Source organism: Actinoplanes subtropicus (assembly GCF_000721705.1).
Classification (GTDB): Bacteria; Actinomycetota; Actinomycetes; order Mycobacteriales; family Micromonosporaceae; genus Actinoplanes; species Actinoplanes subtropicus.
On sequence record NZ_JOJL01000004.1, the window covers coordinates 55,731 to 281,660 of the forward strand.

211 protein-coding genes, 5 pseudogenes and 1 riboswitch (2 of these 217 running past the window's edge) are annotated in these 225,930 nt (G+C 71.9%); of the genes and pseudogenes, 125 read left to right on the forward strand and 91 right to left on the reverse strand.

Annotated features, from left to right (window positions below; genetic code table 11):
- The 3 genes from IH26_RS0106005 to IH26_RS0106015 form a co-directional block, all read right to left on the reverse strand.
- Window positions 1-1,998 carry the 5' portion of a CHAT domain-containing protein gene (locus tag IH26_RS0106005; RefSeq protein WP_030435096.1) on the reverse strand. It extends 1,641 nt beyond the left edge of the window, so 1,998 of the gene's 3,639 nt are visible here — the first part of the coding sequence; the start codon lies at window positions 1,996-1,998; the stop codon falls past the left edge of the window.
- A gap of 499 nt (window positions 1,999-2,497) precedes the next feature.
- Window positions 2,498-3,196, reverse strand: a complete 699-nt coding sequence (locus tag IH26_RS0106010; protein ID WP_030435097.1) for a LuxR C-terminal-related transcriptional regulator — start codon at window positions 3,194-3,196, stop codon at window positions 2,498-2,500.
- A gap of 110 nt (window positions 3,197-3,306) precedes the next feature.
- On the reverse strand, window positions 3,307-4,452 hold the full coding sequence (locus IH26_RS0106015) for a PD-(D/E)XK nuclease family protein (protein WP_030435098.1): 1,146 nt from the start codon (window positions 4,450-4,452) through the stop codon (window positions 3,307-3,309).
- A gap of 75 nt (window positions 4,453-4,527) precedes the next feature.
- Here IH26_RS0106015 and IH26_RS0106020 point away from each other — a divergent pair, with 75 nt between their 5' ends.
- The 9 genes from IH26_RS0106020 (at window position 4,528) to prcA (ending at window position 14,825) form a co-directional block, all read left to right on the forward strand.
- Window positions 4,528-5,679, forward strand: coding sequence for a site-2 protease family protein (locus IH26_RS0106020; RefSeq protein ID WP_425394365.1), 1,152 nt, complete (start codon window positions 4,528-4,530; stop codon window positions 5,677-5,679).
- 22 nt (window positions 5,680-5,701) lie between these two features.
- The gene (locus IH26_RS0106025; RefSeq protein WP_034213902.1) at window positions 5,702-6,601 is read left to right on the forward strand and encodes a tRNA (adenine-N1)-methyltransferase; all 900 of its coding nucleotides are present in this window, start codon (window positions 5,702-5,704) and stop codon (window positions 6,599-6,601) included.
- A gap of 92 nt (window positions 6,602-6,693) precedes the next feature.
- Complete coding sequence (locus IH26_RS0106030; RefSeq protein WP_030435101.1) at window positions 6,694-7,284, forward strand: hypothetical protein; 591 nt, start codon at window positions 6,694-6,696, stop codon at window positions 7,282-7,284.
- Between the two features lie 525 nt (window positions 7,285-7,809).
- The gene (arc, locus tag IH26_RS0106035; RefSeq protein ID WP_030435102.1) at window positions 7,810-9,591 is read left to right on the forward strand and encodes a proteasome ATPase; all 1,782 of its coding nucleotides are present in this window, start codon (window positions 7,810-7,812) and stop codon (window positions 9,589-9,591) included.
- Window positions 9,592-9,651: 60 nt separating this feature from the next.
- Window positions 9,652-10,947, forward strand: a complete 1,296-nt coding sequence (locus IH26_RS0106040; protein WP_051807609.1) for an acyltransferase family protein — start codon at window positions 9,652-9,654, stop codon at window positions 10,945-10,947.
- A gap of 44 nt (window positions 10,948-10,991) precedes the next feature.
- Window positions 10,992-12,509 (forward strand): depupylase/deamidase Dop, encoded by a 1,518-nt coding sequence (gene dop / locus IH26_RS0106045; protein ID WP_034213906.1) that lies wholly within the window; start codon window positions 10,992-10,994, stop codon window positions 12,507-12,509.
- A gap of 109 nt (window positions 12,510-12,618) precedes the next feature.
- Window positions 12,619-12,828, forward strand: coding sequence for a ubiquitin-like protein Pup (locus tag IH26_RS0106050; protein ID WP_030435105.1), 210 nt, complete (start codon window positions 12,619-12,621; stop codon window positions 12,826-12,828).
- 277 nt (window positions 12,829-13,105) lie between these two features.
- Entirely contained in the window at window positions 13,106-13,945 is an 840-nt protein-coding gene (prcB, locus tag IH26_RS0106060; RefSeq protein WP_030435106.1) for a proteasome subunit beta, read from the forward strand.
- Between the two features lie 49 nt (window positions 13,946-13,994).
- On the forward strand, window positions 13,995-14,825 hold the full coding sequence (gene prcA, locus IH26_RS0106065; RefSeq protein ID WP_030435107.1) for a proteasome subunit alpha: 831 nt from the start codon (window positions 13,995-13,997) through the stop codon (window positions 14,823-14,825).
- Window positions 14,826-14,954: 129 nt separating this feature from the next.
- Here the strand turns inward: prcA and IH26_RS0106070 are convergent, their stop codons facing one another.
- A complete protein-coding gene (locus IH26_RS0106070; RefSeq protein ID WP_030435108.1) occupies window positions 14,955-15,794 on the reverse strand; it encodes a patatin-like phospholipase family protein in 840 nt (279 codons plus the stop codon).
- 33 nt (window positions 15,795-15,827) lie between these two features.
- Between IH26_RS0106070 and IH26_RS0106075 the strand changes: the two genes are divergently transcribed.
- From IH26_RS0106075 to IH26_RS0106085, 3 genes are read left to right on the forward strand one after another with little or no spacing between them, the layout of a single operon-like run.
- Window positions 15,828-16,628 carry an MOSC domain-containing protein gene (locus IH26_RS0106075; RefSeq protein WP_030435109.1) on the forward strand — a complete coding sequence of 267 codons (801 nt, stop codon included), beginning with the start codon at window positions 15,828-15,830 and terminating at the stop codon, window positions 16,626-16,628.
- Between the two features lie 34 nt (window positions 16,629-16,662).
- Window positions 16,663-16,938, forward strand: a complete 276-nt coding sequence (locus tag IH26_RS0106080) for a type II toxin-antitoxin system Phd/YefM family antitoxin (RefSeq protein WP_034213910.1) — start codon at window positions 16,663-16,665, stop codon at window positions 16,936-16,938.
- Window positions 16,935-17,192, forward strand: coding sequence for a Txe/YoeB family addiction module toxin (locus tag IH26_RS0106085; protein ID WP_030435111.1), 258 nt, complete (start codon window positions 16,935-16,937; stop codon window positions 17,190-17,192). Before IH26_RS0106080 ends, IH26_RS0106085 begins: the two co-directional genes overlap by 4 nt.
- Before the next feature lie 6 nt (window positions 17,193-17,198).
- On the opposite strand, the gene IH26_RS0106090 is transcribed toward IH26_RS0106085, so the two are convergent.
- Window positions 17,199-18,146, reverse strand: a complete 948-nt coding sequence (locus tag IH26_RS0106090) for a hypothetical protein (RefSeq protein ID WP_030435112.1) — start codon at window positions 18,144-18,146, stop codon at window positions 17,199-17,201.
- Between the two features lie 39 nt (window positions 18,147-18,185).
- Window positions 18,186-19,124 (reverse strand): dTDP-glucose 4,6-dehydratase, encoded by a 939-nt coding sequence (locus IH26_RS0106095; RefSeq protein WP_030435113.1) that lies wholly within the window; start codon window positions 19,122-19,124, stop codon window positions 18,186-18,188.
- 128 nt (window positions 19,125-19,252) lie between these two features.
- Here IH26_RS0106095 and pafA point away from each other — a divergent pair, with 128 nt between their 5' ends.
- Genes pafA through IH26_RS0106110 form a run of 3 tightly spaced genes read left to right on the forward strand, consistent with a single transcriptional unit; the run spans window position 19,253 to window position 22,275 of the window.
- Complete coding sequence (gene pafA, locus IH26_RS0106100; RefSeq protein WP_030435114.1) at window positions 19,253-20,611, forward strand: Pup--protein ligase; 1,359 nt, start codon at window positions 19,253-19,255, stop codon at window positions 20,609-20,611.
- Window positions 20,612-20,616: 5 nt separating this feature from the next.
- Window positions 20,617-20,799 carry a hypothetical protein gene (locus IH26_RS0106105; RefSeq protein WP_030435115.1) on the forward strand — a complete coding sequence of 61 codons (183 nt, stop codon included), beginning with the start codon at window positions 20,617-20,619 and terminating at the stop codon, window positions 20,797-20,799.
- 54 nt (window positions 20,800-20,853) lie between these two features.
- Window positions 20,854-22,275 (forward strand): GGDEF domain-containing protein, encoded by a 1,422-nt coding sequence (locus IH26_RS0106110; protein ID WP_245664948.1) that lies wholly within the window; start codon window positions 20,854-20,856, stop codon window positions 22,273-22,275.
- On the opposite strand, the gene IH26_RS0106115 is transcribed toward IH26_RS0106110, so the two are convergent.
- Window positions 22,272-23,351: a DUF3866 family protein gene (locus tag IH26_RS0106115; protein WP_030435117.1), complete on the reverse strand. Its 1,080-nt coding sequence runs from the start codon at window positions 23,349-23,351 to the stop codon at window positions 22,272-22,274. The two genes, IH26_RS0106110 and IH26_RS0106115, sit on opposite strands and share 4 nt — an antisense overlap.
- Window positions 23,352-23,362: 11 nt before the next feature.
- The gene (locus tag IH26_RS0106120; RefSeq protein WP_030435118.1) at window positions 23,363-24,331 is read right to left on the reverse strand and encodes a cation diffusion facilitator family transporter; all 969 of its coding nucleotides are present in this window, start codon (window positions 24,329-24,331) and stop codon (window positions 23,363-23,365) included.
- Between the two features lie 60 nt (window positions 24,332-24,391).
- On the opposite strand from IH26_RS0106120, the gene IH26_RS0106125 reads away from it, so the two are divergent.
- From IH26_RS0106125 to IH26_RS0106155, 7 genes are all read left to right on the forward strand, one after another.
- Window positions 24,392-25,378 carry a helix-turn-helix transcriptional regulator gene (locus tag IH26_RS0106125; protein WP_030435119.1) on the forward strand — a complete coding sequence of 329 codons (987 nt, stop codon included), beginning with the start codon at window positions 24,392-24,394 and terminating at the stop codon, window positions 25,376-25,378.
- The gene (locus tag IH26_RS0106130) at window positions 25,375-26,400 is read left to right on the forward strand and encodes a helix-turn-helix transcriptional regulator (RefSeq protein ID WP_030435120.1); all 1,026 of its coding nucleotides are present in this window, start codon (window positions 25,375-25,377) and stop codon (window positions 26,398-26,400) included. Before IH26_RS0106125 ends, IH26_RS0106130 begins: the two co-directional genes overlap by 4 nt.
- A gap of 9 nt (window positions 26,401-26,409) precedes the next feature.
- On the forward strand, window positions 26,410-26,646 hold the full coding sequence (locus IH26_RS0106135; RefSeq protein ID WP_030435121.1) for a hypothetical protein: 237 nt from the start codon (window positions 26,410-26,412) through the stop codon (window positions 26,644-26,646).
- Window positions 26,647-26,783: 137 nt separating this feature from the next.
- The gene (gene tatA, locus IH26_RS0106140; RefSeq protein WP_030435122.1) at window positions 26,784-27,134 is read left to right on the forward strand and encodes a Sec-independent protein translocase subunit TatA; all 351 of its coding nucleotides are present in this window, start codon (window positions 26,784-26,786) and stop codon (window positions 27,132-27,134) included.
- Between the two features lie 9 nt (window positions 27,135-27,143).
- Window positions 27,144-28,109: a twin-arginine translocase subunit TatC gene (tatC, locus tag IH26_RS0106145; RefSeq protein ID WP_030435123.1), complete on the forward strand. Its 966-nt coding sequence runs from the start codon at window positions 27,144-27,146 to the stop codon at window positions 28,107-28,109.
- A gap of 12 nt (window positions 28,110-28,121) precedes the next feature.
- The gene (locus IH26_RS0106150; RefSeq protein WP_030435124.1) at window positions 28,122-29,021 is read left to right on the forward strand and encodes a diacylglycerol kinase family protein; all 900 of its coding nucleotides are present in this window, start codon (window positions 28,122-28,124) and stop codon (window positions 29,019-29,021) included.
- Window positions 29,022-29,082: 61 nt separating this feature from the next.
- On the forward strand, window positions 29,083-29,409 hold the full coding sequence (locus tag IH26_RS0106155) for a hypothetical protein (RefSeq protein ID WP_030435125.1): 327 nt from the start codon (window positions 29,083-29,085) through the stop codon (window positions 29,407-29,409).
- 5 nt (window positions 29,410-29,414) lie between these two features.
- Here the strand turns inward: IH26_RS0106155 and IH26_RS0106160 are convergent, their stop codons facing one another.
- Complete coding sequence (locus tag IH26_RS0106160) at window positions 29,415-30,167, reverse strand: HAD family hydrolase (RefSeq protein ID WP_425394370.1); 753 nt, start codon at window positions 30,165-30,167, stop codon at window positions 29,415-29,417.
- Window positions 30,168-30,246: 79 nt separating this feature from the next.
- Between IH26_RS0106160 and IH26_RS0106165 the strand changes: the two genes are divergently transcribed.
- Together IH26_RS0106165 and IH26_RS0106170 are read left to right on the forward strand one after the other, a co-directional pair.
- Window positions 30,247-33,003 (forward strand): DEAD/DEAH box helicase, encoded by a 2,757-nt coding sequence (locus IH26_RS0106165; RefSeq protein WP_030435127.1) that lies wholly within the window; start codon window positions 30,247-30,249, stop codon window positions 33,001-33,003.
- Between the two features lie 53 nt (window positions 33,004-33,056).
- Complete coding sequence (locus IH26_RS0106170; RefSeq protein ID WP_051807610.1) at window positions 33,057-33,767, forward strand: Pr6Pr family membrane protein; 711 nt, start codon at window positions 33,057-33,059, stop codon at window positions 33,765-33,767.
- 80 nt (window positions 33,768-33,847) lie between these two features.
- Here IH26_RS0106170 and IH26_RS53195 read toward each other — a convergent pair whose 3' ends face one another.
- Window positions 33,848-34,393 carry a C40 family peptidase gene (locus IH26_RS53195; RefSeq protein ID WP_211268592.1) on the reverse strand — a complete coding sequence of 182 codons (546 nt, stop codon included), beginning with the start codon at window positions 34,391-34,393 and terminating at the stop codon, window positions 33,848-33,850.
- Between the two features lie 6 nt (window positions 34,394-34,399).
- Window positions 34,400-34,549, reverse strand: a riboswitch (cyclic di-AMP (ydaO/yuaA leader).
- A gap of 188 nt (window positions 34,550-34,737) precedes the next feature.
- On the reverse strand, window positions 34,738-35,808 hold the full coding sequence (locus tag IH26_RS0106180) for an XdhC family protein (protein WP_030435130.1): 1,071 nt from the start codon (window positions 35,806-35,808) through the stop codon (window positions 34,738-34,740).
- A 118-nt stretch (window positions 35,809-35,926) separates the two neighbouring features.
- On the opposite strand from IH26_RS0106180, the gene IH26_RS0106185 reads away from it, so the two are divergent.
- The 8 genes from IH26_RS0106185 (at window position 35,927) to IH26_RS0106225 (ending at window position 44,301) form a co-directional block, all read left to right on the forward strand.
- On the forward strand, window positions 35,927-36,799 hold the full coding sequence (locus tag IH26_RS0106185; protein WP_030435131.1) for an FAD binding domain-containing protein: 873 nt from the start codon (window positions 35,927-35,929) through the stop codon (window positions 36,797-36,799).
- 4 nt (window positions 36,800-36,803) lie between these two features.
- Window positions 36,804-37,292 (forward strand): (2Fe-2S)-binding protein, encoded by a 489-nt coding sequence (locus tag IH26_RS0106190; protein ID WP_030435132.1) that lies wholly within the window; start codon window positions 36,804-36,806, stop codon window positions 37,290-37,292.
- Between the two features lie 85 nt (window positions 37,293-37,377).
- Entirely contained in the window at window positions 37,378-39,771 is a 2,394-nt protein-coding gene (locus tag IH26_RS0106200) for an aerobic carbon-monoxide dehydrogenase large subunit (protein ID WP_030435133.1), read from the forward strand.
- 35 nt (window positions 39,772-39,806) lie between these two features.
- A complete protein-coding gene (locus IH26_RS0106205; protein ID WP_030435134.1) occupies window positions 39,807-40,688 on the forward strand; it encodes an XdhC family protein in 882 nt (293 codons plus the stop codon).
- Window positions 40,661-41,260 (forward strand): nucleotidyltransferase family protein, encoded by a 600-nt coding sequence (locus tag IH26_RS0106210; RefSeq protein WP_245664952.1) that lies wholly within the window; start codon window positions 40,661-40,663, stop codon window positions 41,258-41,260. The genes IH26_RS0106205 and IH26_RS0106210 overlap by 28 nt, the downstream gene beginning before the upstream one ends.
- Window positions 41,257-42,117 carry an AAA family ATPase gene (locus IH26_RS0106215; RefSeq protein ID WP_030435136.1) on the forward strand — a complete coding sequence of 287 codons (861 nt, stop codon included), beginning with the start codon at window positions 41,257-41,259 and terminating at the stop codon, window positions 42,115-42,117. Before IH26_RS0106210 ends, IH26_RS0106215 begins: the two co-directional genes overlap by 4 nt.
- Complete coding sequence (locus tag IH26_RS0106220) at window positions 42,114-43,106, forward strand: SRPBCC family protein (RefSeq protein WP_030435137.1); 993 nt, start codon at window positions 42,114-42,116, stop codon at window positions 43,104-43,106. The genes IH26_RS0106215 and IH26_RS0106220 overlap by 4 nt, the downstream gene beginning before the upstream one ends.
- The gene (locus IH26_RS0106225) at window positions 43,093-44,301 is read left to right on the forward strand and encodes a vWA domain-containing protein (RefSeq protein ID WP_030435138.1); all 1,209 of its coding nucleotides are present in this window, start codon (window positions 43,093-43,095) and stop codon (window positions 44,299-44,301) included. Before IH26_RS0106220 ends, IH26_RS0106225 begins: the two co-directional genes overlap by 14 nt.
- Window positions 44,302-44,342: 41 nt before the next feature.
- Here IH26_RS0106225 and IH26_RS0106230 read toward each other — a convergent pair whose 3' ends face one another.
- On the reverse strand, window positions 44,343-44,756 hold the full coding sequence (locus tag IH26_RS0106230; protein WP_030435139.1) for a DUF2000 domain-containing protein: 414 nt from the start codon (window positions 44,754-44,756) through the stop codon (window positions 44,343-44,345).
- Between IH26_RS0106230 and IH26_RS0106235 the strand changes: the two are divergent.
- Window positions 44,755-45,573: pseudogene (locus IH26_RS0106235) on the forward strand (helix-turn-helix transcriptional regulator); the annotation flags it as partial. The gene IH26_RS0106230 and the pseudogene IH26_RS0106235 sit on opposite strands and share 2 nt — an antisense overlap.
- 193 nt (window positions 45,574-45,766) lie before the next feature.
- On the opposite strand, the gene IH26_RS0106240 reads toward IH26_RS0106235, so the two are convergent.
- Complete coding sequence (locus IH26_RS0106240; RefSeq protein ID WP_030435141.1) at window positions 45,767-46,714, reverse strand: LysR family transcriptional regulator; 948 nt, start codon at window positions 46,712-46,714, stop codon at window positions 45,767-45,769.
- 22 nt (window positions 46,715-46,736) lie between these two features.
- Window positions 46,737-47,306, reverse strand: a complete 570-nt coding sequence (locus IH26_RS0106245; protein WP_030435142.1) for an SAM-dependent methyltransferase — start codon at window positions 47,304-47,306, stop codon at window positions 46,737-46,739.
- A 112-nt stretch (window positions 47,307-47,418) separates the two neighbouring features.
- On the opposite strand from IH26_RS0106245, the gene IH26_RS0106250 reads away from it, so the two are divergent.
- From IH26_RS0106250 to IH26_RS0106260, 3 genes are all read left to right on the forward strand, one after another.
- Window positions 47,419-47,853, forward strand: coding sequence for an SRPBCC domain-containing protein (locus IH26_RS0106250; RefSeq protein ID WP_030435143.1), 435 nt, complete (start codon window positions 47,419-47,421; stop codon window positions 47,851-47,853).
- Window positions 47,840-48,175, forward strand: coding sequence for an ArsR/SmtB family transcription factor (locus IH26_RS0106255; RefSeq protein WP_030435144.1), 336 nt, complete (start codon window positions 47,840-47,842; stop codon window positions 48,173-48,175). Before IH26_RS0106250 ends, IH26_RS0106255 begins: the two co-directional genes overlap by 14 nt.
- A gap of 86 nt (window positions 48,176-48,261) precedes the next feature.
- Entirely contained in the window at window positions 48,262-49,080 is an 819-nt protein-coding gene (locus IH26_RS0106260) for an intradiol ring-cleavage dioxygenase (RefSeq protein WP_034213921.1), read from the forward strand.
- 31 nt (window positions 49,081-49,111) lie between these two features.
- Here IH26_RS0106260 and IH26_RS0106265 read toward each other — a convergent pair whose 3' ends face one another.
- Window positions 49,112-49,657 (reverse strand): TetR/AcrR family transcriptional regulator, encoded by a 546-nt coding sequence (locus tag IH26_RS0106265; protein ID WP_245664956.1) that lies wholly within the window; start codon window positions 49,655-49,657, stop codon window positions 49,112-49,114.
- 138 nt (window positions 49,658-49,795) lie between these two features.
- Between IH26_RS0106265 and IH26_RS0106270 the strand changes: the two genes are divergently transcribed.
- From IH26_RS0106270 to IH26_RS59555, 3 genes and pseudogenes are all read left to right on the forward strand, one after another.
- A complete protein-coding gene (locus IH26_RS0106270; RefSeq protein ID WP_030435147.1) occupies window positions 49,796-51,247 on the forward strand; it encodes an MFS transporter in 1,452 nt (483 codons plus the stop codon).
- Window positions 51,248-51,419: 172 nt separating this feature from the next.
- Window positions 51,420-51,488 (forward strand): annotated as a pseudogene (locus IH26_RS64435) (hypothetical protein); the annotation flags it as partial.
- Window positions 51,489-51,502: 14 nt separating this feature from the next.
- Window positions 51,503-51,724: pseudogene (locus IH26_RS59555) on the forward strand (hypothetical protein); the annotation flags it as partial.
- A 32-nt stretch (window positions 51,725-51,756) separates the two neighbouring features.
- On the opposite strand, the gene IH26_RS0106280 reads toward IH26_RS59555, so the two are convergent.
- Both IH26_RS0106280 and IH26_RS0106285 read right to left on the reverse strand, forming a co-directional pair.
- Window positions 51,757-52,407 carry a response regulator gene (locus IH26_RS0106280; protein WP_030435148.1) on the reverse strand — a complete coding sequence of 217 codons (651 nt, stop codon included), beginning with the start codon at window positions 52,405-52,407 and terminating at the stop codon, window positions 51,757-51,759.
- On the reverse strand, window positions 52,404-53,543 hold the full coding sequence (locus IH26_RS0106285; protein WP_030435149.1) for a sensor histidine kinase: 1,140 nt from the start codon (window positions 53,541-53,543) through the stop codon (window positions 52,404-52,406). The genes IH26_RS0106280 and IH26_RS0106285 overlap by 4 nt, the downstream gene beginning before the upstream one ends.
- Before the next feature lie 100 nt (window positions 53,544-53,643).
- Between IH26_RS0106285 and IH26_RS0106290 the strand changes: the two genes are divergently transcribed.
- A complete protein-coding gene (locus tag IH26_RS0106290; protein WP_030435150.1) occupies window positions 53,644-54,369 on the forward strand; it encodes an ABC transporter ATP-binding protein in 726 nt (241 codons plus the stop codon).
- Complete coding sequence (locus IH26_RS53200; protein WP_051807615.1) at window positions 54,366-55,133, forward strand: ABC transporter permease; 768 nt, start codon at window positions 54,366-54,368, stop codon at window positions 55,131-55,133. Before IH26_RS0106290 ends, IH26_RS53200 begins: the two co-directional genes overlap by 4 nt.
- Before the next feature lie 24 nt (window positions 55,134-55,157).
- Here IH26_RS53200 and IH26_RS0106300 read toward each other — a convergent pair whose 3' ends face one another.
- Window positions 55,158-55,616: a MarR family winged helix-turn-helix transcriptional regulator gene (locus IH26_RS0106300; protein ID WP_030435152.1), complete on the reverse strand. Its 459-nt coding sequence runs from the start codon at window positions 55,614-55,616 to the stop codon at window positions 55,158-55,160.
- 46 nt (window positions 55,617-55,662) lie between these two features.
- On the opposite strand from IH26_RS0106300, the gene IH26_RS0106305 reads away from it, so the two are divergent.
- Window positions 55,663-56,448, forward strand: a complete 786-nt coding sequence (locus IH26_RS0106305) for a siderophore-interacting protein (protein ID WP_063763656.1) — start codon at window positions 55,663-55,665, stop codon at window positions 56,446-56,448.
- Window positions 56,400-57,695 carry an MFS transporter gene (locus IH26_RS0106310; protein WP_245664958.1) on the forward strand — a complete coding sequence of 432 codons (1,296 nt, stop codon included), beginning with the start codon at window positions 56,400-56,402 and terminating at the stop codon, window positions 57,693-57,695. Before IH26_RS0106305 ends, IH26_RS0106310 begins: the two co-directional genes overlap by 49 nt.
- 165 nt (window positions 57,696-57,860) lie before the next feature.
- On the opposite strand, the gene IH26_RS57660 is transcribed toward IH26_RS0106310, so the two are convergent.
- From IH26_RS57660 to IH26_RS0106335, 5 genes are all read right to left on the reverse strand, one after another.
- On the reverse strand, window positions 57,861-58,724 hold the full coding sequence (locus IH26_RS57660; RefSeq protein WP_169789724.1) for a signal peptidase I: 864 nt from the start codon (window positions 58,722-58,724) through the stop codon (window positions 57,861-57,863).
- The gene (locus IH26_RS61190; protein WP_030435156.1) at window positions 58,706-59,341 is read right to left on the reverse strand and encodes a hypothetical protein; all 636 of its coding nucleotides are present in this window, start codon (window positions 59,339-59,341) and stop codon (window positions 58,706-58,708) included. Before IH26_RS61190 ends, IH26_RS57660 begins: the two co-directional genes overlap by 19 nt.
- 156 nt (window positions 59,342-59,497) lie before the next feature.
- On the reverse strand, window positions 59,498-61,726 hold the full coding sequence (locus IH26_RS0106325) for a LamG domain-containing protein (protein ID WP_030435157.1): 2,229 nt from the start codon (window positions 61,724-61,726) through the stop codon (window positions 59,498-59,500).
- A 40-nt stretch (window positions 61,727-61,766) separates the two neighbouring features.
- Window positions 61,767-62,303 carry a hypothetical protein gene (locus IH26_RS61195; protein WP_169789725.1) on the reverse strand — a complete coding sequence of 179 codons (537 nt, stop codon included), beginning with the start codon at window positions 62,301-62,303 and terminating at the stop codon, window positions 61,767-61,769.
- Window positions 62,304-62,405: 102 nt separating this feature from the next.
- The gene (locus IH26_RS0106335; RefSeq protein ID WP_030435159.1) at window positions 62,406-63,497 is read right to left on the reverse strand and encodes an isocitrate lyase/PEP mutase family protein; all 1,092 of its coding nucleotides are present in this window, start codon (window positions 63,495-63,497) and stop codon (window positions 62,406-62,408) included.
- Between the two features lie 352 nt (window positions 63,498-63,849).
- Here IH26_RS0106335 and IH26_RS0106340 point away from each other — a divergent pair, with 352 nt between their 5' ends.
- Window positions 63,850-64,776: an alcohol dehydrogenase catalytic domain-containing protein gene (locus IH26_RS0106340; RefSeq protein WP_084598666.1), complete on the forward strand. Its 927-nt coding sequence runs from the start codon at window positions 63,850-63,852 to the stop codon at window positions 64,774-64,776.
- A gap of 125 nt (window positions 64,777-64,901) precedes the next feature.
- On the forward strand, window positions 64,902-68,081 hold the full coding sequence (locus IH26_RS0106345; protein WP_030435161.1) for a penicillin acylase family protein: 3,180 nt from the start codon (window positions 64,902-64,904) through the stop codon (window positions 68,079-68,081).
- Window positions 68,082-68,226: 145 nt separating this feature from the next.
- Here the strand turns inward: IH26_RS0106345 and IH26_RS0106350 are convergent, their stop codons facing one another.
- Complete coding sequence (locus IH26_RS0106350) at window positions 68,227-68,907, reverse strand: ThuA domain-containing protein (protein ID WP_030435162.1); 681 nt, start codon at window positions 68,905-68,907, stop codon at window positions 68,227-68,229.
- A gap of 191 nt (window positions 68,908-69,098) precedes the next feature.
- A complete protein-coding gene (locus tag IH26_RS0106355) occupies window positions 69,099-70,361 on the reverse strand; it encodes a DUF1479 domain-containing protein (protein ID WP_030435163.1) in 1,263 nt (420 codons plus the stop codon).
- A gap of 90 nt (window positions 70,362-70,451) precedes the next feature.
- Between IH26_RS0106355 and IH26_RS0106360 the strand changes: the two genes are divergently transcribed.
- From IH26_RS0106360 to IH26_RS0106370, 3 genes are all read left to right on the forward strand, one after another.
- Entirely contained in the window at window positions 70,452-71,660 is a 1,209-nt protein-coding gene (locus tag IH26_RS0106360) for an ROK family transcriptional regulator (RefSeq protein ID WP_030435164.1), read from the forward strand.
- 68 nt (window positions 71,661-71,728) lie between these two features.
- Window positions 71,729-73,039, forward strand: a complete 1,311-nt coding sequence (locus tag IH26_RS0106365; protein ID WP_425394366.1) for a GH1 family beta-glucosidase — start codon at window positions 71,729-71,731, stop codon at window positions 73,037-73,039.
- A complete protein-coding gene (locus IH26_RS0106370) occupies window positions 73,036-74,226 on the forward strand; it encodes an MFS transporter (RefSeq protein ID WP_245664960.1) in 1,191 nt (396 codons plus the stop codon). Before IH26_RS0106365 ends, IH26_RS0106370 begins: the two co-directional genes overlap by 4 nt.
- 2 nt (window positions 74,227-74,228) lie before the next feature.
- Here the strand turns inward: IH26_RS0106370 and IH26_RS0106375 are convergent, their stop codons facing one another.
- Window positions 74,229-74,702 carry a MarR family winged helix-turn-helix transcriptional regulator gene (locus IH26_RS0106375; RefSeq protein WP_030435167.1) on the reverse strand — a complete coding sequence of 158 codons (474 nt, stop codon included), beginning with the start codon at window positions 74,700-74,702 and terminating at the stop codon, window positions 74,229-74,231.
- A 106-nt stretch (window positions 74,703-74,808) separates the two neighbouring features.
- Here IH26_RS0106375 and IH26_RS0106380 point away from each other — a divergent pair, with 106 nt between their 5' ends.
- Window positions 74,809-75,966 (forward strand): ABC transporter substrate-binding protein, encoded by a 1,158-nt coding sequence (locus IH26_RS0106380; RefSeq protein ID WP_030435168.1) that lies wholly within the window; start codon window positions 74,809-74,811, stop codon window positions 75,964-75,966.
- A gap of 199 nt (window positions 75,967-76,165) precedes the next feature.
- On the opposite strand, the gene IH26_RS0106385 is transcribed toward IH26_RS0106380, so the two are convergent.
- Window positions 76,166-77,008, reverse strand: coding sequence for a COG4315 family predicted lipoprotein (locus IH26_RS0106385; protein ID WP_245664962.1), 843 nt, complete (start codon window positions 77,006-77,008; stop codon window positions 76,166-76,168).
- Window positions 77,009-77,174: 166 nt separating this feature from the next.
- Between IH26_RS0106385 and IH26_RS0106390 the strand changes: the two genes are divergently transcribed.
- The 3 genes from IH26_RS0106390 (at window position 77,175) to lon (ending at window position 80,810) form a co-directional block, all read left to right on the forward strand.
- Window positions 77,175-77,708, forward strand: coding sequence for a sigma-70 family RNA polymerase sigma factor (locus IH26_RS0106390; RefSeq protein ID WP_030435170.1), 534 nt, complete (start codon window positions 77,175-77,177; stop codon window positions 77,706-77,708).
- Entirely contained in the window at window positions 77,705-78,424 is a 720-nt protein-coding gene (locus IH26_RS0106395; protein ID WP_030435171.1) for an anti-sigma factor family protein, read from the forward strand. The genes IH26_RS0106390 and IH26_RS0106395 overlap by 4 nt, the downstream gene beginning before the upstream one ends.
- Before the next feature lie 82 nt (window positions 78,425-78,506).
- Entirely contained in the window at window positions 78,507-80,810 is a 2,304-nt protein-coding gene (gene lon, locus IH26_RS0106400) for an endopeptidase La (RefSeq protein ID WP_030435172.1), read from the forward strand.
- Between the two features lie 70 nt (window positions 80,811-80,880).
- Here lon and IH26_RS0106405 read toward each other — a convergent pair whose 3' ends face one another.
- The 4 genes from IH26_RS0106405 to IH26_RS0106420 form a co-directional block, all read right to left on the reverse strand.
- Window positions 80,881-81,495 carry an NADPH-dependent F420 reductase gene (locus tag IH26_RS0106405; protein WP_030435173.1) on the reverse strand — a complete coding sequence of 205 codons (615 nt, stop codon included), beginning with the start codon at window positions 81,493-81,495 and terminating at the stop codon, window positions 80,881-80,883.
- 122 nt (window positions 81,496-81,617) lie between these two features.
- Window positions 81,618-82,958 (reverse strand): pectate lyase family protein, encoded by a 1,341-nt coding sequence (locus tag IH26_RS0106410; RefSeq protein WP_030435174.1) that lies wholly within the window; start codon window positions 82,956-82,958, stop codon window positions 81,618-81,620.
- Window positions 82,959-83,346: 388 nt separating this feature from the next.
- Entirely contained in the window at window positions 83,347-84,408 is a 1,062-nt protein-coding gene (locus IH26_RS0106415) for a pectinesterase family protein (RefSeq protein ID WP_030435175.1), read from the reverse strand.
- 74 nt (window positions 84,409-84,482) lie between these two features.
- Entirely contained in the window at window positions 84,483-85,481 is a 999-nt protein-coding gene (locus tag IH26_RS0106420) for a LacI family DNA-binding transcriptional regulator (protein ID WP_030435176.1), read from the reverse strand.
- A 102-nt stretch (window positions 85,482-85,583) separates the two neighbouring features.
- Between IH26_RS0106420 and IH26_RS0106425 the strand changes: the two genes are divergently transcribed.
- The 5 genes from IH26_RS0106425 to IH26_RS0106445 all read left to right on the forward strand — a co-directional run bounded on the left by IH26_RS0106425 (window position 85,584) and on the right by IH26_RS0106445 (window position 91,243).
- Complete coding sequence (locus IH26_RS0106425; protein WP_030435177.1) at window positions 85,584-86,735, forward strand: Gfo/Idh/MocA family protein; 1,152 nt, start codon at window positions 85,584-85,586, stop codon at window positions 86,733-86,735.
- Window positions 86,732-87,871: a DUF993 family protein gene (locus IH26_RS0106430; protein WP_051807623.1), complete on the forward strand. Its 1,140-nt coding sequence runs from the start codon at window positions 86,732-86,734 to the stop codon at window positions 87,869-87,871. The genes IH26_RS0106425 and IH26_RS0106430 overlap by 4 nt, the downstream gene beginning before the upstream one ends.
- Entirely contained in the window at window positions 87,871-88,674 is an 804-nt protein-coding gene (locus IH26_RS0106435) for a sugar phosphate isomerase/epimerase family protein (RefSeq protein WP_030435179.1), read from the forward strand. The genes IH26_RS0106430 and IH26_RS0106435 overlap by 1 nt, the downstream gene beginning before the upstream one ends.
- Window positions 88,671-89,462 (forward strand): DUF6807 domain-containing protein, encoded by a 792-nt coding sequence (locus IH26_RS0106440; RefSeq protein ID WP_030435180.1) that lies wholly within the window; start codon window positions 88,671-88,673, stop codon window positions 89,460-89,462. The genes IH26_RS0106435 and IH26_RS0106440 overlap by 4 nt, the downstream gene beginning before the upstream one ends.
- 1,172 nt (window positions 89,463-90,634) lie before the next feature.
- A complete protein-coding gene (locus tag IH26_RS0106445) occupies window positions 90,635-91,243 on the forward strand; it encodes a response regulator transcription factor (RefSeq protein WP_030435181.1) in 609 nt (202 codons plus the stop codon).
- A 251-nt stretch (window positions 91,244-91,494) separates the two neighbouring features.
- Here IH26_RS0106445 and IH26_RS59560 read toward each other — a convergent pair whose 3' ends face one another.
- The 7 genes from IH26_RS59560 to IH26_RS0106480 all read right to left on the reverse strand — a co-directional run bounded on the left by IH26_RS59560 (window position 91,495) and on the right by IH26_RS0106480 (window position 99,973).
- Window positions 91,495-92,040, reverse strand: a complete 546-nt coding sequence (locus IH26_RS59560) for a hypothetical protein (RefSeq protein ID WP_030435182.1) — start codon at window positions 92,038-92,040, stop codon at window positions 91,495-91,497.
- A gap of 213 nt (window positions 92,041-92,253) precedes the next feature.
- On the reverse strand, window positions 92,254-92,565 hold the full coding sequence (locus IH26_RS0106455; protein WP_030435183.1) for a hypothetical protein: 312 nt from the start codon (window positions 92,563-92,565) through the stop codon (window positions 92,254-92,256).
- 42 nt (window positions 92,566-92,607) lie between these two features.
- Window positions 92,608-93,744 carry a Gfo/Idh/MocA family protein gene (locus tag IH26_RS0106460; protein ID WP_030435184.1) on the reverse strand — a complete coding sequence of 379 codons (1,137 nt, stop codon included), beginning with the start codon at window positions 93,742-93,744 and terminating at the stop codon, window positions 92,608-92,610.
- Between the two features lie 317 nt (window positions 93,745-94,061).
- Window positions 94,062-95,525, reverse strand: coding sequence for a mannitol dehydrogenase family protein (locus IH26_RS0106465; RefSeq protein WP_030435185.1), 1,464 nt, complete (start codon window positions 95,523-95,525; stop codon window positions 94,062-94,064).
- Window positions 95,522-96,805 carry an enolase C-terminal domain-like protein gene (locus IH26_RS0106470; RefSeq protein ID WP_030435186.1) on the reverse strand — a complete coding sequence of 428 codons (1,284 nt, stop codon included), beginning with the start codon at window positions 96,803-96,805 and terminating at the stop codon, window positions 95,522-95,524. The genes IH26_RS0106465 and IH26_RS0106470 overlap by 4 nt, the downstream gene beginning before the upstream one ends.
- Window positions 96,802-98,226 carry a glucuronate isomerase gene (uxaC, locus tag IH26_RS0106475; RefSeq protein ID WP_030435187.1) on the reverse strand — a complete coding sequence of 475 codons (1,425 nt, stop codon included), beginning with the start codon at window positions 98,224-98,226 and terminating at the stop codon, window positions 96,802-96,804. The genes IH26_RS0106470 and uxaC overlap by 4 nt, the downstream gene beginning before the upstream one ends.
- A gap of 421 nt (window positions 98,227-98,647) precedes the next feature.
- Entirely contained in the window at window positions 98,648-99,973 is a 1,326-nt protein-coding gene (locus IH26_RS0106480; RefSeq protein WP_030435188.1) for a Gfo/Idh/MocA family protein, read from the reverse strand.
- A gap of 242 nt (window positions 99,974-100,215) precedes the next feature.
- Between IH26_RS0106480 and IH26_RS0106485 the strand changes: the two genes are divergently transcribed.
- Genes IH26_RS0106485 through IH26_RS0106505 form a run of 5 tightly spaced genes read left to right on the forward strand, consistent with a single transcriptional unit; the run spans window position 100,216 to window position 105,030 of the window.
- On the forward strand, window positions 100,216-101,250 hold the full coding sequence (locus tag IH26_RS0106485) for a LacI family DNA-binding transcriptional regulator (protein WP_030435189.1): 1,035 nt from the start codon (window positions 100,216-100,218) through the stop codon (window positions 101,248-101,250).
- 16 nt (window positions 101,251-101,266) lie between these two features.
- The gene (locus tag IH26_RS0106490; protein WP_030435190.1) at window positions 101,267-102,604 is read left to right on the forward strand and encodes an ABC transporter substrate-binding protein; all 1,338 of its coding nucleotides are present in this window, start codon (window positions 101,267-101,269) and stop codon (window positions 102,602-102,604) included.
- Window positions 102,605-102,631: 27 nt separating this feature from the next.
- Window positions 102,632-103,600 (forward strand): carbohydrate ABC transporter permease, encoded by a 969-nt coding sequence (locus IH26_RS0106495; RefSeq protein ID WP_030435191.1) that lies wholly within the window; start codon window positions 102,632-102,634, stop codon window positions 103,598-103,600.
- Window positions 103,600-104,433, forward strand: a complete 834-nt coding sequence (locus IH26_RS0106500; RefSeq protein ID WP_030435192.1) for a carbohydrate ABC transporter permease — start codon at window positions 103,600-103,602, stop codon at window positions 104,431-104,433. The genes IH26_RS0106495 and IH26_RS0106500 overlap by 1 nt, the downstream gene beginning before the upstream one ends.
- Before the next feature lie 9 nt (window positions 104,434-104,442).
- Window positions 104,443-105,030, forward strand: coding sequence for a DUF624 domain-containing protein (locus tag IH26_RS0106505; protein ID WP_030435193.1), 588 nt, complete (start codon window positions 104,443-104,445; stop codon window positions 105,028-105,030).
- A 46-nt stretch (window positions 105,031-105,076) separates the two neighbouring features.
- On the opposite strand, the gene IH26_RS0106510 is transcribed toward IH26_RS0106505, so the two are convergent.
- Window positions 105,077-105,718 (reverse strand): maleylpyruvate isomerase N-terminal domain-containing protein, encoded by a 642-nt coding sequence (locus tag IH26_RS0106510; protein ID WP_211268593.1) that lies wholly within the window; start codon window positions 105,716-105,718, stop codon window positions 105,077-105,079.
- A gap of 73 nt (window positions 105,719-105,791) precedes the next feature.
- On the opposite strand from IH26_RS0106510, the gene IH26_RS0106515 reads away from it, so the two are divergent.
- Window positions 105,792-106,643: an SMP-30/gluconolactonase/LRE family protein gene (locus IH26_RS0106515; protein WP_030435195.1), complete on the forward strand. Its 852-nt coding sequence runs from the start codon at window positions 105,792-105,794 to the stop codon at window positions 106,641-106,643.
- On the opposite strand, the gene IH26_RS0106520 is transcribed toward IH26_RS0106515, so the two are convergent.
- Window positions 106,633-107,061, reverse strand: a complete 429-nt coding sequence (locus tag IH26_RS0106520; protein WP_030435196.1) for a MarR family winged helix-turn-helix transcriptional regulator — start codon at window positions 107,059-107,061, stop codon at window positions 106,633-106,635. The two genes, IH26_RS0106515 and IH26_RS0106520, sit on opposite strands and share 11 nt — an antisense overlap.
- 77 nt (window positions 107,062-107,138) lie before the next feature.
- Between IH26_RS0106520 and IH26_RS0106525 the strand changes: the two genes are divergently transcribed.
- Window positions 107,139-107,675, forward strand: coding sequence for a hypothetical protein (locus IH26_RS0106525; RefSeq protein ID WP_157437075.1), 537 nt, complete (start codon window positions 107,139-107,141; stop codon window positions 107,673-107,675).
- On the opposite strand, the gene IH26_RS0106530 is transcribed toward IH26_RS0106525, so the two are convergent.
- Both IH26_RS0106530 and IH26_RS0106535 read right to left on the reverse strand, forming a co-directional pair.
- Window positions 107,622-108,623 carry a sugar phosphate isomerase/epimerase family protein gene (locus IH26_RS0106530; protein WP_030435198.1) on the reverse strand — a complete coding sequence of 334 codons (1,002 nt, stop codon included), beginning with the start codon at window positions 108,621-108,623 and terminating at the stop codon, window positions 107,622-107,624. The two genes, IH26_RS0106525 and IH26_RS0106530, sit on opposite strands and share 54 nt — an antisense overlap.
- Window positions 108,624-108,633: 10 nt before the next feature.
- Entirely contained in the window at window positions 108,634-109,806 is a 1,173-nt protein-coding gene (locus IH26_RS0106535) for a Gfo/Idh/MocA family protein (protein ID WP_030435199.1), read from the reverse strand.
- Window positions 109,807-109,904: 98 nt separating this feature from the next.
- Here IH26_RS0106535 and IH26_RS0106540 point away from each other — a divergent pair, with 98 nt between their 5' ends.
- The gene (locus IH26_RS0106540; protein WP_034213930.1) at window positions 109,905-110,900 is read left to right on the forward strand and encodes a LacI family DNA-binding transcriptional regulator; all 996 of its coding nucleotides are present in this window, start codon (window positions 109,905-109,907) and stop codon (window positions 110,898-110,900) included.
- A 13-nt stretch (window positions 110,901-110,913) separates the two neighbouring features.
- Here the strand turns inward: IH26_RS0106540 and IH26_RS0106545 are convergent, their stop codons facing one another.
- From IH26_RS0106545 to paaI, 4 genes are all read right to left on the reverse strand, one after another.
- The gene (locus IH26_RS0106545) at window positions 110,914-112,092 is read right to left on the reverse strand and encodes a glycoside hydrolase family 3 N-terminal domain-containing protein (RefSeq protein ID WP_030435201.1); all 1,179 of its coding nucleotides are present in this window, start codon (window positions 112,090-112,092) and stop codon (window positions 110,914-110,916) included.
- A gap of 79 nt (window positions 112,093-112,171) precedes the next feature.
- Window positions 112,172-113,473 (reverse strand): phenylacetate--CoA ligase PaaK, encoded by a 1,302-nt coding sequence (paaK, locus tag IH26_RS0106550; protein WP_030435202.1) that lies wholly within the window; start codon window positions 113,471-113,473, stop codon window positions 112,172-112,174.
- Window positions 113,474-113,482: 9 nt separating this feature from the next.
- Window positions 113,483-114,073, reverse strand: a complete 591-nt coding sequence (locus IH26_RS0106555) for a TetR/AcrR family transcriptional regulator (protein WP_030435203.1) — start codon at window positions 114,071-114,073, stop codon at window positions 113,483-113,485.
- Window positions 114,070-114,441 (reverse strand): hydroxyphenylacetyl-CoA thioesterase PaaI, encoded by a 372-nt coding sequence (gene paaI / locus IH26_RS0106560; RefSeq protein WP_030435204.1) that lies wholly within the window; start codon window positions 114,439-114,441, stop codon window positions 114,070-114,072. Before paaI ends, IH26_RS0106555 begins: the two co-directional genes overlap by 4 nt.
- Window positions 114,442-114,539: 98 nt before the next feature.
- On the opposite strand from paaI, the gene paaN reads away from it, so the two are divergent.
- The 8 genes from paaN to paaE are packed head-to-tail and all read left to right on the forward strand — an operon-like array spanning window position 114,540 to window position 121,515.
- Complete coding sequence (gene paaN, locus IH26_RS0106565) at window positions 114,540-116,228, forward strand: phenylacetic acid degradation protein PaaN (RefSeq protein ID WP_030435205.1); 1,689 nt, start codon at window positions 114,540-114,542, stop codon at window positions 116,226-116,228.
- Window positions 116,225-116,962: an enoyl-CoA hydratase/isomerase family protein gene (locus IH26_RS0106570; protein ID WP_030435206.1), complete on the forward strand. Its 738-nt coding sequence runs from the start codon at window positions 116,225-116,227 to the stop codon at window positions 116,960-116,962. The genes paaN and IH26_RS0106570 overlap by 4 nt, the downstream gene beginning before the upstream one ends.
- Window positions 116,959-117,834, forward strand: a complete 876-nt coding sequence (locus IH26_RS0106575; RefSeq protein ID WP_030435207.1) for a 3-hydroxyacyl-CoA dehydrogenase family protein — start codon at window positions 116,959-116,961, stop codon at window positions 117,832-117,834. Before IH26_RS0106570 ends, IH26_RS0106575 begins: the two co-directional genes overlap by 4 nt.
- A complete protein-coding gene (gene paaA / locus IH26_RS0106580; protein ID WP_030435208.1) occupies window positions 117,831-118,793 on the forward strand; it encodes a 1,2-phenylacetyl-CoA epoxidase subunit PaaA in 963 nt (320 codons plus the stop codon). Before IH26_RS0106575 ends, paaA begins: the two co-directional genes overlap by 4 nt.
- Window positions 118,790-119,086, forward strand: a complete 297-nt coding sequence (gene paaB, locus IH26_RS0106585; protein ID WP_245664966.1) for a 1,2-phenylacetyl-CoA epoxidase subunit PaaB — start codon at window positions 118,790-118,792, stop codon at window positions 119,084-119,086. The genes paaA and paaB overlap by 4 nt, the downstream gene beginning before the upstream one ends.
- Before the next feature lie 8 nt (window positions 119,087-119,094).
- The gene (gene paaC, locus IH26_RS0106590) at window positions 119,095-119,970 is read left to right on the forward strand and encodes a 1,2-phenylacetyl-CoA epoxidase subunit PaaC (RefSeq protein WP_030435210.1); all 876 of its coding nucleotides are present in this window, start codon (window positions 119,095-119,097) and stop codon (window positions 119,968-119,970) included.
- On the forward strand, window positions 119,964-120,455 hold the full coding sequence (gene paaD, locus IH26_RS0106595; RefSeq protein WP_030435211.1) for a 1,2-phenylacetyl-CoA epoxidase subunit PaaD: 492 nt from the start codon (window positions 119,964-119,966) through the stop codon (window positions 120,453-120,455). Before paaC ends, paaD begins: the two co-directional genes overlap by 7 nt.
- Window position 120,456: 1 nt before the next feature.
- A complete protein-coding gene (paaE, locus tag IH26_RS0106600) occupies window positions 120,457-121,515 on the forward strand; it encodes a 1,2-phenylacetyl-CoA epoxidase subunit PaaE (RefSeq protein ID WP_030435212.1) in 1,059 nt (352 codons plus the stop codon).
- Between the two features lie 115 nt (window positions 121,516-121,630).
- Here paaE and IH26_RS0106605 read toward each other — a convergent pair whose 3' ends face one another.
- The 3 genes from IH26_RS0106605 to IH26_RS0106615 all read right to left on the reverse strand — a co-directional run bounded on the left by IH26_RS0106605 (window position 121,631) and on the right by IH26_RS0106615 (window position 123,285).
- Window positions 121,631-122,308: a TIGR03089 family protein gene (locus IH26_RS0106605; RefSeq protein WP_051807625.1), complete on the reverse strand. Its 678-nt coding sequence runs from the start codon at window positions 122,306-122,308 to the stop codon at window positions 121,631-121,633.
- A gap of 76 nt (window positions 122,309-122,384) precedes the next feature.
- Window positions 122,385-122,657 carry a peptidoglycan-binding protein gene (locus tag IH26_RS0106610; protein ID WP_034213933.1) on the reverse strand — a complete coding sequence of 91 codons (273 nt, stop codon included), beginning with the start codon at window positions 122,655-122,657 and terminating at the stop codon, window positions 122,385-122,387.
- A gap of 73 nt (window positions 122,658-122,730) precedes the next feature.
- Window positions 122,731-123,285, reverse strand: a complete 555-nt coding sequence (locus tag IH26_RS0106615) for a DUF732 domain-containing protein (protein WP_030435215.1) — start codon at window positions 123,283-123,285, stop codon at window positions 122,731-122,733.
- An 87-nt stretch (window positions 123,286-123,372) separates the two neighbouring features.
- Between IH26_RS0106615 and IH26_RS62010 the strand changes: the two genes are divergently transcribed.
- Both IH26_RS62010 and IH26_RS0106630 read left to right on the forward strand, forming a co-directional pair.
- Window positions 123,373-123,744: a hypothetical protein gene (locus IH26_RS62010; RefSeq protein ID WP_157437076.1), complete on the forward strand. Its 372-nt coding sequence runs from the start codon at window positions 123,373-123,375 to the stop codon at window positions 123,742-123,744.
- 162 nt (window positions 123,745-123,906) lie between these two features.
- Window positions 123,907-124,803 (forward strand): S1C family serine protease, encoded by an 897-nt coding sequence (locus tag IH26_RS0106630; RefSeq protein ID WP_030435217.1) that lies wholly within the window; start codon window positions 123,907-123,909, stop codon window positions 124,801-124,803.
- Between the two features lie 54 nt (window positions 124,804-124,857).
- Here IH26_RS0106630 and IH26_RS0106635 read toward each other — a convergent pair whose 3' ends face one another.
- Entirely contained in the window at window positions 124,858-126,288 is a 1,431-nt protein-coding gene (locus IH26_RS0106635) for an FAD-dependent monooxygenase (RefSeq protein ID WP_030435218.1), read from the reverse strand.
- Window positions 126,289-126,365: 77 nt separating this feature from the next.
- Window positions 126,366-126,974 (reverse strand): TetR/AcrR family transcriptional regulator, encoded by a 609-nt coding sequence (locus tag IH26_RS0106640; protein WP_030435219.1) that lies wholly within the window; start codon window positions 126,972-126,974, stop codon window positions 126,366-126,368.
- Window positions 126,975-127,287: 313 nt separating this feature from the next.
- Between IH26_RS0106640 and IH26_RS0106645 the strand changes: the two genes are divergently transcribed.
- Window positions 127,288-127,593 carry a hypothetical protein gene (locus tag IH26_RS0106645; protein WP_030435220.1) on the forward strand — a complete coding sequence of 102 codons (306 nt, stop codon included), beginning with the start codon at window positions 127,288-127,290 and terminating at the stop codon, window positions 127,591-127,593.
- Window positions 127,594-128,187: 594 nt separating this feature from the next.
- Here IH26_RS0106645 and IH26_RS62670 read toward each other — a convergent pair.
- Together IH26_RS62670 and IH26_RS64440 are read right to left on the reverse strand one after the other, a co-directional pair.
- Window positions 128,188-128,932: pseudogene (locus tag IH26_RS62670) on the reverse strand (nucleotidyltransferase domain-containing protein).
- Window positions 128,933-129,788: 856 nt separating this feature from the next.
- Window positions 129,789-130,544, reverse strand: a pseudogene (locus IH26_RS64440) (LacI family DNA-binding transcriptional regulator); the annotation flags it as partial.
- Window positions 130,545-130,592: 48 nt separating this feature from the next.
- On the opposite strand from IH26_RS64440, the gene IH26_RS0106660 reads away from it, so the two are divergent.
- Window positions 130,593-131,606 (forward strand): zinc-dependent alcohol dehydrogenase, encoded by a 1,014-nt coding sequence (locus IH26_RS0106660; protein ID WP_030435222.1) that lies wholly within the window; start codon window positions 130,593-130,595, stop codon window positions 131,604-131,606.
- A 12-nt stretch (window positions 131,607-131,618) separates the two neighbouring features.
- Here IH26_RS0106660 and IH26_RS0106665 read toward each other — a convergent pair whose 3' ends face one another.
- On the reverse strand, window positions 131,619-135,098 hold the full coding sequence (locus IH26_RS0106665; protein WP_030435223.1) for an ATP-binding cassette domain-containing protein: 3,480 nt from the start codon (window positions 135,096-135,098) through the stop codon (window positions 131,619-131,621).
- Between the two features lie 116 nt (window positions 135,099-135,214).
- Between IH26_RS0106665 and IH26_RS0106670 the strand changes: the two genes are divergently transcribed.
- From IH26_RS0106670 to IH26_RS0106690, 5 genes are all read left to right on the forward strand, one after another.
- Window positions 135,215-136,117, forward strand: a complete 903-nt coding sequence (locus IH26_RS0106670; protein ID WP_030435224.1) for an aminoglycoside phosphotransferase family protein — start codon at window positions 135,215-135,217, stop codon at window positions 136,115-136,117.
- 9 nt (window positions 136,118-136,126) lie between these two features.
- Window positions 136,127-137,317, forward strand: coding sequence for an MFS transporter (locus tag IH26_RS0106675; RefSeq protein ID WP_051807627.1), 1,191 nt, complete (start codon window positions 136,127-136,129; stop codon window positions 137,315-137,317).
- On the forward strand, window positions 137,298-137,540 hold the full coding sequence (locus IH26_RS0106680) for a hypothetical protein (RefSeq protein WP_245664968.1): 243 nt from the start codon (window positions 137,298-137,300) through the stop codon (window positions 137,538-137,540). Before IH26_RS0106675 ends, IH26_RS0106680 begins: the two co-directional genes overlap by 20 nt.
- Window positions 137,541-137,681: 141 nt before the next feature.
- Window positions 137,682-139,910: an Hsp70 family protein gene (locus IH26_RS55575; protein WP_211268594.1), complete on the forward strand. Its 2,229-nt coding sequence runs from the start codon at window positions 137,682-137,684 to the stop codon at window positions 139,908-139,910.
- Between the two features lie 13 nt (window positions 139,911-139,923).
- The gene (locus IH26_RS0106690) at window positions 139,924-140,967 is read left to right on the forward strand and encodes a DNA polymerase IV (protein ID WP_030435227.1); all 1,044 of its coding nucleotides are present in this window, start codon (window positions 139,924-139,926) and stop codon (window positions 140,965-140,967) included.
- Window positions 140,968-141,020: 53 nt separating this feature from the next.
- Here the strand turns inward: IH26_RS0106690 and IH26_RS0106695 are convergent, their stop codons facing one another.
- Window positions 141,021-141,233, reverse strand: coding sequence for a hypothetical protein (locus tag IH26_RS0106695; RefSeq protein WP_157437078.1), 213 nt, complete (start codon window positions 141,231-141,233; stop codon window positions 141,021-141,023).
- 313 nt (window positions 141,234-141,546) lie between these two features.
- Window positions 141,547-142,170, reverse strand: a complete 624-nt coding sequence (locus tag IH26_RS53210) for an HIT family protein (RefSeq protein WP_034213937.1) — start codon at window positions 142,168-142,170, stop codon at window positions 141,547-141,549.
- Window positions 142,171-142,227: 57 nt separating this feature from the next.
- Here IH26_RS53210 and IH26_RS0106705 point away from each other — a divergent pair, with 57 nt between their 5' ends.
- Window positions 142,228-143,073, forward strand: coding sequence for a TIGR03621 family F420-dependent LLM class oxidoreductase (locus IH26_RS0106705; RefSeq protein ID WP_030435230.1), 846 nt, complete (start codon window positions 142,228-142,230; stop codon window positions 143,071-143,073).
- Between the two features lie 68 nt (window positions 143,074-143,141).
- A complete protein-coding gene (locus IH26_RS0106710; protein WP_030435231.1) occupies window positions 143,142-143,873 on the forward strand; it encodes a DUF7873 family protein in 732 nt (243 codons plus the stop codon).
- A gap of 397 nt (window positions 143,874-144,270) precedes the next feature.
- On the opposite strand, the gene IH26_RS0106715 is transcribed toward IH26_RS0106710, so the two are convergent.
- The 6 genes from IH26_RS0106715 to IH26_RS62680 form a co-directional block, all read right to left on the reverse strand.
- Complete coding sequence (locus IH26_RS0106715; RefSeq protein WP_030435232.1) at window positions 144,271-145,452, reverse strand: metallophosphoesterase; 1,182 nt, start codon at window positions 145,450-145,452, stop codon at window positions 144,271-144,273.
- Window positions 145,453-145,468: 16 nt separating this feature from the next.
- Window positions 145,469-146,119, reverse strand: coding sequence for a nucleoside/nucleotide kinase family protein (locus tag IH26_RS0106720; RefSeq protein WP_030435233.1), 651 nt, complete (start codon window positions 146,117-146,119; stop codon window positions 145,469-145,471).
- Entirely contained in the window at window positions 146,116-146,778 is a 663-nt protein-coding gene (locus IH26_RS0106725; protein ID WP_030435234.1) for a hypothetical protein, read from the reverse strand. Before IH26_RS0106725 ends, IH26_RS0106720 begins: the two co-directional genes overlap by 4 nt.
- Before the next feature lie 68 nt (window positions 146,779-146,846).
- Window positions 146,847-147,086, reverse strand: a complete 240-nt coding sequence (locus tag IH26_RS0106730) for a hypothetical protein (RefSeq protein WP_030435235.1) — start codon at window positions 147,084-147,086, stop codon at window positions 146,847-146,849.
- Window positions 147,087-147,476: 390 nt separating this feature from the next.
- A complete protein-coding gene (locus IH26_RS55580) occupies window positions 147,477-148,259 on the reverse strand; it encodes a glycosyltransferase family A protein (RefSeq protein ID WP_051807631.1) in 783 nt (260 codons plus the stop codon).
- A gap of 11 nt (window positions 148,260-148,270) precedes the next feature.
- Window positions 148,271-149,542 carry a glycosyltransferase family 2 protein gene (locus tag IH26_RS62680; RefSeq protein WP_084598677.1) on the reverse strand — a complete coding sequence of 424 codons (1,272 nt, stop codon included), beginning with the start codon at window positions 149,540-149,542 and terminating at the stop codon, window positions 148,271-148,273.
- Window positions 149,543-149,980: 438 nt separating this feature from the next.
- Between IH26_RS62680 and IH26_RS59575 the strand changes: the two genes are divergently transcribed.
- The 4 genes from IH26_RS59575 (at window position 149,981) to IH26_RS0106755 (ending at window position 152,835) form a co-directional block, all read left to right on the forward strand.
- Window positions 149,981-150,133: a hypothetical protein gene (locus tag IH26_RS59575; protein WP_157437079.1), complete on the forward strand. Its 153-nt coding sequence runs from the start codon at window positions 149,981-149,983 to the stop codon at window positions 150,131-150,133.
- A gap of 94 nt (window positions 150,134-150,227) precedes the next feature.
- Complete coding sequence (locus IH26_RS0106745; protein WP_030435238.1) at window positions 150,228-151,163, forward strand: sulfotransferase family protein; 936 nt, start codon at window positions 150,228-150,230, stop codon at window positions 151,161-151,163.
- 27 nt (window positions 151,164-151,190) lie between these two features.
- A complete protein-coding gene (locus IH26_RS0106750) occupies window positions 151,191-152,099 on the forward strand; it encodes a glycoside hydrolase family protein (RefSeq protein WP_030435239.1) in 909 nt (302 codons plus the stop codon).
- A gap of 289 nt (window positions 152,100-152,388) precedes the next feature.
- A complete protein-coding gene (locus IH26_RS0106755) occupies window positions 152,389-152,835 on the forward strand; it encodes a response regulator transcription factor (RefSeq protein ID WP_245664970.1) in 447 nt (148 codons plus the stop codon).
- Between the two features lie 100 nt (window positions 152,836-152,935).
- Here IH26_RS0106755 and IH26_RS62685 read toward each other — a convergent pair whose 3' ends face one another.
- A complete protein-coding gene (locus IH26_RS62685) occupies window positions 152,936-153,094 on the reverse strand; it encodes a diguanylate cyclase domain-containing protein (RefSeq protein ID WP_245664972.1) in 159 nt (52 codons plus the stop codon).
- Between the two features lie 12 nt (window positions 153,095-153,106).
- On the opposite strand from IH26_RS62685, the gene IH26_RS62690 reads away from it, so the two are divergent.
- Window positions 153,107-153,328 carry a hypothetical protein gene (locus IH26_RS62690; RefSeq protein ID WP_245664974.1) on the forward strand — a complete coding sequence of 74 codons (222 nt, stop codon included), beginning with the start codon at window positions 153,107-153,109 and terminating at the stop codon, window positions 153,326-153,328.
- A gap of 14 nt (window positions 153,329-153,342) precedes the next feature.
- Here the strand turns inward: IH26_RS62690 and IH26_RS57705 are convergent, their stop codons facing one another.
- The gene (locus IH26_RS57705; protein ID WP_245664976.1) at window positions 153,343-153,504 is read right to left on the reverse strand and encodes a helix-turn-helix domain-containing protein; all 162 of its coding nucleotides are present in this window, start codon (window positions 153,502-153,504) and stop codon (window positions 153,343-153,345) included.
- An 85-nt stretch (window positions 153,505-153,589) separates the two neighbouring features.
- On the opposite strand from IH26_RS57705, the gene IH26_RS59580 reads away from it, so the two are divergent.
- Window positions 153,590-153,967 carry an STAS domain-containing protein gene (locus tag IH26_RS59580; protein WP_030435242.1) on the forward strand — a complete coding sequence of 126 codons (378 nt, stop codon included), beginning with the start codon at window positions 153,590-153,592 and terminating at the stop codon, window positions 153,965-153,967.
- On the opposite strand, the gene IH26_RS0106785 is transcribed toward IH26_RS59580, so the two are convergent.
- Window positions 153,912-156,665: a glycosyl hydrolase 2 galactose-binding domain-containing protein gene (locus IH26_RS0106785; RefSeq protein ID WP_084598679.1), complete on the reverse strand. Its 2,754-nt coding sequence runs from the start codon at window positions 156,663-156,665 to the stop codon at window positions 153,912-153,914. The two genes, IH26_RS59580 and IH26_RS0106785, sit on opposite strands and share 56 nt — an antisense overlap.
- 138 nt (window positions 156,666-156,803) lie before the next feature.
- Between IH26_RS0106785 and IH26_RS0106790 the strand changes: the two genes are divergently transcribed.
- Together IH26_RS0106790 and IH26_RS0106795 are read left to right on the forward strand one after the other, a co-directional pair.
- Window positions 156,804-158,480 carry a hypothetical protein gene (locus IH26_RS0106790; RefSeq protein ID WP_084598728.1) on the forward strand — a complete coding sequence of 559 codons (1,677 nt, stop codon included), beginning with the start codon at window positions 156,804-156,806 and terminating at the stop codon, window positions 158,478-158,480.
- 23 nt (window positions 158,481-158,503) lie between these two features.
- The gene (locus IH26_RS0106795; RefSeq protein WP_281179708.1) at window positions 158,504-158,794 is read left to right on the forward strand and encodes an SDR family oxidoreductase; all 291 of its coding nucleotides are present in this window, start codon (window positions 158,504-158,506) and stop codon (window positions 158,792-158,794) included.
- A 306-nt stretch (window positions 158,795-159,100) separates the two neighbouring features.
- Here the strand turns inward: IH26_RS0106795 and IH26_RS0106800 are convergent, their stop codons facing one another.
- From IH26_RS0106800 to IH26_RS0106810, 3 genes are all read right to left on the reverse strand, one after another.
- Window positions 159,101-161,773 carry a hypothetical protein gene (locus IH26_RS0106800; protein ID WP_051807633.1) on the reverse strand — a complete coding sequence of 891 codons (2,673 nt, stop codon included), beginning with the start codon at window positions 161,771-161,773 and terminating at the stop codon, window positions 159,101-159,103.
- 139 nt (window positions 161,774-161,912) lie between these two features.
- Window positions 161,913-163,148 (reverse strand): WD40 repeat domain-containing protein, encoded by a 1,236-nt coding sequence (locus tag IH26_RS0106805; protein WP_157437080.1) that lies wholly within the window; start codon window positions 163,146-163,148, stop codon window positions 161,913-161,915.
- Window positions 163,149-163,158: 10 nt separating this feature from the next.
- Window positions 163,159-163,491, reverse strand: a complete 333-nt coding sequence (locus tag IH26_RS0106810) for a PadR family transcriptional regulator (protein ID WP_030435248.1) — start codon at window positions 163,489-163,491, stop codon at window positions 163,159-163,161.
- A gap of 366 nt (window positions 163,492-163,857) precedes the next feature.
- On the opposite strand from IH26_RS0106810, the gene IH26_RS0106815 reads away from it, so the two are divergent.
- Both IH26_RS0106815 and IH26_RS0106820 read left to right on the forward strand, forming a co-directional pair.
- Window positions 163,858-165,627 carry a DUF1996 domain-containing protein gene (locus tag IH26_RS0106815; protein ID WP_051807635.1) on the forward strand — a complete coding sequence of 590 codons (1,770 nt, stop codon included), beginning with the start codon at window positions 163,858-163,860 and terminating at the stop codon, window positions 165,625-165,627.
- A 308-nt stretch (window positions 165,628-165,935) separates the two neighbouring features.
- Window positions 165,936-166,916 (forward strand): pectinesterase family protein, encoded by a 981-nt coding sequence (locus IH26_RS0106820; RefSeq protein WP_245664978.1) that lies wholly within the window; start codon window positions 165,936-165,938, stop codon window positions 166,914-166,916.
- Between the two features lie 6 nt (window positions 166,917-166,922).
- Here IH26_RS0106820 and IH26_RS0106825 read toward each other — a convergent pair whose 3' ends face one another.
- From IH26_RS0106825 to IH26_RS0106835, 3 genes are all read right to left on the reverse strand, one after another.
- Entirely contained in the window at window positions 166,923-168,038 is a 1,116-nt protein-coding gene (locus IH26_RS0106825) for a M20 family metallopeptidase (RefSeq protein ID WP_051807639.1), read from the reverse strand.
- A 171-nt stretch (window positions 168,039-168,209) separates the two neighbouring features.
- Entirely contained in the window at window positions 168,210-168,872 is a 663-nt protein-coding gene (locus IH26_RS0106830; protein WP_030435252.1) for a response regulator, read from the reverse strand.
- A 73-nt stretch (window positions 168,873-168,945) separates the two neighbouring features.
- Window positions 168,946-170,073: a sensor histidine kinase gene (locus IH26_RS0106835; protein WP_030435253.1), complete on the reverse strand. Its 1,128-nt coding sequence runs from the start codon at window positions 170,071-170,073 to the stop codon at window positions 168,946-168,948.
- A 142-nt stretch (window positions 170,074-170,215) separates the two neighbouring features.
- On the opposite strand from IH26_RS0106835, the gene IH26_RS0106840 reads away from it, so the two are divergent.
- From IH26_RS0106840 to IH26_RS0106870, 7 genes are all read left to right on the forward strand, one after another.
- A complete protein-coding gene (locus tag IH26_RS0106840) occupies window positions 170,216-171,301 on the forward strand; it encodes a carboxymuconolactone decarboxylase family protein (protein ID WP_084598681.1) in 1,086 nt (361 codons plus the stop codon).
- Complete coding sequence (locus IH26_RS0106845; RefSeq protein WP_034213945.1) at window positions 171,294-171,725, forward strand: DUF6220 domain-containing protein; 432 nt, start codon at window positions 171,294-171,296, stop codon at window positions 171,723-171,725. The genes IH26_RS0106840 and IH26_RS0106845 overlap by 8 nt, the downstream gene beginning before the upstream one ends.
- On the forward strand, window positions 171,722-173,392 hold the full coding sequence (locus IH26_RS0106850; protein ID WP_030435256.1) for a multicopper oxidase family protein: 1,671 nt from the start codon (window positions 171,722-171,724) through the stop codon (window positions 173,390-173,392). The genes IH26_RS0106845 and IH26_RS0106850 overlap by 4 nt, the downstream gene beginning before the upstream one ends.
- An 11-nt stretch (window positions 173,393-173,403) precedes the next feature.
- On the forward strand, window positions 173,404-173,952 hold the full coding sequence (locus IH26_RS0106855) for a hypothetical protein (RefSeq protein ID WP_084598682.1): 549 nt from the start codon (window positions 173,404-173,406) through the stop codon (window positions 173,950-173,952).
- Between the two features lie 88 nt (window positions 173,953-174,040).
- Complete coding sequence (locus IH26_RS0106860; protein WP_157437081.1) at window positions 174,041-174,319, forward strand: hypothetical protein; 279 nt, start codon at window positions 174,041-174,043, stop codon at window positions 174,317-174,319.
- A gap of 10 nt (window positions 174,320-174,329) precedes the next feature.
- On the forward strand, window positions 174,330-174,890 hold the full coding sequence (locus tag IH26_RS0106865) for a hypothetical protein (RefSeq protein WP_157437082.1): 561 nt from the start codon (window positions 174,330-174,332) through the stop codon (window positions 174,888-174,890).
- Window positions 174,891-175,266: 376 nt separating this feature from the next.
- A complete protein-coding gene (locus IH26_RS0106870; RefSeq protein WP_030435260.1) occupies window positions 175,267-175,890 on the forward strand; it encodes a TetR/AcrR family transcriptional regulator in 624 nt (207 codons plus the stop codon).
- Window positions 175,891-175,932: 42 nt separating this feature from the next.
- On the opposite strand, the gene speB is transcribed toward IH26_RS0106870, so the two are convergent.
- The gene (speB, locus tag IH26_RS0106875) at window positions 175,933-176,985 is read right to left on the reverse strand and encodes an agmatinase (RefSeq protein ID WP_030435261.1); all 1,053 of its coding nucleotides are present in this window, start codon (window positions 176,983-176,985) and stop codon (window positions 175,933-175,935) included.
- A gap of 74 nt (window positions 176,986-177,059) precedes the next feature.
- Here speB and IH26_RS64445 point away from each other — a divergent pair, with 74 nt between their 5' ends.
- Window positions 177,060-177,308, forward strand: a complete 249-nt coding sequence (locus IH26_RS64445; RefSeq protein ID WP_425394367.1) for a hypothetical protein — start codon at window positions 177,060-177,062, stop codon at window positions 177,306-177,308.
- Window positions 177,266-177,964: a serine/threonine-protein kinase gene (locus tag IH26_RS53215; RefSeq protein WP_425394368.1), complete on the forward strand. Its 699-nt coding sequence runs from the start codon at window positions 177,266-177,268 to the stop codon at window positions 177,962-177,964. The genes IH26_RS64445 and IH26_RS53215 overlap by 43 nt, the downstream gene beginning before the upstream one ends.
- A gap of 34 nt (window positions 177,965-177,998) precedes the next feature.
- Here IH26_RS53215 and IH26_RS0106885 read toward each other — a convergent pair whose 3' ends face one another.
- Window positions 177,999-178,781 (reverse strand): universal stress protein, encoded by a 783-nt coding sequence (locus IH26_RS0106885; RefSeq protein WP_030435262.1) that lies wholly within the window; start codon window positions 178,779-178,781, stop codon window positions 177,999-178,001.
- Complete coding sequence (locus IH26_RS0106890) at window positions 178,778-180,340, reverse strand: amino acid permease (protein WP_157437083.1); 1,563 nt, start codon at window positions 180,338-180,340, stop codon at window positions 178,778-178,780. The genes IH26_RS0106885 and IH26_RS0106890 overlap by 4 nt, the downstream gene beginning before the upstream one ends.
- Window positions 180,341-180,474: 134 nt before the next feature.
- Here IH26_RS0106890 and IH26_RS0106895 point away from each other — a divergent pair, with 134 nt between their 5' ends.
- The 7 genes from IH26_RS0106895 (at window position 180,475) to IH26_RS62015 (ending at window position 188,157) form a co-directional block, all read left to right on the forward strand.
- Complete coding sequence (locus tag IH26_RS0106895; protein ID WP_030435264.1) at window positions 180,475-180,840, forward strand: STAS domain-containing protein; 366 nt, start codon at window positions 180,475-180,477, stop codon at window positions 180,838-180,840.
- A 39-nt stretch (window positions 180,841-180,879) separates the two neighbouring features.
- Window positions 180,880-181,890, forward strand: a complete 1,011-nt coding sequence (locus tag IH26_RS0106900; RefSeq protein WP_245664980.1) for an alpha/beta hydrolase — start codon at window positions 180,880-180,882, stop codon at window positions 181,888-181,890.
- Between the two features lie 26 nt (window positions 181,891-181,916).
- Window positions 181,917-183,152, forward strand: coding sequence for an ATP-grasp domain-containing protein (locus IH26_RS0106905; protein WP_030435266.1), 1,236 nt, complete (start codon window positions 181,917-181,919; stop codon window positions 183,150-183,152).
- 43 nt (window positions 183,153-183,195) lie between these two features.
- Window positions 183,196-183,612: a DUF5990 family protein gene (locus tag IH26_RS0106910; protein WP_051807764.1), complete on the forward strand. Its 417-nt coding sequence runs from the start codon at window positions 183,196-183,198 to the stop codon at window positions 183,610-183,612.
- On the forward strand, window positions 183,609-186,563 hold the full coding sequence (locus tag IH26_RS0106915; protein ID WP_030435268.1) for a DEAD/DEAH box helicase: 2,955 nt from the start codon (window positions 183,609-183,611) through the stop codon (window positions 186,561-186,563). Before IH26_RS0106910 ends, IH26_RS0106915 begins: the two co-directional genes overlap by 4 nt.
- Window positions 186,556-187,320, forward strand: coding sequence for an SWIM zinc finger family protein (locus IH26_RS0106920; RefSeq protein ID WP_051807641.1), 765 nt, complete (start codon window positions 186,556-186,558; stop codon window positions 187,318-187,320). Before IH26_RS0106915 ends, IH26_RS0106920 begins: the two co-directional genes overlap by 8 nt.
- 111 nt (window positions 187,321-187,431) lie before the next feature.
- Entirely contained in the window at window positions 187,432-188,157 is a 726-nt protein-coding gene (locus IH26_RS62015; RefSeq protein ID WP_211268596.1) for a hypothetical protein, read from the forward strand.
- Between the two features lie 58 nt (window positions 188,158-188,215).
- Here IH26_RS62015 and IH26_RS0106930 read toward each other — a convergent pair whose 3' ends face one another.
- Both IH26_RS0106930 and IH26_RS0106935 read right to left on the reverse strand, forming a co-directional pair.
- Entirely contained in the window at window positions 188,216-189,613 is a 1,398-nt protein-coding gene (locus IH26_RS0106930) for an SDR family NAD(P)-dependent oxidoreductase (protein WP_030435271.1), read from the reverse strand.
- Window positions 189,614-189,692: 79 nt separating this feature from the next.
- Entirely contained in the window at window positions 189,693-190,004 is a 312-nt protein-coding gene (locus IH26_RS0106935) for a hypothetical protein (RefSeq protein WP_157437084.1), read from the reverse strand.
- Window positions 190,005-190,274: 270 nt separating this feature from the next.
- On the opposite strand from IH26_RS0106935, the gene IH26_RS0106940 reads away from it, so the two are divergent.
- Together IH26_RS0106940 and IH26_RS0106945 are read left to right on the forward strand one after the other, a co-directional pair.
- Window positions 190,275-191,456, forward strand: coding sequence for a cellulose-binding domain-containing protein (locus IH26_RS0106940; protein WP_030435273.1), 1,182 nt, complete (start codon window positions 190,275-190,277; stop codon window positions 191,454-191,456).
- 42 nt (window positions 191,457-191,498) lie between these two features.
- Window positions 191,499-192,794 (forward strand): mannitol dehydrogenase family protein, encoded by a 1,296-nt coding sequence (locus IH26_RS0106945; RefSeq protein WP_030435274.1) that lies wholly within the window; start codon window positions 191,499-191,501, stop codon window positions 192,792-192,794.
- Here the strand turns inward: IH26_RS0106945 and IH26_RS0106950 are convergent.
- On the reverse strand, window positions 192,778-193,950 hold the full coding sequence (locus IH26_RS0106950) for a cytochrome P450 (protein WP_030435275.1): 1,173 nt from the start codon (window positions 193,948-193,950) through the stop codon (window positions 192,778-192,780). The genes IH26_RS0106945 and IH26_RS0106950 overlap by 17 nt on opposite strands.
- Before the next feature lie 31 nt (window positions 193,951-193,981).
- Window positions 193,982-194,857 (reverse strand): TIGR03560 family F420-dependent LLM class oxidoreductase, encoded by an 876-nt coding sequence (locus IH26_RS0106955; protein WP_030435276.1) that lies wholly within the window; start codon window positions 194,855-194,857, stop codon window positions 193,982-193,984.
- Between the two features lie 313 nt (window positions 194,858-195,170).
- Between IH26_RS0106955 and IH26_RS0106960 the strand changes: the two genes are divergently transcribed.
- Window positions 195,171-196,640, forward strand: a complete 1,470-nt coding sequence (locus IH26_RS0106960) for an ATP-binding protein (protein WP_030435277.1) — start codon at window positions 195,171-195,173, stop codon at window positions 196,638-196,640.
- On the opposite strand, the gene IH26_RS0106965 is transcribed toward IH26_RS0106960, so the two are convergent.
- From IH26_RS0106965 to IH26_RS0106980, 4 genes are all read right to left on the reverse strand, one after another.
- Window positions 196,609-197,556: an HTTM domain-containing protein gene (locus IH26_RS0106965; RefSeq protein ID WP_051807643.1), complete on the reverse strand. Its 948-nt coding sequence runs from the start codon at window positions 197,554-197,556 to the stop codon at window positions 196,609-196,611. The two genes, IH26_RS0106960 and IH26_RS0106965, sit on opposite strands and share 32 nt — an antisense overlap.
- Window positions 197,546-198,208 carry a DUF5819 family protein gene (locus IH26_RS0106970; RefSeq protein ID WP_084598684.1) on the reverse strand — a complete coding sequence of 221 codons (663 nt, stop codon included), beginning with the start codon at window positions 198,206-198,208 and terminating at the stop codon, window positions 197,546-197,548. The genes IH26_RS0106965 and IH26_RS0106970 overlap by 11 nt, the downstream gene beginning before the upstream one ends.
- 104 nt (window positions 198,209-198,312) lie before the next feature.
- On the reverse strand, window positions 198,313-199,902 hold the full coding sequence (locus IH26_RS0106975; RefSeq protein WP_030435280.1) for an acyl-CoA dehydrogenase family protein: 1,590 nt from the start codon (window positions 199,900-199,902) through the stop codon (window positions 198,313-198,315).
- A 245-nt stretch (window positions 199,903-200,147) separates the two neighbouring features.
- The gene (locus IH26_RS0106980; protein ID WP_211268597.1) at window positions 200,148-201,089 is read right to left on the reverse strand and encodes a TIGR03619 family F420-dependent LLM class oxidoreductase; all 942 of its coding nucleotides are present in this window, start codon (window positions 201,087-201,089) and stop codon (window positions 200,148-200,150) included.
- Between the two features lie 476 nt (window positions 201,090-201,565).
- Between IH26_RS0106980 and IH26_RS0106985 the strand changes: the two genes are divergently transcribed.
- Together IH26_RS0106985 and IH26_RS0106990 are read left to right on the forward strand one after the other, a co-directional pair.
- Complete coding sequence (locus IH26_RS0106985) at window positions 201,566-203,350, forward strand: dynamin family protein (protein WP_169789728.1); 1,785 nt, start codon at window positions 201,566-201,568, stop codon at window positions 203,348-203,350.
- Window positions 203,347-204,780: a dynamin family protein gene (locus IH26_RS0106990; protein WP_030435283.1), complete on the forward strand. Its 1,434-nt coding sequence runs from the start codon at window positions 203,347-203,349 to the stop codon at window positions 204,778-204,780. Before IH26_RS0106985 ends, IH26_RS0106990 begins: the two co-directional genes overlap by 4 nt.
- Here the strand turns inward: IH26_RS0106990 and IH26_RS55585 are convergent.
- From IH26_RS55585 to IH26_RS0107005, 3 genes are read right to left on the reverse strand one after another with little or no spacing between them, the layout of a single operon-like run.
- Complete coding sequence (locus IH26_RS55585; RefSeq protein ID WP_084598686.1) at window positions 204,762-207,278, reverse strand: Hsp70 family protein; 2,517 nt, start codon at window positions 207,276-207,278, stop codon at window positions 204,762-204,764. The genes IH26_RS0106990 and IH26_RS55585 overlap by 19 nt on opposite strands.
- Before the next feature lie 9 nt (window positions 207,279-207,287).
- Window positions 207,288-208,349 (reverse strand): COG1470 family protein, encoded by a 1,062-nt coding sequence (locus IH26_RS0107000; RefSeq protein WP_157437085.1) that lies wholly within the window; start codon window positions 208,347-208,349, stop codon window positions 207,288-207,290.
- A 25-nt stretch (window positions 208,350-208,374) separates the two neighbouring features.
- Window positions 208,375-210,099 (reverse strand): NlpC/P60 family protein, encoded by a 1,725-nt coding sequence (locus IH26_RS0107005; RefSeq protein WP_051807649.1) that lies wholly within the window; start codon window positions 210,097-210,099, stop codon window positions 208,375-208,377.
- Between the two features lie 186 nt (window positions 210,100-210,285).
- Here IH26_RS0107005 and IH26_RS0107010 point away from each other — a divergent pair, with 186 nt between their 5' ends.
- The 3 genes from IH26_RS0107010 to IH26_RS0107020 are packed head-to-tail and all read left to right on the forward strand — an operon-like array spanning window position 210,286 to window position 213,380.
- The gene (locus IH26_RS0107010) at window positions 210,286-210,906 is read left to right on the forward strand and encodes a response regulator transcription factor (RefSeq protein ID WP_063763657.1); all 621 of its coding nucleotides are present in this window, start codon (window positions 210,286-210,288) and stop codon (window positions 210,904-210,906) included.
- Between the two features lie 4 nt (window positions 210,907-210,910).
- On the forward strand, window positions 210,911-212,833 hold the full coding sequence (locus IH26_RS0107015; protein WP_030435288.1) for an ATP-binding protein: 1,923 nt from the start codon (window positions 210,911-210,913) through the stop codon (window positions 212,831-212,833).
- Entirely contained in the window at window positions 212,814-213,380 is a 567-nt protein-coding gene (locus tag IH26_RS0107020) for a Pvc16 family protein (RefSeq protein ID WP_030435289.1), read from the forward strand. The genes IH26_RS0107015 and IH26_RS0107020 overlap by 20 nt, the downstream gene beginning before the upstream one ends.
- 18 nt (window positions 213,381-213,398) lie before the next feature.
- Here IH26_RS0107020 and IH26_RS0107025 read toward each other — a convergent pair whose 3' ends face one another.
- A complete protein-coding gene (locus IH26_RS0107025; protein ID WP_030435290.1) occupies window positions 213,399-214,034 on the reverse strand; it encodes a hypothetical protein in 636 nt (211 codons plus the stop codon).
- Window positions 214,031-214,669, reverse strand: a complete 639-nt coding sequence (locus IH26_RS55590; RefSeq protein ID WP_157437086.1) for a hypothetical protein — start codon at window positions 214,667-214,669, stop codon at window positions 214,031-214,033. Before IH26_RS55590 ends, IH26_RS0107025 begins: the two co-directional genes overlap by 4 nt.
- 115 nt (window positions 214,670-214,784) lie before the next feature.
- Between IH26_RS55590 and IH26_RS55595 the strand changes: the two genes are divergently transcribed.
- On the forward strand, window positions 214,785-217,052 hold the full coding sequence (locus tag IH26_RS55595) for a histidine kinase (RefSeq protein ID WP_157437087.1): 2,268 nt from the start codon (window positions 214,785-214,787) through the stop codon (window positions 217,050-217,052).
- Complete coding sequence (locus IH26_RS0107040) at window positions 217,049-217,696, forward strand: response regulator (protein WP_245664982.1); 648 nt, start codon at window positions 217,049-217,051, stop codon at window positions 217,694-217,696. Before IH26_RS55595 ends, IH26_RS0107040 begins: the two co-directional genes overlap by 4 nt.
- Here the strand turns inward: IH26_RS0107040 and IH26_RS0107045 are convergent.
- Window positions 217,691-218,080: a cupin domain-containing protein gene (locus IH26_RS0107045; RefSeq protein WP_030435294.1), complete on the reverse strand. Its 390-nt coding sequence runs from the start codon at window positions 218,078-218,080 to the stop codon at window positions 217,691-217,693. The two genes, IH26_RS0107040 and IH26_RS0107045, sit on opposite strands and share 6 nt — an antisense overlap.
- A gap of 52 nt (window positions 218,081-218,132) precedes the next feature.
- On the opposite strand from IH26_RS0107045, the gene IH26_RS0107050 reads away from it, so the two are divergent.
- The 5 genes from IH26_RS0107050 to IH26_RS0107070 all read left to right on the forward strand — a co-directional run bounded on the left by IH26_RS0107050 (window position 218,133) and on the right by IH26_RS0107070 (window position 221,139).
- Window positions 218,133-218,669 carry a helix-turn-helix domain-containing protein gene (locus tag IH26_RS0107050; protein WP_245664984.1) on the forward strand — a complete coding sequence of 179 codons (537 nt, stop codon included), beginning with the start codon at window positions 218,133-218,135 and terminating at the stop codon, window positions 218,667-218,669.
- Window positions 218,670-218,679: 10 nt separating this feature from the next.
- The gene (locus tag IH26_RS0107055; protein ID WP_030435296.1) at window positions 218,680-219,117 is read left to right on the forward strand and encodes an OsmC family protein; all 438 of its coding nucleotides are present in this window, start codon (window positions 218,680-218,682) and stop codon (window positions 219,115-219,117) included.
- A gap of 81 nt (window positions 219,118-219,198) precedes the next feature.
- Entirely contained in the window at window positions 219,199-220,407 is a 1,209-nt protein-coding gene (locus IH26_RS53230) for a hypothetical protein (RefSeq protein ID WP_030435297.1), read from the forward strand.
- An 11-nt stretch (window positions 220,408-220,418) separates the two neighbouring features.
- Entirely contained in the window at window positions 220,419-220,808 is a 390-nt protein-coding gene (locus IH26_RS0107065; protein WP_030435298.1) for a hypothetical protein, read from the forward strand.
- Window positions 220,809-220,908: 100 nt separating this feature from the next.
- Window positions 220,909-221,139, forward strand: coding sequence for a PDDEXK family nuclease (locus IH26_RS0107070; protein ID WP_211268598.1), 231 nt, complete (start codon window positions 220,909-220,911; stop codon window positions 221,137-221,139).
- Window positions 221,140-221,220: 81 nt separating this feature from the next.
- Here IH26_RS0107070 and IH26_RS0107075 read toward each other — a convergent pair whose 3' ends face one another.
- The 3 genes from IH26_RS0107075 to IH26_RS0107085 all read right to left on the reverse strand — a co-directional run.
- Complete coding sequence (locus tag IH26_RS0107075; RefSeq protein ID WP_030435300.1) at window positions 221,221-221,475, reverse strand: hypothetical protein; 255 nt, start codon at window positions 221,473-221,475, stop codon at window positions 221,221-221,223.
- Between the two features lies 1 nt (window position 221,476).
- On the reverse strand, window positions 221,477-223,339 hold the full coding sequence (gene asnB, locus IH26_RS0107080; protein ID WP_030435301.1) for an asparagine synthase (glutamine-hydrolyzing): 1,863 nt from the start codon (window positions 223,337-223,339) through the stop codon (window positions 221,477-221,479).
- Window positions 223,340-223,484: 145 nt separating this feature from the next.
- Window positions 223,485-225,930, reverse strand: the 3' portion of a protein-coding gene (locus IH26_RS0107085; protein ID WP_051807653.1) for an eCIS core domain-containing protein. The gene runs 1,217 nt beyond the window's last position; 2,446 of the gene's 3,663 nt are visible here — the last part of the coding sequence; its start codon lies beyond the right edge, outside the window — the gene reads right to left on this strand; the stop codon is at window positions 223,485-223,487.

A 225,930-nucleotide genomic window follows, 5' to 3' on the forward strand; every position in this document is an offset into this window, starting at 1 on the left:
GAGCTCGTCGAACGATCGCATGGCCCGCTCCAGGGCCTCGGCCGCGCCGGCCCAGTCGTCCTGCAGCGAGAGCAGCTCGCCGAGGCCGGCCGCGGCGATCGCCGTCCGCTCGGCCGAGACCCCGTCCCGGCCGAGGATCGCGGTGTAGCACCGGGTGGCCGCCGTGGCGTCGGCCGGCTCGGCACTCTCCCCGAAGCGCAACCGGTGCGCGTCGCCCAGGGTGAGCTGCTGCCAGACCAGCTCGGCCGGCGGCAGGTGCGGCGCCTGCTCCGCCGCCGAGGCGGCGGCGACCGCTGCCGCCAGGTCGTCGGACGAGTGGCCGGTCGCCTGATGCCGCTGCATCAGCGTTCCGGCGAGTTCGAGCTGCGCCGCGACCCAGCTCAGCGAACGTGGCTGGGGAACGTCGAGGGCGGCCCGCAAGGCGTCGACCGCGGCGGTCAGGTCTCCGGTGTCGTTGGTGATGCGGTGCCGGAGACTGAGAGTGGCGGCCAGGTCGCCGTGCCACCGCACCCACTTGGCGGTGCCCGCACCGACGGTGGCGAGCGCCTGGCGCCGCAGCGCGAGGGACTCCTCCACCGCGGTCAGATCGAAACTGTCGGCGTACCGCAGGTCGAGGGCCCCGCTGAGGGTCGCGGCCAGGTCGCCGGCACCGGCCGAACCGTCCGCCACGACCGCGAGTGCATCCCGTAGCGACTCGATTGCGGCATCGAGGTCGGCGTAGTCACCGGTGATGTGATAGCGGGTGATCAGTGTCTCGCCGAGTGCACCGATGGCCGTCGCCCGATGCTGTGCGTCGGCGGTCCGCACCGCCTCGCGCAGGCAGTCCAGCGCCAGCTCGATGTCGGCCGGCGCGGCGGTGCCCGCGTAGCGGGTCCGCTGGACCAGGCCGACCTGGATGAGCGCCGGCACCCGCTGCCGGGAGCCCGTCGGCAGCTCGGCCAGCAGCTGCTGGCCGAGCTCGGCGGCGGCATCCAGGTCGGTCGGGTCGGCGGCGGCCTGGAACCGGTTCTTGAGGAGCCCGACCAACCCGTTCGTGGCCACCAGCCAGGCCGTCGACCCCCGCGGTGCCCGCGCGGCCGCCGCCCGGTAAGCGGTGATCCCGGCCTCCAGGTCGGCCGTGTCGCCGAACCGGTCGGCCAGCAGCCCGAGCGCGCTCCCGAGATTGACCTGGGCGTTCGTCCACGCCGGCGACCCGGGCGGCAATGCCCGCAGAGCCTGCCGCTGGGCGCTGACCGCGTCCAGCAGGTCCTGCCGGTCGCCTCGGAGCTGGAACCGGTTGTTCAGAGCGTTGCCGAGGTTGGACATCCACCGTGCCCACGACTCACTGCCGGGGGTGCCGGTCGCGACGGCAGCCCGCTGCGCGGCGACCGAGTTGTCGAGATCGGCCGGGTCGTGGCCGAACTCGAAGCGCGCCCGCAGCGCGATGCCCAGGTTGGCGGCGGCGTCGGCCCGGCTCTGCGGGCTACCCGCCGAGCGGGCCTGCCGGCCCAGACACTCGACCGCCTCGTCGAGCGCGGCCGGATCGCCGGCCGCCTGATGACGCTTGTAGAGCGCGAGTCCGTAGTTGTTCCGGATGATGTCGCTGGTTTCCCGGTCCAGCTGACCGCCCTCGGCCGCCTGCTGGTACGCCGCGATGGCGAGATCCAGATCGGAAAGCCGGCCGGTCTCTTCGAACAGGTGCAGGGCCGCCAGGGCCAGATCGGCGGAGACCGAGTCGCGGATCGGCCCGCATTCCGGCATCTCGAGCGCGGCGACCAGGCAGGTGACGGCGGCGGTCAGATCGTCGATGCCGCCACCGGCCACGTAGCGGGCGTCGAACGCGTTTCCGAGCTGCACCCGGGTGTCCATCAGGGTCAGCGGGTGGGCCTGCACGCCAGGCGTCTGAAATACCTGGATCCACTTCTCGACCGCGACCGACCAGGCCGCCAGGGAGCCGGTCTGCTGGGCATTCGCACTGGCCGCGACGGCGACGTCGTAGGCCCGCAAGGGAAGCGTCATGCCACACCCCGTTCGAGCATGGAACCTTCGAGCACGTGTTCTTTCAGCACGGACCGATGGATCGAGCGTGGCACCCCCGCTCGCGGCGGACATCGCCTGAACCGGTAGTGCCGAGGTCCGATGGCCGACACGTCAGGCAACGGGAACGGACCGGCCGCCGCGGTTCCTGGGCCGGCCGCCGCACCCCGAAGCCCGACGGCCGGAACGCCCCTTGCGGTGCGGGCGGCTCATCCGCGCCGCCCGGACCGCTGGCCGGCTGCTGGCCAAACCCGGCGACCCCGAGCCCTCGGCATCGGCGATGAGAACCTGGAGCGCGCGTGGGCCATGCCGCGCGTGGGCGTGGGCGTGGCGCGCGCGGGGCGTGGGCGTGGCGCGCGGGGGCGTGGCGCGCGGGGGGCGTGGCGCGCGGGGGCGTGGCGCGCGGGGGCGTGGCGTGGCACTGGGGTTCGGGGTGCCGGCCCGGCCTGTGGCCGCCGTCGCCTGCGGCTGCCCGGGCTGGTCAGGCGCCGGGTTTGACGAGGCCGGTCTCGTAGGCGAGGACGACCGCCTGGGTGCGGTCGCGCAGGCGCAGCTTGGTCAGCACGTGGCCGACGTGGGTCTTGACCGTGGTGTCGCTGACCTGCAACGCCGCGGCGATCTCGGCGTTGGAGTGACCGCGGGCCACGTGGACGAGGACCTCGCGTTCCCGGTCGGTCAGCGTGTCGAGCTTGGCGGTCACGGTCGTCTCCGGGGCGGGCAGCGCCTCGGCCACCCGGGTGAGGATGCGGGCCAGCACACCCGGGCTGATCACCGCGCCGCCCGCCGCCACCGCCCGCACGGCCGAGACGACCTCCGCGGGTGGTGCGTCCTTGCACACGAACCCGGCGGCCCCCGCGGCGATCGCCCCCAGCACCTGCTCGTCGGCGTCGTGCGCGGTCAGGATCAGCACCCGCACCGGCAGCCTCGCCGACGTGACCGCCCGCGCGACCGCGAGCCCGTCCAGCCGGGACAGCGGTATTTCGGCGATCAGCACGTCGGGCAGCAGCCGCCGGGCCAATTCGACCGCCTCGGCGCCGTCCCCCGTCTCGCCCATGACGACGATCTCCGGTCCGCCGCCGTCCGCGTGCGTCGCCAGAACCATACGCAGGCCGGAGCGGTGCATCGGCGCCGGGTCGGCCAGCAGCACCCGCAACGGCCGCTCGCCCCTCGTCCCGCTCACCGCGCGCCTCGCCCCCTCAGCCTCGCCCTCTCGGTCCCGCCTCTCGGTCCCGCCTCTCGGTCCCGCCTCTCGGCTCCGCGTGTCGGCCCCGCCTCCGGTCCCGCCTGGCGTCACCCTAGGCGATCGTCGTCGGCGGGGGTGAGGTCGACGCTGACCGGCTCGTCGGCCGGGAACGGCGGTGGCGTGCCGCCGAACTCGGGGCACAGAGCCCGGTGGCTGCACCAACCGCAGAGCCGGCTGGGTTTGGGGCGGAAGTCCTGCTCGCGTTTGGCCCGCTCGATCGCCTCGGACAGGGCGACCAGGGTGCGCTCGAAGCGCTCCAGCTCGTCGGCGTCGGGGCTGTAGTCGCAGACCTCGGCATCCTTCAGGTAGAGCAGGCGCAGCACCCGCGGGACGACGCCCCGGGTGCGCCACAGGACCAGGGCGTAGAACTTCAGCTGGAACAACGCCCGGCCCTCGAACGCCTCGCGCGGGGCGCCGCCGGTCTTGTAGTCGACCACCCGCAGGTCGCCGGCGGGGGAGACGTCGAGCCGGTCGATGTAGCCGCGGATCAGCAGCGTGTCGTCGACCATCGTGGAGATCAGCGCCTCGCGCTCGGCCGGTTCGAGGCGCCGCGGGTCCTCCACCGCGAAGTAGCCGTCGAGCAGGGCGGTGGCGCTGCCCAGGAACGCCGCCAGCCGGGCCGCCTCGTCGACGGCCGGCACGTCGATCAGCGCCGGCTGCCCGGTGGCATCCGCCTCGGCGAGCAGGGCGGCGGGGTCAAGGCGGGGCTGAAGGGCGTCACCGGCGGCCGCAAGGCGCGGCTGGGGGGCAGCCGCGCCCAGACTGAGGGCGGCGGAGGGCGCGCCGAGTGCGGGGGCGGTGGCGTCGACGGGCGCGTCGGGCGCTGGGCCGGCGGCGTCGAGGGGCGCGCCGGGGGCGCGGGTCGGGCGTCGCGGGGCGGTGGCGGCGGCGAAGATGGCGGCCAGCTCGGGTTCGGCCTCGAGGAGCGCGGCCCAGGAGGGCTCGACCAGGGCGGCGGCCGCGGTCGGCGTGCGCTCGGCGGCGGGCAGGTCGAAGAGGCGTTCCAGGACGGCGTGGACCAGGGTGCCTCGTACCTGATCGGCCGTCGGCTGCTCTTGAAGTTTGTCTATGGTGCGGAAACGGAACAGCAGCGGGCAGGTCTTGAAGTCGGCCGCGCGGGACGGCGACAGCGAGGGGCCGGCGAAGGGGAGGGCGGAGCTTGCCGGAGAGCCGGGGGCCGTCTGTGCCGTCATGCCAAGAAGGCTAGGGCAGGGGTACGACGAAACGGCATGGCGACCCGGCGGCGGCGGGTCCGTAGCATCGTCGGCGTGGAGCAGAGCATGTCGCGGCCCCAGCGGCCCGGCCGGCGTGGGCGGCCGGTCGGTCACGTGCTGGGCATCCCGATCTTTGTGAACGGGTCGATGCTGTTGCTCGCGGCGCTGGTCACGGCCGTCTACGGCAACTATGTGCGGGCCGAGCTGAGCCTGCCCGAGCCGTGGGGCTACCTGCTCGGGCTGTGCTTCGTGGCCTGCCTGCTGGGCTCGGTGCTGCTGCACGAGCTCGGCCACGCGCTGACCGCCCGCAAATTCGGCATCGGCGTGCGCGGCATCACCCTGGAGCTGCTCGGCGGCTGGACGGAGATGGACCGGGACGCCCCCAGCCCGCGGGTGGACGCCCTGGTCAGCCTGGCCGGGCCGGCCGTGTCGCTGGTGCTCGGCGGGATCGCCACGGCGGCCGCCGTGGCGCTGCCCGACCGGACCGCGGCCGGGCAGATCGCGTTCCAGCTGGCCGCCAGCAACGTGCTGGTCGCGGTCTTCAACGTGCTGCCGGGGCTGCCGCTGGACGGCGGCCGGGCGCTGCGGGCCGGGCTCTGGGCGCTGCTCAAGGACCGGAACACGGCGACCGAGGCGGCCGCCTGGTCCGGCCGGATCCTCGCGTTCGCCTGCATGGTCGCCGCCCTGTGGCTGTACCGGCTGCAGACGCTCACCCTGTTCGGGCTGTTGTTCGTGCTGCTGGTGGTGTTCACCCTGTGGCAGGGGGCCGGGCAGTCGATCCGGCTGGCCCGGATGACCCGCCGGTTCCCGCAGGTCGACCTGGCCCGGCTGGCCCGCCCGCTGCTGACCGTGCCGGCCGGCACCCCGCTCGGCGAGGCCCAGCGCCGGCGCTCGGAGGACCCGCGGCCGAACGTGGTGCTGGCCGTCTCCGACTCGGCCGGTAATCTCACCGCACTGGTCGACCCGGTGGCCGCCGAGCGCGTCCCGGTCGACCGTCGCCCGTGGGTGGCCGTGGACTCCGTGTCCCGGTCGCGCGAGGCGGTGCCCGCGCTGCCGCTCGGGCTGACCGGGGAGCAGGTGGTGCGCGCGCTGCAGGCCCACCCGGCCGGGCAGTACGTGGTCACCTCGGGCGAGGATGTGGTGGGCGTGCTCCGCGTCGGCGACGTCGCCGAGGTGCTGGAGCCGCGCCGCCCGCGCCGGCCGTGAGACGAGATCAGAGAGAAGCAGAGTGACCAACTTCCACCCGGGCGACCGGGTCCAGCTCACCGACCCCAAGGGGCGGATGCACACGATCGTGCTGGAACCCGGCAAGTCGTACCATACCCATCGGGGCGCCCTGGAGCACGACGAGCTGATCGGCCTGCCCGAGGGCAGCGTGGTGACCTCGGCCGGCGGCACGCCGTACCTGGCGCTGCGGCCGCTGCTGAGCGACTACGTGCTGTCCATGCCGCGCGGCGCCCAGGTGATCTACCCGAAGGACGCGGCGCAGATCGTCGCGATGGGCGACATCTTCCCGGGGGCGAAGGTTCTCGAGGCCGGGGTCGGCTCGGGCGCGCTGACCTGTTCGCTGCTGCGGGCGGTGGGTGATCACGGCGAGCTGCACTCGTACGAGCTGCGGGAGGATTTCGCGGCGATCGCCCGGAAGAACGTCGAGGCGTTCCTCGGCGGCCCGCAGAAGGCCTGGACCCTGCACGTCGGCGACGTGGCGGACAACCCGGAGACCGGTTTCGACCGGATCGTGCTGGACATGCTGACCCCGTGGGAGGCGCTCGACATGGTCGAGCGGTCGATCGTCCCGGGCGGCGTCTTCGTCGGCTACGTGGCCACCACCCCGCAGCTGTCCGAGCTGGTCGAGGCGCTGCGCGAGCGGGGCGGCTGGACCGAGCCGCGGGCCTGGGAGTCGCTGGTCCGCGACTGGCACGCCGAGGGCCTGGCGGTGCGCCCCGACCACCGGATGATCGCGCACACCGCGTTCCTGGTCTCGGCCCGCAAGCTGGCGCCGGGGGTGAACGCGCCACCGCGCCGGCGGAAACCGAGCAAGGGCGCCGAGGCGTACGCGCTGCGCAAGGCCACCCAGGCCGCGCTCGCCGCCGCGAAGGCCCCGGAAACGGGCGAAACGGATCGATGACGTTACCCGGCCGAGCGATGTGACTACGCCCGGTCCGGTCGGGTAGCTTCCTTGGGGGCAGCTCGGCAGGGCAGGAGGATCGGGTGGGCACGATGAGTTCTCCACCGTTCGGTGGCAGCAACGAGATGCCGGCGGTGTTCCCCGACTGGTCGCCGTACCAGGACCTGGACTCCGCCGCCCGGGCCTACCTGCGCGACCCCGAGGTCGCGCTGGACGCGCTGTTCGGCGTGCTCCGCGGTGCCTCGGTGCTGTGCTTCACCCTGGAGCGCTTCGTCAACGAGGTGAACGGCGTCTGGCAGGAGGTCGTCATCTGCGACGGCAGCCGCCTGGTGCTCTGGCACGGGGAGGACGTGGCGCCCGGCGACGGCCCGGTCGGCTCGATGACCTCGTCGCTGCGGGTGGTGCCGCTCTCCACGGTCACCGAGGTGGGCTGCCGGCGCCGGCTCACCCGCACCTCCAACGGCCAGGCCCGGGTCGACAGCATCGACGTCTACCTGCTGCTCAGCTCGATCGACGACGCGGTGCCGCCGCCCGGGCTGGACGAGGGCGAGGGCCGGCCGACGGTCCGGCACGACGCGCTGCGCTTCGGCAAGACGCTCGACGACGGCGGTCCGGGGCAGATTGCCCGGCTTGAGGAGTTTTCCAGGGTTGTGGCGTCTTTGGTGGGCCGGCCGACTTTGTAAAGCCCCGCGTCGCCGTTGTGACATTTACCGCCAACTCGGGCCGGGCCGCATTGCTTGGCGCGGGGAAAACGCGTACGGCAGAAGGGGTTTGTCAGTCGGCGTCCGGACCGGCGATCTCGACCTCGTCCGGCGCCCGCAGAACGTGGAAGCTCTCCCCGGGGCTGTCTCCGCGGCGTCGACCAGCTCGAGCCGGAGACGGGCCGGTACCACCATGCGCTCTCCGGGGATCGCAGCAGCTCACCGCCCGGATCCCCGGCGCGCTCCAAGATCTCCGGCGGGGAGCCCGCCGCCGGCGCGGAGATCCCGGCCCGGTCCGGCCCGCGACCGGCCGGCGACGGCCCGCGGCCCCACCACGAACCTCCCGGAAACGGTGCCGGACGACCGTACGGGATGCCACCGACAACCAACTTGCGCGTACTGACCGAATGGATCAAGACTCGGTGACGAGGGTGTTGCACCGGTCGAAATCCGGCCCGCAGCAGCTAGTGTTATCGCAAGACGTTCGAGCCCCCGGGGAGGTGGGACGTGGCACGTAGCGACGAGGCGGATTCACGCGCCGCACGTTGGGAGAAAGAGGCCAACGATCTCTCCAGCCAGGTCGCGTTCCTGCAGGAGGAACTGGCCCTGGTTAGGCGGAAGTTGACCGAGAGCCCACGACACGTCCGGCAGCTCGAGGAACGGCTCGCGGCAACGCAGGCGCAGCTGGCCCGAGTGACCGAGAACAACGACCGGCTCGTGGCGACCCTCAAGGAAGCCCGGGCCCAGATCGTCACTCTCAAGGAAGAGATTGACCGCCTTGCCCAGCCGCCCAGCGGCTACGGCGTATTCCTGACCGCCCACGAGGACGGCACGGTGGACGTGTTCACCGGCGGCCGCAAGCTTCGGGTGGCGGTCTCGCCGTCGCTCGAGGTGGAGGAGTTGCAGCGCGGGCAGGAGGTGCTGCTCAACGACGCGCTCAACGTCGTCGACGCGTTCGGCTTCGAGCGCAGCGGCGAGGTCGTGCTCCTCAAGGAGGTGCTGTCCGGCCCGCACGGCGAGATCGGCGACCGCGCCCTGGTCGTCTCGCACGCCGACGAGGAGCGGATCGTCTTCCTGGCCGACTCGCTGGACATCGCGAAACTCCGCGCCGGCGACTCGCTGATGATCGAGCCGCGCTCGGCGTACGCGTACGAGCGCATCCCGAAGAGCGAGGTCGAGGAGCTCGTGCTGGAGGAGGTCCCCGACGTCGGCTACGAGGACATCGGCGGCCTGCACGCCCAGATCGAGCAGATCCGCGACGCGGTGGAGCTGCCGTTCCTGCACGCCGACCTGTTCCGGGAGCACCAGCTGCGCCCGCCGAAGGGCATCCTGCTCTACGGCCCGCCCGGCTGCGGCAAGACCCTGATCGCCAAGGCGGTGGCCAACTCGCTGGCCAAGAAGATCGCCGAGCGCCGCGGCGAGGAGAAGCACACCAGCTACTTCCTCAACATCAAGGGCCCGGAACTGCTCAACAAGTACGTGGGTGAGACCGAGCGGCACATCCGCCTGGTCTTCCAGCGGGCCCGGGAGAAGGCCGGCGAGGGCACCCCGGTGATCGTGTTCTTCGACGAGATGGACTCGATCTTCCGGACCCGTGGCTCCGGCGTCTCCAGCGACGTGGAGAACACGATCGTTCCCCAGCTGCTCAGCGAGATCGACGGCGTCGAGGGCCTGGAGAACGTGATCGTGATCGGCGCCTCCAACCGGGAAGACATGATCGACCCGGCGATCCTGCGCCCCGGCCGGCTCGACGTGAAGATCAAGATCGAGCGGCCGGACGCGGAGGCGGCCAAGGACATCTTCGCCAAGTACATCCTGGCCGGCCTGCCGCTGTCCGAGGACGACCTGGTCGAGCACGGCCGAGACCGGGACGCCACGGTCGCCGCGATGATCGAGGCGGTCGTGCTGCGGATGTACACCGAGTCCGAGGAGAACCGCTTCCTGGAGGTCACCTACGCCAACGGTGACAAGGAGGTCCTGTACTTCAAGGACTTCAACTCCGGCGCGATGATCCAGAACATCGTGGACCGCGGCAAGAAGATGGCGATCAAGGAGTTCCTCACCTCCGGCAAGAAGGGGCTGCGCCTGCAGCACCTGCTGGACTCGTGCGTCGACGAGTTCCGGGAGAACGAGGACCTGCCGAACACGACCAACCCCGACGACTGGGCGCGCATCTCCGGCAAGAAGGGCGAGCGGATCGTCTACATCCGTACGCTCGTCTCCGGCGGCAAGGGCGCGGAGGCCGGCCGTTCCATCGAGACGGCGACCAACACCGGTCAGTACCTGTAAACAGATCGATCAGGACGCGGGCGGGGGTGACCCTCCGCCCGCGCTCTCGTTGCACCAGGCGTGACCGGTCCCACTCCCGTACGCCTGGCCTGGCTCGATGCGTTGCGCGGCTACGCCGCCCTGGTCGTCGTGGTGTTCCACCTGAGCCCGACGGTGCTCGGCAACGACCGGCACCTGGCCGTCTACCGGCACTTCGACCTGGGCAAGTACGGGGTGCTGCTGTTCTTCCTGGTGAGCGGCTACGTCATCCCGATGTCGCTGGAACGGCACGGCAGCCTGCGCCGGTTCTGGATCGGCCGGCTCTGCCGGATCTACCCCGCCTACCTGGCCGCGATCGCGCTCGTGCTGCTGCTGAGCGTGGCCGGCTGGCTGTCCTGGACGTCGAGCCTGCGCCACCAGACCGCCGCCGTCGTGCTGGCGCACGTGACGATGATGTCCGACCTGATCGGCGTCCGGGGAGCCGTCCGGGTGTTCTGGACCCTCTCCTACGAGATGACGTTCTATCTGGTCGTCTCCGGGCTGTTCGTGTGGCGGCTGCACCGGCACAGCGCCTGGTGGGCGGCCGGGCTCGCGCTGACCGCGCTGGTCGCCGGGGCGCGGCTGCCGGACGACCTGCTGGGCGCCACCTTCGACGCGCGCAAGGCCACGGCCGCGCTGCTCGTGGTGCTGGTCGGGCTCAGCATCCTGGCGTACCTCAAGGATCGGCTCGTGCCGGCCGCCGGCGCCGCCGGCATCGCCCTGGTCCTGCTGCCCGCGGTGAACGGCCACGCGACCCGGGAGAGCACCGTCATCGCCTCCTGGCAGGGCCTGTTGCTGCTGGCCGTCATGTTCGCCGGGACGGTCGTCTACCGCCGGCAGCACGGGCAGATCGGGCGCGGCGCGGCGACCGTGGCGCTGACCGTGGTCGCGCTGAGCGCGATCGGTGCGCATTGGACAAACCTGGGCAACCGCGCCGCGCTGCAGCTGTGGTCGGCCAACGTCGGCGCGGTCGCGGTCACGTTCCTCTTGGCGTACGCCATGCGAAACCGAACTGTGCCCTCCGTGTTCACGTGGCTCGGCCGGATCAGTTACTCGCTGTACCTGCTGCACGTGATCGTGCTGGTCGCGCTGCCGCACGTCGTCCCGGATGCCGGGACGCACGGCGTGTTGTTCCGCGCTGCCGTCGGGGTGGGATACCTCGCCGTGGCGCTGGGGACGGCGTGGCTCGCGTACCGGATGGTGGAACTGCCGGGCCAGCGACTGGCCCGGCGGCTGACCGCGCGGCTCGAGCCGCGCCCGGTCCCGGCAAGATCGTTGACCACCCAGCGTGCCGTGCCGCGCACGGGGCAGGGCGAGAACGAGCGGCAGAGCGTCTAGGCTCGATACATGAGCAGCAGCGTGGCGGGCGGGATGGTGGTCGCATGAGCGTACGACGGATCATGGGTACCGAGGTCGAGTACGGCATTTCGGTGCCCGGGCAGCCCGGCGCCAACCCGATGGTCACCTCCTCGCAGGTGGTGAACGCCTACGGCGCCCGTCCCGAGCTCAACCGCGGCGGCCGGGCCCGCTGGGACTACGAGGAGGAGTCGCCGCTGCGCGACGCTCGGGGGTTCACCTACTCCGGTGCCGCGTACGACCCGGCCGACGCCCTGGCGGACGAAGACCTCGGCCTGGCGAACGTGATACTGACCAACGGCGCCCGCCTCTACGTGGACCACGCGCACCCGGAGTACAGCACTCCCGAGTGCACCAACCCGCTCGACGTGGTCAAGTGGGACAAGGCCGGCGAGCTGGTCATGGCCGAGGCCTCGCGCCGCGCCGCGACCATCCCCGGCGCGCACCGCATCCAGCTCTACAAGAACAACACCGACAACAAGGGCGCGTCGTACGGGTCGCACGAGAACTACCTGATGCGCCGGCAGACCCCGTTCGCCGACATCGTCGCCCACCTGACCCCGTTCTTCGTCACCCGCCAGGTGTTCACCGGCGTGGGCCGGGTCGGCATCGGGCAGGACGGCTCGGGCGCGGGCTTCCAGCTCTCCTCCCGCGCCGACTTCTTCGAGGTCGAGGTCGGCCTGGAGACCACGCTCAAGCGCCCGATCATCAACACCCGGGACGAGCCGCACGCGGACGCCGACAAGTACCGCCGGCTCCACGTGATCATCGGCGACGCGAACCTGTCGGAGATCGCGTCCTACCTCAAGATGGGCACCACCTCGCTGGTCCTCGCCATGATCGAGGAGAAGGTGTTCACCGGCGAGCTGGGCATCGCCGACCCGGTCAGCGAGCTCAAGTCGGTCAGTCACGACCCGGCGCTGAAGCACCTGATCCGGCTGCGCGACGGCCGCAAGCTGACCGCGCTGGACCTGCAGTGGGCGTACTACGAGCGGGCCCGCGCGTTCGTCGAGGACCGGTACGGCGACGACGCCGACGAGCAGACGCTGGACGTGCTGGACCGCTGGGAGGACGTGCTCGACAAGCTCGGCCGCGACCCGATGCTCTGCTCCGACAGCCTCGACTGGGTGGCCAAGCTGCGGCTGCTCGAGGGCTACCGGGAGCGGGAGAACCTGGGCTGGTCGTCGCCCAAGCTCCAGTTGGTCGACCTGCAGTACGCGGACGTACGGCCGGAGAAGGGCCTCTACCACCGCCTGGTGGCCCGCGGCTCGATGCAGACCCTGCTCGACCCGGAGGAGACGCTGCGGGCCATGTACGAGCCGCCGGTCGACACCCGGGCGTACTTCCGCGGCCGGTGCCTGGCGCAGTACGCGTCCGAAGTGGTCGCGGCCAGCTGGGACTCGGTCATCTTCGACGTGGGGCGGGAGTCGCTCGTCCGGGTGCCGATGATGGAGCCGGAGCGCGGGACGAAGAAGCACGTCGGGGCGCTGTTCGACAAGTGCGAGAGCGCGAAGGACCTGCTGGAGGTCATCACCGGGCGCTGAGGGCTCGCTGAGAAAACGCCCCGCCCGGCGGGGCGTTTTGTCACAGGGTCGAGGTAGGTTTCAGGTACCCGATGTTGTGCGACTTCGGGTGGCTAGAAGGGGGACATCCATGGCAACCCGAGACACCGGCGGCCAGTCGCAGAAGAGCCGCAGCTCCGAAGAGGTCGAGGACGTCACCGTCGAGGCCAACCCCGAGGTGGCCGAGCGCCACGCCGAGATCACCGAGGACGTCGACGACCTGCTCGACGAGATCGACTCCGTCCTGGAGGAGAACGCGGAGGAGTTCGTCCGCGGCTACGTCCAGAAAGGCGGTGAGTGAGGCGTTTGTCCGATCGTCGGTGATCGGATAATCACGTTTCGCTCTTAGCCGAATTCGAGCAGCGACCCGAGAGTCCGGAGGCGGACAATTCGGGCATAGCCCAGGAAGTACGGGCCGTCGTGCGCCGGATCGGGCAGGCTGGTCCTGACCCGTGCCCGGCGTGGGCGGCCCGTGCTTCGTCCGGGCCCGGACACGTCGATCACGATCATCGCACCGCCCGCGTGCCCGGGATATTGTGCTTCAACCGCGGTGCGATCACGTATCTGAAAGGAACCACGTGGCCAAGGACTTTGATCCATCCGGGCGCCTGCCGGATTTCTTCATGAACGCGGGGACGTCCTCCTTCACGCAGTTCCTGACCCAGGCGTCCCCCGAGTTGCTGCCGGGTCGCCGGCCGCTGCCGCCGGGGATGGCGGCCGACCTGGCGCCGCACGGCACCACGATCGTGGCGATCGCGACGGCCGAGGGCGTGGTCATGGCGGGCGACCGCCGGGCCACCATGGGCAACCTCATCGCCAGCCGGGACATCGAGAAGGTGCATCCCGCCGATTCGTACTCGCTGATCGGCATCGCCGGCACGGCGGGCATCGGCATCGAGCTGATGCGGCTGTTCCAGGTCGAACTCGAGCACTACGAGAAGATCGAGGGCATCATGCTGTCCCTCGACGGTAAGGCGAACCGGCTGGCCGGCATGGTGCGCGGCAACCTCGGCGCGGCGATGCAGGGCCTCGCGGTGGTGCCGCTGTTCGCCGGCTTCGACCTGTCGCCGGGCGACCCGTCACGGGCCGGGCGGATCTTCAGTTTCGACGTGGCCGGCGGCCTCTACGAGGAGACCGGGTACGACTCGATCGGCTCCGGCTCGCTGTTCGCGAAATCGGCGCTGAAGAAGAAGTACCGGCCCGGCCTGAGCACCGACGACGCGGTCCGGATGGCGGTCGAGGCGCTGTACGACGCGGCCGACGACGACACCGCGACCGGCGGCCCGGACGTGAGCCGCAAGATCTACCCGGTGGTGATGTCGGCGACCGCCCAGGGCACCCACCGGCTGACCGAGGAGCAGATCACGGCGGTGGCCGAGTCGGTCGTCGCCGGGCGCATGGAGAACCCGGGCGGCTGAGCCCCCTTTCAACGACGCTGAATCACCGGACGTGAGGGAGTAGCCACCCGTGGCCATGCAGTTCTACGCATCACCCGAGCAGGTCCAGCGCGACCGCTCGGAGTACGCCCGCAAGGGCATCGCCCGCGGCCGCTCCGCCGTGGTGCTCACCTACGAGGGCGGCATCCTGCTGGTCGCCGAGAACATCACCACCCTCCGGAAGATCAGCGAGATCTACGACAAGATCGGGTTCGCGGCGGTCGGCCGGTACAACGAGTTCGAGGCGCTGCGCCGGATGGGCGTCCGGATGGCCGACCTGAACGGGTACAGCTTCGACCGGCGGGACGTGACCGGGCGCGGCATGGCGAACGCGTACACCCAGACGCTCGGCGCGATCTTCTCCGAGACGCAGAAGCCGTACGAGGTGGAGATCTGCATCGCGCAGGTCGGCAGCAGCCCGGAGACCGACGAGCTGTACCGGATCACGTACGACGGCTCGGTGATGGACGAGCCCGGCTTCATGGCGATGGGCGGCCAGGCCGAGGCGATCTCCAACGTGCTGCGCGAGCGGCACGACACCGCGGCCGGCCTGCAGGCGGCGCTGGCGCTGGCCGCCGAGGCGCTGGGCAGCGTCGGCGGGGAGAACGGCCAGACCCGCCGGCTGGACGCCAAGCAGCTCGAGGTCGCGGTGCTCGACCGGCGGCGCAAGGGCCGCGCGTTCCGGCGGATCGCCGGGACGGCGCTCACCGACCTGCTGTCCGGCACCACCGAGGTGGCCGAGGCCGACCTCGGCGAGGTGGATGCGGCCCCGCCGAACCCGGCCGAGGACAAGCCGACCGTCTCGGCGGCGCCGGTGGTCGACGAGACGCCGGACGAGGAAGTCAACGGCGACGGTTCCTGACGCGAGGCGCGGCCCCCGGGCCGCGCCTCAGCTGTTCCAGGCGGCCGCGACGCCCAGGCCCGCGCCTAGGGCCGCGCCTCAGCTGTTCCAGACGGCCGCGACGCCCAGGCCCGCGCCTAGGGCCGCGCCTCAGCTGTTCCAGACGGCCGCGACCTCGGCCGCGACGCCCGGGCTCGCGCCCTGGGCGATGCCGGCCTCGATCGCGGCCTCCCAGCGGCCGGCGTCGAAGACGTTCGGGCCCAACGCCGCGAGGGTGGCCTCGTCCGGGGCGACCAGCGCCACCTTCGCCCCCTGTCGCAGCGCCTCGATCTCGGCCGCCGGGGCGCCGTGCATCCGGACCGGCGCGAGCGGCGCCAGCACCACGATCCGCCGGCACCCGGCGGCCAGGTCGGCGTTGGTGCCCGAGCGCACCCCGCCGTCCATGTAGCGGCGACCGCCGACGGTCACCGGCGGGAAGACGGCCGGCACCGCGCAGCTGGCCGCCACCGCCCGGTCGAGCGGCACCCCCGAGTCGCGGTCCCAGGCGACCGGCTCACCCGACCCGGCGTCCACGGCCGCGATGACGAACGGCCGCTCCGGCCAGTCGCGCCGGGGCAGGCGGCGGGTCAGCGAGGCCACGTACGGCTCCTCGGCCACCACCTTCGCCTCGAGTGCGAGCCGGCCGACGGTGCGCCGGATCTCGGCCGGCTCCAGCGAGTCGTCGGTGAGCGTGGCGAACGCCGCCGACCCGCGCTCCCAGTCCGGCTCGATCGGCGGGTCGCCGTCGCCGAACCGGGCTTCCAAACGCCTGGCCTCGTCGAGGTCGAGGCCGGCGGTGATCAGCGCGCCGGTGACCGACCCGGCAGACGTGCCCACCACCAGGCCGGCGCCGGTCAGATCCACGCCCGCGGCCCGCAGGCCGGTGAGTACCCCGAGATGCCAGGCGATGCCGGTGATCCCGCCGGCGCCGAGGACGAGAGCGTTCTCCATGGATCAATGGGTAGCACGCGGCAGAATGTCCCGATGCCTCGCATCGTGGCGCTGCGGCGCTATCCCCTGAAGAGCGCCCGCGGCGAATCCCTGACCGTCGCCCGGGTCGAGCCCGGCGGGCTGGCCGGCGACCGGGCCTGGGCCTGCGTCGACCCGGCGGACGGCACGGTCGGCAGCGCCAAGCACCCCCGCCGCTGGGGCGGCCTGCTCGCGGTCGGCGCCCGCGTGGCCGGCGCCGACCTGCGGGTGAGCGTGGGCGGATCGGAGTACGCGGCCGCCGACGCCGAGCCCGCCCTCGCCCGCCACCTGGGCCGCGCGGTGCGGCTGACCCGCGAGGTCCCGGCCGGCGCCCGCCTGCACCGCACGCTGCCCGGCGTCGACGGCATGGTCCCGGATTGGCTGTCCGGCCTGCGCCCGGGCGAGGACGCGATCACCGCGGCCGGCGGCGGGGGAGCGGGCGGCTTCGCCGACTTCGCCCCGGTCCACGTGGTGACGACGGGCGCGCTGGCCCGGCTGGGCGCGGCGGCTTCACGGTTCCGCCCGAACATCTTGCTGGACGCCGACGACGACCCGCCGGACGGCGCCGAACTGCGGCTGGGCGATGTCGTGCTGCGCATCATGTCGCCGACGCCGCGCTGCGTGATCCCGAGCCTGGCCCACGGCCCGGACGTCCCGCCGGACACGGAACTACTGCGCACCCTGGCCCGGCACTACCGGGTGCCGGTCGCGGGGCTGGGCAAGGCGGCCTGCTTCGGCTCGTACGCCGAGGTGCTGCGCCCCGGCGAGCTCGTCGTGGGCGGGGGCGGCCGCAGTGGTCCGGCGAGGCGCCCGTGAAGTACAGTTTTCTGTACGTCTTTCGGGAGTGGATATGCGAACGGTGAACTTCACTCAGCTGCGGCAGAACCTCGCCGCCGAGCTGGACAATGTCGTCGACGACGCCGAGGAATTGGTGGTGACCCGCTCGGGACACGATCCGGTCGTCATCGTGCCGCTGGCCGAGTATCAGTCGCTGAAGGAAACGGACTACCTCCTGCGTAACCCGCACAACGCCGAGGCGTTGCGGCGATCGATCGCCGAACTGGATCGCGGCGAAGGCGCCGAGCGGACGCCGTTCGACCCGGGGCCGGCTCAGGACGTTGCGTGAGGCTCATCTTCTCGGAGACGGCCTGGTCGCAGTACCTGAGCCATACCGATCGGAAGCTGGTCAAGAGAATCAACGACCTGATCGCGGACGTCATGCGCAACGGCTACCGCGGCATTGGCAAGCCGGAGCCGTTGCGCGGCGAGTTGTCGGGCCTCTGGTCCCGGCGTATCGATCAGGAGCATCGTCTGGTCTACCGGCTCAAGGACGGCGATGTCGAGATCGTCGCCTGCCGGTACCACTACGGCGACCGATGATCGCCGCTACGCCTCTCGTGAGCCGGGCAGGACGACGCCCAGTAGCCCGATCAGCAGTAGGCCGCCCGCGATGCCCGGCCACCAGTGCAACTCGTCGGCCGGCTCGGTAGCGAGGGCGACGGCGAAATCGCAGGCCGTCGCGGGCCGGTATGCCCCGGCGCAGGGTCGCGCCTCGCTCGACTCGGGGCGTATTCCCTGGGTCAGGACCAGCTGGACCGAACCCGACTTCGACCCGGCCGGGGCGGAAGCCTGCCACTCCAGTTCGCGGGTGCGTTCCGCGCGCTGGTCGACGAGCGCGAGGGTGACCACGGCCAGTGTGATCGCCACGGGGATCAGGCCGGCGGCGGCCAGTGGGGCCGGCCGGCCGTACAGGAGCGCCGCGTTCACGGCCAGGACGAGGAGCGCCAGCGCGACCAGCGTCAGGCCGATGACCAGCCCCGGCCCGGTCGGGCCCCAGCCGGGGAACAGCATGGCCACGGCCGCTGACAACAGGACCAGCGCGATGATGGCAGCGGGCAGATTACCGGGGCGGACCAGCCGGGGAGCGCGGCCCAGGACCGAGGCGGCCAGCAGTGCCCCGGCGAGGGCGAGCAAGCCGCCCTCGGTCAGGAGCGCCGGATCCACGCCGTCGTAGCCCCACCACCACGCGGTGGCCTGCACCGGCCAGCCGTCGCCGCCATGCAGGGCGTCCACGAGCGCGGCGCAGGCGGTCAGCGTGGCCAGGCCCGCCACGCCGGCCCAGCGGGTCCACCGCGGCGGCCCGGCGGGGACGAGCGGGTCGGTGGGCTCGAGCGGGCGGGCCGGTCCGGTGGTGCGCGTGAGCACGGCGATGACCAGCACGGACGCGGTGGCGAGGGTGCCGCCGAACGGGAGCGGCCGGTCGGCGACCAGGCCCGTCACGTACAGCAGGCCGATCACCGCGAAGGCCGTGATTGCCCATCTTTGCGCGCGCATCCGGGCATTCTGCGCTGATCGGGCCCGCCGGGGGACCGGTCAGATGGTCAGCAGGGGGCGCCACCAGGACCGGTTGGTGCGGTACCAGTGGATCGTCGCGGACAGGCCGGACGTGAACTCGACCCGCGGGCGCCAGCCCAGCTCACGCCTGATCTTGTCGTCGTCGAGGGCGTGGCGGTGGTCCTGGTCCTTGCCGTCGCCGGTCAGGCCGATCGCGTCCCAGCCGGCGCCCAGTTCGGCCAGGATCATGCCGGCCAGGTCGCGGTCGGCCAGTTCGACGGTGCCGCCGATGTGGTAGATCTCGCCGGGGCGGCCGTCGAGCAGGGCCAGGGCGATGCCGTGGCAGTGGTCGTCGACGTGCAGCCAGTCGCGGACCCGGGTCCCGTCCCCGCGCAGCCGGGCCGTCCGGCCGTCCAGCAGGGCCGTCACCAGCCCGGGGACGGTCTGCCCAGGGTCCTGGTAGGGCCCGTAGTTGGTGCTCGCCCGGGTCACCACGACCGGCAGGCCGTGGCTGCGGTGGTAGGCCAGGGCCATCAGGTCGGCGCCCGCCTTGGCCGCCGCGGCCGGCGTGGTGGGGGCGACCGCCGAGCGCTCGGTCCACGCCCCGGTGTCGATCGAGCCGTACACCTCGTCGGTGGAGACCTGGACGAAGCGCGGTACCTCACGATCGAGGGCGGCGTCGAGCAGGACCTGGACGCCGTGAACGTCGGCGCCGGACCGGGAACCGGCGAAGTGGACCACCGCGTCGTGGCCGCGCATGGCGTACCCGGCGACCGAGTCGTCGGCCACGTCGGCGGGGACGAAGTCGAGGCGTTTGTGCTCGGCGACCGGCGACAGGTTGGCGAAGCTCCCGGCGTACGCAAGCTTGTCGAGAACCGTGACCGCGGCACCCTGCAGGCCCGGCAGGCGGTCGGCCAGCAGCGCTCGCACGAAGTGCGAGCCGATGAACCCGGCGCCACCGGTGACCAAGAGCCTCATCGCCGTGCGAGTCTAACCGCGGCCCCGGGGGCGGCCACCCGAATCGGTGACCCGGCCGCGACGCGCAGTACCGGGCAATGCGCGAGTGGTGACTGCCAATGGATGCCCGATGAGGCTAGTGTTTCGTCATGGAACGGCGAATTTTCGGCCTCGAGACCGAGTACGGAGTCACGTGTACTTATCGGGGGCAGCGGCGGCTGTCGCCGGACGAGGTGGCCCGGTACCTGTTCCGCCGAGTGGTGTCCTGGGGGCGCAGCAGCAACGTTTTCCTACGCAACGGCGCCCGTCTCTACCTCGATGTCGGTTCCCATCCTGAGTATGCGACTCCCGAGTGCGACTCCGTCACCGACCTGGTCGCGCACGACCGGGCCGGCGAGCGGATCCTGGAGGGTCTCCTGGTCGACGCCGAGAAACGGCTGCACGACGAGGGGATCGCGGGGGAGATCTACCTGTTCAAGAACAACACCGACTCGGCCGGCAACTCGTACGGCTGCCATGAGAATTACCTGGTCTCCCGGCACGGCGAGTTCGGCCGGCTGGCCGACGTGCTCATCCCGTTCCTGGTCACCCGCCAGCTGATCTGCGGCGCCGGCAAGGTGCTGCAGACGCCGCGGGGCGCGGTCTTCTGCCTCTCGCAGCGCGCCGAGCACATCTGGGAGGGCGTGTCCAGCGCCACCACCCGGTCCCGCCCGATCATCAACACCCGGGACGAGCCGCATGCGGATGCCGAGCGCTACCGCCGGCTGCACGTGATCGTCGGCGACTCGAACATGAACGAGGTCACCACCCTGCTCAAGGTGGGCAGCGCCGACATCGTGCTCCGCATGATCGAGGCCGGCGTGGTGATGCGCGACCTGTCGCTGGAGAACCCGATCCGGGCGATCCGCGAGGTCAGCCACGACGTCACCGGCCGCCGCAAGATCCGGCTGGCCAACAACAAGGAGGTCTCGGCCCTCGAGATCCAGCAGGAGTACCTGGCGAAGGCGACCGAGTTCGTCGAGCGGCGCGGCGGCGACCAGACCGCCAAGCGGGTCGTCGAGCTGTGGGGCCGGGTGCTGAGCGCGATCGAGAGCGGCGACCTCGACCCGGTGTCCCGCGAGATCGACTGGGTCTCGAAGTACCGGCTGATCGAGCGCTACCAGGCCAAGCACGAGATCCCGATGTCCCATCCGCGGATCGCCCAGCTGGACCTGGCGTACCACGACGTCCGCCGCGGCCGCGGCCTGTACGCGCTGATGGAGAAGCGCAAGCAGGTCGACCGGATAGCGAACGACCTGGAGATCTTCGAGGCCAAGGAGACGCCGCCGCAGACCACCCGGGCACGGCTGCGCGGCGAGTTCATCAAGCACGCGCAGGAGAAACGGCGCGACTTCACGGTCGACTGGGTGCATCTGAAGCTCAACGACCAGGCCCAGCGCACCGTCCTGTGCAAGGACCCCTTCCGCGCGTACGACGAAAGGGTCGAACGCCTGATCGCTAGCATGTAGCACTGATGACCAAGCGGGAACGCTCCTTCGAGGATGTCTTGTGGGGCCGGGTGCAGCGCAAACGCGCCCGCATCCGGTCCGAGATCCACCGCAACCGCACCCGGAGCCACAAGATCCCTACGTGGGTGCTGGCCGCGGTCCTGGGCGCCGTGCTGCTCGGCTGGCTCTGGCTGGTCGTCGCCGGGTAAACCGCAACCCGGCGGCACCCGCGCCCGCAACCGGGGCCTCGTCTCATAAGACGCGTGAAGCGTTACGCCGTGCTCGCCGCCCTCGCGATCGCCGCGTACCAGCTCATTCCCGCCGGTGGCTGGTGGACCAGCGGCTGGCAGTTCGCCATCGGCTGTCTCGGGGTCGCCGGCATCCTGGCCGGCGCGCACCGGCTGTCCCGCCGCGAGCGGCTGCCCTGGTGGTGCTTCGCGTTCGGGGTCGGCGCCAACGTCACCGGCATCCCGGTCTCGATCTACTGCGTCGACGTGCTCGGCTGGCAGGGCCTGCCGACCCCGGCCGATCCGCTGTTCCTGCTGCTCTATCCGTCCTGCGCGGCCGGCCTGGCGCTGCTGATCCGGCGCCGGGAGCCGCGCCGGAACCGGACCGCGATGGTGGACGCCGCGACGATCACCACCGGGCTCGGGCTGCTGGCCTGGGTCTACGTGATCAAACCGGCGGCGATCGGGCAGAACATCGACATGCTCGGGCGGGCGGTCCAGGCCGCGTACCCGATCGGTGATCTGCTGCTGCTCGCCCTGATGACCCGGCTGCTGCGCGGCGACGGCCGCCGGGGCGCCCCGTTCTGGTGGATCACCGGCTCGCTCGCCGCGTTCCTGGCCGGCGACACCGCCTGGGTGCTGGTCGGCAGCATCCCGCAGGTCAGCGACGCGATCGAGAAGGTACAGTGGGCCAGCCGCTCGATCGACATGATATTCCTGACCGCGTACGTGCTGTTCGGCCTGGGCGCCCTGCACACCGACGCCCGCGAGGTCGGCGCCGCCTCGTCCCCGCACCCGGCCCGGCTCGGCCGGGTGCACCTGACCCTGCTCGCCGTGGCCTCGCTGATCGCGCCCGGCCTGCTCGCCGTCCAGCTCGCCCACGGGCGGGTCACCGACGGCTGGGCCATCGTGAGCTGCTGCACGGTGCTGTTCCTGCTGGTGGTGACCCGGATGGCGCAGCTGCTGCGGCAGGTCGAGCGGCAGGCCGCCCAGGTGCGTGACCTGGCCCGCCGGGACGAGCTGACCGGCCTGCCGAACCGCCGGGTCTGGAACGAGGACCTGCCCCGGGCGCTGGATTTCGCCCGCCGCGACGGCCGCCCGATGACGGTGGCGCTGCTCGACCTCGATCACTTCAAGGCCTTCAACGACACGTACGGGCATCCGGCCGGTGACCGGCTGCTCAAGGAGGCCTCGGCGGCCTGGCACGGCGCGCTGCGCTCGGTGGACCTGCTGGCCCGCTACGGCGGCGAGGAGTTCGTGGTGCTGCTGCCGGACGCCGGCGAGGACGAGGCGCGGCAGATCGTCGAGCGCGCCCTCGCCGTGACCCCGCAGGGCCAGACGTTCTCGGCCGGCGTCGCCGTCTGGGACGGCAGCGAGACCCCGGACCAGCTGGTCGCCCGGGCCGACGCCGCCCTCTACGAGGCGAAGGCGGCCGGCCGCAACCGGGTCATGGCCTAGATCAGCGAGGCGGCGTGGCGTCCCGCGGCCGCCGCAGTCAGGAAGTAGGCGTGGTCCTGGTCGAGGCCGCGGCCCATCGTGCTCAGCGGGACCGGGCTGGCCCGCAGCGCCGCGTCCAGGCCGTCGGTCTCGACCCGGACCAGGCGGTGCCTCGCCGCCAGCGGCGCGAGCGCCGCGTCGATCTCCGCGGCCAGGCGGGGCTCCAGGCCGTCCGGCACCGGCAGGTCCGCGGGGAGCAGAGCGACCTTGCCGTACGCGGTGAGCGAGTGGTGCGACACCCCCCGGTGGCGGGGGCGGCCGTCGCCGTCGGACACGCGCAGCGAGCCGACCGGCCGTCCGCCGAGCGTCGCGATCGCGTTCACCGCCTCGCCCAGCGCCACTCCGGAGAACCCCCACGGCGTGCCGGTGCCCAGGTTCCCGGGGCCCTGCGCGACGACGGCGACGTCCGCGCCCAGCACGTGCCGGGCGGCGAGCAGTCCGGTGTGCACGGTGCTCGCCTCGAGGTCGCCGCCGAAGGCCTGGCCGGTCGTGATCGTGCCGGCCAGGTGGTCACGCAGCCCGTCGAGGGTGCGCGAGAACCACGCGGGAAGCGCGCCACCGTCCGTCATGACGTACGCAATGATGGTTTGTGGTTTGTCCGCCTTTATGCCGGCGACAATGGCCGGCAGGGCCGAATGCAGGTCGGCCGTCACCACCGGCATGCCGTCGAGCGACTCGGCCGCTGCCATGATCGCGCGGTGCGGGGAGGCCTCCTCGTCGACGCCGAGCCGGATCGCCTGCAGCGGCGTGTACCGGGCCTTGACGAGGTGGCCGCGGTCGCGATTCGTCCCGTCCTGGGGCGGGTCTTCCGGAAGCCGGTCGGGTATCGCCACCACGAGCGCGTAACCGCCGGTGCCCAGTCCCATGACCAGCGCTCCCACGTTGAGCAGGACGCGGTCTTCTATTTTCGGAGAACCGACCAGGCCGGGGTACGCGAGCGCACGCAGCACACCGTCGTCCGTCCGGACAGCCAACTCGATCGCGCCGTGCCATTCGCGGCCGACAGCCTCCACCGTCCCCGATCGCCAGCGCACCATGACCGGCGAATCTACTCGACGCCGCCGTCCAGGTGATGGCGACCGGCCGTGCCCCGGGTCGGGTCGAGGAACACGTAGCTGATCTGCGGGAACCGGTCGCGCAGCCGCCGCTCGGCCTCGTCGGACGCCTCCTCGATCTCCCCGCCGGACACCTCGTCCTCGAAGTCGACCTTGGCGGCGACCAGGATGTCGCCCGGGCCCAGCTGCATGGTCAGCAGCGTCGGCACGGCCACCACGATCGGGATGCCGGCGATGTCCTCGGCGATCTGCTGGTGGATCCGGCGCGGCACCGAGCGGCCCACCAGCAGCGACACGTTGCTGCGGGCCAGGATCGCGGCCACCAGGAACAGCAGTACGCCGATCGCGATCGAGCCCGCCCCGTCCCAGACCTCGTCGCCGGTGAGCTCGGTGAGCAGCAGGCCCACGGCGGCCAGCACCAGGCCGATCAGCGCGGCCGAGTCCTCGAAGTAGACCGCCTTCACCGTGGTGTCCGGGGTCAGCCGCAGGAACCGCGACCGGGTCACGCCCCAGCGCCGGGACTCCCCGGCGACCTGGCGCTGGGCCCGCAGGAACGAACTGCCCTCGGCCGCGAAGGAGATCGCCAGCACCACGTACGACCAGACGAAGTCGCCGCTCTTCTCGTCCGCGACGATCGAGGTGATGCCGTGGTAGATCGAGAACCCGGCGCCGCCGACGAAGGTGAACAGGGCCGCGATGAAGGCCCAGACGAAGCTCTCCTTGCCGTGCCCGAACGGGTGCCGGTCGTCGGCCGGCTGCCGCCCGCGGATGAGCGCCACGTACAGGAAGATCTCGGTGATCGTGTCGGCGAACGAGTGGGCCGCCTCGGACAGCATCGCGGAGGACCCGGAGACCAGGCCCGCGACCAGCTTGGCCACCGCGATCGCGAGGTTGGCCGAACCGGCCAGGACGACGGTGCCGATGCTCTCGTTGCCGGTCTGCTCAGAGGTCACCCTGATCATCCTGCCCTGCACAGGTTACGAAGTAACGTCCCGGCCGGATGGCTGCTAGCGTTGCCTGCTGTGTCGCGGACCCGCACCGAGCGCCTGGTCAATCTCGTGATCTGCCTGCTGTCCACGCGACGGTTCCTCACCGCCGCGCAGATCGCCGCGACCGTCCCCGGGTACGAGCACGACCCGTCGGACTGGCGCGACCACGAGGCGTTCCAGCGCAAGTTCGAGCGGGACAAGGCCGAGCTGCGCGAGCTGGGCGTGCCGCTGGAGACCGGCACCGCGAGCATCTTCGACCAGGAGCCGGGCTACCGCATCGCGCACCGCGAGTACGCCCTGCCGGACATCATCCTCGAGCCCGACGAGGCCGCCGCGGTCGGCATCGCGGCCCGCCTCTGGCAGCACGCCGGCCTGGCCGCGGCCGCCTCCTCCGGGCTGGCCAAGCTGCGCGCCGCCGGCGTCGAGGTCGACCCGCAGGCCACCCTCGGGGTCGAGCCGGTGGTCACCGTCGACCCCGCGTTCGGGCCGCTGACCAGCGCGGCCCGCGACCGGCGCGCGGTGACCTTCAGCTACCGGGTGCCCGAGGTCGACGAGCCGGCCACCCGCCGCCTCGAGCCGTGGGGCGTGGTCTGCTGGCGCGGTCGCTGGTATGTGGTCGGCCACGACCGGGACCGGGACGCCACCCGCTGCTTCCGGTTGTCCCGGATAGTCGGGAGCGTGCGGCCGGTGGGCCGGTCGGGCGCGTTCGTGCCGCCCGCGCAGGTCGACCTGATCAGCCACGTGGCCGGCTTCGACGGGCCGATCCAGCGCACCGGGCGGGCCACCGTGGTCGCCCGGCACGGGCGCGCGGCCGGGTTGCGGCGCTGGGCGGTCTCGACCCAGCCCGGGCCGGAGGGCGACAAACTGACCTTGCCGTACGGGGATGCCGAGCGCCTGGGCGCGACCCTGGCCGGGTACGGTCCCGACGTGTATGTCGAGGGGCCGCCCGAGGTGCGGGACGCGGTGATCCAGCACCTCAAGGAGGTCATGGCCCGCCACGAGGGCGTGGTGGCCGCGTGACCGGTCCGAGGAACTCGGTCGACCGGCTGGGCCGGCTGCTCAACCTGGTGCCGTACCTGCTGGCCCGGCCCGGCATCCTGATCTCCGAGGCGGCCGCCGACCTGGACGTCAGCGAGCGGCAGCTCCGCGAGGACCTGGAGCTGCTCTGGGTGTGCGGGCTGCCCGGGTACGGACCGGGCGACCTGATCGACATGGCGCTCGACGGTGACCGGGTGACGATCAGCCACGACGCCGGCATCGACCGCCCGCTGCGGCTCACCCAGGACGAGGCGCTCGCCCTGGTGGTGGCCCTGCGGATGCTGGCCGAGACGCCGGGCACCGGCAGCCGCGACGTGATCGAGCGGGCGCTTGCCAAGATCGAGAACGCGGCCGGTGACCTCGCCGACGCCCCGGTCGCGGTCAAGCTGCCGGCCAACGCCGAGAAGCTCGACCAGGTCCGGGCGGCGGTCGAGGGCGGCCACGCGCTGCGGATGACGTACTACACCGCGGCCCGGGACGAGACCACCGAGCGGGTGGTCGACCCGATGCGGGTGCTGATGGTGGGCGGCCGGGCGTACCTGGAGGCCTGGTGCCGGCGGGCCGAGGCGACCCGGATGTTCCGGGTCGACCGGATCGACGCCTTCACCGAGCTGGACGAGCCCGCCGCACCGCCGCCGGAGGCCGCGCCGCAGGACGTCAGCGACGGCGTCTTCAAGCCGACCGCCGACCTGCCGCTGATGACGCTGCGGATCGGCCGGCGCAGCCGGTGGATCACCGAGTACTACCCGGTCGAGGAGATCCGGCCGTCCTCCTCCGGTTCATCCGGCTCGTCCGGCTCGTCCGGCTCCTCAGTTTCGTCCGGCTCGTCCGGTTCGTCCGGCGAGTGGATCGTGACCATGCGGATCACCGACCTCGGCTGGGCGCAGCGGCTGCTGATGGGCCTCGGCCCGGACGTCACCGTGATCGGGCCGCCCGAGCTGCTGGAGCGGATCCGGGAGCAGGCCACGGCGGCGCTCGACCAGTACAGCTCGCCCGCCCGGTAGGGTGGTCGGGTGCTGCTCTGGATCTGGATCGCCGTCGTGGTGGCCGCCCTGGTCATCCTGATCGCCGCGGCCGTGCGGCTGCTGGGCCGGCTGAGCGGGCTGCGGCGCGCCGCGGCCAAGCTGCGGCGCCGCCAGGCGGACGCGATGAAACTCCAGGAAAAGGCGCTGGCCCTCCAGGAAACCGTCCTTGAGGTGCAGCGACGAGCCGAGATGACACAGTCGCGGCTGGCCGCCGTGCGGCGGTAGCGTGCGGCGTTCCTTCCCTGTTGTCCAAGACTTAGGGGGAGGGGGCACAATCCTAAGGAGTCCGGTGGGCTACTTCACCGGATTTGACACGTACGATGGACCCCGCACACCTGATCCGACCGACTGGAGTTCACACCATGGGTGCCCTCAAGCCATGGCACATCGCCATCTTCGTGGTCGTCCTCGTGCTGTTGTTCGGCGCGAAGCGACTTCCGGACGCCGCCCGGTCGCTCGGCCGGTCGCTGCGCATCATCAAGGCGGAGACGAAGGGCCTCATCGACGAGAACAGCGACGTCGCGGAGAAGGCCGAGCCGCAGTACGGCCGCCAGCCCCTGCAGGGCGACGTCCAGGGCCAGGGCTACCAGCAGCAGGGGTACCAGCAGCCCCAGGGCTACCAGCCGCCGCCCGCCCAGCCGCAGCAGCAGCAGTACCAGCAGCCGCCGGCGCAGCCCTACGTCGACCCGGTGCAGCGCACCAACGACCGCTGACGCTCGGTCATGGCTCTCGTCCCGCGCCGCCGCCAGGGGCCCAGCAAGTTCCAGCAGGCCGCCGACGGCTCGATGACGCTGATCGACCACATCCGGGAGCTTCGTAACCGCCTGTTCGTGGCCTCGCTGGGCCTGCTGGTCGGCCTCATCGTCGGCTTCATCCTCTCCAAGTGGGTCTTCCACCTGCTGGAGGAGCCGTACTGCAGGCTGCCTTCATCGATTTCCGTGCGCGCCGATGGCAAGAAGTACTGCGACTTCGTGGTCCTCGGCGTCGGCGACGGTCTGATCATCCGGCTCAAGATCGCGCTGTGGGTCGGCGTGATCGTCGGCGCACCGGTCTGGCTCTACCAGCTGTGGGCGTTCATCGCGCCCGGCCTGCACCGGCACGAGCGCAAGTGGGCGTACATCTTCGTCACGATCGCCGCGCCGCTGTTCGCCACCGGCGCCGTGCTGGCGTACGAGGTGGTCGGCCACAGCCTGTCGTTCATCATGTCGGCGGGTGTGCTGGGCGAGCCGACGAAGCTCGAAGTCGGCAGTTATCTGAACTTCGTGTCCAGCATGCTGCTGCTTTTCGGTGGGGCGTTCGAGTTCCCGCTGGTCCTGCTGATGCTGAACTTCACCGGCGTGGTCACCGCCCGGCGGCTGCTCAGCTGGTGGCGGATCGTGATCTTCCTGTGCTTCGCGTTCGCCGCGATCGCCACCCCCGACCCCGGCCCGTTCGGCATGACCCTGCTGGCCAGCTGCATGATCCTGCTGTACCTGATCGCGGTCGGCATCGGCTTCATCAACGACAAGCGCAAGGGCCGCGGCCGGGAGATCTACGCCGACATCGACGACGACGAGATCTCGCCCCTCGAGGACGACCGGGTGCCGGTCGGCGCCGCCGACCCGATCGCGGCGCCCAGCCCGCTCGACGCGCCGACGCCGGTGCACAAGCCGTTGCCGCTGGAAGGCCGCTTCGACGACATGACGTAGTACGGTCCCGCCATGACGAGCGGTGACATCGCGGTGCTGGCCAACCCCCACGCGGGGCGTGGCCGGCACCGCGATCTGCTTTCTGGGGTGCTGGAGCGGCTGGGCTCGGCCGGGCACCCCGTGCGGCTGCTGGCGGCGGCCGGCGCCGAGGAGGCGGAGAAGGCCTGCCAACGCGCCGTCACCGAGGGCTGCGCAGCGCTGGTGGCGGCGGGCGGCGACGGCACGGTGCATCTGGCGCTGCAGGCCGCCGCCGAGCGGCCGGTGGCGTTCGGGGTGGTGCCGATGGGCACCGGCAACGACTTCGCGGCCGGCGTCGGGGTGCCGCTCGACCCGCTCGCCGCCGCCACCGGGATTGCCGCCGCGCTCGCTTCGTCGCACCTGGTGCCGATCGACCTCGCCCGGGCTCGCGGCACCGACGACGAGATCCGCTGGTTCGGGGCGGTGCTGGCGGCCGGCTTCGACGCGATCGTCAACGAGCGCGCCAACCGGATGCGCTGGCCGCGCGGGCCGCGCCGCTACGACCTGGCCATCTTCCTGGAGATGGTACGGGTGCGGCCGCGTCTCTACGCGCTGGAACTCGACGGCGTGGACCACGGCTTCGAGGGCACCCTGGTGGCGGTGGGGAACTGCCCGAGCTACGGCGGCGGCCTCCGCATCGTGCCGGCCGCCGACCCGGCCGACGGGCTGCTCGACGTGCTGACGGCGCTGCCGCTGAGCCGGCGCGCGATGACCCGCCTCAAGCCGAGGTTGCGCCGGGGCACCCATGTGACCGACCCGCGAGTCCGGACATTCCGGGCGAAACAGGTGCGCCTACATTCCAACGGCATCATCGCGTACGCCGACGGCGAGCGGGTCGGGCCGCTCCCGCTCGAGATCACCTGTGTACCCGGGGCGCTGCGTCTCCTGCGGTAGCGGTCCGGTTGCGCGGGCGGCCACGCGGTCAGAAATCCCGGAGGCGGCCGAACCTGAGGGCATGTCGCTCAGTTCACTCCGCTCGTTCGGTGGCGCCGCCTCGTTCGCCACCACCGCCTTCGACACCGCCCGCACGACGTTCAAGGCGATGGCCGACGCCGCGGTGCCGCCGGCCGGCGCGGACTCCTCCGTCCCGAACGGCTCGAAGGGCTCGGAGGCCTCCAGCGGGACCGGCTCCCACGCGGCCGGCGAGCGGACCCAGGGCGCCGCGGCCTCCTCGGCGTCGGCCACGGGCAGCGGCGAGGTGCGGCGCGAGGCCGAGCGCAGCCCGGCGGAGAAGCGCAAGGCGGGCATCCGCAAGGGCGTGGCCCTCGACGCCTACGCCTGAGCGGGTCAGACCCCGCACCCGGCGAGCGCCAGCGCCGCCGTCAGCCCGTTCGGCAGCCCCGGCTCGGAGGCCGGCAGCACCAACGCGGCCAGCCCAGCCGTCACCGCGCCGGCGTCGGCGGGAGAATCACCGACCATCAGCGTCCGTTCCGGCTCGGCGCCCAGCATGCCGCACGCACGCAGGAAGATCGCCGGGTCGGGCTTGGTGCGGCCCACCTCGTAGCTCAGCGCGTACGCGTCGATCATCGAGTCGAAGCCCCAGGCCGCGAAGTGCGGGCGGATGTCGAAGCCGATGTTGCTGACCACCGCCACCTTGATGCCCGCCTCGTGCAGCGTACGCAGGGTGGGCTCGGTGTCCGCGTACGGCAGCCAGCCCGCCGGCCCCAGCAGCCGGTCGTACAGCGCGTCGGCCAGCCCCTGCACGCCGGTCGGGACGGTCGCGGCCAGCCCCGTGTACGCGGCGCGGTGGCTGTGCGCGTACAGGTCACGATCGGCCCAATGCTCCGCCAGATGCGGCGGCACCCGGGCCGGCAGCGGGCCCCCGGCCCGCCCGGCCATCACCAGCCGGTCGGCCAGGGCGGTCGCCTTCGCCCGGTCGAACTCTTGCCCGCAGGCCACCGCGGCCGCCTGCACCCACTGCACCGGATCCTCCACCTGGGCCAGCGTGCCGTGGAAGTCGAACAGCACGGCATCGAGCTGACGGGACGGCCGATGGGGAGGATGATCGCTCGATTCCACGGCTTCCGGCACGTGGTGCACCTTACCCACCCGGTCCGGCAGGCTGGGACGCAACCGGCCGCGCTGCAAGTTGTCACACGCTCGCATTAGCCTTGTGGTCATGACGAGTCCCGCCGAACGGTATGCGGAATCGAAGCGGCGGGCGGCCCGGCAGGCCGAGTTCCCGGCGCTCGACGACTTCATGCTCGATGTCGGCTTCGACCTTGACGATTTCCAGCGCGCGGCCTGCGAGTCCCTCGAACGGGGCAGCGGCGTGCTGGTGTGCGCGCCGACCGGCGCCGGCAAGACGGTGGTCGGCGAGTTCGCCGTGCACCTCGCGCTGCGCGCCGGGGAGCGCAAGTGCTTCTACACCACCCCGATCAAGGCGCTGTCCAACCAGAAGTATCACGACCTCGTCGAGCGCTACGGCCCCGACAAGGTCGGCCTGCTCACCGGCGACAACGTGATCAATGGGGACGCCCCGGTGGTGGTGATGACCACCGAGGTGCTGCGCAACATGCTGTATTCGGGCTCGGCCGCGCTCAAGGGGCTGGCCTATGTGGTGATGGACGAGGTGCACTACCTCGCCGACCGGTTCCGCGGCGCGGTCTGGGAGGAGGTGATCATCCACCTCCCGGCGTCGGTGACCCTGGTCTCGCTGTCCGCGACGGTCAGCAATTACGAGGAGTTCGCCGACTGGCTGGTCACCGTCCGCGGCGAGACCGAGGTGGTGGTCAGCGAGCACCGGCCGGTCCCGCTCTGGCAGCACATGCTGGTCGGCCGCCGCATGTTCGACCTGTTCCACGACGCCGACGCGGCCAGGAAGCACGACGTACACCCCGAGCTTCTGCGCTACACCCGCGAGATGGAGCGCCGCCTGGAGCTCACCGACCGGTCGTACGGTCCGGGCAACCGCGGTCGTTCCCGCCGCTGGCAGCCGCCGCCGCGCCCCGAGGTGGTCGACCGGCTGGAGCGGGCCGGGCTGCTACCGGCGATCCTGTTCATCTTCAGCCGGGCCGGCTGCGACGCGGCCGTCCAGCAGTGCCTCTCGGCCGGCCTGCGGCTGACCGACGCCGACGAGCGCGCCGAGATCCGCCGGATAGCCGACACGCGGATGGCCGCCATCCCGCGCGAGGATCTCTCCGTTCTCGGCTACTGGGAGTGGCTCGACGGCCTCGAGCGGGGCATCGCCGCGCACCACGCCGGCATGCTGCCCGCCTTCAAGGAGGCGGTCGAGGAGTGCTTCGTCCGCGGCCTGGTCAAGGCGGTCTTCGCCACCGAGACCCTGGCCCTGGGCATCAACATGCCGGCCCGCTGCGTGGTGCTCGAGCGGCTGGTCAAGTTCAACGGCGAGGCCCACGTCGACCTGACCCCCGGGGAGTACACGCAGCTCACCGGCCGGGCCGGGCGCCGCGGCATCGACGTCGAGGGCCACGCCGTGGTGCTGTGGAGCCCCGAGGTCGACCCGCGGCACGTCGCCGGGCTCGCGTCGACGCGTACGTACCCGCTGCGGTCGTCGTTCCGCCCGTCGTACAACATGGCGGTGAATCTGGTCGGCACCGTCGGCGCGGAGCAGGCGCGCGACCTGCTCGAGTCGTCGTTCGCCCAGTTCCAGGCCGACCGCTCGGTCGTCGGCCTGGCTCGTCAGGTGCAGCGAAACATCGACACCATGCAGACGTACGGCGAGGACGCGGCCTGTCATCACGGCGACTTCGACGAGTACTTCGCGATCCGGGTCGCCATCGCCGACCGGGAGAAGGCGCTGGCCCGGCAGGGCGCCGCGTCGCGCCGGGCCGCCGCGGTGTCCTCTCTGGAGCGGCTGCGGGTCGGCGACGTGATCCGCGTGCCGCAGGGCCGTCGCGCCGGGCTCGCGGTCGTGCTGGAGGCGCCGGCCGGCGGCTTCGGCGAGCCGCGGCCGCTCGTGCTGACCCAGGACAGATGGGCCGGCCGGGTCAGCCCCGCGGACTTCCCGGGCGAGGTGGAGGTGCTGGAGCGGCTGCGCGTACCCAAGCACTTCAATCACCGCAACCCCTCGGCCAGGAGGGACCTTGCCGCCCAGGTCTCCGCCACCGGTCTTGATCGGCATGGCGGCGGCCGTCGCGGCCGGCGCGCCGGCGGGCCCGCCGGGGAGGATGCGGAGATCGCGCTGCTCAAGGTGCAGATGCGGCAGCATCCCTGCCACGCCTGCCCCGAGCGCGAGGAGCACGCCCGCTGGGCCGAGCGGCGGCACCGGCTGGAGCGCGACACCGACGCCCTGCGGGACAAGGTCGCCGGCCGCACGGGATCGCTCGCGCGCACGTTCGACCAGGTGTGCGCGGTGCTCGGCGAGCGCGGCTACCTGTCGCCCGAGGGCGAGGTGACCGACGCGGGGCGGATGCTCGGGCGGATCTGGTCCGAGGCCGACCTGCTGGTCGCCGAGTGCCTGCGGCAGGGCGTGTGGGAGGGACTGGCCCCCGACGAGCTGGCCGCCGCGGTGTCGATGGTGCTGTACGAGTCGCGCCGCGAGGGCGACGACCGCGCCTCGGTGCCGAAGGGCCCGATCACCGCCGCGGTCGACGCCTGCACGAAGCTGTGGGCCGAGATCGCGGCGGACGAGGCCGACCACGGGCTGACCCTGACCCGCGAGCCCGACCCGGGGTTCGTCTGGCCGATGTACCGGTGGGCGCGGGGCGAGCCGCTCGCCCGGGTGCTGGCGAGCGGCCACAACTACGACGCCGACATGCCGGCAGGCGATTTCGTACGCTGGGCGCGGCAGGTGCTCGACCTGCTCGGCCAGGTCAAGGACGCGGGCGCCGCCTCGGAGGGGATCCGGGCGACGGCGCGCAAGGCGATCACCGCGGTGAACCGGGGGGTGCTGGCGTACCAGGGCGAACTGTGACGGCAGCGCTCTCCGATGGGCCGGCGCCCGGCCCTGAGGCATACTCCTTACCCATGAGTAGGCGGGTCTGGGGTACGCCGCAGTTCGTGCTGCGTGCGGCCATCGTGGCGTGCGGGGTTGCCGGGCTGCTGATCGGGGACAATCGGGTCGTCTACTTCACGGCGCAGAGCAACCTGATCGTGCTCGCGTACTTCGTCGGGGCGCTCTACTGGATGGCGAAGCAGTCGACCGTCGAGCCACCGGCGCCCCGATGGCGCGGGGCGGTCACGCTGTGGATCCTGATCACCTGCTTGATCTCGCACTTCCTGCTCAACCACGGGAAGAATCCGCTGCCCGGTCTCGCCGCCGCCGGGGCCGGGGTGGCGCTGGCGAACTGGTCGCTGTTCCTGGTGCATTACGTCGTGCCGGTGCTCGTACTGGTGGATTGGGCGGCTTTCGGACCGCATCGGATCGTCCGCTGGCGGGATGTGCCGCTTTGGATCGGCTACCCGCTCGGCTACGGGCTGATGATCGAGGTGCGGGGGGCGCTGTTCCCGGCCGTGCCGATCAAGTACCCGTATTTCTTCCTGGACCCCGGGGAGCACGGGTACGGCTGGGTGGGCCTGCAGTTCGTCCAGCTCGCGATCATTTTTGGCGTGTTGGGAGCGGTTGTGGTCGGCCTCGACCGCCTGGGAGCGGCCGCCGGCGGCGGCCGTCGTCGAACGGACGTGGCCGCCGGCTCGTCCGTCCCTCGGACGGAGAGCGAGCCGGCGACGCTGAACTGACGTGGCCGCCGGCTCGTCCGTCCCTCGGCGGGAAAGCGAGCCGGCGACCCCGGACCGACGTAGCTGCTGGCTCGCCCGGGTCAGGCGCCGATGCGGCCGAACCTGACCTCTCCCGGGCTCCAGATGGTCGCCAGGCGTACTCGGTCGCCGGGCTTGGGCGCGTGCCAGACCCGGCCGGCGCCGGCGTAGACCGCCACGTGGTAGGCGCGCTGGCCGGACACCCAGAAGACCAGGTCGCCGGGGCGGGCCGCGGCGCGGCTGATCGGGTGGGCGGCGTGGTACTGCTCGTTCGCCGTGCGGGGCAGGCGGACGTGGACGGCGCGGTAGGCGTACCCGGACAGGCCGGAGCAGTCGAACGCTCCCGGGCCTTGGGCGCCTCGGCGATAGGGCTTGCCCCGCTGGGCACTTGCCGCCGCGACGATGCGGGCGCCGCGCAGACCAAGGAGGGCGGCGGGGGAGAGCGATGGCTCGGGAGCGCTTCCGGTGGGCACGCTGTGCGCGACCGGGGCCGTCGGCGCGGCCTGGGCCGCGCCGGGGGCGATCAGCAGGCCGAGGGCGGACATCAGGGCCATAAGTGCCCAGGTGAGAGCGTTCTTGGGCAGGGCGGAGCGAAGATGAGCGGACACGACGATTCCTGGTCCTTCAACCGCCTGCGAGGTCAGCTGTCGGGTTGGGCCTGAAGGCGGCCCGTCGCGGATGGCGACTTCACCCCTAGCCGGCGCGTGGCCGGACCGGATGGGTTCCCCGCTCCCGCCCATTGAGGTTCCTGTCGGTGACATGGGCCGCGCGCGGTGGGCGGGACTCGGCGTCCGCGGGCGGTGTGGCGGCCTACCCGCGACGACTGGCCGGGTGGCGGCGCCAGACCCGATCGGGACCGATCGCGGGATCCGGCGGGAAACGCGGTGCTTGCTCCCGGACGGCTACCGGCGAATCGGGGACCGCGGACAACCCCGGGGCAGACCGGACGGTGTCAGCCGTGGATCGGGGCGTCGAGACCGGTCAGGGGCAGGCCGGACCCGCCCCACGTACGCGCGATGATTTCACCCGCGATCGCGACGGCCGTTTCCTCCGGTGTGCGGGCGCCCAGGTCCAGCCCGATCGGGGCGGACAAACGCGACAGCGCGGCCTCGGACACCCCGGCCTCGCGCAGGCGGCGCATCCGGTCGGCATGGGTGCGGCGGCTGCCCATCACGCCGATGTAGCGGGCCGGCGTGCGCAACGCGACCTCGAGGAGCGGCACGTCGAACTTCGGGTCATGGGTGAGCACACAGAGCACCGTGCGCTCGTCGACCGCCGTGGACTCCAGGTAGAGATGCGGCCATTGGACGACCAACTCGTCGGCCGACGGAAAGCGCTTGCGCGTGGCGAAGACCGGACGGGCGTCGCAGACGGTCACGTGGTAGCCGAGGAAGCCGCCGATCCGGGCGACCGCGCCGGCGAAATCGATCGCGCCGAACACGATCATGCGGGGTGGTGGGAGGTACGTCTGGACGAACACCTCGACGTCGGCCATCCGCTGTTCGCCGTGTTCGCCCAGGCGGACCGTGCCGGTGGCGCCGGAGGACAGCATGCCGGCGGCGACCTGCTCGGCCGCCCGGTCCAGGCCGGCGTCGCCGAGCGAGCCGGCCACCCGGGACGGCCAGATGACGAGCTGGTGGTCGCCGAGCGAGACGGTCGCGACCGGGCGGCCGTCCTGGATCGCGGCGAGAACGTCGTCGAGGTCGGTCAGGGCGACCCACGGCTGCACCATCACCTCGATCGTGCCGCCGCAGGTGAGGCCGACTTCGAAGGCGTCCCCGTCGCTCACCCCGTACGTGTGCTGCTGGGCCTTTTCGGTTTGGATGACCTCCTCGGCGGCGGCGTAGACGGCGCCCTCGACGCAGCCGCCGGAGACGCTGCCGAGGACCTCGCCGCGTTCGCTGACGGCCATCGAGGAGCCGGGCTGCCGGGGCGCCGAGCTCCAGGTGCGCACGACCGTGGCGACCGCGAAGGCGACGCCCTCGGCGCGCCAGGCGATCAGTCCGTCAACAATGTCCCGCACGGCCACACCCTCCGCGATCAATTGTTGCTCGTCAACGGCGAGTTAAGAGATCCCTTAGGTACCTGTTGACATTGATCAGGTGGAGCGCGAGGGTCACCACGATTCCGGGAGGTGGATCGTGCAGGTGCCGGCTCCGTTCGAATACGAACGCGCCACCAGTGTGGACCAGGCCATCGGGCTGCTGGAACGTCTGGGCAGCTCAGCGCGGCTCGTGGCGGGTGGGCACAGCCTCCTGCCGATGATGAAGCTGCGGCTGGCGAACTTCGAATATCTCATCGACATCAACCCGCTGCACGATCAACTCGGCTACATCCGGGTGGGCGGCGACGAGGTCCGGATCGGGGCGCTGACCCGGCATCGGGAGTTGCTCGAGTCGGACGAGCTGGCAAGCGCTTTCCCGATTTTCCGGGACGCCGAGCGGGTGATCGCCGATCCGGTCGTCCGCAACCGCGGGACGCTGGGCGGGTCGCTCTGCCAGGCCGATCCGTCGGAGGACCTGTCGGCGGTGTGCACGACGCTGGACGCGCATTGCGTGATCCGCGGGCCGCGCGGCGAGCGGGTCGTCTCGATGGAGGAGTTCCACGTCGGGCCGTACGAGACGGCGGTCGGCGACGACGAGATCCTGATCGAGATTCGCGTTCCCCGCCGGCCCGGGTCGGGAAGCGCTTACCAGAAGGTCGAGCGGCGCGCGGGCGACTGGGCCGTGGTGAGCGCGGGCGCGGCCGTCTGGCTCGCCGGGGACGGAACCATCTCGGACGCGCGGGTCGGCCTGGCGGCGGTCGGGCCGAACACCACCGGAATTCCCGAGATCTCGGCAACGCTGCGCGGCCAGGTCCCGGATGAGCGCGTTTACCAGCGGGCGGGGGAGATCGCGGCCCGCAGCTGCGACCCCGTCACCGACCAGCGGGGCAGCGAGGAGTACAAGCGGCACCTCGCGGACGAGCTGACCCGGAGGACTTTGCGTACGGCCGTCGAGCGGGCGAGGAGCTGAACCGATGCAGGTCACGATGACCGTCAACGACGTCGAGGTCACCCGGGAGATCGAGGGGCGGCTGCTGCTCGTGCACTTCCTGCGGGACGTGCTCGGCCTGACCGGCACCCACTGGGGCTGCGACACGAGCAACTGCGGCACCTGCGTGGTCTGGCTGGACGGTGAGCCGGTGAAGTCGTGCACCGTGCTCGCCGCGATGGCCGGCGGCCACGAGGTGCGTACGGTGGAGGGCCTGGCCGGCAACGGCGAGCTGGACCCGATCCAAGAGGGCTTCATGCAGTGCCACGGCCTGCAGTGCGGGTTCTGCACGCCGGGGATGATGATGACCTGCCGGGCGCTGCTCGACCGCAATCCGGACCCGACCGACGCGGAGATCCGGGAGGCCATTTCCGGTCAGATCTGCCGCTGTACGGGCTACTCGACGATCGTTCGCTCCGTGCGATGGGCTTCCGTGCACGAAGCGGCTGCCGCTCAGCAGGAGGCGAACGCATGACCTCCTGCACCGAGCGGCACTTCAGTGAGTTGCTCACCCAGGCCGAAGGCGAGGGCCAGAAGGGCATGCCTAAGGAGGGCACAGCATGACCGCGGTGCAGGAACCGAAGTTCAGCGAGTTCCACGACAACGATCAGAAACCGGTCGGGTTCGGCCGGATGTTGCGCAAGGAGGACCCGCGCTTCATCCGGGGCCGTGGCCGCTACACCGACGACATCCAACTGCCCGGCATGCTGCATCTGGCCATCCTGCGATCGCCTTTCGCGCACGCCCGCATTCTGAGCGTCGACACCAGCGCGGCCGAGGCGTCGCCCGGGGTCAAGCTGGTCGTGACCGGGGCGATGCTGGCTGAGAAAGGCCTTGCCTGGATGCCGACGCTCTCCAACGACGTGCAGGCCGTGCTCGCCACCGACAAGGTGCGTTTCCAGGGCCAGGAGGTCGCCTTCGTGGTGGCCGACGACCGGTACCACGCCCGCGACGCGCTCGAACTGATCGATGTCGAGTACGAGGTGCTCGAACCGGTCATCGACGCCCGGCGTGCCCTCGAGCCGGACGCCCCGCTGATCCGGGACGACCTGCAGGACAAGCGGAACAACCACGTCTTCGACTGGGAGACCGGGGACGAGGCGGCCACCGAGGCCGTGTTCGCGTCGGCCGACGTCGTGGTGCGGGAGGACATCGTCTATCCGCGGGTGCATCCCGCGCCGATGGAGACCTGCGGGGCGGTCGCCGACTTCGACGCGGTCGAGGGCAAGCTGAAGCTCTGGTCGACCACCCAGGCGCCGCACGCGCACCGCACGCTCTATGCGATCGTCGCCGGCATCCCCGAGCACAAGATCCAGGTCATCTCGCCGGACATCGGTGGCGGCTTCGGCAACAAGGTGCCGATCTATCCCGGCTACGTGTGCGCGATCGTCGGATCGATCCTGACCGGCAAACCGGTCAAGTGGATGGAGGATCGATCGGAGAACCTCATCTCGACCGGATTCGCTCGCGACTACATCATGCGCGGCGAGATCGCGGCCACCCGGGACGGCAGGATCCTGGCGATCCGCACCAACGTGCTCGCCGACCACGGCGCGTTCAACGGCACCGCCGCGCCGGTGAAGTACCCGGCCGGCTTCTTCGGCGTGTTCACCGGCAGCTACGACCTGCAGGCCGCGTACTGCAAGATGACCGCGGTCTACACCAACAAGGCGCCGGGCGGCGTCGCCTACGCGTGCTCGTTCCGCATCACCGAGGCGGTCTACCTGGTCGAGCGCATCGTCGATTGCCTCGCCGACGAGCTGAACATGGACCCGGCCGCGCTCCGGATCAAAAACTTCATCCAACCCGACCAGTTTCCGTACGAGACGAAGACCGGCTGGGTGTACGACTCGGGCAACTACGAGCCCACCATGCGGCTGGCCATGGACATCGCCGGATACGCCGAGCTGCGCAAGGAGCAGGAGGAGAAGCGGGCCCGCGGCGAGCTGATGGGCATCGGCATCTCGTTCTTCACCGAGGCGGTCGGCGCCGGCCCGCGCAAGCACATGGACATCCTCGGCCTCGGCATGGCCGACGGCTGCGAGCTACGGGTGCACCCGACCGGCAAGGCCGTGGTGCGGTTGTCGGTGCAGACCCAGGGTCAGGGCCACGAGACGACGTTCGCGCAGATCGTCGCCGAGGAAATCGGTATCCCGCCGGCCGACATCGAGGTGGTGCACGGCGATACCGATCAGACGCCGTTCGGTCTCGGCACCTACGGCAGCCGATCGACTCCGGTCTCCGGGGCGGCGGCCGCGCTGGTCGCCCGGAAGGTGCGCGACAAGGCGCAACTGATCGCGTCGGGCATGCTCGAGGTGTCGGTGGCCGACCTGGAGTGGGTGAAGGGAGCGTTCCAGGTCAAGGGCGATCCCGGCAAGTCGGTGACCATCCAGGACATCGCTTTCCGGGCGCACGGGGCCGGCGATCTGCCCGAGGGCGTCGAGGGCGGGCTCGAGGCGCAGATCTGCTACAACCCGTCCAACCTCACGTACCCGCACGGGGCGTACATCTGCGTGGTGGACATCGATCCGGGCACCGCGCAGGTGAAGGTGCGTCGCTTCATCGCGGTCGACGACTGCGGCACCCGGATCAACCCGATGATCATCGAGGGTCAGGTGCACGGCGGCCTCACCGACGGCGTCGGCATGGCGCTGATGGAAATGATCGCGTTCGACGAGGACGGCAACTGCCTCGGCGCGTCGCTGATGGACTACCTGATCCCGACCTCGCTCGAGGTGCCCGACTGGGAGACCGGCTACACGGTCACGCCGTCGCCGCACCACCCGATCGGCGCCAAGGGCGTGGGGGAGTCGGCGACCGTCGGCTCGCCGCCGGCCATCGTGAACGCGGTGGTCGACGCGCTCAAGCCGTTCGGCATCCGGCACGCCGACATGCCGCTCACCCCGTCCCGGGTCTGGGACGCGATGCGCGGCCGGGCGACGCCGCCGATCTGATCCGGTCCTTTTCGCTCCGATCTGGGAGTTTGGCGATGAGCATTTCCGCACGCGTGCACGAACTGACCGGTCAGCGCCGGCCGTTCGTGCACGCGACCGTGGTGCGCGCGCAGGCGCCCACCTCCGCGGTGCCGGGCGACGACGCGGTGATCCTCGCCGACGGGTCCATCGAGGGCTTCGTCGGCGGGGTCTGCGCCGAGACGTCGGTGCGCGCGGCCGCCCTGGACACGCTGCGCGACGGCAACACGATGCTGCTGCGCGTCCTGCCGAGCGAATCCGAGCAGTTCCCGTCGGTTCCGGGCGCGCAGGTCGTGGTCAACCCGTGCCTCTCCGGCGGAGCGATCGAGATCTTCCTCCGCCCGGTGCTCCCGCGTCCGCTGATCGGGGTGGCGGGCGATGCGACGCCGATCGGCGCGGCGGTGGTTTCGCTCGCCGAATTCCTCGATTTCGAGGTCACCCCGCCCATGGCGTACGCCGGAGCGGGCGCCGTCGTGGTGGCCGGTCTGGGGCGCGACGACGAGGCGGCCATCCGCGCGGCACTGGACGCGGGGGTGCCCCTGATAGCGCTGATCGCCAGCCGGACGCGGGGGAAAGCGGTAGTCGATTCGCTCGGGCTGAGGCCGGACGAGCTCGCCCGGGTCCGCCCCCACGCCGGCATCGACATCGGGGCCCGCACCCACAAGGAGATAGCTCTCTCGGTGCTCGCCGAGATCGTTCGTGAGCTGCGGCGGCCGGGGCTCGAGGCGGTGGAACGCCGATCGCTTCCGCTGACCGACGTCTCCTCGCCGAAGACCGCGATCGATCCGGTGTGCGGGATGACCGTGGTGATCGGGGACGCGACGCCGCACGCGGTGGTCGATGGGGTGGAGCACTGGTTCTGCTGCGCCGGGTGCCGGGATCGGTTCGCGGCGGCGTGATGACGGTCTGTGGGCTGGTGCTCGCGGCCGGCGGGTCGCTGCGGCTCGGCGAGGCGAAGCAGCTGCTGCCGTTCCGCGGGCGTACCCTCCTCGAGGCTACGCTGGACATGGCCCGTGCCTGCGCGTTCGATCAGAACCTGGTCATGCTCGGCGGCTCGGCCGCCGAGGTCCGTTCGCGAGCGGATCTGACCGGCTTCACCGTCGTCGACAACCCGGATTTCTCCAGTGGCTGTGGCTCGTCCGTGCGGTCGGCGATCGCGCACGTCCGGGCCGACGCGCTGGTGCTGCTGCTCGGCGATCAGCCGGGGATCGACCCGGCCGACGTGCGCCGGCTGATCGACGCGCCGACTCCGATCGCGGTGTGCCGCTACGACGACGGGCTCGGGCATCCGTTCCTGTTCCGGCGTGAGTGTTTCGGATCGCTTTCCGGACTGCACGGCGACAAGGCGGTGTGGAAACTGCTGCACTCGGGTGCCTTCCCGGTGACCGAAGTTCCCACGGCCGGACCGGTCCCGATCGATGTCGACACCCGGGAGGACTACCGGCGGTTGCTGGCGGGGGAGGGCCGGTGAACGGGCCGGAGGAGGTGCGATCGCGACTGGACGCGGTCGACTACCTCGTCGACGACGGCCTGGCGATGGCGGTCTTTCTCGCACTGCGCCTGGGGAAGCCGCTGCTCCTCGAGGGCGAGCCCGGCGTCGGGAAGACCGCGGCGGCCAAGGCCCTCGCGCAAGCGCTCGACACCCCGCTCATCCGGCTGCAGTGCTACGAGGGGCTGACCGCCGGCGAGGCGCTCTACGAGTGGAACTACCAGCGGCAGCTGCTCGCGATCCGGCTCGCCGAGGCGCGCCATGAGCGGCTGGCCGACGACGACCTGTTCACGGCCGAATTTCTCCAGGAAAGGCCTATCCTGCGGGCCGTACGGCATCAAGGGCCGACGCCGCCCGTGCTGCTGATCGACGAGATCGACCGGGCCGACGACGAGTTCGAGGCGCTGCTGTTCGAGTTCCTCGGCGAGGCGTCGGTGACCGTGCCCGAACTCGGCACGTTCACCGCCGATCGGCCGCCGGTCGTGGTGCTCACCTCCAACCGCAGCCGCGAACTGCACGACGCGCTGCGCCGCCGGTGCCTCTACCACTGGATCGAGTTCCCGGCGCCGGCCCGGGCCGCGGAGATCGTGCGACGGGCGGTGCCGGGCGCGACGCACCCGCTGATCGCCGACGCGACCGAGTTCATCGGCCGGGTTCGCCGGTTGGAGCTGGACAAGGCGCCCGGCCTCGCCGAGACAATCGACTGGGTGTCCGCGCTGTCCGCGCTCGGCGCCACCGAACTCGCCCCCGACGACATGCTGGCCACCATCGGCACGATCGCCAAGACCCCCGACGACCGGCTCGTCGTCGCCGGTGCCGTCCACCAGGAGACGCCATGAAGATCACGAACGAGTTCACCGTACATACCCCGATCGAGCGCGCCTGGCAGGTGCTCACCGACCTCGAGGGCATCGCGCCGTGCATGCCGGGCGCCCAGCTCACCGGCGTGGAGGGGGACACGTACCAGGGCAAGGTCAAGGTCAAGGTGGGCCCGGTGATCTCCGAGTTCGCCGGGACGGCGCGCTTCACCGAGCGGGACGAGACCGGCCACCGCGCGGTGATCGACGCCAAGGGCCGGGACGCCCGGGCGGGCGGCAACGCGTCGGCCCTGGTGACCGCGGTGCTGACGCCGGCCGGGGAGAGCACCCAGGTGAGCGTCGACACCGACCTGAAGATCAGCGGGAGACTGGCCCAGTTCGGCAGCGGCATGATCAAGGAGGTGTCGGGCAAGCTGCTGGCCCAGTTCGTCAACAACCTGGAGGCCAAGCTCGCCGCCGACGAGACCGAGCCCGATCAAGCCGAACCGGATCAGGCCTCGCCGTCCGAGGCGGCCGCCGACCAGGCAGCGCGACCTGCGCCGGCCGCCGATCAGGGAGCACCACCTGCGCCGGCCACCGATCAGGCCGCGTTGTCTGCGCCGACGTCCGATCAGGCCGCGTCGTCTGCGCCGGCGACCGATCAGGCTGCGTCGTCTGCGCCGACGTCCGATCAGGTCGGGCCATCTGCGGCCACCACCGATCAGGTTGCGCCAACTTCGGACAGTTTCCGCCGATCCGCTCCCGACGGAGATGGCGCGGGAGAAGCCGTATCCGATCGGCCGGCGTCGGACCCGGTCGCATCCGATCAGAAGGCGCCCGAACCGGTCGCCCCGGTCAGCGAAGTGGCTCCGGCGGCGGCGAAGGTCACCAGGCCGGTCACGACCGAGGAACCCGAACCACTCGATCTGCTCAGCGTCGCCGGCAGCTCGATCTACAAGCGGGCCGTCCCGCTGGTGGTCGGCGTGATCGTGGTCGGCGCGGTCATCGCCTGGGCCGTTGCCCGGCGATGAACCGGCACCCGTGCTGTTGCGCGGGGCTGATCGGGCGGCGTTCGCGGTGGCCTTGGCCGGGCGGTTACGGACCGCCGGCGTGGGCGCGGGGCTGACCGAGGTCGACGACTTCGTGCGGGCGCTGCGGGTCAGCCCGCCGGCGTCGCGGACGGCGCTCTACTGGACGGCGCGGATCGCCCTGCTGCGGCGGCAGGAGGATCTGGCCGCGTTCGATCGCGTGTTCTCGGCCGTCTTCGATGACGCGCCACCGCTGCCGCTGACCCGGGCGGCCCAGCGGGAGGCGCGGCGTGACGAGGTGAATCTGCCGGTCCGGGGCGGGGGCGATCAATCGATCGGCGGCGGCGGGCTGCCCTGGGCCACGTTGCCGGCCGTCCTCTCGGTGGACGAAACCGAGGCCGAGGACGATCGGATCCGACTGCCCGAGCTGCGGCCCAGCGCGCTGGCCGCCCTGGCCGAGCGGCCGTTCGAGGAGCTCGACGCCGGGCAGACCGCGCTGCTCGGCGAGGCGTTGAGGGAAGCGCTTGCCCGGTGGCCCACCCGGCGGTCGCGGCGCCATGCGGCCGATCCGTCCGGGCGCCGGGTCGCGCTGCGGCCCACCATCGCCCGTGCGCGCCGGACCGGGTGGGAGGCGATGACCGTCGTGCGGGAGCGACCCGTTCGCCGGCCGCGGCGCGTGGTGATGCTCTGCGATGTGAGCGAGTCGATGCGGGCGCAGGCGGCGGCCTATCTGCATCTGATGCGAGCGTTCACGACCGTTTGTGAGGCGGAGGTGTTCGCCTTCGCCACCACGCTCACCCGGCTCACCCCGGCGCTCCGGCAGAGCTCGGCCCGCGCGGCGATCGAGCAGGCGACCGTGGCGGTCGGCGATCGGTTCGGCGGGACCCGGATCGCCTCGAACCTCACCGCCCTGCTCGATTCGCATCACGGGAACGCGCTGCGGGGAGCGATCGCGATCGTCGCCTCGGACGGATGGGACAGCGAGCCGCCGGAGAAGATGACGGCCGCGATGCGCCGGCTGCGCCGCCGGGCGTACACGATCCTGTGGTTGAATCCCCGCGCCGGCGCGCCCGGCTTCCGTCCCGACGTGTTGGCGATGGCCGCCGCCGCGCCGTTCTGCGACGCGCTGCTCCCGGCCGCGACTTTCGCCGACCTGACCGACGTGGTCCGCCGACTGACCGCCGTGTCCACCCGCTGACCATCCCCGCCGTAAACGGGCGGGTCCGCTCGAGCGTCCCGCTAGGGATGCATCGATGCGCCCTTGACGACCTTGTCGACGGCGTTGCGGGGCCCATAGACGGCCAGACCGACCAGGTCGAGACCGGCCGTCGTGACCGCCCGGACCGCTGCGCGGTTGTCGCCATCGTTCCCGGTCGCGAACAGATCGGAGGTGAAGACGGCCAGCGGAAGCGATCGGCCGACCGCCCGCTCGTGCGCGGCCCGCAGCAGCTCCTTGCCGGCCTCGAAAACGAGCACCGGCTGGCGGAACATCGGAAGGTACTGGACGTCGTCGGCGTCCCGGTACGGCTCGCCGACCACCTCCGGAACGGTGCTGCCGAGGCCGCTGACCAGAAAAGCGGTCACGTTCAGTCGCTGCCACGTGAGCAGGTCGTCCCGCAGCAGGACAGCGATCTTGGTGTCGAAGCGTTCCATGGACCGATCGTGCGCGGAGCGGACCCGATCGTTCTTGTACGATTTTGACGTGTCGGGTGCCCGGTTCGCAGCGTGGCGGCCACCCCTGGACGGCGTGGTCGAGGTGCTCAATGCCCACTTCACGGGCCACGCCTACCCGATGCACGCACACGACACGTGGACACTTCTGATCGTCGACTCCGGCGCTGTCCGCTACGACCTTGATCGGCACGAGCGTGGATCGTTCGGCGATGTCGTCACGCTGTTGCCGCCGCACGTCCCGCACAACGGCTCGTCGCCGCACCCGTTCCGCAAGCGGGTCCTCTACCTATCCCAAGCCCAGCTACCACCCCGACTTATCGGTGCATCGGTCGATAAATCCGACTTCCCGGATGCGGTACTCCAGCGGATGATCTCCCGCCTGCACGAGGTGATCGGGCAGCCGGGAGAGGAGTTGGCGGCCGAGAGCCACCTCGCCGAGATCACCGAGCGGCTCCGGGACCGCCTGGGACATCCCGAAATTACGGGGCGGATCGACCGTACGCCCGCAAGAAAGCTGCGCGATCTCCTCGAGCAACACGTCGTCCCGGGCATCTCGTTGCGGCAGGCCGCGGGTCTTCTGCATTTCAATCCGGCCTACCTGGTGCGATCGTTCCGGGCCGAGTTCGGCATGTCCCCGCACCAGTACCTGATCTCCCGCCGCGTCGACGTGGCCCGCCACCTGATCCTGGCCGGCCGCCCGCTCGCCGCGGTCGCCACCGAGAGCGGCTTCTACGACCAGCCGCACCTGATCCGCCACTTCCGCCGCATCCTCGGCGTGAGCCCGACGGGCTTCAGCTCGCGAGAGCGCGTCAGCCCGACGGGCGTCAGCTCGCGAGAGCGCGTCAGCCCGACCGGCGTCAGCTCGCGAGAGCGCGTCAGCCCGACCGGCGTCAGCTCGCGAGAGCGCGTGAGCCCGACCGGCGTCAGCTCGCGAGAGCGCGTCAGCCCGACCGGCGTCAGCTCCCGAGAGCGCGTGAGCCCGACGGGCTTCAGCTCCAGAGAGTGACGTGCACCGATGGCCGGAAATGACCGACGTTGACTCCGGCGCCGCGCATCATCGCCTGAATCGCTCTCGGCGTCGCCGCGAACCGCGCCAACTCGGCCGCGGCGGTCGGCGGATCGGACAGCGTCATCGAGTGCCACATCGTCTCGAGGCTCGCGTACGGCCCCGGCAATTGCACCAAGTGACCACTTCTGACCTCCGGCGCCACCGTGAACGACAGCGCCGGCGCCACGCCCTTGCCCCGTTTCGCCTCCTCGAGCGCCGCCGCGTGACTCTGGAAGATCTGCTGGTTCCCCTCGGGGACGGCCAGGCGCCGCAGCATCGCCGGGATCGAGCCCAGATCGGCCGCCGCCGACGGCCCGAGCAACCAGGTCTGATCGCGCAACTGGGCGGCCGACGCGCGTACGCCCGCCAGCGTATGTTCCGGACCGGCCACCACGACCACCCGATAGTTCATCACCGGACGGCACACCAGGCTCGAATCGGCGGCCGGTCGCGGACCGATCGCGATGTCCACACTTCTGGTCATCAGCAGCGACTCGAACGCCGACGGGCTGCGCACGCTCAACTCCACGTCGAGGTCGTCGGCGCGCCCCGCGAACAACTCGATCAGACCCGGCGCCGCATGCTCGGCGAAGAGCGCGGACGCGCCCACCCGCAACAGCCGGCGACCCTTGCCGGCCGAGCTGACCTCCAGAACCGTGATGTCCTGCAGGCCGAGCATCTCGGCAGCCCGGCTGGCCAGCCGCAGGCCGCCCGGGGTGAAGGCGAGCCCGACCGCGGCCCGGGTGAACAGCTGGTCGCCGAGCTCCTTGCGCAGCTGTCCGATGTGCAGGGAGATGGCCGACTCGGAGACGCCCAGCTCGGCCGCGGCGAGCTTCACCGACCCCAGCCGGACGACGGCTGAGTACGCGCGGAGCTGCGTGGGGGTCATGTGTCGAGTCTGCCGCGTGGACCTATGGTTTGCGGCCGACCGCGGCGAGCATGCTGATCCGGCTCGCGTCGACGCCGTCGGTGCTCGCCGGGCCGGCCGGTCGCCACTCGGTGGCAAGCGCTATCCCGGGCGGCACCAGCTCCAGGCTCTCGAACAGCGCCTCGAACTCCGCCCGCTCCCGTGGCCAGATGTCGCTGCGCCCGGCCGCGAGCAGGCCGGCGTACCGTTCGCGCTCCTCGGGCGGCAGGTAGTCCGTGGTGAAATGTGTCGCGGCGAGGTAACTGCCGGAAGGAAGGGCAGCAAGCAATTCCCGTACGAGCGGAAGCGCGGCGCCCGCACCCGGCACGAAGTGCAGGATCGCCACCAGCATCAGCGCGATCGGCCGGCCGGGGTCGAGCGTCTCGCGCAGCCCGGCGGCGGCCAGGATCGCGGCCGGCTCGCGCAGGTCGGCCTCGAGGTAGGTGGTGCGGCCCTCGGGCGCTCTGGTCAGCGGCGCCTCGGCGTGCGAGTTGTCCGTGCCGCCCAGCCAGTAGTTGAAGCGGCGCGCGGGATGCGCCACCGACGTGGCGATCCCGGACGCCCCGACGGTCATGATCGAGATTCTATTGTGGATCCCCTTCCGATGGGCGCCCGTCCTTGACGCAACCGTCCGGTTGCTATAACTTGAGTAGCAACCAAGTGGTTGCGACTCAAGGAGACACGTCATGGCATTCCCCGACCGGATCGAGCGCACGATGGAGCTGTCCCACTCGCCCGAGCGCGTGTGGCAAGCGCTTACCACTGCCGAGGGCCTCGGGTCCTGGTTCGGCAACGACGCGACGATCGACCTGCGCGTCGGCGGCCAGGCCACGATGACCTGGACCAGTGGCGACAAGGCCACCTTCACGGTCGAGCGGCTCGAGCCGCCACACGTGTTCGGCTACACCTGGAACATCAACGGCCTGCCGGCCGAGGACCCGCGCCGGACGTACGTGGAGTTCACGCTCGAGCCGGCCGGCGCGGGCACTACGCTCACCGTCGTGGAGAGCGGATTCGCCCAACTGCCCGACGACGCGCACGTCAAGGCGTTCGGCGGCAACAGCGACGGCTGGAAGCACGAGCTGGGCGAGCTGGCCGCGTACCTCGATGGCCTTTCCTGACCTCGAGGCGACGGCCCAGGAGGTCTTCGCCGCCCTGGCCGACCCGACCCGCCGGCAGATCCTGGCCGCGCTCGCGTCGGGCGGCCCGGCGACCGCGACCGACCTGGCCGCCCGCCTGCCGATCACCCGGCAGGCCATCGCCAAGCACCTCGGCCTGCTGGCCGACGCGGGCCTGGTGGTGGCCGAGCCGGGGGAGCGGCGGCGGGTGCGTTACCGGCTCGACTCCGGCCCGATGAAGGTCGCCCAGCAGTTCCTGGCCGCCCTGGCCCGGGACTGGGACGGGCCGCTCGCCGCGCTCCGCGACCACCTCGGCACACATTGATAACTCTCAATTAGATCAACCACAGCATATTCATAGACTTCAATGTTCTCCTGCCTTCTTCCCACCGACGGCAGGAGAGGAAGATCATGAACACCGAGGACTACGTACGCGAGGTGCACGACAAGGGATTCCTGTTCGACCGGCGTCGTCTGCTCGGGATGCTCGGCGGCGCGGGCGCCCTGGCGGTGGCCGGCGGCGGACTGCTCGGCGGTGGGGCCGCGGCCGCGGCCGCCGCGTGCGCCACCGAGGTCGAGTCGGAGACCGCGGGTCCGTTCCCGGCCGACGGCTCCAACGGTCCGGACGTGCGGGTGCTCAGCGGCATCGTGCGCAGCGACATCCGCTCGTCCTTCGGCACCTCGACCACCGTCGCCGCCGGCGTTCCGCTGCAGTTCAAGCTGATCGTCTCGAACCTGAGCTGCGCGCCGTTGGCCGGCGCCGCCGTCTACGCCTGGCACTGCGACCGGGCCGGCCGGTACTCGCTCTACTCGTCCGGCGTGACCAACGAGAACTACCTGCGCGGCATCCAGGTCACCGACTCCACCGGCACGGTGACGTTCACCAGCATCTATCCGGCCTGCTACTCCGGCCGGTGGCCGCACATCCACTTCGAGGTGTACTCGTCCCAGGCCAACGCCACCAGCGGGGCCGGGCCGATCCGCAAGACCTCGCAGATCGCGTTGCCCGAAACCATTTCCAAGACGGTGTACGCGTCGGCCACCGGCTACTCGCAGAGCGTGACCAACATGAGCCGGATAACGCTTTCCTCGGACATGGTGTTCGGCGACGACCTGGCCGCCCGCGAGATGGCCACGGTCACCGGCAGCGTCTCGGCGGGGTACGTCGCGACGCTCGCGATCACCGTCGACCCGACGAAGACCGAGTCCGGCGGGCGCCTGTCCGCGTGATCCGTCCGCGCCTCTGGCCGTCCCGCCCGGATCACCCGTCCCCGTCCGGGCGGGACACCGCGGTCATCATCCGATCGAGTCTGATCAGCGGATCGTCGGTCATCCCGCGCAGGTAGTCGTCGTGCCAGATCCGGAAGGCGGCCACCGCGCAGGCCACCAGGAGGCGCAATCGCCAGTCCGCCTCGGCGTCGCCGCGGCGCGCCGCCAGCAGGCGGGTCAGCTCGCGCTCGCGCTCGGGCGGCACCCCCTGATGGGTGGCGCTCAGGTGCGGCGACCGCTGGATGACCGTACGCAGGGCGCCGAGCCATTCCCGGTGCTCGATGACGAAGACGCCGAGCTCGTGGAACGCGGTCCGCAGCACTGCCGAGTGGGACATCTCGGCCGGGGCGGCGGCGATCTGCTCGGCGACCAGGCTGGTCATGTACCGCACCGGCTCGGCGACCACGTCGTCCTTGCCGGTGAAGTAGCGGTGGAAGGTCCGCGGCGCGATCTCGGCGGCCGCGCAGATGTCGGCGACGGTCACGTTGTCGTACCCCCGCTCGATGAACAACCGCCACGCGGTCTCCGCGGTCAGCACGCGACTGCGCTCCCGCTTGCGGTCCCTCAGCGTCGCCTGTGACCCCGGTCTCAAGGTCCCCTCCGATTCCCAATGCGCAACTTTTTCGTGGCACTCTCTGCCTCGTGGCACATTCTGCCACTAACGAGAGGGAGCCCGATGTCGCAAGCCGTTGATCTGGCCGAGCCCGCCGAGGGCGCGGTGGCGGAGAAGAAAACCTGGACCGGCCGCCAGATCGTGATCCTGCTGGTCATCGGCGTCGGCGCGCTGATGGTCTCGCTGACCCAGTCGCTGCTGGTCCCCGTGCTCGGCGAGCTCGCCGTCGACCTGCACACCGGCAGCGACGGCGTCGCCTGGCTGCTCACCTCGACCCTGCTGGTCGGCGCGGTCGCGGTCCCCGCCTTCGGCCGGCTCGGCGACCTCTACGGCACCCGCAAGATGGTGCTGGTCGCGCTGGCGGCACTGGTCGTCGGCTCGCTGATCTGTGCCCTCTCCGACGACCTCACCTGGATGATCGTGGGCCGCGCCGTGGTCGGCCTCTCGGTCGCCACCGTCCCGCTGAGCATCAGCCTGGTCGGCGTCACCCTCCCCAAGGAGCACGCCGGCGCCGGCATCGCCCTGATCAGCGCCATGCTCGGCGTCGGCGGCGCGCTCGGCCTGCCGCTGGCCGGCGTGATCGCCCAGTACGCCGACTACCACACGCTGTTCTGGGTGTGCGTGGCCGGCGGCGTGCTCGCCATCCCCGGCATCGTGCTTCTCGTGCCCGAACCGATCCGTACCGCGAAAGGCCGGATGGACCTGATCGGTACCGCCCTGCTCGGCGGCGCCATGCTGTCGCTGCTGCTTCCGCTGGCCCAGGGCGAGTCGTGGGGCTGGACCGACCCGAAAACGCTCGGCCTGCTCGCTCTCGCGGTCGTTCTGCTGGTCGTTTTCGTCCTGGTCGAGCTGCGCATCAAGTCGCCGCTGGTCGACGTGCGCACCACCGCCCGCCCGTCGTTGCTGCTCACCAACCTGGCGTCGCTGTGCGTCGGCTTTGCCCTGTTCGCGACGCTGATCGGCACGGCCAGCTACGTGCAGGCCCCGGCGGTGACCGGTTACGGCTTCGGCAAGTCCATCCTGGTCGGCGGCCTGTGCATGCTGCCCGGCGGCATCGCGATGCTGCTGCTGAGCCCGCTGTCGGCCAAGCTCAAGCCGCGCACCGCGCTGATCGTCGGCTCGCTCGTCATCGCGGCCGGCTTCGCCAGCCGCATCTGGCTCACCGGCAGTCTCTTCGAGGTCATTCTGGGCGCGACGATCGCGGGAGCGGGAACGGGCATTGCGTACGCGGCAATGCCCGGTCTGATCATCCACGCCGCGCCGCGCTCCGAGCTGGCCGCGGCGAACGGCCTGAACGCCCTGTTCCGCAGCGTCGGCAGCAGCCTGGCCAGCGCGATCGGCGGGGCGATCCTGGCCGCCAAGACGATCGACCTGGCCGGGCACGCGTTGCCGTCGCTCGGCGCGTACCAGCTGCTGTTCGTGATCTGCGCGGGCTCGGCGGTGCTGGCGGCCCTGCTCGCGACGGTCATTCCGACCCACGTGCGTGAGGCCGACGCCGCGATGCCGGAGGACTGACCCGCTCCGTACCCCGGAAAGGGTTTTCCTCGTCGGTGACGCTACCGCGTCGGGTAAACGGCATTCCGCCTTTGTCTGGTTGTCGCGCTCGGGCCAGGTGACGGGCACAGCGTCGGGAGGCATCGTTCCGCCTTCCCGGGGGTGAAGAGTCAGGTCCGAGCTTTCCCGTAGAGAGTTTCTCGGCACGGCTGCCGCCGCGGCCGTCACCGCGTCGCTGTCCGGAGCCGTCGCCGGTCCCGGCGCCGCGGAGGCCGCGGCGCGCAAGCCCGAGTGTCACGGCGACCTGCGCGTCGAGCACGTCGTGGTCGGCCGCAGGCCCTGCGAGTCCCGCCGCGCAGCGTCCGCACCTGGAGCGCCGACCCGGTCAAGCAGAGCCACGGCTGGTACGACGTGACCGTCACCGCCGATCGCGATCCGAAGTGGTCGCAACGGCTCGTCGGTCACCTGGAGACCGGAAAACCCAGCATCTCCGGCTGACCCGGTCGCGCGCGGGCCGAATGGCGTGTCCGTCACAGCCTGGGCGTGAGCCCTGCCCGGTGCGCGATGATGACCAGCTGAACCCGATCGCGGGCGCTCAGCTTGTACAGCAGGCGGGCGACGTGCACCTTGGCCGTGCCCGGCGCGATGAACAGGCGCTCGCCGATCTCGGCGTTGGTGAGCCCCTCGGCGACCAGCCCCAGCACCTGCCGTTCCCGGTCGGTGAGCACGTCCAGTTCCGGGGCGGGCGCAGCGGTGGTGTCGCCGCTGAACGAGGCGATGAGCCGGCGGGTGACTTTCGGCGCGAGCAGGGCGTCACCCGCCGCGACCACCCGGATGGCGGCATGCAGGTCGGCCGGTGGCGTGTCCTTGAACAGGAATCCGCTTGCCCCGGCCCGCAGTGCCCCGAAGACGTACTCGTCGAGATCGAAGGTCGTGAGCACCAGCACCCTGGTCGCGGATCCGGCCGCCGTGAGTCGTTGGGTTGCGGCGATGCCGTCGAGCTCCGGCATTCGGATGTCCATCAGCGCGACGTCGGGCGTAAGGCGGAGGACCTCGTCGACCGCCCGCAGGCCGGTCGCTGCCTCCCCGACGACGGTGAGGTCGCCGGCGGTCTCCACGATGCCGCGCAGGCCGGTGCGGATGAGCACCTGATCGTCGGCGATCAGGACCCGGATCGTCACGGCGTCGTGTCCGCGGGGCGGCCCAGCGTGGCGCTGACCTTGAATCCGCCCTCGGGCAGGGGTCCGGCCAGCAGGGTTCCGCCGTAGAGCGCGGCCCGCTCCCGCATTCCGGTGAGCCCGTGCCCCTCGGCACGGATCTCGCCACCCCGTCCACGGTCGACGATCTCCAGGACGAGGGCGCCGGGCCGGTGCTCGACCGTCACCCGGGCGGCGTCGGTGCCGGCGTGCTTGACGACGTTGGTAAGCGCTTCCTGCACTATCCGGTACGCCGACAGCTCCAGCCCCGGCCCGAGCGTTCCGGCCTCGCCGCTGATCGACACGTCGACCAGGACCCCGGCGCGTGCCGTGTGCTCGGCCAGCCGCGCGAGGTCGGCCAGGCCCGGCGCCGGCTCCTCCCGGGCGGGACCGGGCTCGCCGGTGCGCAGCACGCCCAGCAGCCGGCGCAACTCGGCGAGCGACTGGCGGCCGGTCGTCTCGATCGCATCGAGGGCGCCGGCCGCCTCGGCCGGCTCGCTCCGTACGACCAGCCGTCCGTACGCGGCCTGCACGGTGATGACGCTCATCCCGTGCGCCACGACGTCGTGCAACTCGCGCGCGATGCGGGCCCGCTCCCGCGCGGTCCGCTCCTCGGCCCGTTGCGCCTCATGCCGCACCTGCGCCTCACCGTGGAGCCGGTGCTGGCGCACGGCGACCCCGACGGTCCAGGCGACGGCCAGCATGAGCCCGAACGGCAGCACGCCGAACGAATGCCGGAACGACGGCAGCGCGCTCGCCACCGGCCCGGTGAGGCCCCCGGCGAGCGCGGCGCCGGCGACCGCGGGCCGGTGCCGCTCCGCCGCGCGGTAGAGCGCGTAGGCCAGCGGCAGCAGCGCGATCCAAGCGTACCGGGGCGAGATCGGCGCCAGCCAGAAGACCGCGAGCGCCCCGGCGGTCGCGGCCAACGGCCGGCGCCGCGCGACCGGCACCGTCGCGGTGGCGAGCGCGGTCGCCGCGACGGCGAGTGTCCGATTGCCTTCCCGGGCGCCGAGGATGCCGTACGCGAGGAGGCCGAACGCCGCGGCGGCGAGCCCGTCCACCAGGAGCCAGGCCGCCGGGGACAGCCGATGCCACAGCAGGGTCGGCGATTCGGGTCGCATGCCGGGAGCCTACGGCGGCCGCGGCGGCGCGTCGTCTGCCTGCGGGCATATGCCGCCGGCCGGACGACTGATGCGCCCCGGCGGCCGCACAGTCGGGGACATGATCGAAGTACAGCAGCTCACCAAACGGTACGGCCCGCGCACGGCGGTCGAGGACCTGACCTTCTCGGTACGCCCGGGCAGCGTCACCGGCTTCCTCGGCCCGAACGGCGCCGGCAAGTCCACCACCATCCGCATGTTGCTCGCCCTGACCACGCCGACGTCGGGGCGGGCACTGGTCAACGGCCGGCCGTACCAGAACCTGCGGCAGCCGCTGCGCGAGGTGGGCGCGCTCGTCGACACGGCCGGCCCGCACGGCGGCCGCACCGCGTACCGCCACCTGCACTGGCTCGCCGCCAGCAACGGCCTGGACCGTCGCCGCGTCGACGAAGCCCTCGACCGGACCGGGCTGACCGGCGTCGCGGGCCGGCGGGTCCGCGGCTTCTCCCTCGGCATGCGCCAGCGGCTCGGCATCGCCGCCGCGCTGCTCGGTGACCCGCCGACGCTGGTGCTCGACGAGCCGGTCAACGGCCTCGACCCGGAGGGCGTGCACTGGATCCGCGCGCTGATGCGGGGCCTGGCCGGGGAGGGACGCACGATCCTGGTCTCCAGCCACCTGATCAGCGAGCTGGCGCTGGCCGCCGACCGGCTGCTGGTCATCGGCGGCGGACGGCTGCTCGCCGACGACACGGTGGAGGCGTTCAGCCGTGGCCACGCCACCCTCGAGGACGCCTATTTCGCCTGTACGGCCGGCGCGGTCGCCTACCGCAGCGGCGGTGTGCGATGACCGCCCTGCGCGCCGAATGGATCAAATTGTGGTCGGTCCGCTCGACCCGGCTCGCGCTCGGCGCCGCGGTCGCGTTCGCCGTCGGGCTGGGCGTGGCCGACACGGTCGCCGCCGTGCGCGGCTGGGACACGATGCCGGCCGCCGACCGGGCCGCCTTCGACCCGCTCGCCAGCGCGTTCGCCGGACTGACCTTCGCACAGCTGGCGCTCGGCGTCCTGGGCGTGCTCGCCGTGACGTCGGAGTACAGCTCCGGCACGATCATCGCGACCCTGATCGCACAGCCTCGCCGGAGCGTGGCGTTCGCGGCGAAGGCGGGCACTCTCCTCGGCGTGGCGCTGGTCGCCGGAGAGACGCTGGCGTTCGGCAGCTATCTGCTCGGCCAGGCGATACTGCACGGCAAGCACCTCGACATCGGGCTCGGCGCGCCCGGCGTGCTGCGCTCGGTGGTCAGCGCCGGGCTGTACCTGTGCGTCGTCACGATGGTCGGCTTCGGGCTGGGCGCGCTGCTGCGGCACCCGGCCGGCGCCACCGCGGCGCTGATCGCGGTGGTGTTCCTCGCGTACGGCGCGGCCAAAGCCCTGGAGGTCTGGTCCTATCTGCCGTCGCGCCTGCTGCTGTCCAACGCCGGCGACGTGGTGGCGCAGGTCCACGCGGTGGCCGCGAAGCCGCGGCTCCCGTCGCTGGGGCTGGCATACCTGGACCTCGCGCTGTACCTCCTGGCGGCGCTCGGGCTGGGCGCCTGGCGCTCGGCCAGGGACGCGTGACAGTCCACAGTGCCGTCAGCGCCGTCAGGGCGTTTTCGGCGCTCGTCGCTCATGGGTTCGCACCGTGTCGAGCAACTTGGTGAGCGCCGGCATCGCAGCCTCGAGGTAAGCGATTTCCTCGGCGGAGAGCGTGGCCAGCGCGCCCGCCATCACCTCCGAGCGGCCCCGCCGGAACGCCCTGAGCTGCGCCTCCGCCCGCGCGGTCGGCACGAGCACCACCGAACGGCCGTCGGCGGGGGCCGGGCGGCGCTCGACCAGCCCGTCGGCGGTCAGGTCGCGTACGACATTGGAGATGGTCGGACGTGCCAGATGGAGGTCGTCGGCGAGCTGGGCGGGCGTGCGCCCGCCCGTGTGGGAGAGCCGCCGCAGCACCGCGATCTGCGACTCGGGCAGGGCGGGCAGGGCCACGGCCGCGCGGGTGGCCTGCACCAGGGCCCGGCCGAGCCCCTGCACGAGGCCGACGAGCTGGTCACCGAGCTCCATCTGGGTCTCCTTGCGGTCGTCTGCTCGTACATGACAACATAGTTTTGTGACAAAACTACCTGACGGATCTTCCACCGGCGGGGAACCTCTCGTCCGCCGGGAGCGCCGCACCCCGCGCCGGCGCATCCTGCGGGTGACCCGGGTCGAGGAGCTGAGCCCGACGATGCGGCGCATCTGGCTGGGCGGCGACGACCTGGAACCCGACTTCCCGCTCGGCGAGCTCGGCGCGAGCGACCACGTCAAGCTGGTGCCGCCCGATCCCGGAACCGGCCGGGTCGAGCTGCCGCCGCCGGACGGGCCGCGCCCGGCGATGCGCGACTACACGATCCGGCGCTTCGACCCGGTGGCCAAGGAGCTCGCGCTCGACTTCGTGCTGCACTCGCACGGGCCGGCCGGCCGCTGGGCGCTCGGCGCGGTGCCCGGCGCCGAGGTCGGCGTGCTCGGCCCGCGCGGCAGCCAGATCTTCCCCGGTTCCGTGTCCGACTACCTGATCGTGGTGGACGAGACCGGGCTGCCGGCCGCCGAGCGCTTCCTCGAGGAGTTGCCGGCGTCGGTGGCCGTCCGCGTCCTCGTCATCGGCGGCTCGCCGCGGCCGCTGGGTGACGAACGTCCCGTGAAGGTCACCTGGCTGCCCTCCGCGGAGGGATTGCTGGATACGGTGGGGGACGTGCCGAGCGATGTCTTCGTCTGGGCCGCCGGCGAGGCGGATGTCATGCGTGAGGTGCGCGCTTACCTGCGCGACGACCAGCGGGTCGACCGCGAGCGCCTCTCGATCCACGGCTATTGGCGGGTCGGGGTGGCCGGCGCGCTGCCCCGCGAGGAGGAGGCCTGACCGGCGCCGGGGCGCCCGCCGCGCCCCGGCGGTTCGCCGCCCTGCGCAATCGGGATTCCCGCCCGTATCTGTTCGGCGCGGCGCTGGCGATGATGGCCGACAACATCGAGCACGTCATCACCTATTGGCAGCTGTGGCAGAAGTTCCATTCGCCGGCCCTCGCGGGCTTCGAGGTGATCAGCCATTGGGTGCCGTTCCTGCTGTTCTCGGTGTATTTCGGCGGGCTGGCCGACCGGTTCGACTGCCGGCGGGTCATCCAGGCGGCGCAGGCGCTTTTCATGCTCGTCTCGGTGCTGTGGGGCGTGCTGTTCCTGACCGGCGCGCTGCGGATGTGGGAGGCGTGCGTCCTGCTCGTTCTGCATGGCCTCGCGGGGTCGTTGTGGGGGCCGGGCGAGCAGCTGATGCTGCACGACTTCGTGGGCGATGAAGAGCTTCCGAGCGCCGTACGCCTGAATGCCACGTTCCGCAGCCTCGGCGTGCTGTTCGGGCCGGTCGTCGGGTCGGCGCTGCTGCTCGGGCTGGGGCCGACCGCCGGCATCTTCACGAACGTGCTGTTCTACCTGCCGCTGACGCTGTTCCTTTTCCGCACCCGGTTCACCGGCCACACCCGGGACGGCGGCATCGTGCGGCACGAACGGGTCGGCGTGCTCGACTCGCTGCGCGTGCTGCGTGCGGTGCGCACCAATCGCACGCTGGTCAGCATGATCGTGCTCGGCGGCCTCGGATCGTTCTTCGTGGGCACGTCGATCCAGGCATCGATGCCCATTTTCGCGCAGGACCTGGGCACGGGCGGCGCCGGAACGGCGTACGGAATCCTGCTTTTCGCCAATGGCGCCGGGGGAGTGCTCGGCGGCCTCGTGCTGGAGGCCACCGGATGGATTCCGGCCACCGTCGGGGCGGCGGTCCTGAGCACCTTGGCATACGGGGTGTGCACCCTTCTGTTCGCGATGGCGGGCTCCTATCCGGCGGCCGTGGTCCTGCTGGTGATCGGCGGTGTGGCCAACCTGGCGTCGATGTCGGTCGGTCAGACCGTCGTGCAACTGCTGGCGCCGCCGGGGGACCGGGGCAAGGTGATCGGCGTGTACGGGGTGTCGGCCAACGGTCTGCGCTTCGGCAGCGGCGTGACGGTCGGCCTGTTCGGCGCGCTCGTCGGCGTGCACTGGTCACTGGCGATCAGCGCGGCGGCATTGTGCGTCGGCACGCTGATCGCCGCGGTTCCCGCGCTGCGCCCGCGCGCGGTCCGGTGAGCGGTTGCGATCGGTTTGACGCGAGTGTCTCGCGCGGCCCGCTGAGCGAATGCGATCGGTTTGGGCGCAACGGCCGCTGAGCGGTCGCGATCGGTTATGGGCGCAACGGCCGCTGAGCGGTCGCGATCGGTTTGGCGCGCGTGTTCGGGCGGCGCCGGCCGGTGATCAGTCGCGGTCGCGGCTCGCGTCGGTCACCGCGTTCGTCAGGCGACGGACGATCTCGGCGGTGCGGGCCACTTCCTCGTCGCCGACGTCCGCCGCCGCCTCGTGCCTCCGGCGGCCCAGCGGCACGAAGAACGCCGACGCCACCGTCATCGCCGTCTCGCTCGTCCGCACCGTCACCCGGCGGCGGTCCTGCGGATCCCGCGTGCGCCGCACGTGCCCCACCGCCGGGAGCCGATCGACCAGCGCCGTCGCGGCCGCCCGACGCGCCGCCGTCCGCCCGTGCCGCGGGCCGGCCCGGAGGTGCTTCGGAGGTTGGTACCGCGGCGACGCGATGAGGACCAAGCTGACCAGCAGCGCGACGCCGCCGATCGCCGGCGCCCAGTCCTTCGTCTGCCACCAGTGGAGAGGCAGGCCGACCATCGGCAGACGCAGGCGGACCAGCCCGCGTACGGTGTCCGGCCGCACCGGCGTCGAATCGGCGGCGGCATTGGCGTCGCCCTTGGTCAGCACGCGCCCGTCCGGCTGGAGGCCCTGGATGCGGTGCACGAGGAGCCGCCCGGGCTGCCCCGGCGCCTGGAACACCACGATCCGCCCGGGTGCGATGTCACCGGGACGAACCGGCGCCGCGATCGCCACGTCGCCGACCGCGAGGCTCGGGACCATCGATCCCGAGCACACCACGTACGAGTGCCAGCCGAACAGCGCCGGAACCACCCCGGCCACGGTCATGCAGGCGACGATCGCCAGCACCAACTGGGCGAGAAACCGGACCGTGTCCGCGGCGTACCGGGACGGCGGTGCCGCCGGCCGGTACCGTCCCGCCGAGGTCGGCGGGACGGCCCGGGTCAGCTGTGGACTTCCCATGTGAAGCCGGTCGTCGCGGTCATCGACATGAGATCGGTGTCGATCGAGTTGCTCCCGCCGCCGGGGAACGTGGCGCTCCCCGGAAAGCTCACCACGAACTGGTAACTCTTCGAGGTGCTGCCGGTGGACGGCGTCCACCCGGTGACCACGCCACTCGTGTAGTCGACCTTGTTGGTCGTGAAGTCCATCAGCGAGCCGGCTATGACCGTGGCGCTGGTGACCGGGCCGGACTGGGTGCTGGAGTCGAAGAGCGTGCTGCCCGGCACGAAGTTGGTGCAGTTGGTGTCGGTGGACCCGGTGCCCTCCTTGATGACGAGCTTCAGATAGCTGCTCAAGGAGTGGCCGTTGTACGCCGCGGTGTTGGTGACGGCGGTCGCGTAGAGGCGGACCGCCGTGCCCGCGGTGATGGTGCCGCCGTAGGTCACGGTGACGCATTTGGTGAGCGTGTCGGTCGGCCGCCACCCGGTGGCGCCGAAGACGGCGGTGCCGGTGATGTTCGTGTTGTTGCCGTCGGTGGCGGTCAGCGCGAGGGCGCCCGAGGACCACGAGTTCGACGGGTTCACCGTCGTCACCGAGAATGCGGCGTACGACGCTCGCCAGATCGCGCCGGCGGTCACGATGAGAGCGATCGCGAGCAGTATTGCGCCGCGGGGACGTTTCCGGCCTTGCCTGCGATGCATGGGTGACCCCCCTCGCTGGGCGTTGCGGGCCCTGATCGGCGCGCGGGGAGGGTCTTGAAGAGCTCTTGACGAATCGATGCTGTGATCAATGACTCAATGGTTGGCGTGGTAGTGCCAGGACACCTGCTGGGCGGAGAGCGCCGCCGGATAGATGGCCGCCTCGTCCAGCTCGCCGTACCGCAGGTAGTCCGCCGGCCACGCGCCGCCCCAGGTGTCGCCGCCCCACCGCCAGTACCCGGTGAGGTTGGCCGGCGCGGTGTAGGCGGCGGTGGCCACCGGCCGACCGTCCACATAGAGCGTGAGCCCGGTGCCCGGGCTCACGGTGACCGCCGCGTAGTGCCAGCCGCCGTCGAAGTACGTGCCCGGCGACTGTGCGGTACCGGCCGTGCCGGACGCCGTCCCGGCGACCAGGTGCCCGGCGGTGTCCAGAAAGAGCCGGCGGTCGTACGAACCGGAAGAGTTCCCGGCGCCGCTGCTGCCGAAGGAGACCAGGCTCACGCCGTGCGTGCCGCCGTTGAGGCCGGCGCTGCGGAACCAGCACTCGGTGCTGTAGGTGGTCGGACCGGTGAAGGTGTCCGCGGTGTAGAGCGCCCGGCCGTCCGCGCCGAAGGCCATCGCCGTGCTGGCCTGCTGCCCCTGTTGCGCGCCCTGGAGAGCACCCGGCACGCCCAGCGTGGTCTGTGTGCCGCCGCCGTTGTAGAGCGCGCTGACCTCCGGCGCGTCCAGTGCCCGGCGGAACATCTGAACATCGTCGATCCGGCCGGACCACGGTCCCCAGGCCTCGGTGGGATGCGCACCGGTCATCCAGCCACCGAACTCCTTGACCCGGCCGACCTGCAGCGGGCCGGTGGCGGCGAAGACCGACGTGTGCGCGGCCGGGGCCATGGCGACGCCGTCGACATAGAGGGTCACGGTCTGCGCCACGCGGTCGTAGACGCCGATCAGGTGGGTCCAGTTGTTGAGGGCCGCCGAGCCGATCGCCGAGACGGACGAGTCGAACACCGGGTTGTTGTCGTCGGCCGCCCCCTGGGTCACGGCGAACTCCCAGCGGGTGCCGGAGTAGTCGTACCGCAAAAGGAAACCGCTCTTGTTCGTTCCGCTCTGGCTGAGCGCCACCCGGGACATGGCGCCCAGCGTGGTTCCCGACAGGAACACCCAGGCCGAGACGGTGAAGCTCGCGCTGGTGTCGACGCCGGGGGCGGCGCCGGCGACGTAGCTGTTGGTCGAGCCGGTCAGCGAGACCGACTTGGCGCCGGACTGGCCGGCGCCCCACCCGGCCGCCGGGCCGAGCGTCCCGGTGTTCAGATTTCCGGAGTTGTCGACGGTGCTCGTCGCGGCGCCCCCCTCGTCGAACTGCCAGTCGGTCGACGCACCGCCGGTCGGGCCGAGCGTCCACTCCTGTGCGTCCGCCGTGGTGGCGTAGGCGTCCCAGATCCGTACGCTGTCGACGCGGCCGGCCCAGAAGTCCGTACGGGACGTGCTCAGCCCATCGCCCACCTCGAAGGCACCCCCGGAGGCCCAGACGTGGGCGCCGCCGTGGCCGGCCCCGCCGCCCTGCTTGGCCCCGTCGACCCAGAGGTCGATGTGGTTGCCGCTGAACGAGCCGACCAGAAGCGTCCACCTGTTCAGGACCGGAGCGCCGGTCGACTTGGCCACGTCGACCGGCGCCGCAGCGTTGTCGCTGTGCGGCAGCTCGAACGCCCAGCGGCCGAGGGCCTTGTCGTAGCCGAGCTCGAAGGCGCTGGCGTTGACGCCCTGCTGGCTGACCGCGGTGCGGGAGACCGAGTTGTCGGTGAGATAGACCCAGGCGGCGACCGTGAAGGGCGCGTTCGTGGTCACCGCGTTGGTGGCCGTCGCCGCGTAGTCGCTCGTGCCGTTGAAGGAAAGCGCGTTCCCGGATCGGCCGGACGCCGTCCAGCCCGCCCCCGAGATCGTCAGATCGTGCGGCGTGGCGTACGCCGAGAGGTCCCTCGCCGTGCCGCCCGACCCCTCGTCGAACGGCCAGAATCCGGTCCACGAGTCGGGATCGGTGGTGTCGAAGACGCCGGTCCGGCCGTTGCCCGACGAGTCGAGCGCCGTCGTCGAGCCCGGGCTGTCGTTCAGGCGGTAGTAGACCGACGGGTGGTCGGCGGTCACCCGGGTCGGATAGTCCGGGAAGGCCGGCCCGGCGGTGACGGAGTTGCCGGAGCTGGTGCCGGTCGCCGAGAAGGCCGCGAAGGACCGGGGAAGATCGGCGTACCTGGCCAGCACCGCCAGCACGCAGGCCACGGCCAGCGCGCCGGCCGCGACGTGCCACCGTCCGGCGCCGATCTTCTTCAGCATCCTCCCGCCTTTCGACTGGCACGCGCGATAGTTGAGGCGATCAGCTCTGCGCCTCCCAGGTGAAGGTGAGCGACGCGGTGCGACTCTCGGCGGCGTTGTCGTCCTGCAGTTGCCAGTTGAATTCGTACGTCCGGGTGTCCGAGGTGGCGGCCGTCCAGCTGTCCACCCCGGTGGCATAGCCGGGACTGGCCGCGCCGAAAGCGGTCACCGTCTTGGTGGTGTCGATCAGCCCGGCGGGGTTGTAGACGGTCGCGGCGGGGACGAAGTCCGAGCAGTCCACGTTGCCGCCGCTACCCTGCTTGACCTGCAGGGTCAGATAGGACGCGAGGCCGGTGCCGGCGATTCCGGCCGGGGTCAGGTAGAGCCGCACGTGCCCGGTCAGCGAGCCGGTGTAGGTGATCCGCAGGCAGCTGGAGCCGAAGCTGCCCGGGATGGCGCCGGTCACCGAGACGATCGCGTTCGCCGGGCTGCCCAGCGCGACCATCCCGGTCCGCACCTGCGCTCCCGGCATGCCGGCGGTCGCGGCGAACGATGCGTACAGCGGGCGCCAGATCGCCCAGCAGGAGAGCGTCACCACCACTGCGGCGATAGATGCTGCGGCACGGCGCCGCGTAGCCCGGGGCACGCCGGGCCCGTTCGGCACCCGGCCCGGCGAGTTGAGAGTTTCGCCTCGTCCGGGTCAGGTCTGCAGCCGGCCGAAGGTGTAGCGGTCACCGCCGCTATGCCGGGGCGGCGAGAAACCGGGGTACGTGCCGGGCGGGGTCTCGGCGTGGAAATGACCGGCCGGCGCCTGGCCGCCGCTCGGACCGGGCGGCGTGTGGCCGTGGAAGTTGCCGCCGGAGACGTAGCCGCCGGGCTGGCTCGGGAGGTAACCGATTTCCTCGCTGGGGCCGGTGTAGTCGGCCTGCCCGCCGGGTGGGCGGCGGCCGACCGGCGCGAGCGCCTCCGGGCCGCCGGCCAGCGCGGTGAACGCGGCCCACGGCATCCGGTCGACCGGCTCGGCGCTGCCGGTCTCGGCGATCTGGCGGTAGACCTGCGACACCGCGCGCAGGGCGGCGAGCAGCGCGGCGACCGGATGCAGCACCATCCGTACGCCGGCCGCGGCCAGTTCCGCGTCGGTGGCGGCGGGACGGTTTCCGGTCGTCTCCGATCGGTGGAGCACGATCGGCACGTCCGGGATCGCCGCGTGCAGTTCGGCGAGCTCGTTCGGATCGCCGACGCCCGCGGGGAAGACGGCGTCGGCGCCGGCCTCCGCAAAGGCACGGCACCTCGCGATCGCCCCGGTCAGGCCGCTCGCGGCGTACGCATCGGTCCGGGCGATCAGCACGAGCTCCGGCACCTCGGTGGCCAACGCCTTGATCTTGGCGGCCGCCGAGTCGGCGTCGGACATCTCCCGGCCGGCCGGGCGCCCAGCGCCCCGGGGCGAGACCTGATCCTCCAGGTGCAGGCCGGAGATGCCGGCGCGGACGTACGCGTGGCCGGTCCAGACCGCTTCGAGGGGGTTGCCGTAGCCGGTGTCCGCGTCGGCGATCAGCGGCACCCCGTTCAGCGCCGGCGCCAGCGTGCTCGCCCGGTCGGCGATCTGCGTGGCGGCCACGTAGCCCAGGTCGGGACGGCCCAGCATGAGTGCCGAGACCGCGGCACCGGAGAGGTACGCCACCCGGTGGCCCGCCTGCACCGCGAGCGCCGCGGTGGCCGGGTCGTAGATGCCCGGGACGTGGGTGACGTGGTTCGCTCGGAGCAGTGCCCGTAGCTCGTCCGCGCCGGTCATGACGAGGCCTCCCTCTGCCGTGGTCGTGCAGGCATTGTCCGCCCGATCATGGCCGGACGCGCGCCGCGAAACCCGGCCGGGGCCGAAACGCGCCGCGAAACCCGGCCGGGGCCGAAACGTGCCGCGAAACCCGGGTGGGGCGAATCGCGCCGTAGGCGGAGCGGATCAGAGTGTTCGCGCTCCGTCCAGGGTGGACGGGTCGGAACAGCCCATCCCGAACAGCGCGCCGTGCCCTCCTGGTAGAACCACGAACCCGGGCCGCCGTACGGAATGGTGGCGTGGGCCGAGCTTCGCGACCTGCGATGTTATCGTTCACATCATGCTTGCGGCTCGACTTCACGGCGCTGGGGATGTGCGGCTCACGACCGAGGGCGACCCGGTCCCGGCGGCGGGGGAGTCGCTGGTCGAGGTGACCAGCATCGGGCTGTGCGGGTCCGATCTGCACTGGTTCACCGAGGGCGGGATCGGCGACGCCGTCGTGTCGCGGCCGCTCGTGCTGGGTCACGAGATGGCCGGCGTCATCCGCGGCGGCGAGCGGGACGGCGTACGGGTCGCGATCGATCCGGCGATCCCCTGCATGCACTGCGAGCCGTGCCTGGCCGGCGACCCGAACCTCTGCCTGAACATCGTCTTCGCCGGGCACGGCGGCTGCGACGGCGGCCTGCGGCAGCTCATGGCGTGGCCGAGCCATCGACTGCACCCGATCCCCGACACCGTCTCGGACGACGAGGGCGCGCTGCTCGAGCCGCTCGGGGTGGCACTGCACGCGTACGACCGCGCCCATCCGCGCCTCGGCACGACGGTCGCGGTGATCGGTTGTGGTCCGATCGGGCTGATGCTGGTCCAGCTTGCCGGGCTCGCCGGCGCCACCCGGGTGTTCGCGACCGATCCGTTGCCGCACCGGATGGCGGCGGCGATCGGGCACGGCGCGGAACCGCTCGACGGCGGCGAGGCGGACCTGGTCTTCGAGGTCTCCGGCTCGGACGGGGCGGTCGCGACCGCGCTGCGCGCCGCCAAGCCGGGGGCCCGGGTGATCCTGGTCGGCATCCCGGACGGCGACCGTACGACCTTCCCGGCCTCGATCGCTCGCCGCAAGGGACTGACCCTGGTGCTGTCCCGCCGGATGGGCGAGGTCTATCCGCGCGCGATCGAGCTGGCCGCGCGGAAGCGGGTCGATCTGACCTCGCTGGTGTCGGCGGCGTTCCCGCTCGATCGGATCGAGGCGGCGATGACCACGGCGGCCGCGCGCGAGGGTCTCAAGGTCGTCGTCCACCCCTGAGCCGGGGCTTTCGCCCGATTCACGCGCAAAAATACCTGCTACGCGCCAGTAGCTAAGTGAGGCATCGACGTCCTAACATCTATGAAATTGTTTCGCGTTCGTGTCCTCCCTAAGGGGATCCGCCCATGCGCCGAAGCCTCGCCGCTCTCGCGGCCTCCGTCCTCGTCACCGCCCTGGCGGTAGCGCCCACCACCGAAGCCCAGGCGGCGTACGCCACCAACGACTACTGCCTGGGTCAGTGCTCCGACATCCTGCCGCCCGGGCAGAACGGCAACGCCACGCTCGTGGACGTCCTGGCGTCGCAAGCGTTCGGCACGAAGCCGGCCCACTCCGACGACCAGCTCGCGCCCTATGCGAACCTGGCGTACAACTACACCGGCCTCACCGGCGATCAGATCAACACGTTCTTCAACGACAGCTCGTACGGGGTGGCCTCGGCCGACGTCGAGAGCACCACGTCGCCGCGCAGCGACGTCACCATCGTCCGGGACAAGAAGTACGGCATCCCGCACATCACCGGCACGACCCGCTCCGGCCTGATGTACGGCGCCGGCTACGCGGGCGCCCAGGACCGGCTGTTCCTGATGGACCTGATGCGGCACGTCGCGCGCGGGAACTTGACCAGTTTCGCCGGCGGCGCCGTCGGCAACCGGGAGCTCGAGCAGAGCGTCTGGCGCACGTCGCCGTACACCGAGGCGGACCTGCAGTCGCAGATCGACACGCTGAAGGCGTCCGGGACGCGCGGCGCCCAGCTCTATGCCGACGTGCAGGACTACCTCGCCGGGATCAACAAGTACATCGCCGACTGCATGGCGAACCGGAACTGCCCGGGTGAGTACGTGCTGACCGGTCACCTCGACTCGGTCACCAACGCCGGCGGACCGGTCAACTTCACCATGACCGATCTGGTGGCGATCGCCGGCGTGATCGGTGGCCTGTTCGGCGGGGGCGGCGGCACCGAGATGCAGTCCGCGCTGGTCCGGATCGCGGCGCGGGCCAAGTACGGCACCACCATCGGCGATCAGGTCTGGCAGCAGTTCCGCGAGCAGAACGATCCCGAAGCGGTCCTCACCCTGCACAACGGCCAGAGCTTCCCGTACGGGTCGGGCGACCCGAACGCGGCGGGCGTGGCGATGCCGGACGCCGGAACCGCCACGCCCGAACCGATCGTGTTCGATCAGACCGGTTCGGCGGCGACCGCGGCCACCGGGACCAGCGCGATCGCCAACTCGCTGAGCACGCTCACCATCAACAGCTCGCAACGCGGCATGTCCAACGCCGCGGTGGTGTCGGCGGCGAACTCGGCCACCGGTCACCCGGTCGCCGTCTTCGGACCGCAGACCGGCTACTTCGCGCCGCAACTGCTCATGGTGCAGGAGCTGGAGGGCCCGGGGATCAGCAGCCGGGGCATCGCCTTCTCCGGCCTCAACCTGTACACGCTGATCGGGCGCGGCCCGGACTACGCGTGGAGCGCCACCTCCGCCATCCAGGACATCACCGACACGTTCGCGGTGAAGCTCTGCAACGCCGACGGCAGCGCGGCCACCCTGGCCTCGACCAGCTACCTCTACCACGGCACCTGCACCGCGATGGAGGCGCTGACCCAGACCAACTCGTGGAAGCCGACGACCGCGGACTCCACCGCGGCCGGTTCCTACCGGCTGACCATGCAGCGCACCAAGTACGGCCTGGTCACCTGGCGCGGCCTGGTCGGTGGGGCGCCGACCGCGTTCACCAGCCTCCGCTCGACGTACCGGCACGAGGCGGACTCGGCGATCGGTTTCCAGATGTTCAACGAACCCGATCAGATGGGCACCGCGGCGGCCTTCATGAACTCCGCCTCGAACGTCACGTTCGCGTTCAACTGGTTCTACGTCAACTCGACCGACTCGGCGGTGTACACCTCGGGTGCCGAACCGATCCGGGCGAGCGGCGCCGATCCGAACCTGCCCACCAAGGGCGAGCAGGCGTACGAGTGGCAGGGCTGGAACCCGGCCACCAACTCCGCCACGTATGTCGCGGCGTCGGGGCACCCGCAGGGGTCGAACCAGGACTACTTCGTCAGCTGGAACAACAAGCAGGCGAGCGACTTCGGCGCCGCCGACGGCAACTTCAGCTTCGGCTCGGTGCACCGCGCCGACCTGCTCGACAAGCCGCTCAAGGCGGGCATCGCGGCCGGCACCAAGTACGACCGGGCGTCGCTGGCGAAGGTGGTCGAATCGGCGGCCACCACCGACCTGCGCGGCACGGAGGTGCTGCCGGTGCTGCTGCGGGTGATCGACACGGCGACGGTGACCGACTCGGCGCAGGCGGCCGCGATCGCGAAGCTGCGCACCTGGCTCGCCGCCGGGGCGCATCGGCAGGAGACGTCGGCCGGCAGCAAGGCGTACGCGAACGCCGACGCCATCCGCATCTTCGACGCCTGGTGGCCGAAGCTCGTGCAGGCCGCCTTCCAGTCCGGGCTCGGCGACGACCTGTTCCAGTCGCTGGTGAACGCCATCCAGATCAACGAGTCGCCGTCCGGCGGGCAGACCGGCCCGGTGTCGAATCTGCCGACCAGCGCGAACGAGGCCCAGGCGCACAAGGGCTCGTCGTTCCAGTACGGCTGGTGGGGCTACGTCGACGAGGACCTGCGGGCCACCCTCGGCGACACCGTGCCCGGCTGGTCGACCAAGTACTGCGGCGGCGGCGTGGTCAGCACGTGCCGCAGCGCGCTGCTGACCAGTCTGACCGCGGCGCTCGCCGAGCCGGCGAACACCACGTACCCGGGCGACACGCACTGCTCGGCCGGCGATCAGTGGTGCGCCGACGCGATCCTGCAGTCCCCGCTGGGCGGCGTGAACCACGATCTGATCGCCTGGCAGAACCGGCCGACCTACCAGCAGGTGGTGTCGTTCCCGGCCAAGCGCGGCGACGACATCTCGAACCTGACCGCGGCCAAGACGGCGACCGCGTCCAGCACGCAGAGCGGGTACCCCGCCTCGAACGCGGTGGACGGGAGCCCGACCAGCCGCTGGGCCAGTTCGTGGGCCGACAACCAGTGGATCCAGGTCGACCTCGGCGCCACCAAGCCGGTCGCCCGGGTGATCGTGCGCTGGGAGGACGCCTACGCCACCGCGTACAAGATCGAAACCTCCACCGACGGTACGACGTGGACCCAGGCCGCCACGGTGACCGGGGCGAACGGCGGGCTGGACACGGTCACCTTCCCGGCCGTGAACGCCCGATATCTGCGCCTGACCGGTCAGACCCGGGCGACGTCGTACGGGTTCTCCATCTACGAGCTGGAGGCCTACTCACACTGATCAGCCGGACGACCGCTCCGGTCGGTCGCCCCCCGGGACGGCTGACCGGACGGCCGGGCCGCCGGGCCGGACAGATCCTCCGGACCGTCCGGCCCGGCGGCGGTCCAGGTCTCGTAGTCAGGATCGGCGGCGACCCGCAGCCGCCTCAGGTCGCGGGAGTCGACGTATCGTCTCCGGGCAGGGAACGGCCGGCCGCCCAGAGCAGGCCGCGCTCGGTCAGCGTCCGGGTCTGCGGGACGCCGAGGTCGGCCGGCGCGTGCCCGAGGGTGCAGACGAAGACCCGGCCGGCGCCGAACGGGCGGACCCAGGCCACCGGCATGACCGCTCCGGCCGTCTCCGGCGCATCCGGGGTGCCCGCGAACGTGGTGGTGGCCAGCACCTCGAGCGTGGGATCGACGTGGCAGTAGTACTGCTCGGTGTGCACCGCGAAGCCGGCGACGCCGTTCGTGATCGGGTGATCGGAAGTGATCTCGACCCGGTAGTTGACGAAGCCTCCGGGGTGGAAGAGGAACCGGCCGCCGACCATGTACTGGTAACCGCTTGCCTCGTAGCCGACGGCGAGGACTCCGCCGTGCCAGCCGGCGAAGCCCGCTCCGGCGCGGACCCGCGCGACCAGCCCCTGCTCCTGCTCGGTGGTGAATCGGCCGCGCGTCCAGCACTGGACGATCAGGTCGGCCTCGGCGAGGGCGTCCGCATCGGTGTACACGTCGAGGGTGTCGGCCGTCCATACGGCGATTCCCTGGTTTTCGAGGAAGTCGCGGAACAGCTCCGTGCAGGCGACCGGCTCGTGCCCGGCCCAGCCGCCGCGAACGATCAGTGCTCTCACGTCGCAGGGATCTCCTTGACCGGATAGCGGCGGGCATCGTGCGCCTCGGGCGCGGGGTTCCATCTGCGCCGATCGAAGCGACCCCGTTCACGATATGACCGCCGAGTCGTGCACGTCGTCCGACCGGCTCGATTTCTTCGGGGCCGGCGAGGCCATGTCGATCGGTCACGATCGTTTCTGGGCTGATCCGGTCACACGAGGCCGAGGCCGCGGCGACCGATCTCGTTCAGTTGGGCGGCCGGGAAGCGATTCGGCCAGTCTCGCTCGTAGTGCTCGGCGGGGAAGTCGCTCGGGCTGTCGCCGGTCCGGAAGGCCTCGCGCACCGATGCGGCGTAGGCCTCGTTGCGGGGACACCACGGCGCGGCCGGGATGTACATGACGTTGCCCCAGCCCTTCTGTGCCTCGACGGGTGCGACGCTGTGGATCATGTCGCAGTGCCACCAGACCGAGTCGCCGGCCCGCACGTCGGGGATGCCGGAGAGGGCCTCCATGAGCGGGGCGTGCCATTTGTGGCCGGCCGGGAAGACGTGGTCGACCGTCACGCCGCACATGTCGTCGTCGGGGACGTCGGGCAGCAGCGGGCGCAGCATCAGGTAGGCCATCGCCTCCGGGATCGGGACGGTGTGCAGGACGCCCTGGTCGTGGTCCATGTCGGACAGTGCGGTCCAGCCCTGGAAGGTGCGGAAGGCGGAGCACATGGTGGAGCCCGGATACTGCGGCCCGGCGGTGCGGTGGGCGGCGTCCCACGGGTCGTACCGCTCGACGCTGCCGTCGAAGAGGTGGCGGAACGCCTGCTGGTAGGCGCGGGTCATCCACAGGTCGAGGGTGCCCGGGTCGAGGTGGGTGCCGAGGCCGGCCGAGTCGGCGCCCTCGGGCCGGCGGCGGATGCGATCGGGGTAGAGCGAGTCGCGATCGGGGTCGAACCATCGCACGCCATCCGACTCGTGCCGCCACAGATGGTTGAGGAACGACTGGACGGCGGCCATCCGCGGGCTCTGCCGGGCCTGCATCTGCGCCGGCGACCAGTAGATCGGGTAGATCTCGGGCTTCGAACCGACGCTGCCGAAGAAGTCGTCGCCGGGGCCGCGGTAGTTCTCGAAGAAGTGGTTGCCCTCGACGTAGTCGACGATGTCGCGATCCCAACCGAGCGCTTGCTCGCGGTCGAAGTGGCCGCGCACGACCAGGCAACCGCGGCGGCGCAGCAACTCGAGCTGGCTCGCCGGGACGGTGCCGGCCTCGATGTCGGCGAACTCGATGACCGGCCAGATCGGTTCCGCTCGGCGGCGGGCCGCGGCGATCTCGTCGATCGCTGACTGGACGCGTCGCTCGACGACCGCGAAGACCTCCTCGACCGTACGGCCGGAAGTGGCGATTCTGGCCCGGAGGGCGGTTTTGATCTCGCGGGTGGCGGCTCGGAGGTCGGTCGGCGTCTGTTCCCAATGCGGCAGAGTCACGGTGTATCCCTTCTGGGAAGCTCTCCTTACTTGAAAGGACCGTAGGTGCCGGTGCGGATACAAGGCAAGAGGGTTGACTAGTATTGGCACATGGAGCCGACCAGGCCGTCGCAGGATCTCGTGCGGGCGCTGACCGACGAGCACGTGCTCCGGGCGCTGATGCGGCACCGGCGGCTGACCCGGGCCGAACTGGCCGCGGAGATCGGGATCTCGAAGCCGACGGCGGGGGAGAGCGTCCGGCGGCTGACCGAGCGGGGGCTGGTCGCCGACACCGGGGAGCGCACCCAGGGTGGGCGGGGGCGCGGCCGGGTCGGTTCGTATTACGCGATCGCGCCGACGGTCGGGGTGGCGCTCGCGATCACCATCACGCCGGCCGGCGTCGTGACCGAGTGCATCGACGTGTACGGGGACACGGTGGCGCGAGCGGTCCGGCAGGTCGACCGCACGACCTGGCCGCGCCAGGTGGCGGCCGCGTTGCGGGAGTCGGTCGCCGAGGCATGCGTGGCCGCGGACCTGGACAGCGCCACGGTCGTGAACGGCGCCGCGGCCGTGAACAGCGCCACGGCCGTTGGTGGTGCGGCGGCGATGGGTGGTGCGGCGGTTGCGGGCGGTGCTGAGGGAGGTGGCGCGGCGCAGCGGCGACCGATCCGGCTTGCGGTGATCGGGGCGGCGGACCCGGTGGATCGGTCGAGTGGCCGCCTCGTGCATCTGCCGGACGCGCCGTTCCTGGTTGGTGAGCTCGACCCGGTCGCCCTCCTCGACCCGATCGAGGTGGTGGTCGACAACGATGTGAACTGGGCGGCGCTGGCCGAACCGGATCGTGCGCGCGACTTCGCCTACCTCTTCCTCGGTGACGGCCTCGGCTGCGCGATCGTGAGCGACGGCGCGATCCGGCGCGGCCACAGCGGCCTGGCCGGCGAGGTCGCCCACGTGTTGACCACCGGGCCGGGCGGCCGATCGGTTCCGTTCATCGACGTCTTCCGGGAGTTGGGCCTGCGCCGTCCCGGCTCGACCGCGATCGATGGCGATCGGCTGCTCAAAACCGATCCCGCCGATCGCGAGGCGATCGGGTCGGCCGTTTCTGGGGTGATCGCGGCGATTGTGGCGTTTGTCGATCCCCGAGAGGTCGTGATCGGGGGCACCTGGGGGCCGGCGCTGATCGAGGAGATCGGCGAGGCGACGGGACGCTCGCCGCGGCCGGTTCCGCTCCGGGTGGCGGCCGCCGGTATCGGGGATCCCGTGCTGGCCGGCGTGCGCGCGGAGGCCCTGGATCGATTACGAGCATCTCTGATCGCTTGACGCTCTTCCGCCATGTGGCCATGGTCACTAACCTGAGCAGCATTCACCTTTGGCGGAGGAGCGGGAGGGTGAGCGTGGGCTCGCTGTCAGGGTTTCCGGACGGGTTCGTGGTGGGCGTCTCGACCGCCTCGTACCAAATCGAGGGCGCGGTGCGCGAGGACGGCCGCGGCCCGTCCATCTGGGACACGTTCGCGCACACGCCCGGCCGCGTGCTGAACGGCGACACCGGCGACGACGCCTGCGATCACTACCACCGGTACGCCGACGACCTCGGGCTGATGGCGGAGCTCGGCGTCGACGCGTACCGCTTCTCGATCGCCTGGCCCCGCGTCCAGCCGGAGGGGTCCGGGGAGCCCAACCCGGGCGGCCTTGATTTCTACGACCGCCTGGTCGACGGCCTGATCGAGCGCGGCATCACCCCGCTGCCGACCCTCTTCCACTGGGACCTGCCGCAGGCGCTCGAGGACCAGGGCGGCTGGCTGAACCGGGAAACCGCTTTCCGCTTCGGCGAGTACGCGGCGCTGGTCGCCGACCGCCTCGGCGACCGCGTCCGGCGGTGGATCACGCTGAACGAGCCGATCGTGCACATGGCGCAGGGCTACGCGTTCGGGACCCACGCCCCCGGCCGCCAGCTGATGCTCGACGCGCTGCCGGTCGCCCACCACCAACTGCTCGGGCACGGTTTGGCGGCCCGGGCGATCAAGGACCGTGGCGCCGGCGAGGTGATGATCACCAACAACTGCACGCCGGTCGAGGCCGCCTCGTCGTCCGAGGAGGACCAGATCGCGGCGGTGGTCTACGACGCGTTCCACAATCGGCTCTTCAACGATCCCGTCCTGAAGGGAACGTATCCGGAATTTCTGGCGGCGGGCCTGGAGGGCATCGTCCAGGCCGACGATATGACGATAATTCGGGCAAACAATGACGCGCTGGGCATCAACTACTACAACCCGACCCGGGTGCGCGCGGCCGAGGGCGACCTTCCGTTCGAGACCGTGCCGATCGAGGGCGTGCCGACCACCGCGTTCGGCTGGCCGGTCGTGCCGGACGGCCTGCATGCCCTGCTCACCGGCCTGAAAGCGACCTACGGCGACGACCTCCCGCCGATCTACATCACCGAGAACGGCTGCTCCACCGCCGAGGGCCTCGACGACCAGTTCCGCATCGACTACCTCGACGGCCACCTCGCCGCCGTCCGCCGTGCGATCACCGACGGTGTCGACGTCCGCGGCTACTTCGTGTGGTCGCTGATGGACAACTTCGAGTGGGCCGAGGGCTACAGCCAGCGCTTCGGCCTGGTGCACATCGACTTCAAAACCTTTGCGCGGACGCCGAGGGACAGCTATCGCTGGTTGCAGTCCGCCCTGCGAGACCGATGATGACCACGGCCGTCACCGAGCGGGTCGGTGCCCGCTGGATCGCATTGCTGTCGCTGGCCAACCTGGGCCTGTGGATGGGCTACTTCGGCCCGCTGCAGGTCCTGCTGCCCAACCAGATCGAGGACATCGCCCCCGCGCACAAGGAGACCGCGCTCGGCGTCATCACCGCCATCGGCGCCCTGGTCGCGGTGGTCGTCGGCCCGCTCGCGGGGGCGCTCTCCGACGTCACCACCGCCCGTACCGGACGACGACACACCTGGATCGTGGCCGGCGCCCTCTTCGGCGGCGCCGCGCTCGTCTTCCTCAACGGCCAGCACACCCTGGTCTGGGTCGGCATCGGCTGGTGCCTGGCCCAGGCCGGCCTCAACACCCTGCAGGCCGGGCTCACCGCGGTCGTCCCCGATCAGACCCCGGTCAACCAGCGGGGCCTGGTCTCCGGCTGGGTCGGCCTCACCCAGTCCGTGGGCGTGGTGGCCGGCGTCCTGCTGGTCACCGCGGTCGACGGCGGCTACCTGGCGATCGCCCTGGTCGTGGTGCTGACCGCGGTGCCGTTCGTGCTGGCCACCCGTGATCCGGCCATCGCCGAGCCGCCCCGCTTCTCCGCGTTCAAGTTCGACGCCTTCCGCGACCGCGACTTCGCCTGGGCGTTCGGCACCCGCTTCCTGGTGCAGCTGGGCAACGCGATGGCCACCCTCTACCTGCTCTATTTCCTGCGCGACAAGGTGCACTACGCCAACGCCGACGACGGCCTGGCGCTGCTGATCGTCATCTACACGGTCGCCACCGTCCTGACCGTGGTGGTCGGCGGCGTGATCTCCGACCGCACCGGCCGCCGCAAGCCGTCGGTGATCGTCTCCGGCTACGTGATGGCCGTGGCCGCCCTGATCCTGGCCTTCTGGCCGACGTGGACCGGCGCCATCGTCGCCGCCGTGATCCTGGGGCTCGGCTTCGGCGTCTACCTCTCCGTCGACCAGGCCCTGATCACCCAGGTGCTCCCCGCCGCCGACGACCGGGCCCGCGACCTGGGCGTCATCAACATCGCCAACTCGGCGCCCCAGGTTTTGGGCCCGGCAATCGCTTTCCCGCTGGTGTCCTACCTGGGCGGCTACCCGACGCTGTTTCTGGGCGCGGCCGCGGTGACCATCCTGGGTTCCGTGCTGGTGACCCGCATCCGGGGAATCGAATAGCTCTACGACGAGCCTGAGCGTCTGGCCTCGAGCGCGTCGAGCAGCGTGGCGGAGATGCCCGCCAGCTGGTCGAGCTGCTCGGGACTCAGCGCGTCGACGACGGCCTCGCGTACCGCCGCCACGTGGCCGGGCGCGATGGCGACCACCTGGGCGTAGCCCGCGTCGGTGAGGACGGCCAGGCTGCCGCGCCCGTCCTCCCGGGTGGGCTCCCGGCGGACCCACCCGCGCCGCTCCAGCTTCGCCACCACCTGGGACATCCGCGGCCGGGAGCCGTTCACCATCCGGGCGAGCTCGTTCATCCGCATCGCCCGTCCCGGCGCCTCGGACAGCGCGGACAGCACCCCGTAGTCGACCTGGGTCAGGCCGGCGTCGCGTTTCAGCTGCGCCTCCACCTCGCCGGGCACCAGCATCAGCACGGCCACGAACAGCCGCCAGGCCTGCTCCTCCCGCGTGGTCAGCCACCGCGCCGGCTCCACCGCACCGCACCTCCTGTGATGATCGTCTCATAAGTTGTAGCTACAACTATATGCGCCTAGCGTGAGGCAGGTAGTTAAAGCTGCAACAACCTGGGAGGTCAATCCGATGGCCACATTCAGCAGGCGGCGCGCACTCGGCGCCGGCGGCGTCATCCTCGGCGCCGCCGCGCTCGGTACCTCGATCGCCGGCAGCGCTTCGGCGGACGGCGGCGGCTCCACGCAGGCGGCGTTCGGGGCCGGAAAGCCCTTGCCCGAGGAGCGCAAATCGCTCGACCAGCTGTACGCCGAGGCCAAGCGGGAGGGCGGCGAGCTCGTCGTCTACGCCGGCGGCGACACCCCGGACCAGCAGGACGCCACCAAGCAGGCGTTCCGGTCCCAGTTCCCGGACATCAACCTGAAGATCATCGTGGACTACAGCAAATACCACGACGTACGGGTGGACAACCAGCTGGCTACGAACTCGCTGGTGCCGGACGTGGTGCAGTTGCAGACGCTGCAGGACTTCCCCCGGTGGAAGGACCAGGGCGTGCTCCTGCCGTACAAGCCGGCCGGGTTTTCCGCTCTTTACCCGCGCTTCCGCGACCCGGACGGCGCCTGGGTGGGCATCGCGGTCTACGCCTTCAGCTACATGTACGACGCCGGCCTCGGCGACGGCGGCCCGGCCACTCCCCGCGACCTGGCCGACCCCCGCTGGCGCGGCGCCATCGCCTCGTCGTATCCGAACGACGACGACGCCGTGCTGTACCTGTACAAGCTCTATGCCGAGACCTACGGCTGGGACTGGGTTCGCCGCCTTGCCGCCCAGGACATTGTCTTCGGCCGCGGCACTCCCACGCCGATCGTGGCGGTGGCGAGCAAGCAGAAGCCGGTCGGCATCGGCGGAGCCGGCTCGCTGACCGGGCCCATCGCGCCCGGGGTGAAGTGGGTCGCGGCCGACGGGCATCCGTTCATGGCCTGGGCGCAGCGGGCGGCGATCCTGGCTCGCGCCAAGCACCCGGCGGCGGCAAGGCTTTACCTCAACTGGCAGCTCTCCGCTCCGGTCCAGCAGGCGTCCTTCGACGGCTGGTCGGTGCGGACCGATGTGAAGCCGGCCGGTGGGCTCGAGCCGATCTGGAAGTACCCGAACGCGCATCTCGACGGCTTCCCGCGGTTCATGGCCGACCGCGCCGAGGTCGAGCGCTGGAAGCAGACGTTCACCCTCTACTTCGGAGAGGTCGAGGGCGCGCCCACGCCCGGCGTGCTCGGCCTGCACCCCGGCGCCTGAGCGATCGGGCTCTCGGGCGAGGCGGGCGGAGCCCGCGAGCCCGGGACGCCCCGTGGGAAGCCCGGCGGCCGGGCGCGGAGCGTTCGGATCGCTCAGCGGCCCGGCACGCCGGGGACTTTTCTCACGCGTACGTGGGAATGGTTGGGAAAATGACCCGCCGGCAGCGACCTGCGCTGCCGGCGGACCCCCGATGGTTTTTTCAGTTCGACTTGAGCGGGAAGCCGGGAATCGCCTTGGTCTTGCCGCCGGTGGGGGCGATCGCGAACCATTTGCCGTTGATGCCCTGGCCGTTGAGGTCGCCCGGGTTCGCGTCGGCGATGAAGTAGTAGACCGGCCAGCCGTTGATGGTGACCTGGCAGGTGTGGTCGGCGCGCTCGACGTAGCCGATGAGTTGCGGATCGATGCCCTTGGGGAAGATCTTGCCGGGGGATTTGATGAGCAGCGGCGGCCAGGCGGTGGCGCAGGAACCGTTGCAGTTCGACTTCGGCGGCTTGTTGGTGTCGTTGTCGAAACGGTACAGCGTGCGGCCGGCGCCGTCGGTCACATAGGTGCCGATCTGGGCATTATCGGTCGCGTTCAGCTCGACGGTGTGGCTGCCCTTGGTCTTGTCGGCGTTCGGTTTGATGTCGGTCGCCGAGGGGCCGTTGAAGATTTTCACCCATTTCTGGGTCTTCACGACCACCGGGGTCCCCACGCCGCCGCCGGAACCCTGACCGGTCGCGGATGCGCTGGGGGAATCCGAGGCAGTGGGGGACGGAGCAGCCTCGGACGCGTCCGCGCCGGTCAGGTCGCCGGGACCATCGGTGTTCGGGGGAGCGTCGGGCGACCGGGTCAACGCGATCGGGAGCTGGATCGCGTCGGTCGACGGCGCCTTCTGGCTGCCGCAGCCCGCGAGGCCGGTCAATCCGGCCAGCGTGACCACGATGACCGTCGTCAATTGCCTGCGTGTCATCATGGCTGCCTCTCCTTCCACCGCCCGGCTGGATCCGGGCCTGCCATCCACACGCCGCCGTGGCAAGGGCGGTTCACCCGGCTGTGCCAAAGTCCCAAGATCTTTGATCCGGGTGAGCGACCTGGTCGTATCTCAGGTAGCCGCGGCGCAGTACGTTCTTCGATGTCGCCTTCGGCGAGTCCGTCGCACCCTTTCCGGGGCAGGCGGACCCGTACCGAAAAGGCACCGAAGAGGTGCCGCGGAAGAAAGAGACGCGATGCCGTCACCGAGGACCAGACCGCGCCGGGAGGTGGCCGATGAAGCACTGGTCAGATCGTTGTGGAACGAACACGGCCGGGCCATGCTCGCATATGCCACGCAGCTGACCAGGGACCGGTCGGCCGCCGAGGACGTGGTCCAGGAAGCGCTCGTGCGCGCCTGGCGCCACCCCGACAGCCTGGACAGTGGAAAGGGCTCGGTGCGCGGCTGGCTCTTGACAGTCGTCCGCAACATCGTGCTGGACCAGATCCGCGCCCGGAACCGGCGACCGCCGGAGGTGCGGGAGAGCCCGCCCGACGCCGCGGTCGAGGGCGACCACGCCGACCAGGTGGTCAATTCGATGGTCGTGGTGGACGCGCTGAGCACCCTCTCCGCCGAACATCGGGCGGTGCTCGAACAGGTCTACCTGAAGGGCAACACGGTCACCGAGGCAGCCGAGGCGCTCGGCATTCCGCCGGGAACGGTGAAGTCCCGGTCCTACTATGCGTTGCGGGCCCTACGCGAGGCCGGCAGAGAACGGTTGGCATCATGAGTACGCCGGAGAGCACGAACCCGACCAACGACCACGTCGACATGGCCGGCTACCTGATGGAGATGCTGACGCCCGAGCAGAAGCAGCGGGCGGACTCGCATCTCGCGGGTTGTGCTGCCTGCCGGGAGGAGATCGAATCGCTGCAGGAGTGGTCCTCGGCGCTGCGCGACATCCCGGACGAGATGCTGCTCGACGGCCCGCCGGAGGACGCCGACCTGGTGCTGCAGCGCACCCTGCGGCAGGTCCGGCAGGAGGCGTCCGGCGGGCGGGCGCGCCGGTTCGCGGTGCTGGCCACCGCCGCCGCGGCGATCCTCGCGGTCGCGATGGGCGGCGGGATCATTTTGGGTCGCGGTACGGCGCCGGGGACCCCGCAGGCGCAGGCTTCGACGTCGGCCTCGGCGGTGCCGCCCGGCACCCAGGTCGTGGCGGCGGCCGATCCGCGCACGGGCGCGCACATCAACGCGACGATCACCCCGGCGATGGGCTGGGTCCGGCTGAGCGCCACCGTCGGGGGGATCCCGGCGGGGGAGAAATGCCGCCTCGAGGTCGTCGGCAAGGACGGTTCGGCCGTGCTGGCCGGGTCGTGGCTGGTGTCGCCGGCCGGCGAGGCCAACGGGACCACGCTGAACGGCAGCGCGCTGATCGATCCCGCGCAGGTCGCCTCGGTGCGGGTGGTGAGCACGGCGGGCGAGCAGTACGTGAGCGTGAACGTCTGAGGATTTCGCTGGTAGTGAACGCCGGAAGACCTATGGCGAATTGGAGGTTGCGTCGCATGAACTCAACTTCCGGAGGTGCCCGGTGTCCACGAAACGACTTCCCGTGCTGTTCCTTGACGACATCGTGCTGCTGCCCGGCATGGTCGTCCCGATCGAGTTGGACGAGCCGGCCCAGCAGGCCGTGGACGCAGCCCGTACGTCGGCCGGTTCCGAGCTGCTGATCGCGCCGCGGCTCGAGGACCGCTATGCGTCGTACGGCGTGGTGGCCAGCGTCGAGCGGGTCGGCAAGGTCCGCGGCGGTTCGCCGGCGGCGGTGCTCCGGACCGGCGTGCGCGCCCGCATCGGCAGCGGCGTGACCGGGCCGGGCGCGGCGCTCTGGGTCGAGGCGTCGCCGGTTCCCCCTGCCGAATCCGGCGCCCAGGTCAAGGACCTCGCGGCCGAGTACAAGCAACTGGTCGTCTCGGTGCTGCAGCGCCGCGAGGCGTGGCAGGTCATCGACTCGGTCAGCGCCATCGACGACCCCGGCGATCTGGCCGACACGGCCGGCTGGGCGTCGTACCTGTCCAACGATCGCAAGCGGGAGCTGCTGGAGACGCCCGACGTCGAGGCCCGGCTGCGGCTGCTGATCGAGTGGACGAAGGACTATCTGGCCGAGTCCGAGGTCAGCGACTCGATCGAGAAGGACGTCCGCGAGTCGGTCGAGAAGCGCAACCGCGAGTACCTGCTGCGCGAGCAGCTCAAGGCGATCCGCAAGGAGCTCGGTGAGGACGGCTCCGACGGCAAGGACGACTACCGTTCCCGGGTCGAGGCGGCCGACCTGCCGTCGGCGGTCCAGGAGGCGGCGCTGCGCGAGGTCGAGAAGCTCGAGCGGGCCGGCGACCAGAACCCGGAGGCGGGCTGGATCCGGACCTGGCTCGACACGGTGCTCGACCTGCCGTGGAAAGCGCGTACCACCGACAGCACCGACCTCGACGCGGCCCGGGCCGTGCTCGACGCCGACCACCACGGGCTGGACGAGGTCAAGGAGCGGATCGTCGAGTACCTCGGCGTGCGGGCCCGTCGCGAGTCCCGCGGGCTGTCGGTCGTCGGCGGCCGCGGCTCCGGCGCGGTGATCCTGCTGGCCGGACCGCCCGGGGTCGGCAAGACCTCGCTGGGCGAGTCGGTCGCGCGCACGCTGGGCCGCAAGTTCGTCCGGGTGGCGCTGGGCGGCGTGCGGGACGAGGCGGAGATCCGCGGGCACCGCCGCACGTACGTCGGGGCGCTGCCCGGGCGGATCGTGCGGGCCATCCGCGAGGCCGGCTCGATGAACCCGGTGGTGTTGCTGGACGAGGTCGACAAGGTCGGTAGCGACTACCGCGGCGACCCGGCGGCGGCGCTGCTGGAGGTGCTCGACCCGGCGCAGAACCACACCTTCCGCGACCACTACCTCGACCTGGACCTGGACCTCTCCGACGTGCTGTTCATCGCCACCGCGAACGTGCTCGACACGATCCCGCAGGCGCTGTTCGACCGGATGGAGCTCATCTCGATCGAGGGCTACACCGAGAACGACAAGGTGGCGATCGCGCGGGACTTCCTGGTGCCGCGGCAGCTGTCCCGGGCCGCGCTGTCGGAGGGCGAGGTGACGGTCACCGAGGACGCGCTGCGCGAGATGGCCGCCAACTACACCCGGGAGGCCGGGGTGCGCTCATTGGAGCGGCTGCTGGCAAAGGCTTTCCGCAAGGCGGCGCTGGGGTCGTTGCCGGCGACCATCGACGCCGGTGACCTGAAGGGCCTGATCGGGCGGCCGCGGTTCCTGCCGGAGTCGGCCGAGCGTACGGCGGTGCCGGGGGTGGCGACCGGGCTGGCCGTGACCGGGATGGGCGGGGACGTGCTGTACATCGAGGCGTCGCTGCTGCCCGGGGACAAGGGCGGGCTTTCGGTCACCGGGCAGCTCGGGGACGTGATGAAGGAGTCGGCGCAGATAGCGCTTTCCTACGTGCGGGCGCACGCGGGGGAGCTGGGCATCTCGCCGGAGCAGCTCGACCACCCGATCCACCTGCACGTGCCGGCCGGGGCGGTGCCCAAGGACGGGCCGTCGGCCGGGGTGACGATGACGACAGCGCTGGTGTCGCTGCTGCTCGGGCGGAACGTGCGGGCCTCGGTCGGGATGACCGGCGAGGTGTCGCTGACCGGGCGGGTGCTGCCGATCGGCGGCGTGAAGCAGAAGCTCCTGGCGGCGCAGCGGGCGGGCCTGACCGAGGTGTACCTGCCGAAGCGGAACGAGCCGGATCTGGACGAGGTGCCGGCGGACGTGCGGCAAGCGCTTACCGTGCACATCGTCTCGGACGTGCGGGACATCCTGCGGACGGCGCTGGACCAGGTCGCGGTGGGCCTGGCCGCTTGAAATCCCCGTTGCCGTACGAGCGTCAGACGAGTCCCCGGCTCGTCTGACGCTCGTACGGTCGAAGCGGCATTCAGATGTAGTCGCCGAGGACGCCGGCCAGGACGTCGGTGGCGTCCTGGACGTTGACCTCGGTCATCTGCAGGGGGCCGCCGGGCTCGACATATTTGGCCGTGTCGGCGCGGCCGGCGAAGACGGGGGCGAAGCCGAGGTCGCGGATCAGTTTCGAGGCGGTCAGGCGGGCGTCGACCAGGTCAGTGCAGACGAACTCGGCCAGCAGCGGGTCGTGGCCGCGGCGGCGGGTCAGCACGCTGGTCGGGAGGGTGTTGAACGCCTTCACCCAGTGGGCCTCGGGGGCCCAGTCCATCAGGGTCTCCAGGCCGCTGCGACCGCCCGGGACGGCCGACGGCGGATTGGTCGCGTCGATCACGACCTTGCCGTTGAGGGCGGGGCCGGCCAGGTCGATCGCCTCGCGGGCGGCGGACCAGGCGGGGGCGAACAGGACCGCGTCGGCGAAGGCCGCCGCCTCGCCGATCGGCACCGCCCGGCCGTGCTCGCCGAGGCGCTCGACCAGGCCGCCCAGCTGCTCCGGGTGCCGCGACGTGATCGCCACGTCGTGGCCGCTCTCCACGCACCACTCGGCCAGGGTCGCGCCGAGCTGTCCTGCTCCGATGACGCCGATGTGCATATCTCCAGCGTGCCCGTTCGCCCACCGGTGGGGTGGGCGAACGGGGAAACTGGCTCAGCAGCCGGGCGCTGTCAGCAGCCGGGCGCTGTCAGCAGCCGGGCGCTGTCAGCAGCCGGGCGCTGTCAGCAGCCCAGGTGCCGGATGCCCACGCTGCCGGCGACGACCTGCGGCACCGCCCAGGCCGGGTCCATCCGGTCCCGCAGCGTCGGGGTCCAGCCGGCGTCGGGGGTGAGGTCCGGGTCGTACGCGGCGTTGTAGGCGGCCACCAGATCGACCGGCTGGACCTTGTTGCCGACCTGGACGAGCGACCCGATCGCGGTGATCTTCGTGCCCTTCCAGTAGTGGATGACGTCGGCGGCGGGGACGTCCGCGCCGAGCTTGAAGTAGTTGTTCTCGGCGTAGATGCTCGACTCGAAGCCGACGCCGAGCGAGTACTGGTACCGGGAGTCCGTGCCCAAGTACAGGTTGTCGTAGACGTCGACCTGGCCGAAGCGGACCCGCGGCGCCCGCTGCAGCACGTTGCCGAAGCGGTTGTGGTGCACGGTCACCCGCAGCTTGCCGACGTCCACGCCCGGGGTGTCGGTCGAGCCGATCAGCATCGTCTTGTCGTGGTCGTAGTAGTCGTTGTACGACACGGTGACGTAGTCGGAGCCCTTGATGATGTCCGAGGCCCCGTCGTGCACCTGGTACGGCCGGCCGAAGTACAGCGGCTGGTCCTCGTCGTGGTTGTTGCCGTCGCTGAGCGTGTTGTGGTCGATCCACACGTTCGTCGCGGCGGACAGCGAGATCAGGTCGTACAGCGAGTTCCAGTTGCCGGTCGAGCCGTCGGTCGGGTCCCAGGCCGGGAAGCAGTCGGCCGCGTCGGTCGCCTCGACGTTCCGGATGATCACGTTGCTGACGCCGGTGAGGGCGAGGCTGCCGTGGGTCAGCCGGCCGCCGTTGATGCCGACGATGGTGGTGTTGCTGCCGACGTTGATCTTCACGGTGGCGCCCTGGTTCTTGGCCGAGCGGGCGCGGGCGTCCTCGAGCGGGCCGCTGGGCTTGGTCGTCATGCCCCAGACCGCGGGGTCGTACGCGGCCAGGAACGCGCTCAGGCTGTAGGCCGGGTCGGCGAAGGCGTCGCAGCCGACCGGCTTGTTGTCCGCGTCCACCCGCAGGTCGATCTTCCCGCTCACGTACACGATCTTGGGGGTGGCGTTCGTGGTGTTGGTGGCGTTGTCGCCGCCCAGCGCCGCGACCAGTTCGGCGCGGTTGTGCACGACGGTGACGTGCGCGTCGTCGGCCGCGGAGCCGCCGGTGGTGCCGGGGCCGGCGGCGGCCCAGCCGTCGTTGACCGGCAGCGTTTCCCGGCCGATCCGGAGCGCGGCCGTGGTGATTCCCTTGCTTGCCGCGGTCACCCCGGCGGGCGCCGAGGCACCCGCCGGGGGAGCGGCGCCGGCGTTGGCGGCCGGCGAATCTGCCATCCCCAGCGCGGCGACAGCGACGAGGACGGCGATGGAGGTAATGGAGGGCATGGCATCTCCCTAGAGCGGCCGGTGGCGACCGTGAGGAATGCAGGAAAGCGCTTGCCTGGCAACAGTCACACGGAGGTCGAGCGCAGTCAATGCCTCGGACAACGCAGAAAATTTGCAGTGGGACCCGGGGAGGCCAGGGAAAACAAGGGCCGGCGCGGCCGCGGCGGCGGCCGGGTTGCCGGGCTCACTTGCAGTCCCTGCCGGGGCGGCTCACCTGCTGTCCCCTCCGCGGCGGCTCACTTGCAGTCCCTTCGGGGGCTCACTTGCCGTCCCTTCCGCGGCGGCTCACTTGCAGTCCTTTCGAGGGGCTCACTTGCCGTCCCTTCCCGGGGCCGGCTCACCTGCAGGACTGCGGGCGCCAGCCGTCGGTGCCGCGCAGGAAGGCGGCCATCGTGTTCGCCGCGGCCTGCTCGTCGGTCAGTTGCGGCCGGTCCGGCGACGCGATCGCCCCCGGTCCCCGGTTGTGGTACTCGGCCAGCCGCGCGTCCCGCCACGGCCACATCGTCCCGAAGTCGCTCCACGCGGTCGCGCCGATGTGCGCCCCGATCCACGAGTCGCGGATCAGCGTCTGGCCGATCGCGTTCGGGTCGTTGCTGGGGTGCCACGGGCGGCCCAGGAACACCGTGCCGGCGGGCGCGTCCGAGGTGAGCATGCAGCCCTGGAACAGCAGCCCGTGCGGATTGGCGATGTCGGTGCTCGGCGCGGTCACGAACCCGTTGGGCGTGGAGTTCCGGTTGAGCGAGTGGATCCGGCACCGGTCGAAGACCGCGGTCGCCCGCCCGAAGACGAAGTCGACGTCGCCCTCGACGTAGCAGGAGCGGAAGTAGGCCCGGGCGATCACCCCGGCCGCGGTGCTGTTCACGTAGAGGGTGTCCTGGTTGCCGATGAAACGGACCCGGTCGAACTCGATCCGGTCGGCGCGGGTCAGCACCGCCACCGCCTGCTTCGAGGTGATCTCGGGGTGGGCGGCCTCGTCGAACAGGTTCGCGAAGGTCAGGTTGCGGGCCCGGAAGCCGGCTCCGTCGACGGTGACCGACGCGCTGCCGGAGGTGCCCCACGGCGTGCCGTCCGGCTTCAGCGTGCCGTTGGCCCGGTCGTCGGCGATCACCACGGCCTCCGGCCCGGGCCCGCACCCGGCGAACGTGATGAACGGCTTGTCCAACGGGATCTTGACCTGACCGAGATAGGTGCCGGGCCGGACGGCGACGGTGACCGGGTCGGTGTTCCCGGACGGCACGGCGTCGACGGCGGCCTGGACGGTCGCGAAGTCCCCGGTGCCGTCGGCGGCGACCACCGCGAACGGCCGGGGTGCGGCCCGGGCGGGCGAGGTGACCGCCGCGGTGAGCGCGGTGCCGGCCAGCCCACCCCCGGCCAGTTCGAGGAACCTGCGTCTGCGCATCTTGTGGAACCTCCTAAGGAAAGGCCTTTCCTGCGGAAGTTAGAACCATCGATGCGTGGCGTCAATACCGATTTCTAGCGGTCCCAGGTGCTCTCGCGCCGCACCAGTTCGGCGGCGACGTGTTCCACCCGTGGCTCGGCGCCGGCCTCGCCCAGCGCGAGCCGCATGGCCCGCTCGCCCAGCTCGGTCAGCGGCAACCGCACCGAGGTCAGCGACGGCGTGACGTCCCGGGCGATCGGCATGTCGTCGAAACCGATCACCGCCACCCGGCGCCGGCCGTCGCGCAGCGAGGCCAGGGCGCCGACCGCCATCGAGTCGTTCAGCGCGGCGATCGCGGTGACCTCGGGGAACTTGACCTGGATCAGGTCGGTCACGGCGTAGCCGCCGTCCCGGGTGAAGTCCGCATGGAAAATCCGGCCCTTGGGGAGGCTGCGGCGATAAACCTTGGCGGCCCGGCGCACGCCGGCGAGCCGGTCGGCTGTCGTGGTCAGTGCGGCCGGCCCGGCGATCACCGCGATGTCCTCGTGTCCCAGGTCGAACAGGTGCGCGGCGGCGATGAAGCCGCCCTCCTCGTTGTCCGGCATCACGGCGTCGCCGGTGTGCTCGTGCCGGCCGATCACCGCGATCCGCCCGCCGGTCGCCTCGAAGGCCTGGAGCCGGTCGTCGAGCCGGGCCGCCGTGGCGGCGTCGAGATACCCCGACCCGGCGATCACGATGGCCGCCACCTGATGGGCGTGCAGCAGGTCGATGTACTCCAGCTCGCGGTCCGGCTGCCGGTAGCTGTTGCAGATGATCGCCAGCCGGCCATCCGCCTCGGCGACCCGCTGCAGCCCGCGGGTGATCTCCGCGAAGTAGGGGTCGGACACGTCGTGCACGATCACCCCGACCGCGCTGCGATGCGACCGGGCCAGCATCTGCGCGTGCGCGTTCGGCACGTACTTGAGCTCGGCGACGGCCGCGAGGACCCGCGCGCGTAGCGCGTCCGCGACCGGTTTCGAGCTGCCGTTGATGATCCGGGAAGCGGTCGCGGTGGACACTCCCGCGTGTCGTGCGACGTCTGCCAAGGTGGCCATGACCGGGGAGGATACCGGTGCCGGTCTTGCCCGCGGGGCGGCACGCCCACTACGGTCTAGGAAAGCGCTTACCTCAATGGGTTTCGTGGGAGGACCTGGACGATGGGTCGAAAGACGATCGGAATCGTGCTCAACGGTGTCACCGGGCGGATGGGGCTGCGGCAACATCTGCTCCGTTCGGTGCTCGCCATCCGCCAGGACGGTGGCCTGCCGCTCCGCGACGGGACCGTGCTCTGGCCCGAGCCGGTGCTGGTCGGCCGCAGCGAGTCCAAGCTGCGGGACATCGCGGACCGCCATGGCCTCACCGACTGGACCACCGACCTGCCGGCCGCGCTCGCCCGCGACGACGTGCAGGTCTACTTCGACGCCCAGGTCACCTCGGCCCGGGTCAAGGCACTGCAGATGGCGATCGACGCCGGCAAGCACATCTACACCGAGAAGCCGGTCGCCGAAACGCTCGAGCAGGCGATCGAGCTGGCCCGGCTGGCCGACGCGGCGGGCGTGAAGCACGGCGTGGTGCAGGACAAGCTCTACCTGCCGGGCCTGCGGAAACTCGCCCGGCTGATCGAGGGCGGCTTTTTCGGGCGGGTCCTGTCCGTACGCGGGGAATTCGGTTATTGGGTTTTCGAGGGCGACTGGCAGAAGGCGCAGCGCCCGTCCTGGAACTACCGGGCGGCCGACGGCGGCGGCATCGTGCTGGACATGTTCCCGCACTGGCACTACGTGCTCGAACAGCTGTTCGGACCGGTCCGGGCGGTCACCGCGCGGGCGGTCACGCACATCGGCACCCGCTGGGACGAGGACAACGCCCCCTACGACGCGACCGCGGACGACGCCGCCTACGGCATCTTCGAGCTGGACAACGGCGTGATCGCGCAGATCAACTCGTCCTGGGCGGTCCGGGTCAACCGCGACGAGCTGGTCGAGTTCCAGGTCGACGGCACGCACGGCAGCGCGGTCGCCGGCCTGCACCACTGCCGCGTCCAGCCGCGGGCCGCCACGCCCAAGCCGGTCTGGGACCCGGACGTGCCGACCAGCCAGCGCTTCCGCGAGCAGTGGCAGGAGGTTCCGGACAACGACGTGTTCCCCAACGGCTTCCGCGCGCAGTGGGAGCAGTTCCTGCGCTACGTCGCCGAGGACGCGCCCTACGCCGGTGACCTGTGGGCGGGCGCGCGCGGCGTGCAGGTGGCCGAGCTGGGCCTGCAGTCCTCCCGGGACGGCCGCCGCCTGGAGATTCCGGAGCTGGATCGATGACCGTCACGTTCAGCGGCAAGGGCTTTCCGGCCGAGAAGATCAAATTCAAGAGCCGGATCGCGTACGCCGCGGCGCCGGTCACCGCCGATCAGCACGCGGAGAACATCCCCGGTGCCCCGGCCGCCCTGGACTGGGAGGCGACCCTGCGCTTCCGGCGTCATCTGTGGTCGCACGGCTTCGGCGTGGCCGAGGCGATGGACACCGCCCAGCGCGGCGCCGGCCTCGACTATCCGGCGACCCGCGAGCTGATCCGCCGCAGCGCCGCCGAGGCCCGGGCGGCCGGGGGAGCGATCGTGGCGGGCGTCGGCACCGACCAGTTGCCGGCCGGGCCGGCGACGATCGACGAGATCCGGAAGGCGTACGCAGAACAGCTGGCCGATGTGCAGGAGGCCGGCGCCCAGCCGGTTCTGATGTGCTCCCGGCATCTCGCGGCGGCGGCTTCCGGGCCCGACGACTACCGGCGTGTCTACGGTGAGCTGCTCGACCAGGCCGACGGCAAGGTGCTGCTGCACTGGCTGGGGGAGGCCTTCGACCCCGCGCTGGCCGGATACTGGGGCGGCGACGATGTGGTGCTCGAGATCATCCAGGAGCATGCCGGGAAGGTCGACGGCATCAAGATGTCCCTGCTGGACGCCTCGCGCGAGATCGCCATGCGGCGGCAGCTCCCGCCCGGCGTTCGCATGTACACCGGCGACGACTTCAACTACCCGTCCCTGATTCTCGGGGACTCGGACGGCCACTCGGAGGCTCTGCTCGGGGTGCTGGCCGTGATCGCCGCGCCGGCTGCGGCCGCGTTCCGGGCCTTGGATGCGGGCGACACTTCCGGGTATGCCCGGATTATGGACCCGACTTTGCCGCTGGCGCGGCACTTGTTTGCTGTGCCGACATATCACTATAAAACCGGCATTGTCTTCCTGAACTGGCTCGCGGGCCATCAGGACCACCTGACGATGGTCGGCGGCGCCCAGGCCGGCCGCTCCCCGCGCCACCTGCTCGAGCTGATGCGGCTCGCCGATCAGGCCGGGATCCTCCCCGACGCCGAGCTCGCCACCGCCCGCGCCCGGGCCTGGCTCACGACGGTAGGACTGTCTCATCCAACCGCCCCGCCCACTGCCCAAGAGAGGCCTGAAGACTGATGGCCCGCTTCTCGCTCAACCAGGCCACCACCAAGCGCTGGCCCCTGCCCGACCTGGTCGCCGGTTGCGTCGCCGCGGGCGTGCCGGCGGTCGGCCTGTGGCGCGAGGAGGTCGCCGAGTACGGCCTGGACAAGACGGCCACCCTGGTTCGCGACGCCGGCCTGGCGGTGTCCTCGCTGTGCCGCGGCGGGTTCTTCCATGAGGAGGACTGGTACGACAACAACCGCCGCGCGATCGAGGAGGCGGCCACGCTCGGCACCGACACCCTGGTGCTGGTCAGCGGCGGCCTGCCGGGCAAGTCCCGGGACATCGACGGGGCCCGGCGGCACGTGGGCGACGCGATCGGTGCGCTGGTGCCCGACGCCCGGGCGGCCGGCGTCCGCCTGGCGATCGAGCCGCTGCACCCGATGTTCTGCTCGGACCGCTGCGTGGTGGCCACCCTGGGGCAAGCCCTTTCCCTGGCCGCGCCCTACCCGGCCGACGCGGTCGGGGTCTGCGTCGACACGTACCACCTGTGGTGGGACGACGAGGTCTGGCGGCACATCGAGGAGGCCGGCCGGCAGGGCCGCATCGCCGCCTTCCAGCTCGCCGACTGGATCACCCCGCTGCCCGAGGGCGTTCTGCTCGGCCGGGGCCTGCCCGGCACCGGCTGCGTCGACATGCGCCGCTTCTCGACGGCCGTGCACGACGCCGGCTACCGGGGCTGGATCGAGGTCGAGGTGTTCCACGAGGACGTCTGGGCCCGCCCCGGCGCCGAGGTCCTCGCCGAGGCGTACGCCGGCTATCGGGCCTTCGCGGCATGAGCACGCTGCGGGTGGACGGGAAAGCGGTTGCCACGTATGTGGAGTCGCCGTCGCTGGACATCCGGCTCGCGCCGCGGCCGTACCTGCATCCGGTCCGCACCCTCGACGGCGTGCCGGTCACCGATGCGCTCTGCTACGACCATCCGTGGCACATGGGCGCGTCGGTGACGATGGCCGACGTGGACGGCAGGAACTTCTGGGGCGGCCGCACGTACGTCCGCGACCGCGGTTACGTCTGGCTGGACGACCACGGCCGGATCGTCCCGGTCTCGTTGTCCCCGGTGCCGGGCGGGTTCACGTCGTCGCTCCACTGGTGTACCGCCGCGGGTTCGGTAGTCCTGCGCGAGCAACGCACGGTGACGGCGAGTGCCGCGCGGCACGGTTGGCGGCTTTCTTTCGCGTACGAGTTGTGTACCCCGGCCGAGGCGGTGGTGACGCTCGGCAGCCCGGCCACCCACGGACGGCCGGGGCAGGCGGGCTACGGCGGCTTCTTCTGGCGCGCCGCACCCGGTCCGGCGGTGGCCTTCGGGGCGAAGTCGGACGACCCGCACGGCACCGCTGATCCGTGGCTGGCTGTCACGGTGGCCGACCGGTACACGCTGGTCTTCGAGGGGCTGGCCGACGCGGATCGGTGGTTCGTTCGCACCGAGGAGTATGTCGGGGTGTGCGCGGCTCTCGCCTTCGACGAGGTGCTCCCGATCGAGCCGGGGAGACCGCTTACCCGGAGCATCTCGGTGCTGGTCGCCGACGGTGTGCTGACCCGGGGCCAGATCGAGGAAGCTCTTTAGGGCCGCTGTGGCGTCCCGCCGGCGAGTGTCAACATGCCGGGAACGGGGAACCTGTTTCGCATGCGAGGCGGGTTCGCGCGAGGAGAGGACGCCGCGCCTGGGAGTAGCCGGCGCGTCGTTCGTCTCCTTGTGCTGCTCGGCTTGGCCGCCGCGGCATATTTTGTGCTGAGCCTCTTCGAGCAGGCGGCGCGGGCCGATCCGGGCCCGGTGGGTCTCGTCGGCCTGACGGATTCCGTCGCGTCGGCCAGGGCCACGGCCGGCGAAACACGGAAAGTCATCCCGCCGCCGCGGAAGGTCCAGACGCCGCGGAAGGTCCAGACCCCGCGGACAGTCCAGGCGCAGCGGACGATCCAGGTCCGGCGGATGATCCCGCCCGCGCGGAAGATCGCGGCACCCAGGATCCGTGCCGGCGAGACCGTCCGGCGGGTGCAGGTCCGAACGTCGAAGCTGCGCCCGGCCACGTTCGACACGGCCCGGAGCGCGGCCCGAGCAGCGGTGACCTCGGCACGGAACGCGGTCGTCCGGCCGAAGTCGATGATGCCCGGGGAACTTCCTTCCGTGCCCAGGCTCGCCGAGCTGTCCCGTCTGCCGCAGACTTCTCTTCCCGAGCTGCCCCGGCTGCCGCAGGCCGAACTCCCGGCTTTGCCGCAACCGCCGTTCGCTGTGCCAGCGCCCCGCTTGCCGCAGGCCCACACATCGATACCGGCTCCGACCACGGCGCCGCACCACGCTCTCCCGCCGCCCTCGTCGCCGTCGGCCTTGGCGTCCGTGTGGGCCGGGCCTTTCCCGCAAGGGCCGGAACTGGCGCCGGCCCTGGCGCCGATGTCCCGGCTGTCCGGTGCGGATACGCCGCCAGCAGCCCAGGCTCGACCTCGGACGGCGCCGCTCCCGGCTCCTCCGCTCCCGGCTCCGCCGCCGCAGCCGGCCGATCGGTCGGCGTCCACCGGGCAGGCACGTGACTCCGGTGGCGGCAGCGCGCCCGCGATGGGAACCGTCCCGTCGCCGTGGCGGCCCGAAATGGCGGCCGCCGGCCGTCGCGTGGCCACCGATCTCCTCGCCCGCGGACGCAGCGTCCGTTACGCGGGGCCTCCCAGCTGAACGACCTCCCCGCAGGAGATCCGGAAACGGCCGGTTCGGCCGTCCGAAGCCTTGACCCTGGCTGGGAGGCCATCGTGATCCGCATTCTGCTCGTCGAACCCATGAATCTGCTCCGCGGCACCCTCGCCGCCACGTTGTCCCTGGAGGACGATCTCGAGGTCGTCGCCGATCTGGACACCCTCGACCAGGCGCTGGACATGGCCCGCGCGGTGCCGCCGGACGTGGCTCTTGTCGACATCGCGCTGCTGGTCGGCGACGGTCTGGCCACGTTCGCCCGGCTCACCGCGGAGCAGCCCGATTGCGCCACCCTGGTGCTGGCCGGCCCGGACGACCCGGCATCGCTCAACCGGGCGCTCGACCTGCGCGTCGGCGGTGTCATCGGTACCCAGGCCGCCCCGTGCGAACTGGTCCGCGGTATCCGCCGGGTCGTCCGCGGCGAGCGGGTCATCGACGCTCGCCTGGCCGTGGCCATGGTGGCGGCGCCGCGCAGCCCTCTGTCGCCGCGGGAACTCAATGTCCTGAGCGTGGCCGCGTCCGGCCTGCCGTCCACCGAGGTCGCGGCCGAGTTGCACCTGAGCGCCGGGACCGTTCGCAACTACATCTCGGCGATTCTCCGCAAGACCGGCGCCCGCAACCGCCTGGAGGCGGTCCGCCTGGCCGAGGGCGCCGGCTGGTTCCGCTGACGGCGGCCGGCGGCCGGTGGCCGGTGGCTCGCGGGCTGGCCCGATGATGGCGGCCGTGGGCGGTGGCTCGCTTGCGTGGCCCAGCTGACGGCGGCCGGCGGGTGATGGGCCGCCGGCGGTGGGCGGTGGCCCGCCGGCGGTGGGCGGTGGCCCGCCGGCGGCAGGGCCGGTGGGCGGCGGCCCGCTGATGGCGGCGCAGCCGCACCTGGCGGGGTGCGGCTGCGCCGGACGTATGGCCAGATCTGAACCGGTCAGAGCTGGCCGAGCAGGGCCAGGATCGCGTTGAGGAGCGCGGCCAGACCACCCGCGGCCGGGTTGCCGTCGAGCAGGTGGGTGATCGCGCAGAGCAGGTTGCCGAGCAGGTTGCCGGGTGCCTGGACCGCGGTGATCAGCAGGTGCACCTGGTTCAGGTCCACCACCAGGCCGAGCAGGTCGAGGTGCAGCGGCCCGAGGACGAGGTTCAGCACCTGACACGTCGCCGCGGCGACCGTCGCGGGCATGCTGACGGTGCGGGTGACGGTACCGATGGTGGCGCCGGACGCGTTCTTGACCGTACCGGTCAGCACGCCGGTGGCCACCAGGTTGCCGTTCTGAGCCGAGAACGCCGTCGGAGTGAAGGTGCCGGCGAACGAGCCGTTGTCGGACGTGCCGGTGATCGGTGTGGCGAGGGCGGTCACCGGCGGCGCGGCCGCGGCGGCCGTCGGGGCGGCGTTCGCCACGCCGGCACCCGCGAAGCTGAGTCCCATCGCCGCGAGCACCATTGCGACGATCATCGAAAGCCGTAGCCGATGTGTCATCGTTCCTCCTGCTGATATCGATCCGTCTCACTTCTGTCGTCATCGACAAGCCTCGTTGTCTGGCCGGGCTCGTCCCAGTGAGCGCTGTCATCGATTGACGGTGAGTGGAGTCAGGGGGATCGCTGACAGTTGTCATGTTTGCCGCGCGCACCGCCTCCGAAGCTGGGTGAACGGCCATACTGCCGAGTCACTCGAAAAGGAGATGCAAAGAGATCAGTGCGCGGCGTCGCCGAGGGCCGGGCCCAGAGCGGCCAGCAGCAGGACGGCGACCAAGGCGGCCGCCAAGCCGAAGAGTGCCGCCTGGCCGCCCAGCGATGCCGAGGAGCGGGCATGCCGGGCGCCGACGCCCACCCAGACGCCCGCCACGATCAGGCAGGCGGGCAGGAAGAACAGGCCGGCCAGCACCGCCGGCCGGAGGCCGTCGGTCAGGACGCCGGTGGTGGCGGCGAACGCGGAGATGCCGGCCGCCAGCCCCGTGACGATCCAGGCCGTGGCAATGGTGAAGGCGCGCATCCGGCTCACCACGCCGGGCAGACTACACCCCATCGATAAACAAGTGTCGATCGACTAGGTGACCGGCAGCCGCTGGGTGAACGGCCGCACCGCCCACGGCACGCCCATCTCGGAGGGCAGGGCCATCGTCTCGACCACCTTGCGCAGCAGGTCGTTGACGCCGGGGATGGTGCGTTTCGGGCCCTCGGTGAGCACCGCCGAGTCGTCGAGCGGGTGCGGCATCGGCACGTCGGGGACGGTGAGCGCCTCCAGCACGGCGGTGAAGTCGGCGGTCACCTCCAGCGGTACGAGCAGCGGCGTACCGTGCTCGCGGTGCTCCACCAGGTTGGTGAGCAGGTCGGCCCGGCCCTCGACCGGCCGCGGCTCGGCGTCGCCGGGCAGGGCGAGGCGGTCGGTCGGGTACTCCAGCACCGCCCGGCCGGCCGGGCCGCGGGCCGCGATCTCGCCGGCGATGAAGTCCTCGCCGGCGAGGGTCACCGCGATCATCACGTGCAGCCCGCTCTCGAAGGTGATCCGGGCGAACGCCGTGTCCTCCACCTCGATCGGGCGCACCCGGTAGCGCTCGGCGGCCAACTGCCGCGGCCGGCCGGCCCCGACGGCCTGGGCGCTGGCAAGCGCTTGCATGACCGCGTGCGCGAGCGGGTTGACCAGCGCGCCGTCGATCACCGGCCGCCCGGCGACGACCCGCCGCCCGGCCCACGGCGAGCGGGTGTAGTAGAGGTCGTCGCGTTGCCAGGACGCGGTCGCGGTGATCCCGCCGAGCGTCCCGAGCCCCGGCAGGGCGTCGCGGAACCGCTGCCACGCGGTCGACCCGAGCGCCTGGAAGCCGACCTGGCAGGCCCGCCCCGCCGCGGTCAGCGAGGCGGTGAGCGTGAGGTGCGCGGCGAGCGACGCCACCGGCGGCTTCTCCAGGAGTAGGTCGCAGCCGGCGGCGATCGCGTCGAGCGCGATCTGCAGGTGCGTATGCGGCGGCGTGCAGATCACCACCACGTCGGGGGCGGCCTCGGCCAGCAGCTCACGGTGATCGGTGAAGACCAGGACCTCCGGCGGTACGGGTGGGTCCGGCTCGAGCGGCCGCAGATCGGCGAGGGCGACCAGCCGGAGCCGGCCCGCCGCCGCCACCTCGGCGATGCGACGGCGATGCCACCGCCCGTGCCCGTTCGCCCCGATCAACGCCACCGTCGTCGTCATACCGCACCTACTCGCATCGTCGGTCCCCCCGATCGCCGGCGCCGGGAGTCGTGCCCCAACCAACTCGCGTCGCCGGGCCTCCGGGTCGCTGGCACCGGGCCACGCCGCGCCGCCTCGCGCCGCCGCACCACGTCGCGCCGCACGACCGCGTCGCACGTCGCCCTGCCGCACCACGTCGCGCTGCCGCACCACGTCGCGCGTCGCGGTGCCGCACCACGTCGCGCCGCTGCAGCACGCCGCGCCGCCGCGCTGCCGGGACGCCGGCGCCGGGGGTCATGCCGCACCAACTCGCGTCGCCGGGTCGGCGGTGCCGGGAGTCATGACGTGCCTGCCAGGGTCGCTTCCACGCCGTGTTTGTCGAACTCGGTCAGCCACTCGATCAGCTGATCGCGGACCACCTCGTCGTCGGCCAGTTCCGGCGCGAACACCGTGTCCAGCCCGAGCAGCGCGTCCACCACCCCGGCCGGGGTCGCCGGCGCCGCCGCGCGCCGCGCCCGGATGCGGGCCGCCAGCGGGTCGTCGAGGGGGAGCGGGTGCCCATCGTCGGCCACACCGCCGGTGAAGCGCATCCACCCGGCGACCACCATGATCGCCCACCGGGGTGTGGCGCCGGCCGCGCGCCGGTCGAGGATCGTGTGCAGGACCCGCTGCGGCAGCTTCTGCGAGCCGTCCATCGCGACCTGCACGGTCCGGTAGACGAGGGCCGGGTTCGCGAACCGGTGCAGCACCTCCTCGCCGTACTCGATCCGGTCGACGCCCGGCGGCGGAGTCAGGCTGGGCGCGATGTCCTCGGCGATGAAGCGCCGCAGCATGCCGGCCATCCCGGGCAGGGTGAGCGCGTCGGCGATCGTCTCGCGCCCGGCGAGCGCCCCGAGGTAAGCGATTGCCGAGTGCACCCCGTTGAGCGTCCGCAACTTCAGCGTCTCCCACGGGCGCGGGTCGCCGGTGAGGACCGCGCCCGCCTTCTCCCAGGCCGGTCGGCCGGCCGGGAAGTCGTCCTCGATGACCCACGCCGAATAGGGCTCGCCGGAGAGCGCCGCCTCGTCGCGTACGCCCAGCTCGCCGCGGGCGATGGCCCGGGTCTCGTCGGTGCTGGCCGGCACGATCCGGTCGACCATCGTGCCGGGGAAGGTCACGTTCTCCCGCACCCAGTCGGTGTGCGACGTTGCCGTGGCCAGGTAGTCGACCAGCCCGCGCAGGCGGTGCCCGTTGGCCGGCAGGTTGTCGCAGCTGACCAGGGCGATCGGCCCGGCATCGGCCCGCCGCCGGGCGGCCAGCCCCCGGATCAGCAGGCCCGGCACGGTCCGCGGCGGCCGGGCGCTCTCCAGGTCGCCGCGCAGTTCGTCGTCGAGCAGCAGCCGACCGGTCGCCGGGTCGAGCCGGTAGCCCTTCTCGGTCACGGTCAGCGTGACGATCCGGATGGCCGGGTCGGCGAGCAGCTGGACCACCGCGTCCGGATCGCTCGCCGCGTGCCGCAGCCCGGCGAGCGAGCCGACCACCCGGGTGGAGCGGCCCTCCGCGGCGAGCGTGGTGACGCTGTAGAGCCGATCCTGCGCCCGTAGCGCCTCGAGCACGGTGACCGAGCGGGGCGCGACGCCGACGATGCCCCAGTCGCCGCCGGCGGCCGCCATCGCGTCCTCGGTGAAGACGGCCTGGTGGGCCCGGTGGAACGCGCCGAGGCCGAGGTGGACGATGCCGGCGCCGGCGGTGCCCGGGGTGATCCGCGGGCGGCAGGCGGCGGGCACCCGGGAAAGGGTGGCGAGGCCGAGGAGATCGCTCATTTCCACGCCGGCCCGTCCGGGAAGCGGAACTCGGCGATCGACTCCGGCTTGAGGTCCGAGCTGTAGCCGGGCCGCTCGGGGACCAGATAGCGCCCGTCCCTCGTGCGTACCGGATCCTGGAAATGCTCGTGCAGGTGGTCGACGTACTCGACCATCCGGCCGTCGAGGGACGTGCCCACCCGCAGGAAGTCGAAGATCGCCAGGTGCTGGACCAGTTCGCAGAGGCCGACCCCGCCGGCGTGCGGGCAGACCGGCACCCCGAACTTCGCCGCCATCAGCAGCTCGGCGAGCACCTCGGGGACGCCGGCCACCCGGCAGGCGTCGATCTGCATCACCCGGATCGCGCCGGCCTGCAGCAGCTGCTTGAAGATGACCCGGTTGGCGGCGACCTCGCCGGTGGCCACCCGTACCGGCGCCACGGCCTGCTGAATTCGGGCGTGGCCGAGCACGTCGTCCGGGTGGGTGGGCTCCTCGATCCAGTATGGGTCGGTCTCGGCCAGCAGGCGCATGTTGGCGATCGCCTCGTCGACGCCCCACACCTGGTTGGCGTCCATCATGAGCAGCGCCTCCGGCCCGATCTCGGAGCGGATGATCCGGGCCCGGCGGACGTCGTCCTCGATCGGGCCGCCGACCTTCATCTTCATCGCCCGCCAGCCCTCGGCATACGCCTGCTGGGTCAGCGCCCGCACCTTGTCGTCGGGGTACCCGAGCCAGCCGACGCTGGTGGTGTACGACGGGAAGCCGTCCCGCCGGAGCTCGGCCAGCCGGTCCTCGAGCCCGACCCGGCCCTTGTCGAGGATAGCGCTTGCCTCGGCGGGGCTGAGCGCGTCGTCGATGTGCCGGAAGTCGACGCAGGCGACCAGGTCGGCGGTGGGCATCTCGGCGAGCAGCTGCCACATCGGCTTGCCCGCGACCTTGGCCCGCAGGTCCCACACCGCGTTGACGATCGCGCCGGTGGCCATGTGCAGGGCGCCCTTCTCCGGCCCGAGCCAGCGCAGCTGCACGTCGGCGGTGAGCGACCGGAGGAACGCGAGCGGCTCGGCGACCAGATCGTCGAGGGTCCGGCCCACCACGTGGTGGGCAAGCGCTTCCACCGCCGCGCAGGTGATTTCGTTGCCCCGCCCGTTGGTGAAAGTGAACCCGCTTCCGGCCGGGCCGTCGGCGGTGGCCAGCTCCACATAGGTCGCCGAGTAGTCGCCCCGGTTGATCGCGTCCGAGCCGTCCCCGGCGGCCGCGGTCGGAAAGCGCACGTCGTGGACGGTCAGTCCCGTGATGATCATTTTGCCGCCTTGTCCAGCCGGAAGATGCGCTTCGGCAGGTGGTAGGAGAGGTCGGCCATGGTCTCCACGGCCTCGTCCATCGGGAGCCGGTCCTGCACCACGAGCGAGGCGAGGTAGCCGGCGTCGGAGCGGCGGGAGATGTCGTGCCGCACCGGGATCGAGCAGAACGCGCGGGTGTCGTCGACGAAACCGGCCGTGTTGTAGAAGCCGGCCGAGTCGGTGACCGCCTCCCGGAAGCGGCGCATCGCGTCGGGCGTGTCCAGGAACCACCACGGCGCGCCCAGGAACATCGCCGGGTAGCCGCCGGCCAGCGGAGCCAGTTCCCGGCTGAACGTGTACTCGTCCAATGTGTACACCACGAGGCGGAGACGAGGGTCCATCCCATACGTGTCGAGCAGTGGTTTCAAAGCGTGCACGTAGTCGGTGGCCTGGGGGATGTCGCCGCCCACGTCCTTGCCGTGCGCGGCGTAGAGCCGGTGGTTGTGGTCGCGCACCGCGCCCGGGTGCAGCTGCATGACCAGCCCGTCGTCGAGCGACATCCGGGCGAACTCGAGCAGCATGTGCCCGCGGAACCGCTCGGCGTCCGCGGCCGACGCCGCCCCGCGCAGGCCCCGCTCGTAGATGGCCGCCGCCTCGGCCGCGGTCAGCACCTCGGTGCGCGCCGTCGGGTGCCCGTGGTCGGAGCAGGTGGTGCCGGCCCCGATGAACGCCTCGCGCCGCCGGCGCAGCGCGGCCAGGTAGCCGGCGTAGGTCCCGGTGTCCTCGCCGGCCAGGTCGCCGAGCCGGCCGACGTTCTCGAGCCAGTCCTCGCGGTCCAGGTCGACCACGTTGTCCGGCCGGAACGTGGAGATGACCCGGCCGCCGGGCCCGCCCCAGCCGTCGGCGGCGAGCTTGGCGTGCTGCCCGAGGCCGTCGGTGGGCGACTCGGTGGTGGCGAGCACCTCGATGCCGAACCGCTCGAACAGGGCCCGCGGCCGGAAGCCGGGCTCGGCGAGTCGGGCGGCGATCCCGTCGTAGACATCGTCGGCGGTCTCCCGGCCGAGTCGTGTCTCAACCCCGAAAACCGTTGCGAGCGTACGTTCGAGCCAGAGCCGGGACGGGGTGCCGCGGAACAGGTGCCAGTTGTCGGCGAGCAGCCGCCAGATGACCCGGCCGTCGGTCTCCACCGGGCCGCCGTCCCGCCGCGGCACGCCCAGCCGGTCGGGCGGGATGCCCTGGCTCAGCAGCATCCGGGTGACGTAGTGGTCGGGCACGATGAGCAGGCGGGCCGGATCGGGGAACGGTTCGTCGTCCGCGAGCAGGCGCGGGTCGACGTGCCCGTGCGGGCTGATCAGCGGCAGGTCGCGCGCGGTGGCGTAGAGCTCGCGGGCGACCTGGGCATGGCGCGGGTCGATGGCGAACGTCGGGTCGGACACGGTCACCTCTTCGGTTCGGGGCCGTCTTCAGGCTTTGGTTTGCGCACCGGGTAAGGCTTTCCCAGGCGCTGGATGCGGGGCGCAGCAGGGAAGGCCTTTCCGCGGCGCTGCGTGCGGGGGTGCGCAGGGTAAGGCCTTTCCCAGGAACTGGGCGCGGGGCGCGGTGGGTAAGGCCTTTGCCTCCCGCCGTATGCGGGGGCCCACAAGGTAAGGCCTTTCCCGAGAACTGGGCGCAGGGCGTGGTGGGTAAGGCCTTTCCCGGGGCGGGGCGCGCAGAGCGTGGTGAGTAAGGCCTTTCCCCCGCACCAGGGGCCGGGCGCAGCGGGTAAGGGCCTTTCCCCCGGCGCCGGGTGCGGGGCGCGCAAGGTAAGGCCTTTCCGGGCGGGGGGCACCGGACACGGCGGGTAGGGCCTTCCGTGGCGCCGGCTCATGGGGTCAGGTCGAGCAGGTCGGCGACCCGCACCGGCCCGGCCGTCTCCAGCGAGCGGTTCGCCGCCAGACCGGTGAGCAGGGCCAGCGCGCCGTCCCGGGCCGTCGCCGAGCGGCGCATCGGATCCGTCTGCCCGCCGAGCAGCACCGCGGTCATCCGGTGGTCGGCCCCGCCGTGCCCCGCCCGGCTGTGCGGTTGCAGCTCCACAGCGTACGGCGGCGCCCAGTACGGCCGGATCGTCAGCGTGACCCCGCCCTGCTCCGGCGCGGCTTCGATGCCGTGCACCGCGGCCCCCTTGAGCTCGCCGGCCGCGGCCGGGCTGACGTGGTCGCTCTCCACCACCTCCAGCTCGAGCCGGCCCTTGCTGCCGTTCACCATGAGCCGGTAGCCCTCCCACGGCGCGTACGCGGTGAGGTGGTATGTCATGGTCGCCCCGGTGTCGTAGCGGACCAGCACCGACAGGTCGTCCTCGATGGTGATCCCGGGGGCGAACACGTTCTGGTCGCGGTGGTAGCCGTCCTCCGCCTCGGCGTCCAGGTAGAGCTCGCGCAGCCGCGGGTTCCCGGCCAGGTCGAGCGCGAACGGGTCGTCCTTCGCCGCCGGGCTGCCGTGCGCCCGGTCGTAGTCGCGGGCGTACCCGTGCCGACGGCCGGCCTCGCCGTAGAAGAACAGCCGGCCGGACGCGTACACCTCGGCCGGCGCCGCGCCGAGCCACCAGTTGACCAGGTCGAAGTGGTGGCCGGACTTGTGCACCAGCAGACCGCCCGAGTTGGCCTTCTCGCGGTGCCAGCGGCGGAAGTAGTCGGCGCCGTGCCGCACGTCGAGCAGCCACTCGAAGTGCACCGACCCGATCTCGCCGATCTCGCCGCCGGCCAGCAGCGTGCGGACCACCTCGTGCACCGGGTTGAACCGGTAGTTGAAGGCGACCGACACCCGGCGACCGGTACGCCGCTGTGCCTCCAGGACCCGCCGGGCGCCCTCCGCGTCCACGGTCATCGGCTTCTCGGTGAGGACGTCGCAATTCGCTTCTAGCGCGGTCACGATGTGCCCGGCGTGGGTGCGGTCGACGCTGGTGACGATCAGCTCGTCGACCTCTTCCCGCTCGAGCATGGCGGCCAGCTCGTCGGCGGGGTAGGTGGGGACCGGCTGGTGCCCGGCGGCCTTGAGCCAGCGGTTGTGCGCCTCCATCCGGGACTGGTTGACGTCCGCGAGCGCGACCAGCTCGGCGGTGTCGGCATGGTCGGCGGTGACCGCGCGGACGAACATCTCGGCGCGCGCGCCCGCTCCGACCAGCGCGTATCGACGGCGGTTGTCTCGTGGCATGGGTCCTCCCGGGCCGACGAGCGACGTGGTGACTGCAAAGGTTTGCAGCGAAGTTAGGCACGTCGATGAGGTGGAGTCAATGGCCACGCCGACGATTATCCGTTTTGTCCGAAGGAAAGCGCGTACCTCATGCCCGTTCGCAATCTTTATGCAACACAACGACATTGACAGAGGTGCAACCGCTTGCATTAATTGTGGTCGTCAGTGACCGCCGCCACACGGTCGGCAGGGGAGGTCAGAGCGTGTCCGTCACCATCCGCGATGTCGCCCGCGCATCCGGCGTGCACATCTCCACGGTGTCGCGCACCTTCTCGGCGCCCCACCTGGTCAACCCGAACACCCGCAGCCGCGTGCTGGCCTGCGCCGAGGAGCTGGGCTACCGGCCGAACCGGGCGGCCCGCGCGCTGATCACCGGCCGGACGTACAACATCGGCCTGATCGTCGCGGACATCGCCAATCCCTTCTTCCCCCCGCTGATCAAGGCGGCCGAGAGTCAGGCCCGCAAGCACGACCACCACATCTTCGTCGCCGACACCAACGAGGACCCGGCGCTCGAGGAAGAGGTGGTGCGGGCCCTGGCCAAGCAGGTCGACGGCGTGCTGATCTGCAGCCCGCGGATGAACAACGCGCTGATCGAGCAGCTCAGCCGCGAGGTTCCGCTGGTCGTGGTCAATCGCCAGATCGCCGGCATCCCGGCCGTCGTGATGGATGTGGCCCAGGGCGCGCGGCTCGCCGTCGAGCACCTGACCACCCGGGGGCACCGCAACATCGCCCTGCTCAGCGGCCCGCGCGGCTCGTGGACCAGCCGGGAGATCCGGCGTTCCGCGACCGCCACGGCCCGGGCCGGCCACGCCGAGCTCACCGTCATCGGGCCCAACCCGCCCACCGAGGTCGGCGGCCTGACCGTCGCCGAGGACGTGCTCCGGGCCGGCGCCAGCGCGGTGCTGGCCTACAACGACCTGATGGCGATCGGCCTCATCGAGGGGCTGCTCACCGCCGGGGCGCGGGTGCCGGAGGACGTCAGTGTCGTCGGAATAGACGACATCATGCTCAGCCGGCTCACCCGACCGAAGCTGACCACGGTGGCGACACCCACCGCCGCCGCGGGTCGGGCGGCCGTCGACATGCTGCTCGCGCATGGCGACGACCGTCGTTCCACCGCACACCTACACCTGCAGACCGAACTGGTCATTCGCGACTCGACGGGGCCGGGCCCGGGTCCGCACAGCCCTGCGGACCCGGGCTACGTGAGCGTCCCCGGAGGTGTCGCCTCCTAAAAAGGAGCCAACCGTCATGGATTCCTCCGCGAGGAGCGCCACGCACGATCAACCTACCCCCTCGTTCCGCCCGTCACGCCGTCAGCTGCTCGCCGCCGCCCTGGCCATGCCGGTCGCGCTCGGGACGGCCGCCTGCGGCGGGGGCGGCTCGGGCAGCGGCTCGGACAAGAAGGTCGAGCTCTCGATCTTCTGGTGGGGTGCGCAGGCCCGGGCCGACCTGACCGACAAGGCCCTGGCGCTCTACACCCAGAAGCACCCGAACGTGACGTTCAAGAAGACCTGGCAGGCCAACCAGGGCTACTACGACAAGCTCGCCACGCTCACCGCGGGCGGCAACGCGCCGGACATCTTCCAGATCGACGACAACGCGATCTCGGAGTACGCCGAGCGCGGCGTCACGCTCGACCTCACCCCGTACAGCACGAACGGCAAGCTGGACGTCAGCAAGTTCTCCAAGGGCCTCAAGGAGTACGGCGAGGTCGACGGCAAGCTGGTCGGCGTCGCCCTCGGCGAGAACACCCAGGGCCTGGTGTACGACAAGACGCTGCTCGACAAGTTCAAGCTGCCCGCGCCCACGACCGGCATGAGCTGGGCCGACTTCATCACGTGGGCGGCCAACGTCACCAGGACCAGCAAGATCCCCGGCACCCAGGACCCCAGCGCGATCTACCAGGCGCTCTGGGTCTGGCTGCGGCAGAACGGCAAGGACCTGTACAACGGCAAGCAGATCGCCTTCGACGAGTCCGACATGACCAAGTGGTTCCAGCTGTGGAAGGACGCCGGCGCGAAGGGCGCCACCCCGACTCCGGAGGTCATCCACGAGGGCAACGACTCGAGCGTCAGCAAGCAGCTGGTCGTCACCGGCAAGGCCGACACCTCGTGGGTCTGGACCAACCAGATGCCCGAGCTGAAGAAGAACACCAAGAGCGACCTCGGCCTGATGGCGTACCCGGGCGACCCCAGCGCCCAGTGGGCCCGCGCCTCGCTGTACCTGTCGGTCTTCCGCGGCAGCCCGCGCAAGGACGCCGCGGTCGACGTGGTCAACTTCCTGGCCAACGACCCCGACGCCGGCGCGATCCTCGGCACCGACCGCGGCCTGCCGCCGAACCTCGACGTCCGCAAGCAGGTCGAGGCCACGGTGACGGACCCGAACATGAAGCAGACCATCGAGGTGCAGAACGAGCTGGCCACCAAGTTCGGGCCGACCTCGCCGAGCGTGCCGCCCAAGGGCCACACCAAGGTCAAGAGCGAGCTGATCCGGATCGCCGAGGGGGTCACGTACGGCCGGCAGACCCCCGACGCGGGCGCCAAGGACTTCGTGACCGCCGCCAAGGCGGCCATCGGGCAGAGCTAGGAAACCGAATCCGTGACCATGGCGCAGATGCCGGTCCGTCCGACCGAGCCCGTGCCCCCGGTTCCCGCCGCTCATCGGCGGGGCCGGGTGGCCCGGCGCCGGCGCCGCGAGGACCTGGCCGGCTACCTCTTCCTCTCCCCGTGGCTGCTCGGGCTGCTGGGGATCACCGCTATCCCGATGCTGCTCTCGCTGTATCTCAGCTTCACCGACTACAGCCCGCTCATCCCGGTGACCGAATCGAATTGGGTCGGCCTGGAGAACTACCGGCGGATGTTCACCGCCGACCCGTCGTACTGGCACGCCGTACGGGTAACGGTGATCTTCGCGGTGATCGCCGTGCCGCTCAAGCTCGCCGCCGCGCTCGGCGTGGCGATGCTGCTGAACAAGACCATGCGCGGGATCGCGCTGTTCCGCGGCCTGTTCTACCTGCCTTCGCTGCTCGGCGGCAGCGTGGCGCTGGCCATCGTGTGGCGCGGCATGTTCTCCGGCGACGGCGCGTTCAACGCCTTCCTGTCCTTCTTCGGGCTGACCGGCAAGGCGTGGATCAACGATCCGACCTGGGCGCTGCCCACGCTGATGCTGCTGGCCATCTGGCAGTTCGGCGCGCCCATGGTGATCTTCCTGGCCGGCCTCAAGCAGGTGCCGACCGAGCTGTACGAGGCCTCCTCGGTGGACGGCGCCGGGGCGTGGCGCAAGTTCTTCCACATCACGCTGCCGCTGCTGTCCCCGGTGATCTTCTTCAACCTGGTGCTGGAGACGATCCACGGCTTCCAGGGCTTCACGTCCGCCTTCGTGATCAGCAACGGCACCGGCGGCCCGGTCGACTCCACTCTGATGTACACGCTGCACCTCTACAAAGCCGGCTTCGTCGACCTGAACATGGGCTACGCCTCCGCGATGGCGTGGGTGTTCCTGCTGGTGGTCGGCCTGATCACCGTCGTGCTGTTCAGCACCGGCCGGTTCTGGGTGCACTACTCCGACTCCGAGGTGCGGTGATGCGCTCGAAGGTGGTGCGCCTGTCGGCGCTGATCCTGATCCTGGCGATCGTGCTGTATCCGCTGTTCTGGATGCTGGGCACGTCGTTCAAGTCGCCGGCCGAGATCGCCAGCAACATCGGCCTGGTCCCGCACCAGTTCACGCCGGGCAACTTCGCCGAGGGCTGGCACAAGTTCGACGTGGCCTTCGGCCGGTTCTTCCTGAACAGCGCGATGGTGGCCACCCTGACCGTGCTCGGCAACACGATCTCCTGCCTGTTGGCCGCGTACGCCCTGGGCCGGCTGCGGTTCCGGCTGCGCGGCTTCTGGTTCGCCCTCATGATCGGCACCCTGCTGCTGCCCGGGCACGTGCTGATCATCCCGCAGTACATCCTCTTCCGGACCCTCGGCCTGGTCGGCGGCGACTTCCCGTACCTGCCGCTGATCGTGCCGCACTTCCTGGCGACCGAGGCGTTCTTCGTGTTCCTGATGGTCCAGTTCATGCGCGGCATCCCGCGCGAGTTGGACGAGGCCGCGGTGATCGACGGCGCGAACCCGTTCAGCGTCTTCCGGCACGTGATCCTGCCGCTGAGCCGCCCGGCGCTGGTCACCACGGCGATCTTCTCGTTCATCTGGACCTGGAACGACTTCTTCCGGCAGTTGGTGTACCTGTCGCAGCTCAAGGACTACACCGCGCCGGTGGCGCTGACCCTGTTCATCGACTCGACCAGCGAGAGCTCGGTCGGCCCGATGTTCGCCATGTCGCTGCTCTCGCTGGTTCCGGTGTTCCTCTTCTTCGTGGCCTTCCAGCGGCTGCTCGTCGAGGGCATCAACACCAGCGGGCTGAAGGGATGAGAACCGACCATGTCGTACGACTGGCGCAACTCGCTGCGGCTCGCGGCGGACCTGGCGTTGCTCGGCATCGTGGTGACCTTGCTGTCGCTCCCGCTGGTCACGGCGGGGGCGGCGGTGGCCACCGGCAGCACCGCGATCCACTCGGTGACGACCAAGGGCCGGTGGCCGTCGTTCGCCGACTGCTGGCAGGCCTTCCGCGCCCGCCTGGTGCCCGGCCTGGTCGCCGGGCCGGCGGTGGCGGTGGCGGTCGTGCTGATCGTGCTCGACGTCGCGGGCCTGCGCCGGGGCGCCGTCCCCGGCGGCGGGCCGGCCCTGGCCGCCGTGCTGACCGCGGCGGCCCTGGCGGCCGGGTACGCCGGCCTCGTCGCGGTGCTGGCCGGCGACCGCGAGCGCGGCGCGGCCCGCGAGGCGCTGACTCTGGCCCTGAGCCAGCCGCTCGCCGCAGTGGCGTCCGCGGCGGTACTGGCGGTGGCGGCCCTGCTGGCCACGCTGGTCCACCCCGCGTTGGTGCCGGTCCTCGCCGGTTTCGCCCTCTTCGCCCTGCACGCCGTCGCGCGCCGGATGGTCAGCCCGGCGGGGCTCGGTTCAGAAGGCTGAGATGTACGCCGTGGCGGGCCGTACGGGCGGACCCGTGCGGCACGGTTCAGAAGGCTGAGATGGAGGTGGGCGCCCGCTCGGCCCGGCTGAGCGCGCGCAGCACCGCGGTCGGGCCGTGCCGGCGGACGGACAGCCGGGTGAGCAGGTCGAGCACCGGCTCCAGCACCGCGTCGGGCAGCGGCGGCGGCTCCACCCCGACGCTGACCGCGAGGTCGTCGGCGTGCACGGCGATCTCCATCATGCGGGTGACCAGCAGGTCGTCCAGCGCCAGCGACCAGCCCGTCCAGGGCAGGCGTACCACCCGGCCGGGCGGTTCGGCGGCCAGCCGCGACCGCAGCTCCTCGACCGCCGCTCGCACCCGGGTCACCAGGGCGGCGGCACCGGCGGCGGCCTGCTCCTCGCTGCCGGCGCGGATGCCGCTGTTGGCGTCGCTGTCCACGTCGGCGCCGAGCCAGGCCACCCGGGCGTAGTGCTCGAGCAGCCCGAGCGGCGCCTCCTCCGGAACCTCCTGGTCCAGGGCCAGCGGCACGTTGACCACCTGCAGCCCCAGGTGCGCGGCGAGCCCGCCGACGCTCATCTTGTCCAGCGCGCTCGGCCGCGACCAGTCGCGGGCGACCGGCGGCGCGGCGAGCAGATCCGCGGTGGCCGAGGCCGCCTCGAGGTACGCCTGTCCGGTATCGGAGATCACCCACCGACCTTACTGGCGATGTCGAACGGGCCGGTCCCCGTTCGTGTAGAGGGTGAGGAAGGAAGGTGGCGTGATGCCCGAACGGAAAGTCTTGCTGGATGGCCTGGGGATTCCGGAGTCCCCGCGGTGGCACGACGGGCGGCTGTGGTTCTGCAACTGGATCGAGCAGCAGATCGTGGCCGTCGGCCTGGACGGTACGAAGGAGATTGCCGCGGCGCCGGTCGAGCGGCTGATGGGGTGGTCCATCGACTGGCTGCCCGACGGCCGGCAGCTGATCACCGGCGACAAACTGAGGCGCCGGGAGCCGGACGGGTCGGTGACCGTTCTGGCCGACCAGGCCGCGAACGAGATCGTCGTGGACGGGCGCGGAAACACCTATCTGAACGGTGCGGACTTCAACTTCGCCGGTGGCGAGGCGCCGCGGCCGGGCTATGTCAAGCTGGTCACGCCGGACGGCCGGATCCGGCAGGTCGCCGAGGACATCCAGTTCCCGAACGGCATGGTCGTGACGCCGGACGACCGTACGCTCATCGTCTCCGAGTCGTTCGCGGGGCGACTCACCGCGTTCGACATCGACCCGGACGGTGGGCTTTCCCACCGGCGGGTCTTCGCGGACGGCCTCGGCCCCGACGGCATCTGCCTCGACGCCGAGGGCGCCGTCTGGGTCTCGACCGGCGGTTCCGCGGTCGTCCGCGTCGCCGAGGGCGGCAAGGTCCTGCAACGCGTCGAACTGGCCGAGGACCGGGCACCGTTCGCGCTGGCCCTCGGCGGCCCCGACGGGCGGACCCTCTTCCTGTTGACGGCCGAATGGCGCTCCGCCGACAGCGTCGGCGACAACCTCGGCCGGTTGACCGCCGGGCCTCGTACGGGAGAGATCCTGACGCTTCCGGTCGCGGTGCCGGGCGCCCGGCGGATCAGCGCATGAGTTTGCCGAGGATGCGGGCCAGGTCGGTTCGTTCCCTGTCGGTGAGTGCCGCGAAGGCTTCGTCCTGGTGCGCGCTCACCACCGGATACGCCCGGGTCAGCACCTCGCGCCCGGCAGCGGTCAGCGAGAGCTGGGCCGGGCGGCCGCGTTCGACAATTCCCCGGCCGATCAGTCCGGCGTCGATCAGGCGCGTCAGGGACTCACCGAGGCTCTGCGGGGTGACCAGCACGCGGCGGGCGAGTTCGCCCTGGCTGATCCCGGGATCGTGGGCCAGCGCGGCCAGCATGCTGAACTGCCGCGGGTTGACGCCGTGCTCGCGCAGCGCCTCATGCCACGCCCGCGCCATCTGCTCCGCGCAACGGACCAGCACGTAGCCGAGTTGGGCGTTCGGATCCATCGGGACGAACGTCTCTGCCATGGCCGCATCCTCGCACCATCAGGTGCCTGATGGTACTATCAGGCACCTGATGGTGGCCGCGGTGACGGGAGCCGGCGATGACGCCACACTGGCAGCGGAGGTTGACGCTGGTCGCCGTCCTGGGGCTGGCGTACTGGTTCTTCGGCAACCTCTACGAGGCGGTCGTCTTCTCGCCGAACTGGGTGACCGACACGCCCACGCAGATGACCCGGCTGAACGAGTTCTTCGTCAACACCAGCCCCACCCTCTACTTCATTCCGCTGACGGTGATTCCGGTGGCACTCGCCTGGGCGCTGCCGGTGTTCAACCGCGACCCGGCGCTGCGCGCCGACTACCGCCGAGCCGGCCTCGTCGCCCTGCTCCTGACGGCACTCAACGCGCTCATCGTGGCCACCGTGGTGACCAGGCTCTTCGGCGCCCAGGACGTCGCCGACCCGCACCGGCTCACCGGCTACGCCTGGAGCTGGAACCTCCTCAACGTGCTGCGGATGGCGCTGACCGCCACGACCGGGGTCCTTCTCTTCGGCGCGTATCGCAAGCTGGACCGGCGCCTGGCGGGGTCAGACGCCCGCGGCCTCGGCGGCGGCGAGCAGGTTGACCGCGGCCTGGCGTAGGCCCTCGATCTGGTCGAGCTCGGTGTCCTCGTGCTCGATGTTCACCGCCATCTCGGGGTCGACCGCGTGCAGCGCGCGCAGGAACGGCGCCCAGAACTCCTCGCCGTGCCCCCGCCCGACCGCCACGAACTGCCAGGACGGCTGGGTGGGCCACTGGTTGAGGGTGTTGCGGCCGCCCAGGTTCAGCGGGTTGCGGTCGGCCGGCGTACGGGTGAATCGGTCGTCCAGGACGCCGAAGCGGCGTACGTTCTCCTCGTTGATCCGGGTGTCCTTGGCGGCGGCGTGGAAGACCAGGTCGCCCAGATACTCCACGGCCGCGACCGGGTCGATGCCCTGCCAGAACAGGTGGCTCGGGTCCATCTCGGCGCCGACGTGGGTGGCCCGGGTCTGCTCGACCAGCCGTTGCAGCGTCGGCGGGTTGAAGACCAGGTTGTGCGGGTGCATCTCGATGCAGACCTTCACGTCGGCGTAGGCGGCGCGGGCCTGGATGTCGGACCAGAACGGAACGGCCACCTCGGTCCACTGGTACTCCAGGACGTCCAGCCACTGGCTGTCCCACGGGTTGACCACCCAGTTCGCCGTGCTGCTGCCGGGGTGGCCGGCGGGCAGGCCGGACATGGTGACCACCCGCCGGACACCGAGAAGTCCCGCAAGTTCGATGGTGCGGCGCAGGTCGGCCGCGTGCTGGGGGCCGACCAGCGGGTCGGGATTGAGCGGGTTGCCGTTCACGTTGAGCCCGGTCAGGGTGATGCCGGCCTGGCTGAAGCGGCCCAGGTAGTCCTCCCGGGCGCCGGGGCTGGACAGCAGGTCATCGATCGGGATGTGCGGGGTGCCGATGAAGCCGCCGGTGTTGATCTCGGCGCTGGTCAGGCCCAGCTCACCGAGGATCTTCAGGGTCTCGTCGAGGGGACGGTCGTGCAGGCAGGCGGTGTAGGCGCCGAGTTTCACGGTGGACTCCTCAGAGCTGGACGGGCTTGTCGGTGGCGGACACGACGGCGTCGAGGACGCGCAGGTTGTGCAGGCCGTGCGCCATATCGGGGCAGGGCGGGAGGGTGACCGAGCCGGCGATCTGGTCGAGGAACGCGCGGGCCTGGTAGACGAAGAAGTCGTTCTGCCCGTGGCCGACGGTGGGGAAGTCCATCGGCAGTCCCTGCGCGAGATACGGGTGCCAGGGGCCGATGAAGACGGTGCGTACGCCGTTGACCGGTGTCGCCGGGCCCGGGTCGGCGATGGTGAACTCGGCCGGGCGGGTCAGGTCGAACGAGGCCGTCCCGTTCTCGCAGAACAGGTCGATCCGGAGCGTGTTGGCGTGGCCGAAGGCGACCCGGGACAGCGAGAACGTGCCGACCGCGCCGCTCGCGTACGACGTCGTGAAGGTGCAGACGTCCTCGTTCTCCACCGGGACGCGCTCGTCGCTGACCTGGACGCCGCCGGCGTGCCCGACCGCGACGCCGAGCGGGCGGGGCCTCTCCGGCACCAGGGTGGCCATCGTGGCACCCTGCACGCCGGCGGTCGGGCCGCAGAAGAACTCGGCGAGGTCGACCAGGTGGCTGCCGATGTCGGCGAGCACGCCGCTGCCCGGGCCGCCGAGATAGCGCCAGCTCATCGGGCGGCCCGGATCGTAGCCGTAGTCGCACCAGTAGTTGCCGACGAAGTGGCGGACCGGGCCGAGGGCGCCCTCGACCTGCTGCTTGATCGCGTTGATCGCGGGGGAGCGGCGGAAGGTGAAGCCGACCGCGCCGACCTGGCCGGGCGCGGCGGCCGCCGCCTCGACCATCGCCTGCGCGTCGGCGATCGAGGGGGCCAGCGGTTTCTCGCAGAGCACGTGCTTGCCGGCGGCCAGGGCGGCCTCGGTGATCTCCCGGTGCAGGTTGTTGGCGACGGCGACGCTGACCGCGTCGACCTCGGGGGACTCGACGACGGCGCGCCAGTCGGTCTCGGCGCGGGCGAAGCCGTAGCGGGCGGCCGCGTCGGCGGCGAACGGCTCGTGCAGGTCGGCGACCGCGACCAGCCGCGGGGCGGGCAGGTCGAGGCCGAACACGGTGGCGGCGTTGCGATAGGCGTTGGCGTGGGCGCGGCCGACCATGCCGGCCCCGATCACCGCCACGCCGATGGACGACGGCTGGGTCATGGGGGACCTCCAGGGGCGATGGATTTAAAGCGCTTTAAGCTCCTGTACTATCTGAGTCGATCTCGTTGTCTGTCAAGGCCTTCGCCGGGAGTGAATCAGTGGATCAGCGACCGCGACTGGCCGACGTCGCCGCGCGCGCCGGCGTCTCGACCGCATCGGTGTCCCTCGTTCTCCGCGGGGAGCCGGGCCCGAGCGCCGAGACCCGGGAAAGGGTCCTCGCGGCCGCCGCCGACCTGTCCTACCGTGCCGACCGCACGGCCAGCCTGCTCGCCCGCCGCCGCCGGCACCTGCTCGGCGTGCTGCTCGACGTGCGCAACCCGTTCCACGCCGAGCTGGTGGAGGAGGTGCAGATCGAGGCCGACCGGGCGGGTTACGAGGTGGTGCTGTCCACGCTCACCCGCGATCGCGACGAGCCGCGCGCGATCGAGACCCTGCTCGACTTCCGCTGCGAGGCGCTGATCCTGCTCGGGCCGGATGCGTCCGACGACGAGCTCGACAAGCTGGCCGCCCAGGTGCCCTGCGTGGTGATCGGCCGCCCGGTGGCCGGCGCCGCCGTCGACGTGGTCCGCCCGGCCGAGGACGTGGGCGTCGACGCCGCGCTGAACCACCTGATCACGCTCGGGCACGACCGGATCACGTTCGTGGACGGCGGCCGCGGCGCGGTGGCGGCCGGGCGCCGCCGCGGCTATCGCCGGGCGATGCGCCGGGCCGGGCTGGTCGCCGAGGTCCTGCCGGGCGATCACACCGAAGAAGGGGGCGTACGGGCGGGCCGGCGCATCGTCGCCGAACACGTGCTGCCGACCGCCGTGGTGGCGTCCAACGACCGGCTCGCGGTGGGCGTGATGGACGCGTTCGTGCGGGCCGGCGTCGACGTGCCGGGTCAGGTCTCGGTGGTCGGCTACGACGACAGCACGCTGGCCCGCCTCGCCCACATCGACCTGACCTCGGTCAACCAGGACGCCCCGGCCCAGGCCCGCAGCGCGGTCGAGGCGGCCGTCTCCCGTCTCGACGCCGGCCGCACCTTCCGCACGGAGACGGTGCTGGTCCCCCATCTGGTGGTGCGGGGGAGCACGGCACCACCACGGTCCGCCTGATCAGCGGCCCTGATCAGCAGCGCAGCAGGCCGGCTCGCTCCTTGGCCTGCAGGACGTGCCGGGCCGCGTCGGTCACCCGGGAACGGAAGGCGGCGTCGCGCCCGGCCCGGTCGATCAGTGCCGCCGCCATCGGCGCCGCGTCCGGCGGCCGGATGGTGAGCACCTCGTCGCCGCCGGCCGCGACGAACCGTACCGCCCGCTCGCCGACCGGCACGCCGCCCGCCGCCTTTGCCGCGCCCAGGTCGTCCGACATGATCAGCCCGTCGAAGCCCAGCCCGTCGCGCAGCAGCCCGGTCACGATCGGCTCGGAGAACGCCGCGATCGTGTCGCCGTCGAGCTTCGGATAGCGGGCCGAGGAGATCATCACCGCCGACGACCCGGCCTCGATGCCGGCCCGGAACGGCTCGAGGTAGGGATCATTCGCGGTCGTCGTGGCGTCGACGGCGTCGGCCGACGTGTCCGTGTTCGCCCGCGTCCGGCCCAGCCCCGGGAAGTGCTTGAGCGCGGTCAGCACCCCCGCGTCCTGGCTGGCCGGCACCACCGTGCGGAGGTCGGCGGCGACCAGGGCCGGGTCGGAGCCGAACTGCCGGTGCCAGAACCCGATCGGTGGGTTCGCCTCGCCGAGCGACGCGGGGACGGTGTCGGCGACCGGCGCCAGGTTCATGCTCACGCCGATCCCGGCCAGCCGGCGGGCGCTTCCCTGGGTGGTGGCGCGGATCGTCGCGGCCGGCGCGGCGCCGAGCTTCTCGGCCGTCGGCAGGGCCGGGAAGTCGGCGCCCTTCAGCGTCTGGACGTTGCCGCCCTCCTGGTCGAGCGAGACCAGCAGCGGCACCGTGGCCCGTTTCTGCAGCGCGGCGATGTCGCCCCGCAGCCCGGCCGCGTCGCGTGCGCTGCGGCCGCGCAGGAAGACGCCGCCCAGATGGTAGCGGCGCACGGTGTCGCCGAGCCCGCTCGGCGCGTCCACCTCGACGCCGACCATGAGCAGCTGGCCGGCCTGCTCGGTGAGCGACAGCCGGCCGAGCGTCGCGGTGACGCAGTCGACGCTCGGCGCCGGTGCGGGCGACGACGACTCCGCCGAAGAGGGCGAATCCGGCAAAGACGGCGACGGGGGAGCGGCCGTCGGGGACGGCGCCCCGCACCCGGCGAGGGTGAGGGCGAGCGCGGCGCTCCAGGCCATGATCCGTCTTCGCATAGCGGCCAACGCTAACGCGCCGGCGCGCCGCCGCCTTCCGCGCGCACCGGTTTGGCACAGGATCGGGAGTGCCGCCGGCCTACCCTCGCAGGTCGACGATGCGCCGCATCTTGCCCATGGAACGCTCCACGCCGTCCGGCTCGAGGATCTCCACCCGTACGGAAACTCCGATGTTGTTCTTGATCGCGGTGACCAGATCGTCGCCCGCCCGTGCTGCCACCTCCGGGTCTGTCTCGGGACGGCGCTCCACCTTGACGGTCAGCGCGTCGAGGCGGCCGGCCCGGGTCAGCACACACTGGAAATGCGGGGCGAGCGCGGGCGTACGGCAGATCAGCTCCTCGATCTGGGTCGGGAAGAGATTCACCCCACGCAGGATGATCATGTCGTCGGAGCGGCCGGTGATCTTCTCCATCCGGCGCATCGGGCGGGCGGTGCCGGGCAGCAGCCGGGTGAGATCGCGGGTGCGGTAGCGGATCACCGGCATGGCCTGCTTGGTCAGCGAGGTGAAGACCAGCTCGCCGGCCTCGCCGTCGGGCAGCACCTCGCCGGTCAGCGGATCGATGATCTCCGGGTAGAAGTGGTCCTCCCAGATGTGCGGGCCGTCCTTGCTCTCGATGCACTCGTTGGCCACGCCCGGGCCCATCACCTCGGAGAGGCCGTAGATGTCGAGCGCGTGCATGTCGAGGCGCTCCTCGATCTCGCGGCGCAGCTCCTGGGTCCACGGTTCGGCGCCGAAGATGCCGATCTGCAGGGACGTGCCGCGCGGATCGACGCCCTGGCGTTCCATCTCGTCGACGATCGCGAGCAGGTAGCTCGGCGTGACCATGATGATCTCGGGCTCGAAGTCCTTGATCAGGCGGACCTGGCGCTCGGTCATGCCGCCGGAGACCGGGATGACCGTGCAGCCCAGCCGCTCGGCGCCGTAATGCGCGCCCAGACCCCCGGTGAACAGGCCATATCCGTACGCGACGTGCACCCGATCGCCGGGCCGGCCGCCCGAGGCGCGGATCGACCGGGCCATCACCGAGGCCCAGGTGTCCAGGTCGTCGGCGGTGTAGCCGACCACGGTGGGCCGGCCGGTCGTGCCGGAGGACGCGTGGATGCGGGCTATCCGCTCGCGGGGGACGGCGAACATGCCGAATGGGTAGTTGGCGCGCAGCGCGGCCTTGTCGGTGTGCGGGAACTTCGCGAGATCGGCGAGTTCATGCAGGTCGGACGGGTGGATCTGACGCTCGTCGAACATCTTGCGGTAGTGCGGCACATTCTCGTACGCATGCCGCAGTGACCACCGCAGCCGGTCGAGCTGCAGCGCGCGCAGCTCGTCGACCGAGGCCCGCTCGATCGGGTCGAGATCCTCGGGGCGGGGGGAACGATCCTGCACGTCGGCCTCCTACAGGCGCAGTCCGTCGAAGGCGATCGCGGCGACGGCGTCGGCGATCGCGTCGGTACCGCGGCCGGGGCGCGGTTTGTACCATTCGGTCAGCGAGTTGACCATGCCGAGCAGCAGCCGGGCCGCGGTCGCCGGGTCCACGTCCTGACGTACGCTTCCTTCGATCTGAGCTTGTTTCACCAGCTTGGTGAGGAGCGCGTCGAACTCCCGCCGGCGCGCCAGGGCGTGCTGCTCCACCGCCGTGTTGCCGCGGACCCGCAGCAGCACGGTCACGAACTCGAAGCGCTCGGCCAGCACGAGCACGCTGCGCCGGATCAGCCGCTCGAGCCGGTCGAGGGCGGGCAGGTCGAGATCGCCCACCTCCTCGGCGGCCTCGAAGAGACCGTCGAGTGCCCGGTCCATCGCCATTTGCAGCAACTGCTCCTTCCCGCTGATGTGGTGATAGACGCTCGATTTGGTGATGCCGAGCGACTCGGCGATGTCGAACATGCTGGTGGCGTCGTAGCCGCGCTCGTTGAACAGCCGCACGGCCGCGGTGAGCACCGCGTCCTGATCGTGGCCGGGACGCCCGCGACGCCGGGGCGCGGTCATGCCGCACCGATCGTCCGGCTGCGCCCGCGGAACTCGGCGACCACCCCATCCTCGCAGGTCACGGTGACGTCATAGATCCCGCTGCGACCTTGGACAACCCTTTCCCTTGCGTACGCCGTGAGCACGTCACCCGCGCGTGTGGACCGCAGGAACGCCACGTCGGCGCCCGCCGCCACGGTCACCGGGCCGCGGCTGTTGCAGGCACACGCGAACGCCGTGTCGGCCACCATGAAGACGTAGCCGCCGTGGGTGATCGCGTGCCCGTTGACCATGTCGGCGGTGACGGCCATCCGCACCGTGGCCTGCCCGTTCCCGGCGTCGAGCAGCTCCATGCCGGCCGCCTTGGACGCGGGGTCGCGGTCGAACATCTCGTGGGCCGGGGTTCGTGCCACGTTCACCTCCGAGGCTTGATTACCAACCGATCGTTCGGTAGAGAATAGGGACAGCCAACCGCAATGGAGCGCAGATGACAACCCCCACCGAGTTGTACGAGACGCATCGCGATCTGCTCGACCGGGCGATCGAGGCCGCCCGCGAGCGGGACTACTGGTCCGCCTTCCCGGAATCGCCGAGCAAGTCCGTCTACGGTGAGGACGCGGCGCCCGCGGGCGAGCGCGCGTTCACCGCCCTGCTGGGCAAGCCGTTCCCGATCGAGGTGCCCGGCGCGTCCGGCTCGGTCTCCTCCGAGCGCTCGCCGTTCGGCCTCGAGCTGGGCGTGAGCTACCCCCGCGCCGACCCGCTCGCCCTGGTCGCGGCCGCCCGCGCCGCGACGCCGGCCTGGCGCGCCGCCGGGCCCGAGGGCCGGGCCGGGGTCGCCGCCGAGATCATCAAGCGGATCAACGCGCGCAGCTTCGAGCTCGCCCACGCCGTCCAGCACACCACCGGCCAGGCGTTCGTGATGGCGTTCCAGGCCGGCGGCACGCACGCGCAGGATCGCGCGCTCGAGGCGGTGGCGTATGCGCTGGCCGCCTCCACCCGCATGCCGCGCGACGCCGACTGGGCCAAGCCGCAGCGCGGTGCCGACCCGCTCCGGCTGGAGAAGACGACCACCGTGGTCGGCCGCGGCGTCGCCCTGGTGATCGGCTGCACCACGTTCCCCACCTGGAACAGCTATCCCGGCCTGTTCGCGAGCCTGGTCACCGGCAACCCGGTGATCGTCAAGCCGCACCCGGGCGCGATCCTGCCGCTGGCCATCACCGTGCAGATCTGCCGCGAGGTGCTGGCCGAGTCCGGGCAGAGCCCCGACCTGGTCACCCTCGCCGTGGAGGAGCCGGGCGACGGCATCGCCGCCACCCTCGCCACCCACCCCGACGTGCGCATCGTCGACTTCACCGGCTCCAGCGACTTCGGCAACTGGCTGGAGGCGAATGCGCGGCAGGCCGTCGTCTACACCGAGAAATCGGGCCTCAACACGGTGATCGTCGACTCCACCGACGACTACCAGGGCATGCTGCGCAACCTGGCCTTCTCGCTGTCGCTGTACAGCGGCCAGATGTGCACCACCCCGCAGAACATCCTGGTCCCGCGGGCCGGCATCGAGACCGACGCCGGGCACAAGAGCCTCGACGAGTTCGGCGCCGACCTGGCCACTTCGCTGGGCAAGCTGCTCGGCGACCCGAAACGCGCGGCCGGCACGCTCGGCGCGATCGTCAACGAGGGCGTGCTGGGCCGGTTGGCCGAGGCGAGCGAGCTGCCGAACGTCGTGCACGCCTCGACCGAGATCGCCGACGAGCAATTCCAGAACGCGACCATCCGTACGCCGGTGGTGGTCCGGCTCGACGCCGCCGACGACAAGACCTACACCCGGGAGTGGTTCGGCCCGGTGTCGTTTCTGATCGCCACCGACTCCACCCCGGCGAGCCTGCGGCTGTTCGTCGACACGGTCCGGGCGCACGGCGCGCTCACCGCCGCGGTGTATTCGAGCTCGCCCGAGGTGCTCGACGCCGCCCGCGAGGCCGCGCTCGACGCCGGCGTGCACCTGTCGGAAAACCTGACCGGCGGCGTCTTCGTCAACCAGACGGCGGCGTTCAGCGACCTGCACGGCACCGGCGCCAACCCGGCCGCCACCGCCTCGCTGACCGACGACTACTACGTCACCGGCCGGTTCTTCGCCCTGCAGTCCCGCCACCACGTCCCCGCCGCGGAGGCCTCGTGAGCCACCCGACGCTGCGCGCCGAGGAGCACGACGACCGGGTCGTGGTGACCCTGTCGCGTCCCGAGGCGCGCAACGCCATCAACGCGGCCATGGTCCGCGAGCTGCACGAGGTGTGCGCGGGCCTGGAGGAACGGCCCCGGCTGCTGCTGCTCACCGGCGACGGGGGCACGTTCGCGGCCGGGGCGGATATCGGGGAGCTCCGCGACCGCGGCCGCGAGCAGGCGCTGCAGGGCATCAACAGCCGGCTGTTCGACCGGATCGCCCGGCTGCCGATGCCCACGGTCGCCGCCGTCGACGGTTACGCGCTGGGCGGCGGGGCGGAGCTGGCGTATGCGTGCGACATCCGCCTCGCCTCCCCGGCGGCGGTCTTCGGCAACCCGGAGCCCGGCCTCGGCATCCTCGCCGCGGCCGGCGCCTGCTGGCGGCTGCGCGAGCTGGTCGGCGCGTCGGTCGCCAAGCAGGTGCTGCTGGCCGGCAAGCGGCTCGACGCCGAGGAGGCGCTGCGCCTCGGCCTGGTAGCCGAGATCGCCCCGCACGGCGAGCTGCTGGAGCGGGCGCACGCGCTGCTCGACCGGATGGCCCGGTCGGGGCCGCTCGCGCTGCGGCTGACCAAGCTGGTCGCCGACGCGCCCGGCGGCCACCCGATCACCGACGACCTGGCCCAGGCGATCCTCTTCGAGTCCGCCGACAAGCGCGCCCGGATGGACGCCTTCCTCGCCGGGGGCCGGTCATGACCGGCGACGTCTCGCCCGCGGTGCCCAAGACGGTCGGCGTGATCGGCGGCGGGCGGATGGGTGCCGGCATCGCGCAGGTCTTCGCCGCGGCCGGCGCGGTGGTCCACCTGGCCGAGCGGGATCCGGCGGCCGCCGTCGCCTCCCGCGATCGGGTGGCCATGGGCCTGCTGCGGGCGGCCGAGAAGGGCAGGCTCACCGAGTCGCCCGACGTGGTGCTCGACCGGCTCGTCCTGGTCGACGATGCGGCCGCGCTGCCGGCCGGCACCGGCCTGGTGATCGAGGCGGTGCCCGAGGACGCCGCCCTGAAGATCCGGGTGCTGGCCGCCGCCGAGGCCGCGGTCGGCGAGCAGGCGGTGCTGGCCAGCAACACCAGCTCGCTGTCGATCGCCGGGATCGCCGAGGGGCTGCGCCGGCCGGAGCGCTTCCTCGGGCTGCACTTCTTCAACCCGGTGCCGGCCAGCCGGCTCGTCGAGATCGTGGTCGGGCCGGCCACCGGCGACGACACCCGGTCGGCCGCGCGTTCCTGGGTGGCCGGGCTGGGTAAGTCCGAGGTGGTGGTCCGCGACTCGCCCGGGTTCGCCACCAGCCGGCTCGGCGTGCTGCTCGGCCTCGAGGCGATCCGGATGCTCGAGGAGGGCGTGGCCGACGCCGCCAGCATCGACCGGGCGATGGAGCTGGGCTACCGCCACCCGATGGGGCCGCTGCGCTCCACCGACCTGGTCGGGCTCGACGTCCGGCTGGCCATCGCCGAGCACCTGCGGCGCGAGCTGGGCGACCGGTTCGAGCCGCCCGCGCTGCTTCGGGCGAAGGTGGCCCGCGGCGAGCTGGGCCGCAAGACCGGGCAGGGCTTCTTCAGCTGGGAGGAATCATGAGCGACGTCGCCGTTGCGCCCGAGTCCGCCGGGGAGCGGGCGTTCGCCGAGACGATCGAGAAGGACCAGCGGGTCGAGCCGCGCGACTGGATGCCGGAGGGCTATCGCAAGACGATGATCCGGCAGATCGCCCAGCACGCGCACTCCGAGATCATCGGGATGCAGCCGGAGGGCGCGTGGATCACCCGGGCGCCGACGCTGCGGCGCAAGGCGATCCTGCTCGCCAAGGTGCAGGACGAGGCCGGGCACGGGCTCTACCTGTACTCGGCGGCCGAGACGCTCGGCGCCGACCGGGGCGACCTGACGCGGCGGCTGATCGAGGGCCGGCAGAAGTACTCGTCGATCTTCAACTATCCGACGCTGACCTTCGCCGACGTCGGCGTGATCGGCTGGCTGGTGGACGGCGCGGCGATCTGCAACCAGGTGCCGCTGTGCCGCAGTTCGTTCGGGCCGTACGCGCGCGCCATGATCCGCATCTGCAAGGAGGAGTCCTTCCACCAGCGGCAGGGCTACGAGCTGCTGATGACCATGATGAGCGGCACGCCGGAGCAGCGCGCGATGGTGCAGGACGCGACGAACCGCTGGTGGTGGCCGTCGCTGATGATGTTCGGGCCGCCCGACGCCGACTCGCCGAACAGCGCGCAGTCGATGGCCTGGAAGATCAAGCGGCACAGCAACGACGAGCTGCGGCAGCGGTTCGTGGACATGACCGTCCCGCAGGCCGAGGCGCTCGGGGTCACGCTGCCCGACCCGGAGCTGCGCTGGAACGCCGAGCGCGGGCGGCACGACTTCGGCGAGATCGACTGGGTCGAGTTCAAGAAGGTGATCGCCGGCGGCGGGCCGCTCAACGCGGAGCGCATCGCCCACCGGCGGCGCGCCGACGAGGAGGGCGCGTGGGTGCGCGAGGCGGCCGCGGCCCACGCGGCGAAGGCGACCAGGCGTAGGGAGACGGGCGCGTGAGCGAGGAGATCCGGCACGAGTGGCCGCTGTTCGAGGTGTTCGTGCGGGCCAAGCGCGGCCTCAACCACGTGCACGTCGGGTCGCTGCGGGCCGCCGACCACGAGATGGCGCTGCACCACGCGCGCGACCTCTACACCCGGCGCAACGAGGGGGTCAGCATCTGGGTGGTCCGCTCCGACGACGTGGTCTCCTCCGGGCCGGAGGACAAGGACGCGTTCTTCGCCCCGAGCGGCGACAAGGTCTACCGCCACCCGACGTATTACTCCATTCCCGACTCGGTTCCGCACATCTGAGGTTCGCCATGTCCTTCGCAGACGACGCCTACGGCGCGCTCACCGATCACGACGACGATGCCCGCTGGGCGTACGGCACGGGCTTCGCCGACCCGCTCGCCGGGGTGCCGACGACGGTCGCCGGCGACGTGGACCGGGCCGACCTGGCCGCGTACTGCCTGATGCTCGGCGACGACGCGCTGGTCATGTCGCATCGCCTGCAGCAGTGGGTGACCCGCGCGCCCGAGTTGGAGGACGAACTGGCCCTCGCCAACATCGGGCTCGACCTGCTCGGCCAGGCCCGGCTGCTGCTCGGCCGGGCCGGCGAGGTGGAGGGCGCGGGGCGGGACGAGGACGCGCTGGCCTATCTGCGCGACGCCGGCGAGTTCCGCAACGTGCGGCTGGCCGAGCGCGGGGACGCGGACTTCGCGCATCTGGTGGCCCGGCTGCTGGTCTTCTCCTGCTGGCGGCTCGCGCTGCTCGACCGGTTGACCGCCTCGCGCGACCCGGTGCTGGCGGCGATCGGCGCGAAGGGGGTCAAGGAGGTCACCTACCACCGGGAGTACGCGGCGCAGTGGGTGGTCCGGCTCGGCGACGGCACCGACCTGTCCCACGCTCGTATGCGGGCGGCGATGGAGGCTGTGCTGCCGTTGGCCGGCGAGCTGTTCTCGACGCACGAAATCGAGGCGCGGCTCGCGGCGGCCGGGGTGGCGGTCGACCCGGCGCTGCTGCGGGCGGAGTTCGACGAGGCGATGAACCAGGTGCTGGACGCCGCCACTTTGACCGGTTTGCCCGGCGCGGCGGCCGCCGCGCAGGGGCGGGACGGCGAGCACGGGCCGGAGCTGGGGGAGATCCTGGCCGAGATGCAGGAGCTCGCGCGGGCGCTGCCGGGGGGTGTGTGGTGAGCGCGGCCGAGGTGGTGGCTACGGTGACCGATCCCGAGCTGCCGATGGTCACGCTCGCCGAGTTGGGGATCGTCCGGGAGGTGCGGGAGACGGCCGACGGTGTGGTCGTGGCCATCACGCCGACCTATTCCGGTTGCCCGGCCATGGAGGCGATCCGGGACGACATCGTGAGTGCGCTGCGGGAGGCCGGGTTCGGGCGCGCCGCGGTGCGTACGCAATTGTCTCCGGCCTGGACCACCGACTGGATCAGCGAATCCGGCAAGGCCAAGCTCGCCGCCGCCGGCATCGCGCCGCCCGGCGCGGCACCGGGGCGGACGATCGGGCCGGTGCCGCTGGTGCTCGGCGCACGAGCGGAAGCGGTGGCCTGTCCGTTGTGCGGGCACGCGGAGAGCGAGCGGATCTCGGCGTTCAGTGCGACCGCCTGCCGGGAGTTGCGGCGGTGCCCGGCGTGCCGGGAGCCGTTCGAGCACATGAAGGAGATCTGACGTGGTGGTACGCGACTTCCATCCGCTGCGGGTCGCCGCGATCGAGCGGCTCTGCGACGACGCGGTGGCCGTCACCTTCGACGTGCCGGCGGAGCTCGCCGCGGCGTATGCGTTCCGGGCGGGGCAGTCGCTGACCGTGCGGCGGCCCGCCGACCCGGACGACGAGCGGCGCAGCTACTCGATCTGCGCGCCGGTCGGGGCGCGGCCGCGGATCGGGGTGCGCGAGGTGCCCGGCGGGATCGTCTCCGCCTGGCTGGTGCGCGACCTGCGGGTGGGCGACGCGGTGGAGGTGGCGCCGCCGAGCGGCTCCTTCACCCCGGATGTCGACGCCGGCGGCCGGCACGTGATGATCGCGGCGGGGTCGGGGATCACGCCGGTGCTGTCGATCGCGGCGTCGCTGCTGCGGGTGCCGGGGGCGCAGGTGAGCATCCTGTACGGGAACCGGCGCGCCGACACGGTGATGTTCGCCGAGGAGCTGGCCGACCTGAAGGACACCCACCCGTCCCGGCTCGAGCTGGTGCACCTGCTGTCCCGGGAGGCGCGCGAGGTCGACCTGCTCAGCGGCCGGCTCGACGCGGACAAGCTGCGCACGCTGTTGCCGATGCTGATCGACGTCGCCGCGGTCGACCACTGGTGGCTGTGCGGGCCGTTCGGCATGGTCACCGACGCGATCGACGTCCTGCAGGAGCGGGGTGTGCCGGCCGAGCGGATCCACCGGGAGCTGTTCTGGGTCGACGAGATGCCGCCCGAGCCGCGCCGCGAGGACCGTGGGATCGAGGGGCCGAGCAGCGAGGTCACCGTGGTACTCGACGGGCGGGCCAGCACGGTGACCGTGGCCGAGGGCGACACCGTGCTCGAGGGTGCGCAGCGGGTGCGGCCCGACCTGCCGTTCGCCTGCAAGGGCGGGGTGTGCGGGACGTGCCGGGCCCGGGTCACCGAGGGCGAGGTGACGATGCGGCGGAACTTCGCCCTGGAACCGGCCGAGCTGGCGGCCGGGTTCGTGCTGACCTGCCAGTCGCTGCCGGCGAGCCCGAAGCTGGAGGTGACCTTCGACGAGTGACGATCCCCCGGAGCAGGAGTGAGGGTGGCCGCCGGGAACGCCCCAACAACGTCCCCGGCGGCTTGGGCGGCAGGCTACCCCGGTGTTGTGGATCTCGGCTACCGCACGAAGGTCCTCAGCGGATCGGCGAACGGGGGAGGACCTGGGTCGCTCCCTCGGCGGTGGCCCGCGTCTCGGCGGTGCCGGGTGCGAGGTTGGCGCACAGGACGACCGAGGCACCCACCGACAGCGGGGCGAGCAGCCACATGAGCGGCTGAGTCGAGGCCGTCGTGAGATCGATGAGCACACGGTCGCCGCGCCGGATGCCCTGGGAGGCGGCGACTTCGAGGGCGACGGCTTCGTACTCGCCGAAGGCCGATGCTGCCCGCAGGTTCGAGGGCCAGGCCGGCGGGGCGGCGCCGAGGTGCGGGCGGACCGCCGTCAGGAAGTCGCGGTAATCCGGCGGCACGTCGGCGAGCGGCGAGCCCGGCCCGAGCGCGAACTGGTGCCGAGCCGAGGGAACCTCGTCGATCCAGCTGCCGACCCGGCGCCGTTCCACGAACGTCGCCTCGAACGGACCCGCCGGCGCCCACTCGGGGAACGACACCGCCATGCCGGCCGACCAGGCGCCGAGCAGGACGACCGCGGTCTGCCAATGCGGCGGGAGCAACACGGCGACCAGGTCGCCGGGCGCCAGCCCGCACTCCTCGGTGAGCAGCGCCGCCGTGGCCGCCGACCATTCGCCGACCTCGGCCGCGCCCAGCCCGACCCGCTCGCCGGTCGCGTCGTCGCAGTAGACGAGCAACTCGGTCATGCCGGGCCCTCGCCGGTGGCGTGGGCGGGCGACTCACGGAAGTGCCACTCGGCCATGCCGGGCACCCTATCGAGGGTCAGGCGGCCATGCCCAGGCGCAGCTCGCGGATCTCCTTGGTGTAGCGGGCCAGCAGGTGCACCGTGCGCGGGCCGGCCACGCCATCCGGCTCGAGGCCGACGCGCTCCTGGAACGTGCGCACGGCCTCCTCCAGCGACTCGCCGACGGGCACGCCGACCTCGGTGAGCAGGGGGCGCACAATTTCCGGATCGGCCGGCGGCGGCGCGTCGGACCAGCCGATCAGGCCACCGACGGCGGTACCGACCACGCTGAGCATTCCTCGTGCGGACATCTCGGCCTCCTTCGTGGGGGAGCTTCAAGCTTCCCCACGAAGGCTGTGCCGCACATCTGACCACGGTCTCGGGTTACTGAGCCGGTTCTCCGACTTTCGGCCGACCCGGGCAGGCGGTGGAGCGGGCCAGCGTCACCAGTTTCCGGGCATCGGCGGCGGTCACATCCTCCGCGCCGATCTCGCCGGCCACGGCGGTGTCGGTCTTTCCGGCCTCGAGGCCCGCGCAGGCCTGTTCGCCGAGCGCCTCCACCTCCTCGTCCCTTCGGTCGAGGGCCACGCCGGGCAGGTCCCGCTGCACCGCGGCGACGAACCGGTCGAGTCCGGCGTCCCCGCTGCCCGCATCGCCGGCCGGCGACGCTGTCCGGGGCGCGGGCGAGGCGTGGCGAGTCCTGGTTGCCGCGGCTTTCGCCGACGTCGTCGTCCTTTCCGGTACGGGGTTGAGCACCGTCACCGCCGAGGCGACCGGCACGGGCGCGGCCGTGGTCCTGCCCGGCGCCCCGCAGCCGGCCGTCGCCAACAGCGCCGCGATCCCGGCCAGCACCCCGATCCGGCCCAGCACCCCGATCCGGCCCAGCACCCCGATCCGGCCCAGCACCCCGATCCGGCCCAGCACCCCGGTCCGCCTCATCGCCCGGCCTCCGCGGAGTCGTCGCCGCAGACCGGCAGCATGGCGGTTTCCCGCCGGTCGGTCCGGCGCCCAGCGGGATAGACCGGCATGAGCGCGGTGTCGCGGCCGGTGACCGCGCCGAGCCGAGTGGGCGGCGGGGCCACACCGGCGGCGGGCGAGCCGGTCGGCCCAGCGGCAGGTGAGCCGGTCAGGCCGGCGGCGGGCGACCCGATCGGCCCGGCGGCGGGCGACCCGATCGGCCCGGCGGCGGGCGACCCGGTCGGCCCGGCGGCGGGCGACCCGATCGGCCCGGCAGTGGGCGACCCGGTCGGCCCGGCGGCGGGCGACCCGATCGGCCTGGCAGCGGGCGACCCGGTCGGCCCGGCGGAGAGCGAACCGGTCGGCCCGGGCGCGGGTGCGCGAGGCGGCAACGGCACCGCGACGGTGGCAAAACGGGCGAAAGTCACCCGGCGACCCTAGGCCCGCGCCGTCCGGCCGCGCCCCGGCTCGCCCACCGGCGGGTGGTGACGCGACCCGACCGGGTGATCCACCGCATACAGCGAACCCACAGAGCGCTCACCGGTGGCCGACAACTTCCCGGGCAACTGTTGATTCACCAGCCCACGGAAACGAGGCGTCGCCATGACCGACCTGATGACCCGGCCCACCGAGCAGAGCGACGACGCGTACTCCGGCGACCGGCACGACTGGACGATGCCCCCGCCGCCGCCCGCGCCCCCGTACGCGATCCCGCAGTCCCCCGGCGGCAACCACTGGCCGCGCCGGATAGCCGGCGGCGCCGTGGTGCTCGCGCTGGTCGCCGGTGGCGGCACGGCCGGCGGCGTGCTGGCCGAGCGGTACCTCGCCGGCCACGCCACCACGACCACCAGCAGCGTCGCCACCGACGCCAACGCGACGGTCACCGACGGCGACAGCCTGGCGAGCGTGGTGAAGGCGGTGCAGCCGAGCGTCGTCACCGTGACGGTGGACGGCGCCCGGTCCGAGTCGCTGGGCTCGGGCGTGGTCATCAGCTCGGACGGGCTGATCCTCACCAACAACCACGTGATCGACTCGGAGGGGACGGTCAGCGTGCGGTTGTCGAGCGGCCAGACCGTACCCGCGAAGGTGGTTGCCACCGACACCACCAATGACCTGGCGCTGGTGCAGGCGACCGGGTTGTCGGGCCTGACCCCGGTGACCTTCGGCACCAACTCCAGCGTGGCGATCGGCGACACCGTGCTCGCCTTCGGCGCCCCGCTCGGCCTGGAGAACACGGTCACCTCCGGCATCGTCTCGGCGGTCGACCGCAGCGTCGACACCGGCACCGAGAAGCTGTCCGGCCTGATCCAGACCGACGCCGCGATCAACGAGGGCAACTCCGGCGGCGCGCTGGTCGACACCTCCGGCCACGTGATCGGGATCAACGTCGCGATCGCCACCGCCGGCCAGAGCGACAGCGGCAGCATCGGGGTCGGCTTCGCGATCCCGTCCGACACCGTCACCAAGGTGATCAGCCAGCTGAAGAGCCAGATCCAGTGAGCCACCGGCGTGGCCGCCGTCTTCCCCCGTGGGCGGCGGCCACGCCGGTTCCCGTCAGCCGAACCATTGGGCCAGCGCGGCCCGCAGCGAGTCCTGATCCGGGTGTTCCGACGACGACGTCCACGCCACGATGCAGTCCGGCCGGACCAGCATCGCGGTCGCTCCGGGGACCGGCGCGGTCACCACGTCGACCCGGTCGCGCCACGGCGCGGCGACGGCGGCCAGGGTGCCGGTGTTGTCGACCAGCAGCGGCCGGCCGGAGTGCGTCAGTTCCCCGAGATCGGGCACGAACCGGCGGTCGGATCCGGCGATCAATTCGGCGATCCGCCGCCGCACCGCCGGCTCCTCCAGCAACTCGCCGAAGAGCGTACGCATCGCGGAGACCTCGGCCCCCGGACCGACCAGCAGGTGCTGCGCCTGGGTGTGCATGGTGACCCGCTCGCCGGCCGGCCGCCGCTCCGCCTCGTACGTGTCGAGCAGCCCCTCCGGCGCCCACCCGTGTACCGACGCGGCGAGTTTCCACGCGAGGTTCACCGCATCCTGCAGGCCCAGGTTGAGCCCGGGGCCGCCGATCGCCGAGTGCACGTGCGCGGCGTCACCGACCAGGAACACCCGGCCCGCCCGGTAGTGCTCGGCCAGTCGCGTCTGCCCGCCGCTGAGCCGGCGCAGCAGGTGCGGCCCGTCGCCGGCCGGCGGCCCGAGCGGGATGTCCACACCGAAGACGTGCGCGGACGCGGCCCGCAGGTCGGCGAGGTCGAAAGGTTCGGCACCCTCGGGCAGGTCGAACGTGTTCACGCTGAGCAGCGTCCGCCCGTCCGGGAACGGGGCGAAGGCGATGAGCCCTCGCTCGGCGCGGTGGTGCAGGAACGGCGGGATCACCCCGTAGCCGGGGACGAGCAGGCCGCCGGTGACCGGATCGCGCCAGGACGGGGGAACCGTGACGTGGGCGGTCCGGGACACCGTACGGTCGCTGGTGAAGCCCGGGAAGTCGATGCCGGCCAGTTTCCGGACGAGGCTCTTCCCGCCGTCGGCGCCGACCAGATAACGGGCCTCGATGTCGTCCGAGCCGTCGACCGAGACCACGATGGAGTCGTCTTTCTGGGTGAACCCGGTGACCGAGTGGCCGCGCCGGATTTCCACGCCGAGTTCGAGGGCCCGCTCGGCCAGCACCGCCTCGATCCGCCGCTGCGGCACCAGCACCGTGTAGACCGGATTGTCGGCCAAGTCCGCCAGCGGCAACGGAAACGCCGCGAACATGTACTGCGGCACCGGCACCGGCGGCGACGGGTCCCCGGTCAGCCGCCCATACAGCCCGCGCCGGTGGAACAGCTGGACGACCTGCCCGGCCATCCCGTTGGCCCGCTGCTCGCCGGTCGGTTCGGTCAGCTTCTCGAGCACCACGGCCCGGAGCCCGGCCAGTGCCAATTCGCTCGCCACCATGAGCCCGTTAGGGCCGCCGCCGGCGATCACCACGTCGAAATTCATCGCAGAATACCCCTTCGATGGGCGTGACTCACCCGCCGCCATTTCTCGCGGGCAGCCATTCCGATGAGGACAAAGTGTTAGTGGATGGGTGGCGGCAGGCCCGCGGAAACCTGCCGCATCGCGTCGCGGACGACGTCTTCCAGGTCGCGCCCGGTCGCCATGAACGCCGAACTCGCCACGTTCTGCGCCGCCAGCACGGTGGCGGCCACCAGGTGCGGATACATCTCGGTCTCCGAGTCGGTTCCGGTGCGCTCCGCGATCGCCGCCGCGAGCGCGTCCTGAGCCTGTGCCCCGGCCCGCAATGTCTCGGCCTGGATGGCCGGCACCTCGAGCATGAGCCGCAGACCCGCCGCCCATTCGTCCCGGTCGGGGCGTGGCTGCGCGGTCACCTCCGGACCCGGTCGGTGCTGATCGATCAGCGCCTCGGTGAGCGCCTCCCACAGCGGCTCATCGGCCGGACGCTCGCGCAGCGCCTCGGCCATCCGGTGGATCCGGTCGAGGTGGCGGGACGCTACCGCCTCGGCCTTGCTGGCGAAGTAGTTGTTGAACGTGCGGGGTGAGACGCCGGCCGCGGCGGCGATGTCCTCGACCAGAACCTTGTCGTAGCCTCGCTCGACGATCAGCCTGATCGCCGCCCAGCTCAGCGCCGCGCGAGTCGCCAGCTTCTTCTGCTCTCTCAGCCCCACGCCGCCACCGTAGCAAAAAGTGCGGGCCCCGCAAAGATGCGTGCCCCGCAGTTTTCTCAGCATGTCCTCAGGAGGACATCGGATCCGGCGGGCCAACACGGGAACTCTTCACGTCAGTCGCGCCTCCGCAGTGTTCCCATCGGGTCTGGCGGTGGCGAGGCCGGACCCTGCACTCGGTGTGGCCCCGGCCTACCACGTCGGTAGGTGGCCGTGAGCCTATGAAGATCGTAGATCTGTGGTGAGGCGTTCCCGGAGGGCGGGTGTGGTCCGATCAGAACGTTTCCCACGCCAGCGCTGGATCTAGCGTTGTCGGGTGATCGAAATCCTGGACGACCGCGGTGTGCTTGTCCGACCCGACTCGACCCGACCCGACCTGGACCTGGCGACATTGAGCCTTGCTGGTGTGCCCTTCGGAGCGGATGCCGCTGACAGTGTTCCCCGACACCAGATCACTGAGGCAAGCTCCTCGATTGTCCGCCGCTCGACCAGCCGCACCGACCAGGTTCCCGAGTACTTCGCGGCGGATGACCGAAGGCTGACCCTCGACGAAGTGATCGACAGCGCCCTCGGGGACGGCGGCATGGTGCATTCCCAGGCAACTTCAGCTACAAGATCGTAGGGTCGCTGATCGTCGGGTTCGCGTTCTACGGTGCCGACCGCGGCCATCTGGCCCACTTCGGTTATCTGCGGTCCTATGAGCAGCTCCTCCTCACGTTTGGGACAGCGGACCGGGCCGAAGAATCACGGGCCTACGGTGATCTCTTGGGACGCCGCAACTACTACTGGCATCCGCGGAAACTCATGTATTGGAGTGCCAGTGATGAAGATGGAACTGGTTGCCTCTCCTCGATCGGTCTTGGCTGACTATCCCGGCACCACTGACCCCGAATAGGCGCAGTCGCGCCGGTCCGCGAACGCCTCCGCCCTTCGGCAGCTCAGCACGAGGGCCGCGGCCTGCCGGCCGACCGTCGAGCGTGACGGGCCTCGCTGATCCTGTGCATGCTCGGCGGCAAATCCGGACACCTCCGCCTGCCTTTGCTCTGCTCACCTATACGCACCGAAATCGAACGCCCGCTCGATTTCGGTGCGTATACGTGAGCAGAGCAAAGCCGCAGGGAAAGGCAGCTGTGGTCGCGTTCGGCCGGCCAGCCGCGGTAGGCGGCCGGACGCCCGCACATCGGCATGTCCGAATGTCGGAGGTTCTCCGGTGCGGTCACGTTGCGTGGCTGATGATGGTGTCCAGGCGGGTGCGGACCACGAGGGTCGTGCAGGGCATCGATGGCGGTCGGGTCCGGGTGCTCGGGCAGGGGCGAGGTGTCGCGGGCGGTTTCCAGTTCGGCGCGCAGCCTGGGGATGTCGGTGTCCAGGTGCCGGGCGGCGCCGTCGGGTAGAGGTCGGTGTTCGGCCTCGCGTTTGGCGGCGATCAGGTCCGGCACTTACGCCAGGCCGGTGCCGAGCACGCGCAGGTCGGTCTCGATGTGTCCGGTGCGCATCAGGTGGATCCCGGTCAGCAGCACCCGCAGCGTGTACAACGCCGGTTTGAGCTGGCCGGTCGTGGCGTACAGCTTGTGCTGGCCGGTAGCGAAGCCGAGGTAGTGGTGCGCGTGGTGGCGAGTGATCAGGCCGCCGGCCAGGGCTTTGAGTTCGGCGTGGACGCCGGTGGTGACCACGATCAGTGGGGACAGCAGCTGTTCCAGGACGTAGCCGTTGCGGCTGTTCAGCAGCCGGGCGAACTTGAGCAGGTCGTGGCTGACCACGTCGAGCTCGACGCCGTCACGGATCCCGGTGTGTTGCAGGGTGTCGGGGCCGGTGCGCAGCCCGACGATTTCGGCAGCCGGTAACACGTGCGCGGCGCGCAGGTCCAGGTCCGAGTCGATGGAGGCGAAGCCGTACAGGTGCGCGCCGCTGACGGTGGCGAACGCCAGCGGGCCGGGGCCATGACCTTCTCGGAGACTGATACCGCTGTCCCGATTCGCGGGCGGGGTTCCGGATGCTGGGCCGGCCCGGCGGCGATGTCTCAAGGATTGGCGGGTGTTCCCGGCTGGTGAGAGCGGTGGCGCCGTGACGCCGTGACGCCGCTGACTGTCCTGATATTTCGCTCGAAATTGGGTCGGCGTTGGTGGGTGGTTCCGTAAGAGTGGAGCGTAGGTGTTCGGTGTGAACAGAAAGCCTTCTCGATCGGGATCGGCACCCCGATCTTGGGCAGTTTCTGTTCCTGCGACGGGCAGGTGACGGTGCCTTGGTAGGGCAGGTGTTGTCCCGGTCGGCGGCCGGCGAGCACGCGGGTCGGCCGGGGCAGAACGGGGCGAGCCGATCAAAGCTGTGCCCGCTCCGGAACCACGACCCGGCGCCGCGCCGCATCCGCATATCAAACAGATCAGGACGGCGCGGGGCGATCTCCCGCGACCCTGCGTAGCGGACAGGGTGCGAACCACGACGCCGGCGTTGGTGGCGGCCTGTGTCGTGGCGGCGAAGTGAACCGGCTGCGTGACCACGGCATCCACCTCCGCCTGGAGCTTTTGCGCCTACGTCACCAAAGCCATCTGCCACCGCGACCAGCACCGGGCCAGCCGGCGACAGCTGTCGGCGCGCAGGGGCGCACGGTCGCCGGCCGTCGTGGCTCAGGTGGTGGCGCGTTCGATGATCCGGGCGGGCGTGGGCCGGTCGCAGGCCGTTGTGGCTCAGGTGGTGGCGCGTTCGATGATCCGGGCGGGCGTGGGCCGGTCGCAGGCCGTTGTGGCTCAGGTGGTGGCGCGTTCGATGCGCGTCGATCCGGACCGTGGTGAGCGCCGGCCGCCACAGCGCCCCGTGCGCGGTGTCGTCGAAGCCGATCACCGCCAGGTCGTCCGGCGCCGTCAGCCCGAGGTCGCTGAGCGCCGCGAGGGTGGCGATCGCCGGGTCGTCGCCGAGCGCCGCGACCGCGGTGATGCCCAGGTCGAGCAGGCGCCGCAGCCGGGTCGCGGTGACCGGCGCGCCGCCCACCGGCAGCCGGGCCGGGCGGGGCAGGCCCAGATGCCGGGCGGCGCTCTCGGCATGCCGGCCCAGCAGCGCGTAGAACGGGCCGCCGCGGGCCGGCCCGGCCACCGCGAGCCGGTGGTGGCCGCGGCCCGCGAGGTGCGACACCTGGGCGAGGGTGTGCGCCGCCAGGCCGTCGACCCAGCCGCCGTCGGCCGCCTCCCGGTCGGGGCTCGCGTAGATCGCGGGCAGGTCGATCACCGCGCTCGGCGAGACGGCCGCGATGGCCTCCGGCGCCGAACCGTACGACACCAGCAAGCCGTACCCACCGGCCGAAAGCTCCTCGCCCAGGCCCGCGATGAAGCTCTCCAGGCTCGCCCCGCGGGGGAGGCCGCCCGCCTCCAGCACCACGATCCGGGCGGTGCCCTCGCGCAGGGCGCGGGCGATCGAGTGCGGCACGTAGCCGAGCTCGGCCGCCGCCCGCCGCACCCGTTCCCGGGTCGGCTCGGGGATGGTCTGCCCGGCCGCGTCGTTGAGCACGAAGCTCACCGTCGCCTGGGACACGCCGCAGGCGCGGGCCACGTCCTTCATCGTCACTCGCGCGGGGGCCGTCATGCGCGCTAGTGTACCGGTCACTTATACGAATTAGTGGAGGTGGTGGCGATGAGGTCGGTGCAGGTGACCGGTCCCGGCCGGATCGCGGTGCTCGACGTCGAGAAGCCGGTGGCCGGCCCGGGCGACGTGCTCGTCCGGATCCGGGCGTGCGGGGTGTGCGGCTCCGACGGGCTGTACATCTCGGTCGGCGGCATCCCGCCGCGGCAGGGCGCCACCCCGCTCGGCCACGAGCCGGCCGGCGAGATCGTCGAGGTCGGCGCGGGCGTCGAGGGCCTAGCGGCCGGCGACCACGTGGTGCTCAATCCGATGGCGGCCGCCGACGGCATCATCGGCAGCGGCGGCGCGCAGGGCGGCCTCTCCGAGTTCGTGCTGATCCGCGGGGCGAAGGCCGGCGTGCATCTGGTGACCGTTCCGAAGCACATCCCGTACGAGGTGGCCGCGCTCAACGAGCCGATGGCGGTCGCCACGCACGCGGTGAACCGGACCGCCCCCGTACCGGGCAGCAAGGTGGTGGTCTTCGGAGCCGGGCCGGTCGGGCTCGGTGCCGCGATCGGCTACCAGCTGCGCGGCGCGCACGTGGTGGTCGTCGACATCGTCGCGAACCGCCTCGACAAGGCGCTCAAGGTCGGCGCCCACGCGGTGATCAACTCGGCCGAGGAGGACGTGACCGCCCGGCTGATCGAGTTGCACGGCGAGGCCCCGCGCAGCTTCGTCCGCGGCGCCCGGCCGGACACCGACATCTATCTGGACGCGGCCGGCGCCCCCGCGGTGCTGGCGACCGTGCTGGCGAACGTCAAGCACGGCGCGACGCTGGGCATCGTCGCCGTGCACAAGCGGCCGGTGCCGATCGACTTCGGCGCCCTGCTCACCACCGAGCTGACCGTGGTGCTCTCGATGGGCTACCCGACCGAGATCTTCGAGGTCACCAAGGACCTGGTCGAGAACTGGCAGCGGTACGAGCTGCTGATCAGCGACCGCGTCCCGTTCGCCGAGGCCGAGCGCGCCCTCACGCTCGGCTCGACCCCGGGCGCCGCCGAGAAGGTCGTGGTGACCTTCGACTGACGGCGGCCGGGGTCAGCCGGCCAGGTGGCCCCAGCGGTCCTGCAGCTCGGCCCAGGAGCCCTGGTCCTCGACCTTGCCGCCGATCAGCACGACGACCCGGTCGGCCTGGGTGAGCGCGGCCCGCTTGGAGGTCGACCCGACCACGGTCACCCCGTGCTCGCGCAGCGCCCGCCACAGCTCAAGCTCGGTCGTCACGTCCAGCGCCGAGGACACGTCGTCGGCGATCAGCAGCTCGGTCCGCGGCGCCAGGGCCCGGGCCAGCGCCAGCCGCTGCAGCTGGCCGCCGGAGAGCCGGGTGCCCTTGTGCCCGATCAGCAGCTGCAGGCCGCCGCCGGACGCGGTCAGGTCGTGCTCCAGCTGGGCGGTGGAGACCGCGTCGGCCGCGTCCAGCTCGTGGCCGAGCTGGATGTTGTCGGCCACCGTGCCGGAGAGCACCCGCGGCAGCTGGGCCACGTAGCCGACCTGGTTGGGCCGCAGGAACAGCTCCGGCTCGTCGACCACGTGCCCGTTCCAGCGCAGCTCGCCGGTGTGGTGCACGATCCCCGCGAGGGCCCGCAGCAGCGACGACTTGCCCGCCCCGACCGGGCCGACCACCAGCACCAGCTGGCCGCGCTCGACGTCCAGCTCGACGTCCTGCGCGCCGACCGTGCCGTTCTCGTGGACGGCGCTGAAGTGGCGCAGCTCGAGCCGGTCGAGCGGGTTGCGCGGCGCGGTCGGCGGCGCGGGCGCGGTGCCGGCCGAGATGTCGACGCCGGGCACCTCCGCCGTGTACTGCGCGATGCCCGACATCGCGACCGTCCGGCGGGTCCACACCCGGGCCGACGGCAGCTGGGAGACCAGCGACGCCGTCGTCCACGCGAACCACCGGGCCGCGCCCAGCGTGGCCACCGCGATCAGCGTCGCCGCCGAGGTGAGGTGGCCGCCCAGGTAGAGCGCCCAGGCCGCGATCGGCAGCAGGCCGCTCGCGATCGACGGCGTGGAGCGGGCCCACACCTGGATCGCGATCTCCCGCCGCTGCCGGTCGCTGCGTACCGTGTCGAGCCCGGCCAGGTGGTCGAGCACCGGCTCGGTGGCCCCGGCCAGTTTGACCGTGCGGGCCGCGGACAGCGACGACACCAGCGCGGTCGCGAACGCCGCCCGGGCCGCCACCGTGCGGCGGGCCGCCTTCTCCAGCCTGGGCCCGAACAGCGTCGCGGCCAGGCCGGAGACGACCATCGTGCCGAGGAAGAACAGGCCCGGCACGATCGACTGCGCGGCCACCGTCATCACCGTGATCAGCACGAGGCTGCTCACGTTGTCGATCAGGTTGTCGGCCAGCATCACCACCCGCTCGGTGTCGCCGCCCTGGGCGACCACCTCGGCGGGGGTGTGCTTGCTGACCCGGCGCGGGCCGATCTGGCCGTGCACCAGGCGCAGGCTGATCCGCAGCATCTGCCGGACCCACCACTCGGGGAACCAGGCGCCGGTGTAGTACAGCGTCGGGATCGCCACGAGCAGGCCGGCCGCGATGCCGATCGCCGGGGGGAGCGGGTTGCCGGTGCCGTCGACCACGTCCGACCAGAGCAGCGGGAGGAGCGCGCCGTCCAGCCCGAGCACGATCAGCACGACGAACAGCGCGACCGAGGCCAGGCCGTAGCGCGGGTCGTTGGTCGCCAGCCGGACGATCTCGCGCATGGTGTGCACCGGCGGCTGGTCGGGCAGCGGCGGCGGCTCGACCGCGGGCAGCGTGTTCGCCAAGGCGTCGGCGCCCAGCTCGACCTGCATCGCGGTGTCCCAGTCTCGCTCCTCGACCAGCACGCCCGCGCCGGACGAGCCGCCGGCCGGCACCAGGTTGCTGGCGGACAGCAGCTCGGCGAACCGGCGCGACTCACGCAGCGGCCCGGCCTCGAGGACCTCGCCGTCGGCCAGCACGACCACCTCGTCACAGCGCTGCACCGAGGAGAGCCGGTGCGCCACGATCACGCCGATCCGCCCGTCGAGCAGGCGGTCGGTGGCCCGCTGCACCCAGGTCTCGGTGACCGGGTCCATCCGGGCGGTGGCCTCGTCGAGGATCACCACGTGCGGGTTGCGGACCAGGATGCGGGCGAACGCGACCAGCTGCTCCTGCCCGGCGGAGAGCTTGTAGCCGCCCTCGCCGAGCTTGGTGTCGATGCCCTCGGGCAGGCTGGCCGCCCACGCGGTCAGGCCCAGCTCCGCCAGCGCGCCGGCCGCGCGGGGCAGCAGCTGCGGGTCGAACAGCGCGATGTTCTCCGCGAGGGTGCCGGCCAGGATCTCGGTGCGCTGCGGGACGATCGCCGTCCACCGGCGCAGCGCCTCGACATCCAGGTCGTTCAGGTCGGTCCCGCCGAGGAACACCGTCCCGCGCGGCACGTCGACCGCCCGGGTCAGCACCTTGGCCAGGGTGCTCTTGCCCGATCCGGTCCGGCCGATCAGCGCGTACGACCGGCCGCGGGCGAACGTGAGGGTGACGTCGCGCAGGGCCGGCGGCCGTCCGCTGCCGGACTCGCCGTACCGGAAGGTCAGGTCTTGCACGACGAGATCGCCGTCGACCGGTTCGAGGCCGCCGGCCGGCTCCTGCGGCACGTCGCGCAGCAGCTGCACCCGGCTCCAGGCGCCGAGAGCGTTCTGCAGCTCGGGGACCATTCGGGTGACGTGCTCCAGGGTGCCGCCGAAGCCGAGGGCGAGCAGCCACACCGCGGTCAGCCGGGCGCCGTCGATGTGGCCGGTGAGCAGCGCCCACGCGCCGGCCACGACGAGGAACGCGATCAGCGAGCGGGTGATCGTGCCGGCGCCCATGGTGATCCGCGAGGAGGACCGCCAGACCAGCCGGCCGCGGCGGAGCACCTCGGCGGCGCGTTGCGCGTAGAGCCGGCGCACGTACGGCGCGGCCAGGCTCGTCCGTACGTCGTCCTGCCCGTGGATCGATTCCTCCATCACCGCGGCCAGGTCGGACCAGGACTCCTCCTCGGAGATCCGCAGCGGGGAGAGACGCCGGATCGGCTTGCGCATCGTGAAGACCAGGAGGATGGACACGACCACCATGCCGACCGCGGCCGGCCACCAGGCGAAGAACGCGGTCACGATGGACAGCGTCGCGACCGCCACCGACTGCGCTATCCGCACGCCGGCGCCGCGCATCTCGGAGCCGACCTGGTAGACGTCGGAGTCGATGCGGTCGAGCAGCTCGCCGACCGGCGTGTTCTCCAGGGTCGGCAGGTCTTGCCCGAAGGCCACCCGGTTGAGGCCGCGGCGCACCTTGGCCGCCCAGTCGGCGGTGAGCCCGGCCGCGATCAGCCCGACCGCGACGTCGCTGAGCACCGAGGCGACCAGCGCGGCGGCGAGCACCGCGAACAGCGGCGTCGACCGGTCGACCAGCACCGCGCCGGCCAGCGCGAGGGCGCCCGCCTGCCCGGCCGCGCCGAGCACGATGAGGAAGGCCACCAGCGCCGTGCGGCTGGGGGACGTGCCCCAGAGGTCACGCAGCAGACGCATGAGACACCCCTTCGGTCGGTCGGCGGATGGCGGTCTCTCCATCCTCCGGACCCGCGCGAAGGTCTTCAACGCAATTACGTCGCCGGCGACTATCACGTGTGTCACCATCGGCTCCCGTGCCAGATGTTCCGGAAACCGTTCGGGCCAAGGCTGTTGACCTGGGCGCCACCGCCTGGCTCGAAAACCTCCCCGAGCTGGTCGCGAGCTCGGCCGCGCGGTGGGGCTTGCGCCTGGGTGCTTCCTTCAAGGACCCGACCGAGGCGTACGTCGTGGAAGTCACCCGGAACGACGGCACGCCCGCCGTTCTCAAGCTGCTCATCCCGCGCCCCGGCAGCGATGCGGCCGACGAGATCACGTTTCTCCGCGAGGCGGGTGGGGAGGCGTGTGCCCGGCTCCTCGCGTACGACGAAAGCCTTGGGGTTCTGCTTTTGGAGCGCCTCGGCCCGGCCCTGTCCGACCTGGGTCTCCCGCTCTCCCGGCGGCTGCCGATCCTGTGCGATCTGGCCGTCGCGGTCTGGCGTCCGACCGCCGCGGATCTCCCGACCGGTGCCGCCCGCGCCGACCGCATGTCTCGATATATCCGGGCAAAGTGGAGGGCGCTGGGCGAGCCGTGCGGTCGCGCGGCGGTCGAGTCGGCCCTGGCGGCGGGGGAGAGCCGGCGCCGGGCCCACTCGCCGGCGCGCGCGGTGCTGGTGCACGGCGACATCCATCAGTGGAACGCGATGCGCGCGGGGGACGGGTTCAAGCTGGTCGATCCGGACGGGTACGCCGCCGAGCCGGAGTGCGATCTCGGCGTGCTGCTGCGCGAGGACCCCACCGAGGGCGATCCGCGGGAGCGCTGCGCGTGGCTGGCCGAGCGCACCGGCACCGATCCGCGGGCGATCTGGGAGTGGGGCCTGCTCGACCGGGTGGCCACCGGGCTGACGCTGACGGTGGCCGGGCTCCAGCCGGTCGCCGCCGAGATGCTGGCGGCCGCCGACGCGATCGCTTCGGCCGGGACCGAACCGTTTCGCCCCTAACGTTGGGATATGCGGATCTTTCGTAACTGCGCCTTCGCGCTGTTCGTACTGATCGTCGGGACCAACCTGCCGTCACCGCTCTACGCGGTCTACGCGCACTCGTTCGGCTTCAGCCCGGTCGTGCTGACCCTGATCTTCGCCACCTACCCCGCCGTTCTGGTGCCGTCGCTGCTGCTGGCGGGCTCGGCCGCGGACGCCTGGGGCTATCGCCGGGTGCTGCTGCCGGGCCTGGCCACCGCGGTCGCCGGGGCGCTGGTCTTCGCGTACGCCGAAGGCATGGGCTGGCTTTTCCTCGCCCGCGCGTTGCAGGGGGCCGCGGCCGGGATGAGCTCGGGGGCGCTGACCGCGGCGCTGGCCCGGACCGAGCCGCGCGGCAACGGCCGGCGGGCCTCGATGGCGGCGTCGATCGCGACCACGGCCGGCGGCGGGTTCGGGCCGGTTCTGGCCGGCGCCTGCGCGGCCTGGCTGCCGGCGCCGACCCGGCTGTGCTACCTGCTCTCGGCCGGGGCGCTGATCGTCGCCGCCACGGGCCTGCTCGGCCTGCCCGCGAGCCTCGGGCGCACCGGGCGGCCGTGGCGGGTGTCGCTGCCGCGGGTGCCGGGCGCGGCTCGGGTGCCGTTCGGGCTGGCCTGCGCGACCGGCTGCACCGGCTGGGCGGTCACCGCGGTCTTCCTGTCGATGGTGCCGTCCTACCTGCGCTCGCTGACCGGCGACCGGAACCTGTTCCTGGCCGGCTTCGCGGCCGGGCTGGTGCTGCTGGTGGCGGCAGCCGTGCAACCGCTTACCACGGGGATCGGCGCGCGCAGCCAGCAGCGTTCCGGGTTGCTGGTCCTGACCGCGGGCGCGGCCGTGCTGCTGATCGCCGGTCCGGCGCGATCGCCGGCGCTGGTGATCGCCGCGGCGGTGCTGGTCGGGGTCGGGCAAGGGCTTTCCTTCATGGGCGCCGTCCGCGCCGCGAACCTGGTCGCCCCGGCGGAGTCCCGGGCGGCGGTGGTCTCCACGTTGTACATGGCGAGCTATGTCGGAGTGGGCGTGCCGGCCGTGGGCGTGGGCCTGCTGTCGACCCTGACCTCCACCACGACGGCGGTCGCGGTCTTCGCCGTGGTCGCGCTGCTCGTGGCCCTGGCCGTCGCGGCGATGCACGCACGGTCGCGGTCGGAGCGGTGGTTGGATGTGGCCCATGAGCAACCCGTGGGATGACGAGTTCGCCCCCTCGGCCGGCGCGCTGAACACGTTGCGCTGGGCGTACGAGAACGGCGCGACGACGCTGGGCGAGGCGTACGACATGCTCGACCACTTCGAGCTCAGCAACGACGTTCCCGAGGTGCTCGGCCACGACGACTCGGTCGAGGAGGTGCGCGAGGAACTGGAGTTCGGCCTCGACACCGCCGGGCCCGACACGCCGCTGAGCTCCCTGCTGTAGCTCCACGACACCCGCGCAATCGGCGGTAGTGGCCGCCTACTGGGGCAGCCTTTCGTGCACGCCTCGCCCGCGACCTTGTCGGCGGATCGGCGGCGGCCGATGCTGGGTGCCGACCGGAAGGGACCGCGCGGTGAGGCCGAGATGACGTACGGGCTGGGCGTGGACCTCGGGACCACCTGGACCGCGGCGGCGGTGGCCCGCGGGGACGCCGTCACGGTGCTGCGGCTCGGCGGGCGGCGGCCCGAGATCCCGTCGGTGATCTTCCTGCCGGAGAGCGGGCCGGTGCTGATCGGCGAGCCGGCCGTACGCCGCGGCGAGGTGCAGCCGGGGCGGCTCGCCCGCGAGTTCAAGCGGCGGGTCGGCGACCCGGTGCCGCTGCTGGTCGGCGGCTCGCCCTACCCGGCGCACGCGCTGCTCGCCCGGCAATTGGAGCACGTGCTGGCGGTCGCGACGGCCGCCGAGCAGGGGCCGCCCGGGTCGGTGGTGCTGACCTGCCCGGCGAACTGGGGGCCGTACAAGCGGGACCTGCTGGAACAGGCGGCCCGGCTGGCCGACGCGCCGGAGGTGGTGCTGCGCAGCGAGCCGGAGGCGGCGGCGATCTCGTACGCGGCCGGCGAGCACATGGCCGAGGGCGACGTGGTGGCCGTCTACGACCTGGGCGGCGGCACCTTCGACGCGGCCGTGCTGCGCCGCACGGCGAGCGGGTTCGAGCTGCTCGGCACGCCGGAGGGGATCGAGCAGCTGGGCGGGGCGGACTTCGACGAGGCGGTCTTCGAGCACGTGACCCGGGTGCTGCCGGCTCCGTCGCTGACGGGGGACGATCCCGAGCTGGTGTCGGCGCTGGCCCGGCTGCGGCGGGACTGTGTGGACGCCAAGGAGGCGCTGTCCTTCGACACCGAGGTGATGATCCCGGTGGCATTGCCGGGGCTGCACACCCGGGTGCGGCTGACCCGGCGCGAGTTCGAGACGATGATCTCGCCGGCGCTGGAGGAGACGGTGCGGGCGCTGGGCCGTGCGCTGCGGTCGGCGTCGGTTGCGCCGGAGGGGCTGCGGGTGGTCCTGCTGGCCGGCGGGTCGGCGCGAATTCCGTTGATCGGGTCGCTGGTGGGGGAGGCGTTCGGGCGGCCGGTGGTGGTCGACCCCAACCCGGAGCACAGCATCGCGCTGGGAGCGGCCCGGCTGACCGGCGCCATCCCGGCCCCTGCCCCAGCGCCGGCGCCCGTCCCCGCGCCCGTCCCCGCGACAGCGCCCGTCGCTGCGCCTGGGCCCGCGCCCGCGCCCGGGTCCGCCCCCGTGCCCACGCCTGGGCCGGTGTCCGCGTCCGCGGCCACCCCCGGGTCCGCCCCCGCGCCCACGCCTGGGCCCGCGTCCGCCCTCGCCCCCGTGCCCGGGCCTGCGTCCGCCCCCGCGCCGGTGGCCGCCCCCATGGCCGCGGCCGCACCTCCGCCGGCGTCGCCCGAGGCGCCGCAGCTTGAGGCGCCGCAGCCCGGGGCGCCGTCCGCTTCGCCGCCGACATTGCTGGACGCGCCGCCCCCGGCCCGGCCGTTCGCGGTGGGCCGGGCCACGCCGGCCGGGGCCACCGAGCCGCTGCCCGATCCGTCCGGACGAACCCCCGGCCGGAGCCGCGCCCGGATCCTGATCGCGGCCGCCGCCGTCCTGGTGATCGCCGTCAGCGTCCCGATCGTCGTGAACCTGCTGCACGCCGACAACCGCCCGACCGGCGCCACCCAGCCGTCCGCCAGCACCGGCGCCAGCGCCAGCGCCCCGGTTTGCGGCTTCACCGAGAACTTCGCCGGATCCGCGGTGGACCCCGCCTGGCAACGCACCCGCCCCGACACGCGGCTGACCGTGAGCGACGGCGCCGCCGACCTGGACGCCCCGGACGGCACCGACATCTACGGCACCAACATGACGGCGCCGATGCTGCTCCGCCCGATCACCGGCGATTTCGTCCTGGAGGCCACGGTCGAGACCACCCCGGCCGTCTTCTACCAGGGCGCCGGGCTGGTGCTGTTCGACGACCCGGACAGTTACGTACGGATCGAGCGCGGCTTCGGCCAGGCCGGCGCGATCAGCTTCGAATACCGGAACCCCGGCGGCCCGCACACCCGGGTGCACGGCCCGCTGCCCAGCGAACACCCGATCAGGACCGAGGCCACCCGGCTGGTCCTGCGGATGGCCCGGACGGGCCGCACCGTCACCGGCTCCTGGCGCCCCGCCGACAAGATCGACTTCGCCGAGCTGGCCAGCGTCAAGATGACCCTGCCGCAGACCGTACGAGTCGGCGTCGCCGTCCTCAACCGGGCCCAGTTCGGGGCGAAACCGACCCCGTTCCACGCCCGCTTCAGCCAGCTACGCGTGACCTGCTGACGATACTGGTCCGGTGACCGGCGTCTGGCTGCTGCACGTCGACCTCGACCAGTTCTTCGCCTCGGTCGAGGTGCTGCGCCGTCCCGAGCTGCGCGGCCGGCCGGTGATCGTGGGCGGCGCCGGCGATCCCGGCCAGGCGCGGGCAGTCGTGGCGACGGCCTCCCGGGAGGCGCGGGAGTTCGGCGTGCACTCCGGGATGCCGATCCGGCTCGCCGCCCGCAAGTGCCCCGACGCCGTGTTCCTGCCCACGGACATGCCGGCCTACCAGGCGGCCTCGGCCCGGGTGATGGCGATTCTGCGGGCTTTCCCCGTACGCCTGGAGGTCTGGGGCTTGGATGAGGCGTTCGTCGGCGGTGACATCGAGGATCCGCAGCGACTGGCCCGGGAGCTCAGGTCGGCGGTTTCCGACGGCGCCGGGTTGACCTGTGCGATCGGGATCGGCCGCAACAAGAATCAGGCGAAGATCGCGGCCCGGTTCGCCAAGCGGGACCGCTCCGGCATAGCCACCCTCACCGACGAGACGTGGCTGCCGGTGATGGGCGGCCGGCCGGTGGGCGACCTGTGGGGCGTCGGACCCCGTACGGTCAGGAAGCTCGGCGAATCGGGCATCGTGACGGTTGCCGATCTCGCCGCCGCCGACCTCGACACCCTGACGCGGAGTTTCCCGCCGCGGGCCGCCAGGTGGCTGGTCGTCGTGGCCCGGGGCGGCGGCGAGACCGAGGTGGTGACCGAACCGTGGGTCGCCCGATCCCGCAGCAAGGAGGTCACGTTCGACCGCGACCTGACCGAGCGCACCGAGATCGAGGAGCAGGTGGTCGCGCTGGCCCGGGCGCTCGGCGCGGAGGTGACCGCGGCCGGCCGGCGGGTGATCCGGGTCGGCGTGAAGGTGCGGACCGCGTCGTTCTTCACCCGGACCCGCGAGGCGAAACTGCGCGGCGGCCCGACCACGGACCCCGACGTCATCGCGCGCGCCGCCCTGGCCGTCCTGGAAAAGTTCGAGTTGACGCGGCCGGTGCGGCTTCTCGGCGTACGGGCAGATCTGGAAATGGACGAATGACGGCGGCGCCGGACGGCCCGGCCGGCGCGGAAACGCCGACCGGGCCGGCACTTTCAGCCGAGCGGCACCGCGCTGAATCGCGACGCGGCGGCGTCGAACTCGACGACGCGCACGCGCAGCGTCACGCCGACCGCGGCGCTGCCACCGCGGACGAGCCCGGACACACCGGCGGCGGACTCGACGAAGAGCCCGAACGGCTTGGCCGACTTCACGACGACATCGATCTCGTCGCCTGGCTTCAGGAGGTTTCCGGTCATGCGGCTCACCCCCTCTCGATACCTCAGGGTGAGTCGGACGGCGGCGCCGGCGCCGCCCCAGGTTGCCCTTTCGTCGCGGGGTCGCGCCGCGGCGCCGGGCTCCGCCCGGACGTCACGCTCCGAGCGTACCGCCCCCCCCGGTCTCCGGAAGCGGCAGCCGTAAAACGGTGGCGGCTGAGCGCGGCCGCACCCCCGAGCTGCCGAGCGACCAGAACTGACGTTGCGCCGCACGCCGCCGGCCGAGGCTCCGATTGTGGTCGAGCTCCCCCTCCGCCGACGGCCGCGTGACGATAGCGCGGCTTGCGGCTGTTGGCTGCTCCGGTCAGCCCGCCGGCGGCGGGGCGGCTGATCGGCGGCCGCCGTGGGCGGCGATGAGGGCGTCCGCCACGCTCGCGGCGTCCGTGGCGGCGACGTCGGCGGGGTATTCCGGTAGCAGGTCGTCCCAGACGGGCAGCCAGGATCCGAAGAGCTGGGCCTGTCCCTCCGGACGGGCGAAGAACCACACGTGCAGGTGCGCCGCGCCGTCGCCGATGCGGTACACGTGGGCGCGTGAGATGTGTGGCCGGGCCTGGATGTGGCGGGCGATGCGGGTGGTCAGCAGGCCCAGTTCCGCGGCGAGGTCGTCGGGGAGGTCGGCCAGGTCGTAATGGTCGCGGGGATACAGCATGAGGACCAGCGGGACGCCCACGCCCGGGATTCTCGTCAGCCGCCAATGGTCGTTGAACCAGATGCCCTCGTCGCGCTCCCGGCAGTTGCGGCAATCCGCCGGGTCCTCGCCATGCCGGGCCGGCTCCGGCAGCACAGGCGGGCGCAGCGGCGCGACGCGCAGTCCACTGTGCTCGAACGGGCTGATGTCCCATCCGGTCATGCGGGCCAGCGGAAGCCGCCGCTCGTCGTCCGCCACCGTTACGGCGTGGTCGTAGAACTGGTCGGGAGATAGGGCCATGGCGCGAAAGACTAGTACGGCCGACGGCGGGGATCGACGGGCGTCATACTTGAGGCCATGCCTGAGCGTCCGTTCCGTTTCGGTGTGGCCCTGACCGCCGTCAGATCCCGCGCCTCCTGGCTGGAGCAGGTCCGGCGGGCGGCCGACCTCGGGTACGACGTTCTGCAGATACCCGACCACCTGGGATTGGCCGCGCCCTTCCCGGCCCTGGTGGCCGCGGCCGAGGCGACCAGCACGATGCGGCTGGGCACCTTCGTGCTCAACGCGGCGCTCTACCATCCGTGGGTGCTGGCGCGCGACGTGGCCGACACCTACCGGCTCACCGGCGGACGCTTCGAGTGGGGCCTGGGCACCGGGTATCTGGAGCACGAGTTCGCCGCGGCCGGGCTGCCGTTCGGTTCCGGGGCGGAGAGGCTGCGTCGCCTCGCGGAGACGCTGCGGGAGGTCCGCGAGCGGCTCGCCGCCGAGCCGGACCGGCCCGAACCGCCGGTGCTGCTGGCCGGGGCCGGGCGGCGGCTGCTCGAGCTGGCCGGGCGGGAGGCCGACATCGTCGGGTTCTCCATTCAGGCGGCGGTCAGTCCGGGCGTGTCGCCGGAACGGGCGCTGGGCGACCGGATCGGCGTGGTCCGGGCGGCGGCGGGGGATCGCTTCGCGGGGCTGGAACTGAACCTGATCGTCGGCGCGGTCGGTCGCGAGCGGTCCGAACTGGACCTGACCATCGCGCGGGCCGCCACCGGCCTGCCGGACGACGAACTGCTCGGCCTGCCCAGCGTGCTGTGCGGGTCGAAGGAGGAGATCGCGGACCGTTTGCGGCGGTATCGCGAACAGTTCGGCCTCACCTACTACGGCGTACTCGAACCGCATATGACGGCGTTCGCCCCGGTGATTCCGCTGCTGCGCTGACCGGCCGGAAAACGGGTCGGAAAAGAGGGGCGGTGAATGCTACGGTTCCCCGGCTGAAAGGGGACACCGTGCCGAAGCTGAACCAGATCATCGCCGTGGAGAAGGGCGTCAAGAGCAAGGCCTTCGCGGACCTGAGCGACGCGCACCACGCCGTGCAGAAGACCGGGCCGCTCGCCGGTATCTCCCGGACGTACCAGCCGAAGGACGAGGAGGGTGAGCAGCTGCCGCCCGAGTCGACGCGGGTGCAGATCAAGGCGGAGGACATTCTGCGCGAGGTCGCCGGCACGCTGACCCGGCTCTTCGACGTCACCGCGACCAAGGACTGGACGAACAGCACGGCCCGCGCCGACGTCGTGGTCGACGGCCGCACCATCGCCGCCCGGGTGCCGGTGACCTACCTGCTGTTCCTCGAGAAGCAGCTGGTCGACCTGCACACCTTCGTGAAGAAGCTGCCCGTGCTCGACGCGGCCGAGTCCTGGCTGCGCGACGACTCCACGGACAGCTGGCGGACCGAGCCGGTGCGGACCAACCGTACGAAGAAGGTGCCGCGCAACCACGTCAAGGCCGAGGCCACCGAGAAGCACCCCGCGCAGGTCGAGGTGTACTACGAGGACGTCACCGTCGGCTACTGGACCACCGTGAAGTTCTCCGGCGCGCTGCCGGCGAAGCGGGTCAACGAGATCCTCGACCGGGTGCTGGCGCTGCAGACCGCCGTCAAGTTCGCCCGCGAGGAGGCCAACAACACCGAGGTCGTCGACCAGAAGGTCGGCGCGGCCGTCTTCGGCTACCTGTTCGGGTAGCCGTCCCGGATTCCCCGTGGGAGCGCGGGGTGCGTCGGAGATCGACGCGAAGCTGACAGCTCAAGCTGAAGCTGAATCGGCCGGTGACAGTGCGGGTTCGAGTCCCGCTCCCCGCACCATCGCGCGGGGGTAGCCCAACAGGCAGAGGCAGCCGGCATAAGACTCAGATTCTCGCTCCAAAGTCAGCATTCACCACCGAGCACCAGGTCGACCGAGCAGGGACGAGGACAGCGGATGCCGGTTCAAGTCCGGTCCGCCGCGCTTCGAGCGGCGGTAGTTTAATGGCAAAACCCGATGTCGTGATGAATGATCCGGGCTCTTAAACGTGTTGGTGCGTGCAATTCGGTGGTATTTCAGAGGCCCGGGGATTGGCCATATCCCCGGGCTTCGCCATCGCTCAGGCGGCGCGCAGGGTCAGCAGGGTGATCTCGCTCGGCGCGAACACCCGGAACGGCGGCCCCCAGAAGCCGGTGCCCCGGCTCGTGTAGAGCTGCGTGCGCGTGGAATGCCGGGACAACCCCTGCAACACCGGCTGGTCGAGCCGCACCAGGTAGTGGAACGGCCACATCTGCCCGCCGTGGGTGTGCCCCGAGATCTGCAGGTCGACCCCGTGCGCGACCGCCCCGTCGATCTGCGCCGGCTGGTGCGCCAGCAGCAGGATCGGCAGATCCGGGTCCGCTCCCTCCAGCGCCGCCTCGTGGTCGGTGTGGTGGCCGGGCACCCCCGAGCCGGCCGCCGTCCGGTCGTCCACCCCCGCGATGACCAGGGAATCCCCGCCGCGGGTCACGACCAGGTGCCGGTTGTGCAGCGCCTCCCAGCCGAGCGACGCCATGTGCTCCACCCAGCGCTGCGCCCCGCTGAAGTACTCGTGGTTGCCGGTCACGTACACCCGGGCCAGCGACGCCCGCACGTCGGCCAGCGGCGCCGCCTGCTCGCGCCGCTGGGCCACCTCTCCGTCGGCGATGTCGCCGGTGTGCGCCACCACGTCCGGTTCCAGCTTGTTGATCGCCGCCGTCACGCCCCGGGACCACCGCGCCCGGTCGATCGGGCCGTAGTGGGTGTCGGTGATCAGGACCAGGCGCAGGCCGTCGAGGCCCCGGCCGAGCCGGTCCAGGGTCACCTCGACGCGGCGGATCCGGGGGACCCGCATGGCCTCGGCGTACCCCCAAAGGAGAAGGACCACCGAGACCAGGGTGACCAGGACGGTGGCGATGCGGTAGCGAGCCGGGCCGGCGACGCCGGCCGCCCACAGGACCGCGGTCAGCACCTGGCCGATGATCGACCAGACGAACAGGACCCAGACGACGCCGAGGGTGGTGTCGGCGGTCTTCGCCGGGCCGTCGCGGTGCTTGCCGCCGTGGCCGCTGAACATCAGGAGCGGGAAGAGGAGCGCGGCGAGAGCGAACAGGATGGTGCCGACGACCAGGACCGGGGTGGGCCAGTGGTTGCCGGAGGCGACGAGGGTCCACCAGGGGACGCCGAACAGCAGAAGCAGGATGGCCGCGACGATCAGCGCGAACCGGGCGGCGCGAGAGCGGCGCCGGCGCGGGCGGGCCTCGACTTCTTCACCGACAGACACCAGAGAAGCATGCCACTCACGGTGGGGGTGTGCCGATGCTGTGGATCAGGCCGGCCGGGATGACCAGGTCGGCGCGGTCCCGCGTGGCAGCGATCACAGCCGCGTTCCATTCATCGGTGCCGTTGGCCCACTCGATCGCGGCCGGCTCGGGCTTGCCGAAGCGGATGTGCCGGGCGATCAGCCGGTCCATCCTCGTGTCCCGGTCGAGGTCGGCGTACCAGACCTCGGCCAGCAGCGGCCGGACCGTACGCCAGCGCGGGGTGTCCAGGAGCAGATAGTTGCCCTCGGTGATGATCAGCCGGGCCGGGCGCTCGATCGGGATCGCTCCGGCGATCGGCTGCTCGATGACCCGTTCGAAGCCGGGCGCGTAGACGATCTCGTCCTCGTCCTCGATCAGCCGGCGCAGCAGGGCCGCGTAGCCGAGCGCGTCGAACGTGTCCGGGGCGCCCTTGCGATCGCGCAGCCCGAGCCGCTCGAGCTCGGCGTCGGCCAGGTGGAACCCGTCCATCGGCACGTGCGCGACCCCGGCACCGAGCGCCGCGACCAGTTCCTCGGCGAGCGTGGTCTTGCCCGCGGCCGGCGCCCCGGTGATGCCCAGGACGGCCCGCCTGCCGTCGGCCACCAGTCCCCGGGCCCGCGCGACAAGCCGGTCGAACGTGAGCGTCATGGACGAAACGTTAAACCCAGCCGTAAGCCGGCGACGCCGGCGGGCGAGAGCGGCCGGGCGGTGGCCTGGGCCAGCTCGTCCCGGACGCTGCCGGGCAGTTCGTCGGCGAGCGTGCGCAACCGCGGATACAGGTCGAGCACGTCCCGGTGGGTCAGCGCGCCCACCCCGATCAGCAGCCCGTTGACCGAGGCCGGGTCGGCGACCAGTTCCGCGCACAGCTCCATCCGCCAGATCGGGTCGTGCACGTGGGTGGCGAACTCGCGGGCGATCCGGTTGCCGGACGGCGAGGCCATCTCCAGCCGCGCGTGCCGGCCGGAGCGGGCGAGCACCGGGGCGAGGCGGCAGGCGATGCCCAGCAGCCGGGCGAGCTCGGGCACGGTCAGCACCTCCAGGCCGAGCGAGCAGGTCGCGCAGAGCCGCTGATAGCTGCGGGCGTGCACGACGGACGCCGGTCGCGGACAGTCGCCCAGCGGTCCGCAGAGCCGATCGAGGATGATCTCGGCGAGGGTGCCCTCGTGGTCGAAGCGGCCCACGCCGAAGTAGGCGGCCGGGCGGCTGCGGTAATGGGCGAGCGCGGTGCGGGCACTGACATATCCGTCGGATTCCACGCCGATGCGAGGCACGCCGTTCTCGGTGTGCAGCTGGATGAGTCGGAACATCCTCGTCGCTCCCGGTGGTCGAAGCGCCAACCTGATGCCCGGGGATACGGGCGCGGCGAGGGGACGGTTCACTCCTCACTCCGAGTGAATGAAATTTTCCCGCGACGGTGCTGACCAGTGAACCGAAAGCAATCGAACGTCACTGCGTGTAAGGCGTACACACCCGACGTGAGCATGATCCAGACTGCCGCGAGCACCCCCGCGAGCCCCGGCGAGAGCGCGTGCCAGGCGACCGGGAGGGTGGCCGAGCCGAGCGCGATCCCGGCGCCCACGGTGGCCTCGGCAAGCCGGAACGGATCGATGGTCATGACGGACAGCCTGCCGCTCCGGGCGGGTCCGCCGCTTCCGTCCACGGTCGGGTCCTGGATCTACCTTTCGGCAGAGGGACAAAACCCCTTCAAAATCATTATTTCGTACGGGAGCCACGCGGTGCCTCTTCTAGTGAGCGCCGGGCCTCGACCCCACTACCCACCGACCCGCCGCGTCCCACCCGACGGGGTGCGGCCCGGCCGTCGCCACACGCTCACCGCCCAGCTCCCACGGGCGCTCACCGCGCGGCTCCCACGGGCGCTCACCGCGCGGCTCCCACGGGCGCTCACCGCGCGGCTCCCACGGGCGGGTCCCTCACCGCGCGGCTCGGACGGGGGCTCACCGCGCGGCTCACACGGGCGCTGACCGCCCGCGCCCCACCCAGGCGTTCACCGCCCGGCGCTCACCGGGCGGCGAGCCGTCATCACGCCGGCGCCGGCGGCCGCCATCCCGGCGAGGGCGCCGCAGGCGCGCAGCGCGTGGTCGACCCCGCGCCCGCGCAGCGCGGCCCGCAGGTTCCCCAGCACCGCCCGGGGCATCGGCCGCAGCGCCGGCCGCCCCTCCGCGAAGCACCGCCGCAGGTAGGCCGGGAACGACGCGGCGTGCCCCGGCACCTCGTGCCGCAGCACCGCGTCCGGCACGTGCCGCCACCGGCCGCCGGCCAGCGACCGCATCCGCAGCGGCAGCTCCGCCGCCCGCCGTCCGAAGCCGCCGACCTGCCGGAAGACGCTGCGCCGCACCATCATCCCGGCCGGCCGGGCGGTCGGCACCAGGGTCCAGGTCAGTTCGTCGGCGAGCCAGCGCGGCCGCCCGTCCCGCCAGTCCGGCCGCAGCCCGCCGCCGGCGCCGACCACCGCCGGGTCGCGGAGGGCCTCGGCCAGCCGGGCCAGCCAGTCCGGGCCGGCGATCACGTCGTCGGCCAGGAAGGCGATCAGTTCGGTGACCGCGTAGTAGGCGCCGGTGTCCCGGCTGCCGCCCGGCCCCCGGTCGTTCTCCAGCACCGTGACGCCGGCGAGGTCGCGCCGGATCCGCCTGAAGTAAGCGGTTTCCTGGTCGACCACCACGATGATCTCGGCCGGCCGACGGGTCTGCGAGCGGGCGGCCGCGACGGCCCGCACCAGCGAATGCCAGTGGCTCGGCGGCCCGGCCGGGATGACGACGGTGACATCCACTGCGGCACCGCTCAGTTCTCGAGGGCGGAGACGCGGACCGGCTTGCGGTCGCCGGCAGTGGCGCGACGGCTGTTGTCCGGCAGCGCCTTGTCCAGCGGCATGGTGCTGAGCAGGCGGCGGTTCGGCATCCGCCCTAGGCCGGAGGCCGCCACCGCCGTGGCTTCCGCGTGCTGCCCGGAAGGCCGGGCGGCGCCGGCGGGCCGGGCCGCGCCGGCGGACCGGACGGCGCTGGTGGATCGGGCGGCGCTCGCGAGGCCAGCGGGCTGGGTGGGGCCCGCGGACTGGGCGGCGCTAGCGGCGCCGGCGAGCCGGGCGGCGACCGTGGATCGGGCGGCGCTGGTGGACTGGGCGCCAGCGGACTGGGCAGCGCTGGCAGCGCTGGCAGACCAGGCGGCGCCACCGGCCTGGGCGGCGGTGGCGGATCGGGCGGCCCCGGCGGACTGGGCGGCGGTGGCGGGTCGGGCGGCCCCGGCAGACCGGGACGAGACGGTGCGACGGCGGTGGGCGGGTGGGGTCGCCGCTTGGCGGGCGCGCGAACGGCCGTACTCGCTGAAGATGGTCCGCAGCACGCGGAGGCCGTCCCGGAAGGTGTTGAGGTTGCTCTCGCCGTGGATGCGCTCGTGCTCGATGCTGCCGACCTCGCCGACCTTCAGCCCCTGGGCCGCGGCGCGGATGTTGATCATCGTCTCGATCTCGAAGCCGTCGCCCCAGAGCTTTTCGCCGCCGGCCGGCTGGGGCAGGCGGGTGTCCGGCAGGTCGAGCGCCGGGACGACGCTGCGCCAGAAGGCGTTGTAGCCGTAGCAGAGGTCGGTGAACCTGGTGCCGAACAGCACGTTCACCACCAGGTTGAGGCCGTCGTTGCCGAGCTTGCGCAGCGGGGTGATGTCGTGGCTGTGCCCGCCGTGCGAGAAGCGCGAGCCCTTCACGAAGTCGGCGCCGTCGATCAGCTGCTGGACGAAGAGCGGGATCTCCCGCGGGTCGGTCGAGCCGTCCGCGTCGATCATCACGATGATGTCGCCGGTGCTGGCCGCGAAGCCGCAGGCCAGAGCATTGCCCTTGCCCTTACGGGTCTGCTGGACGACGACCACGTCGGGGCGCAGTTCGCGGGCGGCGGCGACGGTGCGGTCGACCGAGCCGCCGTCGACCAGGATCACCTCGGTGATGCCGGCGGGCAGGGCGGCGAAGACGTGCGGGAGGTTGCGCTCCTCGTTGAGCGCCGGGATGACCACGCTCACGGTCGGTGACTGAACGCCGCTACCGAGGGTGTTGTGCGAGAGCTCCATCGGTGGATGCCTTCCCGGGCCGCGACTCGACTGGGGCGGCGGATCCCGGGGTAGATCCGCACGTCGTTCGCTCTGCCGAGAACCGTAGCGCGACATTACTCAGAGTCAAGTGAGCCCGTGATCACTGGGCGAACGACTGCGCTCACCTCGGCAGACGCTCTTGCCTTCGACCGTCACCGCGGTTACCTTGAGTTACGGCCAGTCATAGGGTTCCGGGCGACGGGTGGGGCGAAATGGATGAAAGCCGCAAACCAGGAATTCCATGCCTTACACGTACAATAAAAATATGTCGGAAAAATCTGGGCCGGGATGCTATCGCACCTCGACATCACGAAGCGTCACTATCGGCCTCCAGTACCGTTAGTGCCGGCCGGGAACGGCCGGTGTCCTGTCCGTCGAGGCCGGTAACTGTCGGCCCTCCTCACCGAGGGTGATGCGATGAAAGCCGAAGATGCAGTCTGTGTCTGCGGGCACCCGCACCGGGCGCACGAGCACCACCGTCGCGGCACCGAGTGCGCGCTGTGCGGCCCGCGGGTGTGCTCGCGCTACCGGCGGGAAACCTGGTGGCGGCGGCTGGTGTCGCACGGCTGAGTGTCCCAGCAGGTGGCGACGGGTCGCGAAAACCTACTAACTCTGTAGGCTAGGTTCACTTCAACGTGCGGGCGCACGATCGGAGGGACCCCTCATGCCACTTCCAGACTTCCTGATCGCGGGCGTGCCGAAGGCGGGGACGACCGCGCTGCACGCGGCGCTGGCGCCGCACCCGGGGCTGTATCTGTCCCCCGTCAAGGAGCCCAAGTTCTTCCTCACCGACGGCCCGCCGCCGCGGCACGGTGGCCCCGGCGACGTGCAGACCTACCAGGAGCACGTCTGGCGGCGGGAGGACTACGAGGCGCTGTTCGCCCGGGCCCCGGAGGGCGCCCTGCTCGGCGAGGCCACCCCGTTCTACCTGCACGACCTCGAGTCGCATGGCCGGATCAAGGCGCTCGTCCCGCAGGCCCGGCTGATCCTGCTGCTGCGCGACCCGGTCGACCGCGCGCACTCGAACTGGACCCACCTGTGGAACGCCGGCCTCGAGCCGGAGGCCGACTTCCTCGCCGCCTGCCGCGCCGAGCCGGCCCGGATCGCCGCCGGATGGGCCGCGTTCTGGCACTACATCGGGCTCGGCCGGTACGGGCGGCAGATCGAGCACCTGTACCGGCACTTCCCGCGCGAGCAGGTGCTGGTGCTGCGCTACCGGGAACTGAAGGACAGCCCGGCCGCGACGCTGGACCGGGTATGCGCTTTCCTCGGTGTGGACACCGGCGTGCTCGCCGCGATCCCGAAGGAGAACGTGAACCGGCACGTGGTGGAGGACACCCGGGTCAACGGCGTGCTGCGGTGGCTGCTGCGTACGGGCGGAAATTTCGGCCACCGCTTCCCGGTGCCGCTGCGGCTGGCCGCCCGCGGGCCGCTGCTGACCGTGCTGCACCGCAAGACCGGCACCCGGCCGGTGACCACGCCCGAGGAGCGGGCCGCGCTGCTGCCGCTGTTCGCCGCGGACATCGCGCTCTTGCAGGAGGTCACCGGGGAGCGCTATGACGATTGGTTGTCCGTCGACCGGCACGCTAAGGTCCGATAAGTTCGATTCCAGGTAGGGGAGTCCGATTTGACCACGGGAACCGCCACGTTGCCGCTGCCGCGCTGGGAGGAGACCGCTGTGGTGGTCGAGCCGCCCGGCGACGAGCCCGGGTCCTGGGCCGGTGCGCCCAGCTCGATCGTCGCGGACGGCTGGGTCTACCTCGCGTACCGGCTGCGGCTGCCGATCGGCGAGGGGCGGGGGATCGCGAACGTCGTGGCCCGCTCCCGCGACGGCGTCGGCTTCGAGCCGGTGGCCGAGGTGACCAAGGACCGGTTCGGGGCCGAGTCCCTCGAACGGCCCGCCCTGGTCCGGACCGCGGACGGCCGGTGGCGCCTGTACGTCAGCGTCGCCACCCCCGGCACCAAGCACTGGCGGGTCGACCTGCTCGAGGCGGCGACGCCCGTCGACCTGGCCACGGCCGAGCCCCGCACGGTGCTGCCCGGCGACGAGGCGGTCGGTGTGAAGGATCCGGTGCTGCACCATGACGCGTACGGCTGGCACCTGTGGGCCTCGGTGCACCCCCTGGAGAGCTGGGACGACGCGGACCGGATGACCACCGAGTACGCGACCAGCCCCGACGGCGTGCACTGGACGTGGCGCGGCACCGCCCTCGCGCCCCGGCCGGGGGAGTGGGACGCCCGCGGCGTACGCGTCTCCTCGGTCCGGGTCGACGGCGACGAGATCACGGTCGCCTACGACGGCCGGGCCACCGCCGCCGAGAACTGGGAGGAGCGCACCGGCGTCGCCCGCGGCAAGCGCCAGGCCGACGGCACGTTCGGCGAGCTCACCGCGGCCGAGGGCCCGGTCGGCAGCCCACACCCGCCGTACGGGCTGCGCTACCTGAGCCTGGTCACGCTGCCGGGCGGCGGCGAGCGGATCTACTACGAGGCGACCCGCGCGGACGGCGCGCACGAGCTGCGGACCGAGCCGGCCTGACCGTTTGCTACCGCCCGGTAGCCCAGCGTCCGGGCCCGTGAGAGCGCGATCACGATCGGCGGGGCCGGGCCGCGTGCCGTCCGGCGGGTCCCTTACCGTCATCGATCGACGCATGGTGTGCGCGGTAAACGGCCGCACTGTCGGTGGCGGGGTCCGTCCCACAAGGATGTGGCTCCGCCTTTCCTTTTACCGCTCCCCGCGTGCAACCAAGATTCTTCTGCCTGCCGGCGTCGCCCGGCCGATCGTCAGGCCGCTGGAAGCAAGCAGGTCCGCCGTCAGGAGAACCCAAGTGGTTGCCGTAGTCTCCGAGTTCACCATGCCGTCGCTGTCGCCGGTCGCCGACTGGGCCACCCGCCTGACCGAGCCGACCATCCTGATCGCCGACGACGACGAGACGGTCCGCGACCTGGTCGCCTTCAAGCTGGCCGCGGCCGGCTACCACGCGATCACCGCCGAGGACGGCAGCTCCGCCCTCGACCTGATCCACCGCGAGCAGCCCGACATGGTCATCCTCGACGTGGTCATGCCCGGCCTGGACGGCCTGAGCGTCTGCTACGAGCTGCACTCCTCCGCCGCCACCGCCCAGATCCCCGTCTTGATGCTGAGCGGCCGCGACCGCCAGGTGGACATCGACCTGGGCCTGACCGTCGGCGCCGACGACTACCTGATCAAGCCGTTCAGCACCGCCGAGTTGATCCGCCGGGTCCGCTGGCTCCTGCTCGCCACCGGCGAGTGACCCCACCTTCGACCGTACGAGCGTCAGCCGGGTGCCCGGCGTGCTCGGGCCGCCCGCTGCCAAAGCAGCTCCGCGCCCGGCCGCCGGGCTGTTCCTTGTCTCAGGCCACCCGGTCGGCGACGGCCCGGGGCGGCCTGGCCACCACCCGGTTCCGGCCGCCCTCCTTCGCCGCGTACAGGTGGATGTCCGCCTCCCGCAGCAGCTCTCCCTGCGTGCGATGGCCCTCGGTGCGGGTGGCCACGCCGATGCTCGCCGTCACCGGCCTGCGGGCGTGCGAGGACCTGCTGGCCGCGGCGAGCTGACCATGGCCGCGATCATGAAGGCCGGCGCGCTGCGGGTCATCCGCCGCGCGTACGGACCGGACCGGGCCGAGTCCGTGGCCGGGCGGCCGCCGGAGCGGATCGACCTCGACAACGCCGCGCACACCCGGCTGCTGTCCGAGCTCGGGCTGACCCCGGACGGCCTGTTCGACGAGCTCGGCGCCGAGCTCTGACGACCGCCACCACCTCAGTTGCCGGCCGCGGCGCCGGTCGTGATCCGGATGCGGCTCAGGTGGGCGCTGACGGTGCGGCGCGAGATGACCAGGCGCTCGGCGATCGCCTCGTCGCTCAGGCCCTGCGCGGCGAGGCCGGCGATCTGCATCTCCTGGGCGGACAACCGCGAGCTCACGGACGGGCGCGCCGGCCGCTCGCCTCGCCGGCCGCACGTAGCTCGGCGCGGGCGATCTCGGCCCATGAGCGTGCGCCGAGCAGCCATGACCCTCACCAGCACGAGCCGCGCCATCACCGTCGGCGTGGACTCCGAGATCGGCGCGCTGTGCGAGGCGATCGCGCACCGCCCGGGCCGCGAACTCGACCGGCTCACCCCGGGCGCCATCGCCGATCTGCTCTTCGACGACGTGCTCCCGGCCGGCCACGTGACCGTTCACCTGGCCTTCATCGACGTCCGCGGCCTCCGGGCGTTGGCGCGTACGGCGATCCGGTCACGCCGGGGTGGCGGGTGCCTGCGGTTGCGCGGCGTCGGCACCCGTACCCGGCGCATCCTGTACCTGCTCGGCTGGGCCAAACCGTTCGAGCTCACTCCGGACGGACCGGTACCTCGATCTTCGGGGTGTCAGCGCCGGCCAGGCTGACCAGCGGTGCGGCGCCGCGCAGGTCGGCGGAGCGGTACGTGGCGGTCAGCGTCTGGGACTCGCCGGGGAACAGCGTGATGTCGTTGTCGTCCCACAGCGCCGAGGTCACCTGGTTGTCGCCGGCGGTGTCGCGGCGTACGTCCGCCCGGACGAAGAACGCGACCGCCTTCTTCGCGGTGTTGGTCACCGTGACCGTGGCGACCGTGTCGGCGCCGTCCGGGCCCGGCCGGCTCCGCGAGGTCGCGGTCGCGGTGATCGTGCCGCGCGGCATCGTGCGCAGGTCGCGCATGTCCGCGTACCGGGTGAAGGTGGCCTGCGGCTCGCCGATCGTCTTGGCCCAGTCGACCGCGTCCTGCTGGGCCGGGACCCAGTAGACGTTGCGGTCGAGCACGGCGCCGCCCTGCCGCAGGACCAGCTCGACGAACGTGGTCCCGCTCGCCGTCGGCAGCTTCGGGGTGAGGATCCGGTTGCGCACCTGCTGACCGGCGAGGGTGATGCCGCCGGCGGTCTGGTCGTCGAGCACGGCGCCGGTCCGGTCGTACACCTTCGCCTCGACGGACAGCCCCTTCTGCGTACCGCCGGTGAGGTTGTCGACCGTGACCTTCTTGCTGTCGAGCTCGAGGAAAGCGTGTACCGGCCGGTTGGCCTTGGCCGCGCCGAAGAAGCTGCCGGGCTGGTCGCCGTCGTAGTTGTAGAGGCTCCACAGCAGCGTGGGCCAGCCCTTGTTGGCCTGCCAGTAGATGGTGCCGGTGGCCGGTGCGGTGGCGTTGGTGGAGTGCGCCAGGAAGGCCTCGAACTGGGCGCGGGTGTTCTCGTAGTTCTGGATCTGCGCCTCCTGGACGTAGTCATCGAGGCTCGTCCACGCGCCGTACCGGTTGGTCAGCGCCTGGTCGAAGACGAACAGCGTGCCGAACTTGTAGCCGCCGTGACCGGTCTCGTAGTTCGCGTGGTACTGGTTGACGCTCGGCGACTGCCACAGCGCGGCCTGGTCGGCCGGGGACAGGAAGCGGTTGATCGAGTCCAGCGTCGGTACGGTGTCGCCGGCGCTCTGCTCGGTGTCCAGCGCCCAGGAGCCGCCGGCGTTGGTCTGGTCGCCGCCACCCGCGTGGCTCGTGTCGTACCAGTAGATCGGCGGCACGTAGTCGTACGGTCCCTCCTTCATGCCGGACGGGCCGAGCTTCGCGGTGCTCTTGTACTCGGCCGAGGCCATCACCGGCACGGTGAAGTCGGCCTGCGCGAACCCGTCGAGCGTGGCGGTCTCCTGCGCGGCGGTCGGCGGCTCGTCGCTCCAGCCGATGGTGAAGACGCTGGGGTGGCTGCGGGCGTTCTGGCCGATCGTGAGCGCCGAGTTCCGCAGGACGGCGGCGCCGCCGGACGGGTTCTCCCACGCGTCGCAGCATTGGAAGCCGGCGTACACCAGGAGGCCGGCCCGGTCGATCTGCTGGTAGAAGTCCTCCGGCATGAAGTGGCCCTCGAGCCGGATGGTGTTGACGCCCATGTTCTTGAGGATCGCGATCTGCCGGGCGGCGTCGGCCGAGTCGTAGCGCAGGAACAGGTCGCCGGTGAAGCCGCCGCCCCGCAGCACGATCTGCTTGCCGTTGATGCGGAAGGCACGCGAACCGTCCGGCGCCGGCCCGCCTTTTCCGATCAAGGACGAGGTGACCGTACGGATGCCGAACGTGCCGCCGGTGGAGTCGGACACCGCACCGCCCACCGAGACGGAGGTGTTCAGGGTGTAGAGCGGTTGGTCGCCCAGCTGATACGGCCACCAGATCTGCGGATGCGCGTAGGTGATCGGAGCGAAGGTGACCGTCCGGGTGGCGTTCGCCGGCACGGTCACGGACTGCGAGACGGTGACCGGGTCGGCGCCGCCCGGCCCGGCCACGGTCGCGGTGACCGTGCCGGTCGTCGCGGCCGCGGTGGTGTTGGTGACGTCCGTCTTCACGGTCAGGTCCGAGCGGCTCAGGTCGGCGGCGGTGTCCGGCACGACGTGCGCGTTGCTTTCCGCGAGCGCGCCGGAGACGTGCAACTGGACCGGGAACTGGATGCCGGTGTTGTTGTCCGGCGGCAGCTGGCTCCAGTCGACGTCGTCCAGGGTGAACATCGTGGTCGGATCGTTCGGGTAGACCTCGAGCGCCAGCGTGTTGGTCCCGGACCGCAGGACGCCCGCGAGGCCGACGGTGAAGCGGGTGTACGCGCCGGTCACGGTCGCGCGGGTGGCCAGTTCCCGGCCGTTGACCCACACGTCCGCGGCGCCCACGACCCCGTTGACGATCAGGCTCGCGCTCTGCCCGGTCGTCAGGCCCGGCGTGAAGTCGGCGCGGAACCACCACGGCACGGCGAACTGGGCGGTGGTGACCGGGCCGTTCTTCTTCTGGAAGCCGAGGCAGGTCCGCATGGTGTCGGCGTAGAAGACGTTCGGGCACTTGCCGTTCTGCAGCAGCGCGGTGATCTCGGTGCCCGGCGCGCCGGCGTCATCGGGCGCCACCGACAGCCAGCCGCCGGTGTCGAACCCGGGCGTCGAGATGGCCTGGCCGGTCTGGGTGGCCGTGGCGCTGCTGAGCACCTTCCACCCATCGGCGCCGACGGTGGAGACGGCGGACTGCCTGGCGGGGGCCGCCGGCGTCCTCCGGTCCACCGGCGCGCACGCGGCGGCGGACACGACCAGGGCGAGCACGACGAGTTTCCGGACGATCATGTTCCCTCCCGAACCGGGCGGAGATGACTGTTAAACAGCCTTCCTATTCGTCGCATGCTAACAGACACTGACGCGTTTCGATGCGCTTCGGCAGGGCGGGGCGACAATCGATCGGGCCACATGATCGAATGTGTCTTGATGGACACGGTGCAGGGGAAAAGAGCGCGGACGGCCGGCGCGGCGCTGGGCGCGGTCGTGGCGCTGGCCGCGATCGCGGTGGACTGTCTGGCGGACCTGAACGGCGATGTGCGGTACGCCCTCGGCGGCCTCGAGACGGCCGGCCGCGGTGGCGTCAGCATCTGGGACATCTTCGTGTCCCGGCCGCTCGCCTACAAACTGTTCATGGCCGCGCTCGACCAGGGCCGGATGCTGATCGTCGGGCGGTCCCCGTCGAACGCGGCGAACCTGGTCCTCCGGCTCGAGACGTACGTCCTGGTGATCGCTGTGATCGCGCTGCTGTTCGTGGGTGTCCGGCGGCTCGCCGGGCCGCGTGCGGCGGCCGGGATCGCCGGCGGCACCGGCCTGATCCTGCTCATCGCGCCGCCCTGGCACTTCCTCGAGCCGGACTGGGTCGGCGCGCTCGCCGCCGTGCTGACGGTCGCCGCCGCGTGCGCGCCCCGGCGGCGGTGGGTCGGCGCGTTGCTGGCCGGCCCGGCCGCGATGCTGGTGGTGGCGGTCAAGGCGTCCACCTTTCCGATCGCGCTGATCGCCCTGCTCGTCATCTTCGTGTTCGACCGGCGCCGCGCCGCGTGGACGGCACTGTCCGCGGTGCTCTGGGTCGCGGTCTGGTACGTGCTGACCAAGCACTACCAGCCCTGGGAGTGGACCTGGCTGAGCGACCTGGCCAACCTGGTGCACAGCAAGCCGCAGGGCATCCACATCGCCGACCTGCGCAAGCTGCGGTTCGCGATCGGCGACGCGTCGGTGCTCAGCCCCGTCCTGGTGGTGGCCCCGGCGGCGGCGGTGGCGGTGGTCCGCCGCGAGACGGGCCGCCGGCGGTGGGTGGGCCTGGCGATCGCGGTGGTCGCCGGCGGGCTGTCGCTGGCTCCCGCGTACGGGCAGGCCGAGTGGTTCAACTACCACTTCACCTCCACCGTCGTGCTCGCCGCGGCGGTGTGGGGCGCCGCCTTCGCGCTCTGCCCCGGGTTCCGGTTGCCGCTGGCCGCTGCCACGGTGCTCGTCTCCGCCGTCAGCCTCGTGCTGCTGAGCCGGCCCGCGGACTGGCGACTGGCGCACGCCGGGCCGGTGGTCTGGGCGTACCAGCTCACCGCGCTCGCCCTGGCCGTCGCCGCCTGGTTCCTCGCCGGCCGCTTTTCCGCCGGCCCCGCCTGGTTCGCCCTGCCGTGGTTCGCCGGCGTCGTCGCGCTCTGCGTCGCGCTGCTGCCGCCCGTCCTGCCGACCTTCCCGTACGCGTTCAGCAGCTACGACTACACCATCGAGGTCGGCCGGTCGTCGAACGCGGCCCTGATCGACCTCAGCAAGCGGCTCGGCCCCGACACCCCGGTGCTGTACCTGACGTACGGCACCTTCAACTACGGCATGGGCAACCCGACGACCTGCCGCTACCCGTCGCCGCTGTGGATACAGCGGGGGGCCGTCGTCCCGCGGCTGCGCTCCCGGCCGAGCTACGCCGACAACCTGCGCTGCCTGACCCAGGACCAGAACGCCAAGTACCTGATCATCCACAACGGCTGGTTCTATCTCCAGTGGTCGACCCGCCAGGTGCGGACGCTGCTCGACGAGCGGTTCGACTGCTCCCCGGCCGCCCAGATCCCGGCCCCGGCCCCGCTGACCGTCTGCCCCGCCAGGGGGTAGCCGACACCGTCGGATGAGCGCCTATAAAAGCCGCCGTCATCGCCATGAGCCGAGCCGCCGCCGCCGAATACGGCCGCGACGGTGTCCGCGTCAACGCGATCGCGCCCGGCGCCACGATGACCGAGATGATGGTCGCTTGGCAGCAACGCGACCCGGGCATCGTCGAGCACCTCAGTTCCCTCGCCGCCCTCGGCCGCCCCGGCCGGCCGGACGAGATCGCCGAGGCCGCCGCCTGGCTCCTCAGCGACCGCGCGAGCTACGTCACCGGCATGACCCTCGGCGTCGACGGCGGCACCGCCCCCTGGCCGCACTGAGCTGAGTCATACCGAGCCGACCTATCAGCCGTACTGGGAGGAACAGCTGATCGGTCGAGCTCGCCGGGGTCCATGCGGGCTTTCCATCGGCGTTCCCGCTCGTCGGCCACCGCTGCGCGCTCGGCGGCGCGGGCGGCTTGCTCGGCGGCCCGGCGCATCGCCTGCTGCTGGCGGACGTACGCCCACTGGGCCTGGTGAATCGCCTGTCGCGCGTGCTCGCGCCGGAACTCCATTGTGTAACCATCCGAATCGCTTGCGTGAGTAGAGGGAGCCGTTCGCGTGGCTGCTACTCGCCGCGGGCCGGGATCAGGGCGCGTCGCCCGGCACGCCGACCGCGTCGACCAGCAGCGTCCCGGCGACCACTTCGAGGGTGACGGTGTGCCGGCCGCGCCGCAGGCCGCGCAGCTCGTACGTCTGCTGGAAGTTGGTGGACGCCCGGGTCGGCTGGTTTGTGGCGGTCAGCTCGCCGTCCACCCGGACATCGAGCCGGGCGCTGCCGTCGTTGACGCCCATGACGTCCAGTCCGGTGCCGGTGAACGTGTAGGTCAGCGTGGCGCCGGGGCCCTGGCTGATCGACGCCGATCGCTGGTATTCGTACATGCCGCGGCCGTTGGTGTGGCGCCAGGCGCCGCCGTAGACCAGCTTGGTGGCGGGCGGGTCGGCCAGGTCGTTCATCTCCAGGTCGTCGAGCAGTTCGGCATAGTACGGGGAGTGGCCGGGCACCCGTTCGATCCGCAGGTTGTCGAACCGGGTGTAGTAGAAGCCGCTGGCCAGGTCGACCCGGCCGGACAGGAACGGGGCGTCGTCGCTCCACGCGAAGACCTGGCGGCCGTCGACGAATCCGGTCACCTGGTTGCCGGCCACCCGGACGGCGAGCCGGTGCCAGCGGGCCGCGTCGAACCCGTCCAGGGTGCCGCCGGCGATGGTGCTGCCGGTGCGGCGGAATTGCCAGGTGCCGTCGGATCCCAGCCGCAGCGCGTACGGGGTGCCGCTCAGGCTGTGCGAGTTGCCGCCACCGGTCGACCGTGCGCCGATGGCCGCGTAGTTGTCGGCGGCCGGTGCCCGGTCGAAACGCACGTCGACGCGGGCCTGGTAGTCGGTCCACCGCAGGTCGCCGACGCCGGTGATCGGGTCGGCGTTGTTCCATGCGCGGCCGACGCCGGTCGCCGTCCGGTCGATCTGCTGGCGCAGCACGTAGTTCCCGTCGTCCGCCCGGACCGCCTCGAACGCGCCGTTGCGATCCCAGGTGTAGAGCGGGTCGGCTCCGGTGTCGCCGCCGCGGGAGCCGGCGAAACTCGTCCGCCGGTTCGTGACGGCGCCGCCCGGGCCGATCACCGGCACGGTCTTGCCGCGGTAGCCGAAGTCGTCGGACCAGAGCACGCCGTGCGCCGGATCGGCGTCCAGCACCGGGCGCCGGCCCTCGACCGGCAGCGGCGTGGTCCACTCGCGGTCGCCGGTCACGTCCAGCGAGGTGACGGTGACGACGGAGTACGGCTTGACCTGGACGGTGTAGGCGCCGTCGGCGCCGGCGGTGAGATCGCCGACGTGCCGCTTGTAGTTGGCGTCGAAGGCCTGGCCCGGGTCGGCGGCCCGGGTCTCCCAGGCGGCCAGCGTGGGATGCGCGCCCAGCCGGAACCCGCTCGGCGTGATCCGGTACGTCCGCGGGTACTCCGAGTCGTTGACGAGCACCGTCGAGAAGCCCGTCGCGTCCGGCGCCGCCATGGTCAGGTAGTCGGGCAGCCCGTTGCGCCCGACGACGGGGTTGGTGCCCGTGGCGGTGGACGCGCTGGCCCGCGGGACGAGCCGCCAGATCCCGGCGGTGTTCGAGGCGTTCTCCCAGCCGGCCCGCGCGAAGCTGGTGAAGTGCTGCAGTACGGCCAGGCCGGCGTCGTAGTGCATCCAGCCGGACCACGGGTCGCGGGCCGAGACGAGCTCCTTGAACGCGTACTGGCCGCCCTCGTAGAACGAGCCGATCGCCGGCTGGTAGATGAAGTGTGTCCGCCGCGAGTTCACGAAGCCCTTGACGATCGTGTTGGCCATCTCCAGCGACCCGCCGGACCCGCCGATGCCGGTGCCGGCCACGGTCGGGTCGGGCGTGTTGTTGTTCGGCCGGAACGCGGAGTTGCTGAAGGTGGCCTGGGCCTCGCTGTTCCAGATCTCCTTGTCGTACACCTCGGCGAGCCGCTTGAAGTCGCCGGCGCTGTCGTCGTCGGTGTTGTAGTGATAGCCGGCCACCGCCACCGCGGAGCGGAGGTCGGCGTCGCCGGCCATCGCGGCGCCGAAGCTGCCGATGCCCGCCTCGTCCGAGATGACGATCTTGATCCGATGGTAGCGCTCCGCCTCGCCGGGCCGGAAGCCGGTCGTGTCCGTACGCACCAGGTCCGCGTACCGCTCGGTCCACGCGAGGTCGGGCGTGGCCTCGTTCACGCCCGGGTTGACGTAGTCCACCATGAACCCGTACGCGCGGTAGGCCGCGAGGATCGTGTCCTTGTACCACCGGTAGATCTTGTCGTTCGTGTCCGCCCAGGCCGGTGCGTTCCACCGCAGGATGCTCACCTTGAGGCCCGGGTTGACCTTCTTGGCGTCGGCGGCCAGCTGGAAGCCCGGCGCCCGCGCGACGTTGGCCGGCTCCGACTCCCAGCGCATGGTGGCCGGGTCCGGTCCGGTCGAGTTGTTGCGGTCGTTGCCCATCTCGATCTTGACGTGCGTCATGATGGGATGCTCGCCGCCGAAGAGAACCCGGAGCAGCCGCGCGTAACTCGCGGGGTGCTGGGCCTTGTAGTCGAGCAGCAGCGCGCTCGTGCTGTTCGCGCTCAGCACGCCGAATCCCTTGAAGGTCAGGCCGTTGACGTTGCCCGCGGCAATGTCGCCCGCGTTCACCGTGACATCGACGGTCTGCCCGGCGCCGGCGGCGACCGCGGCAGAAGGGCGCAACGGCGTCGTCATCCCGTAGACGACCAGACATGCGACGACCGCCATGGACACACGCCTACGTCTCATAACGGTCCATTCCGCTCCGTGATGGGGACGGCAGGAATCTATCCAGGCCGGGGAAATCCCTGAACCAAACGAACACAAACGTTCACAAGGGTTCACGAACGTGCTGCGCCGCCGCTTGCTAGAGCGTCCAGACGTGGAGGGTGTCGGCGCCGTGGGCGGCGCTGACCAGTGCCCGGCCGTCGGGAGTGAGCATGAAGCTTCCGGGGCCGGCGTCGGCACGGGTCAGGTCGTCGACATGGCGGCATCGGGTCCGGTCGGTGACGTCCCAGCGGACCGACCTGACGCTGCCGAGCACGCTGCTCAGGGTCCGGCCGTCGAGGCTGAACGCGAGCACGCTGCCGACGGTGGCGTCCGGGGCCGGGCCGACGGGGCCGTCGTCCATGCTGGACGCGACGGTGGGCGACGCGGGATCGGTCACGTTCCACAGGGTGAGGTGCCCGTGGACGGTCGCGGTGGCCAGCGTGGCGCCGTCCGGCGAGAACGCCAGATCCCCGAAGGGCGGCTCGTCGTGGCCGAAGACGACGGTGGTCAGGGACCTCGGCGCGCTACGGTCCGCGAGGCTCCAGAGGGTCACCTGGTCGGAGCCGCCGCTCTTGATCGCGAGCAGCCGTCCGTCCGGAGAGAACTGGCTGGGGCCGATGTCGTGGCTGGAATCGTCGGCGGGCTGCCGGGGCGGCGGGGTCAGCGATCGTGGCCGCGCGGGATCGGTCACGTCGTAGACGAGGACGCCGCCGTGGTAGCCGACCGCCAGGCTACGGCTGTCGGGGGCGAAGGCCATGGCGGACGCGTGGCGGGTGTACTCGGGTAGGGCGGCTGCCCGGGCCGGGCGGGTGGGGTCGGTGATGTTCCACAGCGTGACCCGTTTGCCGATGACGGCGAGTGTGTGCGCGTCCGGCGAGACCGCCAGCGTCGTCCCGGCGTCGAAGTGGGACAACAGCATCGGATGGCGCGGGTCGGTGATGTTCCACAGTCGTACCCGGGACGCGCCGCTGCTGGTGGCGACCAGCCGCCCGTCACCGGACACGGCGAGGCCGTGCGCGCCGGTCATGCCGAACTCGGTCTCCTCACCGAACGCCAGTTGCACGCCGACGAATGCGGCCGGCATGGCGGCCACGGTGGCGAGCAGGGCCGCACCGGTGCGGAGGAACCGGCGCAGGGTCGCCGAGGTGGCCGGGCGGTAGGCGGGGTCGAGCCGGGTGGCGGCGGCGTTGGCCGCGAGGTTGACCACGGTGCGTACGGAGACCTGGTGCTGGTCGAGCACTTCGAGGATCTCTTCGGCGTAGCGTTCCCGCCACCGGCGCGGATACCAGCCCACCATGCGGCGGGCGAGACGTTCGGCCCAGGTCGGGTTCATCGTGGTCACCTCACGCCGATGCCGGGCGGGCCGGTCTGGTCCGGGCCTGCCCGACTCGGGCGATCTCCCGCATCGACTGCAACTGCTGGGCCAGCACCGATCGGCCGGCGGCGGTGATCTGATACGGGCGCCGTCGCACCTCGGTGGCCATCGGCGTGATCCAGCCCTGCCGCTCGAGCCGCGCCAGGGCGCCGTAGAGCGTGCCGGGTTCCATGGCGACCCCGCTGAACTCCGCGACGTCGGTCATGATCGCGTAGCCGTGCTTCGGGCTCTCGGCGAGGCTGGTCAGGATCAACACCGAGGGGTCGGCGAACCGGCCCGACTCGTCGAACTTCGTATGCATCGCCACGCTCCGTTTACTAAGTACCGCGAAGTACGTGGTTCTTAGTAGTCGGAGCACGCCACGATGTCAACCCTCACCGGATCGCTCCTAGGCAACTTCGGGCGTGATCGGCATGCGGGTCCGGTACGGCCACGCAGCGCGGGCCGGCCGCGTGCGCCGCGGCCGACGATAGGGCCCCCGACCGCCGCCGGGAATGGCTTGGGGAAATCGTTCAGCGGTTCGTAATAGATAGCCGGGAAACAGGATCCGGGTTCTTACGAAACGATGACCGCGCCGCCGCCCGCCGATCCGCGCGCTCCTGACCTTTCGTATCGGGTGGACGAGGGCCGATGCAGAGGCCTGCGTCTCCGCGTTGAGAGGAATGACATGAGATCTCGTTACAAGCGGCCGGCCAAGGGAAATTCGGCAGTCGTGCGGGTGGTCGCCGCGGCCGCGGCACTCGCGGCGACGGGAGCGCTCGTCGTCACGTTCGTGTCCGGGGGTGGAAAGGGCAGCGCCGACGCGTCCACCAGCCTGGACGAATACGTTTCGATCAATCGCGTCAAGCCGGATGTCGTCATCCCGAGAAACGGCCGGAACGCCTCCGTCGGCCGGTTCACCGTGGATTGCGGGACCAACGGCAACGGCAAATTCAGCCCGGACAACCCGGCTGCCCAGCCCGGCATCAAGAACGGTGCGGAGCACCTGCACGACTTCGTGGGCAATCTGGCGATCACCGCGTTCTCCTCGAACGCCGACCTGGACGCGTCGGGCACGACGTGCCGCGATGGCGACAAGTCGGCGTACTTCTGGCCGGTCGTGCGGATCGACAAGTCGGTACGGGCGAGCAACGACCAGGTCCGCCAGCAGCTGGCCGGCACGTCGGCCACGGTGGTGTGCCCGCCGGTCCGGGACCGCCTACCGGCGGTGCCGGAGGGAGTCGAGGACTCGGTGAACAGCCTGCTGGCCACCATGGACCGGATGGAGAGCTCGGCCGACCGGAAGGTGCTCGCGGCCCGGGGGGTGAACGCGCAGCTGAACAACGACGTGCTGCGGCAGTTGCGGTCGGCCCGGGCACGGGCGCTGAGCCAGATCGGCGACGCGATCCGGAACGCGGGCGGCCAGTGGCCGGCCGGCATGGTCTCGATGGCCGACTGCGACGTCAGCTACGACGCCCTCCACGCCGCGCTGCACGCCGAGCACGCGGACGCGGGATCGGCGGCCAATCCCCAGGTGCAGTGCCCGAGCGTGCGCGACAAGCTCCCGGGAGTGCCGGGGCGGGCGCTGGACGAGGTCAACCGCAACCTCGCCGAGTTGGACCGGCAGATCTCGGAGGCGAACCAGCGGCTGGTCACCACCCGGGGCCAGGGCGGCCGGAACTTCGTCCAGAACGCGATCCTCGGCCCGCTGCGGGCGAAGCGGATCGCGGTCCTCGACCGGATCGCCATCGCTATCGGCCGGAACGGCGCACGGCCACCGGGGCTGGACAAACTGGCGGGCTGCACCGTCGACGGTCAGCAGCAGAACGGCCAGAACAACGGGGGCGGCCGGCCGACCGCCACTCCGTCGGCGAGCGCCGGCCCGCTGCCCGGCCCGGAGGGCCGCAACCTCGAACTGCCCAACAACACGGGCCGCATCCTGCGACCGGCGTCGGTGCTGATCGAGTACCGCGGCAACGCGGTGAGCAAGGTCGTACCCATGCCGAAGTTCCTGCGCGAGCTCACCGGTGACGCCAAGCCGACCAGCCGCGGACCGGCGAACGCCCGTTCCACCTGGACCTGCTCCGGGTTCGAGAACCGGCTGTCGGACAAATACCCGATCTGCCCCGAGGGCAGCCAGGTCAAGCGGGTTCAGGACTTCCCCGGCTGCTGGGACGGCAAGAACATCGACAGCGACAACCACCGCAGCCACGTCGCCTTCGCCGACAAGAACACCGGTGCCTGCCCGCAAGGCTTCGTCGCCATCCCGCAGCTGCGCATCACCCTCTCGTACACCATTCCGCAGGACGTGCAGATCAAGGGGCAGTACGCCCTGGACTCGTTCCCCGAGGAGAACCACAACCCGTTCTCGGATCACAACGACTACATCAACGTCAACTCGGCGCAGACCATGCAGCGCATCGCGACCTGCATCAACAAGGGCACGAACTGCAGCTGACCCCGGCCGGCCGACCCGGGTGGGAGCCCAGCGGCTCCCACCCGGATTCGGCGTCAATCAGCGTCATCCTCCCGGGCCGACGACGTGATCGTCGGGTAATCGGCGTCATCCGCGCGGGTCTGCCTCCTCGCGCTTGCCGAGTGAGTTGACTCCGTCGCGTGGGGGTGCATAGCCTGGCCGGACATCGACAGGTATCGCTGCGCGTTGGCCTACTCCCCGGCGGTTCCGCGATGTCTCGCACCCACGCCCGCGCGCGCTCCTCCGGTCCACCGTCGGCGGGGCGTCGCGCATTCGCAAAGGAGTTGGTTTTGCGTACGTCGCGAAGATCGGCCCTCGGGGTCGCGGTTCTGCTCGCCGTGCCCGCGGCTTTCCTCGGCATCACCGCCCTGTCCTCGGCGGCGGCCACCACCCTGACCGTGGCGGCGGACGGCTCCGCCACCTACCGGACCGTCCAGGCCGCGGTGAACGCGGTGCCGGCCAACAACGCGAGCCGGGTCACGATCACGATCAAGGCGGGCACGTACCGGGAGAGCGTGATCATCCCGTCGAACAAGCCCTACATCACGCTGGAGGGTCTCGGCTCGACCGCGGCCGGGACGGTGATCGTCAACAACAAGCCGGCGTCGACGGCCGGGACCACCGGGTCGGCCACGGTCTATGTGCAGGCCAAGGAGTTCTACGCCAAGAACCTGACCTTCTCCAACGACTACGACGAGGCGGCGAACGGCGCGTCGCAGGCGCTCGCCCTGGCGCTCTACGGGGACCGGGCGCGGCTTGGCAACGTGCGGGTCCTCGCCGACCAGGACACGCTGCTGATCTACAACAATGCCCGGGCGTACGTCTGGAGCTCGTACATCGAAGGCACCGTGGACTTCATCTACGGCAACGGCAGCGCGGTCTTCTACGCCTGCCAGATCTACGAGAAGCGCGGCAGCGGCGGCTACCTCACCGCGGCGAACACCCCGTCGAACCAGACGTACGGCTTCCTGATCTACAAGTCGACGATCACGGGAGCGACGGACAACGTCACCTACCTCGGCCGGCCGTGGGGCGCCGCCGCGCAGGTGACCTATCGGGAGTCGTCGCTGAGCGCCACGATCCGGGTCGCGCAGCCGTGGACCGACATGTCCGGCAACTCGTGGAAGAACGCGCGCTTCTACGAGTACAGGAACACCGGCGCCGGCGCGACCACGAACGGCAACCGCACGCAGCTCACCGACAGCCAGGCGGCCAACTACACCCCGCAGAAGTACCTGGCCGGTTCGGACGGCTGGAACCCGATCGGCTGACCCGGCTCAGGAGAAGTCGCGCAGCCAGCCGAGCAGCGCGTCCCGGTAGGGACGCAGCGTGGTCAGGTCGACGTATTCGGCCGGTCCGTGCTGACCGTCGCCACCCGGCCCGAAGATGACGGCGTCGATGCCCAGCGCGTGGTAGTAACGGGCGTCGGCGGCGCCGTGCTTGCGAAGCAACGGGGCCGGGTGGCCGGTCGCCCGGATCGCCTTGCGCAGGGCCACGACCCCTGGGCCCTCCGGGTCGGCGTGGTGCGGCGCCCCCCACGCGTCGACGGTCACCTCGGCGCCGGTGACCTCGCGCAGGTGGGCGGCGACATCCGGGCCGGTGAAATCCGGATCGGAGGGTGGGAAGCGGATGTCCAGACGAGCCTCGGCCGCGGCGGGGACCTGGTTGTACGCCTGGTTCGGGGTCTCGATGCGGGCCACGTTGACGGTGGTGGCCCACTCCTCGGCGGCGGGGACCGGGTAGCGGGCCAGCAGCCGGTCGATCGCCGCGGTCAGCGTCAGCAGCGCGTTGGAGCCGAGCCACGGATAGGCGGCGTGCGCGGCACGTCCGGTCGTCCTCAGCCGGGCCTGGCAGATGCCCTTCGACTCGGTGACCACGCGCAGGCCGCTCTGCTCGCCGATCACGACGAATTCCGCCCGCACGCCGTGCGCCATTTGGTGTGCGGTGCCGTCGGCGCCGCCGACTTCCTCGTCGGTGACCAACTGCAGACCTATGCCGTACGGGAGGGTGGCGGCGGCCTCCCGGAAGACGGCGGTCAGCACGAGCGCGGCGGCCTTCATGTCCTGGGCGCCGCGGCCGTAGAAGCGGTCGCCGTCGCGCCGCGGGACGAACTGGTCGTCGGGGGCGGGGACCACGTCGAGATGAGCGTTCAGGATCACTTTGGGATCGGTGGCTCCGGGAGCGGTCAGCAAGGCGCTCGGCTTGCCGTTCGACTCGAAGCGGCGAACGGCGAGGCCCGGTCCGGCCGCCTCGATCACCAGGTCGAGGGCGCGGCGTAGCTCGGCGGGGCGGTCGGCCGTGGAGCGGATGGTGATCAGCTCGGCGAGGCGGGGCACGAGATCCTCGACCGAGCGGTCGACCGTCGGCGCGCCGGTGCCATCGGGGTCGGTCATCGGTGCCTCGGTTCGGTCATCGGTGCCTCGGTTCGGTCATCGGTGCCTCGGTTCGGTCGGGCGGTGCCTCGGTTCGGTCGGGCGGTGCCTCGGTTCGGTCGGGCGGTGCCTCGGTTCGGTCGGGCGGTGCCTCGGCTCGGTCGGGCGGTGCCTCGGCTCGGTCGGGGTCGGTCATCGGCGCCTCGGGGCGATCAGGCCGGACTCGTACGCCCAGACCACCAGCTGGGCTCGGTCGCGGCAGTGCAGCTTCATCATCGCCCGGTTGACGTGGGTCTTCACGGTCAGCGGGCTGATCACCATGCGGTCGGCGATCTCGTCGTTGCTCAGGCCGCGGGCGACCAGTTCGGCGATTTCCTGTTCGCGGGCGGTCAGCATGTCGCGGCCGGCGGCCGGGTCGGTGGGCTGCGGAGCGGTGACGAACTCGCTGATCAGCGTGCGGGTGACGGCGGGGGCGAGCAGCGCGTCGCCGCGGGCCACCACGGCCACCGCCTGCAGCAGGTCGGCCGGGTCGGCGTCCTTGAGCAGGAAACCGCTTGCCCCGGCCCGGAGCGCGGCGAACACGTACGAGTCGAGCCCGAAGTTGGTCAGGATCAGCACGCGTACGCAGGCCAGCCCGGGATCGGCGGCGATCCGGCGGGTGGCCTCGATGCCGTCCAGGCCGGGCATCTGGATGTCCATCAGCACCACGTCCGGGCGCAGCCGGCGGGACTGGTCGACGGCGGCGGCCCCGTCGGCGGCCTCGCCGACCACCGCCAGGTCGTCCTCGGCGTCCAGCAGCGCCCGGAAGCCGGCCCGCATCAGGGCCTGGTCGTCGGCGAGCAGCACCCGGATCACGCGTCGCCGCCCAGCACCCGGTTCATGCGTCGCCGCCCAGCACCCGGTTCCGCGCCGCCGCCCAGCACCCGGTTCATGCGTCGCCGCCCAGCGGGAAGACCGCCCGTACGGCAAATCCGCCCTGGTCCCGACGGTCGGCGTGCAGCGTCCCGCCCAGCCCGGTCACCCGCTCCCGCATGCCCCGCAACCCGACCCCGGGCGTCACCGCGCCCGGGGTAAGCGCTTGCCCGTCGTCGGTCACCGAGACGGTCAGCAGCGCGGGGGAGTAGTCCAGGCGCACCTCGGCCGTGGCCGGGCCGGCATGCCGGGCCACATTGGTCAGCGCCTCCTGCACCACCCGATACCCGGCCTGGTCCACCTCGTCGGGCAGCGGCGGCGGGGAACCGGTGACGGTCACCTGCACCGGCACCCCGGCGGCCCGGGTGCGCTCGGCCAGCTCGTCCACCCGGGACAAGCCGATCCGGTCGGCGTCGGCCGGCGAGCGCAACACCTCCAGGGTCGCCCGCAACTCGCGCATCGCCTCGCCGCTCGCCTCCTGGATGGCCAGCAGCGCCGCGGACGGCTCGTCACCCTGCTTGCGGGCCAGGTGCACGGCGATGCCGGCCTGCACCTTCACCACCGAGATGCTGTGCGTCAGCGAGTCGTGCAGGTCGCGGGCGATCCGCAGCCGCTCCTCGCCGGCCCGGCGCAGCGCCATCTCCTCCCGGGTGCGCTCGGCCTCGGCCGCCCGCTGCTCGACCTGCTCCAGGTACTTGCGGCGCTGCCGGGTGACCAGCCCGGCCACGTTGGCGGCGACGAACCAGCCGAGCAGCAGCGAGGTGCGCTCGAAGATCTGCTGGCCGAGCGGGCCGGGCGCCACCGAGATGTCCTTGGCCAGGAACCCGGCGAGGAAGACGACGCTGGCGAGCCCGGCGGCCACCTTGTAGCCGCGCCAGGCCGCCACGTAGACCGTGCCGAGCACCGGGAACGCGGCGGACACCCCGGCATGGACCCGGATGTGCAGGGCGAGCATCGCGGCGGTGGTCACCAGCATGGCCGGCACCGGGAACCGCCGGCACAGCGCGACGGCCACCGCGGTGACCACGATCAGCGCGACGTCGAGCGGGCGGACCGGGCCGGCGTCGGGCGCGATCGCGGCGTCGGCGAGCAGCAGCGCGCCGATCGCGACGCCGCCGAGGGCGAAGGGAAGGTCGGGACGCATGACCGCACTGTAGGACGGCGGGCCGGGCCGGTCATCCTGCATTCGCAGTACGTGGGAGTACCGCGCCGGTTGTGCCCCGGGCCGATCAGGTGCCTGCGGCGGCACGACGCTTTCCCGGCCGCGCCCGCCGAGCATCTTCGGCATGGCATATCGATTCTTCACCCCGCCACCGGCCCGCTCGGCGACCGGCGCGGTCGCCGAGGTCTACCGGCAACTGCGCGAGGACTTCATCGGGCCGGCACCCACGTTCCAGGCCCTCTCGGTGGCGCCCGACCTGATGGCCGCCACCTGGACGCTGATGCGCGAGGCGCTGCTCGCCGGGGACACTTCGCGGATCGATCGCGAGGTCGTGGCGGCGTCGGTTTCCCGGGCCAACCGGTGCCGGTTCTGCGTCGACGCCCACGTCACGATGCTGCACGCGCTGGGCTCGCACGAGCTGGCCGAGGTCATCGCGACCGGCGGCACGCCGCCGTCCCCGCGGCACGCGGAACTCGCCGCGTGGGCCGAGGCGAGCCGGAATCCGCGGGCCGGCGCCTGGGCAAGCGCTTACCCGGCCGAGCTGACCGGGACGCTGCTCGCCTTCCACTTCATCAACCGGATCGTCTCCGCGCTGCTCGCGCCCGATCTCCTGCCCGGCGGGCTGCAGCGCTTCCCGGCGGTGCGGTCGGCCGGCGGGCGGCTTTATGCGCGAACCGCGCGGGCCTTCGTCCAGCCGGGGGACGGCACGGTGGGCGACGCCTATGCCGCCCTGCGGGAGGTCACCCGCGGCGGTGGCGAGCTGCTGAGCGCGGCCGCCCGGGAGACCGTCGCGGCGACTGTGTGGTGGGAAGACGGGCGGCACCCGGACCGGCCCGCCGACTGGGCCAACGACCTGGTCCGTGACCTACCCGCGAGCGAACGGGTGGGTGCTCGGATCGTTCTGCTCGCCGCATTCGCGCCGGGCGCGATCAGCGTCGGCGACGTCGGGCTGTGGCGACTCGGGCATCCGGACGACGCCGATCTCGTACGGCTGATCGCGTACGGGGCGTTCACAGCCACGGAGCACGTCGCCGGCGCGCCCCACGTTGCCGGCACGCCTCAGGTTGCCGGCGTGCCTCGGGTCGCGGGTGCGTCTCAGGTTGCGGGTGCCTCTCAGGTTGCCGGCGCGTCCGGAGTTGCTGGCGCGCCTCGGGTTCCTCGAGCGCAGCACGTCGCCGGCGCGCTGGAAGGGGACGGCCGCCATGCGTAAGGCCTTCGTCGTCTCCAGCGGCGTGCTGCTGGCCGCGTTCGCGTTGCAGTTCGTGTTCGCGGCCGTCGGCGCGTTCACCAAGCCGGCCGGCGGCGACCATTCGTACCGCCTGCACAGCATCACGGGGACGGCGGTGATCCCGCTGCTGACCCTGCTGACGATCTTGTTCGCCGCGCTCGCCAAGGCACCCGGCAAACTGATCGGGCTGACCGCCGTGCCGCTCGCGCTGGTGGTGCTGCAGGCCCTGTTGGCCGGGATCGCCACCGGGCTCACCGACGCCTCCGGCCAGACCACTACGGCCGGCCTGATCGTCGGCGGTCTGCACGCCGTCAACGGCATCGTCGCGGTGCACGTCGTCGTCGCCGTCATGCGCGGAGCGCGCAAGCTTCCGGATCGCGCTCCGGTCCTGGTGGAGCAGGCATGAGTACCGCTTCCGTGCTCGTCATCGATCTGCTGATCGCGGTGCTCGCGGCGGCGGGATGGCTGGCCGGCGGCGCGGCGGCGGCCACGGGGCACCGCCGCGCCGCCCTCGGGCTCGGCTTGGCGGCGCTGGTCGCCACGCTGGCCCGGGCGGTCACCGTCGTGGCGCTCGCCCGGGCCGGCTGGTGGTTCGCGGCCGAGAAGGTGGTCATCGCCGGGCCGCTGTCGCTGGCCGCGATCGTCGTCGCGGTCGCCCGGCGCACCCCGGCCGCGCTGCTGTTCGCCGGCTACGCCACGACAGCCGGGCTGCTGGTCACGGTGCTGCACGGCTACCCGGTCACGCCGGGCGTGGCGCTGCTCGCGGTCGCCGGGGTGGCCGTCGCGACCGGGATCACCCGGCGCTCCCGGCCCACGCTCGTGGTGGCCGCCCTCGCTCTGGTGGCCGCTACCGGCTTCGCCATCCGGCCGGCCCCCACCGTGCATCACCATTCCTATTCCGCCGCCGAGGTGGGCACGCCGACCAAACGCTTCACCCTGACCGCGGCGACCACCACGGTCGAAGTGGACGGTCACGACGTCGCGGCGTGGGCCTTCAACGGCCAGGTGCCCGGCCCTGCGCTGGTGGCGACCGTCGGCGACGTCCTCGAGGTGACCCTGCGCAACCAGGACATCGGCCAGGGCGTCACGCTGCACTGGCACGGCTACGACGTGCCGAACGCGATGGACGGCGTGCCCGGCGTGACCCAGGCGGCCGTGCTGCCCGGGCAGGAATTCGTTTACCGGTTCCGCGCCGATCGGCCCGGCACGTACTGGTACCACACGCACGAGGCGTCGGACGAGGGCGTGCGGATGGGCCTCTACGGCACGCTGGTCGTCCATCCCGCACCGGTCACCGGCCTCGACGTGACCGTGCCCGTCCACACCCTCTCCGGTCGTCCGCTGCCGACGTTTTCGCAGGCCAGCGCCGTGGCCGGAACGCCCGTCCGGCTGCGACTGATCAATACCGACAACACCACGCACCGGTACGCCCTGGCGGAAACCGCTTTCCTGGTGGCCGCGATCGACGGCCGTGACCTTCAAGGGCCGACGCCGCTGTCGAGGACCGCCGTCCTGGTGCCCGCCGGCGGCCGCTACGACCTCACCTTCACGGCCCCGGCCGGGCCGGTGGGGCTGTTCGTCGACGGCCGCCCGGTCTGGGCCACCGGTCATGTCGCGGCGCCGCCGAGCGGGTGGCCGGCGCTGGACCCGCTGATCTACGGCACGCCCGCACCGGCGCCGTGGTCGGGTTACGACAAGTCGTTCACGCTGGTGCTCGACCGCGGGCTCGACCTGCACGGGCTGCTCCCGCGCTACGCCCACACCGTCAACGGCGCCGCCGACCCGGACATCCCGCCCGAGATCGTGCACCTCGGCGACCGGGTCAAGTTCACCATCGTGAACCGCTCCGCCGTCGTACACCCGTGGCACCTGCACGGCCACCACGTCCTCGTCCTCTCCCGCAACGGCAAACCGTCGACCGGCAGTCCACTGTGGCTGGACTCCTTCGACGTCCGGCCCGGCGACGTCTGGGAGGTCACCTTCCTGGCCGACAACCCCGGAATGTGGGCCAACCACTGCCACAACCTGTCACACGCCGCCGCCGGAATGATGCTGCACCTGATGTACGAGTAAGAATGTCTGGTGTGGACCGTGTCGCGCTGCTGATCCCCGGAGCCGGATATTCGACCGACCGCCCGTTGCTGCACTTCGCGGCGGCGGTCCTCGAGAAGCACGGATGGAAAGCGCTTCCCGTCCGATGGACGTCACCGTTGCCGTCGCGGGGCCCGGATCTGACCGCCTGGTTCAAACAATTGCGGTCGTACGCGTTGAGCCAGGTGGGGCCGGTCCTCGACGAGCAGCAGGCCCCGAGGATCGCCTTGGTCGGCAAGTCGCTGGGCTCGTTCGCCGCCGCGCTGGCCGCCGACCGCGGGCTGCCTGGCATCTGGCTGACGCCGCCGTTGCGCGACACCGAACTGGCCCCCGACCTGCGGCGGGCCACCGCCCCGTTCCTGCTGGCCGGCGGTACCGCCGACCGCGTCTGGGATTCGGCGGTGGCCCACAGCTTCGGCGGTCCGGTCTACGAAGCCCCGGGCGCCGACCACGGCCTGGAGGTGCCCGGTGACCCACTCGCCTCCATCGACATCCTCCGCTCGCTGACCGCGGCGATGGACGACTTCGTCCGGCGCCTGTGACGCCGACCCCTTCACGTGTCCCGTACCTGATCGGATCCTTACAAACACCGAGCGCGGTGCTGATCCGGCGTGGCCACTATCTGGCCGCATGAAACGAATTCTCGTGGCCACGCTGGCCGCGGCTCTGCTACTCACCGCCGGATGCGCCCGGCAAGGGCTTTCCTCCGGCTCCGGTTCCGGCGTGGCGCGGCCGGCGGCGGTCAATGCGCCCGCCGCCACCCCGAAGACCCAGCCGGCCACCGGCTCGGTGGCCCCGAAGAAGACCGCTACGACCCACGGCACCACGGCAGCCAACGTCGGGGCCGACCTCGACGACATCGACAAACTTCTCGCCGGCGACTCGTCGCCCGCCGCGGACCAGGACTGAGGAGCAGACAATGAGGAAAAGGTTTACCGTACTCGTGACCGCTCTGTCGGTGCTGCTCGCGGCCGGGACGCCCGCGTACGCCGACTCCGCCACCTCGGGGCTGGCCGCCGGCAAGAAGCGCGTCACGAGCCGGATCGATCTGCGCCTGGCTGCCCTCCACCGGTTCAGCACGACGCTGAGCGAGGCCGGGAAGGTGCAGCCCGCGCACCGCGCCGCCCTCAACAGCCTGATCGGCGAGCAGACCGCGGGGCTCGAGGCGCTCCGCACCAAGGTCGCCGGCGAGAGCAACGCCGACGCGGTGAAGGCGGACGCCACCAGCATGGTCGACGCCTACCGGGTGTTCATCCTGACCGGCCCGAAGGTCCGCCTCACCGCGGCGATCGACACTGAACTGGCCGTCGCCGCCGCGCTGAGCGACAAGGCGGACAGCGTAAAGAAAGCGCTTTCCGGCCAGGTCGACACGCTGCTGGCCATCAAGCCCGGCCCGGACCGCAACGCCATCACGGCCGATCTCCAGCCGGTCCGGCAGGCCGCGAAGACCGCCCGTGCCCAGCTGAAAACGCTCGCCTGAGACCCAAAACTTCCGAAAGTACGGGTCGGGTCCAGTCCCCGGGCGCACGGCGATCTCGCTGCGTGGTCGCGCCCGTGCCGCCCGCGCCGGGCTGAGATCGGTGGTCGCGCTTCCCGTCGGCCGTGTCCCCACCGCCGCCCAGCGTTGGGGACGCGGCGCCCGTCCGCCGGGAACGCCCGAGTACCTCGCTGGGTGAGTATCTCGCTGGGTGAGTATCTCGCTGGGTGAGTATCTCGCTCAGTTAGTATCTCGCTCAGTGTGTATCTTGGTGAGTGAGTATCTCGCCCGGCGAGGCAAGTGGGTACGGTCGGTTCGTCTGTTGCGGCGGGGACTCGGGCATTCAGCTCGTCTTTAATGGTCGTGATAGACATGCGCGGTGAGTGACGTGATCCGCGGCAGTGGGCGGCGGGCGGCCCGGAAGCGGGCCGACGTGCTCGCGGCCGCCTGTTCGGTCGTCGCGGAGCGGGGGGCGGACGGGACGCGGTTCGCCGATGTCACCGCCGCCACTGGGGTGGGCGTGTCGACGCTGCAGTACTACTTCGGCAGCCGGGAGGACATGCTCATCGCGGTGTTCCGGTTCGCGGCGCAGAGTGACTTCGACGCGGTGGGGGAGCGGCTCGCGGCGGTGGCCGATCCGTGGGAGCGGCTGGTCGTGATCGCCGAGCATCTCACCGGGGCGGTCGGCAGCGACACCGGGTGGCGGCTCTGGGTGGAGTCGTGGCGGTGGGCGCTGCGGGACCCGGAGTTGCGGGCCGAGGTGCTGGGTGACTACACGCGCTGGCATGAGCTGCTCGCCGGGATCATCGCGGCCGGGGTGGCGGCGGGGCGGTTCGGCACCGGCGCGGCGCCGATGGACGTGGCCCGGCAGGCCCTGGCGCTGATCGACGGGCTGGCGTTGCCGGTGGCGCTGGGGGATCCGCAGGTCACCGGGGCGATGGCCGGCGACCTGTTGACCGACGCGCTGGGCCGGCTGGTCGGCTTGCGCGACGGCGGACGCTGACGCGTCACGCCGGTCGGTAGGGGCCGTGCTACGGAAGACGTGTCAGGCCGACTGATCGGGTTGCGCGACGGCCGGCCGGGTTCCCCGGCCCTCGAGCAGGGGAGTGGCACGGTTCCACCGCGGTCCGTCCCCGTCCTTACGGCGCCGGGCCATGCCTGACAGCGCCTCCAGCACCACCCGATTGCCGAGCATCGCGGTGATCTCGGCGTGGTCGAAGGGCGGGGACACCTCGACGATGTCCATCCCGACCACCGGCAGCTCGTGGCAGATCCGGGAGACCGCGTCCAGCAGCTGCCGCGCCGTCAGGCCGCCGGGCTCGGGCGTGCCGGTGCCGGGCGCGTGCCCGGGGTCGCAGACGTCGATGTCGACCGAGAGGAAGACGCCGTCGCAGTCGTCCAGGGCGATCTCGAAGGCGCGGTCGAGGATCGTGTCCAGGCCGTGTTCGACGATCTCGCTCATGTGGAACGAGTTCATCCCCTGGTCGGCCATCCAGTCGAGCACGTCCGGCCCGGGCCAGTAGCCGCGCAGCCCGACCTGCAGGAACCGGTCGCCGCGGACCGCGCCGGACTCGATCAGGCGGCGCATCGGCTGGCCGTGGCCGTAGAGGCTGCCGAACTCGATGTCGCCGGTGTCGGCGTGCGCGTCGAAGTGGATCACACTCACCCGGCCCGCGCCGTGGTGGCGGGAGACGCCGGTGACGTCCGGCCAGGTGACCGTGTGATCACCCCCGAGGACAAGCGGAATTGCACCATTTTTCGAGATGACGGCGACGGCGTCCTCGATGGTCTTGCAGGATCGCTGGATCTCCCCGGAGAACACCTCGAGATCCCCCGCGTCCATGACGGACAAATCGCCGGACAGGGCATCCACCCGCAGGGCCATGTGTGGCCGCGACCCATCGTGCGGAAGGTAGTCCGTCCCCCGGATGACCTGCGGCCCGAAACGAGCCCCCGGCCGGTGCGACGTCCCCCCGTCGAAGGGCGCCCCGATGATCACTACATCGGCTTCCGCGTACGAGGCGGGGGAGGCCCAATCGCAAGCGGGCACGCCCAGAAAGGTGTAATCCGGCCCGAACATCGGTCCATAGCGCGTCACCCGCGTGACTGTATCGCCATACAGTATTGGAGTACAGCGTTTGTGCCGGATCTCCGCCGGGTACCGCGCCGGTCATGGCGGCGCGGACCCTCGGCGGCAGGTACCAGCTGGTCCGGCGGATCGGCCGGGGCGGCATGTCCGAGGTGTGGCACGGCCACGACGCGGTCCTCGACCGGCCGGTCGCCATCAAGGTGATCGCGCCCGGCCAGGACGTGACCGTGGACCTGGTACGCGCCGAGGCCCGCTCGGCGGCCGCCTCGCCCACCCGAACGTCGCCGGCGTGCACGACTTCGGCACCTGCGCCGACCAGCCGTACATCGTGATGGAGCTGGTCGAGGGCCGTACGCTCGGCGAGCACCTGCGCACCGGCCCGCTGGACTGGCGGATCGCGGTGCGGATCTGCGCCGAGGTCTCCGCCGGGCTGGCCGCCGCACACGCCGAGCACGTCGTGCACCGCGACATCAAGCCCAGCAACGTCATGCTCACCCCGTCCGGCGCCAAGGTCCTCGACTTCGGCATCGCCGCCACCGTGGGCTCGGCCGACCCCGACCCGGACGGCCCGGTGATGGGCACGCCCGCGTTCGTGGCGCCGGAGCGCTTCGCCGGGCACCCGGCCACCCCGGCGACCGACATGTTCGCCGTCGGCACGCTGCTCTACCAGTGCCTGTCCGGCCGGCTGCCGTGGACCGCCGGGTCGCCGTCCGAGCTGGTCGAGGCCACCTGCAAGCTCGACCCGGAGCCGCTGCCGGAGATCGACGCGCTGCCGCCCGAGGTGGCCGACCTGTGCTCGCGCTGCCTGGCGAAGGACCCGGCCGACCGCCCGACCGCCCTGGTCGCCGCGCTGCTGCTGGGCGAGGCGGTGGACGCCCGGGTCTACGTGCCGCTGCGCGACCTGGCCCCGGTGGTGGTCTCGCACTGGATGGACGAGCCCACCTCCCAGGCCGGCCGGCACCGCGCCGCCGACCGCCGAACGGGATGACCGCCGATCGGGACGACGGCCGGCACCGAGCCCGCTACTCGCTGCGCGGAACGACCACCACCGGTCGCTTGGCGCGCTTGATGAGCCGGGACGAGACGCCGCCGAGCAGCACGCGGCGGGCCGGGCCGTAGCCGCGTGAGCCGCAGAACAGCACGTCCACCTCGTCCAGGCCGGCCAGCTCCTCGACCACGTCGCCGTTGACGATCCGCCAGTCCGCGTCGCACTCCGGGACCGACGCCACCGCGGCGGTCAGGGACTCCTCGTAGATCTCTCCGGCGACCCGGTACGGCACCGCGCCCCACCCGGACGTGGCCACCGTGTACAGCCGCAGCCGCGCACCGGCCCGTGCGGCTAGCCTCGCCGCCTCGGTGAGCGCGGCCCGCCCGTCCGGGGTGTCCACGTATGCCAGCCCGATCATCCCCAGCGCGCCGGGTGGTTCGGTGTAGTCGGCGGGCGCGACCGCGACCGGGCAGACGCTGCCGGCCAGCAGGCGCTCGGCGGTGCTGCCGGGCCGGCCGACCACGATCGCCGAGGCGCCCACCTCCTCGGCGAGGTCGTGCAGCCCGTGCGCGGCCGACGAGGACGCGATCGTCCGGTATTCGGCCGGCGCCGAGCCCAGAGCCGCGCGGGCCTCGTCGAGCACCTTCTGCGCGGCCCGGTGCCGGTCGGCGATCCATTCGGCGTCGACCCGGCCCGACCCGAGCGCGGACGGCGCCGGGTGCACCACCGCGACGATCAGCGGCGCGCCCAGCATCTCGGCGAGCCAGCGGCCCAGGGCGAGCGCGCCGGCCGCCCCGGCGATGACCGGCCCGGTCACGACTCGTCCTCGGGCGAGGACTTGGGCGAAGACTCGGGCGAAGGCGAAGGCGAAGGCGAAGGCGAAGGCGACGGCGAGGGCGTGGGCGAAGGTGAGGGCGAAGGCGGGGGCGAAGTATCGCGAGCCCAACCCGGCGTACCGGCGACCGGCTCGCTGCGGACCCGGGAGTTCCGGTACCCGTACACCGCGTAGATCAGCAGGCCGACCGCGAGCCAGATCCCGAACCGCAGCCAGGTCAGCGCCGGCAGGTCGGTCATCAGGTAGACGGCGAACGCGATCCCGACGATCGGCAGCACCGGCACCCACGGCATCCGGTACGGGCGCGGCATCTCCGGCCGGGTCCGGCGCAGGATGATCACCCCGATGTTGACCAGCACGAAGGCGAACAGCGTGCCGATGTTGACCAGTTCCACGATGGTGCCGAGCGGGACCAGCGCGGCCAGGATCGCGATCAGCACGCCCAGGCCGATGGTCAGCCGGGCCGGGGTGCCGTAGCGCTGGTTGACCGCGGCGAGCTGCCGCGGCATCAGGCCGTCCCGGCACATCGCGAACATGATCCGGGTCTGGCCGTAGAAGATCACGAGGACCACGCTGGTGATCGCGACGACCGCGCCGAGCGCGAGGATGCCTGCCGCCCAGCCGATGCCGGCGCCCTCGTTCAGCGCCGCGGCCAGCGGTGCGTCGCTGTTCTTCATCGTGGCGGGGGAGGCGATGCCGAGCGCGCCGACCGCGGTGAGCACGTAGAAGACCGTGCAGATCGCCAGCGAGCCGATGATCGCCCAGGGCAGGTCGCGGGCCGGGTTGCGGGCCTCCTCGCTGCCGGTGGAGACCGCGTCGAAGCCGATGTACGCGAAGAAGATGACCGCCGCGGCACTGGTCACCCCGTGGAAGCCGGCCGGGGCGAACGGCGTGAAGTGGCCGGTGCCGAAGTTCGCGAACGCGACCACCAGGAAGAACACGAGGATGGACAGCTTGATGACCACCATGGCCAGGTTGACCCGGGCCGACTCGGTCACGCCGCGGACCAGCACGAACGTGATGGCCAGGACGACGAAGACGGCCGGCAGGTTGAACGTCCCGCCGGCGGACGGCGACTTGGAGATCTCGACCGGCAGCTGGTGGTGGAACGCGGCCTGCAGGAACGCGTTCAGGTTGCCGCCCCAGCCGACCGCGACGCCGGCGACGGACACCCCGTACTCCAGAATGAGGTCCCACCCGATGATCCAGGCGACCAGTTCGCCCAGCGTCGCGTAGCTGTAGGTGTAGGCGCTGCCGCTGACCGGGATGGACGACGCCAGCTCCGCGTAGGACAGCGCGGAGAAGACGCAGGCCACCGCCGCCAGCACGAACGAGAGGATGACGGCGGGCCCGGCTATCCCGGCGCCCTGGCCGATCACCACGAAGATCCCGGTGCCGATGATGGCGCCGACGCCCATGGCGGTCAGCTGGGTCACCCCGACGGCCTTCTTCAGGCCGTGTCCCTCCTCGGTCGTCTCGGTGATCAGGGAACGCACGTCCCGTACCGCGAAGATCCCGGGCCGCTCCGATGTCGTTGACATGGTCCACCACCCTCTGGCATAGGCGACTACCGATCTCACCTTGTGCTCGAATGGTCACCGTCCGCAAGTCGTGCGGGGTGTCGAAACTGTGTGCTGGCCTGCGCGCCTGGTGACGGGCGGGGTACCTTGAGGCGATGGGAGAGGCGGTGATGACGACACGCCGGCAGGCCGACGGCGCCTTCGTCATCGAGGTCCGCGGCAGCATCGATGCCGCCACCGTGGACGCGTTGCGCACCGCCATCCTCGGCTCGCTCCAGCGGGAGCGCCCGGTCACCCTGATCGTCGACCTGACGTTCGTCGTCTTCATGGATTCGCTCGGCATCGGCGCGCTGGTCAGCGGCCATCACGCGGCCCGCGAGATGGGCACCAGGTTCCTGCTGCGCAACCCGAGCGAGTTCGTCCACCGGCAACTGCGGGTCACCGGCCTGGCCGAGATGTTCGGGCTTCCGCCGGCCTCGTCGCCCCGGTCGGCGTTCTCGCCGTCCAGCGGTGATCTCTGATCCCGCGCAAGATCGGCCGCCGCCGGTTAATGTGCGGTCATGGAGCGGGTCGCCGGGGCGAGGTGTGACGGCGCGACTGTCTGCTTCCAGCTGCACGATCAAGATCAACTGCTTGCGTCCGTACGGTTGATGTGCGGTTTCCTGGGTTCCCCCGAGTTCAAGTACCGGCCCGAGCACCGGCGCTGGGAGCTGCGGCTGCCGCGGCCGGACGCGGCCCGGATCGAGTACAAGCTGGAGCTGACCGACCGCGACGGGCACCGCGAGACGATCTGCGACCCGGGCAACCCGCGGCGGGCGCCGGGCGGTTACGGCGACTCCTCGGTCCTCTGGTGCCCCGACTACCGCGAGCCGGACTGGCTGCACCTGCCGCCGGCCGAGGGCGACTGGCACGACCTCGGCCCGCTGGCCCGGGCCTGGTCGCCGGCCTGCCCCGCCGACCGGGTGCTGATCGCCCACGACGGCCCCGACTACCAGCGGTACGCCGACCTCGGCCGGTACGCCGCCGCCTCGATCGCGGCCGGCCGGGTCAACCCGTTCCACGTCGTGCTGCTGGCCCCCGAGGACCGGTTCGAGGCCTATTCGGCGTCCTCGGCGTACACCAGAATGCTCACCACCAAGCTCCTGCCGCACGTCTCCGCGGAGCTCGGCGCGACAGCGCCGGTGATCGGCGCCGGCGCCAGCCTCGGCGCGCTCGGCATGCTGCACGCCCAGCGCGCCGCCCCCGGGCTGTTCGCCGGCTTGTTCCTGCAGTCCGGCAGCTTCTTCCAGCACCGGTTCGACGCCCAGGAGTCCGGCTTCGCCCGCTACCAGCGGATCACCCGGTTCGTCGCCCAGGTGCTCCGCGCACCCGCCGGCCCGGCCGTCCCGGCCACCCTGACCTGCGGCACCGTCGAGGAGAACCTCGCCAACAACCGCGACCTGGCGGCCACCCTGCGCCGGCAGGGTTACGAGGTGACCTTCGTGGAGAACCGCGACGCGCACAACTGGATCGGGTGGCGCGACGCCCTCGACCCGCATCTGACCCACCTGCTGCAGCGGGTGTGGCCGTAGCTTCTTCTATCCCCGGGGAGGACGACGTGGCCGACGTCGAGCACACCATCGGACTGTTGCTGGGCACCGAGGACGACTGGCCGCGCGCGTACGAGGCGCTGCTGCGCCGGCTCGGCGTGGTCACCGGCCCGGACGGCCGGACCCATCGCACCGGCTCGGTCCGGGTCACCATCGAGCCGTTCAACCTGCGCTACAAGCCCCGGCACGACCTGGTCATCGACCGCCTGGCGTACTGGTACTACCACCCCCGCGAGTGGCTCAAGAAGATCGCCCTGATGGACGACGTGTACCTGCTGAACAGCCCGTTCACGTTCCAGTCCATGGAGAAGCACGCCGCCTACTGCGCGATGATGCGGCTCGGCCTCAAGGTGCCGGAGACGGTGCTCGTCCCGTACAAGAACCCCTTGGACAATTCCCGGTACGCCTACACCGCGGCCCGCTACAACCAGGCCTTCGACCTCGACAAGACCGCCGAGCAGGTGGGCTACCCGATGTACATGAAGCCGTACGACGGCGGCGCCTGGGTCGGCGTCTCCCGCATCCGCAACCCCGACGAGCTGCACGCCGCCTACGACGCCTCCGGCGAGCGCCTGATGCACCTGCAGGCCGCCGTCGAGGGGTACGACGTCTTCGCCCGCTCGCTGACCATCGGCCCGGAGACGATGGTGATGAAGTTCCGCCCCGAGCAGCCCATGCACTCCCGCTACGAGGTCGACCACAACTTCCTCTCCGCCGAGGTCGGCCACGAGGTGGTCACCATCTCCCGGCTGGTCAACGCGTTCTTCCGCTGGGAGTTCAACTCGTGCGAGTCGCTGGTGCGCGGCACCGACGTCCACCCGATCGACTACGCGAACGCCTGCCCCGACGTGGCCATCACCTCCCTGCACTACTACTTCCCGTGGGCGATGGCGGCGCTCCTGCGCTGGACGGTCTACTGCGTGGTCACCGACCGCCGCCCGCGCCTGGACACCGACACGTCCCGCTACTTCGCCATCGGTGACGACCGGACCATGTCGTACGCCGAGAAGCTCACCGAATACCGGCGCCTCTCCGACGAGTACTTCGAGACCGACCGCTACCGCGACTTCTGCGACACCCACCTGTCCCACGTGAACGAGATCGTCTACGACTGGGTGAACTCGGACGAGTTCCGCTCCCTGCTCCGCGAGACGGTCCGCGCCACCTACCCCGTCCACGAACACGAGAAGTTCCTCGGCCACTTCGGCGGCCTGGTCGACGCCTGGGTCCGCGACAACGCCTGACGGGTAATTGTCGTACCCCCGGCCTATTGTCGGTCGGGTGCGGATGCGGATCGAGGGGCGGGACCTGCCGGGCGGCGAGGAGCTGCGCCTGCGGAACGTGCATGTCGGGGTCCAGCGCAAGGCCGAGGTCATCGAACTCGTCCCGGTGACCGCGGCGACGGCCGCGTGGGAGTTCGACGTCACGGCGCGGGAGGTCGACGAGCTCCTCGACGTCGGCGGGCCGTTCGTGCATGGCCGGCCGGGGGCCCGTTTCCTCTACTTGGCCTGGGGAAACGTCGCCGGGGACGGCTTCGACATGTTCCGCCGGGCCAAGCTGATGTTCGGCGACGTCCCGACGGCGGTGCTGCGCGACGCGTACGAGAACGGCGGTCTCCTGGTCGGGGAGCTGGGGCTGACCGACGAGCACGGCGACCCGAGATGTGCCCGCGTACGGGACGTCGTCTGGACGCGCCGGCCATGACGGTCGTGGTCCAGGCCGGCGTCCGGGTGCTGCACGGCTTCCTGCTGACCGACGGCTCTCTCTGCCTCTGGGGCGAGTCCGACATGTCCGGGGAATTCCGGCGAGGGAGCGGCCATCCCTTCGCCGTCGAGCGGGATCGCCTCCCGCCGGGTGACGATCTCGCGACCGTCCCGCTCGTGCTGCCCTCGACCAGCGCCGGCCCGGTGCCCTCGCCGCAGCTGGGCCTGGCTTCTCGGCGGGGCGCCCCGAAACCCCGGTCGTGGCAGGTGCCGGCGGTCACCGTGCCGTTCGTCGACGACGAGCTGGCCGACGAGTTCGACGGCCGGGTCGGGCCCGACGCCCATTGGCTGATCGACCTGTGCTCCTTCGCCGCCGACCTGGTCCGGCGCGGACGCGTCCTACCGGTGGTGCTGCGCGATGGCCCCACCTCGCGGTGGCGCCCGGTGCTGACCGGGTTCGACGCGATCCACCACGCCGAGCTGCTGCGCCGCATGCCGGCCGCCTGCCGGGCCGCGACCGGCGCGCTGCCGGCCGCCGACCTGCTGGCCGCCGCCCTGCACCGGCTGGTGGACGGCCTGGTCCGCACCAGGCTGGCGGTGGCCGGGGTGGAGCTCGGCGACGGCTGGCTGGCCGCGCTGAGCGGCGAGCCCACGTTCACCGCCGCGCCGGCGCTGGTCGACGAGCTCACCGAGCGCCTGGACGCGTGGCATGCGAGCGCGGCCGCCGGGTCCGCCGTCCGGTTGTGCTTCCGCCTCAGCCACCTGCACGAACTGGACGACGAGCCGGACGCCACCGACCCGCGGGCCGACGGGATCGGCCGGGACGCCTGGCTGCTCGAGTTCCTGCTGCAGGCCGTGGAGGAGCCGAGCGCCCTGGTGACCGCCGCCGACATCTGGCGGGACGAGTACGCCCCGCTGCGCCGCTGGACCAGGCACCCGCAGGAGCGCCTGCTCGGCGGCCTGGGCCGGGCCGCCCGCCTCTATCCCGACCTGCAGGCCGCCCTGCGGGTGCCGCGCCCGATCGACATGGTCCTGGAGACCGCCGAGGCGCACGCCTTCCTCGGCCAGGCCGCCGTCCTGGAGGAGGCCGGCTACGGCGTGCTGCTCCCGACCTGGTGGCGCGAGCGGCAGAGCCTGGGCCTGGCCCTCGAGGTGCGCGGCCGAGACCCGATCCCGCCGGTCCTGCGGGACGAGACGGCCGACCTCGCCCACCTGGTCGACTACCGGTGGGGGCTGGCGATCGGCGGGGAGCCGCTCACCGAGTCCGAGCTGACCGACCTGGCCCAGGCCAAGGTGCCGCTGGTCCGGCTGCGCGGGCGCTGGGTGCACCTCGACCCCGATCATCTCGCGGCGGGACTGCGGTTCCTGGAACGCGGGGGCGGGTCGATGACCGCGGGCATGGCGTTGCGGACGGTCAAGCTGCTGCCGCCGGAGGAGCTGCCGCTGCCGGTGACCGCGGTCGGCGGCGAGGGGTGGCTGGCCGACCTGCTCTCCGGGGAGCTCGACCAGCGGCTGGAGCTGCTCGATCCGCCGGAGGGCTTGGCGGGCGTGCTCCGCCCGTACCAAATCCGTGGTTTTTCGTGGTTGGCCTTTCTCGACGGCCTCGGGCTGGGGGCCTGTCTCGCCGACGACATGGGCCTCGGGAAGACGATTCAGCTGCTCGCGCTGTTGCTGCATCGGCGCTCGGGGCCGGCCCTGCTGATCTGCCCGCTCTCGGTGCTCGGCAACTGGCAGCGGGAGGCCGAGCGGTTCGCGCCCTCGCTGGTGGTCAAGGTGCTGCACGGCGCCGAGCGGCCCGCGCCGGCCACGCTCGCCGGGGCCGACATCGTGCTGACCACCTACGCCACCGCCACCCGCGCCGCCGGCGACCTGGCCGCCGTCGCCTGGGACCGGGTCGTGCTCGACGAGGCGCAGCACATCAAGAACAGCGGCAGCGCGGTGGCCAAGGCCGTCCGTAAGCTTCCGGCCCGGGTGCGCATCGCCTTGACCGGTACGCCGGTGGAGAACCGCCTGGCCGAGTTGTGGTCGATCCTCGACTTCCTCAACCCCGGCGTGCTCGCCTCGGCCCACACCTTCCGCGCCCGGTTCGCCGTGCCGGTCGAGCGGTTCGGCGACGAGGAGGCGGCGGCCCGGCTGCGGCACGCCACCCGGCCGTTCCTGCTGCGCCGGGCGAAATCCGACGCCGCCGTGATCAACGACCTGCCGGCGAAACGCGCGGTGCGGCACCTGTGCGGCCTTACGCCGGAGCAGGCGACGCTCTACCGGGCGGTGCTCGACGACATGTCCACCCGCCTCGACGAGAGCAGCGACAAGTGGAACAAGGGCATCGTGCTGGCCGCGATGACCAAGCTGAAACAGGCGTGCGTGCACCCGGCGCTGCTGCTCGGCGACGGCTCGCCGCTGCCCGGCCGGTCCGGCAAGCTGGAGCGGCTCGAGGAGATCCTGGACGGCGCGCTCGCCGAGGGGGAGAGCGCGCTGTGTTTCACCCAGTTCGCGAAGTTCGGCGGGATGCTCACCCCGCACCTGGCCGCCCGGTTCGGCGTGCCGGTGCGGTTCCTGCACGGCGGCACGTCCCGGGCCGACCGGGACGCGCTGGTCGCCGCGTTCCAGGAGGATCCGCGGCCGGGCATCTTCGTGCTCTCCCTGAAGGCCGGCGGCACCGGGCTCAACCTGACCGCGGCCAGCCATGTGGTGCACGTCGACCGCTGGTGGAACCCGGCGACCGAGGCGCAGGCCACCGACCGCGCGTTCCGGATCGGGCAGCGGCGCGACGTGCGGGTGCACACGCTGGTCTGCCTCGGCACCCTCGAGGAGCGGATCGACCGGCTGCTCGTGGACAAGGGCGTGCTCGCGTCCCGGGTGGTGGGCAACGGCGAGGGCTGGCTCACCGCGCTCGACACCGCCGAACTGCGCGAACTCATGCTTCTGGCGCCGGAGGCCATCGTTGACTGACGACAGGCTTGCGCTTGCGTTCCTCGGGACCTTCGAGTCGCTGCGGATGGGGCCGACGTTTGCCCGTGGCAGGCGCGACGAGCGGAACGGGTATGTGCGGCAGCTGACCATCTCGGGGAGTCTCGTGGTGGCGCTGGTGCGCGGGCCGGACGACCCCAAGGCATTTCGGGCGCGGATCGCGGTGCGGTCCTTCGGCGCCTCCGAGTGGGCCCGGGTCGAGCAGGACCTGGTGGCCGAGGCGCGGTTCGCGGCCGACCTGCTCGCCGGGCGGATGCCCGCCGGGATCGGCGAGGTCTTCGCCGGGGCCGGGCTCAGCCTGGTGCCGCTCTCGCTGGACGAGGTGGCGATGGACTGCTCCTGCGAGCGGTGGCCGATGCCGTGCGTGCACCTCGCGGCGACCTGTTATGCGCTCGCCCGCTCGTTCGAGGAGGATCCGTTCGGGGTCTTCGCCTGGCGCGGCCGGCACCGGGACGAACTGCTGCTGCACCTGCGCGAGCTGCGCGGCTCGGGCGCCCCGCCGCCCCCGCCGGAAAAACCCGTCCTTTCGGTGGTTTCGGATATGCCGGATTCCGGGAAAGACTGGGGGGACGCGTTCTGGGGCGGCGAGGTGGCGCCCGCGGCGGTTACCGGTCGGCCGGGGAACGTCGCGCGACCGGACGCGCTGCTCGATCAGCTCGATCCGCCGCCGCTGGCGCACGAGGGCCGCCCGATTGCCGACCTCCTGCGGCCCGCGTACCTCGCCATGCCCGAAGAGTAGGGGGAGTCTCTTCTCCCACGATCGGCGTACTCCCTGGGAAACGATCCGGTCACATTCCGCACCCATGGTTCCCTGGTCAAGGCATAACGCTTTGTCAAGAGAAGGTGTGAAATGAACCGATTTACCCGGATGTTTCTGATGTCGGGCCTCGGCCTGGTAACGAGCGTCTCGTCGGTCGGTGGGCCGGCTCAGGCCGCGTCGAGCACTGACCAGGGGGCGTCGCGATCGGATTCCATCATCAGCGCCCAGTGGCGTGGTGACCGGCTCGTCGGGTTCTTCCGTAACTACCGCACCTGTGTCCGCGCCGGCGAATGGGGCGAGGACGAGGGCTGGTGGGACGACTACACCTGCTATCGCGCGGGCGGCGGCTGGAACAGCCGGGTCGCGCTGGTCGTCGACGACAACGACTGGGGCCACGGCTGGCCCGGTCACTGGCCGGGCAACTGGGTCGGCCAGTGGTGGCCGGGCCACGGCAGCTGGGACCCGCACCACCCGTGGTGGCCGGGCGGCCCCGGCGGTGGCGGCAACGGCCCCGGCGGCGGCGGCAACGGTCCCGGCGGCGGTAACGGTGGCGGAGGCGGTAACGGCGGTGGCGGCGGCAATGGTGGCGGCGGCGGTAACGGCGGCGGCATGAATGGCGGCGGCAACGGCGGTGGCGGCGGCAACGGTGGCGGCGGCGGCAACGGCGGCGGTGGCGGCAACGGCGGCGGCAATGGCGGCGTGATCGGCGCCATCGGCGGCGGTGGCGGCAACGGCGGCGGTGGCGGCAACGGCGGCGGCGGGGGCAACGGCGGCGGTGGTGGCGGCGGCCACCACTGGACCACCGTGAACTTCTGAACCGGCCGGCCCACCGGAACAGGCGAGCCACACCCCGCGCGGGGTGTGGCTCGCTCCGTCACCAGGCGCCGGGCGCGTAGTCCTTCAGGAAGCAGCCGTACAGGTCCTCGCCGCGCTCGCCGCGGACGATCGGGTCGTACACCCGGGCCGCGCCGTCGACCAGGTCGAGCGGCGCGTGGAAGCCCTCGCCGGCCAGCCGGGTCTTGGTCGGGTGCGGCCGCTCGTCGGTGATCCAGCCGGTGTCCACGCTGGTCATCAGGATCCCGTCGGCGAACAGGTCGTCCGCGCTGGTGCGGGTCAGCATGTTCAGCGAGGCCTTCGCCATGTTCGTGTGCGGGTGTCCGGCGCCCTTGTAGCCGCGGGCGAAGACGCCCTCCATCGCCGACACGTTCACCACGTACCGGCGCTGGAAGGTCGACTTCGTCATTGCCGTACGCAGGCGGCTGACCAGGACGAACGGCGCCGTCACGTTGCACAGCTGGACCTCGAGCAGCTCGAGCGGGTCGACCTCGTGCACCCGGTCGCTCCAGCTGTTGGTCGGCGTCACATCGGGGACCAGGCCGCCCGCGTCGATCTCGGCCGAGCGGGCCACCAGCGCGAGCTCGGTCACCTGCCGCGGGCTCAGCGTCGCGCCGGACCCGGCGGTGAGCGCCGCCGCGGGGGAGGCGCCGGCCGTGCCGAAGTACTCCAGCTCGGGCAGCGGCCCGTCGGGCAACGGCTCGCCCTCGGCCGCCGCGATCGCCGCGTAGGCACCGGCCGTCCGGCGTACGGTCTGGGCGGCGTTGTTGATCAGAATGTCCAGCGGGCCGCGCTGGGCGACCGAGTCGGCGAGACCGACCACCTGGGCCGGGTCGCGCAGGTCGAGGCCGACCACCCGGAGCCGGTGCAGCCAGTCGGCGCTGTCCGGCATCGCCGAGTAGCGGCGGACCGCGTCGTGCGGGAAACGGGTGGTGATGGTGAGGTCGGCGCCGTCGCGCAGCAGCCGCAGCGCGATGTACATGCCGATCTTGGCGCGGCCGCCGGTGAGCAGCGCCCGGCGCCCGGTCAGGTCGGTGCGGGCGTCGCGTTTCGCGTGGTTGAGCGCCGCGCAGCCGGGGCAGAGCTGGTGGTAGAACGCGTCGACCACGGTGTACCGCTGCTTGCAGGTGTAGCAGCCGCGGGGCTGGCGCAGCACCCCGGCCGTGCCGCCGGTGACGCTCGTCCGCAGCGGGATGCCGGCCGTCTCGTCGTCGATCCGGCCCGGCGCGCCGGTCGCGGTCGCCTCGGTGACCTCGCGGTCGGCGGCGAGGATCGCCTCCCGCCGCTCCCGCCGGCGCTGCAGCTTCACGGTCTTGAACAGGCCGCCCGTCGCCCGCCGGACGGCCACCGCGTCGGGGTGCTCGGGCGGGAGAGCCTCGGCCTCGGCCAGCACGGCCAGGCAGATCGCCAGCCGCTCGGGGTCGATGTCGCCCGCCATGTCCGTACGTCTCCTTCGCTTGCCCGCCTGCCGTACGAACTGTAGCCAGTCGCCCCGGCGGGCCGCGCAGAACCTCGGATCAGGTGAGCGTCGCCATGCGCGCCACCGGGCGGGTGGCCGGGCGGCGCCGGTTGAGCCGCTTGGGCACGATCTCCACCCGGGACTCGCCGCGCGGCGCCGCCCCCTGCGCCTGCTCCAGGTGGGCGGGCGTGGACACGATGATCACGGAGGCCAGGCCGTCGTCGAGCATCTGCAGGGCCGCCGGCCAGTCGCCGCTGATCAGGCCGGCCACCGCATACCGCCGGACAGCGCAGTAGTCGAGGCAGCGCGCGGCGTTCACCTCGAACCTGTCCTGTTGCACGAAAACCACCGCGTTCGTCACCGTGACCATCTCCTCCACCCCGGGTCGCTGTGCGAGCGAGAACCACCTAATCGCGCCGAGTGGCCCCTTGCATATCGGCTTGTCGGTTAGCCGACCGAACCAAACGGTGTTTGCCTCTTTCGTCATCAATCGAATCGACGAATGTCACACTCACGAAGGGTGGCGTTCATGTTGCTGAGCGTGTAAGCGCGGGCCCGCTTCCGCGTCCGGCCAAAGCCAACTACAGTCATCGATATGTCTGGGAGCGCTCCCAACACCTCCGTCCCCCGGGAGAACCTCATGCGTCGAAGAACACTCGCCCTGGCCACGGCCGCCGTCGTGGCCGGCGCCGGGATGGTCGTCGCGGCCGCCTCCGCGGCGACCGCGGCCGCCGCCTGCGCCGTGGTCTACACCCCGAACTCGTGGTCCAGCGGCTTCACCGCGGACGTGAAGGTGACCAACTACGGGACGGCGGTGAGCTCCTGGACGGTGTCCTGGGCGTTCGCCGGCGACCAGAAGGTCACCAATGCCTGGAACGCGACAGTGAGCCAGACCGGCACCGCGGTCACCGCCACCAACGTCGCCTGGAACGGCAGCCTCGCCAGCGGCGCCACCACCAGCTTCGGCTTCCAGGGCACGTACTCCGGCACCAACGCCACGCCGGCCGCCTTCACCTTCAACGGCGTCGCCTGCGGACCCGACGTGACACCGACGACCACCCCGCCCACCACTGCCCCCACGACGACCCCGCCCACTACGCCCCCCACCACCCCACCAACCTCCGCGCCGCCCCAGAATTGCGGGGCCGCCGAGGTCTGTGACGGCTTCGAGGGCCAGACCGGCACGACGCCGAGCGGGAACTGGGCGGTCACCTACCCCGACTGCTCCGGCGCCGGCACCGCGACGATCGACAAGACCGTGGCGCACAGCGGCACCACCTCGCTGCGGATCAACGGCGCTGAGGGCTACTGCAACCACGTCTTCGTCCGCAGCACGCAGATCCTCGCCGCCACCAGCAACGTGTGGTACGTCCGCTACTGGGTGCGGCACACCACCGCGCTGCCCGCCGCGCACGTCGCCGCGGTCGCCATGGCCGACGCCAACGACGGCGGCAAGGACCTGCGCTTCGGCGGCCAGAACGGCGCCCTGCAGTTCAACCGGGCCTCGGACGACGCCACCCTGCCCGAGCAGAGCCCGGCCGGCGTCGCCCTCTCCGCGCCGCTGCCGGTGAACACCTGGAACTGCGTCGAGTTCAAGGTGGACGGCACCAACGGCACCATCCAGACGTGGCTCAACGGCACCTCGGTGCCCGGCCTGCTCGAGGACGGCGTGCCGACCCACGACATCGACAGCCAGTGGCTCAACCGCACCTGGCGGCCGGCGCTGACCGACCTCAAGCTCGGCTGGGAGAGCTACGGCTCGGGCGCGGACACCCTCTGGTACGACGACGTGGCGGTGAGCGCGATGCGCAACGGGTGCTGAGACTCGGTTGCACGGCCCTGCGGCGGTAACCAGGATGGAGCCATGCGGATCGTCCATCTGGGCCTCGGTAACTTCTTCCGGGCGCACCAGGCGTGGTACACGTCGGTGGCGCCGGACGCCGGGCAGTGGCCGATCGCGGCGTTCACCGGGCGGTCACCGGGCGCGGCGGCCGCGCTCAACGCCCAGCACGGGCGGTACACGTTGCTGGTGCGCGGCCCCGAGCACGACGACGCCTCGATCGTCTCGGCGCTGGATGCCGCGTACGCCTCGGATGATCTGCAAGCGTGGCGTACGCACCTGGCCGCACCCCGCACGACCGTCGTCACGCTGACGGTGACCGAGGCCGGCTACCTGCGCGGCGCCGGCGGCGGCCTGGACGAGAGCCGGGCCGCCGCCGACGTGACCGCCTGGCTGCGCGGCGAGCCGGTGCGGAGCGTGCCCGGCCGGCTGATGGCCGGGCTCGCCGAGCGGCGCATCCACGGCGGCGGCCCGATCGCGATCGTGCCCTGCGACAACCTGCCGGAGAACGGCGCGGCGGCGGCCCGGGTGCTGCTCGATTTCACCACGCTCGCTGAGCCGGCGCTGGTGCCCTGGATCCGCGACAACGTCTCGTTCGTGACCACCATGGTCGACCGGATCACCCCGCGCACCACCGAGGAGGACGTGCGCGCCGCGGTCGCGCTGACCGGTTTCGCCGACGCCGTCCCCGTGGTGACCGAGCCGTTCACCGAGTGGGTGCTCAGCGGCGTCTTCCCCGGCGGACGACCGTCCTGGGAGGCCGGGGGAGCGCGGTTCGTCTCCGACGTCACCGCGCACGAGCAGCGGAAACTCCTGCTGCTCAACGGTGGTCATTCCCTGCTTGCGTACGCCGGGAGCGCCCGCGGTCAGGTCACCGTCGCCGACGCGGTGGCCGATCCGGAGTGCCGTGCCTGGCTGGGGCAATGGTGGGACGAGGCGAGCCGGCACGTCCCCCTGCCGCCCGGCGAGCTGGCCGCCTACCGGGAGGCGCTGCTGACCCGCTTCGGCAACCGGCGGATCCGGCACACCCTGGCCCAGATCGCCGCCGACGGCTCGCAGAAGCTGCCGGTGCGCGTCCTGCCCGTGCTGCGCGCCGAGGTGGCCGACGGGCGGCTGCCGGCCGGCGCGATCCGGATCGTCGCGGCCTGGATCGACCACCTGCGCGGCTTCGGCGCGCCGGTGGCCGACGCGGGCGCCGAGCCGTTCCAGGCCCGGGCCGGCAGCGTGCGCGACGTGCTGACCCTGCTGGCGCCCGATCTGGCCGGCGACGAGGCCCTGGTGACCGCGATCGACCAGGCGACGCTCAAGCCCGCCGGCTGAGCCGTACCTCCCGACAGGCCCGCAGCACGAAGGTCGGCCGGTTGACCGGCTCGGCGGCGAGCGTCATCCCCGGCGCGTGGTCGAGCAGCGCGCTCAGGCCGGCCCGCAGCTCGATCCGGGCGAGGGGAGCGCCCAGGCAGAAGTGCAGCCCGGCGCCGAAACCCAGGTGCGGGTTGGGATCGCGGGCGGCGTCGAAGACGTCCGGCTCGGCGAACACGGCCGGGTCCCGGTTGGCCGCGCCGAGCAGGGCGGCGATCCGCTCGCCCGCGCCGATCGGGACGCCGGCGATGGTGACCGGGGCGGCCGCGGTACGGACGAACATGTGCAGCGGCGGGTCGTACCGGATCATCTCCTCGGCCGCGGTGGGGACCAGCGAGCGGTCGTCGGCGAGGCGGTCCAGCTGCGCCGGGTGCCGGAGGAGGGCGACCACGCCGCCGCCGAGCGCGTTGACCGAGGCCTCGTGGCCGGCGTTCAGCAGCAGGATGGCCGAGGCGACCAGCTCGTCGGCGGTCAGGCGGTCGGAGCCGTCCCGGACCGCGACCAGGTGGCTGATCAGGTCGTCCCGGGGATCGGCCGCGCGGCGGGCGGCCAGGTCGCGCAGGTAGCCGGCGAACTCGCGGCAGGCGGCGAGGGCGGCGGCCTCGGCCTCGGGCGTACGGGAGACCTCGTACATCCGGACGATCGCCGCCGACCAGGGCCGCAGGCGGTGCCGGTCGGGCGCCGGTACGCCCAGCAGCTCGGCGATCACGGTGACGGCGAGAGGCTCGGCCACCGCGGTCAGCAGGTCGAACTCGTCGCCGGCGGCGCGGACCAGGCGGGCGGCCTCGGCGTCGACCGCCGGCCGCAGGCGCTCCACGTGGCCGCGGGCGAACGCCTTGGCCACCAGCGCGCGCAGCCGGGTGTGGGCGGGCGGCTCGTTCTCCATCATCTGGTTGCGGTGCAGCAGGTTGAACGGCTCCCACACCGCGGCCGGCTCGCGATCGACCCAGAACCGGCCCAGGCGGCGATCGCGCAGCACCGCATCGGCGGCGGCGTGCGAGGCGGCCAGCCAGGTGCCGGTCGGCTCGTGCCAGCTCACCGCGGCCCGCTCCCGCAGCCGGGCGAGCGCCGGATACGGGTCGCGGATGACCTCCGGGTCGGTGAAGTCGATCGTCATGCCCCGCACCGTAGCCCGCGCGAGCTTCTGATCAGCCCCGGACGATGCCCAGGATCGTGTCCATGGCCGCCAGCCTGGCCTTCCCCACGCCCAGCAACTCGTCCGGAACGATCAGCTCGTCCAGCCCGATCTCGCGGTACCGCGCGACCGCGTCGGCGAATTCCGCCGGCGACCCACCGATCACCGGCCTCCCGCCGCCCTCGTCCGGGATCGGCTCACCCACCGACACCAGGGCCTGGGCCGTACGGTCGATCGCCCGCGGATCGCGCCCGAGCTCCGCGCAGAACCGATCGAGCACCGACGACTTGTGCGCGATGACCTCCGGCAGGCCCCACGCGTTCCACTGGTCAGCATATTTCGCGACAATGCGGAGCATGCGCCGCTCGCCCTTGGCCCCGATCATCACCGGCAGCGGATCCTGCACCGGCTCCGGCTCACAGACCGCGTCGGTCACTTGGTAATACTTGCCCTCGAACGTGGTCCGCGGCTCCCGCAGCAGCCCAAGCGTGATCTGCACCGCCTCCTCGAACCGATCGATCCGCTCCTTCACCGGCGGCAAACTGATCCCGTACTGCCGATGCTCGTTGACCTGCCACCCGGCGCCGACCCCCAGCACGAACCGCCCACCACTGATCCGGTCGACGGTAGCCGCCATGTTGGCGACCACGGCCGGATGTCGATACGTGTTGCCGTAGACCAGCGTGCCGATCCGCACCCGCGGCACGACCGCTGCCAGCGCCGCCACCACCGACGCCGCCTCCAGAATCGGCCCGCCGTCGTCCTCGTCGTCCGGCATGAAGTGATCGGCGAACCAGACCCCGTCCCACCCCGTCTCCGCGGCATGAAGCGCCATCGACAGAACTTCCGGCCAGGGGTGCTCCGCACCCGGCCAGATCGAGATCCGCATGCCCCGGAGCCTACGGCGAACCGCCACGCGCCACCGACGCCAACGCGCCGCCCCTATGTTCACGACCACCAGTCGCAGACCTCGAAGCCCAAGCGCGAGCACAGAACCCAAGCCCCGCAGTGTGGTGGCAGCTAGTATCTCGCCCGGCTAGCATCTCGCTCGGCTAGTATCTCGCTCGGCTAGTATCTCGCCCGGCTAGTATCTCGCCCGGCTAGTATCTCGCCCGGCTAGTATCTCGCCCGGCTAGTATCTCGCCCGGCTAGTATCTCGCCCGGCTAGTATCTTGCTCGCTCGGGCGTGTCACTGTTGGTGCATGTCAGACGCGAGCTTCGCGCGACGGCGCGGCGAGACCTTCGAATACGCAGGCGCGACGGTCGAGATGGTCGACGCCGCCACCCTCCTGGCCGCGGCCCGGGTCAACCCCGTGGACCTCCTCCGCCAGGCCACCTGGCCGCCCCCCGTGAGCCGGGTCGACCTCACCGTTTCCAGTGCCGACCGCCCGTCCGGGCCCGTCCACGCCTTCTCCGCGGCCATCTCGACCGCCGACGAGCCCTACTCCAAGGAGCGGATCCGCAAACTCGTCCTCGGCCAGGACCCGGTAGGACTCCTGCTGGCCAAGCGGATCGAGCAGGGCGACCCGATCGCCACCCGGATCGTCGACACCGTCGGATCGGCGGCGATCACGGCGTACCGCAAGCTCGGTCTCGACCGCCCCACCCAGCCGGCGGCGAACCGCAAGCCCGCCACCCTCGCCGATGCCGTCGTCGGTCTGCAGGCGAGCGTGACGTACGACGAGAGCGGGACCGTCGTGCGGCTGTTCGCCGAGGTGCCGCGCGACGACGTGACGCCCGCGCACCTGCAGGCCTTCGTCGGGCTCACGCTGCAGGCCGTGATGGAGCTGGCCGGCGAGGAGTCGTTGCGCGGCCGGAAGTTCGTGATCAGCCGGGAGGCGGTCCAGCGCACGCCGGCCACCACGCAGACCGTCACGCTGGACATGGTGGGCGGGCTCGCCGAGGTGGTCGCCGAGCTGCGCGAGATCGCGGTGTCGTTCCGGCACCCGGAGGCGATGGCCCGCTGGGGTGCGCGGCGGCCGCAGGGCATTCTGATGTACGGGCCGCCGGGCACCGGCAAGACGATGCTGTCCCGGGCGCTGGCCAACGAGATCGGGGCGGACTTCCGGGAGATCCGCACCCCGGAGATCCTCGACAAGTGGCTGGGCGGCTCGGAGCGCAACATCAAGCAGATCTTCCGGGACGCGCGCCGCTACCGGGTGCCGACGCTGATGCTGTTCGACGAGTTCGACTCGATCGTCAGCTACGCGGGGGCGGGCGGCGACGCGGCCAGCCAGGCGCTCAACGCGGTCGCCGGGATCTTCAAGCAGGAGATGAACGACCTGATCGAGGAGAACCCGAACGTGCTGGTGGTGGCGACCACGAACTTCCCGCACCGGGTGGACGACTCGCTGATCCGCTCCGGCCGCTTCGACGTGAAGCTCAGCGTGCCGAAACCGGACGAGGCGAGCCGGGCCGAGATCTTCCGCAAGATGATCCAGGGGCTGATCACCGTGCACGAGCAGCCGGGCTTCGAGATGTTCGCCGACGACCTCGACCTGGCCGCGCTCGCGCACGCCAGCCACGGCATGACCGGCGCCGACATCAAGGAGGTGCTGCGCCGCGTGCAGCTGGCCAAGGCCATGCAGGACGCCCGCACCGGCGGCCACGTCGCGCCGATCTCCCAGGAAGAACTGCTTGCTAGCGTACGGGAACTGCTCGGTTCCCGGTGATCGCCCGAGCCTTCACCTCGCGGGCCAGGAAGCGGAAGAACCGGTCGGGCAGGAACACCGCGTCGCCGAGGATCATCACGGCGGAGAACATCGGCAGTCCGACCAGGACGGCGATGCCGAGGTGCATGCCGATCAGGATGACCAGCAGGACGTACTTCAGCTTGCTGAACAGGCTGAACGGGAAGGCGACCTGGACCAGCACGGTCACGTAGCCGGCGATCGCGAGCAGGACGTGGTGGCCGTCCATGAAGTCGGAGAGCGCGGGCCACGGCCGGAACAGGTCCGAGTTGAGTACGTAGTGCAGGGCGGTCCCGTTCTCCCACAGCCCGCCCTGCACCTTGTACAGGCCGGCGGCGCCGTACAGGATGCACATCTGCGCCATGATGATCAGCATCGCGCAGTTGTGCACCGCCGTGACGGCGAACTGGCGGGTGCCGGTCTGCTCGGGGCGCCCGCGCGTCCGGCGGGCGTCGAGCGACCAGCGCCGGCCGCAGGCGGTGCCGCACAGGTAGATGGCCATCAGCACGGTCAGGTTGTCGCCGCCGTCGGTGATCAGCACGTTCCGGCCGTAGAAGGCGACCACGACCAGCGCGAACAGGATGGACACCGCCCGGGTCCGCCAGCCGAGCAGGAACAGGACGGCGATCACGAGCGCGAGGGCGTAACAGATCTCGAAGTACGCCCGGCCGTCGGAGAGGGTGAGGAACGTGAACCAGCCGCTGTCGGCGGACATCTGGCGGGCCAGGTCCGGCGTCCACGGCGACTGCGGGCCCCAGATCTCGTGGCGGTGCGGGAACTCGCGCGCGAGCATGACGAAGTAGAGCAGTCCATAGCCGATCCGCAACACGGCCGCGGCGTAGAGGGACAGCGGTCGCTCGGTCAGCAGCCGGTAGGCCGCTTTCAGCTCAGTTGCCATCGGTGGTCACCGTCCACCAGGGCAGAACCCGCGTGTAGGGCTCGTTCGACGGGGACTGGCCGGGGGGCGCGATCGGCTCGGTCACGACCTTCACCTGGACCACCTCGAACGCGTGTGGACTGTGCGGGGTGACCCGCTGGACGGCGAGGTTGCGCAGGTATTTGGCCCGCAGCAGCGCCCCGTCGGAGGTCGACTCGTCGCCGTCGGGGTGCGAGGACTGGTAGGCGGACCAGGCGCGCCGGAGCATGTTCTGGGTGGTGTGGCTCGGGTACGGGTTGTGCCTGGTGCCGGCCTTGTCGACCGCGCTGATGTCGAACCAGTCGCTGGTGGCGTGGTCGCCGGTGGCGGTGGTCCATCCCGTACGGGCAAGGATCTGGGTCTTGTTGCTTTCCGGGTTGGGCGCGAACAGCAGCCAGTTCTGTTCGAAGTAGGGGGAGACCCAGGCCTGGATGGGCCCGTTCAGGCGCTGGGAGATCGGGTTGGCCGGGGCCACGAAGAAGAACACCAGCACCAGGTGGACCAGCGTCACGGCCAGGCAGATGACCACGAAGGCCGGCCTGGCGACCTGTGGTGGCCGGGGTGGTTCCGGGGCCGCCGCGTCGTCGGCCACCTCTGGCTCGATGTGGTCGACGTCGCCAATTGGTTGCCGCACCCCGGGCTCCTCGATCGTGCCAACTGAGCGCGTTGATCATCCCAGATTGGTCACAAAATAGGGCTTAACGGTCCATCCCGGTGTGTCACCGTGCGCTTCGGGTCCTATTGGGGCGCTGCGCGCTCCACGATCGCGGCCGTGTCGATGCCGGCGGGCAGGGTGCCGAAGGTGTGCCCCCAATCCCCGGCCAGGCGGGTCGCGCAGAAGGCGTCGGCGACCTCCGCGGGGGAGTGCCGTACGAGCAGCGACGCCTGCAGGACCACGGCCATTCGCTCGACCACCCGGCGGGCCTGGCCCTCCTCCATGACCATCGTGCGCAGGCCGGCCACCGCCTCGTCGATGCGCCGGTCGACGCCGGTCACCTCGGCCAGCAGCGCGTCGAGGCTGTCCGGCTCGCGGCTCAGGGTGCGCAGCACGTCGAGGGCCTGGACGTTGCCGGAGCCCTCCCAGATCGAGTTGAGCGGGGCGTCCCGGTAAAGGCGGGGCAGCCCGGACTCCTCGACGTAGCCGTTGCCGCCCAGGCACTCCACGGCCTCGCCGACGACGGCGGGCTGCCGCTTGCACACCCAGAACTTGCCGACCGCGATGGCGAGGCGGCGGAAGGCGTGCTCGTCGCGGTCGACGGCGCCGGCCAGGCGCATGGCGAGCACGGTGGCGGCCTCGGACTCGATCGCGAGGTCGGCCAGGACGTTGCGCATGGCGGGCTGGTCGGCGAGCAGCCGGCCGAAGGCGGACCGGTGCCGGGCGTGGTGGACGGCCTGGTTGAGGGCGGCCCGCATGCCGGCGGCGGAGCCGGTCACGCAGTCGAGGCGGGTCATCGCGACCATTTCGATGATCGTGCGTACGCCGCGGCCCTCCTCGCCGACCAGCCACGCCACGGCGTCCTCGAATTCGGGCTCGCTGGACGCGTTGCTGCGGTTGCCGAGTTTGTCCTTGAGGCGCTGGATGCGGAACGTGTTCTTCTCGCCGTTCGGCAACACCCTTGGCATCATGAAACACGACAATCCGGATTCGGTCTGCGCGAGCACGAGGAACAGGTCGCACATCGGCGCGCTGGTGAACCACTTGTGCCCGGTCAGCCGCCAGGCGCCATCATCCTGCGATTTAACGGCATATGTCGTATTCGCCCGTACGTCCGAGCCGCCCTGCTTCTCCGTCATCCCCATGCCGGCCAGCAACCCGCGCTTGGTCGCCGGCGTGCGCAGCCCCGGGTCGTACTCCCGGCTGGTGAGCAACGGCTCGTACATTCCGGAAATGTCGGCATTGTTCCGCAGGGCGGGTATGACGGCGTACGTCATCGAGATCGGGCACGAGTGACCGGCCTCGACCTGCGACCAGACAAAGAGCCCGCCAGCCCGCGCCACATGCGCCCCCACCCGATCATCCGCCCACGCCGCGCCCGCCAGCCCCGCACCGACCGCGACCCCCATCAGCCGATGCCACGAGGGATGGAACTCCACCTCGTCGACCCGATGCCCGTACCGATCGTGCGTGATCAGCCGAGGCTCGTACCGGTTCGCCTCCTCGGCCCACCGCTGCGGCTCCGCCGTCCCGGCCAGCTTCCCGAGCCGGTGCAGATCACCGACCGCCCACGGCGCCCCCTCCCGCGCCACCCCGGCCAGCAGGGCGGCATCGGCCGAGACGTCATAGTCGACAAGCGGCGGCGGCTGATTGAAAACCTCGTGGGTCGTCACCCGGCTCAATCTACCCGCGGGTAGCTTCCGCCGGCTGCATCACTTCCGGTTCTCCGGATGTACGCGAAAGACGAGCACCGTGCCACTGACAGAGCGGATTGCACCCGCACGGCCGTTGGCGGGCTGCGGCCGAAGCGTTCCCCAGCGCTACCCCAGCCCGACGCCGAGCTCGGCGACGCCGTCCCCGGCGAGCTCGGCGAGGGCGGTAGTCCGGCCGCAGTCGCAGAGGTGTCGGGGAAGGTTTTCTAGCGGGACGCCGCCATCGCGTGCACGCGACGCACGACGTCGGCGCAGAACGGCTCGAGGTCGCGTACGTCGTCGATGAACTGCGACGGCTTCACGCAGAAGGTCGTGTAGCCGGCGGCCAGCTGCTCCCGGACGGGCTCCAGGGCCCGCCCGAGATCGGCCGGGGAGTCGTCGTCGGGGAACACCGCCCGGGTGCCGCCGATCCGTTCCAGCTCGGCGAGGTCCCGGCCGGCGGCGCGCAGCCCGGCGGCGAGCCGGTCCAGATCCGCCGCGCTCGCCTCGCCGAGCGGGTGGAAGCCGTGTCCCCACCGGACCAGCCGGCGCAGCAGCGGCGCGGTCATCCGCTGCCCGCCGAACCAGAGCCGCGGCCCGTCGCTGCGGTAGGCGCGCGGCTCCAGCCGTACGTCCTGGAAGGAGAAGAATTCGCCCGAGTACGTGAGCGGACCGCCCCGCCAGGCCAGCTCGAGAATCTCCAGCTGCTCGTCCAGAATCCGGCCGCGCCGGTGGAACGGCACCGCCAGGGCGTCGTACTCGTCCTTGCTCCAGCTCACGGTGGGCTGCACGACCAGCCGGCCCTCGCTGATCAGATCCAGCGTCCCGAGCTCCCGGGCGAGCAGCAGCGGGTGCCGCAGCGGCGCGATGACGGCGCCCGCGACCAGCCGCAGCCGGGTCGTGACCGAGGCCATCGCCGCCAGCAGCAGCAGCGAGTTGGGCCACGGCATGGCCGGATCCTGGTTTCCCGGCATCGCGTAGTCGCGCGGGTTGCCCATCACCCCGCCGGCGCTCGCGTCCGGGCCGAGCACGACATGCTCGCTGATCATGACCGCGTCGAAGCCGGCGTCCTCGGCGACCCGGGCCCACCGGACGAGCTCGGGAAGGTCACGCCCCGGCGTCAGGGTCCAGTTCTCGCTCAGGATCATCAGCAGCCGTGGCTGTGTCACGCCGGCTCCTCCCGGCCGGCTGGGCGTGACGTCATCGTGGGCGACGGTCCGGAGCCGGCAGATCGTTCGGGACCGTACGATACGGCCTGACCGGCGAAGGGGGAAGCGACGCCCCCGAAAAGGCTCCGCACGCACCTCGCGGGGTGCCGTGCCGCGAGGTACGTGCGGAGGGTCTGCGGGCCCCGAAGACGAGGGGCTCAAGCATCGTAGTGGTCGGTGGCTGCGCGCGCCCAGCCCCGCGGTCTGCCAAAACGCCGGGATCGAGCGACAGAGTCATAAGGTCGCACATCCGGGGTGGCATGTGGGTGTCGGATTTCTGTCCGGCGCCGGGACCATCCGGATCGGGGCTTGATCCGAATCGGGCGGGGATTCAGGCTGATACGTCGCGGGGGGGTCGGGGAGCGCCGGGCGGGGGCGGTGGCCGGTGGGTGGAGAATGGCCGGGGACGCGCGATGAAAGTGCAGAGAGGGCGGTCGGTGACCTCGACATCCGCACGGGCGGGCCGGCCCGGGGGCGATGTGCTGGACGGGCTGGCGGATGCGCGTGCCCTGGCGCAGGCGTCCGGCCGCGGTGACCTGGTCGAGCGGCTGGACGCCGCGGTGCGGCGGCTGCGGTCCGAGGAGGCGACCGTCGCCGTCGTGGGGGAGTTCAAGCAGGGCAAGAGCACCCTGGTCAACGCCCTGTTGCGGACCGACATCTGCCCGGTCGACGCGGACATCGTGACCGCCGTCCCGACGATCCTGCGGTTCGGCCGGCCGCCGGCGGCGTTCCTGCGGCTGGAGGGGGTGGACGAGCCGGTGCCGATCGGGTTCGACGACCTGCGGCAGTACATCACCGAGGGCGCCGTGCCGCGGGCCGCGGACCAGCCGGCCACCCGGGGTGTCGAGGTGCGGCTCGACCGGCGGCTGCTCGGGGCCGGACTGTCGATCATCGACACTCCGGGCGTCGGCGGGCTCGACTCGGCGCAGGGCAATCTCACGCTGGCCGCGCTCGGCCTGGCCGGCGCGGCGCTGTTCGTCACCGACGCCGCCCAGGAGCTGACCGCCCCCGAGGTCGACTTCCTGCGCCGCGCCCTGGAACGCTGCCCGCGGGCGTTCCTCGTGCTCACCAAGACCGACCTGTACGGCGAGTGGCGCCGGATCGCCGAGATCAACCAGGGGCACCTGGAGCGGGCCGGCCTGTCCGTGCCGGTCGTCGCGGTCTCCTCGTTCCTGCGGATGCGCGCCCAGGCCCGCGACTCCACCCCGCTCAACGAGGAGTCCGGCTTCCCGCGGCTGGTCGACCTGCTGCGCCGGGAGGTGCTCGGCGCGGCGGCGGCCACCAGGGCGGCGGCCGCCCGGGCCGAGCTGAATTTCGTGGTGTCGCAGCTGCGCGAGCGGGTCGACGCCGAGCAGGCCGTCGCCGCCGCGCCGGCGAAGACCCCGGAGGTCGTACGCCGCTATGCCGAGAAGACCCGGCGCAGCGCCTGGCTGGCCGGCGGCTCGTGGCAGACCGTCCTCGGCGACGGCGTGCAGGATCTCAGCTCCGATGTCGAGCACGACCTGAGGGAGCGGCTGCGGCTGATGGTGCGCCGTGGCGAGGACCTGATCGACGAGTCCGATCCGAAGGAGACCTGGCGCGACTTCCAGGCCTGGGCCCAGCGGGAGGCGGCGTCGGCGGCGGTGGACAACCTGATGCTGCTGGTCACCCGCACCGAGCAGCTGGCGCACGACGTGGCCGAGCGGTTCGGCCTGGAGTACGACAGCCTCGACGTGGACCTGCCCGCGCCCGAGCTGGCCCTGCAGAAGGTGGACGAGCTGGACGTGAGCTTCCAGAAGTCGGGCGTGCAGCAGTTCCTCGGGGCGTTCACCGCGGCCCGGGTCACGTACGGCGGCATCTACATGATCGGCGCGGTCGGGGCGTTCTTCAGCCTGGCCCTCGCGCCGATCGGCCTGCTGGCCGGCATGACGCTCGGCCGCCGGATGATCAAGAGCGAACGGGAGCGGCAGGTGCTGCAGCGGCGGATGCAGGCCAAGGCCGAACTTCGGCGGTACGTGGACGACGTCGGCTTCCACGTCGGGCGCGACTGCCGGGAGGCGATCCGGCGTACCCAGCGTTTCCTGCGCGACGAGTTCGCCACCCGGGCGCAGGCCGTGGAGCGCTCGGCCGCGGCGACCGAGGCCGCGGTCCGCGAGATCGCCGAGCTGCCGCCCGACCAGCGCCAGGCCAAGGTGGCGCAGCTCGCCGAGGCCCGTCGGCGGTTGGATCGGCTGGCCGCGTGAACCTTCTCGATCAGGTACGGGTGCTGCTGGACCGGGCGGTGGGGGAGACCCGCGACCCGCGGCTGGTGCAGGCCCGCCGGCGGATCGACGAGCCGCTGCGGGTGGCCATCGCCGGCAAGGTCAAGGCCGGCAAGTCCACCCTGCTCAACGCGCTGGTCGGCGAGGAGCTCGCGGCCACCGACGCGGGTGAGTGCACGCGGATCGTGACCTGGTACGCCGATGGGCCCACGTACGCGGTCACCGCGCATCTGACCGACGGCAGCGCCGAGCAGCGCCCGTTCACCCGGCGGGACGGCGCCGTGCAGATCAACCTGGGCCGCCCGGCCGAGCAGGTCGACCACCTCGAGGTGCGGGTGCCGAGCAGCCGGCTGCGGCGGCACACGCTGATCGACACGCCGGGCATCGCCTCGCTCTCCACCGACGTCTCGCTGCGCACGATGGCGTTCCTGGAGGCCGAGGGGGAGCGGGCCGCGCAGACCGACGCGGTCATCTACCTGCTGCGCCACATGCACGGCAGCGACGTGCGGTTCCTCGAGTCGTTCCACGGCGACGGCCTGTCCCAGGGCACCCCGGTCAACGCGGTCGGCGTGCTGTCGCGGGCGGACGAGATCGGCGGCTGCCGGCTGGACGCGATGGCCTCGGCCGCCCGGGTCGCGGCCCGCTACGCGACGGACGAGCGGCTGCGCCGCCTCTGCCCGGTCGTCGTCCCGGTGGCCGGGCTGCTCGGCGCGGCCGGCGCGACCCTGCGCGAGGAGGAGTACCGGGTCCTGGCCGCGGTCGCCGCCGAGCCGATGGACCGGGTGGTCGAGCTGCTGTTGACCGCCGACCGGTTCGCGGCCTCCGGCGACGATCGCGCCCGGGTCCTCGGCCGGCTGGGGCTGTTCGGCGTACGGCTGTCGGTGCGCCTGATCCGGGAGAAGTCGGTCGCCGACTCCGGGGCCCTGGCCCGGGCGCTGACCGAGCACAGCGGCATCGACAAGCTGCGCGAGGTGTTCGCCGCCCAGTTCGTCGGCCGCAGCGAGGTGCTCAAGGCACGCTCGGCGCTGGCGGTGCTCGACGAGTGTCTCCCGCCGGGCACGGCGCTCGCGGCCGAGGCCGAGCGGATCCGGGCCAGCGCGCACGAGTTCGTGGAGCTGCGGCTGCTGCACCAGGTGCGCTCGGGCCGGCTGCCGGCCACCGACGCGCAACTGGCCGAGATGGACGTCCTGCTCGGCGGGGCGGGCGGCGCCCCGTACGCACGAATGGGTCTTCCCTCGGACGCGGCCAGCGGACGGATCGCCGCGGCCGCGCGGGAAGCCCTGGCCCGCTGGCAGGCGATCGCCGAGCACCCGTTCTCGGCGCGGGAGCTCAAGACGGCCGCCCGCGCGGTCGCCCGCACCTGCGAGGGGATCCTGGCCGAGCAGTACCGGGATCAGAACCAGCAGGGATGACCCTCGCGGTCGCCCGGCTTGGTCAGCGTCACTTCCTTACCGCCGTCGGCCGGCTCGATCACCACGGTCGGCTGGCCGTAGTCGCCGCGCACGAACGCGAACCAGGTGCCGTCCGGCGACCAGGTCGGGTCCATCTCGCGGGCCGGGTTCGAGGTGACCGGGTGCGGGTCGGAGCCGTCGATGTTGACCATCCAGATGTCCGAGGTGGCGTTGTTGTCCAGCTCGCGGGTGAACAGGATCTTCTGCCCGTTCGGCGAGTAGACCGGGTCGTTGGCCGGCCCGACGTCCGGCCCGGTGATCTGCCGGCCCGGCTCCTTGGGGTTCGCCACCTGCAGCTCGTAGATCTGCTTGACGCCGCCCGCGTTCAGCCAGTAGATGATCGTCTTGCCGTCCGGTGACCACATCGCGTCGTCCTTGTCGGTCGACGAGAAGGTCAGCTGGCGCAGCTGGCCGGTCGCCAGGGTGCGCACCACGATCTGGGGGATCCCGTTGATCTTCTTCATGTATGCGATCTTCTTGTCGTCGGCCGACCAGGCCACCCGGCCGCGGCCGGTGCTGTCCACCAGCTGCCGGTCGCTGCCGTCCGCGTTCATGATGTAGATCGAGCTGGATTTGCCGTCCGGTGCGGCGTGGGTGAGCGCGATCTGCTTGCGCGAGTGCGACCACTTCGGCAGTACGTCGCCGACCTGGGTGTTCGGCAGCGGCGTGCGGGTCGCGCTGCCGGGCGTGAAGAAGTACACCTTCGACTTGCGGTCCGGGCCGGTGTCGGCGCCGGTGTCCACCCGGATCAGCATCGTGTTGGTCGGGTACGCCTGCGCCTGCGTCGGGCCGGCCGACGCCGACGGGAGCGGCGCCGTAGTGGTAACCGGCGGCGTGCTGCTGGTCGTGTTGTTCTTCTTGTTCAGCAGGATGAGCGCGGCCGTGGTGCCGCCGGCCAGCAGGGCGACGACGAGGGCGCCGATGCCGACGAACTTCACCAGGTTGCGCTTCTCGCCGCCGGGCGCGGCCGGCAGCGGGGGCGGCGGCCAGGGGATCGCGCCGTTCCCGGGTACGCCGGAGGTCGGCCGCGGCGGGATCGGCGGCTGCGGGATCAGCGGAGTCCGGCCCGGGGTCGGCGGCGGCGTGGTGCCGGGGATCGCGACCGCCCCGCGGGAGTAGGTGACCGGCTGCGGTGCCACATACGGCCCCGCCGTCGCGGGCGCCGCCCCACCACGCTGCGGCGACACCGCCGGGGCGAGCCCGCCGACCGGCACGTCGACCAGCGTCGTCGTCTCCTCCCGCCGCTGCGCCGGCGACGTGCCCGGAGGCGGCATCCCGCCCGTGGATGGCATCCCGCCCGAAGGCGGCATCCCGCCCGAGGATGGCATCCCGCCCGAAGGCGGCATCCCGCCCGAGGGTGGCGTCGCGTCCGAGAACAGGGAGCCGCCGCCGAGCACCGCCGCCGTCGACACCGCCGCGCCCATCGCGATGCTGTGTTCCGGGTGCGGGTCGGCCACCACCGGCCGCTGGAACTCGGTCGACAGCAGCTGCGACACCAGCGGGATCCGCGACGACCCGCCGGCGAGCAGGATCGCGCTCAGCTGCCCGGCCTCGACACCGGCGGCCCGCAGCGCCCGCTGGGTGGCGGTGATCGTGTCGTCCAGCGACGGCGAGATCATCCCTTCGAGTTCGGACCGATTCAGCCGTACGCGCGTGTGCAGCCCGGGCAGCGCCACCGGGATCATCGTCTCGGTGTCGAAGGAGAGCGCCTCCTTGGCCTCCACGCAGTCGCGCCGCAGCCGGGACAGCGACGCCATCGCCTCGGCGTCGTTCGGGTCCATTCCGTCGGCCATGCCGCCCAGCACGCCGAGCACGTGCCCGAAGACCGCCTCGTCGAAGTCGATCCCGCCGAGCTGCTCGATGCCCTCGGGCTCGCCGAGCACCACGAACCCGTCGCCCTCGCGGCGCAGCACGGCCACGTCGAAGGTGCCGCCGCCCAGGTCGTACACCGCCACGGTCTCGCCGTTCGCGATCCGGCGGGCGGTCGCGTGCTGCAGCGCCGCCGCCTCGGGCTCGCTGCGCAGCCGGACCTGCCCGGCGTCGGCCAGCCTGATCGCCTGCTCGAGCTGCTCCTTCTTGTACGGCCCCCAGTTCGCCGGGTGGGTCACCGTGATCGCGGCGGGCGGCCCGTCCTGCTGCTGGGTCACCGTGTCGAGCACGTGCCGCAGCAGCTTCGCGGTCAGCGCGTGCGCGGAGAACGGCGCCCCGCCGACCAGGATCGGCACCGGGTCACCCATCCGGCGCTTGAACTCGCGGGCCAGCCGGCCCGGCTCGGACTGCCCGCGCCGCTCGGCGGCCTCGCCGATCAGCAGCCCGCCGTCCGGCTTGACGAACACCAGCGACGGGATCTCGGCGCGCCGGCTGCCCAGCCGCACGACCTCGACGCGGCCCTCCGCGAGCACCGCCGCCGCGGTGTGCGTGGTGCCGAGGTCGATCCCCAACCCGTACCGCATCGCCATCTCCCGAGCCTACGACGTGACCTGGCATTTGGGCGCGAGCGTCCGCCACTGGGCGCAGTACGCCGCCGCCTGATCGGTGCTGCGGAAGCCGTCCTGCAGCAGCACCCAGAACCCGCCGTTCTCATCGGACAGCACGTCCGAGGCGAGACTGTCGACCAACCGCACCGGCATCCGGGCGGCGGTGAGCTTGACCAGCTCGGCCTGCGCCGCGGCCGGTCCGCCGGCACGCGGGAAAACATCGATCAGGGCGTACGGCCGGGTCACGGTCACCTGCGTCACCGGCTGCTGCTGAGGCGCCGCCGCGGCGGTGGCGCGTCCCTTGAACAGCCGGCCGGTGAACAGGCCGCGCCCGCCGGTGTGCACGTAGATCAGGGCGGTGGCGGCGACCAGCAGCACGATCGCGACAGTGCCCAGCACGAACGCGCGGACCAGCGGCTTGCTCTTGCCGGTGGCGACCTCGGTCAGGTACGGGGGACGTTCCGCGTCGTACACGTCGGAGACCTTGACCAGCACGGCGAAGGGGCGGGCCTGCCCGGTGAGCGGCCGGCCCGGCTTCGCCCGCACCGCGACGGTGGCCCGGGTGCCCGGCTCGAGCAGCACCGCGTCCGGGTCGACCCGCACCGACCCGGACGGCGGGTCGAGCTGGGCGGTGATCCGCAGCGGGGCCGGGCGCAGGGTGTCGTTGGCCAGCCACAGGTCGTACGCGTGCTTCTCCCGCCGGGCGACCAGCGACCCGGTGACCGGGATCGGCAGCGCCACCTTGAGCAGGGCGGTCGCGAACCCGGCCGGCTCCCCGGTGTCCGCCTCCTCGGCGTGCACGGTGAACGGCACCAGGGACGAGCTGGGCGGCTGCTCGGGCGGGGTGGTCAGCACGACGGCCACCTCGGCGCTCTCGCCGGGGCGCAGGCTCAGCCGCTCCGGCTCGACCGTCGCCCACCGCTCGGCCCGCCCCCGCGCCAGGTAGAGGCGCAGGTCGATGGGCTGCGCGTACGGGTTGCGCAGCCGCACGGGCACGCGCGTGGGCACGCCGGGCGCGAGGGCAACCGGCTCGTCGGGCAGGGTCAGCTCCACGTCCACGATCGTCGCATCAACCCGGTCAGTGAAGATCGGTCAGGTCGGTAAGCTGACCGCCCGGTATCTGGTCGGCGGGGTGCGTCCCCAGCGGGTCCTCCTGCTGTGCGCCGAACGGCTCCTGCGCGGTCGGCTGCGCGCTGCCGTAGACGGTTCCGCCGTACAGGGGCTGCTGCGCCCCGAACATCTGCTGCTGGGCGCCGAACATCTGCTGCTGGACCCCGAACCCCTGCTGCTGGGCGCCGAACAGCTGCTGGCCGCCGTTCGTCGCGCCGGCCGGATGGTGCAGCATGGGGTTGTCGGTCGGGTCCAGCGGGTTCGAGCCGTCGTGGTACTCGAGGGCGTCGCTGAAGCCGTCGTTGTCCGAGTCGGCCTGCAGCGGGTTGGTGCCGAGCACCTGCTCGAGGTTGTCGTCGAGGCCGTCGCCGTCCGAGTCGGTCCGGGAGAGCGGGGTCAGCGAGCCGTCCAGGTGGCCGTCGTGGTCCGAGTCGGGCGAGCGTGGGTCGAGGCCCTGGGCCAGCTCGAACGCGTCGTTGAGGCCGTCGCCGTCGGTGTCCGCCTTGCGGGCGTCCGTCCCGTACTTGATGAGCTCGTCCGCGTCGGAGAGCCCGTCGCCGTCGGTGTCGGCGCGCAGCGGGTCGAGGCCCAGCCGGCGCTCGAGGGCGTCGCTGAGCCCGTCGTGGTCGGAGTCGGGGCCGCCGAGATCGGGCGGCGGGGTGGGCTGCACCGGCAGCGTGTCGGCGAACGGCGTCTGCGGCATCAGCGTCGACAGCGGCTGCGTCACCGGGTTGGCGATCGGGGTGGCGGTGCCGTCCGAGATGCCCGGGATGACCGCCGCGAACTCGAACCGGTTGCCGGCGTTGGCCTCGCGGACCCCGGCCCGCGGGTTGGCCGCCTCGACCACCTTGCCGTCGCCGAGGCTGATCGCCACGTGCGCGCCGGGGGTGCGGCCGTCGCCGGGCTGCGGCTCGCGGTCGAAATGGAACAGCAGCGCACCCGGCGTGTCCTTGGCTTTCGCCGGGTCGATCAGCATTCCTTTGTTCTTGAAGAACAGGTATTGCTCGGTGGCGGTCCGCGGAATCTTCGTCCCGGCCTGGAATGCCGCCCATTCGGTGAAATCGGAGCAGTCGAAGACCGACGGATTCGGATTGTGGAGATCCTCTTGCGCGCCGAACACATAGCGGTCGCCGATCTGCGCCTTGGCGACCCGCAGGAAGGTGTCGAGCGCGGCGTTGTCGCCGGCCGGCGCGGCCGCGGGGGCGGTGAAGCCGGCCAGGTCGGCCATCGGCGTACCGGCCACGTCGTGCACCGCGGTGCCGGGCGCGTCGGTCAGCCCGTGGGCCGGCTCGTGATCGCCGTAGCCGCGGGTGCCGTTCCACATGCCGCGGCCGGGCCCGTCCCCATAGGCGACGGCGGCGGCCTGAGCGTCCTCTTTGAACCGGACATAACGCGAGCTGAGACCGCCGTGCGTCGTCGTCCACGGGGAGATGTCCTCGCCGCGGTGCGAGATCTCGAACGCCGCCTTCGCGTTGTCCAGCGGGTCGTACAGGTTGTACTTGGTGAGGAAGTCCGGGTGGGCCTTGCCGTTGATCTGCCAGAGGCCGCGCGAGTCCTCGCCCACCGGGTTGTGCGACTTGGAGTTGCCGCCCGACTCGGCCAGCGCGATCGCGGTCATGGTCGCCGACTCGTCGGGCGTGAAGCCCGCGCGTCGGGCGAAACCGTAGATCTGTTCGGCGGAGTACCTCGGCATGCCCCCGAGGGTAGACACGGTAATCCACTCTGTATACGGGCCGTCCGTCCTGCCCGAAAGGGCAGCGAAAGGGGCAACAGAGTTGGATCAACGACAGAGCCGATCGAGCTATTGTCCTGATCGACTTTTCCGGGACATCATGTCTGGGCGGTCGCTCGCTCATCGGGTGCTGACCAGGGGGAATGCATGATCTCAACACGGCCGCCCACGGTCTGGATCGATGACAGCCATGCCATCGTCCGCCGTGGCATGGCGGCCTGCCTGCAACAGGCCGACTTCGTCGTGCGTGGCGAGAGCGCGGTGCTGTCCCCCGAGCCGGTGATCAACGATCTTGACGTGCTGGTGTTCGAGTACGCCGGGACCACCCTGCGCCGCGCGGTCCGGCTGGTCGAGGACCGCGGCACCCGGCTGGTCGTCACCGTCCGCGACGTCACCGAGCAGGCCGTGCGGGAGATGGTCGACGCCGGGGTCAGCGCGATCCTGCCGCACCGCACGCTGACCGCCGACAACCTGATCACCAGCCTGCGCTCGGTGGTCGCCGGGAACGTGGCGCTGCCCGCCGACATGCTCTCCCGCCTGCTGCTGCACGTCACCCAGACCTCGCACCTCGGACCGGCCGGGCTCAACACCCGGGAGCGGTCGGTGCTGCGCCTGCTGGCGGACGGGATGGACACCCGGGGCATCGCCGAGGACCTGTGCTTCTCCGAGCGTACGGTCAAGAACGTGGTGCACGACGTGCTGACCAAGCTGAACTGCCGCACCCGGGCGCACGCCGTCGCGGTGGCGACGCGCGAGGGCGTGATCTGATCCGGTGGCCGAGGCCTGGACGGTGCTGGCCGACGCGCTGCTGCAGCGCGAGGCCCTGATCTGCCGGCTGGCCGAGGGGCGGCCGCCGCGCGACTTCGCCGGGCTGTACGTCACGGACGACGAGGTGGAACGGCTCCTGGCCACCCTGCCCGGCCTGGACGGGCCCGGCGCCGAGCGGGTCGCCGCCGTGCGAGCCGGCGCCGCCGCCCCGGTCGTCAAGGCGCGGGCGGCGTTCGACCTAAAGGGACAGTTCGGAAATGTCGTGCGAAACGCCGGGTTGACCGAGGGCGAGGCCGAGGTTCTGGCGCTGCTGCTGGCGGTGGAGATCTCGCCGGCCCGGCAGCGTCTGGTCGGGTACATCCAGGACTCGGTGCAATTACCCCGGCTCACCCTGGCCACCCTCAACCGCATCTTCTTCGAGGACGACCACCTCGGCGCCCGCGCTCTGGCCCCGGCCGGCGGCCTGATCCGCTCGGGCCTGGCCCGGGTCACCGGCGACGGCCCATGGGCGACCCTCGTCGCCGAACCGGCCGCGCGTCTTGTCTGGCATCTGACCGGCGACGACTCGCCCGACCCGCACCTTCCGCCGGGCACCAGTGCTCGTTTGGGGGAAATTCCCGACAAATCGGAGCTTGTTCTGGTTCATGGCGGTGACCGGGAAAGTCGGCTCCACGCCCTCGGCAGTCAAAAGCTGCTGGTCGTCCCCCTGCCGGAGAGCGACGTCGCGTGGCAGGCGGTCGTCCGGGAGGCGACGATCACCCGGTCCGCCGTGGTCGTCGATCTGACCGCCGCGCTGACCGCCGTGGGGCGCGACGTGATCCAGCGAGCCGGCCACGTCACCTGGGTGCTGTCGTCGCCGGGGGAGCAGCCCCTCGAGTCGATCCCCGACCGGCCGTGGCGCGAGATCGCGGTGCACGACGGCGTGGCGGGCCCCGCGGACTGGCAACGGGAGATGGGCCGCGACCCCGACCCGGCGTACCGGCTGAGCCGCGAGCAGCTCCGGCTCGTCGCGGCGGCCGCCCAGGCGGACGGCGGGCTGGTGGCCCCGGCCGTACGCCGCCTGGCCGGCGGCCATCTCGACGGGGTGGCCGTGCGGATCCGGCCGCGCCGCGGCTGGACCGACCTGATCCTGCCGGCCGAGGAGTCGACGCAGCTGCGCGAGCTGGCCGCCCGGCACCGCGAGCGGGACACCGTCTACGGCAACTGGCACTTCCGGTCGGCGCCGAGCACCGGGGTGGTCGCCCTGTTCGCCGGCCCGTCCGGCACCGGCAAGACCCTCGCCGCCGAGGTCGTCGCGGGGGAGCTGGGCCTCGACCTGTACAAGGTGGACCTGTCCGCGGTGGTCAGCAAGTACATCGGGGAGACCGAGAAGAACCTCGAACGGATCTTCGGGGCGGCCGCGGCCGGCGACCTGGTGCTGTTCTTCGACGAGGCGGACGCGCTGTTCGGCAAGCGGTCCGAGGTCAGCGACGCGCACGACCGGTACGCCAACATCGAGGTCGCCTACCTGTTGCAGCGGCTCGAGACGTACGACGGCCTGGTGGTTCTCGCCACCAACCTGCAGCGCAACATCGACGCCGCGTTCTCCCGCCGGATCTCGGTGGCGATCGACTTCGTGGCGCCCGAGGAACCGGAACGCCGGCTGATCTGGCGGCAGGCGTTCCCGGCCACCGCGCCGATCGCCGGCGATGTGGACCTCGACTTCCTCGCCCGCCAGTTCAAGATCACCGGTGGCGTGATCAGCAACGCCGCGCTGGGGGCCGCGTTCCTGGCCGCCGCCGAGGACAGCCCGATCACCATGCGGCACGCGGTGCTGAGCGTGAAACGGGAGTTCCAGAAGCTGGGCCGGCTGCGTACGGAAAAGGAATTCGATCGTTACTGGAACCTAGTTAGCAAGGACGCCGCCGATGCTGCACCTGCTGGATGAAACGCTCGAGGCGTTCCTGCGCGACGTGGTGCCGCTGCCGGCCCGCGACGTCGACATCGCGTTCGACGCGCCCGACGGCGAATGGTCGGCGTCGCTGTCCACCCGGCCCACGGTCGACCTCTACCTCTGGGACATCCGGCCCAATCTGGCCGAGCGCGACTACGGCGAGATGGTCATCGAGGAGGTGGACGGCCGGCGGTACCGGCGCGACCCGTTGCCGCGGGTCGACTGCCGGTACCTGGTCACCGCTTGGACCAGCGAGGTCCGCGACGAGCACTCGCTGCTCGGCGACGTGCTCAACGCCCTGCTGCTGCACCCGGTGATCGGCACCGAGCACCTGCGCGGCGGCTTCACCGAGGTGCGCCCGCTGCCGACGCTGCGGCTGCGCAGCGGCGACGGCAGCGAGAACTCGGACTTCTGGTCGGCGCTGGGCGGCCAGCTGAAACCGGGTCTCGACCTGGTCGTCACGGTCACCGTCGACGCCGCGCTGCGCGCCGTCGCCGGGCCGCCCACCGAGACGATCACGGTCCGGACCGCTGGGCGCTGAGGTGGCCGACGCCCTCCATCACGAGGCGACCTGGATCGGCCGGCGGGCCGGGCGGGCACCGGCCAGGCCGGCCACGCCGAGGACCACCCAGGCGATGAACATGGGCGCGGGGATCACGCCGCCGAACGCGACCAGCTGAGCGAGCACGACCCCGCCGGCCACGACCGGGACCCAGCCGGCCCAGGCCGGCAGCGCCCGGGTGCGGACGATCACCAGGCCGAAGAGCAGCTGTGCCACGGGCCAGAACAGGCCGAGGACGGTGGTGTCCAGGCCGTCGAGCCACTTGTCGATCGGCAGGTACCAGTCGGGGATCGGCTTGCCGATCAGGTCCGCGTGCGCGGTGACGCCGAAGACCGTGGTGACCGTGAGCAGGCCGGCGCCGATCAGATGGACGGCGGCGGCGACTCGGACCGCCACGCCGTCGAGCAGCCCGGCGAGGGCCACGACGGCGGGGATGCTCGCCCCGAAGCCGGCCGCCAGCACCCAGGTCGTGAACAGCCAGGCGCCGTGGTGCGCGGCCTCGATGCCGAGCGCCTGGGCGGGTTCCGCGGTCCACACGTCGAACAGCGCCGGGTTCGCCACCGCGATCAGCGGCAGCACCCCCGCGGCCAGGCAGCACAGCCCGGTGACGCGGCGGCCGGGGTGCGCGGTCACGACGCACGCGCCGCGGAGCGCAGGGCGATGCCGAGGAGGGCGAAGCACGTGTACCAGCCGGCGATGCCCCAGAACAGCAGCGACGGCGCGGCGGCCATCACCGGCAGCATGACCACGAAGACGTACGCCCCGGCCAGCAGCGGCGTCCAGCGCCCGTAGCCGGGCCAGCGCCGGGCGCGCAGCGCGGCGACGCCGGCCAGGACGAAGCCCAGCCCGGCGATCGTGACGGACAGGCCCATCGCGGCGCCGAGGACGACCCCGGTGGTGGACTGGTTCCCGGCGCTGGGGAACAGCGCGAAGCCGAGCTCGGCCGGGACGATCAGCGCCATGCCGAGGACGGCGAGGGCCGACCCGGCCCGGGCGAGCCGGCCGGGGCCGAGCAGGCCGGACCGGATCAGCGCGAGCGGACCGAGCGCGGTCAGGACGTGCGTGACGATGACCAGCGTCTCGGTGATCCGGAAGACGCCGGGGGAGTACGGATAGCTGATCACGGTGGGCGACACGGACGTGTGAATCGCCGACGTGAGGACGGCGCCGGCCGCGGCGACCACGGCGCCGGCGACGCAGGCCGTCGCCATGGTCCGGACCGGCGAGGCGACCGGCCGATGCGTTGTCGTGCTTGATGTGTCGGACATGAGCCGATCGTCGCGGGGGCCCCGTCCCGAGTGCACGGGACGATGTCCCGGGCGGCCCGGGAGGTTCGGTCTCCCCGTCTTCCGCGCGGTGCGGCCGGACCCGATGATGAGGGTGGTGACCACCACGACGCAGCACCGGGCGCGCCGGGCTCCGGCGCTGCTGGCGCTCGCCCTGGTCGTGCTCGGCGTGCTGGGGGCGGCGGCCCGGCTGGACGGCCCCGGCGACGGCAGCGACGTCGGCCCGGTGTGGCCGGGTGACGGCCGCGGCATCGTGGTCGCGTCGGCGCCCGGACCGGGGAGCGGCCTGCGCGCCGGCGACCGCGTGACCGGGGTGGACGGCCGCCGGGCCGCGGTCGGCACCGTCGTCACCTTTTCCCTGGTACGCGACGGCGCCCCGATCGCGGTGCCGGTGCGCCTCGCCCGTCCCGCCGTCGCACCGCTGCTGCGACTGGGCTGGGGCGACCTCGTCTTCGTGGTCGCGCTGGCCGGGCTCGCCGTCGCCCTGTACCTGCGGCGTCCCGAGCAGCCGTCGACCGGGCCGCTGCTCGTCTTCGCCGCGGCCCTGCTCGGCAGCACCCTCACCACGGTCGCCGGGCTGCCGGTGATCGCCGTCGTCACCGGCGGTCCCCAGCTGTGGCTGTACGAGCTCAACACCGTCGTCGCGTACTCGGTGGCGTGGGGCGCCATGCTGGCGTTCGCGCTGACCCTGGCACCGGATCATCCCTGGTTGCGGCGGGGGCGGGTGGTGCTGGCCGTCGCGTACGCCGCGCCGCTGGCCGCGATGCTGCTGTGGGCCGGGGTGGCGGCGCCGCTGTCCGCGGGCCGGGCGGACTGGCTGCGGCTGGTGGCGACCGGGCAGACCGCCGTCGTCGCGGTGTCGCTGCTGGCCGGGCTCGCCGCCGGTGCGGTCGCCTACCGGGCCGGCTCCGCGCCGACGCGGGCCCGGTTGCGGTGGCTGGTGGCCGGCGGCCTCGCCACGGTCGTGCTGGGCATCGCCGGCTGGCACCTGCCGGTCCTGATCGGCGGGCGCCCGCTGCTGCCGGCGGGCGCGCTGGGGCTCTCCGCGCTGCCGTTCGTGGCCGGCGTCGGGGTGGCGCTGCGCCGCCACCGGCTGTTCGACATCGAGCGGCTGGCCAACCGGTCCCTGGTCTACGCGGCCACCGTGACGGTCCTGGTCGCCGGGTACGCGGTCACGGTGGCGATCCTGGTCAGCGCCCTGCGGCTGTCCGACCGGGTGGCGGCCGCGCTGGCCGCCGCCGGCGCCGCCCTGGCCCTCGCCCCGCTGCGGCACCTCGCCCAGTCCACGGTCAACCGGGTCATGTACGGCGACCGGCACGACCCGGCCGGCGCGCTCGACCGGCTCGGCGCCCGGCTGCGGTCGGTGCTGCTGCCCGACGACGTGCTGCCGGCCATCGTGGCCACGGTCGCCCGCTCGCTGCGGGTGCCGTACGCGGCCATCGAGCTCGCCGCCGGGGACGGGTTCCAGTCGGATGCTCTCGCCGCCGGGGACGGGTTCCAGCCGGGCGCTCTCGCCGCCGGCGACGGGTTTCTGCCGGCCGCTCAGCACGGCACGCCGGTCGGCGCGGTGCACACCGAGCCGCTGCGGTACCAGGGCACGGTGGTCGGGCGGCTCTTGGTGAGCGCGCGGGGCACCGACGATCCGCTCGACCCGGTCGACCTGGAGCTGCTCGCGGTCCTGGCCGGGCAGATCGGCACCGCGGTGCAGGCGGTCCGGCTGCACGAGGACCTCACCCGCTCCCGGGCCCAGGTGGTCGCCTCGCGCGAGGACGAGCGGCGCCGCCTGCGCCGGGACCTGCACGACGGTCTCGGCCCGGCGCTGGCCGCGATCGGGCTGAAGGCGGAGCTGGCCGCGCGGGGTCTGGCCGGCGAGTCGGCCGCCCGTGAGCTGGTCGAGCAGATCTCCCGGGAGTCGGCGCTGGCCGTCGCGGACGTGCGGCGGCTCGTCGAGGCGCTGCGGCCGCCGGCGCTGGACGAACTCGGCCTCGTCGGGGCGGTCCGGTCGCGGGCCGCCACGCTCGGCGGCGCGATGGCCATCGACGTCAGCGCCGCCTCGGACGGGTGGCAGCTGCCCGCCGCGGTCGAGACCGCGGCGTACCGGATCGCGGTGGAGGCGGTGACCAACGCGGTACGGCACAGCGGCGCCCGTACCTGCCGGGTGGTGTTCGCGCACGACCCGCGCGGCCTCGAGGTCACCGTGACCGACGACGGCGCCGGCCTGGACGCGAGCCGGCCGGCCGGCGTCGGCCTGCGCTCCATGCGCGAACGGGCCGCCGAGGTCGGCGGCGAGTGCTCCGTGCAGGCGGGACCGCGGGCCGGTACGGTCGTCCGCGCCTGGCTGCCCACCGCCATGGAGGCCGCGTGACGACCGAGATCCGTATTGTGCTCGCCGACGACCATCCGATGTTCGTCGCCGGCCTGCGCGCCTGGCTGGACGCGGAGGCCGACCTGACGGTCCTCGCGGTCGCGGCGACCGGGGCGGAGGCGTTCGACGCGGTGGCGGAGCACCGGCCGGACGTGGCGGTGCTGGACGTGAACATGCCCGACGGGGACGGCTTGACCGTGACGACCCGGATGCGCGCCGCCGGCCTGCCCACCCGGACGCTGATCCTGACGATGTACGACGATGACGACAACGTGCTGGCCGCGCTGCGCGCCGGGGCGTACGGCTACACGCTCAAGGGGGCCGGCGGCGACGAGATCGCGGCGGCCGTCCGGGCGGTGGCCCGGGGCGAGGCGATCTTCGGCGCCGGCATCGCGGTGCGGCTGCTCACGCACTTCGCGCACACCGCCGCGGCGGCACCGTTCCCGCAGCTCACCGAGCGGGAACACGAGGTTCTCACGCTGGTGGCCCGCGGGCTGGACAACACCGCGATCGGGCGGCGGCTCGGCGTCAGCGGGAAGACGGTCCGTAACCACGTCTCCAACGTGCTGACCAAGTTGCAGGTCGCGGACCGGTCGGCGGCCATCCTGCGCGCCCGGGAGGCCGGCCTGGGCGGCAACTCATAGCGGGTGCCCGGTGGTGACGTCGACGTGCGCGGGGACGGGGTCGTGGCGCTCGCCCACGGTGGAGGTGCCGGTCGGCTCGAACATCAGGATCTCGGCGCCGTCCGGGGCGGCCGGGCGGTGCTCGACGCCGGCCGGGACCACGAAGATCTCGCCCGGTGCCAGGTCGACGGCGCGTTCGCCCTGGTCATCGCGTACGGCAAGCCGGAATTTGCCCTTCAGGACGAGGAAGAACTCGTCGGTGTGGGCGTGGGCGTGCCAGACGTGCTCGCCGGCCACCTTGGCGACGCGCACGTCGTAGTCGTTCACCCGGGCGACGATGCGCGGGCTCCACAGCTCGTCGAAGCGGGCCAGCGCGGCGGTCAGGTCGATCGGTTGCTCGGTCACCCGACGATCCTGACCGGAGCCGGGCGTACGCGGGAAGTGCTATGAATCGCGTATGCCGCAAGGATCGCCGGACGTGTTGTTCGTCGACGACGGCGACGTGCTGACCGCCGCGGGCAGCGCGGCCGCCCTCGACCTGGGCCTGCACCTGATCCGGCGGGACCGGGGCGCCGAGATCGCCACCGCGGTCAGCCGTCGGCTGGTCTTCGCCGCGCACCGCGACGGCGGGCAGCGCCAGTTCGTCGACCGGCCGCTCCCCGTCGTCCCGGACACGTCCCTGGCGCCGGTGCTGGCCTGGGCGCAGCAGCACCTCGACGAGCCGCTGACCGTCGCCCGCCTGGCGGCCCGCGCGGCGGTCAGTCCCGCTACGCTGCACCGGCGCTTCCGGGCCGAGCGGGGTACTACGCCGCTCGCGTGGCTGGCGGCCGAACGGGTGGCGCTCGCGTGCCGCCTCCTCGAACGGGGCGAGCAACGCCTCGAGCGGGTGGCGCGGGCGGCCGGCCTGGGCACGACCGCCAACCTGCGCGTTCAGCTGCGCCGGCAGACGGGGCTGAGCCCGAGCGCCTACCGTGCCCGGTTCGGGCCGGGATAACCTCGCCGGCATGGCGGACGACACCCGGCGCGCGGTGACCCTGCGGCGCACGAGCCTTGGCCGGTACGAGGTAAGCAATGCCCGCGGCGGCACGATGACCATCGGAACCGGGGAGGGCGCCGACTTCACCCCGGTCGAGCTGCTGCTCGCCGCGCTCGGCGGCTGCACGGGCGCCGACGTCGACCACATCACCAGCAAGCGGGCGGAGCCGTCGAGCTTCGTCGTCGAGGTGACCGGCTCGAAGATCCGGGACGAGACCGGCGGCAACCGGCTGGCCGACCTGGCCGTCGAGCTGAGCGTGACGTTCCCGGAGGGCCCGGCCGGCGACGCGGCCCGGGAGATGCTGCCACGCGCGGCGCGGATGTCACACGACCGGCTCTGCACCGTCTCGCGCACGGTGGAGCTCGGCACCCCGGTCGACACCCGCACCACACCGCCGGCCGCCTAGGAGTGGTCGATCCCCGACAGAACCGGCCGGGCGAGCGCGGCTCTGCCACGCTGGAGGCAGCGTCCGACACCGGAGGTTCCCATGGCGCTCGCGCCGCAGCCGTCCCCCGAGCCGAGACCCCGCCCCGCCCACGGGCCGGGCGGAGGGCAGCCGGCCTTCGGCCAGGTCGGCCCCGCCCACGGGCCGGGCGGAGGGCAGCCGGCCTTCGGCCAGCCCGGCCCCGCCCACGGGCCGGGCGGGGTGCAGCCGGTGATCCGGGAGCGTCCCGCCGAGGACCCGGCCGCGGTCCTCGCCGCGCTGGTGAAGCGGGTCGACTGGGGCGCCCTGGCCGTCCGGCACGCGTCCCCGGAACAGTTGCTGCGGGAGCTGGAGGTGATCGACGACCGGCTCGTCCGGGTCGGTGACCTCGCCGACCGGGTCGTGCGCCTGCCGCTGGTCGCCGACCCCGAGAAGCTCGCCGCCCGGCTGGCCGAGCTGGGACGCCGGGACGTCCGGGAGTGCCTGCGCGAGATCACCAGGACCTGCGAGGGTCTCGGGGCATCGCCGGTGACCGGGGAGGACGACCCGGACGGCTGGATCGCGCGGCTGGAAGCCACGATCACGGTCCTCGACCGGCGCGGCGCGCCCCAGATCAGCGTTGTCCCAGGCCCGGACGGCGAGGTCGAGGGGCGCCGGCCACGCCGCCCGGTCACCGACCTCACCGTGCGCGACAGCCGCGCCATCATGTACGGCACCGGCAACACGCTGCACATCGTCCACGACTGCGCGGTCGAGCAGCCGGTGATCGAGGTCGCGTCGCTGCTCGACTACGACGCGGCCGGCGACACCGAGGCCTGGTTCCACAGTGTCGAGCCGGTGCGCAGCGCCGCCACCGAGGACCTGCGGACCACGATCACCCGCTCCAGCGGCATCTCGATCGGCACCGGGAACCACCAGCAGAGCGTCTTCGTGCACCGGATCGGATCCTGCCCGGTCAACCTCGGCCGCCTGATCGCCGTCCCGCAGGTGCGGCAGGCGATCGTCGCCTGCCGGGAGACGGCCGGCGACCCGGCGGAGGCCATGGCCGCCCTGCACCAAGCCGTGGAACAGGCAGCCGGCGCGGCCGACGTCAGCGCCCTGGTTCCGGACTGCATGGTGGCCCGCCTGGCGGCCGCCGGCGAGGACGCCCCGAGGATGAGCGGCCGCGGCCCGCGGCTGACCATCCGGCATGGCGCCGGCGTCGCCGTCGGGTGGGACACCACGGTCACCGGTGAGACCCGGGTCCGGATCGGCAAGCCCCAGGTGCGATGAGGGAGGTGGACATGTCGGAGCTCGACGTCATCGTGGCGGCACTGGCCGCGGGCGCGGCCGCCGGGACGACGAACACGGCGACGGTCGCGGTCCAGGAGGCCTACGAGGGGTTGAAGAAGCTCCTGCGGGTCCGGTTGGGTGCTCGCCGGGAAGGGGAGGCGCTGTCCGCCGGGGCCGGCCGGACGGGCGAACAGTGGTGGCGGGAGCGGCTCGGCGAGGCACTGACCGAATCGGGCGCCCTCGACGACGAGGAGATCACCCGCAGCGCCCGAGCCGTCCTCGAGGCCGCCCGGCGGCCGCTCCCGGGCGTCCGCGTCGACCGCAGCCAGGGAGTCCAGGTCGGCGACAACAATGAGCAGACCAACCACTTCGGCGCGGCGCCGGGACCACGATATCTTTAGGCCGGTGGCTGATCACCCTTCACGAGGTGCGCAGGACTGTCGAGATGGTCGCGCCGGCCTGGATGCATGAGCAGGTCACGGCCGAGCAGTACGCCTCGAGGTGGTCTCTCCCGGGTCGGAGACGACCGGCCGGATCGTCAAGGCCGACCAGTACGCGCGGGCCGGCATCCAGTTCTACTGGCGGGTGGAGCAGGCCGCCACCGGTGCGCCTCTCGTCTACACATACGTTCTCGACCCCGCGACCGGACGCTACCGCGACGGCGAAGTCTTCACCGGCGTCGTGAAGCTGACCGCGCCCTTCCCGATCGAGGTCGATCTCGGCCAGGTCTGATCGCCCCCGTCCGCGCGGCGGCTCAGTCCGGCCGGGGACGCGGTCCGGGAGGCGCTGCCGCGTGCGGCGCGGATGTCACCATCACCGTCGGGACCGCCGTGCGCCTACGGCGCCGGCGATCGTCACGATGGGGGCCGCCGCGCACACGCCGTAGAGCAGCAGGAGCGGGACACCGGGGTGGGCGTCGGGGGCGATGTCCGAGTTGAACGCCAGCGACGGCTTCACGTGGTGCCAGTGCGTGATCTCCCGGTACATCATGAACCACGAGCCGGCCCAGGCCGCCGCGCCGAGGCACGCCGCCATGGTGCGCTGGGCCGTCGGTTGCCGGGCCCGCATCTCAGCCGACCGCCAGGCGGACCGGGTAGCGGGTGAGCCACTCGTTCAGGGCCAGGACCAGTTCGATGCCGCGCCGGGTGGGGGAGAAGGCGTTGCCCTCGTAGCCGTCCTCGAGCAGGGCGCGGGCCTGCTTGAGATCCATCAGCGGGAGGACCGGCGAGCCGGAGTCGTCGAGCAGGTCGCGGAGGCTCTCCCGGAGCATCCGCTCGTAGGCCGGGTCCTGGGTGGACGGGTAGGGGCTCTTCTTCCGGGCCACCACCGAAGCCGGCAGGACGTCGGCCGTCGCGGCCCGCAGCAGGCTCTTCTCCCGGCCGTCGAAGGTCTTCATCGCCCACGACGTGTTGTAGACGTAGTCGACCAGGCGGTGGTCGCAGAACGGCACCCGCACCTCCAGGCCGTGCGCCATGCTCATCCGGTCCTTGCGGTCGAGGAGGATCTGGACGAAACGGGTCAGGTTCAGGTAGAAGATCTCGCGCATCCGGTGCTCGACCGGGGACTCGTCCGGCAGGTGCTCCACCTCGGAGAGGGCTTGGCGGTAGGCCGCGTCCCGGTAGCCGTCCAGGTCGAGGGCGGCCGTCAGCTCGGGGGTGAACAGGCTCGGCGGCGGGTTGTCCGCATCCGCGGCGAGGGCCCGGATCGTCGCCAGCCACGGGAACGTGTCGGCCGCGACCGTGGCCGGGTCGTGGAACCACGCGTACCCGCCGAACACCTCGTCCGCCGACTCGCCGGAGAGCGCCACCGTCGATCTTTCCCGTACGGCCCGGAACAGCAGGTACAGCGACGTGTTCATGTCGCCCATCGAGGACGGCAGGTCGAACGCGTGCAGCACCTGGGTGCGGTACAGCGATTCCATCAGCGCCGGCGAGTCGAGCACGATGTCGGTGTGGTCGGCCGAAACGTGCTCGGCCACGTCATGCACGTACGGGCCGTCGGGGGTCTCGCGTACCTCGTCCGGCTTGAAGTTCTCGGTCTGGCCGACGAAGTCCACCGCGAACGAGCGGACCGGCCCGGCGCCCTCCGCGCGCAGCGCCGCGGCGGCCAGCGCGGTGATCGCCGAGGAGTCCAGGCCGCCGGAGAGCAGCGAGCACAGCGGCACGTCGGCGATCAGCTGCCGGGCCACGATGTCGTCGAGCAGTCCGCGTACGGTCCGGATCGTGGTCTGCCGGTCGTCGGTGTGCTCGCGGGCCTCGAGCCGCCAGTAGCGCCGCGCGTGCCGGCCGGAGACGTCGACCCGGATGATCTCGCCGGGCCGGACCTCGCGCAGGCCACGGTAGATGCCGTGCCCGGGGGTCTTGGTGAAGCCGATCAGCTCGCACAGGCCCTCGTTGTCGACCACTGCGGTCACCGACGGGTGGGCCAGTACGCCCTTGGGCTCCGAGGCGAAGACCACCCCGTCCGGGGTCGGGTGGTAGTAGAGCGGCTTGATGCCCATCCGGTCGCGGACCAGCAGCAGGGCCCGCTCGTGGGGATCCCAGAGGCCGAACGCGTACATCCCGTTGAGCCGGTCCACGAACGACTCGCCCCACTGCAGATACGCCCGCAGCAGCACCTCGGTGTCGCTCGTGGTGCGGAATTCGTGCCCCAGCCCGCGCAGCTCCTCGCGCAGTTCCCGGAAGTTGTAGATCTCGCCGCTGTAGGTGACCACGGCGGCCTCCGCACCGTCGCGGTGCACGGACATCGGCTGCGCGCCGGTCCGCAGGTCGATCACCGAGAGCCGGCGATGCCCGAGCCCGGCGTGCGGGCCGAGCCACACCCCCTCCGCGTCCGGCCCGCGCAGAGCCATCGTGGCGGTCATGGCGCGCAGCACGGCGCCCTCCTGCCGCAGATCCCGCTCAAAACTGACCCATCCGACGATTCCGCACACACCGGCCTCCCCGCAAAAGCAGCAACTCCCCACATTTAGCCTCGCCGTAACAAACCCGCAACGTTTAGTGACATTAGAGTCAATCAATCGATCGGGGTTGTGATGAGCGCCGTCGAGGGGGGAGGGCTCCGCGCGGGGGCAAACCCTAGGCCAGCACCGAGATCTTCTCGTAGTGGGCGAAGGCCTCCTTGCGCTGCTTCTCCTTCTCGGCGTTGGTCAAGGCCACGGGCGCGGACGCGCCGAGCTTCCACGCCGCGCTCACCGACGCCACGTCCTCGACCGTGGTGCAGTTGGCCAGCAGTTGCTTGGTCTCGCGGTCGTAGCCGAAGAACGCCTTGTCCCACGAGATGACGCGCTCGAACTCGCCGGCCACCGCGGCCAGGGACGCGGCGCAGTGGCTGCACGGGCTCAGGTTGATCGCCAGCTCGACCTTGACCAGGCCGTCCGGGCGTTCGGTGGCGAACCAGTCGAGGAACTGGCGCTCGGCGTGGCTGTCGTTGGTGTCCGGCACCGGGGTGCCGGTGTTCCAGCTGGCCAGTTTCACCTTGGTGGCGTCCGCCGGGGGTTTCAGCAGGACCAGGCCGCGGCCGCCGCCGCCCAGCTTGCCGCGGCCGGGCAGGAGGTTCGACGGGGGCGGGGCGACCAGCGACGTCTTGGTGCGGCCGAACTCGTCCTCGGACTCGCTGCCGCCGCGGCCCTTCGGCACGTTGTCGTCGTAGAAGTTCCGGTCGCCGGTGAAGCCGGAGGTCGCGTCCGCGTCGGCGAAGTGCAGGGTGACCCGTAGCCGGCAGGTGGCCATCGGGGTCTTCGCGGCCGGCGGGCCGGTCTTCTTGCCGACCTTCACCGGCGGGCTGGCCGCCGCGATCAGGTAGGAGACGCCGGCCTCGTCGTACGGCGTGAACGCGAGCTGGGACAGGCCCTGCGGGGCGAGCTCCGCCCGGATCGCGGCGAGCGCCGCCTCCATCTGGGCCTCGTCGTCGAGACCGGACAGCGCAGCGGACGCCTTCTCGCCGGCGATCGCCCGTACGTCATGGGGGTCTGTGGGTTTTTCCTCCGGCGCGGCCGGACCGCCCAGGCCGAGCGCCGCCAGGGCCGACTTGCCCAGCTGGACGGCCTTGGCGAAGAGCCAGTCGAGCGCCTTGTCGATCAGTTCGCGCAGCTTGCCGATCAGCTCGACCAGCTTCTCCGGCACGTCGCCCAGCCCCACCTGGTTGGCGAGGAAGCCGATCGCCACCGGCACCGCCGCGGCCAGGCCCTTCTCCACCTTCTGCGCGCCGGCCGGGACGTTGCCGGCGGCCACCGCGGCAAGCGTGGTCACGTAGTCGTTGACGATCATCAGGATCTCGCGGACGTACTCGATCACCGACTGGACGGCCTTGAAGAACGCGATCGAGCTGTTGACCACCGCCATGATCCCGGTGGGGTCGAGCATGGACAGCAGCTTGACCGTGGCCTTCTCGACGATCTCGCCGACGATCCAGTCCTTGACCATCCCGAGCAGCATGTCCCACAGGTTGCCGAGCTGGCTCTCGACGTGCTTCCCGATCGCGCCGACGCCGTTCTCCTCGACGTCGGAGATGAAGTCGAACGCGCCCTCGGCCACCGCCAGGCCCTTGCGCAGCTTGTCGACGACGTCCTGGCCGATGTGGTCGCCCAGCTTCTTCCACAACCGCTCGGCGGTGACGTCGAGGACCTGCAGCACCAGCGTGAGGATCGAGCCGAAGGACAGGTCGGCCGGTTTCCGGATGCCGAGCGCCCCGAGCCCGCGGAAGATCCAGTCGGCGAGCCCGCCGAGCAGGTAGCCGACCGCGCGGTCGACGAAGCCGAGGAAGCCCTGCTTGAGCGCCTCCAGCATGTTGACCAGGAAGGCGACCGGGTCACGCTTGATGTCCTCGATCGCGGCCATCGCGTGGTCGATGATGCTGCCGAGCAGGTCGGGCGGGAAGTTCATCAGCCGCAGGATCAGCGTGACGACGACCTTGAGCACCTCGCCGGCGAACTCGACGATCCGCCCTAATGGTTCCTCAAATCTCCCTAATATACGGACAAATGCGCCCAGCGGATTGATCAAGTCCTCAAGGGAGAGCGAGTCCCAGACCGCCCGAAATGTCCCCAGAATCATGTCAAGGCTGATGCCGAGCCGGGACATGGCGCCCTCGATCTTGGCCGCCGCCTCGGCGATAACCCCGGCCTCGGCGAGCTTCTGATAGGTCGCCTCCCCGCCCGGCAACAAGGCGACAAAACCCCCAATCAAGGTCTCGGCCGTACGCGATACCGCCTTACCGGTAAAGGGATCCTCCCCGAGCATGACGGTCAGAAGGCGGAAGCCGCGCATCGTGTGCGCCTCCCGGCTGAGCCACTCCAGCAGCGCCTCCTTGATCAGCTTGACGACCTCGGTGAGCACGTCGGAGGCGAAGGTCCCCACCCGTACGATCAAGGATTTGGCCTGGGTCGCCAGCTTTTCCAGGTTGGACCCGAGGTCGGCGATGTTCTGCGGCTGGATCGCCGCCCAGCCGGCCTTGAACAGCGCCGACAACTCGCCGAGGATCCCGAGGAACTGGGCGATCCGGGCGTCCAGCCAGTCCGCCGTC

What these genes read in the sequence shown, in the direction of transcription:
- IH26_RS0106015 (WP_030435098.1), bottom strand. Translation starts at nt 4,452, where the DNA reads ATGACGGCACAGACGGCCCCCGGCTCTCCGGCAAGCTCCGCCCTCCCC.
- IH26_RS0106030 (WP_030435101.1), top strand. Translation starts at nt 6,694, where the DNA reads ATGAGTTCTCCACCGTTCGGTGGCAGCAACGAGATGCCGGCGGTGTTC.
- dop (WP_034213906.1), top strand. Translation starts at nt 10,992, where the DNA reads ATGAGCGTACGACGGATCATGGGTACCGAGGTCGAGTACGGCATTTCG.
- IH26_RS0106050 (WP_030435105.1), top strand. Translation starts at nt 12,619, where the DNA reads ATGGCAACCCGAGACACCGGCGGCCAGTCGCAGAAGAGCCGCAGCTCC.
- IH26_RS0106070 (WP_030435108.1), bottom strand. Translation starts at nt 15,794, where the DNA reads ATGGAGAACGCTCTCGTCCTCGGCGCCGGCGGGATCACCGGCATCGCC.
- IH26_RS0106075 (WP_030435109.1), top strand. Translation starts at nt 15,828, where the DNA reads ATGCCTCGCATCGTGGCGCTGCGGCGCTATCCCCTGAAGAGCGCCCGC.
- IH26_RS0106080 (WP_034213910.1), top strand. Translation starts at nt 16,663, where the DNA reads ATGCGAACGGTGAACTTCACTCAGCTGCGGCAGAACCTCGCCGCCGAG.
- IH26_RS0106090 (WP_030435112.1), bottom strand. Translation starts at nt 18,146, where the DNA reads ATGCGCGCGCAAAGATGGGCAATCACGGCCTTCGCGGTGATCGGCCTG.
- IH26_RS0106095 (WP_030435113.1), bottom strand. Translation starts at nt 19,124, where the DNA reads ATGAGGCTCTTGGTCACCGGTGGCGCCGGGTTCATCGGCTCGCACTTC.
- pafA (WP_030435114.1), top strand. Translation starts at nt 19,253, where the DNA reads ATGGAACGGCGAATTTTCGGCCTCGAGACCGAGTACGGAGTCACGTGT.
- IH26_RS0106105 (WP_030435115.1), top strand. Translation starts at nt 20,617, where the DNA reads ATGACCAAGCGGGAACGCTCCTTCGAGGATGTCTTGTGGGGCCGGGTG.
- IH26_RS0106115 (WP_030435117.1), bottom strand. Translation starts at nt 23,351, where the DNA reads ATGGTGCGCTGGCGATCGGGGACGGTGGAGGCTGTCGGCCGCGAATGG.
- IH26_RS0106120 (WP_030435118.1), bottom strand. Translation starts at nt 24,331, where the DNA reads ATGATCAGGGTGACCTCTGAGCAGACCGGCAACGAGAGCATCGGCACC.
- tatA (WP_030435122.1), top strand. Translation starts at nt 26,784, where the DNA reads ATGGGTGCCCTCAAGCCATGGCACATCGCCATCTTCGTGGTCGTCCTC.
- tatC (WP_030435123.1), top strand. Translation starts at nt 27,144, where the DNA reads ATGGCTCTCGTCCCGCGCCGCCGCCAGGGGCCCAGCAAGTTCCAGCAG.
- IH26_RS0106150 (WP_030435124.1), top strand. Translation starts at nt 28,122, where the DNA reads ATGACGAGCGGTGACATCGCGGTGCTGGCCAACCCCCACGCGGGGCGT.
- IH26_RS0106155 (WP_030435125.1), top strand. Translation starts at nt 29,083, where the DNA reads ATGTCGCTCAGTTCACTCCGCTCGTTCGGTGGCGCCGCCTCGTTCGCC.
- IH26_RS0106165 (WP_030435127.1), top strand. Translation starts at nt 30,247, where the DNA reads ATGACGAGTCCCGCCGAACGGTATGCGGAATCGAAGCGGCGGGCGGCC.
- IH26_RS0106170 (WP_051807610.1), top strand. Translation starts at nt 33,057, where the DNA reads ATGAGTAGGCGGGTCTGGGGTACGCCGCAGTTCGTGCTGCGTGCGGCC.
- IH26_RS0106190 (WP_030435132.1), top strand. Translation starts at nt 36,804, where the DNA reads ATGCAGGTCACGATGACCGTCAACGACGTCGAGGTCACCCGGGAGATC.
- IH26_RS0106200 (WP_030435133.1), top strand. Translation starts at nt 37,378, where the DNA reads ATGACCGCGGTGCAGGAACCGAAGTTCAGCGAGTTCCACGACAACGAT.
- IH26_RS0106205 (WP_030435134.1), top strand. Translation starts at nt 39,807, where the DNA reads ATGAGCATTTCCGCACGCGTGCACGAACTGACCGGTCAGCGCCGGCCG.
- IH26_RS0106220 (WP_030435137.1), top strand. Translation starts at nt 42,114, where the DNA reads ATGAAGATCACGAACGAGTTCACCGTACATACCCCGATCGAGCGCGCC.
- IH26_RS0106230 (WP_030435139.1), bottom strand. Translation starts at nt 44,756, where the DNA reads ATGGAACGCTTCGACACCAAGATCGCTGTCCTGCTGCGGGACGACCTG.
- IH26_RS0106240 (WP_030435141.1), bottom strand. Translation starts at nt 46,714, where the DNA reads ATGACCCCCACGCAGCTCCGCGCGTACTCAGCCGTCGTCCGGCTGGGG.
- IH26_RS0106245 (WP_030435142.1), bottom strand. Translation starts at nt 47,306, where the DNA reads ATGACCGTCGGGGCGTCCGGGATCGCCACGTCGGTGGCGCATCCCGCG.
- IH26_RS0106250 (WP_030435143.1), top strand. Translation starts at nt 47,419, where the DNA reads ATGGCATTCCCCGACCGGATCGAGCGCACGATGGAGCTGTCCCACTCG.
- IH26_RS0106255 (WP_030435144.1), top strand. Translation starts at nt 47,840, where the DNA reads ATGGCCTTTCCTGACCTCGAGGCGACGGCCCAGGAGGTCTTCGCCGCC.
- IH26_RS0106260 (WP_034213921.1), top strand. Translation starts at nt 48,262, where the DNA reads ATGAACACCGAGGACTACGTACGCGAGGTGCACGACAAGGGATTCCTG.
- IH26_RS0106270 (WP_030435147.1), top strand. Translation starts at nt 49,796, where the DNA reads ATGTCGCAAGCCGTTGATCTGGCCGAGCCCGCCGAGGGCGCGGTGGCG.
- IH26_RS0106285 (WP_030435149.1), bottom strand. Translation starts at nt 53,543, where the DNA reads ATGCGACCCGAATCGCCGACCCTGCTGTGGCATCGGCTGTCCCCGGCG.
- IH26_RS0106290 (WP_030435150.1), top strand. Translation starts at nt 53,644, where the DNA reads ATGATCGAAGTACAGCAGCTCACCAAACGGTACGGCCCGCGCACGGCG.
- IH26_RS53200 (WP_051807615.1), top strand. Translation starts at nt 54,366, where the DNA reads ATGACCGCCCTGCGCGCCGAATGGATCAAATTGTGGTCGGTCCGCTCG.
- IH26_RS0106300 (WP_030435152.1), bottom strand. Translation starts at nt 55,616, where the DNA reads ATGGAGCTCGGTGACCAGCTCGTCGGCCTCGTGCAGGGGCTCGGCCGG.
- IH26_RS57660 (WP_169789724.1), bottom strand. Translation starts at nt 58,724, where the DNA reads ATGGGAAGTCCACAGCTGACCCGGGCCGTCCCGCCGACCTCGGCGGGA.
- IH26_RS0106325 (WP_030435157.1), bottom strand. Translation starts at nt 61,726, where the DNA reads ATGCTGAAGAAGATCGGCGCCGGACGGTGGCACGTCGCGGCCGGCGCG.
- IH26_RS0106335 (WP_030435159.1), bottom strand. Translation starts at nt 63,497, where the DNA reads ATGACCGGCGCGGACGAGCTACGGGCACTGCTCCGAGCGAACCACGTC.
- IH26_RS0106345 (WP_030435161.1), top strand. Translation starts at nt 64,902, where the DNA reads ATGCGCCGAAGCCTCGCCGCTCTCGCGGCCTCCGTCCTCGTCACCGCC.
- IH26_RS0106360 (WP_030435164.1), top strand. Translation starts at nt 70,452, where the DNA reads ATGGAGCCGACCAGGCCGTCGCAGGATCTCGTGCGGGCGCTGACCGAC.
- IH26_RS0106370 (WP_245664960.1), top strand. Translation starts at nt 73,036, where the DNA reads ATGATGACCACGGCCGTCACCGAGCGGGTCGGTGCCCGCTGGATCGCA.
- IH26_RS0106380 (WP_030435168.1), top strand. Translation starts at nt 74,809, where the DNA reads ATGGCCACATTCAGCAGGCGGCGCGCACTCGGCGCCGGCGGCGTCATC.
- IH26_RS0106390 (WP_030435170.1), top strand. Translation starts at nt 77,175, where the DNA reads ATGCCGTCACCGAGGACCAGACCGCGCCGGGAGGTGGCCGATGAAGCA.
- IH26_RS0106395 (WP_030435171.1), top strand. Translation starts at nt 77,705, where the DNA reads ATGAGTACGCCGGAGAGCACGAACCCGACCAACGACCACGTCGACATG.
- IH26_RS0106405 (WP_030435173.1), bottom strand. Translation starts at nt 81,495, where the DNA reads ATGCACATCGGCGTCATCGGAGCAGGACAGCTCGGCGCGACCCTGGCC.
- IH26_RS0106410 (WP_030435174.1), bottom strand. Translation starts at nt 82,958, where the DNA reads ATGGCAGATTCGCCGGCCGCCAACGCCGGCGCCGCTCCCCCGGCGGGT.
- IH26_RS0106415 (WP_030435175.1), bottom strand. Translation starts at nt 84,408, where the DNA reads ATGCGCAGACGCAGGTTCCTCGAACTGGCCGGGGGTGGGCTGGCCGGC.
- IH26_RS0106420 (WP_030435176.1), bottom strand. Translation starts at nt 85,481, where the DNA reads ATGGCCACCTTGGCAGACGTCGCACGACACGCGGGAGTGTCCACCGCG.
- IH26_RS0106425 (WP_030435177.1), top strand. Translation starts at nt 85,584, where the DNA reads ATGGGTCGAAAGACGATCGGAATCGTGCTCAACGGTGTCACCGGGCGG.
- IH26_RS0106430 (WP_051807623.1), top strand. Translation starts at nt 86,732, where the DNA reads ATGACCGTCACGTTCAGCGGCAAGGGCTTTCCGGCCGAGAAGATCAAA.
- IH26_RS0106435 (WP_030435179.1), top strand. Translation starts at nt 87,871, where the DNA reads ATGGCCCGCTTCTCGCTCAACCAGGCCACCACCAAGCGCTGGCCCCTG.
- IH26_RS0106440 (WP_030435180.1), top strand. Translation starts at nt 88,671, where the DNA reads ATGAGCACGCTGCGGGTGGACGGGAAAGCGGTTGCCACGTATGTGGAG.
- IH26_RS59560 (WP_030435182.1), bottom strand. Translation starts at nt 92,040, where the DNA reads ATGACACATCGGCTACGGCTTTCGATGATCGTCGCAATGGTGCTCGCG.
- IH26_RS0106460 (WP_030435184.1), bottom strand. Translation starts at nt 93,744, where the DNA reads ATGACGACGACGGTGGCGTTGATCGGGGCGAACGGGCACGGGCGGTGG.
- IH26_RS0106465 (WP_030435185.1), bottom strand. Translation starts at nt 95,525, where the DNA reads ATGAGCGATCTCCTCGGCCTCGCCACCCTTTCCCGGGTGCCCGCCGCC.
- IH26_RS0106470 (WP_030435186.1), bottom strand. Translation starts at nt 96,805, where the DNA reads ATGATCATCACGGGACTGACCGTCCACGACGTGCGCTTTCCGACCGCG.
- IH26_RS0106480 (WP_030435188.1), bottom strand. Translation starts at nt 99,973, where the DNA reads ATGCCACGAGACAACCGCCGTCGATACGCGCTGGTCGGAGCGGGCGCG.
- IH26_RS0106490 (WP_030435190.1), top strand. Translation starts at nt 101,267, where the DNA reads ATGGATTCCTCCGCGAGGAGCGCCACGCACGATCAACCTACCCCCTCG.
- IH26_RS0106495 (WP_030435191.1), top strand. Translation starts at nt 102,632, where the DNA reads ATGCCGGTCCGTCCGACCGAGCCCGTGCCCCCGGTTCCCGCCGCTCAT.
- IH26_RS0106500 (WP_030435192.1), top strand. Translation starts at nt 103,600, where the DNA reads ATGCGCTCGAAGGTGGTGCGCCTGTCGGCGCTGATCCTGATCCTGGCG.
- IH26_RS0106505 (WP_030435193.1), top strand. Translation starts at nt 104,443, where the DNA reads ATGTCGTACGACTGGCGCAACTCGCTGCGGCTCGCGGCGGACCTGGCG.
- IH26_RS0106515 (WP_030435195.1), top strand. Translation starts at nt 105,792, where the DNA reads ATGCCCGAACGGAAAGTCTTGCTGGATGGCCTGGGGATTCCGGAGTCC.
- IH26_RS0106520 (WP_030435196.1), bottom strand. Translation starts at nt 107,061, where the DNA reads ATGGCAGAGACGTTCGTCCCGATGGATCCGAACGCCCAACTCGGCTAC.
- IH26_RS0106525 (WP_157437075.1), top strand. Translation starts at nt 107,139, where the DNA reads ATGACGCCACACTGGCAGCGGAGGTTGACGCTGGTCGCCGTCCTGGGG.
- IH26_RS0106535 (WP_030435199.1), bottom strand. Translation starts at nt 109,806, where the DNA reads ATGACCCAGCCGTCGTCCATCGGCGTGGCGGTGATCGGGGCCGGCATG.
- IH26_RS0106545 (WP_030435201.1), bottom strand. Translation starts at nt 112,092, where the DNA reads ATGCGAAGACGGATCATGGCCTGGAGCGCCGCGCTCGCCCTCACCCTC.
- IH26_RS0106555 (WP_030435203.1), bottom strand. Translation starts at nt 114,073, where the DNA reads ATGACCGCGCCCCGGCGTCGCGGGCGTCCCGGCCACGATCAGGACGCG.
- paaI (WP_030435204.1), bottom strand. Translation starts at nt 114,441, where the DNA reads ATGTTCGACCGCGACCCCGCGTCCAAGGCGGCCGGCATGGAGCTGCTC.
- paaN (WP_030435205.1), top strand. Translation starts at nt 114,540, where the DNA reads ATGACAACCCCCACCGAGTTGTACGAGACGCATCGCGATCTGCTCGAC.
- IH26_RS0106575 (WP_030435207.1), top strand. Translation starts at nt 116,959, where the DNA reads ATGACCGGCGACGTCTCGCCCGCGGTGCCCAAGACGGTCGGCGTGATC.
- paaA (WP_030435208.1), top strand. Translation starts at nt 117,831, where the DNA reads ATGAGCGACGTCGCCGTTGCGCCCGAGTCCGCCGGGGAGCGGGCGTTC.
- paaC (WP_030435210.1), top strand. Translation starts at nt 119,095, where the DNA reads ATGTCCTTCGCAGACGACGCCTACGGCGCGCTCACCGATCACGACGAC.
- IH26_RS0106605 (WP_051807625.1), bottom strand. Translation starts at nt 122,308, where the DNA reads ATGACCGAGTTGCTCGTCTACTGCGACGACGCGACCGGCGAGCGGGTC.
- IH26_RS0106610 (WP_034213933.1), bottom strand. Translation starts at nt 122,657, where the DNA reads ATGTCCGCACGAGGAATGCTCAGCGTGGTCGGTACCGCCGTCGGTGGC.
- IH26_RS0106615 (WP_030435215.1), bottom strand. Translation starts at nt 123,285, where the DNA reads ATGAGGCGGACCGGGGTGCTGGGCCGGATCGGGGTGCTGGGCCGGATC.
- IH26_RS62010 (WP_157437076.1), top strand. Translation starts at nt 123,373, where the DNA reads ATGAGCGCGGTGTCGCGGCCGGTGACCGCGCCGAGCCGAGTGGGCGGC.
- IH26_RS0106630 (WP_030435217.1), top strand. Translation starts at nt 123,907, where the DNA reads ATGACCGACCTGATGACCCGGCCCACCGAGCAGAGCGACGACGCGTAC.
- IH26_RS0106635 (WP_030435218.1), bottom strand. Translation starts at nt 126,288, where the DNA reads ATGAATTTCGACGTGGTGATCGCCGGCGGCGGCCCTAACGGGCTCATG.
- IH26_RS0106660 (WP_030435222.1), top strand. Translation starts at nt 130,593, where the DNA reads ATGAGGTCGGTGCAGGTGACCGGTCCCGGCCGGATCGCGGTGCTCGAC.
- IH26_RS0106665 (WP_030435223.1), bottom strand. Translation starts at nt 135,098, where the DNA reads ATGCGTCTGCTGCGTGACCTCTGGGGCACGTCCCCCAGCCGCACGGCG.
- IH26_RS0106675 (WP_051807627.1), top strand. Translation starts at nt 136,127, where the DNA reads ATGCGGATCTTTCGTAACTGCGCCTTCGCGCTGTTCGTACTGATCGTC.
- IH26_RS0106680 (WP_245664968.1), top strand. Translation starts at nt 137,298, where the DNA reads ATGAGCAACCCGTGGGATGACGAGTTCGCCCCCTCGGCCGGCGCGCTG.
- IH26_RS55575 (WP_211268594.1), top strand. Translation starts at nt 137,682, where the DNA reads ATGACGTACGGGCTGGGCGTGGACCTCGGGACCACCTGGACCGCGGCG.
- IH26_RS53210 (WP_034213937.1), bottom strand. Translation starts at nt 142,170, where the DNA reads ATGGCCCTATCTCCCGACCAGTTCTACGACCACGCCGTAACGGTGGCG.
- IH26_RS0106705 (WP_030435230.1), top strand. Translation starts at nt 142,228, where the DNA reads ATGCCTGAGCGTCCGTTCCGTTTCGGTGTGGCCCTGACCGCCGTCAGA.
- IH26_RS0106720 (WP_030435233.1), bottom strand. Translation starts at nt 146,119, where the DNA reads ATGACGCTCACGTTCGACCGGCTTGTCGCGCGGGCCCGGGGACTGGTG.
- IH26_RS0106725 (WP_030435234.1), bottom strand. Translation starts at nt 146,778, where the DNA reads ATGTTCCGACTCATCCAGCTGCACACCGAGAACGGCGTGCCTCGCATC.
- IH26_RS0106730 (WP_030435235.1), bottom strand. Translation starts at nt 147,086, where the DNA reads ATGACCATCGATCCGTTCCGGCTTGCCGAGGCCACCGTGGGCGCCGGG.
- IH26_RS62680 (WP_084598677.1), bottom strand. Translation starts at nt 149,542, where the DNA reads ATGGAGCTCTCGCACAACACCCTCGGTAGCGGCGTTCAGTCACCGACC.
- IH26_RS59575 (WP_157437079.1), top strand. Translation starts at nt 149,981, where the DNA reads ATGAAAGCCGAAGATGCAGTCTGTGTCTGCGGGCACCCGCACCGGGCG.
- IH26_RS0106745 (WP_030435238.1), top strand. Translation starts at nt 150,228, where the DNA reads ATGCCACTTCCAGACTTCCTGATCGCGGGCGTGCCGAAGGCGGGGACG.
- IH26_RS59580 (WP_030435242.1), top strand. Translation starts at nt 153,590, where the DNA reads ATGACCCTCACCAGCACGAGCCGCGCCATCACCGTCGGCGTGGACTCC.
- IH26_RS0106785 (WP_084598679.1), bottom strand. Translation starts at nt 156,665, where the DNA reads ATGATCGTCCGGAAACTCGTCGTGCTCGCCCTGGTCGTGTCCGCCGCC.
- IH26_RS0106790 (WP_084598728.1), top strand. Translation starts at nt 156,804, where the DNA reads ATGGACACGGTGCAGGGGAAAAGAGCGCGGACGGCCGGCGCGGCGCTG.
- IH26_RS0106800 (WP_051807633.1), bottom strand. Translation starts at nt 161,773, where the DNA reads ATGGCGGTCGTCGCATGTCTGGTCGTCTACGGGATGACGACGCCGTTG.
- IH26_RS0106805 (WP_157437080.1), bottom strand. Translation starts at nt 163,148, where the DNA reads ATGAACCCGACCTGGGCCGAACGTCTCGCCCGCCGCATGGTGGGCTGG.
- IH26_RS0106810 (WP_030435248.1), bottom strand. Translation starts at nt 163,491, where the DNA reads ATGCATACGAAGTTCGACGAGTCGGGCCGGTTCGCCGACCCCTCGGTG.
- IH26_RS0106815 (WP_051807635.1), top strand. Translation starts at nt 163,858, where the DNA reads ATGAGATCTCGTTACAAGCGGCCGGCCAAGGGAAATTCGGCAGTCGTG.
- IH26_RS0106825 (WP_051807639.1), bottom strand. Translation starts at nt 168,038, where the DNA reads ATGACCGACCCCGATGGCACCGGCGCGCCGACGGTCGACCGCTCGGTC.
- IH26_RS0106835 (WP_030435253.1), bottom strand. Translation starts at nt 170,073, where the DNA reads ATGCGTCCCGACCTTCCCTTCGCCCTCGGCGGCGTCGCGATCGGCGCG.
- IH26_RS0106840 (WP_084598681.1), top strand. Translation starts at nt 170,216, where the DNA reads ATGGCATATCGATTCTTCACCCCGCCACCGGCCCGCTCGGCGACCGGC.
- IH26_RS0106845 (WP_034213945.1), top strand. Translation starts at nt 171,294, where the DNA reads ATGCGTAAGGCCTTCGTCGTCTCCAGCGGCGTGCTGCTGGCCGCGTTC.
- IH26_RS0106850 (WP_030435256.1), top strand. Translation starts at nt 171,722, where the DNA reads ATGAGTACCGCTTCCGTGCTCGTCATCGATCTGCTGATCGCGGTGCTC.
- IH26_RS0106860 (WP_157437081.1), top strand. Translation starts at nt 174,041, where the DNA reads ATGAAACGAATTCTCGTGGCCACGCTGGCCGCGGCTCTGCTACTCACC.
- IH26_RS0106865 (WP_157437082.1), top strand. Translation starts at nt 174,330, where the DNA reads ATGAGGAAAAGGTTTACCGTACTCGTGACCGCTCTGTCGGTGCTGCTC.
- IH26_RS64445 (WP_425394367.1), top strand. Translation starts at nt 177,060, where the DNA reads ATGGCGGCGCGGACCCTCGGCGGCAGGTACCAGCTGGTCCGGCGGATC.
- IH26_RS0106890 (WP_157437083.1), bottom strand. Translation starts at nt 180,340, where the DNA reads ATGTCAACGACATCGGAGCGGCCCGGGATCTTCGCGGTACGGGACGTG.
- IH26_RS0106895 (WP_030435264.1), top strand. Translation starts at nt 180,475, where the DNA reads ATGGGAGAGGCGGTGATGACGACACGCCGGCAGGCCGACGGCGCCTTC.
- IH26_RS0106900 (WP_245664980.1), top strand. Translation starts at nt 180,880, where the DNA reads ATGGAGCGGGTCGCCGGGGCGAGGTGTGACGGCGCGACTGTCTGCTTC.
- IH26_RS0106910 (WP_051807764.1), top strand. Translation starts at nt 183,196, where the DNA reads ATGCGGATCGAGGGGCGGGACCTGCCGGGCGGCGAGGAGCTGCGCCTG.
- IH26_RS0106915 (WP_030435268.1), top strand. Translation starts at nt 183,609, where the DNA reads ATGACGGTCGTGGTCCAGGCCGGCGTCCGGGTGCTGCACGGCTTCCTG.
- IH26_RS62015 (WP_211268596.1), top strand. Translation starts at nt 187,432, where the DNA reads ATGAACCGATTTACCCGGATGTTTCTGATGTCGGGCCTCGGCCTGGTA.
- IH26_RS0106930 (WP_030435271.1), bottom strand. Translation starts at nt 189,613, where the DNA reads ATGGCGGGCGACATCGACCCCGAGCGGCTGGCGATCTGCCTGGCCGTG.
- IH26_RS0106935 (WP_157437084.1), bottom strand. Translation starts at nt 190,004, where the DNA reads ATGGTCACGGTGACGAACGCGGTGGTTTTCGTGCAACAGGACAGGTTC.
- IH26_RS0106940 (WP_030435273.1), top strand. Translation starts at nt 190,275, where the DNA reads ATGCGTCGAAGAACACTCGCCCTGGCCACGGCCGCCGTCGTGGCCGGC.
- IH26_RS0106945 (WP_030435274.1), top strand. Translation starts at nt 191,499, where the DNA reads ATGCGGATCGTCCATCTGGGCCTCGGTAACTTCTTCCGGGCGCACCAG.
- IH26_RS0106950 (WP_030435275.1), bottom strand. Translation starts at nt 193,950, where the DNA reads ATGACGATCGACTTCACCGACCCGGAGGTCATCCGCGACCCGTATCCG.
- IH26_RS0106955 (WP_030435276.1), bottom strand. Translation starts at nt 194,857, where the DNA reads ATGCGGATCTCGATCTGGCCGGGTGCGGAGCACCCCTGGCCGGAAGTT.
- IH26_RS0106960 (WP_030435277.1), top strand. Translation starts at nt 195,171, where the DNA reads ATGTCAGACGCGAGCTTCGCGCGACGGCGCGGCGAGACCTTCGAATAC.
- IH26_RS0106965 (WP_051807643.1), bottom strand. Translation starts at nt 197,556, where the DNA reads ATGGCAACTGAGCTGAAAGCGGCCTACCGGCTGCTGACCGAGCGACCG.
- IH26_RS55585 (WP_084598686.1), bottom strand. Translation starts at nt 207,278, where the DNA reads ATGGCGATGCGGTACGGGTTGGGGATCGACCTCGGCACCACGCACACC.
- IH26_RS0107005 (WP_051807649.1), bottom strand. Translation starts at nt 210,099, where the DNA reads ATGCCGAGGTACTCCGCCGAACAGATCTACGGTTTCGCCCGACGCGCG.
- IH26_RS0107010 (WP_063763657.1), top strand. Translation starts at nt 210,286, where the DNA reads ATGATCTCAACACGGCCGCCCACGGTCTGGATCGATGACAGCCATGCC.
- IH26_RS0107020 (WP_030435289.1), top strand. Translation starts at nt 212,814, where the DNA reads ATGCTGCACCTGCTGGATGAAACGCTCGAGGCGTTCCTGCGCGACGTG.
- IH26_RS55590 (WP_157437086.1), bottom strand. Translation starts at nt 214,669, where the DNA reads ATGTCCGACACATCAAGCACGACAACGCATCGGCCGGTCGCCTCGCCG.
- IH26_RS0107050 (WP_245664984.1), top strand. Translation starts at nt 218,133, where the DNA reads ATGCCGCAAGGATCGCCGGACGTGTTGTTCGTCGACGACGGCGACGTG.
- IH26_RS0107055 (WP_030435296.1), top strand. Translation starts at nt 218,680, where the DNA reads ATGGCGGACGACACCCGGCGCGCGGTGACCCTGCGGCGCACGAGCCTT.
- IH26_RS53230 (WP_030435297.1), top strand. Translation starts at nt 219,199, where the DNA reads ATGGCGCTCGCGCCGCAGCCGTCCCCCGAGCCGAGACCCCGCCCCGCC.
- IH26_RS0107065 (WP_030435298.1), top strand. Translation starts at nt 220,419, where the DNA reads ATGTCGGAGCTCGACGTCATCGTGGCGGCACTGGCCGCGGGCGCGGCC.
- IH26_RS0107075 (WP_030435300.1), bottom strand. Translation starts at nt 221,475, where the DNA reads ATGCGGGCCCGGCAACCGACGGCCCAGCGCACCATGGCGGCGTGCCTC.